Consider the following 230686-nt stretch of genomic DNA (forward strand, 5'->3'; position numbering starts at 1 on the left):
AAGACTATTTTGGGTCTATTTCGATGGGCTCCATGGGGGCCGACTTGGCCGATCTTGACAATGACCAATTGACCGATCTGGTAGTGACCGAAATGCTTCCCACCAGTGAAGAAAGAAAAAAACCAAGACCCTGTTCGAGTCTTGGGACAAGCAACAACTTGCTATCAAACAAGGCTATTTTAATCAATTCCCGAGAAATACACTACAGCGAAATATGGGCGGTGGAAGCTTTCTAGAAGTCGGAAGACAAACCAATGTGGCGGCGACCGAATGGAGTTGGGGCGCCCTGTTATTCGATATGGACAATGATGGCCTACGCGATATCTTTATAAGCAACGGTATCTATAAAGATTTGCTCGACCGAGATTATCTTACTTATGATGCCGATGAGGAAACAGTGCGCAACAGAATTAAAAACAATCAAAAAAATGCGATTACAGGGCTCATCGATGCAATGCCTTCCCAACCTGTGCCAAATGCAGCTTTTAAAAATCTTGGTGCTTTCGATTTTGAGAACGACACCGAAGACTGGGGTTTGAATGAGCCAAGTTTTAGTAATGGTAGCGCCTACGGGGACCTGGATAATGATGGTGACCTAGATCTGGTAGTCAACAATGTCAATATGCCCTCGTTCATCTATGAGAACAAAACGGACACCTTGACGCATCGGGGTACTACCTTGAAATTTATCCAACAAGGTAAAAATACGAATGCTATTGGCGTGAAGGCCAAAATAAAATATGGGGATTATGTAGCGTATGGCGAAAACTTTGCTTCCCGAGGATTTCAAAGTAGTGTGGCCAACGGAATTCATTTCGGGGTTGGAAAAACCCAAACGATAGATACGCTGTGGATTACATGGCCGGATGGTACAACATCATATAAAACCAACTTGGCAACCAATCAAGTCCACATCGTACAAAAACTGGGTTCCATACCACAATCCGTATCAGAATCAGCACTTACAAAATCTTCCGTTGCGGAACCGATTTCCTCATTATTTGATTTTGGACATGATGAGAACGAATACATCGATTTTAACAATGAACGCCTTTTGCCGCAGATGTTCAGCAATGAAGGTCCGGCGTTGGCTTCGGGTGACATAAACAACGATGGGGTACCCGATTTTTTTATCGGCGGGGCAAAAAATCAATCTGGTGCTTTATTTATCTCCTCTGGGGAAAGTTATTCAGAAATTACTGCTCCATTCTATGGTGATATCGGTTCAGAAGATACCGATGCTTTATTTTTCGATGGCGATAACGACGGTGATTTAGATTTATATGTCTGTCATGGCGGTAAGGCCTTTTCCCCCTACTCGACCGCCTTGAACGATTCATTTTATGAAAATGATGACGGTAACTTTAGCAAAGTCAAAAGTACACTGGGCATGTCAGCACCGATAAGTTCATCAGTAGTTAAGGCCGAAGACTATGACCAAGACGGAGACCTAGACCTTTTTGTAGGCGAGCGATACAAACCCAATCTGTATGGTCAACCAGGGTCAGGTTTTTTATTGGAAAACGATGGTAAAGGCAATTTTGCGCCCATAAAGAATGTAGCATTGGTAAATATTGGAATGATAACGGATGCCCATTGGGCCGATATCAATAATGATGGCTGGCATGACCTCATACTTGTTGGCGAATGGATGGGTATCAAAATATTCATCAATACCGCAGGAGAATTGACCGACAAAAGCGAAAATTTTGGCCTCGGAGATACTTCAGGACTTTGGACAGCCTTAGAAGTTTCCGATGTCGACGGTGATGGTGACGAAGATCTAATCGCGGGCAATCTTGGACTGAACAACTTCTTCGAACCCGATATGCGAATGTATATTTCCGATTTCGATGGTAATGGATTTCAAGAACAGATTATTTGCAAGAAAAAAGACAGCAAATACTATCCGATTGTTGATAAGGACGAATTGATTTCGCAAATTCCCGCTCTCAAGAAAAAACTCCTCTATTATAAAGATTATGCACAAGCGGATATGCAATCGATTTTTTCAACGCAAGTGTTGGAAAAAGCCTCGGTATTGAACATTAAAATCTTGGAAAGCTCTGTGTTTTATAATAAAGAAGGAAAATTTGTAAGACAGGGACTACCCCATGAAATTCAATACGCACCCGTCTATGAAATTGTGGCGAACGATATTGATGCCGACGGAAACCTTGACCTATTGTTCGGGGGAAACCAACATTCGGTGAAACCACAGTTCGGAAGGTATGATGCTTCAAAGGGATGGGCTATCTTTGGGCCACATTTGAAAGATGACGTTCAAAGTGTAAAAAACCTTGGTATTGAAGGGCAAATTCGAGGTATCAAATGTGTTGATTATAAGGGCCAAAAAATAATACTAGTAGCAAGAAATAATGACAAAACGGTTTTCTATAAAATTTCTAAAGACCAATAAACTGGCACTAGTTCCGGTTTTGGTTTTTATGTTTGGTTGTGCCGGGTCTGAATATTCCGAGTTGGTCAAAAACGAAATGGCCAAGGGTATTGTTCATGATTCCCTTGTATTTGGCATGAAGTTCGGCCAGACCAAAAAAGAATTTTTCGACCAATGCTGGAAACTTAACAGTAAAGGGCTGATTTCCCAAGGGCCGCAGAACCAATCCGTAAAATACAAACTCCCCATTAAGGATAGTACTGACCTGAAATCATCGATGATTATGTTATTCTACGGAAGTTTTGATGAAAAAAACATCATGAACGGTATGGATTTGCAGTTTTACTATGAATTTTGGGCTCCTTGGAATAAGGCCTTACAATCGGACAAACTTCGATTCGCCGTAAAGGATTCTTTGGAAAAATGGTATCCCGGAAATCAATTTATCACGGTGGAAAAAGATAACAAGGAAATGTTGGTCAAAGTTGATGGCAATAGACGTATGATCATCAAACCTTTGGACGATGAACAATTCGTGAAAGCTAAAATAGACGATTTGAGGGATGTACTCGAAAAATAAGAAATATTCGTTCAAGCTATTCCGTTTCTGGGTAGGTCTCTTTATGGTATTGCTCTTGGCAAACTGTACTTCCAAACCAGAAAATTCCGAATCTACGGAGCGTCGGACTGTTTTTGAACTATTGGACTCTACCGAGACCGATATTGGTTTTACCAACGATCTTTCGTTCGACAACGCTTTCAACGTATATAAATATCGTAATTATTATAACGGAGGTGGAGTTGCCATAGGCGATATCAACAATGATAGCCTACCGGATATTTATTTTATCTCAAACCAGCAGCAGAACAAATTGTATTTGAACAAAGGCAATTTCAAATTCGAAGATATCACGGAAAAAGCAAAGGTCGGCGGTTCAAGACCATGGTCTACAGGAGTTGCCATGGTCGATATCAATGCCGATAGCTATTTGGATATTTATGTTTGTAATTCCGGAGACCTCAACGGAGAGAACAAACAGAATGAACTTTTTATAAACAACCAAGATGGCACGTTTTCCGAAAAAGCGGCAGAATATAATTTAGATGACAAAGGGTTTTCTACGCATGCCTCCTTTTTTGATTATGATAAGGATGGGGATCTTGATGCCTATATTCTAAATAACTCCTATCAGGCCATCGGTAGTTTTGACCTTAGACGCAATGAACGCCCCAAACGGGATTTATTGGGCGGAGATAAATTGATGGAAAACGTGGATGGAAAATTCATCGATGTCAGCAAAAAAGCTGGAATATACGGAAGCGTCGTCGGTTTTGGCCTCGGCGTTACTGTCGGTGATGTGAACAATGATGGTTGGGAAGATATCTATGTGTCCAACGACTTTTTCGAACGTGATTACCTGTACATCAATAATCAAGACGGTACATTTTCGGAGCAATTGGAAAACCAGATAACCGCGATCAGTGGTGCTTCAATGGGTGCCGATATGGCCGATATCAACAATGATGGGTACAATGATATTTTCGTGACAGAAATGCTGCCTTCCGATTACGAACGCCTAAAATCAGTAACTACTTTTGAAGATTGGAATACCTACCAACTAAAAGTGAATAGCGATTACTATCATCAATTTACCCGAAATACATTTCAGCTCAACAATACCGATAATTCTTTTAGTGAAATAGGCAGGTTGAGCGGCGTGGAAGCTTCCGATTGGAGCTGGGGGGCACTAATTTTTGATATGGATAACGACGGCCTTAAAGACTTGTTCATTGCCAATGGCGTTTATCGTGACCTTACTGACCAAGACTATTTGCGTTACGTTTCCAACGAAGAAGTGATGCGGTCCATCATGACCGATAAGACTATCGATTATTCTAAATTGATTGATATTATTCCTTCAAATCCCCAAAAAAACCATGCTTACAAAAACCTGGGCGGATTGAATTTCGAAAATTATAAGCAATCAGGACTCTTACAAGAAAGCTTTTCCAACGGCTCGGCCTACGGGGATCTTGACAATGATGGTGATTTGGATCTTGTGGTCAACAATCTTAATATGCCCTCTTTCATCTATCAAAACACTACCATGGAATCCGGTCAGGGGCACTATCTCAAATTCAATCTGATAGGAGAAGAAAAAAACAAGAACGCACTTGGTTCAAAAATCGAGATTTCCCCCATGGGCATTTCCATAGAAAATCAACCGGTCCGAGGTTTTCAGTCGAGTATGGACGTTCGGCCCAATATCGGATTGCCTTCCGAAGAACCGGTATCCATATCGGTCACATGGCCTTCTGGAAAAATCACTGAGCTTGAAAATGTAAAGGTCGATCAAACCTTGACCCTTTATGAAAAAGAGGCCCGAATCATCGAAGGCGAAACCCATACGAACAATACCTCCCTTTTTGAAAAAGTGGATTCCCGAATTGAATATGTACACCAGGAGAATCGTTTCGTAGATTTTGATCGCGATCGCCTTTTGCACCATATGTGCAGTACCGAAGGTCCGAAAATTTCGGAAGGCGATGTAAACAACGATGGCCAAAAAGATTTTTACATAGGAGGTTCCAAAGGAAATTCCGGAACCTTATTTTTAGCACAAAACAACAGATTCGTCGAAAAAAATATTCCCGATTTTGAGACGACCAAAGATGCCGAAGATGCCGGAAGTCTCTTTTTCGACGCCGATGGAGACGGAGACCAAGATCTATATGTCTGTAGCGGTGGCGTAGAGTTTTCAAGATATTCCCAAAGTTTTCAAGATCGATTGTACTTTAATGATGGTAAGGGCAATTTCAAACTATCCGAACAAAAACTTCCGAGCAAAACATCGGTACACAGTACTTCTACGGTAGTGGCCTCTGATATTGATGGTGACGGGGATCAAGACCTTTTCGTGGGCGAGCGCATCGTCCCCCTAAATTATGGAACGCCTTGCTCAGGCTTTATCCTGCAAAATGATGGCAAAGGTAATTTTACCGAAATCACGGAAGAGAAGGCCAAAGTATTGAAAGGAATCGGAATGATAACCGATGCCCTTTTTCAGGACTTAGATGACGACGGGGATGATGACTTGATGTTGGTCGGAGAATTCATGGGCGTAGCGGTTTTTACAAACGAAAATGGTTCTTTTTCAAGAAACGCCGACAATCAACTTTCCAATCTAAAAGGTTGGTGGAATACCATAGAAAAAGCAGACTTGGATGGCGATGGTGATATCGACTTCGTTTTGGGCAACCATGGTCTGAACAGTCGATTTAAAGCTACCGAAAACTATCCGATAACCCTGTTTTCAAAAGATTTCGATGGTAACGGATTCATAGATCCTATTTTGACCTTTCGCTCTAAAGATGGAAAAGACTATCCTTATGCCCTTCGGCACAATCTGACCGAACAGATGAAAATGTTGACCAAACGGTTTCCTGATTATAAATCGTTTAAAAATGCCAGTATTAGCGATATTTTTACTCCCGAAGAACTGAGCGGGGCAAATAGATTAGAGGCGAATCTTCTTGCTTCGGTTATTTTGGTCAATGAGGGTGGGCTGAACTTCAAGGTACAAGAATTGCCACTTCAGGCACAGTTCGCTCCTATTTATGCCATCGCTACACATGACTTTGATGCTGATGGCGACCAAGATATCGTATTAGGTGGTAATCTATATGGTGCAAAACCCGAAGTAGGTCGTTACGACGCCTCTTATGGAACCTATTTGGAAAACATAGGAAATCTCCAGTTTAAGCCCTATAACGACGGTGATGGCTTTAAAGTAAGCGGTGAAATACGGGATTTTATGATCACCGGAGAAAAACTTCTAGTTGCGCGCAATAGCGATTCGCTGGCCATGTTTAAATTTTAGAATAATGAGAAAACTTCTTGGCCCTACTATACTCACTTTACTTACAATTATCGGATGTACCGAGACAAAGAAGGAAGCTATTGTAGAAAAAGCAGCCATCTATTTTAATAGCGTGCCGTCGGATAGTAGTGGCATCACTTTTTCTAATGCCCTTCATCATGATGACGACCTCAACATCATCGAATATCTGTATTACTACAACGGAGGTGGCGTGGCCATAGGCGATATCAACAATGACGGTCTAGAGGATATATATTTTACGGGAAACCAAACATCCGACAAACTCTATCTCAATTTGGGAAACCTCAAATTCAAGGATATTACTTCGGAAGCGGGCCTTTCAGAAGACGATACCTGGTCAAGCGGGGTGACTATGGCAGATATCAATAACGATGGCCTATTGGATATCTATGTTTCCAAAGTAGGAGATTATAAAAGTTTAAAAGCACATAATTTACTATATATCAATAAAGGCGACTCTAAATTTGTAGAATCTTCAAAAACGTATGGACTTGATTTTTCAGGTCTATCGACCCAAGCGGCGTTTTTCGATTATGATGTTGATGGCGATATGGATATGTATCTGCTAAACCATTCCATTCATACACCTAGAAGTTATGGCAATACTGATTTACGTAAAATCCAAGATTCGCTTGCGGGTGACCATTTCTATGAAAATAAATTGAATGAGGGATTAGCGAAATTTACCGATGTTACGGTGGCCTCGGGCATTTACAGCAGTGCCTTGGGGTATGGTTTGGCCCTTACCGTTTCCGATATTAATGGCGATGGCTTTTTGGATATCTATGTAGGAAATGATTTCCACGAAAATGATTATTTGTATATAAACCAAGGGGATAAAACATTTAAAGAATCTATTGCAGATTATCTAAACCACACGACCCGTTTTACCATGGGAGTCGATATCGCCGATATTAACAATGACCTCCATCCGGATATTTTTTCTTTGGATATGATGCCCTTCAACGCGGAGATATTTTTAAAGTCGGCAGGGGAAGATTCCGACAAGATCAGCCAGATAAAGAAATCCTTCGGTTTTGAAGACCAATATGCGCGAAATTCATTTCAGCTTGGGGGCGAAAACGGGAAATTTTCAGACATCGCCCTCTTGACCAAGACCCATGCAACAGATTGGAGCTGGTCGCCGTTAATCCAAGATTTTGACAATGACGGTTTAAACGATATTTTCATTACCAATGGTATCTACAAGCGACCGAATGATCTCGATTATATTAACTATATCAGTACTATCGACTATGCGAAATACGATACGAACGAACAAAACGAAATAGAGAAAAAGCTGATCGAGAAAATGCCGACGGTCAATATTCCGAATGTAATCTTTCGAAATAACGGCAACTTGGAATTTGAAAAGCTTTCTGAAACATCGGGTTTAACACCTTCCTATTCGAACGGTGCAGCCTATGCCGATCTAGACAATGATGGCGATTTAGATGTAGTGGTAAACAATATCAATGAAAAAGCTACTTTGCTTGAAAATGAAAGTGCCAATACTGGGAATAATCATCATGCTTCCTTTTTGCTAGAAAGCAACGAAGAGCATAAAAACCCCCACGGCTCAAAACTATATTTGTACACTAACGGAAAATCTTTTGTTAAAGAGCTTGTTGCCGTTAAGGGGTTTCAATCCTCATCAACACTACGTTTGCATTTTGGCTTGGGAGCCGCTAGCAAAATCGATTCCGTAAAAATTATTTGGCCTGACGGTAAAGCACAGGTCGAGAAAGATTTGGCCATTGACCGGCAACATACCATTGTTCGTAAAAACGATTTACTGACGATCAATCAAAAAGGAAATGAGACTAACGCTATGTACGATTACTTTCCATTTATCCATATGGAAAATCAATTTTTTGACTACGATCCTGAAAGCCTGATTCCCGAAAAACTATCTACGGAAGGGCCTGCCTTGGTACAAGCGGATTTTAACGGAGATCAGCTTGAGGATATTTTTATAGGTGGCGCCAAATACCAGTCCCCTGCCCTATTTTTTCAACAATCTAACGGTTCTTATATCGAAGACAAAAATAGTGTACTTCGCAAAGATATCATTTATGAGGATGTAGACGCCACCGCCTTTGATATTGAAAACGACGGCGACCTTGATCTTTACGTAATGAGTGGGGGAAACGACAAAATAGAAGGAGACCCACATTTGGAAGATCGCATTTATGTCAATGATGGAAAAGGAAATTTTAAACGGTTGGAAATTCCGCTTTTAAAATCCAATGGAGGTAGTGTTTCCGCAGCCGATTTTAATGGTGACGGCTATGACGACCTTTTTATCGGCAACCGATCAATGCCCGGTGGATATGGCATCTCACCCATGAGCTATATTCTCAGAAATGATGGAACAGGCAAATACATCATTGGCCAGCAAGAGGCTATTGGCATGGTTACCGATAGCCAATGGGAAGATGTCAATAATGATGGTCTTTTAGATCTTATCATCGTGGGGGACTGGATGCCAATTACGGTGCTGATCAATCAAGGGGATGCCACATTCTTGAACGAGACCGAGAAATTCGGACTTTCAAAAACAAATGGTATGTGGAACACTATCGAAATTGGGGATTTCGATGGTAATGGCCAACCCGATATACTAGCGGGTAATGCTGGCCTAAATTTTAAAATGAAGGCTTCGGAAGAGTATCCAGTAAAACTTTATCTCGACGATTTCGACGATAACAAACAAGTCGACCCGATTATTTTTTACGATTTCTTCGGAAAAAATGTCCCCTTCGCCTCAAAGGACAAACTGACCGCTCAAATACCATCGCTTAAGAAAAAATTCTTGAGCTATACCGATTTTTCCAAAATCAATTCCATTGAAGATTTGACCGGAAAAGCGAAAGAAGAAATTCTAGAAACCAAATCGATTTATGAACTTCGTTCGATGGCTTATATGAATCTGGGCGAAAAGACTGAGGCCATTCCCTTACCGAAAGTAGCCCAAATGAGTACCGTCGAGGATTTTGAAATCATCGCTAACAACAAAATAGCCTATGTTGGTAATTTTTCAGGCTATACCACCGAATTGGGGCAAAGTACTGCGAATTCGGGTGGCATATTATCAATAAAAGGCAGTCAAATCATAGATGAGGAAAATCTTCCTTTGCCTAACGCCTTGAATGCTAGGAGGATTGTTAAGTTACCGGATGGGTCTTATTTAGTGGTTTCGAGCAATGATAAGTCGTTCATAATCCAATTATAGTAGTATATATCAATGGTTGTGCTTTCCGAATACAGTAAGAATTAAAGTACTGTTCTTTTATAATTCCAAAATCAAAATGTCATTTGCTACATCAAAACAAAAACGATAACTTGGCTTCTCTTTAAAATTTTTATCAAAAAAATATGTATTCCATAGGGTACGATATCGGAAGTTCTTCCCTAAAAGCTGCGCTTGTAGAAACTGCAACAGGCAAAAGTGTTGCTGTCGTAAGCGAACCGAAAGTGGAAATGGAAATGTTGGCCTTGGAGAACGGATGGGCCGAGCAACACCCCGATGATTGGTGGAAACATATTTGCAACGCCACGAAAAGGTTGTTATCGGAAAATAATATTGAGGCCAAAGAGGTTACCGGAATCGGAATTTCCTATCAAATGCACGGCCTTGTTATTGTTGATGCGGAGGAAATCCGCTACGACAATCCATCATTTGGTGCGATAGCCGTGCGGTCGAAATCGGGCAAAAGGCTTTTGACCATCTTGGCAATGAAAAATGTGCCGAACAATTGTTGAACTCTCCCGGTAATTTTACCGCTTCGAAATTGAAGTGGGTGCAGGAAAATGAGCCTCAAATTTATGCCAAAATCAATAAATTCATGTTGCCGGGCGATTACATCGCATACAAATTAAGTGGTAAAATCTGCTCCACTATCGGTAATCTTTCAGAAGGCATTTTTTGGGATTTTAAAAACAATCGCATCGCCAAGTGGTTGCTGGATTACTATAGCATCGACGAAAAACTGGTTCCAGAAGTTGTGGATACTTTTTCGGTACAAGGCAAAGTATCGAAAGAAGGTGCCCAAGCATCTAGTCTTGCTGAGGGCACACCCATTTTATACCGTGCAGGCGATCAACCGAACAATGCACTTTCCCTCAATGTTTTTAATCCAGGGGAAGTCGCTGCGACCGGTGGAACTTCCGGGGTTGTTTATGCCGTAACGGAAAGTCTTTCTAGTAAGGAAAGTACCCGGGTCAATAATTTTGCGCACGTAAATTATAAAAATGAAAGTGCCCGAATCGGTAAACTTTTGTGCATTAATGGTGCAGGAATCCAATATCGCTGGTTGTTGAACAACCTAGACGTCGATTCATATCAAGAAATGAATGACCTTGCCGCAACTGTACCCATTGGGTCCGACGGAGTGACCATTCACCCCTTTGGAAATGGAGCGGAACGCATGCTCAACAACAAGACTTTGGGTACGCAAATGTCAAATATCAATCTAAACAACCACAACAAAGCACATTTATGCAGAGCAGCTTTGGAGGGCATTGCCTTTTCTTTTGTTTACGGAATGGAAATTTTAAAATCAGATGACATTGAAGCAAGCGTGATACGCGCCGGAAATGACAATCTCTTTCGTTCGGATATTTTTTCCAACACCATCGCAACACTTATCGGGCAAGAAATAGAAATATACAATACCACCGGAGCAATAGGTGCAGCACGCGCCTGCGAACTGCACAAAGGTGATTTCGATAGCTTCGGGAAACAAATTATGGGAAACGATTATGTGATGGGGTTTCAGCCATCCGAAGAGAAAAGCGCTTATGAGAAAGCGTACCGTAAATGGAAAAACGAATTGCAACAATTATTAAAAAACAACTAATATGGCACTCATAGGAGACAAGGAATACTTTAAGGGAATCGGGAAAATCAAATTTGAAGGCAAAGATTCCGATAACCCGTTAGCATTTAAATATTATAATCCGGATCAGGTGGTTGCCGGGAAGACGATGCGCGATCATTTTAAATTTGCCATCGCTTATTGGCATACCTTCTGTGGGCAAGGCGCCGACCCGTTCGGACCTGGTACCCAAAATTTTCCATGGGACCAACCTTCTGATGCTGTTGAAGTGGCCAAGGCCAAGGCCGATGCGGCATTCGAATTCATTACCAAAATGGGTTTTGATTATTTCTGTTTCCATGATTTCGATTTGATACAAGAAGCGTCGACATTCGCCGAATCGGAAAAAAGATTAGCGACCATTGTCGATTATATCAAAGGTAAAAAAGCAGAATCCGGAGTTAAATTATTATGGGGAACTGCCAATTGCTTTTCAAATCCGCGGTATATGAATGGAGCATCGACCAATCCTGATTTTGATGTTTTGGCACGAGCTGGTGGACAAATAAAGTTGGCCTTGGATGCCACTATGGAACTTGATGGTGAGAACTATGTTTTCTGGGGTGGTCGCGAAGGGTATATGTCACTTCTAAATACCGACATGAAACGCGAGTTGGATCATATGGGACGATTCTTGGGTATGGCACGTGATTATGCACGTGGACAAGGTTTCAAAGGTACTTTCTTTATCGAACCGAAACCTATGGAACCCATGAAACATCAATACGATTTTGACTGTGCTACCGTGGTAGGGTTTTTACATCAATATGGACTTCAAGACGATTTCAAATTGAATATTGAGGTCAATCATGCCACTTTGGCCAACCATACGATACAACACGAATTGGCCATTGCCGCGGCACATGGCATGTTGGGAAGTGTCGATGCCAACCGTGGCGATTACCAAAACGGATGGGACACGGATCAATTCCCCAATAACATAACCGAAGTAACTGAAGCCATGTTGGTTTTCTTGGAAGCAGGTGGACTTCAAGGTGGTGGAATTAATTTCGACGCGAAGATCAGAAGAAATTCAACGGATATGGACGATGTCTTTCACGCGCATATCGGTGGGGCCGATACATTCGCACGAGCCTTGATTACTGCAGATAAAATTATTTCTTCTTCATCCTATTCCGAACTTCGTAAAAAACGTTACGGTTCCTTTGATTCAGGAAAGGGCAAGGATTTTGAGAACGAAAAACTGGATTTCAAAGACCTGTACGAAATCGCAAAAGAGAACGGGGAATTGGAACTTCAGAGCGGAAAACAAGAACTTTTCGAGAATATTATCAATCAGTATATCTAGTCACATCGAGCGCAGGCGAGATGCTTTCGTGAAGTTCTAGACTCCGCTCGAACTGACGTATTTGTGATTAGGTCACTTCGCAAAATAGATATAAATACCGATTACGATAACAACTACGGCAATGCCCACTTGTTTCACATATTTGTAGGGTTCAATAGAAACCTGCTTTGTATACTCTTGCACGTATGGAGTTTCCCTAGGCGCAAATTTACCGATAAGCAGCATAATTCCGATGTTCATCAAAAATAGAATTGCCATTACGTGCAAATAATGCGGATAGGCATCGGCTTCGATCAATTTTAAGGCTGCCTCATCGGTTATCCCTGTCGCTTTTGCTTCTTCCAAGGCACCATTGACATATTTAGGCTGTAGCCAGAACTGACTGATGATATAAAGGATGGAACCCGATATAATTCCGATTTTGGCCGCAATGGCAGGCACTCTTTTAGTCATGTACCCAACCACTATAATTGTTAAAATAGGTATGCTATAAATACCATTAATTTCTTGCAAATAATTGAATAAGCTTCCGGCATTGGCAATCATTGGCGCTATGAACATGGCGGCCAAAGCCAAACAGACACCGAAGATTTTACCATATTTGACCACCGTACGTTCAGATGCCTCTTGATTGATGTGCTGTTTGTATATGTCGATTCCGAACAAGGTAACCGAGCTATTGAGAACACTGTTGAAAGAACTCAAAATGGCTCCGAACAATACCGCTGCGAAAAAGCCCACCAATGGTTTTGGCAATACGGCCCTAACCAATTCGGGGTACGCAAGGTCGCTAGTCGCAAGTCCTCCTTCGAAATAATGATACGCTATCATTCCAGGTAGTACCAAAATCAATGGGCCCAATATTTTCAAGAATGAAGCTAGTAACAATCCTTTTTGGCCTTCTGCCAAGTTTTTTGCTGCCAAAGCCCTTTGAATAATCTGTTGGTTGGTGCCCCAATAGAAAAGCTGCACTAACATCATTCCTGTAAAAATGGTAGCGAAAGGAACCTCTTGACCTGTCTCCCCTGTAGAATCGAATCTTTCAGGATTGGTGGACATCAAAGCATCAAGACCCTCTAAAACACTGCCATCACCAATGGCCATCAATCCGAAAATGGGTATTAAAAATCCGCCGGTCAACAAACCTATGGCATTAATACTGTCTGAAACCGCAACGGCTTTTAGGCCCCCGAATACAGCATAAATTGAACCAATAATCCCAATTCCCCAGATACAAATGACCAATGCAGTCTTATCGGAAACATCCAAAAGTTCGGGCACATTAAACATGCCACTAATGGCCACCGAACCCGAATACAATATGACCGGTAAAAGTACAACGACATAACCTGTTAGGAAGAGCCCCGAAGTAATTGTTTTCGTCGCAACATCGAACCTTTTTGCCAAGAATTGGGGAATAGTGGTCAACCCTCCCTTTAAGTATCTGGGCAACAAAAAAACTGCGGTGACAACCATGGCGATTGCCGCAAGGGTTTCCCATGCCATCACTGACAGTCCATCCTTATAGGCACTCCCGTTTAATCCGACGATTTGTTCCGTGGAGAGGTTAGTCAATAATAGAGATCCGGCTATAACCCCAGCGGTAAGACTTCTTCCCCTAAAAAATATCCATCGGAAGAGTTTTCATCGGTTTTTCTTGTAGCAAAATAGGATATTATGGCTACCATTAATGTAAAGCCGACGAAAGAGAGGATTCCCAACATTTTTAATCTGGTTTGATTATTTCCCCTAATATATTGGTTTATTTGATAAAATGAGAACAGGGAATAGATTTTTGATCGAATGTTTCTAAAGAAATCTATTTCAGCATCACTTTCACGACTACAATATTTGTTAATATATACCCAACGGACTGCCATTTATATGGCGCTGTCTTGAAAAATGCAGAAAATAGCGTAAATTTGCAGGCACTAATTTTTTGGCCAAAAGCCTATTTTGCCAATTTTAAATATCGAGAACCGATGAGGAAGATTCTTTTATTGATTGCCACGTTTTCGCTGTTCAACGCATGTGTCACTGAAGATAAGAATGAAGCGATTACCATAACCCCGGACGAACTGCATGCATCTGTTGACAAGGTGACCGAGATCATGATCCATGATATTTTCTCTCCTCCTGTGGCTAGCCGCATTTTCGCGTATCCGAATATAGCGGCCTATGAGATAATATCTTTAAATAATGATCAATATCTCTCACTTGAAGGTCAGGTTGAGCAATTGGGAGCCATACCAAGGCCCGACAGTACTCAAAACATCAATTACGATCTTGCTGCGTTGGTAGCCCATATGGAACTTAGCAAACGATTGATCTTTTCAGAAGACCGAATGGAGGCTTTAAGGGATAGCCTGTATCAAGGTTGGGAGTCTAAAAATGCACAAGTGTTCAATGACTCTAAAACCTATGGACTGAAAGTGGCCGATTATATTGGGGAATGGATGAGTAAAGACAATTATAACCAGACCCGTACCATGCCTAAATTTACGGTGGACACGGACGATATTACCCGATGGCAACCTACACCGCCCGCCTATATGGAAGGTATCGAACCCCACTGGAACAAAATAAGACCTTTTGTCATCGACTCGGCGGGCCAATTCAAGCCCGAGCCTCCGCCTCCATTTTCAATGGAAGAAGGTTCTGATTTTTACAAAGAGTTAAAAGAAGTATATGACATTAGCAATAAGATTACGGAGAACGGAGATGAATCGGAAGAAGTGAAAATTGCCCAGTTCTGGGACTGTAATCCCTATGTCTCGGTAACACGTGGCCACTTGATGTTCGCGACGAAAAAGATAAGTCCGGGTGCGCATTGGATCGGTATCGCGAAAATCGCTGCCAAAAAAACCGACAGCGATTTTGCCAAAACAGTTTATACCTATACCAAAACATCAATTGCCATCGCTGACGCTTTTATAAGTTGTTGGGACGAAAAATACCGTAGTAATTTAGTCCGGCCAGAGACACTCATTAACCAACATATCGACGAAAACTGGCAGCCCGTGCTACAGACTCCGCCATTTCCTGAGTACACCAGTGGTCATTCTGTCGTTTCAGGTGCGGCTGCCACAGCGTTGACCGATATTTTCGGTGAAAACTTCTCTTTTGATGATGATACCGAAGTTGCCTACGGACTTCCCATTCGCAGTTTCACTTCATTTACAGTAGCTGCCGATGAAGCCGCTATCAGTAGAATGTACGGTGGCATACATTATCGCAAGGCCGTAGAGGTAGGCGTTAAACAGGGTAGGGACTTAGGTAAATTCGTAATCAACAACCTTAAAATGACCAAGGATAAAGATTTGGCCGATAATAGGTAGTGCATGCAAAAAATGCGATTTCTTTTATTGGTTTTTTGTCTATCCGGTTGCTCCAGTTTCGGTCAACTGGAATTCATTACCAAGCTTCCACATGAATTAAAGGAGAATTCAGGAATTGCCTATTTCGATAGCGAACTTGCATGGTTTATAGAAGATAATGGCAACAATGACAATATCTACCAAGTCGATTTTGATGGAAACATCAAAAAACAATTTGAAGTTAAAAATGCCAAAAATCACGATTGGGAAGACTTGACCACAGATGATAATGATAATCTCTATATCGGGGATTTTGGAAACAATGACAACGACCGGAAAAACCTCGTGATCTACAAGTTGCCGAATCCTAACATTGAAGGTGGCGATAAGATTGACGCAGAGCAAATAGAATTTAGATATCCCGAACAAGAGGATTTCCCTCCTAACCGGGCAAAAATGAATTTCGATGCAGAAGCCTTTTTTTATTACGATCAACAGCTTTACATTTTCACGAAGAACCGGTCCAATCCATTTAACGGGGAGGCCTTTATTTACAGTGTACCAAGTGAAAAGGGAGAATACGAAGCTAGGTTAATAGGAAAAATCAAAACATGTACCGATTGGGACACTTGTCAAATTACTTCTGCAGATATTTCGCCCAATGGAAAAACTATTGTGCTTATGGGCTATGGAAAATTATGGGTGGTGTCGGACTTTACTTTTGAAGATTTTTCGAAGGCGACCATTGAAGAAATTGATTTTGGTGTACGTACCCAACTGGAATCGGTCTGCTTCAAGAACGATTCTACCTTATTGCTTTCCGATGAGGAAACGGGTAATGAAGGACGGAATCTCTATTCTTTTAAATTTTAAAAAGATTTACCTAAGTGACGGTGACAAATAGGAATTTGTCAAAAACCAAAACCGAGTCCGAACGAAAAACGGGGGCCGTCGGCACTTTGGAATAATGCAATGCGTGCCGAGAGTATATCTGCCATGTTCATAAAGAAACCTCCACCGTACGAGGTATGCCATCGTTTTGAAAAATCATCCGCTTGCCACACCCGACCGTAGTCAAAACCTCCGTAAATTCCGAAAGTTGCCGGTAAGATGCCGGTTCTTCCCCTTCCGAAACTCAACCTTAGATCGGTATTCTGATAATATGATTTTTTTCCTGTGAAGCGTTGGTTCCGAAAACCTCGGAGGCCATCCGTGCCACCGATACTGGCGGACTGATAAAATTCATACCCATCCCCAACATTAAAGTGTGCTTTCCATTTTGTGGCCAAAACCAACTTTCCATTCGGAACAAGCTTGTAATCAAAAGATAGTGAGGGTATGATATAGCCAAAGCTTCCTCCAGAATTGGTTACCTCCGTTTTATACCCTACATGAAGGGAAGTCGCCATCCCCATGGTAGGAAAGGCGGCATTATCTGTATTTTCATAGGTATATTGCCCATCCAGTCCAACAAAACTTTTACTACTATCTTCATTGTTCGCGACGTAAAAAGTATTGATGAAGCGATTTTCGGTCTCTTCCACTTCGATGGCCTCATACGAGATTCCCGTACGTATTTTACTTCCCAACTGACCCCGCCATACCAATGAAGGTGAAAACCGCAACGTCTGTAGACGAACCCTATTATAGTCCAATCCAAGATCATCATCAGGGTTTTGCGAATTATTGTCGAAACCGAAAAAATTGATGGCGTAATTGGGACTGGTAAAGCGGGAAGCAATTTCTAGATTGGCCTTCTCACCAATATTTGCGAACTCACCCTTATACGATATATCGAACCCACTTGTAGCAAAATAATAGGAAGCCCCAAAGGTATGTTGTTGCGTAAACGGATTCTGCCGAAATCCATTAAACGTATATGTATTGCTGATTCCAAGGCTTAATCCATCATCGGGGTTGAAGCCTATTTTTGGAAGTAGCTGATTGGTACTACTTCTAAATCGTAACGGGTTATAGGTGTTAACTTCGTAATTATCCGTTAGGCGGACCTTAGCATTTTTTATATTCTTAAGAGTGTTTTTCTTGGTTTTATAATCATAAACATAAGTGTTACCATTGCCATCCACTTCATAAACATCATTGTTCTGGCCACCAATTAGCCTAACCTTAATTTTATTTTTCTTTTTTCCCTTAACAAAAAATCGGTCGTCATCGTCGAGACCATAGACCCATACTTCTTTTGTAACATCTTCCTTGAACTTTCTATGAAAGAACTTTTTCTTTCGTTCACCATCAATGATGCGATACGCACTTACCTCTACGGAATGGTCTTTGTTCTCAATTTCGAACCAATCATCTTTATCGGTGCCCGATACAACGGAATATTTTTTAATGATTCGATAGTACTCATCGGCCGTCTGGTCGATAGTGGCGATACGGGCCAGGAGTATTTTCTTAATTTGATCAATGGTCTCATCACGAACTTCCGGTGGAAATGCCTCAAAAGCCTCATTAATAACTTCTAGCGTAAGGTTCTCTTGAATGAACTTTGCTTGCTCTGACCAGTCTTCTCTTTTTGTCTCATTAAAAAGAGCTACATCAAGCACGTAGGTTTTCGGCGAAGAATTGAAGCCCTCAACATTTCTGATATTTTCATGAAACCCCTCCATAATACGTAAACCGGGAATCAATCGGGTTGCTACGTTCATAAATAGTCCATCTCCCATATTCGAAAATACTTGATCACGGTCTCGGGGTACTGGCCGATAGATAACTTTAGAAGAATTTTTCTTTTTAAACTCTGCCCAGCGCCATTGGTCGACATGACGGTCCCAATCGCCCAAGACCATATCAAAAAGGCGTGCACGCAGATACATTTTTGAATCTACTTCGTATTTCTCATCATACCGTAAATTATCTAGCATGGCATCGGTACTTTTAAGCTCATTGCTAAGCCCGAAACTGGCAAGATCGCCGTGGCCATCGCCCGCATGCTCTTCTATCATATATAGGGCATTGCCAAAGTCGGTATTGAAATCTTCCAATGCAGGTTGTTTTGGCACATAAAACAATACCGGATTGGTATGATAAATGCCAATAGCATCTGAGAGTCTGCCCACGGTAAATGGAGCGTAGGGATGTGCACCCGTATAAAAATCCAACAAGAACTCTTGTAAATAGCTGTCCTGAAGGTCATCAATTAGGTATTGGTCTTGGAACACCATCGCCTGCAGGTACAGTTCTGATACCTTTCGTAATGCCCGCATCACATATTCCTTACCGCTCTTATGCCTCAGGCGTAACGATTTTGATTGATGGCCGCCTCCCTTTCTGACAGGTTTCAAACCTCCGAACAGGGTATCAAGGTTTACCGTTGGGGCCTTTATTTCAGTACCATAATACTTTCGATATCGCTCACCCCAGAGCTTTTTGAAAAAACCGCTCTTATCTATTTCTTCAGAAGCATAAATTGAAGCCGAAACTTCAGTAGGGAAAGAATCTTCATATTTTTCTTCATTAATGCCACGTTCAGGAGGTAATACCTCGCTTGTAAATAAGAACTCTTCTTTTTCGTCATCGTTGACACCGTAAAATCGAACTTGTGATGATCCGTCGGTATACACTTCCAAGGTTGCATATCCTCTTTTTCCGGTGGAAAACCGACTGCCGTTTAAAAGCCTGGTCGCCCCTTTTTTAGCACCAGAACCGCTTACGATTTGGGGCGTACTATTTTCAACGATATATTGAAGGGTATGTTCATGCCCTGAAGTCAATATGACCTTATCGGAATACTGCGCCAAGGTCGTTAAACGCTGTTTAAGTTCTCTATATCTTTTGTTCTGTGCATCTTCGATGGAAGCGCCTGCCGTTCTTCGGAGCACATTTATAAATGTGCCCAATATGGGCATTGGGCCAATTTTTCCCTTAGGATATAGATGTCTCTTTGAAGGGTATTGACCCCCATGCGGACCATAAGTAAACATGGGGTGGTGCATGGCAATTATGGTAGTCTTATCTTCGTTCTTCTTTATTTCACCCTCAAGTTCTTCAAAGAACTTTTCGCGGCTCTTAATTTCACATTTATCATTGATATCGGGGCGTTTGTTCCAATTGGTCAGAAACCATTCCGTATCCAGGGCGATAATTACAATTTTATCGTTTACTTCGATGGTTTCAATAGGACATCCATTTTCGGGGGAAAAAGCCTTTTTGCTGTCAAGAGCCTTTTGAATATACTCCTGTTCTCGTTTAAGACCTTTCAAACCTTCGGTATACCAATCATGATTTCCGGGGATGAAAAAGGGATGCCCTTTAAAATTCTCCAACGTATTTAGTTGAGCATCGAGATGGCTCTTTGCGGTTCTATACACAATGGTAGAATCTTTGGGATCTGGAAGTCCTGAAGGGTAAATGTTATCTCCCAAAAAAATAGCGGTACTATTCTCATTGGCATGATCTAATCTTTTCTTGAATATCTTTAATGCAGGATTCATTCCACCCATGGGCGAAAGGCCCGCATCCCCAATCAAATAAAACGTATGTGAGATTTTTTTATCGGTATCCACATCATTTTTACCTTGTTCACCAGCATATTTGGTTTTATAGGTGGCACAACCCGTAAAAAAAGAAGGACTGCGATAAGCGCAAAATGTTTATTTATATGAATACCTTTCAAAATCAAAATTTTGTAATTTGGGAGACTTAACAAATAAAATAGACTATGTCAGATTTGCTATCAAAAACCGAAGAATTTGTAACCGACTTGCTCGTGAACGAACTTGATAGCAATTATCTCTATCACAATCTCAGGCACACCCAAAGAGTCGTTAAAAGTACTAAAGAATTACTTGATGCGCATGACCTTAGCGCCAAAGAAAATGACATTATCACCTTAGCGGCATGGCTTCATGATGTCGGTTATACGAGAGGTACCGAAAACCACGAGGCGAATAGTTGTGAAATAGCGAAAGAATTTTTAAAAAAAGAAGGGTATGAAGAAAAGGCGATAGAAGAAGTCTGCGCCCTAATCATGGCGACTAAAAGAGAACATGAGCCCAAAAACCTGAAGGAAGAAATTATTCGCGACGCAGATTCATCACATTTCGGTCAGAACAGCTACGCAGATACTTCCGAAATGTTACGACAAGAACTTTCACTTCTGGGCATTGCCGATATGTCGGCCAAAGAATGGAGAACCTCAAATATCAAGATGTTTCAGACAGAACATCGTTTTTACACCGACTTTGCAAAGAAAAATTGGCAGGAGGGAAAAGATAAAAATCTTAAAAAGCTCGTCAAAAATCTCAAAAAACAAAAAAAGACACGAAGAAAGGAAGAACTCAAGGTTAAACTTAAAAATCAAAGTCCGGAGCGAGGTATACAGACCATGTTTCGGGTCACGATGCGCAATCACCTTAAGTTAAGTGATATTGCCGATACGAAAGCGAATATTCTGCTTTCGGTAAATGCTATAATCATATCGATGCTATTGACGAACCTGATTCCGAAATTGGATAATCCGAGTAACGACTATCTCATTTATCCGACCGGTATTTTCGTGCTTTTTAGTATTGTCTCTATGGTCATGTCGGTATTGGCTACAAGGCCCAATGTCACCAGTGGAGAATTTACCAAAGAAGATGTGAAGGACAAAAAGGTGAATCTACTTTTCTTTGGTAATTTTCATAAGATGAAATTACTCGACTATGAATGGGCTATTCAAGAAATGATAAAAGACCAGACCTATGTTTATAAAAGTCTGACCAAGGATCTCTATTTTCTTGGGGTAGTTCTAGACAAAAAGTACAAGTTGCTACGCTGGACCTACACCATATTTATGATTGGCATCATTCTGTCAACTATCGCTTTTTTCGTCGCATTGAAATATTTCGGCCCGGAACGTATTATTGAGCTACCCACTTAGTCTTGTAGCTCTTTTAATAAATCTTCATAGGTATAGGTTTTCTCCGACTTCTGTTCGGTTTTGTATAAGATTTCTGCCCGAATCGCCTTTAGGCCAGAGACTCCCTGTAATCCCTGAAGTTCTACAATTTCGATATTATCAGTAAAATATCCTTTCGACTTCAAAAACTTGATATATCTCAAATATTCAAGTTCATCAGATTTTTGAGAATATACCACGACCATTTTGCCGGGGTGGGTAAGGCGTTCTTGTGAGCCCTTGATGAACGATTTATCGATTCGCTTTTTGATAATCTCATAGCGAGCATTGTAAGTGCCGTCGACATCGAAACGCTTCTCGTCCATTCGGAAACGTATTGAAAGTGAGGTATTGTACACCAAAATCAAAGAGGCCACATCGAGCGGAAGGGGCAATCCGGTCTTTAGTTGATAATGAGCATTTTCCATTTCGCACATTACTTGAAGCTGCCATAACCTAAGGTTGCTCAGATAAATAGGGTCGTAACTATCATCAACTACGATTGAATTTCCTATATACAGATTGTGCTCAATACCGTCTGTTTTGTAGCGTTCAAAATAGTGGGGAAACATGGTTTGAGCATTTTCTTGTTTCTTGTCCAAAATAGAAACCAGCTCTTGATTGATCATCATGACACTTTCGTCATAATTTCTGCGATGGTCATAGTACGAATCGGTACCCATGTCAATTTTCGACTCATATTCAAGTACGGCTCCTTTCAAATCGGCAGTACCCTTTTTCAAGTGCTTAAAAACCGGAGTAATCTCATCCGCCACGAAATTGAAAATTGACTGCTCACTGTTCGTATGCAATACCTCCTTAATATCGTCGATATGGTTGTTTACTCTGAATATCAACTCTTCATAAATAGGCAATCGGTTTTCTGCCAAAGCATGCTCCAGAACCACATTGATTTCAGAAAGCTGGATCATCAAATCAGTTTGAATGGCCTTGTTTCGGGCCTGGGAAGAATTTTTCACGTCTATCTGCCCATATAAGGGTATAACATCCTTAAAGACAATTTCTTTAAATGTTGGTTGATGACCTTGAAGACTATCTTTGATGAATCGTTTAGCTTCTTCCTCAAACCTCCAATACACTGAAGTGTGAACCGAAGTACATTCATTCTGTATAACTGCATCGATGAGGTTTTCTTCTTCAATTTTTGATCTTAGCACTGCCGCTACGATATAGGGCATAACATCATCCAATTTTTTTGCATTGATGCCGTTTAGAACGCCCTTTGTTCTTGAAACTATCTCTAGAACCCCTAACAATTTTCCCTCAGAAGCAATAGGGGCAAAAATGGCACTCTTTATACCCTGCTCCTTAAGACCTTTATAAGGAGGCATGCCTTTGGACATTTTATAGTATTTGTCTACGTCGCCAATCGTAAAATAGGCGTTTTCGTCCAACAATTTCTTGTACGAATTTTGACAAAGCGCCTCGTTGCATATTTTCACATCCAGTCCGTTTAGAATGAAACTATGTATTCCCTTACCATAAACCGGTTCGAACTGGTCGTCTTTAGGATTGTAGGTAACAAAGCCTACTTGAATATCTTGTAACCTGAAAAAGGATCGAAAGGTTTGCTGTAGCCCGACCATGAAATCATCGCTACCCCTTTTATTGCTGGCAATAAGTTCTGATTTTATTTCTGAAATCGAGTGTTCGGCCGTAACGTCGAACATATTTGAAATGACGAATCCTTTTGAAATAAAACTTTCGGGAGGGATTTTTTCCATCCACAAATCAATTTTATTCGGATTTTCCAAAAGCTCATCGACATCTTCTTGCCTGATTTTCTTTGATTTATCAGTGGGGATAATCTCCAAAAAATCGGCATTGTACAGAATTCGATAATGATGCATTATTCCTTTAGCATCGGGAATATCATAAAAAAAAGGACGGCTGAAATCAAGCCTGAAACCGTAATGGAAATTTAGGATGACTATACATCCCATAATGTAATCGATACCCTCCTCTTGATTTCTAATGACAGGTTTGAAATCAGGCCCGGCATTCTTAATGATATTTTTGAACCGTTCCGAAGAGTTGAAAACAATATCGTAATAGGGCAAAGAAGCGGCCTTTATCTCATTTTTGGTCAAGACTTCGGCAAAACTATCCTGCAAAATCAAGGCAATTACATCTTTGTATTCATCGAGCAACTCGACATCTTCAAAACCTTCCCTTAGTTCGGGATACTTTTTTTGAATATTGAGAATATATTTTGCCCTTTCCGCCAAGTACTGGTTTTCGCTTTCGGCCATATCATCATAATGCCTCAACAATTTGTCGAAACTGATAAGATGTCTTAGGGGCATTACTTTGTCCTTACCTTTCATCATGGCCTAATTGGTCTCCATTTTCCCGATAAAATTACAAAACGAAAACTAGTTTTTTTGTTAAAGAAAAGAACAATGGATTGCACGCTTTTTTGGATATTTATAAAAAATTGAAAATGTCATCGAACTTCAGGTTGTCGCGAGCCTACGAAAATGCCAAAACGGTACCTTTTGATGATAGCTCGAAATTCATTTTATTCAGTGATTGCCATCGTGGCGACAATAGCTTTGCCGACGATTTTGCGAACAACCGAAATATCTATTTTCATGCCTTGAAATTTTATTTTAACGAAGGGTTTCAATACTGCGAATTGGGTGATGGCGATGAACTTTGGGAAAACATACATTTCGAATCTATTTTCGAAGCGCATAAAAATGTTTACGGACTTTTACGCCAATTCCACTTAGGGAATAGATTACATATGATATGGGGTAATCATGACATGGTCTACAAGGATCCCGATTATGTAAAAGCGCATTTATCGAGTTATTTCGAGCCTATTGACAATACTGACAAAGAGCTTTTTGAGGGAATTTCATATCATGAAGCCATTATTCTTAAGCACAGCGAAACGCAACAAGAAATTTTTCTGACTCACGGCCATCAAGCAGATTGGTGGAACTATACCTTTTGGCGGTGGAGTCGATTTTTAGTGCGGGTACTTTGGAAACCGCTTCAAGTATGGGGTATTGCAGATCCGACAAGTCCTGCGAAGAACTATAAGGAACTTATAAAGATAGAAAAACGTATCAAAAAATGGATTCTAATGAATAATCTCCTTATCACAATTGTCGGCCATACCCATCGGCCCCGATTTCCTGAACCGGGCGATATTCCTTTTTTTAACGATGGTAGTTGCGTACATCCGAGAAGTATTACTGGTATCGAGATAGAAAACGGAAAAATCTCATTGATCAAGTGGCAAATTGCCACCACGGATGATGGCATACTGCGCGTAGTGCGTATTTTATTGGAAGGCCCTCAAAAACTCATCGATTACAAAGAGCCGAAGAATTAGTTTTTACTATTTCCTCGATGAAAACAGTCTTAGGAAATAATATAAAACCTACCTTTTTAGACCTATTGCAACCTAAAAGTGACCGGTATACTATAGGGCACCTTTACGGCCCTGCCTCTTTGTGTTCCGGGAGTCATTTTAGGAAGAGCGGCAATAATACGGCCTGCCTCTTTTTCTAGGTTCTGATCCGGCCCACGAGTTCTAATATTGGTGATATATCCCTTGGAGTCTATGGCGAACTGTACGTAAACTTTTCCTTGAATACCAAGTTCAAGTGCCATATCAGGATACTTGAACTGCTTGATGACATGCTCTTGCATTTTTTTCTGAAAACATGCCTTACGTTCATCATTGTTGGTGGCGCTCTCACACCCGGGAAATATTGGTACGTTTTCAATAACCGCAAATGGTACCGAAATCTCTTCTTCAATTTCTTCAACGGCAACATCGTCTACTGACACTTCTTGTACCACCGTTTCCTGGCTAATCTCGGTACTTTCTATTATTGTCTCCTCAATCTCGGCCTCATCTTCTACAATCTCTATAACCTCGGGTGCTGATGGCGGTGGCGGTGGCGGAGGGGTCTTAATGGCTTCCGTAATTGGAACTTCTTCCTTCATATCATCGGATACCATCATAGCTTCGACTATTAAATTTTCCTTCGGATAAGTCTTATGTTCCAATGCCAGCCAAGTAACAAGCAAGACCATTGTTAGACCTATCACGAAAAACAGGCCACTATCTTTATTCAAATCGGCTTTGGGATTTTTCTTAGGTTCCATAATAAATGTCATGTATTGGTGAATAACACATTGAAAATAAGATGTTTGAAAACAAAAAAATATGATATTTGTCAGTTCTAGTTCATGATCGGTTTTTTTTTGCGTAGGGGCACAAAATAATATCGAAATGGTCCAAAGCACATAAACACTGGCCACTCGATTAACTACAATCAAAAAAACAGGCTCCTGGGCCTGTTTTTTCAAGATAATAAATCTGAATACATTATGTTACGACCGTGTTCGAAAGCAATGCTTCATCAAAATCGATACCTTCGATAGGCACGAGTTTTTCTTCTGAGGGATCCCAATCGATTCGTCTACCCAATTTATATGATAGTCCGGCCATATGAGAAGATATGGCCTCTTCAAAACCTTCTTTGATTCCGCAACTCACATTTCCTCCATTTCGTACACTGCTCAACCATTCCCTCATATGTAAGAAAGTTGAATCGACCCGAGCTCCGTTAATATAGGTCCACATTAATCCTTTATCGGCAAAATACTGCGATGTTGCCGAGGCGACCGCATCAGGAATATTGGCCCCAGGATTGTATTGATAAATGGGTACGCCCGGGTTCATTTTTTCCTCTTCGACCATATCGGCATATCGGGTAGACCGTCCATCGGGCCAAACAGTCAATCGATTGCCCAGTTCCATGGTGCCGTCATGACCCATGAGAACGGTCGGGCGGTTATAGCCGTTACCCAAGGTCGCACTATAAACAAAGGTCATTCCCTTCTCTTTTCCTTTTATTTGACTGCTGCCGGTACTAAAATTGGGGAACTCCATGTTTACTTGCAGCACATCGGGCACATTGCGTCCATCTTTATGGGTATAAATTCCGCCAGAGGCCATTACCGAATTTGGTATTCCCATATTGAGAACACAGTTCAAACGATCGTAATCATGGGATAATAGGTCTCCAGAAAGCCCAGATCCATAAGCCCACCATTTACGCCACCTAAAAAAATGGTTCTTGTTGAAGGGAATTTTAGGGGCAGTCCCCAAAAACATTTCCCAATCAATGGTCTGTGTGCTCGCATCAGGATGAATATCATACATCCACGCACCGTTATCATCATTACGGTTGGTATTGGTCTGTATCAACGACACATGGCCGATTGTACCTTTTTGAACAATATCCTTGGCAGTAAGGAAACTCAGGGTCTGTCTATGCTGATGCCCAACCTGCAGCACCGCACTGGAATTGAGTGCGGCTTCGCGCAACCGATAGGTTTCTTCTACGGTATGTGTCATGGGCTTTTCAATATACACATGAATATTATTTTCAAGAGCGTCAATTGCCATTGGGGCATGCCAATGATCTGGTGTGGCAATGACCACGGCATCAACGTTACCACTACGAATCATTTCTTGATGGGTACGGTAGCGCACCATCTTATTGTCATCAGAATTGAACGATTTCAGGGCCTTGTTGGCACGATAATCAAAAATATCACATACACCGGTCAACTTCAGGTTCAACTTTTCTTGGCCCATAAAATCTTTCAAGGCAGAATGTTTCGGATCTTCTTCGGTGGCAGCTTTCATATCGGCCTTCCATTCATTGGTAGCGAAACCCAATGCCCGACAGAGTTGTTCGCCTCGGATACCAAAACCTATAATACCTACCCTAACAGGCTCACCGCCTATACCTTGTACTGCAGGTGGCAATGATGGCTTTAAGTTCAGTTGTTCGAGAATCGCCGAACGTTCATTTTTCTTTGAAACGGTACTTGAGGCGCCTGCCCACCACACGGCACCAAGAATTGGTATTCCGCCTAATCCTTTTAGTGCATCTCTTCTTGTCCAGCTCATAATGTTTCTGTTTTGGTTAGTTCTTCACTTTTGGCAAACAATCGCTTGATTCCGAAATATTGGCCAGTCGGAATTTGATAGATTACAACACACGCAATCAGCTCAATAAGGTTCTTGTTAATGAACCAATAACTTCCCTCCACATTTAACTGAGTAACCCATGGAAATGACGGATGGGCTAAATAATACAGGGCAAGAAGAACAATGGCCGCCAAGGCGCCCCACTTTTCGAAAATGCCCAAGATCAACGAAAGGCCCACAAAGATCAAGACGATTATGTTCATCCAATCGGCAATGCCGATCAAAGGTTCATTGGTCATCCATAAAAAGATAGATCGAAAAGGTCCTTGCGCAGAAGCAAGGTATCCAAAAGAAGTCCAATCGGGGTCGTATAGCTTAATGATCCCTTCATACAAAAAGTGCCAGCCAATAAAAAGGCGAAGAATCACTAAACTATTCATCAAGTGTTTTTCATTTTTAATAGATATCATATAGAAAAAGTTAAGTTGGTTATTCTTTGTTGTCTACAAACGATTTTCTAAAACTATTTTATTCTTCTTTAATAAAATATGATATTTGTCAGTTACAGGTACTGGCTTTGTGCAATCGGTCAAATTGAAATATCTTTAGGGCCTAAACACAAACCATGTTCAAGAAAATTTATCTCGCTTCGCTTTCGCTATTCATTCTGGCATCTTGCTGGAAAGACAAAAGCCCGGAAGACCTTATCCGCCTGAAGGACAAATTCAAATCGACCGTATCATCCTTCGAAAAAAAGAAAGTGACCGCCAATAAAAATGTCAATAAAGGCCTTGAAACCTTAAATGCCCTGAAAAAGGCTTTGGAAGACACCAAAAACGAGGATAAGGAATTCGCCAAAGTCTATGGCGATTGGGAAAAAGTGAACAAACGGGTCGAAAACCTTAACCAAGAATATGAAGACCTTAAGAAACATGCCTCGAATCTGTTCACCGCCATGGAAACCCAGACCAATAGTCTGAGCGACGAAAAAAGCAAAAAGACACTTTTGAAAGCCATCGAAAAGGCCCGTACCAAATATAACGGCACGTTGACCAATACGTCACAGGCCATCGACAAGCTGCGTTTGTTACATGGCGATGCCGTTGAAGTCGTGAAGGCATTGGAAGTTGCCGCCGCCTTGAACTCCTTTGATAACATCAACGACCAAATGAAGAGTATCGAAGGGCGTGTCGACGGTATCATGCAAGAACTGAACCTGGCCGTGGTCGAAAGTAAAAAATTGTATGAAAAGAAGATTACCGAGTTGGGAGAATAAACCAATTAACCTGCGCATAGCCACCGAATTTGGGGTGCTAAAAGCATAAAACCTGTACATATAACCTAGTTGTACATAAGCTGAAAACAGAAATACACAGATTATTTTTAGTATCTTTAACTAGTTATTAATCAACTAAAACCAATAAAATGAAAACACTATTCAATCTCAACATCCTGAAAGCAGGATTGATTTTTTGTGCGCTTCTTGTAGCAAGTTGCGGCGAAACCAAAAAAGAAAATGCCGAAGTAGTAGAAGTAGAACCACCTGTATTAGAGTCCGCCTCTCAAGAATATGCCGATATTGTCCTGAAGATGTATGACCACTTCTCAAACTTTGACTATGATGCCTTAGGAGCCATCATGGCTGACGACATTACATGGTATTGGCCAGATGGCGGTGCCGATACACGTAATTCAATCAAGGGAAAAGACAAGGTCATTGAATTTTGGAAAAATTGGGAAAAGACGACAGGAGGAAAAATGACCTTTGCAAAAAACACGCTTTTACCTATTAAAGCAAATAAACCGACAAACTACTATAAGGCGGTGGGTTCAGGAGTACTTGCATATACAGATATGACAATTACACTTAAAGAACAATCTACAACTGTAAGACAGCATGCTGTAATAATGTTTAATGATGACATGAAAATAAGCAATGTGTTTTTGTATTACGATAGAACTGGAATCATGGAATTGACGAATGTGGTCTTTGGAGAAACTGAATAAAGACGGCATTTTAAAAGCCTATGTACAACAACGGTAACCGTGGCACAAGCCTCTAATCTGTGAGAAAAGGAATCGATATAAGCCTCTTTAAGAGCCTTTTTTATTGTCAAATTAGTATTGAAACGTCAATTTTCGATGCCTTTGCAAAGCTGAAAACAGGTCTTGGACAACACTTTTCAACAAGTCTCCGAAAGCAAGCTGTCCCGCCCCACTTTTTGAGCGTTTTTCGATGAATTTCAGGTATTTCTTCAGGTTATAGGCAATTGCCGAGAGGTGCATCACCTTGTTGGCCTGCTTGATTCCAATGGTATTTATCCTGCGCATGCCCATGAACTGGGTCAAGGTACCGAATACCGGTTCTACCGTGCTCTGACGTTTGCTCTTCATGTACCTGCCCTCTTTGCTATTGACCCGTTCGATGTTACGCTCGTATTCTTCTCGATAATAGGTGACCGAGAACTGTTTCTCGTTCACCTTTCCCAAACATGTAGACCGTAGCGGACAGCCCTTGCAGATCTTGCTCGATGCACGGTAAGACTTCTTTTTTGTCTTGGTGCGGCTGTCCAAAAATACTTTCTTGAAAGGAACGACCTTGCCTTGAGGACATAGATAAAAATCCTGTTCTTCAACGTATACAAAACCATCTGGGCCGCCCTTATAGGTGCCGTGGGGCGGAATGAAACTCTTTAGCCCCTTCGCTTCGAGAAAGGCATAGTTCTCTCCGCTGCTATACCCGGTATCGGCTACACAGTTTTTCCAAACCAGACCTTGCTTCCACAATCGCTTCTTTAATCTCCTTACGATATCGGGAAGCTGCCGATTGTCTTTGCCATCAGCGTGGTAAGCCCTGATATCGGTGATTACATGGTGTGCGGTGTCCACGCTCAATTGTGAGAGATAGTTCAGCTTCCGGGCCTTGCCCGGCTTTACGCTGATACGGGCGTCAGGGTCGGTCGGACTATAATGCGTCTTGTTACTGGTGTACTTACTACCCTTGTTGCCCGCCCCTGGTCTTTGGTCCTGATCCTTCGCCCATTTCTTGTTACGGCCCTTTATCGCATCAAGTTCCTTCTTGCTTGCAGTTATACCGCGTTGACCTTTATCCGACCTGTCGCCTTTACTCTTACGATGGGGTGTTTCTTTATCCATTGAACTGATCGCCCGGACCCTTCGAAGATGTTCTTCCAGATCTTCTTCCGGCACTTTTAGTTCCAAGGTATCCATACTGGCATTCGCTTTGACAGGTGCACTATCGATAGCTTGCGTATGACCGCTGACCATACCCTTTTCAACACACAGACTCAAAACTCCTGTGAAGACTTCTTCGAACAGGGCTTCAGGAAAAGATTCCGTGTCCTGCTTATAGTACTGTGCCATGGCAGCTCCTCGTCAATATCATAACCAATGAAATATAGAATATCCAAACGCAGCGAACAATGGTCGATCAGCTTGCGGTCGCTGATCAGGTTCTCCAGATAACCAACCAAACACAACTTGAAAAATACAACAGGGTCAATGCTCTTCTGGCCGCTCTGCCCATAGTAATCCTTGGTAAGGGGATAGAGGAAATCCAGATCGATGGCACCTCTTAAACCCCGATAAAAATTGTTCTTCGGGATCCGTTCGCTAAGCTGGAATTGGGCGAACAGCTTTTCTTGATAATCTTTCTTGCCTTGCATACTTAAAGTTACGATCCAACCTCCAAAGCACAATGATCATCAACAACTTTTTTCGCTAACTTGTGCAACAGGCACACCGTATATAATTTATTGCTGGTTCTAGCCTACTTACGAAAATCCTCGCGGATTTTCTATTCGGTTTTTATTTGCTAAATTACGTGCTTAACCACGCAACAAATAATATACAAATCCGTTACCACCAATTTTGAAAAATGAAATTTCGATTGACAATATTACTTCTGATTTTAATTCAATTTTCCTATGGACAAAATCAGGATTTGGAAAAAAGTCATCTGACTGAAATCGAAGGATGGAAATCTTACTTTGATGGAAATAGGACTGAAGCCAAATCAAAATTCACAAAAGCAATCGAATTAGATTCGACAAATTATTTAGCCAAAATAGGACTTTTCAACACAAAGAATGAAAGTGAATTGAATGAGGCTGATTTTGGACTAATACAGCGACTACCAAAAAAAGGGAATTATAATGACATAATGTTAAAACTTATGATGGCAAATCAAGTTGACAAAGAACTTCCTGATTCCATTAAAGTGATGCGAAATAAATATGATGAATCACATATTAAGTTCAAGGCTTCATTAACAGATTCTGAATTTAAGGTTTATGATGATAATGGCAATGTTAGACAAACAGGAGCTTTTAAAAACAGAAAACCGATTGGAACTTGGAAAAAATATGGTTATCAAAATAAGCTTCATCATTCATTTACTTTTTCCGAAGAAACAGATACTATTGTTATAAAATATTACAAGCCAAATGGAATAGTTGCGAGAAAGGAACTGACAACAGGAATGCCCTTCACAAATGAGAGCAAAAAATTCAAAGAAATTGTTTACTGGCAAGAAACACCTGGAAAAAACATTGAGTATTTATTTGTTTCAGAAAATGGATTCACAGTTTTTGATGGTGAAAACCCTGTTATATTCGATGAATCAACACCTGACAACATAATACAAATGAAATTTAATCCTGAAACCTATAGTCAAGAAGCTGTTATCTGGAAAGACGGAAAGACAATACCCTTTGAATTTTGTCCTTATGATGGAACAACTATGACCTATTTGGAAAACGGAATGAAAAAATCTTATCGTTGGGAAGATTGTAAAAAAATACCAATTGATAAATAAAAACGTTTGCTAACAATGGTAACCGTTGCACAAGCCAATAATTCGTAAATATTGAATGGATATAAGCCTCCGTAGGAGGCTTTTTCATGACATATCAAGAATCGAATTCGACCCTGAAGACTTTTTAAAAGCTGCCAATACGGTCTCAAGGACGCTTTTTAGGAATACGGCCAAAGCAAGCTGCCCCGCCCCGCTCTTGGAACGTTTTTGGTCGAACTTCAGGTATTTTTTGAGGTTGTAGGCGATCGCCGCCAGATGCATCACCTTGTTGGCCTGTTTCAGACCGATGGTATTTATCTTGCGCAGGCCTATGAACTGGGTCAGGGTGCCGAATACCGGCTCTACCGTACTCTGCCTCTTGCCCTTCATGTACCTGCCCAGTGGGCTTTCGACCCTTGCGATGTTCCTTTCATATTCTTCACGGTAAAAGGTGACACTGAACTTCTTCTCCTGGGCGCTTTTGCCCAGACAGCTACTTCTTATGGGACAATCGATACATACGTGCTTTCTCGCTCGATATTCTTTCTTCTTCGTCCCGGTACGGGCATCCAGAAATACCTTGGTAAAGGGAATTACCTTGCCTTGTGGACACAGATAATGATCCTGTTCTTCATTATAAACGAAACCCGTAGGTCCGCCCTTGTAGGTGCCGTGGGGCGGTATGAAGCTTCGTAGCCCGCGCCCTTCCAGAAAGGCATAGTTCTCGCCGCTGCTATAGCCCGTATCGGCCACACAATTTTCAAAGACCAGTCCCTCTTTCCACAACCTTCTTTGTACCCTTTTTACGATATCGGGCAATTGCTGGTTGTCCTTCCCGTCGGCATGGTAGGCCCTGATATCCGTGATCACATGGTGGGCCGTGTCCACGGTCAACTGCGAGAGGTAGTTCAACTTCCTGGCCTTACCGGGTTTAACACTGATCCGCGCATCGGGGTCGGTGGGACTATAGTGCGTCTTGTTCGAAGTATATTTCGAGCCCTTGTTCCCCGCTCCGGGCCGCTGGTCCTGATCCTTTGCCCACTTCTTGTTCCTGCTCTTTATGGCCTGTAGTTCCTTCTTGCTGGCCGTGATACTTTGTTGCTCTTCGGGGGCCTTGTTGTTGCTCGATCTTCTTATCGGCGTTTTTTTTATCCATGGCACTGATATGGCGGATACTGTGCAGATGGGCCTCCAGATCTTCTTCGGGGACCTTGAGCTCAAGACTGTCCATACTCGCATTGGCCTTGACCGGGGCACTGTCAATGGCCTGGGTATGCCCGCTGACCATGCCCTTGTCAACGCACATGGTCAGTATCTTGGTAAAAACTTCCTCGAAAACTTCCTCCGGGAACAACTGGCGCGTACGGCCGATCGTGGAATGCCAAGGTAGCTCCTCATCGATATCATAGCCCAGAAAATAAACGATGTCCAAGCGCATACCGCTATGGACGATCAAGTTCCGGTCACTGATGATATTTTCCAGATACCCCACCAAACAAAGCTTGAAGAACACCACCGGGTCGATGCTCTTCTGGCCGCTCTCCCCATAGTAGCCCTTGGTCAATGGGTACAAAAAGTCCAGATCCAACACCTCTTTCAAACGCCGGTAAAAATTGTGCTTGGGAACACGGTCGCTCAATTGAAAATGGGCGAACAATTTTTCTTGATAATCCTTCTTGCCTTGCATACTTAAAGTTACAATCCAACCTCCAAAGCACAATGATCATCAAAAACTTTTTTCGCTAACTTGTGCAACAGGCACAATGTGTATAATGCATAGCACCCTGCAAAACGCTACAGCACCATACACGGAACGTTGCCACCTGCCAAAAATTCGGGCGATTTTCTTTTGGTTCATTTTTCTTTTGTTACTTTGGTTTTTAAACTAAAACAAGGTCTTGTACACAAAAACGATATTTCTTTTGTGTTGCACTTCACAACCAAACAAATGTATTCAAAACTACTGGTCGGCTTTTTTCTAGGCATATTCTTATGGAGTTGCAAGAATGAGGATAAAACATCCCCTGCATCGACCGAACCCGAAATAACCGAAAAGCAAGAGCCTGCGAAAGCGGAAGAAATCAATGGTGGCCTATTGTTGCCCGATGGCTTCGGCGCGATTGTGGTGACCGATGGCATCGGTCCCTCGAGGCATTTAGCGATACGTGACAATGGCGATATCTATGTAAAACTGCGTACCGAAACGGGCAGAAATGGCAATATGGCCCTTCGGGATACCACAGGTGACGGGCGGGCCGATATTTTCGAAAGCTGGGGAGATTACCCCAACGATGGCAATTTCGGCACGGAAATGCGCATCCATAATGGCTATTTTTATTTTAGCTCCGAACAAGTTATTTATCGCCAAAAACTTACACCGGGCGAGCTACTGCCCGAAGGTAGTCCCGAGATCATACTGACCGACCAATACCCGAAACGATGGCACAATGCCAAATGTTTGGCCTTTGACACTAAAGGGAATATGTACGTTACTTTTAGTGCCCCGACAAACGCCTGCGAGGACCAAAATTCGCAGCCGGGCAATGTAAAGGGATTATCGCCTTGTCCCCTTCGGGAAGAACTCGGTAGCATCTGGAAATTCGATGAAAACAAACTGGGCCAATTTCAAGCGGATGGCGAACTGTTCGCCACAGGAATTCGAAGCGTCGTCGGCATCGCTTGGAACAGTGAGGATGATAAATTATATGCGGTGCAACATGGGCGTGATTACCTTCATAACCATGCCCCGCATTTCTACAGCAAGTGGGAACAGGCGGTGTTGCCCTCAGAGGAATTTATGAAAATAGAGAAAGGTGACGATTTCGGTTGGCCATTCACCTATTATGACCATTTCAAGAATAAAAAAATGCTGGCTCCCGAATACGGTGGCGATGGCAAGAAGGAAGCCAAGGAATACAAAAAACCCCTCATGGGCTTTCCTGCGCATTGGGCGCCCAATGACCTATTGTTTTATAGGGGAAATCAATTTCCGGAACGTTATAAGAAAGGAGCTTTTATCGCATTCCACGGATCTACCAATCGTGCCCCGTACTCCCAAGCGGGATATATTGTTGCTTTTATTCCTTTTGAAAATGGAAAACCTAAGGGCGAATGGGAAGTTTTCGCTGACGGATTCACAGGTATCGATACCCTAAAAATTGTGCAAGATGCAAAGTATAGACCTATGGGGCTTGCAGAAGGACCTGATGGATCCTTGTACATATCCGAATCCAAAAAAGGGAAGATATGGCGCGTTAATTATGGGGAAGATCCTTCAAAATTCAAAGAAACCCAGTTGGTTGAAATGGAAAAAAGGAAATCGAAACCATATCTCAAAACGCCTGACGAGAAAGTCGATGATTTGACTTTACAATAAACTACCTCGGGGCAAGCCCACGAGGTATTAAAATTCCAAAAAAATCAAATTCCAAATTCCAAAAAAAGACAAACGAGGTACGCCTCGGGTAATTTAACCCAAAGAGATTAATGTTAGGCTGTTGTTCTAACCCCGGGCCGCAATTGTCTTAATCGAATCGACAAATATATCCAGTTCTTCGGTCGTTGTATAAACGTTTGGCGTAATGCGGCAGCCTTGCACATTAGCGTGATCTATAGCTACCGTAAATATTTTGAATTCGTCCATCAAGGTTTTTGCGACATCGGCCGGTTTCATATGCGACACCCCGACATTGGCGATACCACAACTTTTATGCTCCTCGATCGGCGTGTTGACGATAACATTTTCGATATCTCGTAACTGATTGCTCCAATACCGTTGAAGATAACGCATTCTTTTTTCCTTTCTTTCCATACCGATCATTTCAAGATAATCCATGGCATCGTTAATAGCCAAATCTGTATGTACCGGATGGGTTCCGGTATGGTTCAATCTACTTATATCGTCGGGTTCTCTATCATGTTCGGCCAAAAGGGGCCATATTTTTGAAATCTTGTCTTTTTTGACAAAGAGAAGTCCTGATCCCAAAGGTGTACTCAACCATTTGTGCAAACTTGAGCCATAATAATCGCAATTGAGTGCTTTGATATCTACATTGATATGTCCGACACAATGTGCCCCATCGACCATAACCTCGACCCCATACTTATGCGCCATATCACAGATTTTTCGAACAGGAAGGATATGCCCCGTTATGTTAATCATGTGACAGACCATAATAAGCTTCGTCTTTGGGGTAATCTGCTCCTCGTAAAGAGAAACGATTTCCTCATCCGATTTTGGGTGATTAGGAACGGATACAATCTTGTTTACGATACCATAACGTTTTGCCATCAATTTAAAATGCTCCTGCATAGCCCCATAATCCTGTCGGGCAAATATGGCCTCATCGCCTTCTTTCCATGGAAAGCCACCTGAAACTAAATCCAATGATTCCGTTGTATTTCGAGTAATGATAAGTTCTTCAGGGTCACAGTTCACCAATTGGGCCAAACGATCAGCAACACTTTTTTTATTGTCCCATTGTACGGTGCGCATATAATAGGAAGCTTCATAATTGACCATTTTTACATGTTCTATAAACCTGTCCAAAGTAGGTTTTGGTGCAAAATTATAGTAGCCGTTTTCAAGATTGATGTATTCAGGTTTTAACGCATAATCCGCACGGATTCTTTTCCAGAATGCTTCATCATTCTTTGGATAGGGTTTTATTTCGGCCTCGTTCTGCGCATTCAATCCTATGGGCAGAAAAGGAGAAATCATAGCCGCCTGCCCTACTCGTTTAAGGAAGTCTCTTTTTCTCATTTTCTAGCGTTTTCATACGAACAAGATAGAAAAGAATAGGGTATATTTAGCTGGTTATATGGTATATTTAGTACTTATTAAAACATAAATTATGGAATCTCCTTCGGAAAGAATCAAAGCATTGGGACTCATTTTACCTCCAGCACCTCCCCCAGCAGGGTTGTACAAACCGATTTTGGTCGTCGATAATTTTTTATATGTTTCAGGTCAAGGCCCCATGAACACAGACGGTACTTTGATGGTCGGTCGCGCAGGCGATGATTTAGATTTGGACCAGGCCAAGCTGGGTGCAAGAAAGGTCGCATTGACCATGCTTTCGACCATTGAGACTCATTTTGGTAGCGTCGACAAGATCAAGCGACTGGTCAAAACATTGGGTATGGTGAATTCCACTCCTGAATTTGGGCAACAGCCTTTGGTCATCAATGGCTTTAGTGAACTAATGGCGGAGATATTCGGTGCAGAAAATGGTGTGGGTGTGCGTAGTGCCGTGGGAATGATACTGCCAGGCAATATTCCCGTTGAGATAGAAGCGATGTTCGAACTACATTAAAGACGTCCTATGAAATGAGCCATAACAATTCTTGATACCAACCGAGATTTTCAATGGCGAATTACATCTGACCTTTGAAAACAATAAAATTTGAACAGATGAAAGAACAGCAATGGTATGAGCTGACCGATACCGAAAACGTTATTTCCCCTTCGCTTTTGGTATATCCCGAGCGAATCGAACATAACATTCGTATGATGATTCGTATGACGGGCGGTACTTCCAATCTGCGCCCTCATATCAAAACGCACAAGACAGCTGAAATCATCAAAATGCAATTGGATGCGGGTATAGAAAAATTCAAGTGTGCGACCATTGCCGAAGCTGAGCTGCTGGCGATGTGCGACGCACCCGATGTGTTGCTTGCCATGCAGCCTGTCGGTGCCAATATTAGCCGATTTTTGTCATTGATGCAAACGTATCCAGAATCAAAATTCTCGGCCCTTGTAGACAACGATGCTACACTTCAGGCATTTACCAAAAAAGCCAAAACGCATGATATAAAAATCTCTTTATGGATGGATATCAATAATGGCATGAACCGCACAGGAATACTTCCTGATGAAAAGGCTGTCAACCTATACCGGTCCATGGAAAGCGAGTCTAATATAACGGCCATGGGCTTGCACGTGTATGACGGCCATCTTCGAAATCCAAATCCAGAGGAACGAAAAAAAGATTGTGATACCGCCTTTCAAAAGGTTCTGGAACTTAAGGATAAACTTGGCGAAATAGGTATCAAGGTAAAATCGATTGTGGCCGGGGGCTCCCCTTCGTTTCCTTTTCACGCGGAACGAAAAAATGTAGAAGCAAGTCCTGGTACCACCTTACTTTGGGATGCAGGTTATGGCAACCTCTTTCCTAAAATGGATTTTCTTCCTGCTGCAGTTTTAATGACCCGAATTATTAGTAAGCCTGCCAAAAATATCCTTTGCCTTGATTTGGGGCACAAATCGTTAGCGCCCGAAATGCCGTTCCCAAGGGTTCAATTTTTTGGCATAGAGGGCATAAAACAAATAGGTCAAAGTGAGGAACACTTCGTTGTGGAATGTGAAAATAATCAGGAGTATAAAGTTGGGGATGTATGCTACGCCCTTCCGGTTCACATTTGTCCAACAGTCGCGAAATATGAATATTTACAGGTCGTGAGGCATGGGAAAATAATCGGCACATGGAAAGTCGCCGCGCGAAATCAAAAAATAACGATATAACGGTTGATGGGATTCGTCCCTTGATGCACTTCTGATATCAGAATTGGGCAGAAATACCGTTTTAATACTAAGACGTGCTTATTTGATGAAAAAATCCACACTACTTGTTGTAATTTTTCTGCTACTTTGGGCTTCATCGTCATTTGGGCAAAAAGTAGATGGCCAGGATGGCACCCATGAACGATGGGAATATGTCTTGGAAGATATCGGAGATGTCTTGCAATTGGCCTTGCCTATTACCGCTGGCATTATGACCTTGGTCAAGAAAGATTACAAGGGCACCAAAAAGTTGGCCTTTTCATATGGTACTACATTAGCCGTTACTTACTCTTTAAAATACCTGACCAAAAAAGCAAGACCTGAAGATCGTAACCATTTTGACTCATTCCCTTCGGGGCATACTTCATCCGCCTTTTCGGGGGCCTCTTTCATACAAAGACGATACGGATGGAAATATGGTGCGCCTGCCTATGTATTGGCTACCTTGGTCGGTATAAGTCGCACCGAAGCCCCTGACGGTTATCATGATGGCTGGGACGTACTTGCAGGAGCAGCAGTGGGTATCGGTAGCACCTATCTATTTACAAAACCCTATCAGAAAGAACATCTAGATTTGGGTTTTTCCGCAGGCAAAGACACCTATGTACTTACCTTTATATACAAGTTTTAGTTCTCATGAATAGAAAAGAATTTATTGTTACGTCGACCCTCGCCGTACTCGCAAGTACGTTGGTAGGTTGTCATCGAACTCGAAATTTCAGGTTTACAAAGAATCAGGTCATAGGTTGTTTCGGGGATAGTATTACGGCAGCCAAGAACGGTTATGTATCCATGCTTCAAGAAACATATGCCAAATTAGAACCTGAAATGGGCCTGCGATTTCTGAATTATGGCCAAAGCAGTGAAACCGTAACGGGTCTGACCGAAGAAATCCACCCCGGACCAAGACCCTATCTTTTTGAGCGATTGGATAACGAATTGGATAAGGAACCCATTGACGTCGCTTTATTTTGCTACGGAATCAATTGCGGTATTTACGGCGAACCCTCACAGAAACTTTTTGACGGATTCAAAACGGGAGTTTACACTTTTCTTGAGAAAATGCGACAACGGGAAATTGGTACGATTCTTTTGACACCACCACCCCTTGCCTTGGAAGCGCAGATTTTTGACGATACCGCGCATATCGATTATTATGGTTATTTAAATCCGTATCCTAAATACGATGAAGAAGTGCTTCAAATATTCAAGGAGATTATTTTGCAAATAAACCACCCATCCGTGCTTAAGAAAATCGATATCCATACCCCGTTACTTCAAAGACAAATGTCTTGTTATGACGAAGACCCCATTCATCCGAATGCTACCGGTCATCGATTGATTGCCAATGCTATCGTCAAAAAGCTATCCGTTTAACGGGAATAACATCGAATTTAACAGCCCTTTAAGTCCCTGTGGCAAGGTAATTGCTATCTTTATCGTGTTTATTTTGGATGCTATGGCCAAAAACTATTTGCTCTTCGTAGTTGCTTGTGTACTACTCTCCCAGAAGGGGTTAGGGCAGACCGATATCCCTACCCAACAACCCTTAAAAATAGAGGCCGCCAATAAATTGGACGAAGAAGGAAAAACCGATAAAGGTACTGCGCTGAAGATTCCGTCTGTCCTCGATGATAAACCGGAGGTCAATCTGGACATGAATCCGAAAAAGCCCATCAAAATGTTACCCGAGCGAGAACTCGTACAGGCGGGAACCGGGATGAAAATCGACCCGAAAGTAAGAAGTTCGGAAAAAGATGGCGGTGGCAACCAGCGCTTTGGCGATATGTACATGGGCGACATCAAGAACAATGGCAAGTTTGTCGGCATTGTGTGCCGTGACCATGAATATGTTGATGGCGACCGGGTCAAGATTTACCTGAACGATGTCATGATCGAGCCGAACCTGCTATTGACAGGAGGTTTTAAGGGAATCAATGTTGACTTAAAAGAAGGTTTCAACAAATTGGATTTCGTAGCCCTAAATGAAGGAACATCCTCTCCCAATACCGCACAAGTAGATGTTTATGACGACCAAGGACAAGTTATCTATTCCAATAAATGGTTATTGTCAGAAGGGTCAACGGCAACGCTTATCATTACTAAAGAGTAACTCTCCTTTTTGTAACAAACTTACTGTCTTATCGTCTTCTTACAAATAGAATTCAATGCGCTACACATTTCTGTTTGTTCTTTTTGTCCCTCTATCATTTGTTATATCCCAAGATTTAGAATGCCTCGATTTTCGACTATATTCCAAGCTGAATGATTTTGAAGAAATTAATTCGGATGGAACCTTTTTGAAGATCGCACATATAGCAAGGCCCGATTAAAGAATGATTCATTGCAATTAATGGTACTAGCAAATTCATATAAAGAATTGCCAAAATGGAGTATCTTAAGGCGCAAAGGTGTTAAAGAAGGATTCGAAGTATTTTTGATTAACCAGACGAAGTACGATTATAAACTAGTTAATGTTGACCATGAAATTCTTATTTATAGGCAAGCATTCTTTGAAAATGAATGGGTTTTTGTTGAGCCAATTAAAAAAGATTTTTCACCTTGGTGCGGTAATAGTTATATGACTTCGAGAGTTATCAAATCGAATGATTATTTTTCTTTTCTCGCTCCCTGCATCGATGGAAATATCAAAATGAAAATGAGATTTTCTATCATAGCAATGGACAGGGCAAATGCAATTCCAATAGTTTCCAACGAATTTGAAGGATGGATTCATTTGGGTTTGCTAGGGAAAAAATCCACCGGAAAATACTGAAATGACGCATTAATCATTTTCTTTCACCGGGAATATAGGTTTCTTTCGCGCGTTTTAAAACATCCTCTTTATAGAACGCAACATCTTTCCAGTTGACATCGGCGTACCGTTGAATCTGATCATCAAAGTGTGGGGAATTTGGGTCTCCACTTTGTCCGCCCGCTAGAATACTCTTTGCTTTGACCTTTTCTCCAAACTCCACTGCGGCCACAAAACTGTTTCCTCGCGTACCGTACAATTTTTTGGTGCCATTATCATAACGTGCTCCGTAGGCCGCCAAGGCACCCCAACGCCCTGAAGCAAAACCTATGGGAATGCTTGGCTTGCTATCGTCGAAGGGTTGCCGAATATCTCCGGTCAAGCGTTGGTATCGGTTGACCTCTCCCCAGGGCATTTCCCAAGTGCCGAAATCAGCGGTTAATTGGTCAATAACTTTTTCGAAAATTTTCAATCCTTCTTCCGGGTTATTCCCAAAATAGGTCATCGCCTCCATATCGCTTGAGTCTTCGGGTCTTTTCGCCTCAGTGCCCATGGCCGTTCCGTAGAAATGGGCCAAGGTCATGGCTACAGATTCTTTAGAAGTCTTAAAATCCCAATCGGCCAATACATCCATAGGGCCTTGAAGTTTAGGATTTCTGTCGTGATGCTTATAATATTCTTTGACCAATCCCGGAATCAAGGGCTTGAAAGCGGGCAATAAAGGATCATGTGCCAATTGTATCAAGCTATCGAGGGTATATCCTTTTCTATCTTTCAATAGTTCGATGGCGTGAACGCCCCGAAAATTCTCTTGATCTCTGGACATATAAGAGGGGTAATCCTCCTTTTTCGGACTGAATTCAAGTGCAGACGTAAAGGGTGTGGAATTGCAATTTTGAATCCATCCGTTTTCAGGGTTCAAGACCAGAATATTCTCATCGACGGTATGCAAGCCTTGCCAATCGGTTTTTGGGTTGCTGCCATCAACTGGTTTTGAATAGTCGAAAGATACATCGCGTTTGGGAACAAAATTTCCATGAAAGTAGGCGATATTACCTTCGGCATCAGCATAGACAGTATTATTTGAAGAGTTGGTACGAATATCCATCATTTCCCGAAATCCTTTATACCCCTCTTTTTTGGTTCTGAAATACGATTGTTCCAAGGCTTTCACAGGTTCCCACATCATCGCCGTGGCCGTCCATTGATCATCTGCCATACGTGTAATGGGGCCATGATGGGTATGGTAGGCCGGAAAGGTCTTTTCTTTTAATATATCACCATCCTTATATTTTAAAAGGATTTCGGAAGTTTCTACGTGGCGCAGTTCCTCGCCATAGCGGTAATATAGCTTTCCTTCCATATTCACGATGGTTTCCTTGAACTCGTCCATCACATCGGTATAGGTTGAGGTATGCATCCATCCTGTCTTTTCATTAAATCCCTGATACACAAAAAATTGTCCCCAAGTAACGGCGCCGTAGGCATTCAAGCCTTCTTCTGATACTACGTGCACCTCGCCCCTAAAATAAAATGAAGTATGCGGATTGATCAGCAACATCGCATTGCCCGATTGCGTGAGTTTTCCAGAAATCGCGATTCCGTTCGAACCCTGCGGTTCGGCCATTTCTTCCTTCTTTTTAATCTGAAGTTCCACACTTTCAGGGATATCGGTTTTTGTGTCGTAAAACGCTTTTATTTTTCGGGTATAGACACGTTCGATATCGCCCCCGATGGAACCTTCACTAAAATACATGGGCATCCAAGGTTCGAAATGGGTAATCAGTTTTGGTTCAACTTCAGGATGCGTTTCTAAATAATAATTGACCCCATCTGCGAAAGCGTCACACAATTTCTTCAACCAATCGGGACTTTTCTCGTAATTCGCTTTGGCCTCGGCTTCGGTCATGAACAGTTTTGCTCGCAAATCACTATACAAAGCTTCTTCGCCCTCAACCTCGGCCAATCTACCCGTGGCCCAGATATAGTTTTGCTCGACACGGTCGAAATCATCTTCACATTGTGCATAAAGTAATCCGAAAACAGCATCGGCATCGGTTTTTCCGTAGATGTGCGGCACTCCAAAATCGTCGCGGATAATGGTTACGCTTTCGGCTTTTTCTGCTAAACTTCCCTGACCTGTTTCAGGTTTGATCTCCGATTTACAAGCACAGACCAATAGGATAATTACTAATGCTCGAAGCATATTGTATGTTCGTTCCATATTTTCAATTCTTGATGTGAAAATAACGGAAAGGCTCAACAAATACTAATTATTTTCATGCCTAAAGGACATGAAGTGTATTGTGAGAATAGACTACCAACTTCCACTGGCGCCGCCACCTCCAGAACTACCACCACCCCCGGAGAAGCCACCGGAACTTCCACCGCTTGAACCTGATCCAAAGGAATGAGAGCCCGAAGAGGAAAAGGTTTTTCTGATATAGGTCTTGTCGTTCTTGGAGAGTGATAACTTAAAATCTTCCTTTCCCTTGAAAACTATTTTCAGGGCAGCTATTAATATCGCAAAGCCATAAATACTGATTGCTACCAGCACAATATATCCAGTTTTCAGCCCAAAATGCTCATCCTGCAAGGCTGGGTCGACCACCTGGTTTATTCCCAAAAAAAGGCCCAAGGGCACTAAAACAAAAACCAACGAAAAAACTATTGAAAATGATGAAATAATAACCATAAAAAAGCCTTGCAGCACCCCAAGTTTGCCAATCATCATCCCACGAAAAATTTCGATAAGGTTTCTGTACACTTTATAGAACAGGAATCCACCAGCGGCAATAAAAACAAATAGAAAAAGCCCGACAACCAGCATCATTATCAATTGTTGTTTAGAATCTTCAGCGGCCATTTCTTGTTTGAGTTCCTCGAGTGCGTCCGGACTTTCCAAAAGGAAAATAAGTCGGTCAGTGGCTTTGTCCAATCCTTCAAAATAGCGTTCTTCCTTAAATTCGGGAATCATGGTATTCCGTATAATTCGAGAGGCAATCGCATCGGTAATATAGGCCTCCGTACCCAAACCTGTCTCGATCCGTACCTTACGATTGCTTTTTGCAAAAACGATGAGCAGGCCATTGTCGGTATCCGCTTGCCCGATGCCATTTTTATTGAACGTTCCATAGGCAAATTGTTCGATTGTTTCGAAACCCAGACTATCGATGGTCAAAACGACCATTTGAAAGGTGTTGCGCTGTTCGAAATCGGTCAATTTTGTTTTGAGATGATCCAACTCCGATGAGGTAAAGATGTTCGCCTGATCGGTTGCGAACTCCTTTAGCGCGGGATACCCTTCCTGGGCGAGCCCGCTTAGGGTTATCAAGAAGAAAAATATGGGAAGAATGCGTTTGAACATCATAGGAAAAACGTCACAAGGTTTCAAATATTACAAAATCTGGATTGAAAAATAACCACGATACGAAACCGCGATTTTTAAGGTAACTTGCACCCTCTAATTACAAACCCAAAAATGTCCGATAAAAAAGTTAGTATCCTTACCGCGTTCAAGACCATTATTTGGCCTAGACGCAATCTTGTATTTATTGGGTTGGTTTTAATCGTCATCAGCAAGGCGGCCAGTTTTGTGGCTCCCCTTTCCCTGAAATATTTAATGGACGACATTATACCGAACAAAGACATTGACTTCTTGAAATTATTGGTCGGAGCGGTTGTTCTCGCCATAACAGTGCAAGCGGTAACCTCATTTTTATTGACGAAGATTCTAAGCGTGCAGGCACAATACATGATTTCAGAGCTACGCGCCCAAGTGCAGAAAAAAGTGCTCTCGCTACCGATTAGATTTTTCGACAATGCCAAGTCGGGTGCTTTGGTTTCAAGAATTATGACCGACGTGGAAGGAGTTCGAAATCTCATAGGAACCGGATTAGTACAACTTGTGGGTGGCAGCATTACGGCCATCGTCTCCTTGATATTGTTGTTGAACATCAGCTGGACGATGACGCTCTTTACATTGGTGCCCTTGGCCATATTCGCTTTTATTGCATTGAAAGCCTTTAAAATCATTCGCCCAATTTTCAGGAATCGGGGAAAAATAAACGCAGAAGTTACCGGAAGATTGACCGAAACCTTGGGCGGCGTTCGTGTGATAAAAGGTTTTAATGCGGAGGCCCAGGAAAATAAGGTTTTCGAAGAGGGTGTTGAACGTCTTTTTCAAAACGTCAAAAAAAGTCTTACGGCCACGGCGGCCATGACCAGCTCCTCGACATTTCTATTGGGCATCGCCACAACGGGAATCATGGGTATCGGCGGCTATAAAATTATGATGGATGAGCTTACCATCGGCGAGTTCTTGACCTTTACCTTTTTATTGGGATTGATGGTCGCCCCCATTGTACAGATGAGCAATATTGGAAGTCAGTTGACAGAAGCCTTGGCCGGACTAGATCGTACCGAAGAGCTCATGAACATGGTTCCCGAATCCGATGAAGAAAACCGGACGATTGTTTTAGAGGATATTACAGGGGATATCATTTTTGATGATGTTTCCTTTGCCTATGAAGAGGATAAAGAAGTATTGCATAACATTAGTTTTACTGCCAATTCAGGGGATGTTATCGCCTTGGTAGGAAGCTCAGGATCCGGAAAATCGACCGTTGCAGGCTTAGCGGCTACTTTTTTAAATCCGCAATCAGGAAAGATTTCCATTGACGGAAAAGACGTTTCCAAAGTCAACCTCAATAGTTACCGGAGAAATCTAGGTGTCGTTTTGCAGGATGAATTTTTGTTCGAGGGTACCATTCGCGAAAACATTTTATTCCCCAGACCAAACGCTTCTGAAGAAGAATTAAAAGCCGCAGTCAAAGCTGCTTATGTTGATGAATTCACAGATAGATTCGAGAAAGGTTTGGATACATTAATAGGAGAACGTGGCGTAAAACTTTCCGGAGGGCAACGGCAACGGATCGCTATTGCCCGCGCAGTACTTGCCGACCCAAAAATCCTAATCTTGGACGAAGCGACCTCTAACTTGGATACCGAAAGTGAGGCTCTCATACAAAAAAGTCTCGCTGCTCTGACCGAAGGACGAACAACGTTTGTAATCGCGCATCGATTAAGTACCATTCGAAAAGCCGACCAAATTTTGGTCATCGAAAACGGACGAATTGCCGAGCAAGGCACTCATGATGATTTAATTGCGAAGGAAGGCAGGTACTATAATCTGTTTACGTATCAGGCAAGGATATAAAGGAGGTACGAGGTTAGAAGTATGAGGTACGAAGTTTTATTGCTTAAATGTCATTACGAGGAGCAAGACGGAATGTTAAAGAAATCGGGGGTTAATGAGACGTGGCAATCTGTTGACGCCTGCTCCATGATTCAACGGATTGCTTCGTCGCCACAACCCTTCTTGCAAAGTTTGAACTTTTTATCGGCTTCTCGCAATGACAGCTAAGTTCAACTCTCTGGCGCCAATTCCACTTCCAAACCATCCAAATCTTCGGTCATTCTAATTTGGCAGCCTAAGCGACTATTGTCCTCGACATAAAAAGCTTCCGATAACATCGCTTCTTCTTCATCCGACTTTTCAGGGAGTTCGTGTTCTGATTTTACATAACACTGACATGAGGCACACATAGCCATACCACCACAGACACCGATTGTTCCTTCGGGAGCAAGTTCATAGGAGCGAACCACTTCCATGAGGTTCATGTTCATGTCGGTCGGGGCATCCACTTCGTGAGTAACACCTACGCGGTCGGTTATTTTTATTTTGATATCCATTAAACTAGTGGTTAGGAGTTAGTGGTTAGGGAACTAGTATTAGTTCATTGATTTTATTAGTCCATAAAGCATCCTAGAAATTTCATTCGATCTTTCGATTAGTTCTTTTATTTAAACCGAGGAAAGGTACCCCAATCTTTCAGACAAATATAACATTGACCTCACTTCACTATTTGAACTGATGGCGATATACAAAAATCTTATAAAATCGGGATTTGTTCTTCTATCAAAACCTTCGGCAATATTATTCGAGATAGAAACCGAGGCACGGGTAATTTGATCTTTAAAGGAATAATCTTTTAGGGTAGAAAAATCTTTGTAAATGGATACCGCAAAGTCTTGTGATTTTTGCCAAACAAGCAATTCTTCAAATTTTTTTACAGCCATACATTACACTTGCCCCTAGTTCCTTTTTCCTTTAATCAATAGCCTTTACCACCGCCTTCGGTGCTTCTTTTTTACTGCCATCAAAACCATTGATCCCACCTACTGTCGTATATTTCAAAACGTATTTTTTGTCCGGGAAAATACGCTGATAGGCACTTTGGCACATGAGCGTTGCTTCGTGGAAACCACATAAGATCAACTTCAATTTTCCAGGATAAGTGTTGACATCGCCGATGGCATAAATACCGGGAATATTGGTTTGATAATCTAAGGTATTATCGACTTTGATGGCATTTTTTTCTATTTCGAGTCCCCAATCGGCAATTGGGCCGAGTTTTGGGGAAAGTCCGAAGAGGGGAATGAAATTATCGACTTCCAAAGTGATATCTTCTACTGCACTCGTTGTTTTTCGGATGAGGACTGCTTCCAGTTTGTCCTTCCCTTTTAATGCAACTATTTCAGCGGGAGTAATCAGATTGATTTTTCCTTCGTTCTTTAAGTGTTGTACTTTTTCCACGGAATCCAAAGCGCCACGAAATTCATTTCTACGGTGTACCAAAGTAACCTCAGCAGCTACATCCGCCAAAAAGATACTCCAGTCCAAAGCGGAATCCCCGCCTCCGGCAATGACCACTTTCTTATCGCGATATACTTCGGGGTCTTTGATGAAATAGTTCACGCCATTATCCTCAAAATCAACAATACTCACGAGCAAGGGTTTACGCGGCTCAAAACTTCCCAATCCGCCTGCGATGGCAACAATGGGGGCATTGTGTTTTGTGCCTTTGTTGGTGGTCACGATAAACGAACCATCTTCCAATTTCTCGATGGTTTCGGCACGTTCGCCCAAAGTAAATCCGGGTTGAAAGGGTTTGATTTGTTCCATTAAGTTATCGACCAATTCGCCCGCCAAAACTTCGGGAAAACCAGGAATATCATAAATGGGCTTTTTGGGATATATCTCGGAACATTGGCCACCAGCTTGCGGCAGTGCATCTATCAAATGGCATTTCAATTGCAGGAGTCCGGCCTCAAAAACGGCAAAAAGCCCCGTTGGGCCCGCACCTATGATCAGTATATCTGTTTTAATCATTAAAATATCGGTTTGAAATCTAGGCAAAGCTATTACAACAAAAAATCAAAATTTATGACTTTTATCAGATAGGTCTACCCTATGTTCACGACTTCTTCGATTTGCGGGGCGTATTTTTTAATTGTCATTTCCACCCCACTCTTTAGGGTCATTTGGTTGACGGTACATCCGACACAAGCACCTTCTAACTTGACCTTGACAGAATTTTCATTATCAATGGAAACGAGCGAAATATCGCCCCCATCACTTTGCAGAAAAGGTCGGATTTCGTCCAAGGCCTTTTCTACGTTCAATCTTAGTTCTTCGGAAGTCATTGTTACCATAACTACTTCTTTTTAACGGCAGCGCATCCTGCCATTGTTGTTATTTTGATAGCCTCAGTAGGCGGTAGGTCTTTGTTACGTCGTACAACTTCTTGAACTACGTTTTTGGTCAGCTCTTCAAAAGCGGTTTCAACAGGAGTAGCCGTTTGCATGGCAGCGGGCCTTCCGATATCTCCGGCTTCACGGATGCTTTGAACTAACGGAATTTCTCCTAAAAAGGGAACTTTTAAATCTTCGGCCAAATGCTTGGCCCCTTCTTTACCAAAGATATAATATTTGTTCTCCGGAAGTTCGGCTGGAGTAAAATACGCCATATTCTCAACAATGCCCAAAACGGGCACATTTATGGATTCTTGTTGAAACATCGCTACCCCTTTTTTGGCATCGGCCAAGGCCACTTCTTGCGGTGTACTTACGATGACCGCTCCCGTAACGGGCATCGCCTGCATAATGCTCAAATGAATATCGCCTGTTCCTGGAGGTAAATCCAACAACATAAAATCGAGTTCGCCCCAATGGGCATCGAAAATCATCTGGTTCAAAGCTTTGGAGGCCATGGGACCTCTCCAGATAACCGCCTGATTGGGCTGGGTAAAAAATCCGATCGAGAGCATTTTGACTCCGTAACTCTCGACGGGTTTCATTTTCGACTTTCCGTTGACATTGACCGCCAAAGGTTTTTCGTTGGCCACATCGAACATAATGGGCATCGAGGGGCCGTAGATATCGGCATCCAAAAGTCCAACTTTAAAGCCCATTTTCGCCAAGGTAACCGCTAGATTCGCCGTTACAGTGGATTTTCCAACACCTCCTTTGCCAGAAGCTACGGCAATGATATTTTGGATTCCCGGGATGGGTTTCCCTTTGATTTCATTGACTTTGGCCTTTGCAGGCGCATCCACTTTGATGTTTATCTTGATCTTTGCCTTTTCATACACTTCCCGATGGATAATCTTCAAGATTTCCACCTCGGTCTTTTTACGGGCCTGAAGACTTGGATTGTTGATCGTAATATCGATTTCGACTTCATCGCCGAAAATCATTACATTTTTAACAGCCCCACTTTCGACCATGTTCTGGCCTTCGCCGGGGACGGTAATATGTTCTAATGCCCTTAAAACTTCCTTTTTTTCTAGCTTCATTATGTATACTCATTCTAAACAACAAAGATAGGACTTCGCCCTGAGACGGGGAAGCTATTGCATTGAAAATGAATATGGCATGATAGAGAAAACTTTGATGGAACAATCACAAAAACGTACATTCGGCCTAACCAATCAAAACTTGAGATCAATGCATAGTCCCAAAAGGAAAATATGGGCTCTTTTACTTTTTAGTATTGTCATTTTTTTGACAGGAGCCTGTAAAAAAGAAAAAAACAGTTTCTCAAAAGAAGATGTAAAAGGTGCCGAAAAATTGATCGGTATTGAGTTTTCCAAAAATAATATGGATACCCTATATCCGTATTTACAGGAAAATCGAGCGGGTTTCGATTCGTTGCGAAAATATCCTTTGGATAACGAAGTTTTTCCAGCGGTACGGTTTGATCCGTTGCCCAGAAATTTTGTTCCTCGGATCCAGGACGATTTTCCCGTTTGGGAAGTCCCTTCGGATGTGGAGTTACCGAAACAAACTTCCGCACTTGCCTTTTATACCATTACCCAATTGGCATCCTTGATAAAAAATAAAAAAATCACTTCTTTGGAACTGACCGAATTTTTCATTGAACGTATCAAAAAATATGATTCGGTGTTGCAATCGACCATTACCATCACAGAAGAATTGGCATTGAAACAGGCCAAAAAAATGGATCAAGAATTGGCCAATGGCAAGTACCGGGGCATCTTGCACGGAATACCCTACGGCGTAAAGGATCTGATGGCAGTTGAGGGTTATAAAACAACTTGGGGAGCAGAACCTTATAAAAATCAAGAACTTGCGGTAACGGCAACGGTCGTTGAAAAATTGCAAACAGCAGGAGGCGTTCTTATTGCGAAATTGGTCTCGGGATCTTTGGCAAGAGGCGATGTCTGGTTCGGAGGAAAAACCAAAAACCCGTGGGATGTGGAAGAAGGAGCGAGTGGTTCATCAGCGGGATCTGGGTCGGCGACTTCGGCAGGGCTTGTACCTTTTGCATTGGGAACGGAAACCTTGGGTTCGATTACTTCCCCGAGCACTAAAAACGGTATTACCGGATTGCGCCCAACCTACGGGAGGGTCAGTCGGCATGGCGTTATGCCTTTGAGCTGGTCGATGGACAAAGTAGGCCCTATGGCCCGGACGGTGGAGGATTGTGCCATCGTGTATAGCATCATTTTAGGGGAAGACCCAAAAGACCAAACTACTACAAACCTCGACTTTGGCTTCGACCCGAAAAAAGATTTCAAATCGCTGCGCGTCGCCTATCTGAAGGAAGATATTGAAAAGGATACTACCGAACACAAGGAGAATCTGAAAAAGGCGGTCGAGACTTTTAAGAACATCGGGGTCGACCTCACGGAAATAGAACTTCCTACTGCGATCCCGTTTAAAAGTTTCGACATTATTCTTCGTGCCGAGGCAGGTGCTTTTTTTGATGATTTGGTGCGGTCGGGAGCTGTTGATTCCATGGTTGAGCAAGACCAAAAATCACGGGCCAATTCGTTACGGCAATCCCGTTTTATTCCCGCGGTCGAATATATTCAGGCCAACAGGCATCGACAAGTACTCATCGAACAAATGCACGATGTGATAAAAGACTTTGATGTGATTATTTCCCCGACTTTCGGCAATAAGCAGTTGTTGATTACCAACCTTACGGGACACCCTGTTATTTCGGTGCCAACAGGTTTGGATGACGAAAAGCACCCTACCAGTATGACATTGGTTGGCAATCTCTACGACGAAGCGAGTATTTTATTATTGGCTAAAGCGTTTCAGGAAGCGACCGCGTTTGATGAGCTTCATCCGGAGGGGTATTAAGTGTTATCACTTGAAATAGTTGGTCGGAATTGTCCATTTGCCAAAATCCCCTAATTTTTTAAAAATTAGGGGATTTTAGGATATTTCGAACCTTTACATGTGTGTTTAAACCATTCGCCCATCCAACAAATTAATGATACGTTTGCCGTACTTGGCGTTGGTCTCTGAATGGGTCACTTGAATTATGGTTACGCCTTCATCGTTCAATTGCTTGAACAATTCCATGATTTCATCTCCTTGCTTGGAGTTTAGGTTTCCTGTCGGCTCATCGGCCAGAATCAGCTTAGGTTTGCCGATCAAGGCACGGGCAACGCCTACCAATTGTTGTTGACCACCACTCAATTGTGTCGGAAATAGATCCTTTTTCCCAACAATACTAAAACGATCCAACATATCGGCGACCATAGCCTTTCGCTCAGAACCGCTCATCTTTTTATACAAAAGGGGCATCTCTAAGTTTTCATAAACTGTCAGTTCATCTATCAAGTGGTATGCTTGAAAAACGAAACCTATATATTGTTTGTAAAGATTGGCTCGATGTTTTTCTTTTAATTGGTGTACGGGTTCGTCCAAAAAACTGTATTCCCCTTCATCAAAATTATCGAGCATGCCGATGACATTGAGCAAGGTCGATTTTCCTGAACCAGACGGTCCCATTACGGAAATAAATTCTCCTTCTTCGACTTCAAGATTGATGTCCTTTAAAAGGAAGACCCGTTGCCCGCCTTGTTGTACCCATTTGAAAATGTTGTTTAATTGTAATAACATGTTTTGTTTTTTTATAATTAGTGTTGTTATTCATCCCATAGGCTCTCCACAGGATTGGCTATGGCCGCCCGAAAGGTTTGTGATAAGACCGTACTTGAGCCAATTATGAACATAATCCCTATTCCTATTAGTATTATCCAAATACTAAAATCAACATGATATGAAAATTCTTCCAGCCAAATCGTATTCGCAAAATATGCCACTGGGACAGTAATCAAAATGGCGAATACAAATAACCATAGATATCCATTGGATAGTGACAATGCAATATTCCGGATTTTTGCACCGTGTACTTTTCGAATTCCAATTTCCTTTTTCTTTGATTCAGCCGTGAAGGCCGCCACACCTAAAAGTCCGAGTGAAGCAATTGTAATGGCCAAAAACGAGATAAACCCTAGAATATAAATAATATCCGTAAATATCGAATTGGTCGCTTTCAGTTCATCTTCATAAATGTCGTATTTAAAGGAATGTACTTTGTCCAACTTTTTCCATCTCTCTTCCATGAACGAAAGTAACGCATTGACATTCGATGCAGAATGAAAGCGCACGTTCATATAGGCAAATTCAGCAGGAAGATAGCGCATTAGCAGGGGTTCGTCTTTATCTGCCTCCGTCAACAAATCGAATATGAAGTTTTCGGTCAGGCCAATTACTTGCAATGCTTTTTTATCCTCGCCAATTAAAATAGTTTCTCCCACAATATTTTTTGGTTCTTCATAGCCCAATAATCTGGCAACCGCTTCATTGACAACGACCATAGTTTCTTCACTTTTTGGGACGGACCTCGGAAAGTTATCGCCCGCCAACAATTGCAGCTTTAAATTCGGAATAAAATTCTGGTCGACACCTATGATGCTGGCCGTTAATTCCGACTTTGACATTTTTGAAGTACTGACCTGCGTATTTCCACTATACCCTCCCGTACCGGGAATAAATGTACTGGCCGATATATTCTGAACAGCCGGATTTTGTTTGAACTCATTGGCCAAAGTCTCATATTCCATGCCCTGAAGTTTCACGTTGATGATATGGCCTTCATCAAAACCATATTCTTTATCGAGCAAGTAATTCAATTGAGAGAAAATCAAAAGTGTTGTAATGATAAAAAATAGGGAAGCACAAAATTGTGCGAGGACCAAGCCCTTTTTTAGTGAAAGACGTTTGCCTTTGCCAAGCTTTATCCCAGATGAATTTCGCAAGGTTATAATAGGTGTGAACGAGGAAAGAAATGAGGCGGGAAGTAATCCGGCCAAACATCCCACCAAAATACTGAAACCTACAAACAGCAAGAAAAGTACAACGTCTGGAGTTAGGTCCAAGATCAGAAACTGATTTATCCAAAGATCTAAAAAGACGGCACTCAAAATTTGAAGCATGCCAATGGCAAGCACCAAAGATATCAGTGAAATGAGAATGGACTCAATGATAAACTGAATAAAAACTTGGTATCGTGCTGCGCCCATCGTTTTTCTGACACCTATTTCTTTAGAGCGGGTCAGAGATCGTGCAAATGAAAGGTTTACATAATTAAAGCAGGCGGAAAACAGCACGACCAACCCCAAAAACGAAAGAAAATAAATTGCCTCAATGGGCATTCTCAAACTGATTGGATTCTGATGAATGGCCCCTGGCGTTATTTCAGAGAGTTGCTCAGTTGCAAAAGAAATGTTGATATCTTCATTGGCTGCATATCTTTCTTTTGAAATATCGGCAAGTATAGGAGCCAGATCCTTTTCGGTCTTACCTTCTTTCAACAGTATATAGAGATAACTATCAAAATAGCTGTTCCAATCATCAAAAACCGCTTCGCTTTTACCCTGTTTTATCAAAGCTGGTACCGTCGCCATAGAAACCAAAAATTCAAATTGTATGTGTGAAGGCAAGGCGGTATCGACAACACCTGTTACCGTAAAATCTCCAAGTAGGGTTTCCTCATTCTCGGTCGGAAGCAAATCGATATCAAGCGTATTCAATCCGATATCGTTCAATTTTACCGATTTGCCAATGGGGTTTTCACTCCCGAATAATTTTTCTGCGGATTCCTTTGTGAGCACTATGGAAAAAGGAGCTTCCAGCACATTTTCAATGTTTCCCCCAATCAATGGGAAGTCGAACAGTTTGAAGAAATTTTCATCTACATAACGGCCTGCCAACGGAATTCGACGATCCCCATATACCACATCCCCACCCACAAAACTGGATTTTACCCGAACGGCATCTTCAACCACATGTGGATATTCTTGCACCAAAGCCGAAGCGAGTGGCAAAGGCGTCGAGGCCCACGAACTCGCATCATCCATACTTAAAACACGAACGATCCGGTCTTGTTTTTCATGAAAATCATCGACCTTTTTTTGCCCGTATACCAACAGTATGATCAGCAAACAAGTCGCCATGCTTATCGATAGCCCGAAAATATTGATAAGCGAAAACATGCGGTGCTTGTAAATGTTTCGCAAGGCTACTTTTAGATAGTTTTTTAGCATATTAATTTCACTATTACTCCGTCCGCAAACTCTTTACCGGGTTCTGCATGGCGGCTTTGACAGTTCTACTCCCAACGGTTAAAATTGCTATGGTCATTGCCAATAAACCAGCGGCAGCAAAGAACCATGGGCCTAGATCTATTCTATAGGCATAAATATCAAGGAATTGTCTCAAAAAATACCAAGCAATCGGTGTAGCGATCAGAAATGAGATCAAGACCAATTTCAGAAAATCTTTGGTCAACAATACGGTAATCGAAGAAACGCTCGCCCCCAAAACTTTCCGCACCCCGATTTCTTTAGTGCGTTGGGCCACGATCAATAGTGACATGGCAAACAACCCTATACAGCTCAGGGCTATCGCGATGATCGAACCGCTAGTTATCATGGTTGCCATGGTTTTTTCCTTTCGGAAGGTATTATCGATATTCTCGTCTAAAAATGATCCTAAAAATTCGGCATTAGGCTCTATTTTTTTCCAGGCATTTTCTACGGCATCAAAAGAACGCGCCATATTAACTGGTGCCACCTTCACGAATGCATAAGACAGGCCCATATCCCTATCCAAGAAAAAAGTTAGGGGTTCTATGGCTTTTGAAATATCCTGAAAATTATAATCTTTTACTACACCTATCACTGGATAGTGAAGGCTATCGTTCATTGGAAGGAAGGCTGTCAAGGGATCTGATTCGCCAAGTTCCTTGGCCATACTTTCATTGATGATTATGCTTTCGGTGTCACCCGCGTAATTCTTATTAAATGACCGGCCTTGCACAAGTTCAAGACCTAAAGTCTCCAGGTAATCGTAATCGACCACTAAGCCATGGGTACGGACACCCCTACCTTTGTAATCGAAACCCCAAATACTCGTGGACTGGCTTCCATCTTTTCCCCTTCCCAGATTATTGTCGGAAGCGGTTACACCCAATATATCAGGATTCCCTGTAAGTTCTTCTCGCAGCAACTGAACCGCTTGATAAGGGTTCTTTTTACCATCTATGGGAAAGGAAATTACTTGTTCTTTATCGAATCCCAAATCTTTATTCCGCATATAATCTACTTGTCCCCAAAGTACCAAGGTCCCACTAATGAGCAAAATAGCAATCCCGAATTGAAAGACCATCAAAACATTGCGAACACGATTGCTTCCTGAGCTTTCCAGCTTTCCTTTTAAAGATTGAATAGTCCCCAAACGGCTTAACAACAATGCAGGATAGCCTCCCACGACCAGCGTTATCAAAAATGCGGCAATTAAAAATACTATAACGGCGGTAGGTGAGGTCAACATATCCAAAGAAATATTGGTACGGAACATTGTTTTAAAATTATCGATCAATAAGGAACTAAGAAGAATTCCGATTCCGACCGACGCTAAAAACACAAAGAGGCTTTCACTCCAAAATTGAAAAAATAAATGCTTTTTCTGTGCACCTAAGGTCTTTCGCATACCTATTTCCCTAAGACGTTGCGCACTTTTCGCAATACTCATATTGATGAAGTTTACACAAGCAATGAACAAAATTAGAAAGGCGACCCCCAATATTAGATAGGGAACGATTCTAATCACCTCAGCGTAGCCATTTCTGAAACTTGCAAAATGAACGTCTTTGATGGGTAATAATTTTATTTGGAGATATCGACCATCAGCGTCCGCCCTAGCCCCGTCACGTTTTAGGTCTTCAATACCCTCTTTGTAGTGTAAGTCAACAAAAGAACGTGTATTTTGTTCAAACTGTTGGACAGAAACCCCGATTTGCAATTGCGCAAAAACCTGAAGATATGAAGAATTCCAAGCTTCTATATTTTCGGCATAGCCCGCATGGTTTTCAAAGCGAATCGCCATTTCGAAATCCAGGCTGTTTTGAGTATCATGATTTCCTACTACAGCGGCAACTGTAAGAGGTTCTTCTTTTCCGTCGATAAGAATATTGACGGTTTGACCTACGGCCTCGGCACTGCCGAAAAGTTTGTTCGCAGTTTCCTCAGTAACGACCACCGACAACTTCTCTTCCAACGGATTGTTCTTATTTCCTTTTAATACTGGAAAAGAGAACATATCAAAAAAATCACTGTCGACCCATACCGCATCAAGGTTTATTTCTTTCTCGCCATACGTCGTCAAAGCCTCTTGCTCAAGAAAACGGGTGATTTTTTCCACCCCGGGCACTTCGGTCTGTAGGGCAGCTGCAAATGGGGCCGGCTTGGTTGTTCCCGCTTCTGGTCCCTTTGCTGTTTGCTGGGTTGAATATACTTGGTAGATTCGGTCTCCATTTTCATGAAAATTGTCATACGACATTTCAAAAAAAGCGGACATCGATAATAATATAGCTACACCGAAGGCCACCGAAAGACCGATAACATTTAACAAGGTAAAGGTCTTGTCTTTCATTAAATTTCTCCACCCGATTTTTAGATAGTTTTTTAGCATGGTTTAAGCATTTTATTTTTCATTCCCCAAGCGGGAATCTGTTTGATTATTTCTCTTTAATTAAGCATACATTCTTCCCTAAGCGCAAAAATCGGATTTTCCCTTGCCGCTTTTATCGATTGAAAGCTACAAGTTAGCATCGCGATCAAGAACGTAACAATACCTCCCATTAAAAACATCCATACGGAAAGTTCAATTCGATACGTAAAACCTTGCAACCATTGATTCATAAAATAATACACTATCGGAGACGATATTAAAAATGCCAAAGCGACCAGCCCGATATATTCCTTCACGAAAAAGGAAAAATTCTCCAAAAGTGAAGCGCCCAACACTTTTCGTATTCCTATTTCCTTTCTTTTTTTGAGCGACTACAAAAGACATCAATCCAAAAAGACCCAAACATCCTATTATAATGGCTAGTACCGAAAAAATACCAAAACCAATGAAAATCATATTTTCAACGGTATACTCCCTTTCGATGGCATCGTCCAAAAATTGGAGTTTATAGATGCTATTGCCAAAGGTTTCTTTCCAGTTTTTTTCGATGTTGGCCAAGGAAGTATACTTGGCATCGGCCAATTTTATGAAAGCATTATTTTGAAAATAGGTCCAGTTTAAAATGATACATGGGGATATTTCATACTGTAACGAATTGTTATGAAAGTCTTTTACGACGCCTACAATGATAGCTTGGCCTTCGTTGATCTGAATTTTTTCACCAATAGCTTCCTCAGGCTTCCATCCGTAAGATTTCAAAAATGTCTCGTTGACGATGAATTCGTCAAATTCTTCTTTGTTGGTCAAAAAGTTACGGCCTGCCAATAATTCCAGATTATAAAAATCCAAGTAATTGACATCTCCGATTTTCATTTCCGTATCCAAGGATTCCTCTTCCAACTGTTCAGGCAATCGGTGAGTGGTTCCCAATTGAAGTCCGTTGACTGCCATTGGAGGGCCGGAGCCGAAGGATACTTTGGAAATTCCTCCATCGGTCAAAAGCTTGTTCCGGTACACTTCCAACTTTTCTTGGTCGGGCGCTTCCGTTATAACGACCGCTTCCCTTTCAAAGCCTAACGAACTATTTTTTATATGGTCCATCTGAAACGCTAGAATGATGGCAGCAATGACGAAGAGTTGCACCATCACAAATTGGAAGGTGACCAATGATTTCCGTGTACTGAATTTTGTACCTTTCTGCACCTCGACCTTATTCTTTAGGGCCTGAACAGGTTTAAAGGCCGAAAGCACCATTGCAGGATAGACGGTAGCCAATAGAATAGTTATGCAAGCGGCCACGAAAATGAAAAAGATGTGTACCCATTTAAATTCCAACTGAAGATCAAGAACGGTCAAATTATTGTTCAAAAGCTGAACAAAAGTTTTTACAACAAATACAGATAGTACGGATGATAGCAAAATTAGTAGTCCATTCTCATAAATGAACCGTAACATCAATTGAAAACGGTTGCTGCCCATTACCTTTCTGACACCTACTTCCTTTAATCTTGAACGTGATCGTGCCGTAACCAGATTGACGAAATTCACAACCGCAATCAGTAAGATGAATAGGCCCACGGCCGCAGCGAGAGACAAAATATTTTTTGGTATTATGTAACCCCCGGACTTGGTCCGTACAGGGTTTCATTATGGATTTCTTTCAAAGGCTGTAATTGGTAAGAAATACGCTTATCGTCTTGTGTGTTCAAGTATTTTTTCTTCCAGTTATCGATTTTCGCTTCAAGCTTCTTACCTGCTTGGGGGTGGTTTAAAACCACAAACGTAGTACCTTGATAATTGCCTGACCAATTGGATGAAAAATACGTGTTGTTCACTTTAAAAAATTCATAAGGCACCAACATCTTGTATTGATGATCCGAATTTCCGGGCGGGTTCTCCACGACTCCGGTAATCGTAAGGGGGTCTTTACTTTGCAATAAAACCGTTTTTCCCAAAATGCTTTGATATGCTCCTTTACTAATACCAAAATATTTTTGTGCCAATATTTCGGTCAATACAACCGAATTCATCTCGTTCAAGGCCGTATTTTTATCTCCTGCTAGCCATTTTACATCAAATGTTTTTGGATAGTACGGGTCAACGAACAGAACTTGGGGCTCTTCAAAAAGATTTTCGTTACCAACATCATCTTGAACCTTAAACACTCTGCTTACAGGACCTGATATTTGCGTTACCAAATCAATTTCAGGAAAATCATTACGCAATGCTTCCGCCAATGGGTAGGCCGTCGTGTTCCAATATAGCGTCTCATTGGGGAAGTTCGTATGCTGAACTACTCTAAACGTTTCGGCAGACTTGCCATGATACGCATCAAAAGAAGATTCATATTGTACAAAAATGAGAATTGCGACACAAACACTGATACCCAATGTTAGCCCAAATATGTTGATGAATGAACTTGTTTTGTTCTTCCAAAGATTTCGCCACCCGATTTTTAGATAGTTTTTTAGCATAGCTGGGTATTTTTATTTTCAGTCCTGTCCTTCGTCTCCGCTCAGGATAAACTTCGACGGGAATCTGTTTATAATTGTTCTTTTTTATTCTCTAGACGGACCTCCCTCAATCCCTCCCAAGGAGGGAGGCTGCCTTAGGTCCATATTCAACATCGTATCTTAATTCGTGATCTTTCTCGTCTTTTAAATTTTAAGATTACTCATCCCTTAAGGCATTTACAGGATTCTTATTCGCCGCTCGTATCGCCTGACTACCCACGGTCAACATCGCAACGACCAAGGCCACGAGTCCGGCACCTACAAAATACCACAGCTGTAACGGAATGCGATAGGCAAAGCCCGATAGCCAATTGTTGGCTAACAAATAGGCTATTGGCAGGGCAATCAAAATCGATATCAAAACCAATTTTGCAAATTCACTGGAGAGCATAACAGTTACCTGCGTAGCACTTTGACCCAATACCTTTCGTATGCTGATTTCCTTTTTTCGTCGTTGGGTGGTGAAAATCGCAAGTCCGAATAGGCCTAGACAGGAAATTATAATGGCAAGCCCGGCAAAATATTTTGATAGGATCGCCACCCGCCTTTCAGATTCATATAATGCTTGGTAACTTTCATCCAAAAAATGAAAATCGAAAGGCATCCCTTTTATGAAATAATTTCCATACGCCTCTTTTACGCGTTCTATTGTTGCCGTCTCGCTACCCGGCTCCATTCTGACCATAAAGTTGGAAGCCCAATTATTGTTATCTAACTGCATAAAAACGGGCATCACTTTGTTGTACATTTTGTCGATATTAAAATCTTTGACCACCCCGATGATTTCCTTATCCTCGCCCCATAGCGATATTACTTTTCCGATGGGATTCTTCATGTCCATCTGTTTGATCGCCGCTTCGTTGAAAATAATTTTTGCGCTATCGGCCTTAAATTCTCTGGAAAACAATCTTCCTTCCTTGAGTTGCATCTGTGTAGTTTCGATAAAATCGTAACCTCCGGATATTTGGGCAAACTGCGCATTTTGTTCCTGATTTTTTCCGGGCCAATTCACTCCTGTGGTGGTGCCGAAATCGGCCATCATGGTATGTTTGAAATTCGATGCATTGACAACGCCTGGTGTATTTTTTAAGATCTGCAAAAAGCTCTCTATCTGTTCATCGGTCATTCCGCCGTCATCATCCGATTTGTTCATATTTGACTCCAAGACTCCCGAAGAAAACCAAATAACATGTTCTTTATTGAAACCTAGATTTTTATGCTGAATATAGTCCATCTGTTTGTACACGATAAAGACCGATGCAATTAGAACTACCGAAGTAACGAATTGAAATACGACCAGACTTTTTCGAATAAAATGTCCTCCACTTTTTTTAGATAATCGCCCTTTTAAGCCATTGAGAACAGAGAGGCCCGAAAGGTATATTGCGGGATAAACACCAGCGAAAATCCCAGTAAACAATGTAATTAAAAGTAATCCTGAAAGTAGTTCAGGAGTAAAGTTTAAGGTCAGCTCCTTACCTGAAATCACATTGAATTGAGGCAATAATAGCGCAACGATCAATAGGGCCACGCCCATAGCGATACAAGCGGTCACGATAGATTCTAAAGTAAATTGTGACATGAGGCTTTTTCTTTGTGCCCCTACCGATTTCTTTACGCCGATTTCCTTGATTCTAGTGGATGCTTTCGCTGTTGCCATATTTACAAAATTGACACAGGCGATAATCAAAATCAACAACGCAATTATCGAAAATAACCTCAGGTATTGTATTCTTCCCCCGGAGACCACTCCATTTTCATAGTTTCCGTATAAATAACGTTCAGAATAGACTTGGGCTAACAGGGTTTCGGGAACATTTTTATCCTTGGTCTGTAAAAAAATCTTGATTTTAGTATTAAAGGATGTTAACGAAACTCCAGATTTTAAAACGGCATAGGTCATCAAATCGCTATTGTTCCATTCCGTCAAATCGTCATTTTCGGCCAAAAAGATTTCCATATTGAAAATAGCATCGAATTGTGCTGTGGAATTTTTCGGAAGCGTTTTGAAAACACCTGAAACAGTATACGTGCCTCCATATTCATCATGAATCCATTCCACCGTTTTACCCATAGCATCCGTAGTCTGAAATAGTTTTTTTGCCATTTCTTCGGAAATAACCACCCCATTGGTATTCGCTAAAACCTGATCAGGACTTCCATAGAGTAAGGGATACGAAAAAACGGAAAAAAGTTTTTACTGGCAAATTGATTGGTCGCACTGAAAAAGGTATCCCCGCCATCTGAAAGTAGAAATTTCTCTCCTTCGAACCAAGAATCGTCCACAACCGAGACAGTCTGTTCCACTTCGGGAAATTCATTGGCAAGGGCCTCTGCCAACGGGCCTTGGGTCACATCATCGGTTTCGATACCATTAGGAGTCGGTAAATTTTCTAAAATCTGTACCAATCGATCTCCTTTTTCATGGAAAGTGTTGACGCTCATCTCGTCCATCACCCAAATCGTTATGAACAAGGCACATGCCAGCCCTGTAGACATGCCGATAGTATTTATCAAAAAAGTGCTTTTATGCTTTTTGATGTTCCTGAAGAAAAGTAAGATGTTGTGTTTTAACATGATTTCTAGTTTTTCATTAATCACATATTTTATTCGTCCCTTAGAGCATTTACAGGGTTTCTATTCGCTGCCCTTATCGCCTGACTCCCCACGGTCAACATAGCAACCAAAAGTGCTATTAAACCAGTACCAGCGAAATACCAAAAGTTTAGGGATATCTTATACGCAAAACCAGAAAGCCAATTATTTGTAAGTAAATAAGCAATCGGTAGTCCGATGAAAATGGAAACCAGCACCAATTTTACGAACTCACTGGTAAGCATCATCATGACCTGTCTGGCATTTTGACCCAATACTTTTCGTATGCTTATTTCTTTTTTTCTCCGCTCCGCAGTAAAAATGGCCAGCCCGAAGAGGCCTAGACAAGAAATTATTATTGCCAGGCCCGCAAAATATTTTGACAAGGTTGCTACCCTATTTTCTGCAGCATACAATAGCTGAAAGTCTTCATCCAAAAATTTATATTCAAACGGAAAACCGGGATTATAACTTTCGTAGAATTTGCCAACCTCGCCCAAGGTTTCCTTCAGGTTTTCATTTTCAAGTTTGACCATTACGGTATGAAGCCGATCTGGTTGCAAGAACATAAATGTGGGTGCCAATGGGTCTCGAAGTGAATTCAGGTGAAAGTTTTTGACAACTCCGGCTATTTCGCGCTCTTCGCCCCACAATCGTACTATGGACCCAACTGGATTCTCTAGGCCCATTACCTCTATTGCAGCCTCGTTAAATATTATTTTTGTACTATCGGATCCAAACTCCCTTGAAAATGTTCTGCCCTCGGCCATTTCCATATTCAATACTTCCATCAAATCATAATCCGACACCAAATATCGCATGCCCAGTTCAACGCCCTCTTCCTTTCCGCTCCAATAGAGATCTGAGGTATTTCCGTTCCCACCAAAAATTCCTGACGAGGCCCGTGAAACTTCCTTTACCCCAGTAATATTTTTTACTTCGGAAATAAACGTTTTGGCATTGGTCTTTAATTTACCGTCCATGGTAAAATAGATGACATTTTCCCTGTCAAAACCCTGACTCTTATTTTGCATCAGGTCGACTTGTTGATAGACCACAAGTACCCCTACAATGAAAATTACCGATAGCGCAAATTGAAACACGACCAGCCCTTTTCTTATCATGAATTCGCCAAAGCCCGTCTTGAGCTTTCCAGATAGCGCATTGATAGTCTTGAATTTCGAAATATAAAATGCGGGATAAATACCTGCCACAAAACCTGTAATAATCACTATCAGTAGCGAAAACGATATGATTTCGGTATTCAAGTGAAACTCCATCTCTTTTCCGGTAATTTGATTGAAAGCCGGGAGCAGTAAAATGGTCAGTACTACGGCAACCAAAAATGAAAAGGCCACTAGTAGGGTAGATTCCCCCAAGAACTGCGTCACAAGTGATTTTCGTTTAATGCCGAGTGCTTTTCTTACCCCAACTTCTTTCATTCGCAACGAGGCGTGTGCCGTTGAAAGATTCATAAAATTGATGCAGGCAATTACCAATATAAAGAACCCGATGATCGCGAACAATTTCACATAATCGATTCGCCCGCCGACCTGTAAACCGTTTTCATAAGTGCCATACAAATACCTTTCGGAATAAGGTGTTGAAAACAGTGTTGTTGTTTCATCTCCTTCATGTATTTCCAGAACATTCTTGATTTTTTTGTTGAAGGCCGAGATATTCGTTCCATGCTTTAACAACAAAAAGGTGCTGGCAAAAGAGAAACTCCAATCTTCATAAAAGAACGGGTAATGTTCAAAAAGCAAATCAAAGGGCAGTACAAAGTCGAACTGCATGGTAGATTCTACAGGAATATTTTCAAAAACGCCCGATACCTGATATTTCTCGGTCGTATTTAACGTAATGGATTGACCCAAACCTTTTTCGGCCGAACCAAACAATTTTTTTGCCAATTTTTCGGAAATTAGTATCCCGGTCATACCGGAAAGCACATCGTCTTTGGCGCCATAAAGTATTGGAAAACTAAATACATCAAAGAACCCTGCGTCGGCATATAATCCACGACCATTGATGGCGTTGTTGCCATAGGTCAACGTACTTTTCTGTACGCCGTTCACAGTTCGAACCGCTTTATCGATTTCAGGGAAGTTCTCTTTTAGAACAGGAGCCAATAAAGTAGAATTATTGGAAAGAACATTAATCTGATCCCCTGAATCATGTTTTAACATGGTTTGAACAAGACGATCCCTGTTCTCATGGAATTTATCAACTTTCAATTCATCGCTTGTCCATAGATAAACCAATAGCACACAAGTAAGGCCGCTTATCAGGCCAATCGAGTTGATCAAAAAGGTGAGTTTTGATTTTTTAATCCTTCTAAAGAATAAAATGAGCCTTTGTTTTAACATGATTTCTAATCTTTAGATACTTCCCCAGATCCTGAGATCTTGTTGTTTATTTTATTAGGATTACCCCGATATCGAACATCACCAGAACCTGACACCCTAGTGGTAAGGGTTTCTTTGGGAGATACATTGACATCGGATGAACCCGAAGAACGCACCTCCACTTTATCTACATTCAGGTCAAAGGCATTTACATTAGAAGAACCCGAGGAGGTCACATCGATATGTTCGGCGGAACCGCTTAGTTTAACATCACTTGAACCGGAAGTGATAACCGTAATCGATTTTGCATTAAGGTTCAATTCAGCCTTTCGTGATCCTGAGGTTTGGACTTTAAAATTATTCGCCTCTAGCGTTTTCGTACTATTCAATTGGCCCGCACCGGAAAGTCGCACCGCATCAATTTTTTCAACGGGAATGGTTATGTAGACATCCTCACCACGCGATGGGCTCATGTTCATCTTGTCTCTCGATTTGATGGTCAATACACCGCCTTTTACTTCGGTCTCGATATACTCCAAAAGGTTCTCTTCTCCCTTGATAACAATATTGCCTTCGTTACCTTCCACCAGTTCGACTTCATAAAAGCCGCCTACACGTAACGCATCATAATCGCCTGTGGTTCTTTCAATGGTTACTACGTTGCCATTGCCCTTGATTTTGCGTTGGGCGTGTATAACCGTAATGCTAAATAATAGTACTAAACTAAGTGCTGTTGCTTTTTTCATTTCTCTCGGTTTTTAGTTGATGTTCTTTTCTAATTCTCTTCTCTTTTGGCTCCCCTATTCAGACGAAGAGGGGAAATTCAGCTTTGCTGAATGGGGAGTTTGACCCGCGAACTTGCTCATATACTATTTGGTTAAGGTACATTAACCCTATGGCTTGGGCTTTCAAACCCTCCGTCTTCCCGCTTTGCGGAATTCCACCTCCCTTCGCACTTCGGCTGCGCTCAGCACAGGTCTGAAGGGAGGAGCTTTTTTTACTCATCCCGTAAGGCCTCCACCGGGTTTGCAACGGCCGCCCTAAAACTTTGCCAGCTTACGGTCAACAAGGCGATTACCAGAGCCGAAATTCCCGCCAATGCGAATATCCACCAACTCATGGTGGTTTTATAGGCAAAACCTTCGAGCCATTTACTCATGGCGTACCATGAAATGGGTACGGCGATGATGAATGCCAGACCGACCCATTTGACAAAATCTTTGTTTAACAAGGTCAAAACTTGCCCAATCGTTGCACCGTTGACTTTTCGGATTCCGATTTCTTTTTTTCTTTGGAGGATGGTGTACGAGGTAAGGCCGAACAGACCCATCGAGGCAATTAATATTGCAAGGATTGTAAATACTTGAAAAGCTATTCCGAAAGCCTTATCCTCTTTATACTGTGCTTCGAACTTTTGGTCTAGAAAGGTATAATTGAACGTAAATTCAGGAAGTATTTCTTTCCATTTGCCTTCGATTTGAGCAATTGCCGCATTCAAGCCTTTGGTAGACAAAGCACTTTTGTCCAGTTTTACCAATAGATTTCTTCGAGAGTTTGCGTAACGCACAATAATAGGCTCTATAGCCGTCTTGAGGCCAAAATGATGATAATTTTTCAGTACTCCTGCAATGAGCCAATCCTCTCCAAAAAATTTTACGGTTTTCCCTACTACCCCCTCCATATTGACGATGCCCATGTGCTTCGCAAGCTGCTCATTAATTACGATACTGTTAGCTTGACCTTTCGTATTTTCTAGAAAAGGCCCTCCTGCAACGAATTCCATACCCATCACTTGAAAATATTCTGGGCCGGTAGCATAATTATACCATATTCTGGAATCGTCCCTCCTGCCATCGGGAAAAGTAATTCCAACATTAGAACCTAAGTTGTGGTAGGCATCGCCCGGATAGGTTTGTGCCAGTTCCGTACTGCTTATAAAAGGAAGATTCCGCAACTCGTTTTTTAGCGTTTTAAAATCTTTCCATATTAGAGAATCCGATGCATTTCCTGTTTCGTTTCCGCTTAATGCCAATACTTGATTTAGTTCTGCTCCGATAGGCTGCTCTTGCAAGAAATTAATTTGCTTGGTAACCACGATCGTACCTATCAATAAAATGATGGTTGCCAAAAATTGGCCTATGATGAGTGCCTTTCTAATATTCAGTCCGGAAGGCGAAGTGCTGATTTTACCTTTTAAGGCCTTCGCAGGGGTGTAATTGCTCAAAACGATAGCAGGGTAAATTCCAGATAGCAGCGTACCAAGCAGAATAAAGCTCAAGAGGAATAAAACGTTTCCGAAACTGGAAAAATCCAAGGCCAATTCTTTCCTCACATAATTATTGAAGATCGGCAGTAGTATTAACACTAGAAACATCGCTACTGTTATGGCTATCAAATTCAAGAGTAATGACTCTAAAAGGGACTGTACTATGATTTGTGGCCGCTGCGCCCCTGCGACCTTACGGATTCCTGTTTCCTTGGCACGCTCTAAAGACTTAGTGGTCGAAAGGTTTATATAGTTCAGCCAAGAAAGCACTATGATAATAAAGGCAATCGCCATTAGAAAACCAACCCTGCTTCCACTGCCATTGGCCTCTACTTCATAGGGTTTGTCGGAATACAGATGAATGTCTTCCAAAGGTTCTATGTTATGCCTTTCAAAAGGCAATGCTTCCACTTTGAAATCCATGATTTTTTTCTTCAGGATATCGGCATCAGCGTTTTCATCAATTTGAATATAGGTAAAGAAAGTGTTGCCATTCCAGTTAAACTCTTTCGGCTCTCCGTAGTCGTCCCAAGTGAGAAAAGTATTGAAGGAAATCAAAAAGTCATTTTTTATGTGGGTGTTCTTTGGGGTATCCCTTAATATCCCATTAACAGTAAACAAGGTATTTCCACCATAATTAACGGGCAAAGACTTCCCCATGGGGTCTTGGTCTCCAAAAATTTTTCTAGCCAATGATTCGGTCAATAAAATGGTAAACGGTTCTTTTAAAACAGTATTTATATCTCCTTTGACCAGTTGGTACTTTAAGACCTCAAAAACGGATGGGTCCGCCAAGGCACCTTTCTCACCTTCGATGAAGGCATTTTCAGGTTTAAAAATGATATCCGTAATATGATAAAATCTCGCATATTCCTTAATCTCCGGAAACGCTTCCTTAAGTGTCGGCCCACTTAAATTATAGGTTTGCGCATCTCCGGGAACGAACACGCCGTCCTCGGTATAATCCATGTAAACACGAAATACATTCTGCGACCCCTCAAACGTATCATAGCTCTTTTCATAATTCACGTAAAGCATTATTAATACAAATGATGCTATGCCAATGGAAAGTCCAGCGATATTGATAAAAGAGTATAGCTTGTTTTTTAGTAGATACCTTGTGGCGATTTTTAGGAATAGTTTGTACATGTATTCTCGTTTTAATTCAATACTTCATTTTTCATTCAACTTTTTACACCTCCCCCAGTCCACCCCTTTCTAGGAGGGAAGCCAAATATTTACTCATCCCTCAACGCCTCCACCGGGTTCGCTACCGCAGCCCTAAAACTCTGCCAGCTTACCGTGAGCAATGCTATACCCAGTGCGGTGATTCCGGCCAGGGCGAATATCCACCAGCTCATAGTGGTTTTATAGGCAAAACCTTCGAGCCATTTGTTCATGGCGTACCACGAAATGGGTACGGCGATGATAAATGCGAGACCGACCCACTTTACAAAGTCTCTGTTCAAAAGAGAAAGGATTTGCCTGATCGTTGCGCCGTTGACCTTTCGTATGCTTATTTCTTTCTTGCGTTGCTGCATATAAAAAGTAGACATTGCCAAAATGCCCATTGCGGAAATGATGAAAGATAAAAGTGTAAAATACCCAATGACCTTTCCGGTACGTTCATCTTTTTCATACCATTGATTGATGGTATCATCCACAAACGTGAGTTCAAATTCGGTATCGTCGATCAATGTTTTGTAAACAGCTTTGATTTTGTCGGCCGTACCGAAAATATCGGATCCATTAACTTTAATGAATATATCGTCAACGTTTGAATCTGCATGTTCCTGACGGATCATTAAGGGGCCTATTTTATCACGTAACTCTTTAAAATTAAAATCATCGACAACACCCAAAATGGATTTTTCCTCTTCCTCCATCTTAAAGGAGACAGGGTCAACACCTAGCTCCAGTTCCTTAATGGCAGCTTCATTGAGGTACATTCCATATTCTGAATAGGCCACCTCAGTAGGCTTCATTTTGATATTAAATACATTGAAAAAGGAGGAGTCCACAACAAACTCCTGAAAACTTATGGATCTACCGCTACTTTCAAAAGTTTGGTTGCTTCCACCGCTCAGGGGACTTTGCCATGTCAACGAAACATCTTCTACTTCCGGAATTTTCAAAAGAGAATTTTTAATCAACCCTTTTTGTTCTTTGTTTCCCAAATATTCCAGATGGACGATATTGTCCTTTTGAAAACCTAGATCTTTATTCCGTAGAAAATCGGTCTGTTTCAGAATTATCCAGCTACAGGCCAAGAGGGCAATGGCGACAGTATATTGAAAGGTGATAAAGGCTTTTCCATAAACACTTTTTACTTTGGTACGAAAAGTACCTTTGACCACCTCTATAGGTTTGAAAGCAGCAATCTTCAAGGCTGGCAAAATACCGGAAAGCATACCGATCAATCCAAAAGCCCGATCAATACCAGTATGTTTGCAAAAGTTATTTTTTCAATTAGATTTAGTTGTGTACTCAACAACGAATCGAATATCGGTTCTATAAGTTTTGCCAACACCAGTGCCAATATAACTGCCGCCATACAAAGCCAAATTGATTCTCGAATAAACTGAAGGAACAATTGTTTTTTTGAACCGCCAAGCAGTTTTTTGATGGCGACTTCCTTGCCGCGAAAGGTAGCCTGCGCAATAGTCAGGTTGACATAGTTGCCAATGGCAAGCAACAAAATGAGGAGTACAATTACGGATAATACGGTAATCAGCGTTTTACTATTGCTTTTGGTACCATTCCCTATTTTTTCACTGAAATAGAGGTCTTTTAGCGGGGTAAACTCGACTATATTGGCCCATCCTTCTTGATAAATCCAGTAGTCTTTTTTGAATTTATCCAATATCGAAGAAGCCTTTGACGGAAGGTCGGTATTTTCTTTAGCAAGTAAATAAATGGAAAGAGAGGCAAAACCATATTCTTCCATAATATTTTCAAAGCCCCATAGTTCTTTGAAGGCCTTCATATTGAACAAAGCATCTTGTGGAACAAAATGTGTGTTTTCCGGGAAGTCTTCCATAACACCGGTTACCAAATACTTATGGTCGGTGTTCATGAAAACCGATTTACCGACCGCCTCGATCGTACCGAACAATTTAATGGCCATGGATCTTGACAATACAATACCGTTGGCGGTTTTCAGTACTTCTTCGGGTTTCCCTTTTAAAAGTGGAAAGGAAAATATCTCGAAGAATGATGCATCAACACCTAAATAACTGATTTTTAATTTTTGTCCGTCAGCGAAATGTACCCTGCCATCGCCTTCCAAAGTTCTCGTAAAATCCTCGATTTCAGGAATGCTGTTTTTAAGGTCTACCGCTATAGGCGGCGAAAAGTCGACCGACTCATTTTCAATTCGGTAAATCCTATCCTTGTTTGCATGAAAACTATCAACGGATGTTTCATTGCTGATATAAACGCTCAACAGTAAAATGAACGTTAGCGAAATGGCGAAACCCAACACCGTAACTACAGTGTAGAGTTTGTTTTTTGAAAGGTGTCTTAAGTATGATTTTAAGGCGTTCATTTTCGAGATATTTAATCACTCACTCCGTTCGCAAACTTTTTACCGGGTTTGCATTTGCTTTGGCAATCGTTCGAATACTCATGATAATCAAAGAAATAACCAACATCGCTACACCACTCACCACAAACACCCACCAACTCAATTCGGTTTTATAGGCAAAATCTTGTAGCCAATTATTGAGTCCGTACCATGCGATGGGGGCGGCGATGATAAAGGCTATGCCGACCAAAATCAAGAATTCTTTACAAAGCAAAAGGTTCAATTGCGCTAATGAGGCGCCCAATACTTTACGGATACCAATTTCCCTGGTGCGACGTTCGGTGGTATGGATGACCAAGCCCAAAAGCCCGAGACAGCTGATCAGAATGGCCAAACCCGTTGCCCATTTTAATAGGACAGCGGTTTTACTTTCTTGTTCATAAAACCGTTCTATGGTGTCGTCCATAAATTTTGGGTCAAAATCGAAGTCGGGATACACTTTATCCCAAGCTGCTTCAACTTTCGCTATATTTTGTGTCCATTGACCAGAACTGTCAGTGTCAAACGAAAGATGAAGTGTATTGAACTGGGCATATTCATTTCGGTTCCAGTCACCGACCAATGCCATAGGTTCAATGCCCGTTCGCAACGAACGTTGATAAAAATCTTCTATAACGCCCACAATCGGGTAGGCATCCTTCCCTTCCCCTAAAATCTTGCCGACCGCCTCTTGTGGCGTTTTGAAACCTAGTTGGCGCATAAATGTTCTATTGATTACGTATTCACGAATCGTATCATTCAATGGCATACGACCAGCCAGTAGTTTCAACTTATATAATTTCAAATAATCAGAATCTCCAAAGAGCAACTGGAGATCAGATCGAACCTCTTTTTCTCCATCTTTGTATGCAACCCCCATTGAGTTCCAACTTCTAGAGGCCGGTGGATTGCCCCCTAAAGTAGTTTCCTTAATATGTGGAATTGCCTTTACTTCATTCATAAACCGAAGTTTTTTATCCATCGAACGGTCATTGTAAGGTGTTCTTACATAGGCGATGACATCGGTTTTAAAGCCCATATCTTTGGTCATCAGAAAATGAATTTGCTTGCCAACCAATAGCGTAGCTATGATAAAAATCTGGGCTATGGTAAATTGAAAAACAGTCAAATACTTGCGAAGGGAACCTTTGTCACGGTTCGGTAAAATTTGATTCTTTAATACAGATACAGGTTTGAAACGTGAAAGCACCAGGGCCGGATAAAAACCTGACAATAAAGTCAATACCAATAATAGAACAAGAGTCCCAAAAATCAGCGCGGGATTTTTGAAGAGTTCAAAATCGACCCCTTTGGGCATAAAATCCACAAACAATCGTAGTAACCAAGAAGAAAGGAAAAGCGATATAGTCGCAGCGGTCAAGGTTAAAATCAAGGTCTCACCCAAAAATTGGTAAATCAATTGTTTCCTAGAACTACCAAGTGTTTTTCTGATGCCGATTTCCTTCGCGCGTTGGGTCGCTTGTGCCGTATTCAGATTTATAAAGTTGATACAGCCTAAAAGCAACAAAAACAAGGCAACAAAGGCCAGACTCATCAGAACGGATTTACTCGCTTGGTCCCTACTGTAATCAAAGGTGCCGTATTTAGGATTAAAATGTATATCGGTCAAAGGTTGTAAATAAAATTCCCGGGTTTGTCCGAATGCTACCATTTCGCCATCTTCATGTTCTTTGACCACTGCTGCTAGTTGTTCTTTAATGGAGGTTTTATCAGCTTTTTCATCCAACTTGACAAACAATTGTGAGCTACTGTTGGTACTATTCCAACCATCATCGCCCAAATTATTCTTAAGTCCCTCCTTGCCGAGTGTCTTTACCGAAATGAATTCCTCAAAAACAAGGTCACTTCTCTTTTCAAAATTCCTTACAACACCCGCAACACTTATTGATAGCGTATCATTATATATCAAGGTCTTGCCTATAACCTCATTGGCGGATAGGTTCGGAAAATAGATTTCCGCCCTGTTTTTAGTTAAAACCACTTCGTTCGGTCTTGAAAGGGCGCTTTTGGCATCACCGGCCAACCAATCATATCGAAACAATTGAAAATATGCATCACTGGTATAGATAGCATTTTTGGAATCTCTGAACACTTTTTCCGTAGCCCTGTTCTCTACACGATACGGTGCATTCGTATATATCGGACTTACCGTTTTAACTCCGGTCACTTTCTCTTTTAGTGCTTGAGCCAAAGGAACCGGCACGCCAGGATTATAAAACTCACCTTGCGGAGACGAAAAAGCAGTTGTAACCCGATAAATCCGATCTCCATCGGAATGAAACTTATCGAAGGTCATGTCAAAATAAATCATCGCGCCGATGACAAAGGCAGAACTTAGGCCTATCGAAAGGCCAATAATGTTTATCAAGGAAAACGCCTTGTTTTTCCAGATATTTCGGAATGCTATTTTTAGATAGTTTTTTAGCATGGTTTTATTTTTTTCTGTCCGTTCGAGCCTGCCTTCGTCGGCAGACAGGCGCAGTCGAGAACTACTGACCTCTCGACTGCGCTCGAGGGGACAGATTGTTTCAATTCATCATTCCGTACGTAAACTTTTAACCGGGTTCGCCAAAGCCGCTTTTATGGCTTGAAAACTGACCGTAAAGAGAGCTATCGCCAGCGCGGAGAAACCTGCGATGACAAAGACGGGCCACCCTATCTCAATACGATAGGCAAAGGCCTCAAGCCAGTTCTGCATTAGAAAATAAGCTAAAGGGAAGGCGATGATCAAGGCCAGCCCAACCAATTTCAAAAAGTCTTTAGACAACATTTGGGTAATACCCAAAACGGTAGCGCCCAACACTTTTCGTACGCCGATTTCCTTTTTACGCTGTTCTGCCATAAAGGCGGCAAGTCCGAATAATCCAAGGCAGGCAACGAAAATGGCGAGGCCACAGAAAATGAGTCCGATAGTGGCGGCCTTCTGTTCCCGTGCGTACAGCGTCTCCATTTTTTTGTCCAAAAAGGTGTATTCAAAAGCGGAATCGGGTACAACTTTTTGAAAAATACTTTCCAATTCGCCCAGCGTATTCGAGAGTGCGCCACTATTCAAGCGCACTAAAAGATATGATTTCGGTTCTCGATCGCTATTGTGAAACGCGTAGGCCCCGATCGGCCGGTGCAGCGATTCAAAATTAAAATCGTCGACTACACCTCTGATGTAGGCATTGTTGCCCAACCACATATTCACTTTTTTACCAATGGCCTCATCAGCACTCAAGCCCAGATAATCAATGGCCTTTTTATTGAGTACCACGTCGACCAAGGTATCTCCCTCTTGTTTGAAAGCGGGCAACGGTTTTCCGGCCAACAATTTCAATTTAAGTACATTGGTAATACTGCCATCGGAAACATTGGTCTGAATGTTAAGCCCTTGTTCATCATTCTCATCTTTAAAAATGGAACGTCCGCTGACATCCAATCCCGGGAAGCCTTGGGCCATACCTACTTCAGATACCGTGGTCAAAGCTTTGAATTCTTGTAGCAGGGCTTCTTCGTTGGCGTCGTTATTGATACCCCCCGTGGCGATAGCGATTACATTTTCAGGATTATAGCCCAGATTTTTATCCTGCATATATCGTATTTGTTGGTATACCACCAATACCCCAACGATCAAAATGACCGATGCGGCAAACTGTAACACCACAAGGCCTTTTCGTACAACTCCATTGCCACCACTGGTGGCTTTGTTCTTTAAAATGGTATTCGGCGAAAAACCGGAAAGATAAAATGCGGGATACGATCCGGAAACCAAAGTCGTCAATGCCCAAAACAACAGTAGACCGATTATGAATTCAAAACTGAATAACGATTCCAATTGCAGGTCGCTTAGTGTAAGTGCATTGAAAATGGGCATTAACACAACGGCCATCAACATTCCGATACCCAATGCGATCAGGGTAATAAAACCGGTTTCGGCATAAAATCGCCCAATCAGATTCGATACCGTAGCTCCCAACGTCTTATTGATACCCACATCTTTTGCTCTTTTTTGAGAACGGGCGGTCATAAGGTTCATATAGTTCACACAGGCGATCAGCAGTATCAGGACGGCAAGAAACGATAGGTTTCGAATTTCTTTGATATCCCCGATTCGAGATGTGTAACTATTAAAATAGTTCGCGGAATACAGATGAACTCTTTCCAAAGGTTGTACCGATAGGGAAAACCATTGACCTTCCTTATCCACATTTTTGTCCAACACCTGTTGCAACTGTTTTTCGGTGGATGCCATCGTTGCATTTTCGTTCAGTAACAAATAGGTCTCGAAACTTGAATTGCCCCAACTCGGTTCTTTGGCAAAACCCCTCGTAGTGAACGAAGCGATAAGGTTTGCATCTAAAGTACTGTTGGACGGGAAATCTTTATAGACCGCGGTTACTTCCAATTCATGCCTGTTATCGACCATGATGCTCTTGCCCATGGGATCGGCATCCCCAAAATACTTTTTGGCGGTACTTTCAGAAACAGCGACGGTATTCGGTCGTTGTAGGGTTTTTTCAGCATCGCCCTTGACCATTTCTATACCGAAAATGGTAAAGAGTTCAGGGTCGCACCAAAAGAGTCTGTTTTCAGTGAAATTGGAGTTATCGACGTTGATAAAAGCTGATTGACCAAAACCATGTTGAAGCATGCGAGCAGCATATTTTACATCTGGCGCATCGTTTTTCAAAGCTGGGGCCAAGGCGGCCGGAGCGGTCGCCCATACCTCGCTATTGAACATATCATCATCGGTATTGACCAATACGCGATAGATATCGTTCTTTTTAGTGTATTGATCATCAAAACCAAGTTCGAAATTTATGAAAGCGAACAAAAGAATGGCGATGGTCAGCCCAATGGATAAGCCTAAAATGTTGAGCACTGAAAACATACGGTCCGTTTTCAGGTTTCGCCAGGCGATTTTAATGTGGTTTTTCAGCATGTTATTCTATTTTAAGTATCTCTTACCCCTTTCACGTGATAAAAAGAGACGATTTTCATGCCATACATTCAATCATTTCATTGTCAATGACTTACAACAAAACTCCTTGAAAAAGTATCCTTTGAGTGTCTAAATTTTTGACAATGGATGTACAATATATTTACATACCCCAGAGGCTTGAATCGGTCATTCGGTACGCAAGCTTTTTACCGGGTTCACCACCGCCGCCTTGATGCTCTGATAGCTTACCGTAATTATAGCGATACCGATCGCCAATACCGCCGCTAAAGCGAACACCCACCAAGGGATGTCGATGCGATACGAGAAATCTTCAAGCCATTTGTTCATGGCGAACCAACCAATGGGCAGCGAAATAATAATTGCGATACCTACCATTTTTAAAAAGTCGGTCGTCAAGCGATAGGTGATTTGGCTGACACTAGCCCCGAGTACTTTTCGTATGCCGATTTCTTTGGTGCGCTTTTGGGCGTTGAATGCGGCCAAACCAAATAGACCTAGACAGGCAATCAAAATCGATAGAAATGTAAATACCATAAAAATGCTGCCGAGTTTTTGCTCTGCTTCATAGGTGGTGTTGAACGATTCATCCATAAAGCGATAGCTGAAGGGTTGGCCAGGGGCAATTTTATGCCAAATCGATTCGATGCCTGCAAGGGTATTTGAAAAATCCCCTGCTTTAAGTTTTACTGCTAATGTGCTGGACGAAGTACCATCTATAAAAAGACCGAGGGCACCAATATTTTCCCGCAACGATTCAAAATGAAAATTCTTGACGACGCCGATGACGGTATAGAATACCTTTTCGTCAAGTTCAGGGTCTTGCGAAAGTCGCATGCCCAAGGCTTCTTCCGCACTCACCCCCAATATAGGCAACATTGCTTCATTTATAACCATAGCCGTTGAATCGGCAACAAATTTCCGGTCAAAATTACGGCCCGCTACAAGCTCCATATTCAAGGTAGGGATATAGTCGTTGTCAACCTCCCAAGTCTGCATCTGAATGGCATTTTCTTGTTCAAACGCGCCTTCCCTAAAAAATGGACCATTGGAACGGTTGGAAGGCGTCGGTAAAAAACTACTTAATGTTGCACTTTCCACCTGGCCCAATTTGGTTACCTCTTCCTTAAAGGTCTGTATCTGGCTTCCGGCGGCAAAAGCGTCATTGATGAGAACAACTTGATCCTTGGTAAAGCCAAGGTCTTTGCCTTGAATAAATTTCAATTGTTGAAAAACGACCAGCGTACTCACAATCAAAAAAACAGAAATAGCAAATTGGAAAACGACCAGGGAGTTTCGGATTTTTCTTCCTCCCACATTACTTTGCCCACTTCCTTTAAGAACGCTTACAGGCATGAACCGGGACATAAAAAATGCGGGGTAACTTCCTGAAAAAAGCCCCAATGCAAGCGTCGCCGACAATAGAATCAACCAGAAAAACGGATTTGTATAAGGAATGGAAACGGACTTGCCGGAAAGTTCATTAAAAAAGGAAGCGCTACAATAGCGATAATCAGGGCCAAAATCAAGGAAATAAATGAAATCAGTCCCGATTCGGTCAAGAATTGCCGTACCAAATCCCGTTTGTTGGATCCCAGCGTTTTTCGAACTCCCACTTCTTTTGCCCTTTTTAACGAATGGGCGGTGGAAAGGTTCATAAAATTCACGCTCGCCAATACCAGAAGGAAGAGTCCGATAAATGAAAGAATATAGACATTTTGAATGCTGCTATTGGCACTCATTTCGGATTGCCGGGCGGAGTATAAATGGATGTCGATCAAGGGCATCGTATGATACCGCAGGTAATTCCCCGATGCCGCAAAAGCTTCAGCAGTCATTCCCGGAAAGGTCTCTTGTGCCCATGGAAGCATGTACTTTTCGAGCATACTTTGCAAGGGTTCTTTAAAATCAGTGCTATTTACGCTGGGAATCAGTTTGACAAAGGTATAATAGTTCATGCTGCCCCATTCATTTTCACCGGAATCGGCAGTTCCGGCCATGGCCATAAACACGCTATGATCCCTTAAAAGAATTTTTGGGTAGATTCTCGATAACCCCCGTTACGGTGTAGGTGTCGGTATTATTCAAAAGAAGGCTTTGGCCAATGGCATTTCTAATGCCAAAATGTTTTTCGGCAGCGGTTTTCGTCAAAACCAGTGTGTTGGGTTCCGTTAAGGCTGTTTTCGGATCGCCAACTATCAAATCGATACCGAACATATCAAAAAAGGTTGAGTCTACAAACGTGACACGGAGTTCTTTGGTATTGTTCTTTGTTCCTGTTTTTCTGATCAAGGCGCTACCTCTATCCCGAAATCTAATGGTCATTTCTACTTGAGAAAAATCCCGTTGCATCGCGGCCGCCATAGGTGGGGCAGCTTCAGAGGCCGCTATTTCAGCTCCGCCGAATTTAATGTCCGTATCGATTCTGTAAATACGGTCGGCATCTGCGAACATTTTGTCAAAACTCAGCTCGTCGTAGATGTATAGTGAAATAAGCAGGCCTCCGGCCATGCCGATGGCGAGTCCAAAAGTGTTGAGAAAAGTAAAAAAGGGTTGTTTTTTTAGGCTTCTCCAAGCAATCTTTATGTGGTTTTTGAACATTATTTTTCGTTTTAATTGATGCTTTACTCCGTTCGCAAACTTTTTACAGGGTTGGCCAAAGCAGCTTTCACTGCTTGAAAACTTACTGTCAGTAGCGCAATTCCAATAGCGATGAGACCTGCAAATGCAAATACCCAAGGATTGATTTCAATGCGATAGTTAAAGCCCTCCAACCAGTTTTTCATGGCCCACCAGGCTAAAGGACCAGCAACAAGAAGGGCTATCAATACTAAACTCAAAAAGTCTTTTGACAAGAGTTTTACGATGCCCATTACACTACTTCCCAATACCTTGCGAACCCCAATTTCCTTTCGACGTTGTTCTGCAGTGTAGGCTGAAAGGCCAAATAATCCCAAACAAGAAATGACTATGGCGAGTATGGCAAATATCTGGGAAAGGCTACCCATCATCTTTTCGCTTTTGAACCTAGAATTAAACGAATCGTCAACAAACTCATATTCAAATGGAAATGCTGGGTTGTGGGTTTTTATCACTTTTTCCATAACCGTAAGGGCTGTGGTCATCGCGGTACCTGACTTTGTTTTTATGTACAAGTATTGAGCCCATGATGGATCGTTAAAGAACATAACCGGATCACTTGTACCATACATGTCGCCATATAAATAGTCTTTGACCACACCTAAAACCGTATAGGTTTTACCATAGCGAATTACTGTTTTGCCCAAGGCACTTCCTTCTCCCATTAACTTTGCGAAGGACTGGGAAATCAAAGTGTTCGTGCTATCCTTGGAGGCATCTTCGCTAAAACCACGGCCTTCGATAATTTCCATCCCTGCAGTCTTAAAAAAATCGGAACTGATATATCTAAATGAAATTAGCACATCTTTTGTATCCGTTCCTCCCTGCCATTCTAGATTCGTTCCATTGTATCCATCAGCTAGAATGTGGGTATTGAGAAGAGCTACATTCTCGACCATACCCGAAGCGATTATCTCGTTCTTTATAGGATCGAAATTTTTAAGCATATCCCCTTTGACAGGTATTTTGATTAGATTCTCTTTCGCAAATCCTAAATCTCGGCTTTTCACATGTTGTATTTGTTGATACACTATGATCGTACTTATTATGAATACAATGGAAACCGCGAATTGGGCAACGACAAGCCCCTTTCGGATTATGCCCGAATTGCCCTGTTTGGACTTGACTCCTTTGAGCGCTTCTGCTGGCTTAAAAGAGGAAAGATAAAAAGCAGGATACCAACCTGCCAGAAGACCACAAATCAAACTTATACTTAGAAGGGACAATAAATGTCTGGCATCAAAAAGCCGGAGTTCGAGCTGTTTTTCAATGAGGATATTGAACTGAGGCAACAACATCGACAAAAAGAAAACACTTACAACTGTAGCCAAAGCTGCTGTTATCAAGGCCTCTGCCATGAATTGCGAAATCAACATTTTTTTACCTGACCCCAGCACTTTGCGAAGGCCAACTTCCTTTGCCCTTTTTTCGCTTCGTGCCGTAGCTAGGTTCATAAAATTGATACAGGCGATCAGCAAAATGATAAGCGCAATTATGGCCATTAAGCGAACGAAAACAATTTGTCCGCCTACTTTTTCTCCATTTTCAAAATTGTTACGCAGGTGCCAATCTTTCATGGGGTGCAGAAAAAAATAGGAATCAGGATCTTCCATTTTTTCCGGAAGTAACTCGCGTAACTTGGTATCCACGGCCTTATAATTCGAACCAAGGGCAAGTTCAACAAAAGTATAGGCAAAATTATTGCCATATTCTTTCATCCATTCATTGTCTTCTCCTTCATTAAAGCGCTCGAAGGGTGCTAACCACCCAAATCCTAAGGTCGTGTTATCCGGTAAGTCTTTAACAACACCTGTTACTACGTAATTGTTATTGTTATTTACTCGAAGAGTTTTGTTTAAGGCAGTTGTGTTTTTGCCAAACAAGTCCGAAGCGGTCTTTTGTGTCAGCACAATGGCATCCGGTCGGTCGAGCGCACTCTCAATATTTCCCTCCACAAATTGAAGACTCAAAATGTCGAGAAAGTCCGCATCTACATAAGTACCACTCCTATTCACGGAATTATCTCCGATAGTAAACAGCATGTTCCCGTCAGATGTTCTTGCCGTCTTAACGATTTCGGGCATTTCATCTTTCAAGTCTTGTGCCAGGGGTCCAGGTGTATCCCCAAATGTGCGCCATTCCCCATCAAATTCACTATTGGCTAACACAACATACACGTTTTCCTTTTTTGTGAAGACACTATCAAAGCTTACCTCATCTTCTACCCATAGCAATATCAGACTGGCACAAGTAATAGCAATGGCCAATCCAAAAATATTGAGTGAGCTATACCCTTTGTTTTTCCAAAGGTTTCGCCAAGCAATTTTCAGATAGTTTTTGAACATGGTTCTCGTTTTTGATTTGATTATATTTTATTCAGTTCGTAAACTTTTTAGGGGTTGCATCAATGCAGCACCGATAGACCGATAACTGATAGTTAACAATGCAATGAACAGGGCAATTCCCCCAGCCCCTAAGAACACTTCCCATCCAATGTCGATTCGATAAGCAAAATCCTCCAGCCAACGATTCATTAGACACCAGCCAATCGGAACGGAAATAGCAATTGAAACAAATATCAGCTTCATAAAATCCAGGGTCAGAAGTTTGTAAATGCTTCGGAAAGGTGCACCTAAAACAATACGGATGCTGATCTCTTTTTTGCGCTGTTCGACCATAAAAGCAGATAAAGCAAATAGGCCCAAGCAGGCTACAAGAATGGCGAATAACGCAAAGCTGTTGAATATTTTACCCATGCGCTGTACATCTTCATGCATTTGTACAAATCTTTGATCCAAAAAACTATAGCTTATAGCTTGGTTGGATACATTACGATTCCAGATAGAAGTGATGGACGCCAGAGCTTCATTTACATTTCCCGAACTTATTTTTACCGCAACAGTTCCTAAATCGTTACCTATGGTCAAAGCTACAGGGCTAATATCTTCTTTCAACGATGCAAAATGAAAGTTTTCGACAACGCCTACTATTGTCCAATGTTGGTTGTTATTATCGAGCTGTTTTCCCAAAGGTTTTTCAAGATTTAGGTCATGTGCCATTTTTTGGTTGATGATAATGGAGTTGATCGAGTCGGAAGCAAACTGTTTGGAGAAGTCCCTGCCTTCCTTTACTTTTATTCCCAAGGTTTTGACATAGTCATAGTCTACACGCCAAGTTTGGCTCAAAACACCAGGATTTTCACTTCCTTCGCTCACTTTTTTAAATGTTGTTTGATTGCGCTTGGAACCTTTAATGGGCAGATAATCCCCCAAGGAAACCTGTTGTACTTGGGGGAGTTCTACTAATTGATTCTTAAAGCTTTCGGCTTTGTTTCCCAAGACATTTGTACCCTCCAATATTACTACTTGTTCTTTATCATACCCCAATTCTTTTTTTAGAATAAAGTCCATCTGTTTGTAGATAATCAGTGTGCCGATAATCAAAACTACAGATGTGGAGAACTGAAAAACCACCAACCCACTTCTTAGCCTACCACTCTTAGCACCTTTACCAATGCTTCCTTTTAAAACATTCACTGGTCTAAAAGCCGAAAGATAAAATGCTGGGTATAATCCTGCTATAACCCCGATAATCAAGCCCGAAACCAGCAGAATGGGCAGGAACCACCAAGACGTCCATGGCATTGCAATCGTTTTTGCCGCAATGGAATTGAATGTCGGGAGTAACCCCCAAGCCAATATTGCTCCGAGTACAAAGGAGATAAGGCTGTACAGTACCGACTCGGTCAAAAACTGGGCAACTAGATTGCTCTTGAACGCCCCGACCGTTTTACGCAGTCCTACCTCTTTTGCGCGGTTCGCAGATTTTGCCGTGGACAGGTTGATAAAATTGATACCCGCCAATAACAAAATAAATCCGGCAATTGCAGCAAAAAGCCATACAAATCGAATATCACCATGCTCCAATCCATCGGCCATTTCAATATCGGATTTCAAATGGATATCACCAATAGGCTGTAATCTGTATTCTATTGTTTTTAGGACATCTATAAAAGCAGCATCACGGCCCCTTTGTATTTGGGCGGGGATAACATAATTTTCTATTATGGAAGCCATTTTTTTCTGTAATTCGTCAATGTCGCTTCTTTCGTCGAGCAGGACATAGGTAAAATAGTTCTGGGATGTCCAGCTCATATTGGTGTCCTCAATGGGCAACAAAAAGTCGAAATCCAAATGGGAATTATCCGGGAAATCGGTCATTACCCCTGTAACCGTATAAGGTCTAGAGGGATTATCGTCCAATACCAAAGTTTCTCCCAGAGCATTCCCGTTGGGAAAATATTTCGCGGACCTAGATTCTGAGATAACAATACTCCCCGGTCGGGTAAGAGCTTCTTCGGAGTTTCCTTGCTCCAAGTTAATTTCCAAAATTTCGAACAATTTTTGGTCTCCATATAGGAACCCCTCTTCAAAATTATTTTGAGTCTCTCCGGTAAGACGGAACGCCCTTTTGCCCCCTGAGGAAAGTGCCGAACCGTATATCTTACCGGCCTTTTTTACTTCGGGATAATCTGCCTCCATAGTTTCTGCAAAGGGCAATGGGAAATGTGTGCTTTTTTGATCTCCCCATCTATTTCAGCCTGCAGTACAACCCTATAGATACGGTCACTTTTGGCATACTGCTTATCGTAGCTTAGTTCGTCCCAAATAAACAGGGCAATCAACAAGCAAGCGGCAATACCTACTGCAAAACCTCCAATTTTAATAAAAGTAAAAAGCTTTTCTTTTTTGATACTTCTCCAAGCTATTTTTAGATGATTATTAAACATGATTTTTGATTGATTTTTACTACTCATCCCTCAGCGCCTTTACCGGGTTCATGGTCGCCGCCCTAAAACTCTTCCAACCTATGGTTCCAAAAGCAATCACTAAGGTGACCACGGCGGCTAAGACAAATATCCACCACTGCATATCGATGCGATATGCAAAATCCTGAAGCCATTTGTCCATTAAATAATAACCTAATGGAAAGGCAATAAAGAAGGATATGAATACCAGTTTTAAAAAATCCTTGGAAAGCATGGCCATGATCTCAGGTACAGATGATCCCAAAACCTTTCGGATACCGATTTCCTTAAAACGTTGTTCGGCGGTAAAAGTAACCAAGCCAAAAAGCCCTAGACATGCCACCAAAATGGTGAGCAGGGCAAAAATGTTTAACAATGCCCCCATTTTTTGTTCGGTTACATAGGTCTGACGATATGACTCATCTAGCAATGTGTAACTAAAAGCTTCCATGGTATTGAAACCGTTCCATAGTGTATTAGCATCTGCAATTAGTCCAGACATATCGGCCGATTTTGCTTTTATGATGAGTCCACCATAAGGAGCGTACATCATAAACAAAGGATCTATCGGTTGATGTAACGATTTGAAGTGAAAGTCTTTGATTACCCCTATCACCGTTCTCGTACCTCCACTTTCAGTTATCACTTTACCCAAGGGGTTTTCACCAAGGCCTAATACTCTTACAGCCGTTTCGTTGATAATCACATTTGTGGAATCGGCACCGAACTCTTTTGAAAAATTCCTTCCAGCAACCAACTGCATGCCCATAGTCGGTATGTAATTCTCGTCGATGTTATACACGGGCATTCTTCTAACGAATTGACCATCTTTAGAAATCATTGTCTGATTATTATCGGAAAAACCGGCAGGGGCGAAAGCCGATTGCGAAATAGATTCCACTTTGGGGTTTTTAAGCAATTCATTTTTAAAAACCTCTTGGTCGCTGCCTAGTAGATATGCCTCTCGAATTACAAGCAATTGATCTCTTTCATAGCCGATATCCTTATTTTGGATATACTGCATCTGCTGGTTGACGATCAAGGTCGCTAATATCAACCCTGCGGAAATCACAAATTGAAATACCACCAAGCCACTACGAACCCCTTTATTTGTATTGCCTCCCAAAAATTTATTTTTCAAGGCGCTTATGGGCTTGAAGGATGATAAAAAGAAAGCCGGATATCCGCCCGCCAAAAGGCTGATCAGAAAAGTAAGCAACAGCAACGCCAACAACACCGAAGGTCGTAACAAATAATCGATTTGCAATTCTTTGCCCGAAAGCTCATTATAGAATGGAAGTGATACCACAACTAAAATTGCCGCCAGCAACATCGCCAAACAAGTGGCAATAAATGATTCGGACAAAAACTGATAACGTAGCTGTTTTTTGTTGGATCCCAAAACCTTTCTTATACCGACTTCCTTGGCCCTTTTGGCCGCCGTTGCCGTAGAAAGGTTCATGAAATTAATACAGGCAATCAATAACATAAAAAGCGCGACCGCGCTGAAAATATAGACATACTTAATGTCTCCCCCTTGCTCCAATTGGCTGTAGGAAGAATTATCGGAATATAAATGAATATCGGTAAGCGGGAAAATTCGAAACCCCAATTGATTTTCCTTGGTAAACTCTTCAAAGGGCACGCCCATTTCTTCCTGCATTTTGGATCCCATATATTTCTCCAAGATGTAGGGTAGCTTAGCTTCTAGGCTTTTAAAATCATATCCCTTTTTCAAAAGTAGATAGGTAAAGAAATCACCCTTGAACCAAGAATCGCTTTTAGCCTCTTCAAGTCCCTCTATGGACGCAAAAATGTCAAAATGGAAATGTGAATTTTTGGGGACTTCGTTTATGATCCCGGTAACTCTGAAAGGTTGTTCTTCATTATCTAGGTAAAACAATTTCCCTATCGGATTCACAGCACCAAATAGTTTTTCAGCTTGGGTTTTTGTAATTACCGCGGTATTCGGCTCTTGAAGTGGCGATCTGGAATCACCATCAATAATCGGAAGCGTGAAGACATTAAAAAAGTTGGCGTCTACAAAGGCAAAGCGGTCTTCACCAAAAGACTGATTCTCAACAATAATCTTGGGCGTTCCGATATTTCGGATGCGGGTCGCGTCAAGCACTTCAGGGAATTCTTGTTTTAAAGTACGCCCTACGGGTGCCATTACCGCACCTTCCTTTATTTCTTCCCCATTGATCTTTGCCCTAAAAACCACATTGACAATCTCGTCAGCTTTTTCGTTATAGCGATCATAGCTAAGTTCATCGACTACAAAAAGCATGATAATCAAACAAGAGGCAATGCCCAGTGCAAGTCCAACAATGTTTATCAAAAATATTCCCTTGTTCTTTAGAATATTGCGCCAAGCGATTTTTAGATAGTTTTTGAACATGATTCTCGTTTTTTGATGCTTCGGCTATGCTCAGCACAAGTTGATGATTTTTCTATTTCATTCGGTACGCAAACTTTTTACAGGGTTGGCCAACGCCGACTTAACGGATTGAAAACTTACCGTTAGCAGAGCGATTAATACAATAGCCAAAAATGGGAGTACGAAAAAAGCCCAATGCACATCGATTCGAAAGGCATAGCCTTGCAACCAATTGTGTATTGCAAACCATGCAATGGGAATCGAGATTAAAAATGCCAACACCAATAGCACGGCAAACTCCTTATACAACAATTTTAATATTCCCGGTACCGATGCTCCTAACACCTTCCGAATTCCTATTTCTCTAGTACGTTGTAAAGTGGTAAAAGAAGCCAAGCCGAACAATCCTAAGCAAGCCACCAAAATGGCTAAGCCAGTAAAGAGACCGAATACCTTTCCGAACCTCTGGTCGGCTTGATACTGGTCATTGAAATGATCATCAAGAAAAAAGTATTCGTAGGTGTTGCCTGGAAAAAACTTGTCCCACTCTTGCTGTACTTGGGCTATCGTTTGTGCTACATCTTCTGAACTTTGTCTTATGGTGAAATATCCCCGAACATCAGGTATCAATCGAAGAACCAAGGGTTCATAAGGCAAGCGAAGAGATTCTTGGTTGAAGTTTTCCGATACCCCAATGACCGTATATTGATTTCCCCAAAAATCAATCTGTTTGCCAATTGCCTCCTCCGGATTATTGAACCCTAATTGTGTGATTCCTGCCCGGTTAAAAATCACGGCTTCAGGATCAGTGCCGAACTCTTCTGAAAATGCCCGTCCGGCAATCATATTTAAACCGAATTGGTCTACATAGTCATAATCTACTCCAATAACACGATACTGTTTTCCTGCTGTTTCATCTTCTGAAACCAGTTTGATACCCCCTGCATTCCAGCTTACAGGTTGTCCTGGAACAGTGGTCGCCGCCGCAACGCTCTTTATTGCCGGGTATTGCAACAGGCTTGCTTTGAACGAGGTCATTTGACTCAAATAGGTCGAATCTGCTACAACGGGAGGTACCACTACCAATGTCTTATCGATATTGAGCCCAAGGGATTGTTTCCGCATAAACTGTATCTGCTGATAAACGGTCAATGTACCTATCAATAAAAATAGGGAGGCCGCAAATTGAAAGATAACCAAGGATTTTCGCAAAAGGGCCCCTTGCTGAGTACTGACCATTTTCCCTTTGAGTACTTCAACAGGTTTAAATCTCGACAGTACAAACGCTGGATAAGATCCCGAAAGCACAACTCCAATGGCAAAGAGTGAAATCAACCCAATCCAAAAATTACTATTCAAGAGAAAGCCAGCTGATAGTTCTTGCCCGGAGATTTCATTGAAAAACGGAATAGAAACCGCCGTAAGACCTAAGGCAAGCACTAATGCCAAGCCATTGAATAAAAACGATTCAACAAAAAATTGAAAGATAAGTTGTTTGCGTTGCGAACCCACCGTTTTTCTAATGCCGACTTCCTTTGCTCTACCAATGGCCCTTGCGGTTGCAAGATTGATATAATTGACCCAAGCGATTACGACAATAAAAAAGGCAATACCCAATAACAGATAAACCGTTTTGCCATCTCCATTGGGACTTGGCTCGAACATATAATTCGAATATAAATGTATATCAGAAAGTGGTTGTAATGTGTAAACCGCAGCACTGTTAGAACTTTTAAATTCCTCTCCGGCCAACTCCTCGACCACGGGTATAAATTTAGATTCAACTTTGGTTGGATCTACACCTTGCTTAAGTTTTAAATAGGTAAGACATCCATCTGAAAACCACCAAGTATCAGAATCGGCTTCAGGGTCTTGATTATTTTCAGCGAGAATCCGTTCCCGAAAAGTAATATATGATAAAAGAATATTGGGCTTTAATTGAGTGTTGATCGGCATGTCTTTAAATACACCTGTTATACGATATTCTGAGTTGGCATTAAATTTTATGGATTTCCCAATGACATCGGTCGAACCATATATTTTACGCGCCGTGGTCTCAGAAATTGCGGCGGTATTAGGCTCTTGAAAAACTGTGGTTTTGTCTCCTGATAGTAGTGGATAAGAAAAGATATTGAAAAAAGAAGTGCTCGAATAATATACCTCGTCAATTTTTAAGGTTTCTTCTCCTTTATCAATTACTACATCGCCGGTCGAAAAGACTTTGACATAGTCCTCTATTTCAGGTATGGCTTCTTTGAACTTGTTGCCAACGGCAAAAGCCCCCGCAGCCCATTCGGTAGTTAACACTCCGTTGTTATAACGATCTTGCTTTACGCGATATATTTGTTCTTTATCGGTGTGAAAATCTTCATAACTAAATTCGAAGGCCACATACTGCAATATCAGCACACATGCGGCAATGCCCAGGGCCAGCCCACCGATATTGATTGCAGAATATACTTTACTTTTTACTAGATTCCGCCAAGCGATTTTCAGATAGTTTTTGAACATGGTTCTCGTTTTTTGATGATGATATTTTTATGCTTACACCTTCCTCAGTCCCTCCTTATTAGGAGAGAAGTTTTATTCGGTACGCAAACTTTTTACGGGGTTTACGATAGCAGCCTTAATACTTTGGTAGCTTACGGTAACAACGGCTACCACTACGGCCAAAAAGGTCGCTAAGGCAAATACGCCCCATCCAATTTCAATACGGAATGAGAAGTCTTCGAGCCATTTATTCATGACAAACCAACCAATGGGCAACGAAATGAGTATGGCGATGCCCACTAGTTTTAAAAAGTCGATCGTAAGTCGATATGATATTTGGCCTACACTTGCGCCCAGTACTTTTCTAACCCCGATTTCCTTGGTACGTTTTTGGGCATTGAAAGCTGCTAGACCGAAAAGACCGAGGCAGGCAATCAATATGGACAGCAAGGTAAATACCATAAATATTTTACCCAATCGCTGTTCGGCCTCATAGGTAGTGTTGAACGAATCTTCCATAAAATTATAACTGAAAGGTTGTCCGGGTGCCATTTTGTTCCATACCCCTTCGATGTCGGCGATTGCATTCGAAAAATCTCCTGCTTCCAATCTTACCGCCATTAAACCCGTAGAATTCCCCAAGGTAATACTCAACGCCCCTATGTCTTCTCGGAGAGATTCAAAATGAAAATTTTTGACAACCCCGATAATCTTATAATACAAGGGGTCTTGTTCTCCAAAGTTGCGGGTAAGTCGCTTCCCTAATATTTCTTCGGGCTGCAAACCATAGACAGTAACAGCCGATTCGTTTAAAACTATCGCCGTGGAATCAGCGCCAAATTGTCTGTCAAAAAAGCGACCGGCAACCATTTCCATATCTAAAGTGGATATATAATCATGGTCTACGTTCCATATTTGCATGTTGATGGAATTTTCTTGGCTCGCTTCTCCTTCCTGAAAAAAAGATGTATTGCTTCTTGATGAAGGCGTGGGCAGAAAACTGCTTAGCGATACATTTTTCACCTGACCCAATTGTTCCACTTGTCCTTTAAAAGAAGCTACCTGATCCCCCATGGTAAATACGTCCTCAATGAGTACAACTTGATCTTTGCCAAAACCCAATTCTTTGTTCTGTATGAAACTCAATTGTTGATAGACCACTAGCGTGCTAACAATTAAGAACACGGAAATAGCGAATTGAAAAACAACCAAAAAGTTTCTTATGTTACCCCCGCCTGCACTACTACCAACACCTCCCTTGAGCACTTTTACGGGCACAAATCGGGACATAAAAAAAGCTGGATAAGAACCCGATAAGACACTTAGAACCGCTGCAGCCACGAATAATACTGCCCAGAAAAACGGATTCGTAAACGGTATGGAAATGGCTTTTCCCGAAAGATCATTGAAATAAGGTGTGGCAATCGTCGCCAGAACTATTGCAAACCCCAATGAAATGAGGGAAATCAAACCCGACTCCGTTAAAAACTGCCGTATCAATCCTGATTTATTGGAGCCTAATGTTTTTCTTATTCCCACCTCTTTTGCCCTTTTCAGGGAATGGGCGGTCGACAGGTTCATAAAATTGACGCTTGCCAACAAAATCAGGAACAACCCGATGAACGAAAGAATATACACGTTTTGAATGCTGCTGTTTGCACTTAACTCATAATCTTTATTAGAATAGAGGTGGATGTCTTTTAACGGAATCGTACTGTAGTTCAGATAATTACCTGAGGCTCTCAATTGTTCTTCCGTAATGCCGGGTAAAAAACGCTGGGCGTAGGGAATAATATAAGTTCCCAACATGGATTGTAGGGGAGCTTGAAAATCGGCAATATCGGCACTGGGAATAAGTTTAATGAACGTAAAGAAATTATGGCTCGTCCATTCGTCATTCTGTGCCTCTTCATCACCTGCCATTGCTAGAAATACGCTATGATTCCTAAGAAAGGAACTCTTGGGCATATCTTCCATCACTCCCGTTACGGTATAGGTATCGGTATTGTTCAACAACAGTTGTTGGCCCAGCGCCTTTTTTATTCCAAAATGTTTTTCGGCGGCCGTTCGGGTCATTACCAAAGTGTTCGGTTCTTTTAGAGCGGTCTTTATATCTCCCACCAAGAGTTCTAGACCGAACATGTCTAAGAACGTAGAATCGACGAAGGTAACCTGAGGTTCTTTTATATTTGCCTCCGTTCCACTTTTTCTAATAAGTGTACTCCCCAGATCCCGAAATCGAGTGGTGGTCTCTATTTGGGCAAAATCCTTTTCCATAGTCGCAGCCATGGGCGCCGATAGTTGTGCCGATTTACTCTCATTGCCACCAAACTTGATATCCACATTTATGCGATGAATTCTGTCAGCATCAGCGAACATGGTGTCAAAATTGAATTCATCGTAGATATACAATGAAATGAGCAAACCTCCTGCCATACCTACAGCAAGCCCGAAGGTATTGAGGAAGGTAAAGAAGGGTTGTTTTTTAAGGCTTCGCCAAGCGATTTTTAGATGATTTTTGAACATGATTCTCGTTTTTTGATGATTATTTTCATTCAGTTCTCAAGATTTTAGCAGGATCTGTACGTGCCGCCTTAAATGTTTGAGATCCAATCATAAGAAAGGAAATTAGCAAGACTCCTAAAAAACCTGCCAATAACTCAGATATACCAATACCTTCATGGTACACGAAATTGTTCAGAACAACCTTGTCGAAAAGCAAGTAGGTCGCCGGGAGGGCAATACAGGCGGACAAAACCAATAAAGCCAAGAAATTTTTGCTCAATTGATAGACAAGATTTCCTTCGCCTGCACCAAGTACTTTGCGAATACTGATTTCCCGAAGCTTTGTTTCGGTCGTAAAAACTACCATCCCGAACAATCCTAAGGATGAGATACAGATAGCCAAGAACGATAGGAAGCCGATTACCTTGATTATCATCGAAAACCCGCTATAGGCCTGTTCAATCTGGTCATCATAGAATTTTGCATCCAATTCATGAACATTATTGTCGAGTTCTTTCCAGATTTTCTCGATGCTGGTGAAAGTGCCAGGCCAATCCGTAGTACTGATTTTTGCATTGATATAATTATCCGGATTTGTTGAATAGCGCACGACCAATGGTTGAATAGCTTGTTCTGGCCGTTCGTAATGAAAATCCTTTAACACCCCGATTATAGTTAACTTCTTTCCATCAATAGTTACCATTTCATCTATTGCTTTGTTGACATCACCATTTCCTATATTATATTGCTTTAACAACTTTTCGTTTACGATTACCTCATTTTCCTGTGTGTCAATATTTTTGTTTCTAAAATTTTCTCCTGCAAGAAATACGTGTCCGTGCAAGGGTAAATAGTTGGCATCTACAACGTTTTGTTGTACGCTTATGGAGTCATTTTGATCCTTGTATTTTAGTTGAGTTCCATTTATATTGCCAAGGCTGGTAACGATACGTGATTGCGAAATTTCTTTTACTGCTGGTATTTTAGAAAGTTCTTCTACCAACAGGTCGGCTTTATTGCCTTGCAACCTTATGTTCAAGATGTTCTCTGTGGAAAAACCTAGATCGTACGCGATAAAACTTTTATATTGTGTATAACCAATAATCGTTGTGGTTATAAAAATGAGTGAAAACACATACTGAACAACTATTAAAGATTTGCGTAGGCTCACGCGATGAAATAGCTTTAGCGAAGTAATGCCCTTTAAGACCTGAAGTGCCTGAATTCGTGAAAAAAACAGTGCTGGAAATATACCGGCGATAATACCGATAAAAATAGCAAGCGCAATAAACCATAAAATGGTAACAAATGATAGGTCAAGAACCACAAGGCGATTTATATATTCGTGGATGCCTACAAACTCTTCCCTTAAAAACAAAAATAATAACAACGCGAACCCCAGCGATATCAACGATATGACCACCGATTCGGTTACGAACTGAAGTATTACTTGCCTTTTACCAGCACCTACCACTTTTCGAATTCCAACTTCCTTTGCACGTTTCAGAGCTCTGGCAATGGATAGATTCGTATAATTAAAACATGCCGACAATAGAACGATGCAGGTCAAAGTTACAAGTACCCAAATAGCAATAGGGTCTAGACTAGGGCCTATTTCATTGACTTGTGAGCTGCCTATCGAGATTTCATTCAATGGCTGAAGGGACAAATCTATTTTTTGGCCCGTAAGGCCAATATTCTGTGATTTACTGAGTTCATCGATACTTGTCTGCACTGATGAAATATTATGTTCCTCCGGAAGTAGCAAATACGTATAATTGTCGTAAAACGTACCCCAGCCCATAAAATCGCCATCATGGGTGGGTTTTTGGAGCTCAACGGTAGAAAAGGAAACTAACGCCCCGAAATCGAGATGCGATAGTTTGGGAATGTCCTTCATTATGCCCGTTACTTTATAGGTGAGACTGTCGAATTTGATTGTTTCCCCAAGCGCATTTGAATCTCCAAATAGTTTTTCGGAAGTTTTCTCGGTCAACACTATTGAAAAGGGTTCTTGTAAAGCAGTCTTGGAGTTACCTTGCGTTAAGGGAAATGTAAAGACGTTCAAAAATGAATTGTCCGCCCATAATGCTTCCATGGGTATTTTACTATTCCCGATTTCCGCATCACCTCCGAACCCTCTTCGTATTATGGTCACGTCATCCACTCCCGGAACCGATTCCCTAATTTCGTAACCTGCTTTTACCGAAGTGGAAGCAAGGTTCATTACAAAACCATTGGCATCTTGGTTCGATGTAGTTACTCGATAAATTCTGTCTTTGCTCTCATGAAAATTATCATAAGACAATAAGTCGGAAATAAAAGTAATCATCAACAAGCCTACCGAAATACTGACGGCCAGACCAACAACATTTATGGCCGTAAACAACCTATGGCGAGCCATGCTTCGTAATGCGATTTTTAGATAGTTTTTTAACATGGTTCTCGTTTTTCAATGATTCCTGGCTAGTTCGTTAAACGGCCTCATAGAAAGGGAATCGATTTTCATGCCATGTTCACATTGTGCTGAAATTCAATTATTTAGAATCAAATTAGAAGAAAAAGACATGCCTAAGTGTAAAATATTTGGACAGAATTTGTACAATATATTTACATAGTCCAAGCAATCCTTAAAAGGGTCTTGCATAAGAAACTCAAACCCCCGTATTTGGTAGGGGTGAATAAAAGAGAACGCTATTCCGTTCGTAAACTATTCACAGGATTCGCGTTGGCAGCCTTGATTGCTTGAAAGCTGACGGTCAACAAAGTTATTGCCAGTGCACCGACAACGGCCAGAACAAAAATCCACCACTCCAAAATGACCCGATAGGGGTAGTCTTGTAGCCAACCATTCATAACGTAGTATGAAATAGGAATGGCTATAAAACATGAAATAACGACCAGCTTCAAAAAGTCTTTGGAGAGCATATTCCACACGTTGAAAACGGACGCCCCTAAAACTTTTCTGACCCCGATTTCTTTGGTGCGTTGTTCGGCTACAAAAGAAGTCAACCCAAAAAGGCCAAGGCAACTGATCAAGATGGCCAATGCCGTGAAAATTCCTGACAAGGTTCCGATGCGCTCCTCGGCCGCGAATTTTTCACCGTACTCACTGTCCACAAAATCATATTCAAATGGTATATCAGGAAAATGTTCCTTAAAAACCCTTTCAACAATTGCGACGTTTTGACTTGCACTTTGATTCGGGTTCAATCTAAGATTGTAGTAACTAGAGTTATCAAATCTATCAAAAACATACAGCCCCTGTTTTACAGGCTCATAAGGCGATTGTGCAATCATGTCTTCCACAACACCAATAATCTTTAACGGCGGGTTGGGATCTTCTTCATCGTCATCTTTCAAAAATTTTCCAATGGGGTTTTCCATGCCCAGATATGCCTTCGCTGTCTCGTTGATGAGAATGGCTAAAGAGTCGGAGGCGAAATCCCTCGAAAAATCCCTTCCCTCAACGATTTTCAAATCCAGTGACTTCGCATATTCGGGAGAAACCTCCGTCCACGCTAAATCTTCTTGAAAACCTTCAGGTTTTCCTTCCCAGGTATACCCACCTCTATTGGACCAGATTCGTGTAGTAGGACTACTGGAAGATGACATTTCAACCACTGCGCCAGATCCAATGAACTCACTTCTCATCAAATCGTACTTACCATTGAAATCTTGACTGAACGTAGGCACTTGTATCAAGCCCTCTTTGTCATACCCGACCGGTCTGTTCTTCGCGTGGTTGATCTGCTGCATCACGATTACGGTACCGATGATAAAGGCCACGGATACCGTAAATTGAAGCACCACCAATATTTTTCTGGGCAGGCCGGCATACTTACCTGCTTTGAAGGTTCCTTTTAAAACATCAACGGGTCTAAACGAGGATAGATATAGGGCAGGATAACTACCCGCCACTAGGGCCGTGAACAGAATGAAAGCCAACGAAATCAACCAAAAAACCCCGCTGCCCCAAGGGAAGGAAATCTCCTTTCTAGATAGTTCGTTAAATCCGTTCAAGGACAGTAACACAATCAAAACCGCTAGGATAAAAGCAAAGGCAACCACTAAGAAAGATTCACTCAAAAATTGATTGATCAATTGCCTTCTTTGGGAACCGATCGACTTTCTGATACCAACCTCCTTAGCGCGTTTTTCAGATCTTGCCGTACTCAGGTTCATAAAGTTGATACAGGCCAAAAGCAATACGAAAGCCCCGATGATTCCGAAGAGCCAGACATATTTTATTCTTCCGCCCACCTGTTTACCATTTTCAAAATTGCCATGTAAATACCATTCTTCCATGGGAAAAAGAAAAATTTGCGGGTTGAACTCTGCTGTATCTTCATTCAAGTCTTTTTTGACATTTCGAATGGTTTGGCTGACTTTTTCCATACTCGCATTGGCCTCAAGTTTCACGAACATTTGAAACGAGTTGTTGCCCCATTGGTCTTCGGCATTCTTGACCCATTCCCTTGAAGCAAGATATTGGTCCCAGGGAATAATATATTTCGTATCGTTAAAGGTATTGTTGACGGGGATATCTTTATAAACCGAGGTAACCATCAAATCATACTGGTTACTGACCTTGACGACTTTTCCGATAGGGTCTTGCATACCAAATAATGCTTCAGCGGTTGATTCAGAAAGCATAATGGAATTGACCTCCCTAAGGCCGTCTTTTTCTCCCTTAAGAATTTGTAGCTCCAAAAGTTCCGGGGCTTCCCTTTGCATATAATTGCCCGTTCGGGAAAGATTGGTTTCATTGTATTTCAGATAAAGATCACTAGTCCACGATGACATGACCAAATGTTCGAAATTATCACCATACCCATCGCGCAGCGCTTTTTCCAAAGGTCTAGGAATTGCGGGACCTGTGCCCGTATTTCCATTAAAGGTCTGTGATTGATAGACCTGCGCAATCTTTTCCTGGTTTTCGAAGTAACTGTTATGCGACAATTCGTCTACGACCCATAATCCGATAAGAAGGGTTACGGCCATACCGAGAGCAAGGCCGCCGATATTGATAGCTGAATAACCCTTGTTCTTCTTCAGGTTTCGCCAGGCGATTTTCAGATAGTTTTTAAACATGATTGATGATTTTGATTGATGTTACTTTTAAACCATTCTTATATAAAGACTCGACAAATGTCAAAAAGTTTCACTCTGTGCGTAAACTTTTTACAGGATTTGCCATTGCTGATTTAAACGATTGAAAACCTACCGTCAATAGCGTAATTGTCAGAGCACAAATGCCTGCCAATGCAAACACCCACCACTGTATATCAATTTTATACGTAAAACTTTCCAACCATCTATTCATAAAATAATACGCCAAGGGAAAAGCGACTATGAAAGCTATCAACACCAGTTTTATGAAATCTTTGGTCAATAATCGTAAAACAGAACTAATACTTGCACCCAATACTTTTCGTATGCCTATTTCTTTTTTCTTTTGCTCCGCCACATAGGAAACCAATCCGAAAAGGCCCAAACAACTAATAAGAATGGCCAATATGGTAAACACGATTGAAATTGTGCCAAGGCGCTGTTCTTCCTGAAATAATTTTTCCACTTGCTGGTCAACAAAAGTGTATTCAAAAGGAGTTTCTGTTGTGAAGCCGTTCCATTTTGCTTCTAGATTGGCTAATAAGGTTTTGAAGTCGGTTGTTTCGGTTCGCATAACGATCCAGCCCGGACTGTCCTCATTAAAAAGTGCGATCGGGGCAATGCTTTCAGTTAACGGGGCAAAGTGATAGTCATCAACAACCCCAATAATATCGAACAATTCAGTTTCACCCTCATAGGTGCTCGCGACTTTTGATGAAAGTGCCTCTTCCATAGGAATACCAAGTGACTGCAATACCACTTTGTTCACTATGGTCTGTGTACTGTCATTGGGTCTAAAATCCCTGCCTGCAATCAGCTTCATACCTACTGTATTCATATATCCGGGACTCATTCCACTGTAATGTATCAGTGTCAGCTTGGTAGGATCTTCACCTGGTAAATGTCCTCCGAAATCTCCAAAAATCCGCTGTGAAGGATAGCTGTTGGCCCCAGCAATATCTTTCACCCCCGAAACCGAAGCAAACTGATCTTTAATAGCATCAAATCGGCTAAAAGTTTCATAGGTACCCAAGCGTATGGCCAGTAGATTTTCTTGCTGGTAGCCCAAATCTTTGTTTTGCCCAAAACGCACTTGTTGAACTATAATGATTACGGCCACAATTAGAGAGGTGGATACGATAAATTGAAAAATGACCAAAGCCCTTCTGAATCCTGCTCCTCCGGATGCCACTTGTGCAAGCCCTCCTTTTAATGCATTAATAGGTTTAATGGCCGAAAGTATCAATGCCGGGTAGACTCCTGCCAAAAGTCCGGTAATTAATGACAATGCAAATAACAATACTATAATCTTAGTGTTGAAAATATCGAAAATGCCCAAATCGCTTTGTCCAAGTTCATTGATAAAAGGAAGCAACACTATGCCCAAGGGAATACTGATAAGCGTGGCAAAAAAGGTTAGTAACAGGGACTCTCCCAAAAATTGATAGATAAGCGAGCTTTTGTTAGCGCCGACCACTTTTCTAACTCCTATTTCCTTAGCTCTTTTATTGGCAAAAGCTGTTCGCAAATTGATGAAATTTATACAAGCGACTGCCAATATAATGCCCGCCAGAATAAGTAGGGTATACAAAAAACCGATTTCTGAAACCTTATCCAGTTGTGGAGCTATTCCTTTGGAATATAAGTGTATATCCGTTATAGGTTTTAAAAACAAGGTCTTTTCGAACCCCGTTTGCTTTAAATCTTTGGCGCCCCGTCTCTGTAAAAATTCAGGAAATTTTTTTCCAAACCGACAGCACTTGTGCCGGCAGTCAGTTTCACATAGCTGTAAACAAAGTTTTGGGTGGCATAGTTCTGATTGTTCATCACAAATTGACCAACACCTGGGGTGTTCATACTAATAAGATAATTGGGGTTGAGATGGGTCTTACCAAAATCATCTTTAAAAACCGCCGTAACCGTTTTATCACTAGCCTGCTCACCAGCGCCAATAACTACGCTTTTATTCAGTGCATTTTGGCTTCCGAAGAGTTTTTTCGCCAAAGTAGAAGAAAGCACGATAGAATTTGGCGAATCTAAAGCAGTACTTGCCGAACCTTCTAACAATGGGTAATCAAATACTTTGAAGAAAGTAGAATCTGCAACATAACCTCTTTTGGCATAATGGCTTTCGGTAGACTCGGACAACCGAATAGGTGATTCGAATTGTTCCATATAAACAATGCGGCAAACTTCTTCAACTTCTGGAAAATCCTCTTTTAAGGCAAAGGCGATAGGAGGGCTGGCAGCTGGAGTATTGGTCTCTGGGCTATTGCCGCTTAAATGCTTTATTTTAGTTTGAACGCGATAAATTGAATCTGCATCAGTATAATGGGTGTCATAACCCATTTGGGCCAGTACATATACTAAAATACAGAGGCAACTTGCTATACCCACAGTAAGCCCAAGCAAGTTTATACCTGTTTGCAATTTGTTCTTGGTCAGATTTCGCCAAGCGATTTTTAGATAGTTTTTGAACATGATTGATGAGTTTTGATTGATGTTGCTTTTAGACCGTTCTTAATTAAAGACTCGACAAATGTCAAAAAGTTTCACTCTGTACGTAAACTTTTTACCGGGTTGGTCAGTGCGGCCTTGATAGATTGAAAACTTACGGTAATCAGGGTGATTCCGACAACAATAATTCCAACCAAAACAAAGGTCCACCAATTGATACCAACATTATAGGCAAAACCTTGCAACCACTTATCCATTGCCCACCAAGCGATTGGAAATGCAATCAATGTGGCGATTAAAACCAATTTGACAAAGTCTTTCGAAATCATCCGTACAATGTCGGTTATATTCGCGCCCATAACTTTTCGAATACCTATTTCGGACTTCCTTCTGGCTACGGTCAAGGTGGCCAATCCGAATAATCCCATGCATGATATGAATATGGAAAGAATCGAAGCAATGTTGACAACACTCTTTGACCTCAATTCATTTTGATATTGTGCGGACAAAGCTTCATCCAAAAAGGAATATTCAAATTCTTGCCCAGGATTGGTTTTTTCCCAGATGTTCTTCAATGTCGCAATAGTAAAGGTCATATTTTGTGCCTCAAGCCGCACTGAAACCCTTGGCTGTGTCGTGTGTTGTAATTCAGCATTTTCCACGTGCTTAAAAATCGGATCTAGATTTATAGTCAACAGTAGGGGCTCAATACTATTGCTCAAAGACTCGAAATTAAAGTCTTTCATCACCCCAAGAATTGTAATGTCAAACTTATCGAAAGATTTACCAATCGGATTTTGAAGACCAAATCGCTTCACAAATGTTTCGTTTACCAATACTCCGTTTTGAGCGTCGCTGGCATTCCCTAAAAGAAAATCCCTTCCTTCGGTAATTTGAATATTGTGTGTTTTAAGAAACCCTGGATCCACACTGTTAACAACAAATTCGCGGTATGTATTTTTCCCATCGGTAAAACCAGCATTAATCCAACCGTTCTGGGCAAAACTGAGCATCGACCGCGAAGCATCGGCTACCATAGGTTGTTTTTTAAGTTCAGCAACATACAATTGGGCAAAAGTATCGGCCTCATCTCCTGACATATTCGTTGGTACAACAACTATAGCGTCTCTTTGATACCCGAGATCTTTGTTGACCAAAAAATCTATTTGCCTTCCGATCATCAAGGTGCCAATAAGCATAACAATAGAAGCCACGAATTGTGTTACAACCAAACTTTTTCCGAAAAGTCCCATTGAAGCACCTTTCACCATTCTACTTCTTAGAACCTCGATAGGATTGTATTTCGAAAGTACTATGGAAGGATAGATTCCTGCTATCAGCGCAATAAATACAATCAAACCAAGTGTGATCAACCAAAAGCTTAAGTCAAAATTGATGTAAAGAAATTTACCTGTAAGGGAGTTGAAGGTGTCTTGAAACAAAAAGGCCAGAAATACACCAACCAAGACTGCCATAATCGTAATCAATAAAGCCTCACCCCAAAACTGGTGAACAATTTGCTTACGGAAAGCCCCCAATGCTTTTCTTACCCCTACTTCGGTCGCCCTTGAAAAAGAACGGCCGACGGACAAGGTCACAAAGTTGATACAGGCCAATAACAATATTAAAAATCCAATTGTGCCCATTACATAGGCATATTTCGGGTTTGAAATGGGTTCAAGACCTGGGGGCAAAGAATGATCAAGATGTATTTCTGATATGGGTTGTAGATGAATAAAAAACGTGCCTTCTTCATAATTATCACCCAAATATTGTTTTATGATTGTTGGGAATTTATCTTCTAATCGTGCGGCGGACTGATTGGGTTTTAGCAGCAGGTACGATTCAACTACGACATTGAACCAACTCTCTCTCGCCCTTTCACTAAAAAACAAGGCTTCATTTTCAAGAGAAACCAGCATTTCGAATTGAATACTCGATTCTTGAGGAGGATTGGCCGCAATCGCCGAAACCTCAAAGAATCTAACTTCTTCATCAAACTCCACAGAAAGTGATTTGCCAATTGGATTCTCTTCACCAAAATATTTTTTTGCAGAAGCTTCTGAAAGGATAATCGAATTTGTGCTTGAAAATGGAGCGGAGGCATTGCCCTCTAGAAGCTCAAAATCAAATAGTTGAAAAAAGGCAGGGTCGACAGCCCTGACCTCTTCATTGAATTCGGATTCATTCCTTTTTACAAGGGCATTAAAACGATAAACCCGGCTACCATCTTCAATTTCTGGGTAATTGCTTTTTAACACATTCATCATCGAGACAGGAGTCGTCGTATTTACGAATTCCTCTTTAGGCCCATAATTTTCATCTTGCCATACCCTATAGATCCTATCAGTGTTTGAATGAAACCGATCATAACTGAATTCATTTTTGACATACAGCGCTATTAGGATAAAACAACATACACCAACAGCGAGTCCTGATATGTTTATCAATGAATAACCTCGATTTTTAAGGAGGTTTCGCCAAGCGATTTTTATATAGTTTTTAAACATGATTGTTGTTTTTGATCGAGGATGATTTTTCTATTTCATTCGGTACGCAGGCTTTTTACGGGATTTACAATCGCGGCTTTAATACTCTGATAACTCACAGTAATAATCGAGATGACCACGGCCAAAAAAGAGGCCAAAACAAACACCCAGACCCCTATTTCAATGCGGTACGAAAAGTCTTCGAGCCATTTGTTCATCGCAAACCAACCTAAGGGCAGTGAAACAAGAATGGCAATGCCCACCAGTTTTAGAAAGTCTATTGAAAGTTTGTATGAAATCTGACTTACGCTTGCTCCGAGCACCTTTCTTATGCCTATCTCTTTGGTACGTTTTTCAGCGTTAAAGGCAGCCAACCCGAAAAGACCTAAACAAGCAATTAAAATGGAAAGCGCAGTAAAGATGAAAAATATGCGACCCAATCGCTGTTCTGACTGATATGTGTCATTAAATGAGTCCTCCATAAAATAATAATCAAATGGTTGACCAGGCGCTACTTTATTCCAAATACCCTCAATGCCAGCCAATGCTTTTGAAAAATCTCCAGATTCCAATTTAACCGCCAGCGCGTATGCTCTATCGGTCAGGTGAAGGCTTAAAGATTCTATTTCTGCCCTAAAAGGTGAAAAATGAAAATCTTTAACAACGCCGATAATGGTATAATACTCGGGATTCTCATCTCCCATATCTGGGGTATAGCGCTTACCTATTGCCTCCTGTGGCGAAATTCCCATGACTGATACAGCAGATTCATTCACAATGATACTGGTAGAATCACTCTTGAAATTGCGATCGAACTCCCTCCCCGCAATAATCTCAAAGTCCATTGTCGACACATAATCAAAATCAACTCCCCATCGTTGCATACTAACAGCATTTTCTTGGTCGGTTAGTCCTTCTTCTGGTGCAAAAGTAGAATCAGATCTAGATGATGGTGTTGGGAAATAACTGCTCAAGGTGGCATTTTCAACGTAACTTAATTTTTTTACCTCTTCTTTGAAAGATTCGGCTTGATTGCCAAGGGAAAAAGCATCGTTGACTATCAAAACCTGATCTTTTGAAAAACCAAGGTCTTTATTTTGAATGTAATCTAATTGTTGATATACCACCAGTGTGCTTATAATTAAGAACACCGAAATAGCGAATTGGAAAATTACCAATCCATTTCGAACTTTACTTCCTCCAAGGCTGTTGTTACCCGTGCCTTTTAGGACCTTAACGGGAATGAATTTAGACATAAAGAAAGCAGGGTAACTACCAGAAAATAGTCCTAGTAAAATACCAGATCCAACTAAAATCAACCAGAAAAATGGATTTGCATAAGGCATAGAAATATCTTTGTCAGCTAGATCATTGAATAAGGGAAGGAGTATAATCGCCAAAATAATTGCTAGTAATAACGACCCAAAAGAAACCAAGCCCGATTCGATTAAAAACTGTCTTATGAGCTCGCCCCTATTTGACCCCAAGGTTTTACGAATACCGACTTCCTTCGCCCTTTTCAGGGAATGTGCCGTCGAAAGGTTCATAAAATTTACACATGCTAAAACCAAAAGAAATATGGCAATAAATGAAAGTATATAAATACTTTGAATATCATTGTTACCACTTATTTCGGCTACCCTATCAGACTTTAGATGAATGTCGGTCATGGGCATCGTGCTATATATCAAATAATTGCCCGCCGCTTTAAATTGTTCTTCCGTAATACCCGGCATAAACTGCTGTACCCCAGGAACAACATACTTGCCTAAAAAACCTCTTAACGGTTGTTGTATGTCTTCGATATTCGCCGATGGAATCAGCTTGATATACGTTTGATAATTATTACTTCCCCAATTCACAATGCGCGAATCTTCGTATCCAGACATCGCCATAAAAACTGTATGGTCTCTTAAAAATGAATTTTGAGGAAAGTCAGCTATTACCCCAGTTACTGTATACGAGTCATCATTATCTAAAATTAAGGTTTGACCGATTGCGTCATTGCTGTTAAAATGTTTTTCAGCAGCAGATTTGGTCAAAATCAATGTGTTGGGTGATTTTAGGGCCGTTTTAATATCCCCGGATAATAACGCTAACCCGAACATTTTAAAGAAAGTTGAATCGACGAAAGTAGTCTGCAATTCCTTAATGTTTGCTTCTGTACCTGTTTTACGAAGCAATATACTTCCCTGTGTACGAAATCGCATGGCCAATTCAACCTCGGAGAAATCGTTTTGTACAGTTTCAGCCATAGGGGCTGGGGTTACCGCAAACTTTCGACCATCCCCTCCGAATTTAATATCTGCATGAATGCGATGTATACGTTCGGCATCGGCAAACATGGTGTCGTAACTTAGTTCGTCATGAATATATAATGAAATAAGTAAACCTCCAGCAATACCGATAGCTAGCCCGAAGGTATTCAGAAAAGTAAAAAAGGGTTGTTTTTTAAGACTTCTCCAAGCAATTTTTAAATAATTCTTGTACATGATGATTGATTTTGATTGATGAACAAACTTTCCCGTAAAGACCTGTCGGGTTTTTAAAACCGAACAGGTCTAGACACTACTTATATCATTGCCCCGATCTTTCTATTATGGCTTTCGGTAACAATTTGCCCATCAAAAAGATTGACCACTCGATGTGCATAATGCGAATCGTGGTCCGAGTGTGTTACCATCACAATAGTGGTGCCTTCTTGGTTCAATTCTGTTAACAGGTTCATTACCTCGGTGCCGTTTTTGGAGTCAAGGTTACCTGTTGGCTCATCCGCGAGAATCAATTTCGGATTTGTAACTACGGCTCTTGAAATTGCCACCCTTTGTTGTTGGCCTCCCGAAAGCTGATGCGGAAAATGTTTTTCCCTGTGGGCTATTTTCATACGCTCCAAGACTTTCATCACTTTTTCCCTGCGTTCGCTCTTTTTCATTTTGAGGTAGATAAGGGGCAATTCGACATTCTCGAATACGGTTAACTCATCGATGAGGTTAAAGCTCTGAAAAACAAAGCCCAAATTTCCTTTCCGTAGTTCCGTGCGTTGACGTTCTTTGAGTCCGGCTACTTCATGTCCTGCAAATTGGTAACTGCCTTCTGTGGGGTTGTCCAACATACCGATTATGTTCAGAAGGGTCGATTTACCACAACCTGAAGGCCCCATTATAGCAGTGAATTCGCCATCTTCAACTTTTAGATTTACATTGTTCAGTGCCAAAGTTTCTACTTCCTCGGTTCTAAAGCTCTTTTTTAAGTTTTGAATTTGTATCATTTTTCGATTGATTTTAGTTGTTATAATTAAAGACTTACGTATTCTTATTTAGTGACGGTTATATGCTATTTTAACACAATCTTTTCGGCTTCCCCGAAGCTATCGTAGTTACTAGTGATCACTTTTTCACCCGCTTGCAGACCTTCCAAAACTTCGTAATATCTAGAGTTTTGTTTTCCGATTCGGATATTTCGTTTCAACGCCTCATCTCCATCCGGACCGACAACAAAGATCCATTGGCCGCCGGTGCTTTGAAAGAAACTTCCTTTAGGTAATAAAAGTGCATCGCTAGATTCACCCAATTGTAATTTGATATTATAGCTCTGCCCGGTTCGAATAGTTTCAGGCTTTTCCGCCGTGAAAACCAAGTCGACCTTGAATTTTCCGTTGCGCACCTCTGGGTAGACTTTTCTAAGACGTAACGGAAACTCATTGCCGTTACGGTCCAAGGTCGCAACCAAATCACGCTGTACCCTATCTATATAATGCTCGTCGATACTGGCCTCGATCTTATAATCGGTCAATACGTTGATCTGCCCGATGCGCTGCCCTTGGGTAATGTTTTGACCGATCTCGGCATCCAAGAACCCTAATTGCCCGTCTGCCGGAGCGCGCACGTTCAGATGGTCAAGGCGTTGGTACACCATGCCCAATGTTTTTTGCATTCGATTTAGATCGGTTTCCAAAACCGGTAGCGAAGTTTCACGCAATTCGTTATCGTTCTCCGTCTGTACTTTTACGATTTCATATTGTTTTTGTGATAGTTCATAATTTTCCTTTGACAGTTGATACACTTCCTTCGAAATCAATTCTTCTTCGAATAGGGCTTTATTCTGCTCGAAATTCCTTTTTAATCTTTGAAGTTCGGTGCTGGCGGTGGCCAACGATCTTCTACCTTCTACCTGTCTCGAATCAAAAGTCAATCTGGTCTGACGCAAATCGTTCTGTTTTAATGCCAGACCACTTTCGCTCTGTAAGATTTGTTCGTAGAGATTAATATTGTCCAGCTTTAGAATGATATCGCCTTTCTTGACCATCGCACCCTCTTCAATTAATTTTTCTTCTACGCGACCGCCTTCGTAGGCATCCATATAAATCGTAGCGATGGGAGCCACATTACCGTTGATGGTGATATAGTCATCGAACTTGCCCTGGGTTACATCGGCTATGGAAAGCTTATCCTTTTCGGTACGAAATGTGGAGACCGATGTCGCAAAAATCAATTGATAGGCAGCGAACAACAATAGCAGCCCAAGGGCGATATAGCCAAAGTGTTTTGGACGTAGTCCTTTTTTCTTTTCTAATTGTATATCCATTTTTTATAATTCTTTTTTTGTCATTTCCGCGAAGGCGGAAATCCATTCATTTGTATCAGTTAATATTAAAAATCGGCAGCCCACTGTAAAAGTCTAATGTGGTCTTATTGACTTCGGAACGCAATCGAACCTGTAGATTTTCATTTTGCGCACTTGCAAAAAGATTTTTTGCCGTAAACAATTCAATACCATTGACCATTCCTTTCTCATAACGCTTTTGGGCAATGGTGAAAGCCATACGTTGGGCTTCCATATTTTGCCCACTTTGCTCCAACTCTACCAATAATGAGTTGTATTCTTGTACCAATTGTTGAATAGTTTGAAAGAGTACCTGTTCTTGCAGCTCAAGATTATTCTCTTGTCTAAGTTTTTCGATTTTAGCTTGTTTTACCCTTGAGCGAGCTGACCAACCGTTGCTGATGGGAACATTCAGGCTCAATCCGTAGAACTGCGAGGTATTATCCCTGAATTGTTCGCGAAAGGGTAGGGTATTGTCTAAACTATCCCGAAAGGTTTCAAAATAACCAGTACTTACACCGGCAAAAAGCGATAATGAAGGATAGAGATTTCCTCTGGCTATGCCCACCTGTTTTTTTGCAGCTTGAGCGCGAAGTTCTTGCGCCTTAACTAAAGGTAAAAATTCACGCGCTTTCGAATAGACAGAGTCCGATTGCATCTTTGGCGCTGTTTCAGTTTCCGTCACCTGGGCGATGTTGGGTATGATCTCTATCTCGGAAGTATTTTCTAGGTTCATTTCTTGAATTAAGGCCAACTTTGCTGCGGCCAGTTGGTTTTCGCTTTGGGTCAGATTGAGTTCATCCGCTAGTAATGCGGATTTTGCTTCGTACAAATCTGCGCCAGCCATCAGACCAAGTTCAATCTGTTTCTCGACCAATTGGTAATTGGTTTTGGAAACGCCCAATTGCTCATTGGCAATGGCGACCAACCCTTCAGAAAACCGAATATCATTAAAAGCTTGCATGACACGAAAAGCCAACAAATATTTCTGCTGTAGGCTCTCTTCTTTTGCCGCTTTGTATAGAAATTTAGAGGCCTTGATGGCATTGATTTTTTGAAAACCCTGAAACAAGTCGATATTCGACTGTAACGAATAATTGTTGAAGAAAAAATCTTGCACGACAAAGGTTCCCGTATTTGGATCCTCCGCTCTACCAGAATTTACAGTGTAGTTCGAACTAGCATTGACTACTGGTAAAAGATTACGAATCGACTGTCGGTAGTCCTCCCTGCCAGCATCCGCGGTATATTCAAAATTGTTCAGCTGAAGATTGTGCTCCAAGGCATGGGCGATGCACTCGTCAAGCGTCCACTTTTCCTGGGCAAGAGTATTTGCACCTAGCAACAGGAAAAATACAAATGGTATTAAAAATCTTAAAGTCATAATTTAATTGATGTGCCAAACTAGATACTACTCTTATGCCAAGAATATAAATTGCTGTTTATCAAGTGATTGAAATTTATTTTTCGTTGACCTCGTTGTACAGGTGTAAAATAGTTGTACAATAGCTGTCAAATTTTTTTACACTTCTTTAGTAGTATCGATTTCAAATCGTAGTTTTAAAAAACGTTATATCGCCCGTGTATTCGGTCAAGAACCTTCTTGTACGTCTTGACGACCTTAAACGGAATGTTTTTTGGTAAGAGAGTTTACCATAATACCTTTTTACCATGCTGGATGCAAAAATATTGGTCGTTGATGATAATAAGAGTGTTCTGAGCGCACTTGAGATTTTGTTGCAGTTCGAATACAAGACGGTCAAGACCATTTCGAATCCGAATCAAATTTCTTCTTTTCCCGATTTAGTGGATTTCGATATCGTGTTGTTGGATATGAATTTTTCCGCTGGAGTAAATACGGGTAACGAAGGACTTTTCTGGCTGCGGGAAATCCAAAAAAAGCGCCGCAGATTTCGGTCATTATGATGACGGCCTACGGAGCTGTTGATCTGGCCGTAAAAGCATTGAAGGAAGGTGCCACCGATTTTGTATTGAAACCTTGGAACAATGACAAACTACTCGCTACGGTTAAATCAGCTAACGAATTACGAAAATCGCGCAAGGAAATAAACAAACTCAAACAGAAAGAAGACAACCTAAAACAACATATCAATCAGAACAAGAATTATATTATCGGTAATTCGAAAGCCCTCAACTCGGTTCTAAAACTGGTCGGGAAAGTGGCCAAGACAGATGTCAACGTTTTGGTCACAGGGGAAAATGGAACAGGAAAAGAATTGATAGCACGTGAATTACACGGACTTTCCGCTCGGAAAAATGAAGTATTTATTGCCGTTGATATGGGCTCCATTTCAGAACATCTTTTTGAAAGCGAACTTTTTGGTCACTTAAAAGGTTCATTTACCGATGCCAAGGAAGACCGCGCCGGTAAATTCGAAGCGGCCAATGGGGGTACCTTATTTTTAGATGAAATCGGTAATTTATCGCTTCAGACGCAAGCAAAATTATTATCCGCCATACAGAATAAGACCATTGTGCGAGTAGGTTCGAACAAACGGATTCCAGTTGATATTCGTTTGATTTGTGCTACCAACGAGAATCTGGATAAAATGGTGGCCGACGGTCTTTTTCGTGAAGATCTGCTATATCGCATCAATACGATTTCCATCGAGGTGCCACCGCTTCGTGAAAGAGATAACGACATTTTGGTATTGGCTGATTTCTACCTGAACAAATACATCTCGAAATATGGAAAACCAGGTCTACGAATCAATCAGGCGGCCCAAGAAAAGTTAATGACCTATCCGTGGCCGGGTAATGTACGTGAACTTTTGCATACCATTGAGCGTGCCGTCATACTTTCGGAAGAAAACATATTAAAACCCGAAGATTTCTTATTAAACGTCAAAACATCCATTTCGGTAGATTCCGGCCCGGAAACCTTGGAAGAAATGGAACTTTTGATGATTACGAATGCCCTCAACCAAAACGAGGGCAACTATAGCGCAGCGGCCGAGCAATTGGGTATCTCAAGACAAACACTTTATAATAAGATGAAGAAAATTGGGAAATGATTGCTAAGTTGGCGGTTGCGGTTGGCAGTGAACAGTAATAAATAATGAGTAATGAGTAATGAGTAATCAAAATTATGTTTAAAAACTCATAACTTTTGAACTTGAACTTGAACTTTTTTGCCTATGGTAAGCCGACATATTTATTTACAATTGATACTTCGTATCATATTTATTTCGCTTGCAGGGCTTGCCGTCGGTTATTTTTTCTTTAGGGAACAATATATTTTGGCCGGGCTTGCCTTATTGTTCATGATAGTGCTGACTTCATTTCTAATCCACTATGTAAATCAGACCAACCGAAAAATTGCTTATTTCTTCGATGCCATCAAAAATGAAGATTTTACCTTGCGCTTTCCTGAAAAGTTGAGTGTAAAATCATTGGAAGAGCTTAACCATAGTCTCAACATGCTTAATGAGATGATTCAGGAAATCCATCTTAAAAAACAGGCGCAAGAGCAGTATTACCAAGAAATCATCAAACAGGCTGATATCGGAATTTTGACCATCAACGAAAAAGGCCACATTCTCTTTGCCAACCGTACTATCGAAAAACTGTTCGATTATACCCCGCTGAACCATATTAAACAATTATCGCAGGTCGACCAAAAACTGTACGAACTGTTCGAAGAACTCAAACCTTTTGAACGAAAACTGGTACAACTTTCCAATGAGAGGGAGAAGAAGCAATTGGCACTGAAATCTACTTCAATAACCTTTGAAAATAAGGAGCTTTTATTGGTCGTCGTACAAGACATCCATAAAGAACTTGACGAAAAAGAGACCGATTCGTGGGTGAAATTGATACGCGTTTTGACACACGAAATCATGAATACCATTACACCGATTACCTCCATTTCAGAATCGATATTGAAATACTACAAAACAGACCGCGGATTGATGTCTTTAGAAGATTTCAATGAAGACCATATACAAAATACGGTCAAAGGCCTTGAAGTCATTAAAGGACAAGGTGGTGACCTGATGGAATTCGTACAATCGTACCGAAGCTTTCTAAGCCTCCCGAAACCCGACAAAAGCCTTGTAAACGCCAAACGTCTTTTAGAAAAAGTAAAAATTTTAATGAATCAGGAAAATGACCATGGCCAAATTACCTTTGAAGTTGTTTCAAACCCTGAAGATCTTGAACTGTACATCGATGAAAAACAGATTTCGCAAATCTTGATCAACCTCAGCAAAAATGCGCTTCAATCGTTACGAGGTTTGGAAAATGGTAAAGTAAAAATTGTAGCCGGACTCACCAACCAAGATAAAAAATACGTTCAGGTCATAGACAATGGTCCTGGAATTCCGCCTGAACTTATCGATGAGATTTTTGTGCCTTTCTTCACCACAAAAGATACCGGAACGGGTATTGGCCTTAGTCTTTCAAAACAGATTATGCATCTGCATGGCGGAAACATTCAGGTAAGCTCAAATGACCGTACTGTCTTTACATTGAGTTTTGATTAAATTTTCAATGCTCAGACCTGTCAGCTTTTAGATGCAAAAAATGGCACAAGTCAGCTAGGCCTAGCTACCCCAATTCTTTGAAGGGATCCCAAAAATGCTTTTCGAAATCAATGATTTGGTTGTCGACAACCTTGATTCCTTCACTTTCCAGTAATTGTTGCATGAGATTTGTTCCATCGAAATGGTGCTTTCCTGTCAGTAGCCCTATTTTATTGACGACACGATGCGCAGGTACATCTTCCATACCTCCGGCTCCGTTCATAGCCCAACCCACCATTCTCGCACTTCGGGCAGTACCTAAATATGTGGCGATGGCACCATAGGAAGTAACCCTTCCATAAGGAATTTGTTTTGCCACCTCGTACACTTTTTCAAAAAAATTTTTATTATCAGGATTAGTCATGTATAAAATATTCGAATAATGGTAATCATTAAAAGTAACAACATCAAAGCACTTAAAATATAATTACTGTTTTTTGAAAAACGATTCGTTTTGGTCTCCAATTTATTGAAATAGAACACATAGAGGTAGAGGACCGAAAAAGTACCGAAACCAGCGGCCAAGACAAAAGTCAATATATCGGTTATATCGAACTTGATCCAACCTGAAGCATTCCACATGGCATTAAGGCCACTGTAGTAGGGGATGGTCAATAAATTTACTGCTGCCAGCAGAAAGCCTTTATAGAAACTGTTTCTTTTGCTCACCTGTACCTTTCTGGGAGGCTTGATTTTATTTCTTCTTGCCGCAATAAAAAAATAGACCGCAAAAAAAGCGAATACCAACAAAGCGAATTTTAGCAGCCAATCGATGACCTCGGGGTTTTTGTACAAGAACTTCGAGATATAAACTGCTATGGTGGCCTGTATCATAATCATGGAGGAAACTCCTAGACTAAAAATCACGCCATTTAGCTTGCCCTTATCCACACTGGTCTTGGCAGCGTTCATGTTCAACAGGCCAGGTGGTACCGTAGCCATAAATGCTGCAGAAAAAGTGGCAAAAAAAGAATCAGTAGGTGTTCCATAAATCAGTTTATCCTGAATTGGATATAGGTAATGGGTTTTCCCCTTTCAAGGTACTGATTTTCGTAGAATGTTTGTATTCCAATGACTTCTTGCGGACTTCCCTCATTTTTATATACATCGTGATTTGCATAAATTATCTCAAGGCCCAGTCCGTGAAGAAGCCCTAGTGTATAACCGTGCATAAATTCGCTGTCGGTCTTTAGATGTACGAGTCCGTCAGGTTTGAGAACCTTACGGTATTTTTTCAAGAAATCGGCGTTCGTCATGCGATGTTTGGTACGCTTGTATTTAATTTGGGGATCTGGAAAGGTTATCCAGATTTCAGAAACCTCGTTTGCATCAAAAAGCTGATCGATAAGTTCGATTTGCGTTCTTAGAAACGCAACATTAAGAAGATTTTCTTCCAAAGCTGTTTTGGCGCCACGCCATAATCGTGCTCCTTTAATATCTATTCCAATGAAGTTTTTATCAGGATTCTGTCTAGCGAGTCCGACGGTGTACTCTCCTTTCCGCATCCCAATTCGAGTACAATAGGACTTTCATTGCCAAAGTGTTTTTTCCAATTTCCTTTGAGTACGAGAGCACCAGATTCAATGTCGATCCGATTCGGTTGAACCACATTTTGAAAAGTCTCGTTCTCTTTGAATCGTTTTAACTTATTCTTGCTTCCCATAAAAAGAAATTTTAGAGCCTCGCAAAGCTAAGGAAATACAACATGTTCAGAACTTCATCAAGAAACTGATTTTTTAGCTTTCTCAAGTGTAAAAGAAAACTCGGAACCCACACCAATTTCGCTTTCGACGTAGATTTTTTCGTTGTGGGCCTCCATAATATGCTTTACGATAGCAAGCCCCAGACCAGAGCCGCCCTCGCTTCTGCTTCCACTTTTGTCGACCCTATAGAAACGTTCGAAAAGCCTCGGAATGTGTACTTTCGGTATACCCTCGCCATTATCGGTCACCCGAACTATCACCTTGTTTTTTATAAGGTTTTCGACGCTGACCTCGGTCGTACCGTCCTTATGGCCATATTTGATCGAGTTGACCAATAAGTTGGTAACGACCTGCTGAATCTTCTCCTTATCAGCCTGCACATAAATGGGTTCATCATAATTAATGTCAAAAGTCAGTGTGATTTTTTTCTTGGTGGCTTTCATCTCCAACAGTTCGAACACACTTTCGATAAGTTCTACAATATCAAAAACTTCTTTTTCAAGATTCAAATCCCCTACTTCGAGCTTTGTGATCAGGTCGAGATCCTTTATGATGTAAATCAGTCTATCAACGCCCTTGGCGGCCCGCTGTAAATATTTCTTCCGGATGCCTTTATCATCAATGGCACCATCCAACAAAGTTTCTATATAGCCTTGTACGGTAAAGAGCGGTGTTTTCAATTCATGGGACACATTACCTAGAAAATCCTTACGGTATTCTTCGCGGATCTTAAGTGTGTCTATTTCTATTTTTTTGTCTTTGGCGAATTTTTCTATTTCCTCGGTAAGGGTACGCATATCGGTGGTAATCGGGCCCGATGTCAAAGAAGTGGACTCTAAAAGGGCCACATCGTCATATATTTTTTATTCTCTTATAAATAAATTTTTCGACCCTGATCTGTATCACTGCAAAAGTGACAACGAAGACGATCATGCTGAATAATACTATAGGTAGCCAATACGCTTCAATCTGGTCGCCGTAAAAGACCAAGACAAGCATGAATATTAAAAGGATAAGGGTAATAAAAAGGGAAGAGCGTAAAGCGAACTTGTATGATTTCTTCAAGCGAGAAGCCATTACAGAACGAACTTATAGCCAACGCCCTTTACGGTCTTGAAGTGATCTTCGCCGATTTTCTCTCTTAGTTTACGAATATGCACATCGATGGTACGGCCACCCACAACCACCTCGTTACCCCAAACTTTGTCTAAAATTACCTCACGTTTGAAAACCTTGCTAGGTTTTGAGGTCAGCAGTGCCAGCAATTCAAATTCCTTTCGTGGAAGTACGATTTCTTTACCGTTGTTGACGATCTTGTACTCTTCTCGATTAATGACGATGTTGCCTACCGTTACGATATCTTCTTGCTGATTGGCCTCATCTTTCAATCTTCTTAACAAAGCCTTTACCTTACTCACCAAAACTTTTGGTTTTATAGGTTTCGTAATATAGTCGTCGGCCCCGGCATCAAAACCTGCGACTTGTGAATAGTCTTCTCCCCTTGCGGTGAGAAATGTTATAATTGTATTTTCAAGACCAGGAGTATTTCGAATTATTTCACAGGCTTCGATTCCATCCATTTCGGGCATCATCACATCAAGTATAATCAAATGCGGCTTTTTTTCTTTGCTTTGGCAACGCCTTCAGCACCATTTTTGGCCGTGAAAACCTCATAACCCTCTGAAGATAAATTATACTTGACAATTTCTAAAATGTCCGGTTCATCGTCTACCAAAAGTATCCGAATATCGCTCTTTTTCATGAAAAACCTAAGTTGATTATCTTCAAATGTAAAGATAATACTAATAGACCGAACCCGCTTAACATTGATTTAATATGGTAACGTTTAGATAACCTGATCGAAACCGAATAATTGGATCGATATGAATCAATAATACAGAGTTTTGCAAAAAATTGTGCATTTCATCGAATAATTGCCATATTACTTGGACGGCTGGGGCATATAGAAACAAGAATTATTATATTCGTGGTATGTTTTTTGTTGACAATACCATATGAAGCACCTTTACCTCGTCATTTTCTTTCTTTTTATCGCAGCCAGCTACGGACAAGATTCGAAGCCCAATAGCGATATTGACGGGTTTAAGCTCTATCCAAACCCTGTCACTACGGGTAAAGTATATATTCAAACTGCAGCTGATGCACCCAAAAAGGTGTTGATTTTTGATGTTTTGGGGACCCAAGTGCTAGAAACGACCATTCTTGGGTCAGAACTGAATGTTTCCGATTTAGATGCGGGTGTATATGTACTTCGTGTCTTTGAAAAAGACAAGGTCGCTACCAGAAAGCTCATTATCAAGTAGCTTGGCCCTCATTCTGCCTTTACCGTGAAATTTTCTTTCGATGATTTACATCAAATATCGACGAACTGTCTTTCGAATTTCCTTTTACATACATTTGGTCGAATTTCACAACATTTTTAAGGTGTAAGTAATCCCTTTCACTATCTTTATACCGTTGATCCCAAATCAATACCTATGCGAATAATCTACACTGCACTGTTTATGGTGTTTTCCTTTGCCCTTTCGGCGCAAGAACCTATGGATTTTCAGAACCAAAGAAGCGATGAGATATCCGAGTTCAAATTATACCCCAATCCGGCATATGATGAAGTGGTCTACATGACCAGCAAAGAGAACGGAATTAAAAATATTGTGGTATACGATGTTTTTGGAGAAGTTGTACTTACCGATAGAATTTCGGACAAGACCCTCAACATTTCACGTTTGGTACCGGGCGTTTACGTACTACAAGTTGCCGAAGGTAAAAAGACAATAACACGAAAACTGGTTGTGAAATAATAACGCCGTCATACTAAAACTATTGACCCTTTATTTTTAAAGGGGTCTTTTTTTGCCCATACCTATCGTCGCCAATGCCTAACTTTGACATAATGAATGTCAATAGTATTTTTTCGATACGCACTAAAAACGAATTCCGTGTACTTGCCTTGGAAGTCTTTGATTATCAGTACAAAAACAATTCGCTGTATCGATCCTTTTGTGATCAGTTGGGCAGAACCAGTAATTCAGTGGTCTCCCTTGAGGAGATTCCGTTTCTGCCCATTGAATTTTTCAAATCAAAAAAGATAGTGACAGAAGACGCCAAGCACCAGATTGTTTTCAGCAGCAGCGGTACCACCGGAAATAACACTAGTAAACATTTTGTAAAAGACGTTGAAGTCTACAAAAGAAGCTACCGAACCTGTTTTGAAAATTTCTACGGACCTATCGCCGACTACTGCATTTTAGGACTACTCCCCTCCTATTTGGAACGCGAAGGTTCATCTTTAATTTATATGATGGATGATCTAATCGAACAAAGTGGACATGTTGAAAGTGGTTTTTATCTGGACGAGATGGATGCTTTAATAACTACTTTGATGCGCTTGGATGCCTCGGGAAAGAAAGTGCTCTTAGTAGGTGTTTCTTTTGCTTTATTGGACCTAATCGAAAAAACCAAATTCCATTTAAAGCACACGATCATCATGGAAACCGGAGGCATGAAAGGACGGCGAAAAGAACTGATACGGAACGAACTTCATCAACAATTAAAACAGGGGTTCGGGGTAGGCAAAATTCATTCCGAGTACGGTATGACCGAGCTTCTATCGCAAGCCTATTCAAAAGGTAACGGAATTTTCGAATGCCCGCCATGGATGAAAATACTGATTCGCGATACCGAAGATCCATTATCATATACCCCGACCGGTAAAACGGGTGGCATGAACATTATAGACCTTGCCAACATCAACTCATGTTCGTTTATTGCCACGCAAGATCTAGGAAAAATGTATGAAGATGGAAGTTTTGAAGTATTGGGCCGTTTCGACCATTCCGATGTTCGGGGTTGTAATTTGATGGTGCTCTAGGTCAACATATCATTCTTTACGCCAAATATCGCCATTATCTTCTCTTACCAATGTAGCAGAGTCCCTTATGATAAAAATTGGCTTAAAACTAGAGGTCGGCGGGCCTTCCATGGAAATAAAATCTTGCCCTTGACTGTAGGTAAATCGGTAAACAATATCACCGCCGCCATATAAGATATCCACCTCTGAACTATTCAAAAACTCCAACCATTCGATACAATTAATTTCCGGGTTTTCTTGGTTATCACAATCCAGAATCTGATGTGTAAACCTCCCTTGTAATTCAATTTGGGGCTGAATACAGCATGCTGTACTTTCACAGGATATTAAATTCAACAGAATCATGACAAGAAGTGAAATGATGTAGACCGACTTTCCCATAGTTTAGTACTTTACCTAAAGATTCAAAAAAGATAATAAGGTTGCGCAATGAGCAAGAAAAGTGATTCAGAACAACGGTCGCAATACATCAATTAACCCGGCGTCATAAGGATGCGCACTAGATAGCAATAGCTCACCCGCAGTGTACTCAACTCCATAAACCTTCATCTTTGCTTTTTTATTGATCCCCATTTCAATTAAATACGCTACAATTTCAGGAAGGTTCAACGGTACTTTTTGCCGCCAGAGTTCAACCCCATTACTTGCCGCATAGTGCAATAATGTAGCGCGGTGGCCATAGTACGATTTCTTATTGACCAAGCCCTTGTTCTTCGAAATCCTATTTTTGACTATTTCCATATTACCTGCGAGCATATCGTTTACCGTATATTCGAACTCGAGGTTATAGGCGTTGTCCATATGCATCACTTCGGTCCACCTTCGAAATCCGTATTCATTCGCGATGGTCTGTTTGCAATCTTCTTCGGTCAAACCGAAGGAGGCCAATATGGTCGTGCTCTTGCCCAAATGTGACCAGTGATAGTTGCTGATTTCACTTAAAACGGCTTTGTTTTCGGCTTGAACCCCTGCCCACATTCTAGAGGCCAAGGCACTTAGATGATCTTTGATAGCCGAATAATCTTCTATATTAATCAGTAGGTCGCCATAAAACCGCTCAAGTTCAACCAGTATTCTATGTTTATAGACCTCCATAATTTTATATCACCTTACAACCAGAACGAAGTAGTTCTTTTTTCCCCGTTGCAGAAGTACAAATTTTTCGTTTATCAAATCTGATTTGGAAATCAGGTAATCTTCATTGACTTTCTCTTTGTTCACTGAAATGGAATTCTGTTTCAGTTCTCGCCTCGCTTCGCTGTTCGAGCCTAAAAAACCTGTTTTATCGGCGAGAGCACCTATCATATCCAAACCCTTTTCCAAAACAGACTTTGAGATTTCGGATTGTGGTACGCCATCGAAAACATCGAGAAAAGTCTTTTCATCCAATCCTTTTAGATCTGCGGAAGTTGACTTTCCGAAAAGAATGTTACTCGCGCGCAGCGCATTGTCCAAATCGGCTTGCGAATGCACCATGACGGTAATTTCCTCTGCCAAACGTTTTTGAAGTGTTCGAAGATGAGGGGCCGTTTGATGCTCTTGTATTAAACTTTCGATTTCCTGTTTTGTCAAAAAGGTGAAAATCTTAATGTATTTTTCGGCATCCTCATCCGAAGTGTTCAACCAATATTGATAGAATTTGTACGGTGAGGTGAGATTGGCATCCAGCCAGACATTACCACTCTCGGTCTTCCCGAACTTTGTGCCGTCGGCCTTTGTAATCAGAGGGCATGTTAAAGCATAACCCTTTCCACCCCCGATTCGGCGAATCAGTTCGGTGCCTGTGGTAATATTTCCCCATTGGTCGCTACCACCAATTTGTAAAGTACAATTATGGTTCTGGTACAAATAAAGAAAGTCATAGCCTTGCACCAATTGATACGTAAACTCGGTAAACGACATCCCCTCTTTCGCTTCTGCAGATAAGCGTTTTTTTACGGAATCTTTGGCCATCATATAGTTGACCGTAATGTGCTTTCCAACATCCCTTATGAAATCAAGAAATGAAAAATCTTTCATCCAATCATAATTGTTGACCAGAACTGCGACGTTTGCCAATTCGTTCCCAAAATCCAAAAATCGTGAAAGCTGTTCTTTTAAGGCCTCTTGATTGTGACGTAATGTGGTTTCATCGAGCAGGTTGCGCTCTGCCGATTTACCGCTAGGATCCCCAATCATTCCCGTTGCACCGCCTACCAATATAAACGGTTTATGGCCTGCTAATTGAAAATGTCGCAACATCATCACGGCGACCAAATGACCGATATGTAAGGAGTCCGCAGTGGGATCGATTCCCAAATAAGCTGACTGCATTCCGGTCATGAGATGTTCTTCGGTTCCGGGCATTGCGTCGTGCAACATTCCTCTCCATTTTAATTCTTCTACAAAATTTGTGGCCATCTTTTCCCTTAGAGTTACAATCAGCTGCAAATATAAAGGAAATAGGGCACCTTCTTCCTTTGAGAAAATGAAAAAAAGTAGCGTTCCAGCCATAGAAATACATCATCTAAATAAACCCATAGGAACATTAATTCACATACAATCCCTACATTTATCACATGGTTTTGGTCACTGGGGGCACGGGTTTGGTAGGCACGCATTTACTCATGCGTTTGCTACAGAAAAATATTTCGGTAAGATCCCTATTCCGGGAGAGAAGCAATCTTGAACATGTAAAAAAAATCTTCGGCTACTACACTTCGAACCCCTCGAACTGTTCGAAAAAATCGATTGGGTTAAAGCGGACCTGAACAATATTCCCGATTTGGAAACTGCTTTTGAGGGTGTCAATAAGGTATTTCATTGTGCCGCCCTGATTTCTTTTAATCCCGGTGATTACAACATTTTAAAAAAGACAAACATCGAAGGCACGGCCAATATCGTAAATCTCTGCATTTCAAAAAACATTGAAAAATTGTGTTATGTCAGTACGATAGGTACTATTGGTAGAAGCTTGGATGGTTCATCGGCCAATGAAGAAACCGAATGGACCGATCAAGATGTCAACGTGTACGCCCTAACCAAATACAGGGCTGAAATGGAAGTTTGGCGCGGATCTCAAGAGGGACTGGAAACCGTAATCATTAATCCGGGAGTGATATTGGGGCCTGGTTTTTGGGGCACAGGCAGCGGGGCTTTTTTTACGACCGCCCAAAAAGGGTATTCATACTACCCGCCTGGCGGCACAGGTTTTGTGACCGTCCACGATGTAGTAACGATTATGACCGACTTAATGGATTCGACCCTAAAGAACGAGCGTTATATTGTCGTTGCAGAAAACCTGAAATTCAAAAAAACACTTGACATGATTGCAAAGCCTCTTGGAAAGCGAATACCAAATAAGGAATTAAAATACTGGCAATTGCAAATAGGAAGGTTTTTTGATTGGATTTTCGATCTATTTACCGATAAAGGCCGAAGCATTACCAAAAATACGATTACCTCATTGTATCAAAGAGATGCCTACGATAATTCAAAGATCAAAAAGGCACTGAACTTTACATTTTCGCCCCTAGAACCTACAATTCAACTTTGTTGCGAAAAATTTAAGGAAGAGAGTCCCCCATCCTGACCTTTGTCTTGACCTTGGTTGAGTCCTTCAGTTTCCTTTTCGCTTCCATCTCAATGCGAAGAAGACTATCACTGACTGCTTTTGCGTCTTCAAGTTCTTGCTTCTTTTCCGTCAATCGCAATTCGACAGCCGTATAAATTGACTCGTATTCAGAAGGAAGCGATGCATAATATCTGTCGCTGGCCACAAACGAAACACTATCTATTCCATGTTTTTTGAACACAAAGGCCGTAGGGTCTATTTCGTTATCCCGAATTATGGTAACATTTGAATTCTTTGCGGAATTGGCTATAGCCATATCGGACAACACTTCGATCATCTTTTCTTTGGGTATAATGTTTTCAGGAGCTTCCATCAGTTTTTCTCCACATGAAGCAATCATGATCGATATAAGAATGAACAGCAGTTTTCGTATCATCATCTATCAAAAGTTAAACGCTCGGCGTTGCGTGTTTCGGAGAATTTACCATTTTCATACGCCAAATGACCATTGACAAAAGTGTGCGAAATTTTGGATTTAAAAGCGTATCCCTCAAAAGGAGACCATCCACATTTGTATGCGATATTTTCTTTGGATACGTTCCATGTATTGTTCAAATCGACTACGGCCAAGTCGGCAAAATGGCCTTCGCGTATGAAACCACGTTTTTTTATTTGGAATAATTTGGCCGGGTTGTGGCACATTTTCTCCACGATTTTTTCCAAGGATATTGTTCCGTCATGATACTTTTCCAACATGGCCGGAAGCGCATGTTGTACCAAAGGTCCACCCGACGGAGCCTTGGTATATACGTTGTCTTTTTCATTGAGTAAATGGGGTGCGTGATCTGTGGCCACCACATCGATACGATCGTCTAGCAACGCTTCCCATAATTTTGAACGGTCTTCGGCCGTTTTCACTGCCGGGTTCCATTTAATTAAAGTTCCCTTGGTATCATAATCGATATCGGAAAACCAAAGATGGTGAATGCACACCTCGGCAGTAATTTTTTTCTGTTCTAAAGGAATGTCATTTCGGAAAAGTTCGGTTTCTTTTCCTGTGGAGAGATGAAAGACATGCAGTCGTGCGCTTGTTTTTTTGCTAAAGCTATCGCTTTCGAAGAGGAAAGGTAACAAGCCTCTTCGCTACGTATCAACGGATGATATTTAACCGGAATGTCATCACCATATTGCTCTTTGTAATGGGCCAAATTTCTTCTAATGGTTCCTTCGTCTTCGCAATGCGCGGAAATGACCATCTCGGTACTCTCAAAAATCTTTTCGAGCACCGCCTCATCATCGACCAACATGTTCCCCGTTGAGGATCCTAAAAAAAGTTTAATCCCAGAACAGGCATTTTTATCCAGGCGTTTTAGTTCTTCAAGATTGTCATTTGTACCTCCGAACAAAAATGAATAGTTGGCGTACGATGCACTTTTTGCCAAACTGAATTTCGCTTCCAGTTTTTCTATAGTAGTGGTCTGCGGATTGGTATTGGGTTGTTCCATATAGGTGGTAATACCCCCTGCTATGGCGGCCCTGCTCTCTGTGGCAATAGTGCCCTTATGCGTAAGGCCGGGTTCCCTAAAATGGACTTGATCATCGATGATACCGGGCAGAACATGATTTCCGGAAACATCAATAAGGGTAGCATTTGGGTCGCTGATGTCTTTATCCATCCTTACAATAACCTCGTTTTCCAACAGCAAGTCACCTTCGAAAATTCGGTTTTCATTTACGATAACGGCATTTTTTAATAACGTTTTCCCCATAGCTAAAACCGCTCTTTATTAAACATACTGCGTAATTTCATTTTTAACACCCCAAAAATGGCCTCATTGATAATCGATGAACTCATTTTAGATTTTCCTTTCACCCGATCCCGAAAAATTATCGAAACTTCTTCGATCTTATAGTTGCGAAGATAGGCCCTGAACTTCATCTCTATCTGAAAGGCATAGCCTACAAAACGAATGGAATCTAGTTTGATGTTCTCCAATACTTCCCTTTTGTAACATACGAACCCCGCCGTGGGGTCATGAACCCGCATACCGGTTATCATTTTTACGTATAACGACGCCCCATATGACAGTAGCACCCTATACAAAGGCCAGTTTACCACATTGACCCCTTTTTTATAACGGGATCCAATGACCACATCGGCACCGTTCAGACAGGCCCTATAAAGTCGGGGCAGGTCGGTCGGGTTGTGAGAGAAATCGGCATCCATCTCAAAAATGTAATCGTACTTTCGGGCAATGGCCCATTTGAAACCATGAATATAGGCCGTACCCAAGCCCGATTTTTCTTTTCGCGTCTCTAAAAAAAGTCGATGCGGAAACTCGTTCTGCAAACGAACCACCGCGGCAGACGTACCATCTGGTGAGTTATCATCGACAATCAACACATCAAAATCGGTCGATAGATCAAAAACCGCTTTTATGATAGCCTCGATATTCTCTATCTCGTTGAAGGTGGGAATAATGACTAGGCGATTCGGCATTGACTTTTTGGTATACGGACAAAAATAGTGTTTTAAACGCTGTCCGAAAATGACATAATCGGTTTTATCGTTTTTTTAGAATACGCAGTAACCATCATAATTTGTAATTTTGAACTTACATCCACCTAATGAATCTTGGCACTTTAAACAGTGCCCGGACAATAATAGGGATATAGATATCAACTTAATGCTACAGAAACTCCCTAAGTCTTTTCTTTACTTATTAGGTATAGTATTCTTTGTCAATTTGCTCCAGGCCCATTTTACGGAACTGATTTTTGATGAAGCCTATTACTGGTATTATGCCAAAGATTTGGCATGGGGTTATTTCGACCACCCGCCAATGGTAGCGTTGCTCATCAAGATAAGCAGTTTCTTTTTTGATGGTGAATTGGGGGTCCGGTTTATGAGTTGTATTATATCGGCTGGTACTTATATGGTTCTTTGGGCCATGATAGATGCGGAGAAAAATAAGGAATACGTCGTTCATTTTTTTATTTTGACCTTCTCGATGACCTTGCTCAATGCCTATGGCTTCTTGACCTTGCCAGATACCCCCTTATTGTTCTTTACCGCCCTTTTTCTTCTGATCTACAAAAAGTTCATCAAAACGCCTTCTTTCGTTACGGCACTTCTCTTGGGCGTGGTAATGGCCGCTTTGATGTATAGTAAGTACCACGCGGTATTGGTCATATTGTTTGTTTTGTTGTCGAACTTGAAACTCTTGATCAACAAATATGCGTGGTTAGCAGCGATAATGGCCCTACTTTGCTATACGCCACATTTTCTCTGGCTTTATGAGCACGATTTTGTGTCGTTCAGATATCATTTATATGAACGGCCGAATGCCGCCTATGATTTTAGCAAATATACCTTGAGCTTTTTATTAAATCTCGTCGCCATTTTCGGTTTGACCTTCCCATGGATCTACAAATCATTGTTCAAGACAATGGCTTTCGACCTTTTTACCAAGGCATTGCTCTATTTGGCCTATGGAGTGCTAATTTTCTTTTTTATCTCAAGTTTTAACCGACGGGTTCAGGCACAATGGATTATTGTGATTTCAATTCCGTTGGTGGTCTTGGTATTCAATTATATGCTAAAGGAAGAAAGTACTCGAAAATGGGTTTTTAGGACCGGTATCGCCACCATTGCCGTATTATTTTTTTTACGAATCGGCCTAATTTACGAACACCTGTTTCCAATTTATTATGAAACCCATGGGAATAAACATTGGGTAGCTAAGGTCGAGGCACTTGCAGAAAATAATCCTGTAGTCTTTGAAAACTCGTATCGGTTTGCACCGATGTACGAATTCTATTCAGGAAAACCCGCCATTTCATTGAACAATGTGCACTATCGCAAAAACCAATACTCGATAGACAGTTCGGAGTTTACGGTTCAGCATAAAAAAGTACTATATGTTTCACAGAACATTTTCGAACGCAAATTGTCGTATTCACGAACCAATGGAGAAATATTCTATGCCAAGTTCATAGAAAATTTTGAGTCGTATCGAAAGCTAACCTGTATTTTGGAAAAAGAGGAGGTTGAAAATCCTTATGGAAAAACACTAAATCTTAAAATTTTTAATCCTTACGATAGCGATATTGCACTTGAGAGGATAAAATTCGGGGCGGCTTTTCTCAATGCACATAAAGAATTACGTGATATTCAACGTATAGCCGAAATACGGCCCGAATCAAATATTTTGGCGTTAAAATCAAATGATACAACACTTTTTACGTTTAAACTTCCAAAACCTGAAATGGAAGACCCAAAATATTTCAGGTTAGGAATATCTGAAAACGGATTGCCCTATGGACTTAATGGTGCAAACATCAAAATAGAATAATGGAACCAACCCTTCGAACCATAGAAAGTATCGATTGGATTACGATTCTAATCTTCGGTAGTCTTTTGTTCATAGTTGTTGCCAAAGGTCTTTTCTATAATCGCTTTTTAAACTTCATCATTCTGCCTTTCAATAATAAGTACATCTTTATGTACAACAAAAAGGAGAAATTGGCGAATTGGTTTCATAGTTTCTTCAGTATTTTTCAGATTGTCAACTTTTCGCTTTTCATTTATTTTATTTGGACAGTTTTCGGAGAGCCTTTGAACGACTCGAATATCGTAATGTTTCCAATCATTTTAGGCGGTTTGATAGCATTTCTACTCGTAAAGGTCTTTCTGCAACTTAGCAACGGATTCATTTTCGGGGCGAACCGTGACATAAGTGAAATTATTTTTAAGAAGCTATCATACCTGAACCATAGTGGGCTCATTATGCTATTGGCCAATATCATGCTTGCCTATGTCTTGAAAGACTCGAAACTTGTGATTTATGTAGCTTTTTTCCTGATTCTTTTGGTAAACGGAATTGGTTGGGTCAACGTGTTGCGGAATCATCAAAAATTCATCACCAACAACTTTTTCTATTTTATTTTGTACCTTTGCGCACTTGAAATTTCACCGCTTATTATAATAGGCAGCTATCTTAAACAGTTGGGTATATGAAGGTTAAGACGATTTTAGTATCACAACCGGAACCGAAAATGGAGAATTCCCCTTATTCAAAACTTATTGATAAGGCCAAGGTCAAGGTTGATTTTCGTCCTTTTATCCACGTAGAGGGAGTTGACGCGAAATCGGTACGTCAACAAAAAATAGACCTCAACAATTACACAGCGATAATTCTTACTAGCAGAAATGCGGTAGACCACTATTTCAGAATTGCGGAAGAAATGCGCTTCAAGGTACCCGACTCCATGAAATATTTTTGTCAGTCGGAAGCCGTGGCCTATTACCTTCAGAAATACGTGGTTTATAGAAAACGTAAGATTTACGTAGGTAAAATGAACTTTGCCGACCTAGCCGCTCTATTTAAAAAGTATAAGGACGAGAAATTTCTTTTGCCCTCTTCCGATTCCCTTAAAAGTATTGTACCCGAAACCTTGAACAAAATCGGAATCGACTGGACACGCGGTATTTTCTATAAAACGGTAATCAGTGACCTGTCGAGATCTTCGCAATGTTTACTACGATGTGCTTGTTTTCTTCAGTCCTTCGGGCATTGAGTCACTTTTGAAGAATTTTCCGGATTTTGAGCAGAACGATACCCGTATCGCAGTTTTCGGAAATTCTACAGTAAAAGCCGCCACCGATGCAGGACTACGTATCGATATTCAGGCTCCGACCCCGGAGACACCTTCCATGACTATGGCGCTCCAGAAGTATATTATCGAGGCCAACAAAAAATAATATCATAAAAGATTAAACAAAAAACCTTCCTTTCGGAGGGTTTTTTTTAGTACGCATAACGCTGCGGCCCGCCTCGGCGTATTTCTTCACTGGCAAAGGCTTCGAACTTTTTAAAGTTCTCCCTAAAGGCATTTGATAGTTTAAATGCCGTTTTATAATAGGCCTCATCATTATTCCAGGTAGTACGTGGACTAAGCACATCGGTCGGAACACCAGGGCATTCCCTAGGCTGTGCAACTCCAAATACCGAATGAATATGGTAGTTGTCATAGGAATAAAGTCCGAGGTCGCCGTTTAGTACCGCATTGATCATGGCCCGGGTATATTTAAGTTTCATACGGGTTCCAACGCCATATGGCCCCCCGTCCAGCCTGTATTTACAAGCCAAACGTTGACACCCGCATCCTGCATTTTCTTGCTTAACATTTCTGCATATTTCGCCGGGTGCAAAGGCATAAAGGGTGCTCCAAAACAGGCCGAGAAAGAAGGTACGGGCTCTATCACACCAGCTTCCGTACCGGCTACCTTGGCCGTATAACCAGAAATAAAATGGTATGCGGCCTGACTCGGTGTCAATTTTGAAATAGGGGGCAAAACACCAAAGGCATCCGCAGTTAAAAAGAATATATTTTTTGGGTTCTTTCCGATAGAAGGCCGTTGCACATTATCTATATGATAGATTGGATAGCTTACCCTTGTATTCTGGGTAATGGAGGTGTCGGCAAAATCTACCTCCCTATGGCCATCCATAATTACATTTTCAAGCAATGCTCCCTTTTTAATGGCCGCGAAAATCTCGGGCTCATTTTCTTCGGATAGGTTGATGACCTTTGCATAGCATCCGCCCTCAAAGTTAAAAACGGCGTTCTCGTTGTTCCAACCGTGTTCATCGTCGCCTATCAATTTTCTGGAAGCATCCGTGGACAGGGTAGTTTTTCCAGTTCCCGACAATCCAAAAAATATGGCTGTGCTTCCATCTTTTCCAACATTCGCCGAACAATGCATAGGCAAGGTTTTCTTGTAGACCGGAAGAATAAAATTCAAGGCGGAAAATATTCCTTTTTTAATTTCCCCGGTATATCCCGTTCCTCCAATAAGTGCAATCTTTTTCTTGAAATTCAAGATAGCGAAATTGTGTTGGCGTGTGCCGTCAATCTTCGCATCGGCCATAAAACCAGGTGCGTTGACCACAGTCCATTCAGGGTCAAAATTTTTAAGCTCTTCATTTGTTGGACGGATGAACATATTATAAGCGAACATATTCGACCAAGGATATTCATTGATTACCCTAATATTCATACGGTAATTGGCATCGGCACAGGCATAACAATCGCGAACGTACAATTCTTTTTGGTTCAAATAGGAGATGACCTTATCATAGAGCGCATCGAACTTTTCGGGATTGAACGGAATATTGATGTTGCCCCACCACACTTTATCTTCAGTGTTTTCATCCTTTACGATAAAACGGTCCATCGGTGATCTTCCGGTGAATTCTCCCGTGTTCACTGCCAATGCTCCAGAGGATGCTTCTTCGCCCATATTTTTTTCCAGTGTAATCGCATGCAATTTTGAAGGTGACAACTGATATTGCACATTATCGTGTTCAATTCCGTACGATTTAAGCGAGATTGTTTTGTTCGTTTTTTTCGAATTGTTCATTCAAAAGCGTTTTTAAGTATGCAAAATTATTATAAATTTAATTTAAGCCTACTGATTTTGAGGATTTATTAGTCAAAAGACTTAAAACTACGGTAGCCCAACAGTGTCCAACTTAACACAAGGAGTACACCGCCAATTGGAGTAATAAATCCGATGCTTTTAAAATCGAAACCAGTCAGACTATTGGTCGCGAGAAAATAGATGGAAAAAGAAAATAACACTACGCCGAAAATCGTCAAGTAAAAAATGGCTTTTTTGTACTGTTCAGATACGAATTTTAGATTGGCCAAGACCAGCAGGAAAAGGGCATGGTACATTTGATAGCGTACCCCGGTCTCAAATGTGGCAATGGCATCGGAATCGACAAGTTTTTCTAATCCATGAGCCCCAAAAGCACCTAGAATAATGGCAAGGACACCTAATAAAATACCTATCAGAAAAATTGTTCTGTTCATAACTTAATGCGCTCCTTTTTTTATAAATGTAACAATTTGATACCTTAGTCAATCGTTATATCAAAAGTAAATAATAACAAAGAATGCGAAAAATACTCGTTCTAGGTGCCGGAAAATCAACTTCCTATTTGTTGGATTATTTTCTGGAAAAGGCCGAAACCGAAAAACTACACTTGACGATTGGGGATATTAATCCCGAAGCCATTCCGGAAAACATCAAATCGCATACTTCGTGTACCGTACTACAGCTTGATATTTTTAAGGAAGAGGAACGCAAAAAAGCGATTCAAAATGTCGATATCGTGGTCTCCATGCTTCCGGCCCGATTTCATATCGAGGTTGCCAAAGACTGTATTGCATTCGAAAAGCATCTCGTTACCGCATCCTATATCAGTGAAGAAATCAAGGCACTGGACGATGCGGCAAAATCAAAAGGACTCATCTTTATGAACGAAATCGGATTGGACCCCGGAATCGACCATATGAGCGCCATGCAGATTATAGACCGTATTCGTGCCAAGGGCGGGAAAATGTTATTGTTCGAGTCGTTTACCGGAGGGCTTGTCGCCCCAGAAAGCGATACCAATCTTTGGAACTATAAATTCACATGGAACCCCAGAAACGTTGTTCTTGCTGGTCAAGGCGGTGCCGCAAAGTTTTTTCAAGAGGGCACCTATAAATATATTCCCTACCACAAACTGTTTCGACGCACAGAGTTCTTCAATATCGAGGGTTATGGCCGTTTTGAGGGCTATGCCAATCGAGATTCATTAAACTATCGAGAAGCCTACGGACTGCAAGATGTTCTTACCTTGTACCGAGGCACCATGCGCCGTGTCGGATTCTCAAAGGCATGGAACATGTTCGTACAGCTTGGTATGACCGACGATACCTATACCATTGAAAATTCCGAAGGCATGACCTATCGGGAATTCGTCAATTTATTCCTGCCCTACTCGCCGACCGACTCCGTGGAACTAAAATTGAGACATTATTTAAAAATCGAGCAAGACGATATCATGTGGGAAAAGCTGGTCGAGCTTAATATTTTCACTTCAGAAAAGACCATTCCATTAAAAAATGCCACCCCTGCACAAATGCTACAGTATATTCTTGAGGATAGTTGGACACTGAGCGATGACGATAAGGATATGATCGTTATGTACCACAAATTCGGCTATGAATTAAATGGGGAAAATCATCAGGTCGATGCCAATATGGTGGTCATCGGGCGAAACCGAACGCATACCGCAATGGCGAAGACCGTTGGACTCCCTGTTGCCATTGCTACACTGTTGATTTTAAATGAAAAAATCAAAAACCCGGGGGTACAAATTCCTATTTCGAAAGAGGTCTACGAGCCCATACTTAAAGAACTTGAAAGCTTAGGTATTGTTTTCAAGGAATATGAGGTGCCTTACTTAGGTTACAATCCTGATTCCGTGGCGGATAAATAGTTGGAAAAATCCTTCTTCAATACTAATTTGCATTTTCCATACGTTATCTTTTATAATTAACTTTCTATTTTAACCATCAAAATGAAATGTAAATTATGAAATTGGCTAACGATAAAATCAAGATAGACGGTATCGACAAGAAAATCCTAAGGTTCTTGATGGAAGATGCCCGAAAGCCAGTACTCGAAATCGCAAGAAGTATCGGCATCTCCGGTGCTGCCATTCACCAAAGGCTCAGAAAATTAGAAGCTTCTAAACTTCTAGCGGGCTCAAAATTCGTTATCAACCCCAAGATTATGGGTTATACGACCATGGCCTATATCGGTATTTATCTCGATAAGGCAATGAGCAATCCGGTAGCGGTAAAACAGTTAGAGAAAATTCCCGAAGTTTTGGAATGCCATTATACCACCGGCAATTGGTCCATCCTCATTAAAGTTCTTTGCAGGGATAATGAACACCTTATGCAGGTACTCAATAAAGAAATTCAACAAATCGAAGGGGTTTCACGAACGGAGACTTTTATCTCTTTGGCACAACAAATCGATAGACAGATAACTATCTAGGCTATCCATCTTCATTATTAAACTCAAATAGCAAGAAAGGTTCCTCGTCTAGCTCCGCTCCGGCGGCTAGATAACACTTTTGAGCTGTTATATTTGATTTTTCGGTGCCGACCCATGCGTAAACACATCCTAACTTTTTAGCATATTCCCAAAGATATTTGACCAATTTCCGACCAATTCCTTGGTTTTGAAAACTTTCGACTACCCCAACTTCATTGATAAATAGCTCTGGATCCTTATCAGGATGCACATAGTGAAATCCGGAAGCCATTCCTACAACCTCGCTTCCATAGAATGCCAACACAAGATGATGTCTACCATCCTCAAGGAATTCCGTCGCGCGGTGGGGTTTTACAGGATGGTCGAAAAGATTATCTCCTACCGTGACCAAAGCCGGTAAATCTTCAATGACCGCCAACCGTATTTCAATATTCTCTATCATCTTCTTCTTTTGGTTACAAAAGATAAAAAAACCTGTCCAATTATAATTGGACAGGTTCTATATAATAGAATATTTTTACTGTTAATCCCTTCCGCCGAAAACCTGCAATCCAAAATAAATCAAAGTAGCTAACGAACCGATTGCAGCTACTAAATAGGTGCGCGCGGCCCACTTCAGCGCATCTTCAGAACCTTTGTATTCTTGTTGGGTCACCATGTTCTTTGCCTTTAACCAAGCTAAGGCACGATTGCTCGCGTCATACTCTACAGGTAAGGTCACAAAACTGAACAAGGTTGCAAATGCCATCATTCCGAGACCAATAACGGCAATCCAATAGCCAAGGCCCACCCCTGCAGCGGCACCTAGCATCAGTCCCCCGAAAACGACCCACATCGAAATACCCGAGGTCACGCTAACCACCGGCACCAATTTTGAGCGCATGGTCAACCATTCATAGGCCTGCGCATGTTGCACGGCATGCCCACATTCATGTGCCGCTACAGCAGCAGCAGCAGCATTTCGCTGATTGTAGACACCTTCACTTAAGTTCACTGTTTTATTTTTTGGATTATAATGATCGGACAACATTCCCGGCGTGGAAACTACTTTTACGTCACGAATACCATGGTCCGCCAGCATTTTTTCCGCGATTTCGGCACCGCTCATGCCATTTTGCAAATGTACTTTCGAGTATTTAGCAAACTTGCTTTTTAGCTTGCCGCTTACCAACATGCTTATCAGGCCTATGCCGCCGATTAATATCCAATATCCCATTCCCATAGTAAATCCTTTTTTAGTTTAATTAAAGATAATAAAGATTCCCGTCTTCACAGGAATGACAAAGCTTAAAAAGCAAAAACCCCGCCATTTTAGACAAGGTTCGATTTACTGACAAAATGTACTTTTATACCATCGCGGTTTCCCAACCGAAGGCCTCGCTGATTTCCTTGTAAACGACTGCTCCCTCTACAATGTTCAACCCTTTTTGAAGTGATAGGTCGAATGCGCAGGCTTCTTTCCACCCCTTATTGGCCAATTTCAGTACATAGGGCAGCGTAACATTGGTCAACGCCATTGTCGAAGTATAGGGTACCGCCCCGGGCATATTGGCAACGGAGTAATGTACGACGTCATCAATAATATAAATTGGATCTTCATGTGTGGTGGGTCTTGTCGTTTCAACACAACCCCCTTGATCCACGGCCACATCAACGATAACCGTACCCGGACGCATCTCTTTTAACATATCGCGTGTAATCAGATTGGGTGCTTTTGCCCCTTTCAACAAAACCCCACCGATAATCAAATCGTGGTTTTTGATGTGCTTTCTAATGTTAAATTCGTTCGAAAATTCGGTAACCACATGCGGCGGCATCACATCGTTGACATAACGCAAGCGCTTCATATTAATGTCCAAAATCGTAACATGGGCGCCAAGGCCCGCTGCCATTTTAGCAGCTTGAATACCGACAACACCGGCGCCAAGCACTAAAACCTTTCCAGGAGCCACTCCGGGAACTCCCCCCAACAAAACGCCACGACCTTTTACGGGTTTCTCCAAATACTTTGCGCCCTGCTGTATTGCCATGCGTCCGGCGACCTCGGACATTGGGGTCAAAAGTGGCAAAGTGCCTTCTTCATCCTCTACGGTTTCGTAAGCGATACATATGGACTCGCTTTCGATCATCGCTTTTGTCAGCGGTTCGCTCGACGCAAAATGGAAATAGGTAAAAACAACCTGATTTTTCTGTACTAAAGGATATTCTTCCGCAATCGGCTCTTTGACCTTTACGATCATCTCACTGATCGCATACACCTGACCGATAGTGTCCAATATGACGGCTCCTACTTTTCTGTAGTCGTCGTCAAAAAATCCACTGCCTTCTCCTGCTTTGGATTGCACATACACAGTATGTTTGTTCTTTACTAATTCATAGACTCCCGCAGGGGTCATACCGACTCGACTTTCATTGTTTTTGATTTCTTTTGGGACACCGATTATCATATTGTTATAGATTTTTGTTTATGTTGTCAAAATTGTGACAATTAAAACAAATATGAAAATATAATCGATAAAAATAGGGGTGTCTAGGTCAAAATAATCCTATTTAAAGACTATTACCCCCATTTTTTTGGGGGGTTATGCTCAAAATTTATTTATATTTTAATTTTAGTGCAACAACACTCAAGACCAAAATCAAAGTAATACCATTGGCTAAAATGACCGGAAGGCTTTCAATGGCAAACCCGTAGATAAGCCAAAGCAATAGCCCGAGGGACAATAACAAATACATGTTCAATGAAATATCCTTGGTCGATTTATCTTTCCAGATTTTAAGGACTTGAGGGATGAAGCCTGATGTAGTTATTGTGGCGGCGACTAGGCCGAGAATTTCTGTGTTTTCCATGGTTGGTTGTTATTGCGAGCGTAGCGCGGCAATCTGTTGAAGCATTTCAAAATGTTTCAACAGATTGCTTCGTCGCCTTAGCCATTTCGTAAAAATTAAACCTATTGTTGGCTCCTCGCAATGATATCAACCGACAATATTCACGATCTTCCCAGGAACAACGATAACCTTTTTAGGCTCACGCCCCTGCAATTGTTGCTGGGTCTTTTCGTTGGCCATCACGGCGGACTCTATTTCTTCTTTGGATAAATCTAAAGGAAGTTCCATCGTAAAGCGCATTTTACCATTAAAGGAAATCGGATACTCCTTGCTGCTTTCCACCAAATATTTCGCCTCGAATTTCGGGAAGGGAATTTCTGAAATAGAACCGGAATGCCCCAATTTCTCCCAAAGTTCTTCGGCGATATGTGGCGCGTACGGTGAGACCAAAATGGCCAACGGCTCCAAAATCGCTCGACTGTGACATTTTTGAGCCGTCAGTTCGTTCACACAGATCATAAAAGTGGAGACCGAGGTGTTGAAACTAAAATTCTCGATATCTTCTTCGACTTTTTTGATGGTTTTGTGAAGGGTTTTCAGGTTTTCAGGGGATGGCTCACTCGGACGGACCTCCCCTGGCCCCCTCCCGAGGAGGGGGTGTCGCTTATATAAAAACTACCATTAGAACCAGAATGATAAAGTTTCCAGAGTTTTTTTAGGAAACTGTGAACACCTGTGATACCGGCCGTATTCCAAGGTTTTGATTGCTCCAAAGGGCCCAAGAACATTTCGTACATGCGAAGGCTATCAGCACCATATTCTTTAACAATATCATCAGGGTTGACGACGTTGTATTTGGATTTGGACATTTTTTCGACTTCAGAATGAACTTTAAAAGCATCTTTTTCTTTGATAAATTCCGTATCCGAATATTCTGGCCTCCATTTTAGAAAACCTTCAATATCAAGTTCATTCGAAGTATTAACAAGGCTGACATCGGCATGAATTGGAAAAATAGAGAAACTGATAAAATTTCCTCTAGCGTTGATCTTATCTTCGTTCTTATAAATTATGTCTAAATATTTTTTGTTGAGGTAAAGAATTTTGGACTTAATTAGTTCATTTACTTCTGAGGCTTTTAGTCCAAGATAATTCTTCTTATTTCTAAAAAGCGAAATGAATTTTTCGGAAACAAAAAAAGCTTCTTCGAACAAATTTGTTATTGTCGTGGAGTTTCCATTTCTAATATTAATTGTTGGTACTATTCGGAAAACAAAAGCACTAGTCCCCGTAATCATGCCCTGATTGATCAATTTTTTGGCAAACTCATCTTTGGGTACCAAGCCTTTGTCGAACATAAACTTTTGCCAGAAACGGCTGTAGAGCAAATGCCCTGTGGCGTGTTCGCTACCGCCGATATAAAGGTCAACATCTTGCCAATAGTTGATGGCCTCTTGCGAAAAGATTTCTTCATCGTTATGCGGATCCATGTAGCGGTTGAAGTATTGTGAACTACCGGCCCAACCGGGCATGGTGTTTAACTCAAGGGGGACACCACTTTATTATCTATCAACGAACAACTAACAACCATCAACTTTTCAGTATCCCAGGCCCATTCCGTGGCATTGCCCAAAGGTGGTTCGCCCGTTTCGGTAGGTAAGTATTTTTCAACCTCGGGGAGTTTGATCGGTAAATGTTCTTCGGCAATCATTTGTGGCATTCCGTCAGCATCATAATATACCGGAAAGGGTTCGCCCCAATAGCGTTGTCGACTGAAAACAGCATCGCGTAAGCGATAATTGATTTTACCTTTTCCTTGCCCTATTTTTTCAAGTTCGTCGATGGCCTTACGAACCGCTTTTTTGTACGGAAGTCCGTTCAGGAAATCGGAATTCGCAATGACCGTATTCTGTTTATCCTCAAACGCTTCCTCAGAAATATCGACGCCCTCGAAAATATTCGGGATGGGAATATTGAAATGTTTCGCAAAATCATAGTCGCGCTGGTCGCCGCAAGGCACCGACATCACAGCACCTGTTCCGTAACCCGCCAACACATAATCCCCAATCCAAATCGGAATCGGTTCTTTTGTGAATGGGTGTTCGGCATAGGCGCCGGTAAAGGCACCTGTAATGGTTTTCACATCGGCCATTCGGTCGCGCTCGGAGCGTTTGGCAGAGGCTTCTACGTACGCCTCGACCTGAGTCTTTTGTTCTGGAGTAGTTATTTCTGAAACCAATTCGTGTTCGGGCGCCAAGGTCATAAAACTGGCACCGAAGATGGTGTCAGGGCGGGTTGTGAAGACTGATATTTTGTGCTCACTCTTACGGACCTCCCCCTGGCCCCCTCCCAAGGAGGGGGAATTTAATTTCGCCTCTATTTTAGAAATTACCTTTTCAATATCATGGAGCACTTCTTCATTCGAAAAGCGGATTACCTTATACCCTTTTTTCTGTTCTAGAATCAATTGTCGTTCGGAATCCTTGTCCAGTTGATGTTCATGGATTTCGCCGTCAACTTCGATAATCAGTTCTTTTTCAAGACATACAAAATCGACGATATACTCCGAAATCGGATGTTGCCTTCTAAATTTGGAATTCAAACTTCTTTTACGCAGGGCTTGCCATAATTTCTTTTCGGCAGGAGTTGGATTTTTTCGCATTTCCTTAGCCCTCTCCAACAAGATTCCATAAATATCGGAATCGCTTGTCACATATTTCGGAGCAGTCCCTCCTCCTTGGGAGGGGGCTAGGGGGAGGTCCGTCTGAGTAAGCACCCGAAACTCCACCTCCGCACCTTCCGATCGTCCTATCCAATTCGTCTGCGAATCTTTCAATGGCTGGGGCCAATCGATCTTGTCCAAACCGTCGAGCAGGCGTTGGGCATAAGCTGAAATGCGCATCATCCATTGCGTCATCTTTTTCCGGATGACCGGGTGGCCGCCGCGTTCCGATACTCCGTTTACGATTTCATCATTCGCCAAGACCGTACCCAGTGCGGGACACCAATTGACGTCGGCCTCCGCGAGATAGGTCAATCGGTATTTTAATAGGATTTCTTGTTGTTGCTTGGAAGAAAATGCACCCCAATCCGCTGCTGAAAATTCAGGAGTATCATCATCGCAGACCGCATTTACGTTCGTGTTCCCTTCCTTTTCAAAAATGGAAATCAAATCTTCGATGGCTTCCGCTTTGTCTGAAATGTTTTTATACCAAGAATTAAAAAGTTGGATAAAGATCCATTGCGTCCACTTGTAATATTTCGGGTCGGAAGTACGTACTTCACGGCTCCAATCGAATGAAAAGCCGAGTTGATCCAATTGCCGGCGATAGGTCTTGATATTTTCTTCCGTAGTTATCGCCGGATGCTGTCCGGTCTGTATCGCATATTGTTCGGCGGGTAGCCCGAAAGAATCATATCCTTGCGGATGTAAGACATTGAAACCCTTGTGCCTCTTATAACGTGCATAAATATCACTTGCGATATACCCTAAAGGGTGACCGACGTGCAATCCGGCACCAGAGGGATAGGGAAACATATCAAGCACGTAAAACTTGGGTTTGTCGGAATCATTTTCCGCCCTGAACGTTTCGTTTTTGGCCCAATAATTTTGCCACTTTTCCTCAATTCCGTTGAAATCGTAACTCATAGATTGTTTGATGTGCAGACCCCAAAGGTCTGGAACGCCTTTGGGGTCTTATTCGCAAGCGCGACAAAAATAAGTTTATTCGATTTACTTTCCTAAATTTACATCCGCATAGCTGATACTGTCCCATGAGCAAATCTTTTGAACGTTACCAAAAACGCAAGCTGATATCTTCCTATTTCTCGGTAGTGCTGAGCATCGGATTGGTACTTTTCTTGTTAGGTATTCTAGGGCTTTTGGTTCTCAATACCAAAAAAATGGCCGACCACTTTAAGGAACAGATCACCATTTCCCTTTTCTTAAAGGATACGGCCAAGGAGGTCGAAATCGACCAACTGCAAAAAAGTCTGGCTATGGCCGAATACACAAAGTTGGCTACCTATGTCTCTAAGGAAGAGGCCGCCGAAAAGCACAGCGAAGAAATCGGGGAGAATTTTTTGGAATTTCTTGGGTATAATCCGCTAAAAAATTCCATCGACGTACAATTGAACGCCGATTTTGTCTCAGAAGAGAAGATAGAAGAAATTGCTGCGGAACTTTCAAAAAAAGATTATGTTGACGAGATTAGCTATGACAAGCCTTTGGTCGGTCTGTTGACCGAAAACGTCAAAAAGATAAGTTTTTGGATCTTGGTCGCCAGCGCCATATTTACCTTTATCGCGGTGTTGTTGATCAATAGTTCGATTCGATTATCCATTTATTCAAAACGATTTATCATCAAGACGATGCAAATGGTGGGTGCCACGAAGACCTTTATTAGAAGGCCATTTATCTGGACGAATATTAAACTGGGTATGCTCGGTGCCCTAATTGCCATGCTGGCCTTGGCAGGTACGCTCTATTATATAAACGATACCTTCCCCGAGCTTCAGTTATTTAAAGACACATCAATGCTCATCATTCTTTTTGTAGGTGTATTTGTGCTAGGCGCCCTAATTTCATTGGTCAGCACCTATTTTGCGACACAACGCTTCTTAAATTTGAGAACGGACGAATTATATTATTAAATTTGCACTATGGGCAAAAAGGAAAGAAAAAATAATGATCAGATGGTGACCCAAGAATTTATCTTCCAGAAGAAGAACTATATGTTCATGTTTATCGGAATTGCCTTTATTGTTTTAGGCTTTATTTTGATGAGCGGCGGAGGTAGCGATGACCCCAATATTTTTAATGAGGATATCTACAACTTTCGAAGAATTCGCCTCGCGCCTACTTTGGTGCTGATCGGTCTTGGTATAGAGGTCTATGCCATTTTGTTGAATCCGCATAAGAAGAAGGATTAATTGGATACATTAGACGCCATTATCTTGGGCATTGTACAGGGGTTGACGGAATTTCTTCCGGTATCATCCAGTGGACATCTAGAATTAGGCAAGGCTATTTTAGGGGATAATTCCGTTCCCGAAGAAAGTCTACTTTTTACCGTAGTCCTACACTTTGCGACCGCCTTGAGCACCTTGGTCGTTTTTCGGAAGGATGTCTGGGAAATCATACGTGGACTCTTAAGTTTCAAATGGAACGAAGAAACCCAGTTTTCACTAAAAATTATTGTTTCGATGTTACCCGCCGTTGTGGTCGGATTATTTTTTGAAGAGCAACTGGAAGCATTTTTCGGGGGGGATATCAGATTCGTAGGATTCATGTTGCTGATTACCGCGGTACTTCTCTATTTTGCGGATAAGGCAAAGGATACCGATAAAAAAGTAAGTTTTAAGAACGCCTTTATCGTGGGTGTTTCGCAGGCAATAGCCATGTTGCCGGGAATATCTCGAAGTGGTGCCACGATTTCAACATCGGTGCTTTTGGGGGTGGACAAAACCAAGGCTGCGCGATTTTCATTTTTGATGGTCGTTCCGCTGATTTTTGGAAAAATTGGCAAAGATCTTATGAGCGGAGAACTGAACTTTGATGGCGAAAACAACGTTGCTATGGGGGCAGGTTTTATCGCTGCCTTTATTGCCGGACTGGCCGCATGTACTTGGATGATTCAACTAGTCAAGAAAAGTAAATTGACCTATTTCGCGGTATACTGTCTGATTGTCGGTTTGATTGCCATCGGATATAGCTTTTGGGCCGCTTCGTAGATCATGAAAAAGTCTTTAAAATTTTCGAATGGATACCAGAACCAAAGAAGACTTCCTAAACGGCCAACTACTCCTAATTGACAAACCCCTAGGTTGGTCTTCTTTTCAAGCGGTGAATAAATTGAAATGGGCCATCCGCAAGAAATTTTCCCTAAAAAAATAAAAATTGGTCACGCAGGCACATTGGACCCACTGGCCACCGGACTCCTGCTTATCTGCACGGGAAAGTTCACGAAGAAAATTCCCGAACTTCAAGGCCAAGTCAAGGAATATACGGGCACGATTGCGTTAGGAGCCACGACCCCTTCTTATGATCTGGAGACCGAAGTGAATCATACCTTTCCTATAAAACATATTGACGAGACGAGTATCCAAGAGGCCGCAAAAAGTTTTATTGGAGAAATCGACCAAAGGCCCCCTGTCTTTTCCGCATTGAAAAAAGATGGTAAAAGACTCTACGAATATGCCCGCGCCGGAAAAGAGGTAGAAATCAAAAAAGAAAGATTACTATTTTTGAATTCGAAATTATTCAAGTTAAACTGCCAGAAGTGGAATTTAGGGTGATGTGTAGTAAAGGCACCTATATTCGATCTTTGGCACACGATTTGGGGCAAGTTTTAGAAAGTGGCGGATATTTATCCCGATTGCGAAGAACCAAAATAGGAGATTTTAACGTAGATATAGCCGTTGACCCTATTGCTTTCAGTACGAGTTTACTCGATAAAAATAGCGATTCACAACAATAGCAAAGGGGTAATATTCCGTTTAACGAATAATTCAAATATTTTTTTGAAATTGTGGTTATAGCACTATGAACCTGAACCGAAAGCATTTATCGTTCTTGATTACCTTCTTTTCGTTGGCGATAATGGTATTGGCATTGTACAATATCCATTTGGGACAAGGTGAAAAAGAGGACGAATATGTAGTGGAAATGATGCTCGAAGAAGAGGATCTCGAACAATTGGATAAAGAAGTGGAAAAACTTCGCGAGGAACTCGAAAAAGCAAACCCAATCAAAAGCCACATGGCTTTCAACGAAACGGCAAAGCCGAGTTACGGTAATCCAGAACCTCTAAAAACGTTGGAAGAGCTCATGGAGGAAAAGGCCGCTGAAAGCGAAGAGGGAGATCCAGATGACCTTATTGCCGATTCAGAATATGCAGCCAGAGTCAAAGAACTTGCCAAAAAAAGGGAAGAAAAGAAACAAATGTTAGGCGAAAAGGAAGCCCAAAAAGAGGAGTTCACCAATAACCTGGCAAAACGACGAACCTCTGTTTCCTACTCCTTGGTAAATCGCAATAATTATAGATTACCACCTCCAATTTACACGTGTATCGAAGGTGGCAAAGTGGTCATAAACATTACGGTCGATGCCAATGGCAATGTCATTGCTGCGGATTTTAATTCTAAAAGTTCGGGGACTTCGAACGGCTGTTTGGTCGATAATGCCATTACCTATGCGCTAAAGGCCAAATTCAGTTCTGCGGATAAAGCTTCCCAAAAAGGAACCATCACCTATTTATTTCAACAAAAGGCGCGTTAGATCATCTAGCACGCTTTGCCCCTTATCCTTATTGTACCAGACCTGAAGATCTTGTTTGAATTCTGCAGTCAAAGTTCCGTGTTCCGCCTTGAAGTCTTCGACCAATTTCGTAGCGTTCTTTGAACGTGGGCCCCAATCGCCGACAACTTCTTCGCTTGAATCATCGATTGCAATTAATTTCGGAATGGACATGGCACCTTTGGTCAAAAATCGGTTCATTAAAGCACCGTTATCGTCTCGAAGAAGAATTTTCAACGTAATGTTCGGATTCAGTTCCGCTATTTTGTGCATGACAGGTAATGAAGGAGAGGCATCGCCACACCAACTTTCGGTCAGTACCAACCAAGTAGTTTTTTGGTCAAATTGGGCAATTTTATCCAAAGCTTCAGGAGTGAATTTCAACGTCTTGTCCCAACGCTTCATTCGCTTATCGTTCAATTGGGTATAGTTCGTAAGGGCTTCCGTATGTTCTGGGCCAGTAGATTTTCCTTCTTGGGCCAATTGAGCTACCAATTCTCGGTACTCATTATACGAAATTGCATTTGGCAAGCTCTCTTTGATGAGTTCTTGTGTCATTCTTTCCGTAGTTTCAGGATTCACTGTTTGCATCTTTATTCTATTTGGGATAAAACTAAAACTCATTATCTCGCAAAAAGCTGAGATAAGTCACATTGGTAGACCTAGTCACACAAACCTTACAAGTTCTCAGGATTGACCGCCAAACTATTGAACAGTTTCGCCTTGGTGGTAAAGAACTTGTTCTGCACTTGGTTCTTCTTCAGTTCGGCATCGATAAGTTTACTTTCACGGGAGTTGATCAAGAACAATGAACTCTCGCCAAAACTGAACTTTCGCTCTTCGGCAGATACCAAGGTGGTGTAGTTCTCCACGATTTCATCGATTAGGATATTCTGTGTCTCGAACGATTCCAGTTCGCGGTAAATGGCGACGATTTTGTTCCTGAGCTGAATTTCGGCATTATCCAATTCGTACTCGGCGTCTTGCAATTTGATTTTTGCCAGCTTTAAATCTCCCCTTTCCTTTCGCAAGAACAAAGGTAATCGAAATGCGAGTCCGCCTTTGTACTCTTGGGTCTCGAAAGAATTGATGAATTCAGGGGCTTCCGTCAAGAAATTGTATTCCAAATCTATTTTGGGTAATAATTTATTGGCTTTTAAGCGTTTATCGACTGCGAGTCCGTCAATTTTGTAACCCAACGATTTTAGCTTAGGATGGTTTTCGATGGTAAAGCTATCCAAAGGTTTTCCCATGATTTCCAAGGTAGTATCAACCTCACCTTCTAAATTGATCTCAGGTACTACGTTCGGTTGCAATTCTACAGGTACATTATCGTTCAGCCACAGAAAATTAGATAGTTCCAGCGATTTGTTCATCAGCTTTACTTTCGCCTGCTCAAGATTCAGAGCACGATCTTGTACCGCAATCTTAGCCTCGACGGTGTCGATAGCGGCAACCTCGCCAGCCAAAGCACTGGTTTTTACCCCCTCAAAACGCACTTGCGCATTGGTCAAGAAATTATTAAAAATCTGACTGTCTTGATAGGCCTGCAACCAATCGAAATACGCCAAGGCCGCTTCAAAGAGAATTTGGTTGACCTGTAAATCGCGGTCCACCTTGGTCTGCTCCCTAAAAAACTTCGCCTGCTTCAAAGTTGCCATACGCTCGTTGATCCAGAAACCTTGCCCAACGGACATAGATACTCCTGCGCTGTATAATCCGTCCGTGGGAACACTTTCAGCCGGGTTCAAGAAATCGCCATCGTTCTGCTCAAAATTTCCTTTTAGCTCAACACCGAACCATGTCGGTATTTTGAAAGTAGCGTTCAGACGATCATAGTATTCAGACCCCTTGAACTCCTTCCGGTCATAATCGACTTCTATTTTTGGGTCGAAACCACCACGGGAACGCATCAAATTGGCCTGCCCCATATCGATGTTCAGTTCCGCCTGCTTCGCGATAGGATGGTACTTTTTCACATAGCCCAGATACTCCTTAAAATTAAGGACAAGGGCATCGGGCTCCTGCGCATTTAGACCAAAAACAGTTAAAATGAATATGTAGATGAAGTACTTTCGCATCACTTTTTAGCTTGCGCAGTTTCTTTTGCAGGTTGATAATAATTCGGGGGGAAACCGTTCAACTGGCGCCAAAGCTCGTACCAAATCGGAACATCTTCCAAAAGGGCGATTGTATTCGCACCAGAGCCGACACGGATAGCTGCAGGCCAAGGTTGTTCATCGGAATCTGGTGCCAATAGCACCCGGTATTTTCCGTTATCGCTAATAAAAGTTTCTACGGCTACGACTTTTCCTCCAAAGGTTCCATAAGAGGCATTGGGCCATCCTGAAAAAACAATGGCAGGCCAGCCATCGAATTGAATACGAACTTTCTCGCCAATATGCACCAGCGGAAGATCCAAAGGCTCGACAAAAGTCTCCACCGCCATGTCATAAATGGCAGGCATGATTCCCACTAATTGATCGCCTTCCTTAAAAGTCTCGCCGATTCCGCCCTGTAAAGCCTTGTTAATATATCCGCTCTGGGGGGCACGTATGTAATACATATCATTGCGCATCTCGTAATTAGTATACTCGTTTTCGAGTTTGGTTACCTGCGCCTCCGAATCGAACTGGCTCGATTGCGCAGTGTACATATCGCTCTGGGCCTTTGAAATTTTATCGGTGTACTCCGCCTGCACGCGATTGATTTCCATTTCGGCGTTGAGCACCTCGTTTCTGGCAGCCAGGAGTTTGTTTTCTTGTGATATCAGTTTTGCCTGTGTTTCTTGTAACTTTAAGCGTTTTTCTTCTACGTCGGTTACAGCTTTAAGACCTTCCTGTTCCAATTGAGTGGTACGGTTGAACTGTCGGTCGGCAATAGTTATATTGGTCTTTGCTGCCTCCAGATCAATGCTGTCACTCTGTACTTTCAGGCGCGATTGCATAAGTTTATTTTTGGCTTGCTCTAACTTCAATCTACGCTCATTGGCCAATGCACCAATCTGGTTGTTTAAGGCTTTTACCTTACCCTGATAGGATTCGACCGACATCTCTTTCGCCTTGATCTGCTTTCCGGTGCGCTCGACCAGCTGCGGGTCGAAATACTCGTTCTTGACCTCTGAAATAAATAAGATAGTATCTCCTTTTTGAACGAAATCGCCTTCTTTCACATACCACTTCTCAATACGACCCGGAATAGGCGATTGTATAGTCTGTGGCCGCTGATCTGGCGTTAATGTGGTCAAAAATCCTTTGCCGCGGATGTTCTGTGTCCATGGTAAAAAGAGTACGATGAATCCGAATATGGCAGAGCCTAGCAAAAAGCGATTAAAATGCTTGTAATGCCTTTGATGGAATACCTTATCGGTCGATTTGAATCCGGTCAAGTGTACGGTCTTATTTAACGGATTATTAGAAATGTTCAGCATAACTTTTAATTTATCGAAACGATTTTACCGTTTTCCATGGTTATGATCCTTCCGCATCGGCCTATCCATTTCGGATCTTGACTTACTATGACCAGTGCCCATGGGTTGCTCTTATCGGTCAAAAACTCCATGATTCGCAAGGCCTCTATCTCATCGAACTGGTTTAATGCATCCTTCAATATCAGTAATTTGGGTTTTCTGACGATACTTCGTGCCAAAACAATTTTTTTGGCGACGGTATACGGAATTTGTTGCCCTTCAGGATATAATATAGTATTCAACCCTTTTGGCTGTTGCTTTACAAATTGCAATAGTCCGACATTCTCCAATGCCCAATACAGGTCTTTTTGTGAAATTGAAGTATCGCCGAAGGTGATATTTTCCAAAATAGTGCCTTCGAAAGGGGTTTCCTCCGTCAACGATTGCCCTAAGAATGAGCGGTAATGATTGGCATTTATGCCCTTCATGGAAACATTGTTAACATAAACACTTCCATCACTTGGCTCGATTATTCCGGCTATCAATCGCAATAAGGTAGATTTGCCCGAGCTATTAGTGCCAACGATCAACTGTGTGCTTTTTGGTAGGATTTTAAATGAAATATCTTCTAGAATGTTCCCTTTTCCGTTTACATTGAACGTAACATTGTCCAATTCTACGGTCAAATCTCCGGTCGCTGTCAAGGGAGTTTCACCTGCTTGATCCTCTAAATCTTTGTCTACTACCTGCCCCAGTTTTTCTAGGGATGTCAATAGGTCGTAGAAGGTCTCCAAACCACGGATAAGTTTCTCGACCGAACTGATGACCAAAAGAATGATGATTTCAGCGGCAACGAACTGCCCGATGTTCATTTCTTGGTTCAAGACCAGTAATCCTCCGATCAATAATAATCCGGCAGTTACCAAAACCTTGAAGCCTATCATTTGTATAAACTGAATTACCAGTATTCGGAAGTGGCCTTCACGCGCGGCCAAATAATCGGTCACCAACATATCGTTCTTGTTGACCGCTAGACTTGTTTTTCCCGACAGCTTAAAACTAATTAATGACCGTGCAACTTCCTGTATCCAATGGGCCACTTTATATTTTTGTTTTGATTCATCAAGACTGGTATCCATCCCCTTTTGTACCGTGAACTTGAAGACTACATAAATCAATAGCAATAACAAAATCCCATAAATAATAAAGAAAGGATGGTAGAACGATAGCAGCAACAGGCCGAAAATAATCTGCAAAAGCGAAGCCGGAAAATCCAACAAGAGTTTCGAAAGTCCTTTCTGTACATTCAGCGTATCGAAGAAACGGTTCGCCAACTCGGGCGGATAATAATCGCGCAGCTCGCTCATCTTTATTTTCGGAAAACGGTAGGTAAACTCGAACGAAGCCCGTGTGAATATCTTCTGCTGTACGTTCTCGATGATGCGTATCTGCATCAACTGTAAGATTCCACCAAAAGCCACCCCACCCGTGACCAATACCACCAGAATAATCCATGAGGTACTGATCTGCGCCCCTTGTATAAGGTTGATGATTGCCTGAATGCCCAAGGGCAACGAAAGATTGACGAGCCCAGCGAATATCGCATAGTAAAAGGTCTGTAGAACATCCCTTTTATCGAGTTTCAACAGACCTATTAACCGCTGCCAAGCGGTCAAAACATTTTTAGCCATTCGGTTCGGTATTTAGTGAATTGAAGACCAACTGTGTAAAATATTCTGTCGGATCCCCGTTCTCACGGCAATCGGTCAACGAGGTAAAATGGTCTTTGAGAAAATGCTGATGTAGGGACCCTTCAAGAACTGTACTCGCTAGACTTGACGGATAGCCATACTTTGTATCAACGAACTTGATCATAGCGCTTAAACGGTTGACCAATCTCTTATAGATTACAAAATAACCTTCTTTGTTCTCCGTATCGACCTCTTTGGTCAAATATGACTTGGAGTATTCGTTGATGATTATTTTATTCAAAAGTACCTCGTTGATATGAGAAAAGGCCGAATCTTCTTCGGTAGGTTTTGTCACGATCTCAATCGCCTTTTTGAGTTTCTCGATTGGGTCGGCCATACTGTTGGTAGAAAACACCAGCTGATATTCGAGCCAACCCCAATACCACGAAGTAAGGTAGAGCAATAGTTTGTGTTTGTTCTCAAAATAGCGGTAGATCGAACTCTCGTTGCTTCCTATCTTAAGCCCCAACTTCTTAAAAGTGAAACTCTCGAAACCCATGGTATTGATCATTAAGATACTCTCTTCGATGATACGTTTTCCTAGATCAGAGGACTGGGGATCCTTGACATAAATCTTTTCGTTAATCCCTATTTTGACCGATTGCAACAACTGCTCCATGTTATCATATTTTGTTTAATGACACAAATATAATAGTATTACTATCGAATAATAATAGTTTAACTAATATTTAACGATAGCAACCCTAATGATATTGTTCAAGATTACTATATTTACAATATCAACTTCGAATATTTATGATTTAATAATAATGACATGAAAAATACATTGCTATTTATGGTATTCGCAAGTATTTGCTTTTCGACGGATGCACAGGAATTGTTCCAGTTGCGCTTGAACGATTACCAATATGTAGAAAATAACGATGGCACCATGAACAGTCAATTAAAGCTTCCCAACGGGAATGCGACCATAATTATGGGCGGATTGAACGACTGGGACGGTATGAACAACTACTTCAATCTTTTTGGAGCAAGCTCATCGTGGATAGTTTGGACATGGGTTCCGAAGGAATTCAAAACGTAGTACTGCGAAGGGAAGATGGTCGCGATTTTTTTGATCTATTTCCGACAGTAAGTGCCAAGCTTATTCCCATAGCGCATCCAGAAAATAGTGGTATGGCCATAGAAAATGAACAGATAGATTAACACGAAACCAATAAATAATTCATATAAATCTTAAATTTTACAGTAATGAAAAAAGCAGTAATCTTCATCGTAAGCATTTTTATGACAGTAACCTTAATGGCTCAAGAAAGCAGCGATTTTGTTAAAAAAGGCACGGTATTGACCCTCGGCCCGGTATCTGCATCAGGATATAAGCATATTGACTTTCCAAGAAAGAATATCATTATCAAAAGAGGGGCGATCGCCGATTTCAATAATCTGGAAGGTCGAAAGGTCATTGTTGAAGAAGTTCAAACCGAAAACGGAACGACCGAAGTCGTACTCAAAAGAAAAGATGGACGCAACTTTTTCCGGTTTTGGACCACCGTAACCACAGATATTGAAAAAGCGTTGGCCAAAGGAGAATTGAAAATGACCAGCTAACAAAGGGGAGACTCGTTTGTCGGCAATGAATAGTGGTTAGTGTTTATTTTGTTCTCAAAACACCGGTCCGCCTGTATTGAATTCGCTAGGAGTATAGGAGCCCCGAGACCGGTGTTTTTTTTAAAATGAAAGTACCGAAATAATGATTTTATCACAAAGCAACACCATGACCCAAGATATCGAAGCAGCTCGAAAAGAGGGTTTTCTGATAGAGTTCTATTTTAGGGATGGGAGGATACATTGTAGAAACTCTTCAAAAAAATATGACCATAACGAGTGTTTCTTGGTCGAATATTGCCGACATGAGGCCATGAACGATCCCGGCGATGGATCCATTCTATTCTTGATCGAATGCGCCGATGGCAGTAAGGGCTATTTGACAAGTGGTTATGGAATTTATGCTGATACGGATACTATTAATTTTGTCCTTTCATTGAAAAAGAAGGAATCCAATTAAAAACCGCATGATGGTTCTTGTACACATTACCGTTAAAAACCAAATTCAGGCCAATGAGATTATCGAACTATTGATGGATAAAAAATTGTTAGCCGACGCCTTGGTTTCTGAGAAAATGATCCTCTTGAAAGTCAAAGGGAGTGAAAAAACCAAACAGAAAAAAATATATCTTATCATAGGAAAAACAAAGGCCCTTCTGTTTAAGACCATAAACGAAATACTATACAAAAAATATCCTGATAAGATGCCCATACTTTATGCGGTACCCATTGTATATATGGACGATGGACAGACAGAAGAATTAAGGATGATCACAGCAAAGATCTAAGCTGACTTTCGTATTACACTCTTCTTACGCCCATTTGTCAATACCCTGAATTGAAATTGCAACAATAGCCATATCTTTATTGTTCAAACGAACACGATGCAAAAACACAAATGCGGTTGGTGTCTTGGCGATGCCCTTTATGAGGCCTACCACGATCTGGAGTGGGGCGTACCCGTAAAGGATGACGCTACTATTTTCGAGTTCTTGATATTGGAAACCTTTCAAGCTGGATTGAGTTGGATCACTATTCTAAAAAAACGTGAAAATTTTAGGAAGGCTTTTGACCGATTCGACTATAAAAAAATTGCTAAGTACAATGAGGCCAAAATCGAGTCTTTGCTGCAAGATGAAGGCGTAGTACGAAATAAATTAAAAGTGCATGCAACAGTTTCCAATGCCGTAGCGTTTATGCAAGTACAAAAAGAGTTCGGCAGTTTCAGCGATTACATCTGGGGATTTGTAAACGGAAAACCTATCAAAAATAAAGTCGAACACTATAAAGAAGCCCCAGCAAACACTGAAATTTCAGATGCCTTGAGCAAAGATCTCAAAAAAAGAGGATTTAAATTTGTGGGTAGTACTGTCGTCTATGCCCATATGCAGGCCACCGGTATGGTCAATGATCATGAAGTGGAATGTTTTCGCTACCATGAGGTTTAATGCGTATAAGAAATTATTTCAATTTGAAAATGACATCTAAACTTTTATTCACAACGGTTTTTATCTTCTGTGGGGTTTTCGCTTCGGCCCAGAATAAATATGAGCGTGAGTACCGTATTAAAAAGTCTCAGTTTCCAGAAAAGGCCCTAACCTATATTCAAGAAAAATTGGATGATGCTCGACGCATTCGCTTCTACAAAGAGACGGACAGCACGAAAATAAGTTACGAAGCGAAGTTCAAAAAGGACCGATTAAAATATAGCGTCGAGTTTACCGAAGATGGCACTTTGGAAGATATCGAGATATTAATTAAGCCTATTGACATTCCTAATGACGCGTTCAACAAGATGAATACTTATCTAAGGGATAATTTCGTCAAATACCGTATCAGAAGAATGTATCAGCAATATCCGGTAGGGGAATACGATGTCGAGACCACCATAAAAAATGCCTTTCAGAATTTGATGTTGCCCTATATAAAATACGGGTTTATCGTTTCCGGCAAAAAAGACAAGGCCTATGAACAATTCGAAATTCTTTTTAACTCAGAAGGTGATTTTGAGAAGCTACGGAAATCCCTTCCCCCGAACTATGACCATGTGCTCTATTAGAGGTTAATTTACCCTTTTTGCCCGTTTGATTTATTGTATAATTTGCAGGAAGAAAACTCTACCCCAAAACCGAAAACATACTATTTCTATTGACCAGTCTGGTTTTTTCTCTTTAATATTTCGATAAAATTCGCTCTTGGCATTTCTTCCGCACCTAGGCTGGCCAAATGATCGGTGTAAATCTGACAATCGATTAGGTCATAATTCTTGTTCTTTAACTCTTGTGCCAATTGAATGAACGCAAATTTGGAAGCATTGCTGACTTTGCTGAACATGCTCTCCCCACAAAATACATGACCAAGGTCCAAACCATATAGTCCACCGACCAATTGATCATTTTCCCAGACCTCGTATGATTTTGCATACCCTTTTTCGTGAAGACTAATATAGGCTTTCTTCATCTCTGGAGTTATCCAAGTGCCATCTTGCCCGAGTCTTGGCATCGCGGCGCATTGTTCGATTACTTTTTCAAAACAGCTGTTCTTGGTCAATCGAAATTGATTCGACCGCAACACTTTCCACATACTTTTTGAAATCTTGATTTTCTTTGGAAAAAGTACCATTCTAGGGTTTGGGCTCCACCAGAGAATCAGTGCGTCTTCATTGAACCATGGGAAAATTCCGCTTTGGTACGCCAAAAGCAGTCGTTCAGGTGATAAATCACCGCCAACCGCCAATAGTCCTTCGGTATTGGCTTTCTCCACAGGCGGAAAACACAGCTCAGAGGTCAAAAAAAACAACGGGCTTTTGTAGCTATCTTTTTGCAAAGGGTCAATTTTTAGTATAAAGTTAGACCATGCTATCTTAAAAGCAAAAGGTCTATACTACATATCGGCAGTATAGACCTGATTGGATATTGATTCTCCTATAAAAATCGTCGTTTCTAAAACGGCAAATCGTCGTGCTCTTCTTCATTGAGATTATCAGCCGGTTCAAAAGCTTCAACGGGCGGTACCGGTGGCATATCACCGCTTACACTTTCTGGCTGTAGGTTTTCGATGCGCCATCCTTGAATGGAGTTGAAATATTTTACTTCGCCTTGCGGGTTTGTCCATTCCCTTCCTCTCAGATTGATACTGATTTTGACAGGCTGCCCTACGGTATAATTGTTCAAAAGGTCCGTTTTGTCTTGAACGAATTCGACCATGATATGTTGTGGATATTGTTCTTCAGTGGTCACGACCACTTCACGCTTTCTAAATCCGTTATTCCCAAAAGTTTGGGTCTCCCCGATCATTTTAATCTTTCCTTGTACTTCCATGACTATGAATTATATGGTTCCTAAAAAATAAGTTTTTAAAAATAGGATGATTCCAACTATCCACCTAATATAAAATCAGGAAGTTATTAAGAATAACTAACCCTTTGGCAAGCCTAGCAGAAAGGTGCCCTTTTTCTTGCCGTTCTTCGTGGCATACCCTTTTTCCCAGGTATAATTATCCGAATCCAGACCTTCAAGCAGCACGTCAATGTCTTTCATGGCATACATTCTGGGCATGCTTGCCTGACCGTCCCAAGCATAACAAATCGGGATTATGGGAATCAGATAGGTGAAAACCAATTGCCGCCACGTAATAGGTTTTACAAAAGGAGTCATAAAAAGTACCATAATCATCAAGATCGCTAGAGAAATAGGGAGCAACACCCACCATAAAAGAAGGGACATTTTATTTTCGGCCATTTCATAAATCAATAAGGGTTGGGCATTTTTTTGGGCGGATTCCAGTATTTTCCGTGCTGCTTTTGGTGGCATATGATGAAAACTGTTCATCATCGTTTTGAGACCGTTTGGCACATTGGTAAGTTCAGTAGCATCTACCGGAGTTTCTTGATAGCTAATCTTATCATTCTCGTCTTGATTGTACTTTTTGGCCACCTCTGGATTAGGGTAAAGATCCGTCATGACCAATTCAATATGTTCAAGACCCGATGTTCGATGGATGATATTCAGAACTTCGGGCATCGCACCACCTGAACCGGATCCTAAATCAACGATTTTGGTCAGCTTATTCTCCTTAAGAATACCACCGATTAATTCCGCCAATACTTCGCTGACCCCCATCATTCGATGCAAGATCATAATTAAATTGGTCATGCAGGTTCGCAACCAAGTCGGGAACCATGGAAAATCTTCAAACTCGAATAGTTGTATTCTTTTCATTTCGCTAGTAGCACCTTCCATGCTGAAAGTACGTCGTTTTGCTCTAAATATTCCTTTGCCTTCAATGCTAAAGATGCTTGTTCCCCAGAATTGACAATGGCCCGTAAATCTTCATGATTATCAATGAATTCTTTGATTTCGCTTTGAGTCGGAATTTTTTCAATATTGCCCAACATACCTAAATCGTTGCCGGTCAGCACCTTGCTCGTTCGAATATGGTCGGGAATGTTATCTACACCTATACCTAAGGTCAATAATGGTTTTGGCACTTCAAAGAGTCCTTCATTGGCCCTGCTATACCAATTGCCTCCCATACGGGCAACCTGATCGATTTTATGTTGGTCGATGCCTCCGTTTGCATCTAAAATAGAAGAATCGATGTGAATTTTAACGACCTCGGAGAAAACCAGGTTACCGGCACCTCCTTCCTTGCCCAAGGCCTCGACTTTCGTAACCTTGCATTCGAATTGTACGGGAGATTCGGCAACCCGAAAGGGTTTGACCACATCGGATTTCAACATGGTTAATCCCGCTTTTACGAATTCGTTTTCTCCTTCGCCATATTCGGTACTCGCCAAAGATATTTGTTGCACCATATCATAGTTCACGATATTGATGACCACTTCCTTTGTTAAAAGCACATTTTGCAAGGTGTGTTTTGTGGTGTTGTCACGAACACGCCTGGCAGGTGAAAAAAATCAAAATAGGCGGGTTGGCACTAAAGACGTTGAAAAAACTGAAAGGGGAAAGATTGGGTCTTCCCTTTTCATCAACGGTACTTGCAAAAGCGATAGGTCTTGGCCCGACGGCACCCAAAAGATAGCTATGTAATTTTCCTGTGGAAACCTCTTCTGGAAGTATAGAAATCATTTCTTTCATGGTCTAGTAAAGGTAGCCAATTATGCTGCATCGAAAAAGTAGAAATTAGGGTACAAAATGTATAATTCATGGTTCCAAACAAAAAGTCAAGACGAGTTCATTATCTTTAAACCAAGAAACCAAATGGATGCAATTCAATCCTAAAAACAAAACTTCGAACATCATTTTATTGATAGCATCTTTTGTTATCGTGAGTTTGATCCTTTGGAACACCAACAGCTTCTTTAAAAAGTTCAAGGAAGAGGAACGACATAAAATGGAAATATGGGCCACGGCCCAATTGGAACTATTGCAATCTTCTGAAACAGCAGAATTAGGTAACCTGACACTAAAAGTATTTCAGAACAATACCTCGACCCCGATGATCTTGGTATCAAAAGATGGGTCAATAAAAACGAATAACATCCCCGAAGAAAAACGTACCGATTCAATCTATCTACAAAAGAAAATCAAGCAATTTCAAAATGAAAACACACCTATTTCAATAGATGACAATGGCGATCATCTTCAAACACTTTACTACGGCAATTCAGAAGTGTTGAACAAGCTGAAATATTATCCGCTTGCCCTGTTGCTCATCATTTTTCTTTTTGGGGCGGTAATCTTCTTTTTCTTCAAGACCAATAAGGCATCAGAACAGAACAAACTTTGGGCCGGTATGGCGAAAGAGACCGCGCACCAGATCGGCACCCCATTATCTTCATTGTTGGGTTGGAACGAATTATTGAAAGCAGAAAACATCAATCCGGATATAACAAAGGAAATCGAAAAGGACATAACAAGATTAGAGACCATTACGGAACGTTTTTCTAAGATTGGCTCCTTGCCCAAACTCGATGAACACGACCTTGTTGCGCAAACCAAGGAAGCCTATGAGTATCTTAAATTACGGAGTTCTAAACTTATCGACTTTTCTTTTGAATCGCAAGAAGAACCCATTCACGTCATGCTCAATCCATCACTCTATCACTGGACAATAGAGAATCTAGTAAAAAATGGAATAGATGCCATGAGAGGAAAAGGGAGTATCCGTATCGAGATTATTCCTGAAGGAAAGAACGTGAACATACAGGTCACCGATACAGGCCATGGCATACCCAAAAGTGATTATCAGACCATTTTCAATCCGGGAGTTACATCGAAAAAAAGAGGTTGGGGTCTCGGGCTATCCCTTGTTAAAAGAATCGTTGAGGAATATCATAAAGGAAAAATTAAAGTACATTCGTCTAGTAAAGCGGGTACAATCATGCAAATTTCGTTGAAGCAAATACCTAAATAATGGCACAAGAGAAACTAGAGGTCATTAAGGAAGCCGACCTGACCAACAATTGTCCTGAGTGTTTTAATCAAGACCTCAAATTGACTTTTTATCAAAAACACCTATACGGAAAACTTTTTCATCGGGTGACCGGTGAGGTGACCCATAAGGTAAAGTGCAATAAATGCGGTTCAGATATCTACCCGGTCAAATGGACCGACGATATCGAACGTATTTTCGAATACTATCAAAAAATGGTGAAACCCGAAAAGGCTTCGATTGGGTTTACCAAACTCTTTTATATCCTGATTTTGTTGCTGATCGTTCTAGTCGGTGCCGGGGTCTACCTATTTCTAGTAGGAGTTATTCAATTTTAGAACGAATCGATTTTGCGATGTCTTCAAATTCTTCAGGAGCCATGGCAACCTTGTGTTGAAAAGTGGCATCCTGCATACTGTTCAAAGGTATAAGATGCACATGCACATGAGGAACTTCAAGCCCGATGACCGTCATTCCGACTCTTTTACAATCGACAGCATCTTCAAGGGCCTTGCCGATTTTTCTTGAAAAAGCCATAAGACCCATATAAGTGGATTCATCAAGGTCTAGAATTTTGTCGACTTCACTTTTAGGAACGCACAATGTATGCCCTTTCGCGTTGGGGTTGATATCCAAAAAAGCGAAGAAATTTTCATCTTCCGCTATTTTGTAACAGGGAATTTCTCCGTTGATGATTTTCGTAAATATCGAGGCCATCGTAGTACCGATTATGATCTGGTTATCTCTAAAATCTTAAATTTCAGGGTTCCGTTGGGGACGGTAATCTCAGCAACATCGCCTACTTTTTTTCCTAGAAGGCCTTTGCCAATCGGCGAACTAACCGAAATTTTTCCTGTTTTCAGATCCGCCTCACTCTCTGCGACCAAGGTATACTTCATTTCCATACCGTTGTTCTGGTTCTTTAATTTCACCGTAGACAGTATTAACGCCTTCGAAGTATCCAGTTGCGATTCATCTATCAACCGGGCATTCGCCATAACTTCTTCCATTTTGGAAATTTTAAGTTCCAACAACCCCTGTGCCTCTTTTGCGGCATCGTATTCGGCATTTTCCGAAAGATCACCCTTATCACGTGCCTCGGCAATGGCCTGGGAAGCCTTCGGGCGCTCGACATCCCGTAGTTGGTTCAGCTCGTCTTTTAATTTTTTTAGCCCCTCTGCGGTATAATAGGATACGTTACTCATAACTTCCTCGTTTTATATGAAGTGGTTCAATCTTTTTCTTTTACCTGCAAATTTCACATTTTGCACGCTAACCTGCCCGTCCGTTCAGGCGGGTTTTACCCTTTTTGAGTACCGTAGCTATTGGCTATGCTACGAAAAAAAGCCTTCATTAGGGCACAAAAGCCGAAATTTTCGGTTCCAAACAAAAAGATTGAACCACTTCAATAAGAAAATCCCCTATATGAACCGCGTAAACTCGGTTTTTTTAGAGAGGATTTAACGCAAATATACATATTTTTTGCCCAATTTTGTCCTAGATATTCTCAAAAGACATCGTCAATGAAGCGCATTTCGTATCTACTTCTCGTAATTTTTATGATTTCTTGTAGTAAGGAGGTTACGAATCGAAATCCCTATTTACAAGAACTAGGATTTCGTTTTGATATCAATCTCAGCCTACCCCTTTACAGCCCGTTGACCAACCCCGGAAGTCCTGTTTATATATCCAATCAAACGGTCGGTACCCGAGGTGCTTTTGTGATGAATACAGGCTTTGACCAATTCAGGGTCTTTGAGGCCAGCTGCCCCAATCATGCGCCCAATGATTGTTCTACCATGATACTTGAGGGCCAGAATGCCATCTGCGCCTGTGACGATTATGAATACAGTCTTTTTACCGGGCAGTTCTTGAACAGGCCCGATGATGGCAAGCGGTATTATGATCTATTAGAGTATCGGGCAACCGCCAACGGCAATGTGGTGGTGATTTCGAATTAGGTCACATAGAGTACTTAAAACCGTACCGTCGCCCCCATCAAAAAATTAATTCCCGCCTGCGGATAATACCCCGCTCCTTCAACAGTAGTAATCGTACCCGGATTTGAAAAATCATCATCAAAGGTGAAAAAATACCCGTTGGAAACATATTTGGCATCAAGAACATTATTGACCAGACCGGAAAATGTAATACTCTTTATAAAGGCATCAGTTTCAATTACATATTGAATATTCAGATCCGTTTGTGAATAGGCATCCAGAACGGAAGCTTCCGAGTCGATATTTCCCATATACTGCTTGCCCACATATTTCGTCAATGCCGAAATCTGTAAATTCTCTTTGGGACTATAGGTCAGTCGATTCCCGAAAATAACATTCGGGGAAAAAGCGATATTGGTATTTCCCAGATTTTGGAGTATCCCATCCCTTTGAAAAACGAAATCTCTGTTTTTATTGGTGCTCAAGGCAATATTCGGACTTATGGCAAACCGGGTTCCCAATTTGAGGTTCACATCGATTTCAAGTCCGGCACGATAGCTATCGCCTACATTTGCCCGTAAGGGCGCGCCGACATCGTTCAGTTCTCCGGTCAAGACCAACTGGTCTTTGTAGCTCATATAATACCCGTTCGTACTGACCTGAACCTTTTCGGAAACATAGCGCCAGCCCAATTCAAAATCGTTCAATCGTTCAGGTTTGGGGCTTCCGTTTTCATAATCATTTCTGTTCGGCTCCCTATTCGCAACGGCAAAACTGAAATAGAAATTGTTGTTTCGGTCAAAATCATAGGTTATTCCTACTTTGGGATTAAAAAAATTAAACGTATCATCGACCAAACCCGTATCGACACCGTTGGCCTGATAGCCGACGGTTCGGTATTGTAGGTCCCCGAAAAGTTTCCATTTTTCATTGAGGGTATAATTTGCTTTGGAAAACATGTTGAAATCAGTTTTTTCGGACGTGTCATCGTAATAACGCTCTTTATATACACTATTGTTGGAAAATCTTGCCCAGACGACCTCGCCAAAGTGGTCACCTACATATTTGTTATAACCCCCGCCTAAAATAACATCTAGCTTTTCACTTGCGTACGATGTGGAAAAAACGGTGCCGTAGAAATCATTGTCAAGCCAACGCCTTCTAATATAGTCGGTCGAGGTTATCGCATTTCCGTTCAGCATAAAATTTTCCCGGCCTATAAAATTCAATTGTGAGTCATCAGAAAATAGCACATTGGTAGTATACCAATCATCTACATATTCTTCAAAAAACCCTTTTCCTTTTGTATAGTGAATTGCGATATTGGTACTCCAAGTGTCAGACAGTTTTTGGTTCCAAAGTAGCTGGGCATGGTTTTGTTTGTAATTGTCCACCTGATTGCCATAAAATCCCTCAAAATTACCGTTGTCATCAAATTGAATACCCGCTGGGTTATAGGTTCTGTAAGAAGCCAAAGTTGCAGCATCAATTCCGAACCATGACTGGTAGGTGATTTCATGGCCCCCAAAAAGAAGTGTTTTTATGAGTGTATTATCATCTTTATACGCTCCCTGTAAAAAATAGGAATCCAGTTCAGAAGATGCCCTATCGACATATCCATCGGAAGTAATCCGCGAAAGCCTACCCGATATTTCAACGCGGTCATTGAGCAGACCTGTGCTGAATTTGAGATTGTTCCGTAACGTATTAAAACTGCCATAGGAACTCGATAGTTGACCAAAGGCCTCTTCGGAAATTCCTTCTGTCAAAAGATTCAGGCTGGCACCAAAGGCCCCGGCACCATTCGTAGAAGTACCCACACCACGCTGTAACTGCAAACTCTCGGTCGAAGAAGCAAAATCGGGCATATTGACCCAAAACGTACCGTGTGATTCTGAATCATTGTACGGTATGCCGTTGATTGTTACGTTGACCCTTGTAGCATCACTGCCGCGTACGCGAATTCCGGTATACCCTACTCCAGCTCCAGCATCTGAAGTTGTAACGACCGAGGGCAAAAAATTCATAAGAATAGGAATATCCTGACCTAGATTTCGAGGGGCGATTTCCTCTTTTTTAAGATTAGAGAATGTCACAGGAGATTCTTTTGATACCCTGATTGCGGAGACGAAGACTTCTTCGAGGACTTCAATTTTTTTCCCAAGCTGGACATTTATAACAACGTCACCATTCAAGTATAAGCTTATAATTTCGTGGACTAAATCAATATAACTAAATGAGAAAGTATACTCGCCTTTCTCTAAAAAAATCTCATAATATCCATTAAAATCGGCTGGGGTGAAATTCTCATATCCCGCAATAGCAATGCTCGCACCAGGTAATGGCTCGTCAAATTCATCCGAAATTATCCCTGATACTTTAAACTTCTCTTGGGCCATGAGGCCCATTACCAGCCCGAATAGAGCAAAAGTTGTAACAATAGTTTTCATCCGTACTAAATATTTAGTGCGAATAAAAGGGGCTATTATTCTAAGTTAATATTTGATTTTGTTCAATGTAAGAACGATAGAAATTCCAAACAGCGACTAGCGCATCCCTTAGCGGCATTACCCGCCCAGGTTCATTGGGTATAATCTCAGCTTTATCTCGAACTTGTTTCAAGACTTAGCACCCCTTTGAGATGGTACAAATGTAAGTCGCAGTTTTCATTTTACATAGGCTTTGCCTACAAATATTTAACGGTTCGTTATAATCGATATTGGGCAATTATCCGTATCTATATCAAGTCTTTTAGCGACAGCTACTTATGAACGACAAATCTAAAAATAGGTTTACGGTAAAGATCATGCTGAGTTATCTCGTGCTGTGTGCTTTGGCCTTGGTCTCGGGCTACTTTATCTATACCGAAATTCAGGTATTCATGTCGAATGATACCGCTGAGGAAACCGATGTAAAACTTCTGAAAACCGGTGCTCTGGTAACGGAGCTCTATAAAGCTGAAAGCCTTTCTAAATTGGCGTTGAACAGTAATGCGGATAATAATTTTCTTTCCTATGCCCAAAAAATAGATTCCATTCGAACCTCTATTGATTCGCTGAAAATGCTTTCCCAAGGCGAACATCAAAGAGGGCTCTTGGATAGTCTTCAAATTTTATTGGGACAGAAAGTTGAAAACAACAGCGAGCTTCGCAAATTAAAAAAGCGGAAAATAACTGATAATTCTTTGGATAAGGCCTTGAAGGAATTCGATAAGATAAAGGAATCCTTTGGAAAGTTTTCGGCTGAGAGCATGTACGCCGATTTTGATAAGTTATCTCCAAGTGCTCAAAAAATACTTACAGAATATGCCAATATATTAAGTGAAAATGCGCCAAAAAATCCAGATGGTACGGCGGATGCGGAATATGTCGATTCAATCTTAACAGCCTCCAGGGTCATGTTGGAAAGAGCCAAGCTCAAGGATTTCCGTTCGCAGCAGTCTCTCGCGCAGAAAGAATTGGAGGTCAACAGAAATGATCTTGAACTTTCGCGGCAGTTACAAAATATCATTGCCGCTTTTGAGCAGGAAATCATGTTCAACACGTACGAGGACAACCAAAACAGGCAATTGGCCATGCGAAGAACGATGCGCTTGGCAGGCATCACCGCACTTTTAGGGTTTATTATCGTTGCGATTTTCACCCTTTTGATAAACCGTGATTTTTGGAAAGTACAGGTTTACCGACAAAAACTTGAAAAAGAGAAGAAATATTCCGAATCCTTGTTAAAAAGTAGAGAACAGCTCATCTCGACCGTGAGCCATGACCTGAGAACGCCATTGAACACGATTACCGGCTATACCGAACTGATGGAAAATACCAGCATTACCGACAAACAATCGCGTTACCTAAAAAATGTAAAATCAGCATCGGAATACGTTGGAAACTTGGTCAATGATCTCTTGGATTTTTCAAAGTTGGAGGCAGGGAAGTTAAATATCGAAAAAGTACCTTTTATTGCGGCCAATCTTATTCAGGAAACGGCCGAAAATGTCGAAGCCCTATATCGGAACAAAAATCTAAAACTGCAATTGGAAATCGATCCAGAACTTGAAAAAACGGTGGCAGGCGACCCTTTTCGTATTCGTCAAATTCTGACCAATCTTTTGGGCAATGCCTTCAAATTTACAGAAGAAGGTTCCATTATCGTAAAAGCAGAAACGATCGGAGGTAGTTTTTCAAAAAAATTTATCCTTAAGTTAAGTGTCATCGATACTGGAATCGGTATTCCTCAAGAAAAACAAGACCTAATTTTTAAAGAATTTACCCAGGCCGATCGCTCTACCGAGAAAAAGTTCGGTGGCTATGGTCTTGGCCTGACCATTTCGAAAAAATTGGCCGAATTGCTGAACGGATCATTGCATTTGGAAAGTAAAGAAGATCACGGCAGCACCTTTACATTGCAGATTCCATTAGAAATAACGAACAAAGCGATCGCTGCGAAAGAAAAAACGGAATATTTGGTTCCTAAATTGAAAATGTTGATTATCGATGACGATACTGCACTTTTGGGTATGCTAAGCGAGCTTGCCGAAAGCATGGGGATTACGGCACATACCTTCTCCAATTTTTTGGCCATTAAAGAAGATTCGCACTTAGCTTATGATATCGTCTTGACAGATATCCAAATGCCACAAGTCACAGGATTCGAAGTACTGAAAATATTGAAATCGGGCAAATACGATCATTATACAAATCAACCGATCATAGCCATGACCGGAAGACGAGACCTCGATACCGAAGCGTACACCGCATTGGGATTCGCCCAAGTTCTTCAAAAGCCTTTTTCAAAAGGAGAACTTATAGGAATGCTCAATATGTTGGGCATCAAAACTAAAAAAGCACCGAAAAAAGTTGTTGTCAAAAAGGACAAAGAAACGGCATCACATATATACAGTCTCGAAATAATATACTCCTTCTTGGGAGATAACGAAGACGCCGTATATGAGGTTTTACAAACTTTTTTGAGCGATACCAATACTAATTTAGATTTGCTATCAGAGGCTGTAAACACTGCCGATTACGCACAGATCAACAAAGTAGCTCACCGTATGCTGCCCATGTTCCGACAACTAAAAGTAAATTCTACGGTACCTATTCTAGAAAAATTGGAAATCGCCAACTGGAAGATTATGAACCGGGGACAGTTGCTAGACGCGTTTCAAAAAGTAAAATTGGGAGTATCAGAACTGGTATCCGCATTGAACGAACGCTTGGCTACAAGTCCAAGTTATAATGGTTGATACGATTATAAAGCGTTTTTCTGGTAACCTGTAATAATTTTGCCGCTTTCGATTTGTTGTAATTGGTCTTCTGAAGCGCTTTTATTATCTGGTCTTTCTCGAATTCAGATTTCGAAATATGCTCTGGTGCCTCAGCCTTTCCGTTTGCCCCTAAGACTTCTTTTGGCAAGGCAGAAATTTGGACTTCATCGCCCACGGTCAACAAAACAGCCCGTTTTACTACGTTCTGAAGTTCCCGTAAATTTCCGGGCCAGTGATATTGCCGAAAGGCGTCCCAAACTTCTGTGCTAAATCCGTGAACATCTTTGTTCAAATTCACATTCGATTTCGTGAGAAAATGATCTGCGAATAACATTAGGTCTTCAAAACGTTCTTCTAGGGATGGAATTTGAATCGAAAACTCGTTCAATCGATGATATAGGTCTTCGCGAAACGTGCCTTTTTCAACGGCCTCGTTCAAATCTTCATTGGTCGCCGTAATGATCCTGACGTCTACATTGACCTCCTTGGTACTCCCCACCCTTTTTATCTTTCTTTCCTGCAAAGCTCTCAATAGCTGTATCTGATTCTCGTAAGATAGGTTTCCTACCTCATCCAAAAATAACGTCCCGCCGTTGGCAGCTTCAAAATTTCCGACCTTGTCTTCTACCGCCCCGGTAAAACTTCCCTTTATATGACCAAAAAACTCGCTGGCGGCCAATTCTTTGGGAATTGCACCGCAATCCACCGCGACAAAATTGAAATCCCTACGATTGCTATTATCGTGAATCGCCTTTGCAGTTACCTCTTTTCCAGTACCACTTTCCCCAGTAATCAAAACTGACATATCGGTCGGAGCGACCAGTTGTATGTATTCCTCCAATTTTTTTGAAGCATCACTGACCCCCGTAACGATAGTTCCACCTGACCGTTCTTGACCGGTGGACATCTTCAGGGAATCGCTCTCCTTTTTAGTAGAAACATCAGGTAAGACAACTTCGGAAACCGACTGAAGTGCCTTTTCGATAATCGTAACAATGTCGTCGGGCGTAAAGGGTTTCGATATGTAGTCGTAGGCCCCTTTTTCATAGCGTTTACCGCGGTACCTACCTCTGCGTAGCCTGTCATCACAATGACAGGCGTCGTAGGGTTTTTTTCTTTATCTCTGACAACAATTGGATGCCATCATAATCAGGCAAGCGCAAGTCCGTCAATACAAGATCAAAAGCGGTACTATTGAACTTCGTCTTCGCATCGGGGGCGCTAAAACTTGTTTCTACCTTATACCCTCTCTTTGTCAAAAACCTTTGGAGCATTTGACAAAAAGCGGCATCATCTTCAATAATCAAGAGGTTTGGCATAAAACTTTCTCTGTACTCGAACGTATTTTAAAAAGCCCTAAATCGAATCGAAACATTCGATTAGGCTAAGTATCTACGTAAAAATACCATAAGAAAGCTATTCGCCCCCTAAAATTTTCATAAAATCGATGAAGAAACCCCGCTTTTATTAAGCTTACAACAGTATTATATTGAAAAAAGGGAACCCTGACGAAAAGATCGGGCTTTGATTTGAAGAAAAAAAGGGGCTTTTTATTGTGTTAGGTTCCTGACATGTGAGACCCCGACGAAAAGTCGGGGTTAGTTCAAATACAATCGTAAGTTGAAGTCTTGGAAAATGGGTAAACCCTTCGACTGCGCTCAGGGTTAATTCGACCATCGTTTTCGAGTCAATCCGATTTGACTCGAAACGGGTCTCATTAAAATAGAAAGGGGCTGCTTTCGCAACCCCTTTCTGACCAAACCAACTTGATACAAAACAAATAACTCAAGTTATTACATTTCAATCCAGTTTCCGTTCTCGTCAGCATACAAAGTACCGGCAGTACCATCTTCTAGAGATACTTCCAACTTATATTGCTTTGATTCGTTAACGTAAGCCTTGTCGATTTTAGCTGTTGGGTAGTTCTGCGCAACGGCAGCAGTTACAGCTTCTGGTAATTCTTCTGCAGCGATTTCAGAGAAATCGTCCTGAGCAGCCACAACTTCAGTAGCGTCGGCAACTTCAGTTTGAACTTCTTCAGCATCTTGCGCGAATGCAGTTAAACTTCCCAAAGACAATGCTAATACAAAAACTAATTTTTTCATGATTTTCTTTTTTTAATTATTAATTAAACTCTATTGATACATTGAAATAATAGTACCAAAAAAATTTTTTATGTAACTATATAATTATCAGATAGTTATAAAATAATACGAGGATTCGGAGTGTGTAATTATGAGTACCGATGCCGTAATCTGTGTAGATTCTACACAACGAGAGTTTAAAATCTACATTGATATCTTGACCATGATATCATAGGACCTAAAACTCATATAAAACAAAACACCTCGACTTCGGGGGAAGTCGAGGTGTTTTAGATTCAAAAACTAAATTTCTCTTAGTCTCTTCTTAATAAGCCTTCGGCTTACATTTCGATCCAGTTACCTTCAGCGTCTGCGTAAAGTTCGGCAGTCTCACCGTCTTCTTTAGCAACTTCTAATTTGTACTGAGCAGCTTCGTTAACGTAAGCTTTAGAGATAGTTGCACCTGGGTGAGCAGCTTCCAAAGCAGTAGTGATTGCTTCAGGAACTTCTTCAACAGCTACTTCAGTAAAAGCATCTTGAGCTTCTACCTCTTCAGTTGCTTCAACAGCAGCCTCTTCAACAACAGCTTCTTCAGTTGCTTCAACAGCTTCAGTAGCCTCAACAGCCTCTTCAGCGACAGCTTCGGTAGCTTCTTCAGTTACAACCTCAGTTGCTTCTTCTGTAGCCTCAACAACTGTTTCAGTAGCTTCAGTTGCTACAGCTTGTACTTCTTCTTGTGCGAATGCAGTCATTGTTCCTAAAGACAAAACTGCTACTAACATTACTTTTTTCATTTTCTGTGTTTTAAATAAAGTTTATAATTATTTGTTTTGATAATCACAGTCATATACGGGAAAATAGTGCCAATGGACTATTCAGTTAAAAATAAAGCATAAATAACTGAAAATTAGTTAATTATATATTTTTCGCTATTATATAGGATTGTATATTGCTGGGTAATACACATGAAAAAGTGTGTAAAACCTACACACTTTTTTGCGTATTTCGATCTATGAAAAATCAACTCGGCTGATGGGAAGGTTTCAATAAGTCGTTTACGGTCTTGACCGGATTAAAAGTTACTAGCGGAACCTCTACGAAAATAGTATTCCAGAATGCCATACCGCCATTCCATAATCCTGGAAGCTCAAGGGCTTTTAACGCCCTACCGTCTTTGGTCTTTTCCGTAATGAAACCTTGCCTATGATCAACGTATTCCAACAGATTGAATTTCTCCCCTTTATAGTTCTTGACTCCACAGACCAAATCAACAGGATTGAAATGGGTGGAATTCTTAAGTAACCGAACCTGTTCTATATCTTGCATATCGACTTGGGCTGATTCTACGATCTGCAAAGAGATATGGCCATGGGCGTCGACTATCCAAAAAGGCCCTCCACCGGGCTCGCCTTCATTCCGGACCATACCGCAGATCCGGATTGGTCGATTGATTTTGTCCTTTAAGACCTTGATCTGTTCTTCTTGGTTGAAACTATAATAGTTATCAAGAAACCTTGAATTTAATTCGCGCTCCAAAAAACCTTTGATTTCCGTCATCATTCCCTCTGAAACTTTCCCTTTTTCCAAAAGTGCTGCGTATGCGAAAACTTTCTGTTGCAATCTGAGAAGAAGACCTCCCAATACTTTTTTACTGTTGGCCACTTCATTCACATTATTTTTGAAAACGACATTGTCAATGTTCTTTATAAAAATAATGTCGGCATCCTGTTCGTTCAGGTTTTCAATTAGGGCACCATGCCCTCCCGGTCGAAAGAGCAGGGAACCATCTTGGTTTCTGAACGGTTTATTTTCCATATCGACCGCAATGGTGTCGGTGGCCGGCTTTTGATAGGAATAACCCACATTGAACGAGGTGCCCGTCTCGTGCGAAACACGCTCCTCCATTCCTGAAAACAAGGTATTGAACATTTCGCCATGTTGTTCGGAAATAGTAAAGTGTAACTTTGCCGTATCATCCGTTTTACTATATAACGCAGCCTCTTTTAAATGTTCTTCAAAAGGAGTCGCCACATAATCGCCGTAGTTGTGAAAAGGCAGTAGGCCTTTTGGATAAAATCCATAGTTTAGACCTTCTTCTGACAAAAGTTCCCTCACGAATAAATAAACTTCCTCTCCTTTTGACATGGCCTTTTCCTCAATACGGTTCTGTACAATCTTGTAAAAAGGAAGTTCGGTCAGTCCGTTAGAGAACTTTTTAATATCGCCATCATTCGTGCGTTGTAGATATTCTTCCAAGGTTTCCTTCTTAAAGTCATAGGAATCCAAAAATTGAACAGGGCCTTAAACATTCTGGAAGCCGCCCCCGAAGCAGGTACAAATTTCAAAAGCGATAAACGACTTCTGTCACTTTCAAATTTTTCAATAAGGGTTTGTTCCTCGTCGTCAGTAAATTTTAATATTCCCCCATCGACCACCCCCGCTTTTTCCAATCGCACAAAGGGTATCCCTTCTTTAAAAATCTCGATTTGATCGAGCACTTTCTCTTTTGATATGCCCTTCTCCGATAATTGCCTTTGGTCGTTGCTTGTTATTTGACTCATTTCTCCAATAGTTTATCGATATGTGCAATGGCCATTGCCAAACGTCTTTTTTTATTTCCCTTTAAAATAACATAATTCCGGTCGTACTTCTCTAAAGTATCTTTAAAATAGTTGAACATTCGCTCTCGTTCCAGAGGTTTGTCGCGTAAATCATCCAACTCCCAAGGCACGTCGATGTAGGTCAAGAAGTAAAGGTCATATTGATTTTTTATTGCGTATTTCTCAAGAACGGGATCACAATGCCCGACGTAATAAGCTTCCGAATAAACTTTGGTTTCCAACAAGTCTGTATCGCAAACCAGAATATTCGTTGCTTTTTTGGCCAAATCGTTTTCCAGTCGCATTTGACCTTCGGCAATGGGCAACAAATCTTTAGGTTCACAGGTCTTGCGTTCGTTGTTCCATTTGTCCTGAAGATATTCTCGGGCATATTCAGGCACCCATACCGTATTATAATGTCTCGCCAGTTGTTCCGACAGCGTAGTTTTTCCTGTAGATTCAGGACCGAATAAAACGACTTTTACGATGTTTGTGGGCTGCTGTCTAAACTTTTCTTCCATGCGCGATAGCCATATATGGCGATGACTGTAAATATAAGGTACTGCAGACTTGAAAAGGTAAGACCTTTATAGAAATATAATGGCACCGTAATAATATTACCAATAATCCAATAAATCCAATTTTCTAATTTTCTTTTAGCCATAAGCCACATACCCACAAAGAAAATAGCGGTGGTCAGCGTATCTGCATAGGCCGTCCAGCTTGTCCACTTATCAAAAATGTTATAGACTATATACACAAATAACATAGTGGCCATAAAAATAATGGCTGAAATTCGATGTTCTTTTTTAGTTGTGACAGATATCGGTGTTACCTGATTTGCATTGACTTTTCTTGTCCAAACATACCAACCGAATATGCTCATGATAAAATAATAAGCATTAATTAGCATGTCACCAAGAAGACCCCATTTCAATAATAAATAAACAAAAATCGAGGTGTTGACCATGCCAGTTGGAAAGACCAGAATATTGTTCTGTTTTGAGAACCATACTGAGAGTAGGCCGAAAATAACAGCCACGATTTCTAAAACGATATCAAAGGTTTCGTATTCGGAATATTGCCCGAACAAAAAATCAAAAATGGGGCTCATAGTCGCTACGGTCGGTTTTTACGATTTTCAAATATAATAGCCCCTTGTCCATTAATTAAAAGGCGGTCTTGATTTCTGAATTCAAAGTTTTCATTACCGTGTCGTACTCGCCATACACTTGGGTACTTAACGGATCCTCTAAAATGGTAAGCCCCGAAGCCCTGAGCTTTTTGATAAAATTGATGATGTGGTCTTCAAAGTCATCCTGCAAAGGAGAAAATGTAAGTTCTACGGAGATGTTCATTTTTTTATGGTTGATGGTTGATGGTTGATGGTTGATGGTTGATGGTTGATGGTTGATGGTTGATGGTTGATGGTAAAAATACTATAAACCTACCCATCAACTGTCAACTAAGCGAAGGGCATACACACAGGTAAACCCCTCGAATTCCAAAAAGTCTATGTCGTATTGGGATGTCGTTCCTTTATATAGAATCTCGCCTGTTGTTTTTCCGTCCGACAACGAAAAATCGGCTATATCGATATGATGGAGAAAACTGAGTCCTTCCTGTGCATAAATCTTATAGAGCGATTCTTTACAGCCCCAGACGATGGTCAACTTTCGGATCAGGGCATCGGTGTTGGCAATCGTTTTATATTCTTCGATTGGCGTAAACTTATGTGCGATGCGCAAAATCTTGTCGCGCTGTTTTTCGATATCGATGCCAACTTCTTTTTCGTCGCTTACGATAATTCCGGTGAAATGATTGGAATGCGTTATCGAAATATGTTTGCCATCGTTCAAATGTGGTTTACCTGACTGATCGTAATACATATCGGCATCTTCGTAACCTGCTTCGGCCATCAAATGACGGATACTTAAAAAACCCCTGCGATGGAGTTCCGATCTCATGCCCTGCATTCGTCTTTGACAATTTTCGGTCAGCCGAATTCCTTCTACAAGTTGGGTTTCTGATTCCTCAATCTTCCAGACATATACTAAAATCGACGAATTGACTGTTATAGTCGTGTAAAGAGGCATGGTATTATTTAGGATATTTGTAACTTTGCAACCGCAAAAGGCAGATAACCTGCCATTAACGAAAGTAAAAATAAAAAAGGACTATGAGTACCAAAACCGCTACTTACGTACCGTATAAAGTGAAAGATATTTCCCTGGCCGATTGGGGAAGAAAAGAAATCAATTTGGCCGAAGCAGAAATGCCCGGACTAATGGCACTTCGTGAAGAATACAACAATGAGCAACCGTTGAAAGGAGCTCGTATTGCCGGATGCCTTCATATGACCATTCAGACAGCAGTACTTATCGAGACTTTGGTAGCATTGGGTGCCGAGGTAACTTGGAGTTCTTGTAACATCTTTTCTACGCAAGACCATGCCGCCGCAGCAATTGCCGCTGCGGGTATTCCTGTTTACGCTTGGAAAGGAATGAACGAAGAAGAATTCAACTGGTGTATCGAGCAGACTTTGTTTTTTGGTGAAGATCGTGAGCCCTTGAATATGATTTTGGACGATGGTGGCGACCTTACCAATATGGTGCTTGACGATTATCCAGAATTGGCAGGTGCCATTAAAGGACTTTCCGAAGAAACCACTACCGGTGTTCACAGATTATATGAGCGTGTAAAGAACGGAACATTGCCTATGCCAGCGATAAACGTGAACGACTCGGTTACAAAATCAAAATTCGATAATAAATACGGATGTCGTGAGAGTGCTGTGGATGCAATCCGTCGAGCTACCGATACCATGTTGGCCGGAAAGAAAGTTGTCGTTGCCGGATATGGAGACGTAGGCAAAGGTACCGCAGCTTCTTTCAAAGGAGCCGGGGCTATCGTAACCGTTACCGAAATCGACCCAATCTGTGCCTTACAGGCCTGTATGGACGGATTCGAGGTCAAAAAAATGGAAACCGTGGTGGGTAACGCCGATATCGTAATTACCACCACCGGAAACAAAGACATTATTCAAGAATCTACTTTTAGAGCGATGAAGGATAAGGTCATCGTTTGTAACATCGGGCATTTCGACAATGAGATCGATATGGCTTGGTTGAACAAAACTTATGGCAATACCAAAGATGAAATCAAGCCTCAGGTAGACAAGTATACCATTGACGGAAAAGATATCATCGTGTTGGCCGAAGGCCGATTGGTCAATTTAGGCTGCGCCACAGGTCACCCAAGTTTTGTAATGAGCAACTCGTTCACGAACCAGACCTTGGCACAGATCGAACTTTGGAAAAATAGTGACAACTACAAGAACGACGTATATATGTTGCCCAAGCATTTGGATGAAAAAGTGGCCAAACTCCACTTATCTCGTTTGGGAGCCGAGCTTACCGAATTGCGTAAAGAGCAAGCGGACTATATCGGCGTAACAGTTGAAGGGCCTTATAAGCCTGAGTATTATAGGTATTAGTCTGTCACACTGAGTGCAGTCGAAGTGCAGACGTTAGAAATTGCAAAAAGAAGAAACCCTTGCAGAAATGTGAGGGTTTTTTATTGGACTTATTTTTTTGAGGATTTATTTTACCTGCAATAGGACGATTTAAAAAATCATCTCAACAATGATACAGTTTATTTTCAACTTCCAACAAACTGTATCTCAACACAAGAAATAACATCAGAATTTTCCCAAAGTGTTGGGTACAATTGTATAATATGTGCAAGAATCTCTTCTTTTAGGCTGTGGTCATATGAATTTTCGATATGATTATCTAGCTCGGTCGCTACCCTATAATTGAATAAGAGGGTAACTTGTAGCCCTGCTTCCCTAATGATATTGAGGTGTTTATCTAAGTTGGAGGTGAATTCGGAATTTGAATCCAAAGCAACCGAACCGTCAAGTGAATAGTTGCGATGCACCAAGGTATTATAATCTATATCTTGTTTAGAAAGACTTTGGGTCGACCCCTCACAGAAAATCGAAACCATTTCTTGACCTGCCTCGGCTAGTTGTTGTAGCATTGATGATGCTGGCTGCGAAACTTCATTTTCACTAGAGGTGCCCCCGGCTCCCGAATTTCAATTTCCACAACTTTTTGCACAAAAACTGGATCGGGCAGCAAATCCGAATCTTTTGCACAACCGAAAAGGATGACAATGAGAAACAGTGAGGTAAGTTTTCCCATAGCTTATATGTTAAAGGTCAGCATCGAATTCCATCGTGAAAGGACTTGTAGAAAACCCTTCCACCATATACTTACGAAAAAGTAACGAATTTTGGACTAGGAAAGTATGTTTCATATCACAAAAAAACCCTTTCGTTACCGAAAGGGTTTTATATCTGTATTTAGCAACGCTTTTTAAGCCTCAAACGGCTCAATGTGAACATATGACTTTCCGCCCGCTTTCTTTTCGAATTTCACGAGTCCGTCAACACGTGCATGCAGGGTATGATCTTTACCCGCATAGACGTTTTCACCCGGATTGTGTCTTGTACCACGTTGTCTTACGATAATGTTACCGGCAGTAGCGGCCTGGCCTCCGAAAATCTTAACGCCCAAGCGTTTCGATTCTGATTCCCTTCCGTTTTTGGAACTACCTACACCTTTTTTATGTGCCATGATATAAATTTTAGTCGGACCCTGAACGAAGTCGAAGGGTCAATTTATTTTACTTTTAAGCTTTACCACCGTCTAATTCGTCTTGCCATTTCTGTAACTCGTCCCACTTGCCCTCTGCAGCCAATTTAGCTTGTGCTGGCCAAGTATCGGTTACGTGGTTGCCACGAACGTCAGCGATGATTTCTGAAATTTTTGCTGGTTTGGCTTTTGCCAAGTCAGCAAATGTTGCAATTCCTGCATCGATTAAGGTAGAAGCGTCTTTGGCCCGATACCTTCAATTTTCTTCAGGTCATCAGCTTTGGATGCGGCCTTCTTTGGTGCAGCTTTGGGCTTCGCGGCAGCTTTTGGAGCCGCCTCTTTTTTAGGTTCGGCTTTTTTAGCTGCAGGCTTGGCCTCGGCTTTTGCCTTCGGAGCTGCTTTTGGTTTTTCTTCCTTAGCGGGAGCTGCCTTTTTAGCGCCTTTGGCAATAATGCTCTCCACTACGATTTCGGTCAATGATTGTCGGTGTCCGTTTTTCTTACGATACCCTTTACGCCTTTTCTTTTTAAAGACGATTACTTTGTCACCTTTTAGGTGCTTCACGACTTTGGCCTCTACGGCCGCACCGTCTATAGCTGGGGCGCCTACGGTGATGTTCGTGCCATCGGCCAAAAGAAGTACATTGTCAAAAGTTACCTTTTTACCTTCTTCTGTCTGCAAACGGTGAACATACACTTTTTGGTCTTTCGCAACTTTAAATTGCTGCCCTGCCATCTCTACAATTGCATACATAGCGTGTATATTAATTTAATTTATCGCCTATCTTTTTCAATAAGCGGATGCAAATATACTCCTTCTAAATAAATTTTCGGGAATTTTGAGAAATTTATTTTTTTCTTTGCCAAGGCAACCCCGAGGCTTCGGGGTTAAGCATAGAAGCCTGTACTGAGCGAAGCCGAAGTATAGCTACGGTTCAAAATTTTAACGCCGGCAAAGGGAAAAAGAAAGGGTCAAAAACCCGAAGGTTTATTTGGAAGGAGTATTCACTGCTTAATCATTAATGTACAAGTGAATCAGGGGTTTTTAGGCCGATTTCTTTTTAAGATTATTACTGTTTTTAAAAAGCTGCATAAAAGTCAGGGTCAAGACCAAAGTTGTTGCCAAGCCCATTATGGCGACCGTCGCGAAGACGATACCCTCAAAACTTCGGTAGTCTTCGGCCCATTGAGAGGAAAGTTCTTCCAAAAAACCGGCATTGAGTTCGGTGGAATATAGGGCAAAAAACAGCGTGAATATAAGCGTTGCGACCCCTCCGGTGACCAGACCAGCCATAAAACCCTTCCCATAATTGAAGCCCTCTTGATCCCTATGCTTGTAAAACTTAATGGCCTCATAGATTCCGAAACCTGTTATGATTCCGTTAAAAAGGCTATAGAAAACGTTAGTATGCAGATTGAGAAGTGATAAAATCAAAAAATAGGCAATAAGGCAGCCACTTGTGGCAATACCGAATCGGATTGGCAATGCATACTCTTTGAACATATCTGATTTTTAGATTCAACTTCCCTTAAAAAGGGAAAGATTTTCCTTTCTTACAAATTACATAAAATATATAAAAACCACCATAAATTCTTGTTAAACCAACCGTAGTTGGAAGGCCAACTTGTTAAAATTCCATATTCTTGTAACAAATGTTTTCTTACATTGACCCATAATACAATCTGAATTTCCTAATAAACACTAGCAAAATGAAAAAACGAATACTCATTGCGTCGATGTTGCTGATTTCGGCGACCTTGACCTGGGCCCAAGAAGTGCCCTATGAAGAATACAACCTTGACAACGGGCTTCATGTTATTCTTCACAAAGACAACACCGCCCCCGTGGTCACAACAGCTGTGATGTACCATGTAGGAGGAAAAGACCGCACCGAGGGAAGAACGGGATTTGCCCATTTTTTCGAACACCTTCTCTTTGAAGGCACCAAAAATATCGGTCGTGGCAAATGGTTTGAGATTGTTGCCGCAAACGGCGGACAGAACAATGCCAATACCTCTCAAGACCGAACCTATTATTATGAAGTATTCCCATCCAATAATCTGGAATTGGGCCTTTGGATGGAATCGGAAAGAATGCTGCATCCGGTTATCGACCAAAAGGGAATCGATACTCAAAAAGAGGTTGTCAAAGAGGAAAAAAGATTGCGCTACGACAACTCCCCTTATGGACAACTGTTGTTCAAGGTAGCGGAGAATCTTTTAAAGCCCATCCCTATAAAGACCCTAACATCGGCTATATGAAAGATCTCGATGCAGGAACCTTGGAAGATGTCATTGCATACAACAAGAAATACTACGTGCCCAACAACGCGGTATTAGTGGTGGCGGGTGACATCGACGTTAATGCCACAAAAAAAATGGTAAAGGATTATTTTGGGCCAATTCCGAAGGGTGCCGATGTGGTTCGAAACTATCCCGGAGAGACTCCGATTACCGAAGAGATTCGGAGCAAGGCCTATGACCCGAATATTCAAATTCCGGCAGCGGTCATCTCGTATCGAACTCCCGGTTTTAAGGAAAGGGATGCCTATGTACTCGATATGATCTCCACCTATTTGAGTGACGGCAGAAGCTCGAAGCTCTACAAAAAAATGGTAGACGAACAGAAACAGGCGTTGCAGGTCGGCGCTTTTAACGTAGGCCAAGAAGATTACGGCATGTACCTTGTTTTCGCGCTTCCGGTCGGAGAAACAGATCTAAACACGCTTTTTACCGAGATGGAAGAAGAAATTGCCAAAGTTCGTGACGAAATGATTTCTGAAAATGATTATCAAAAATTACAGAACAAGTTCGAGAACCAGTTTGTGAATTCGAATTCAAGTGTTCAGGGGATTGCCAATTCCTTAGCCCGAAATTATTTGCTTTACGAAGATACCGAACTGATCAACAAAGAAATCGAGATCTACCGTTCGGTCACCCGCGAAGAAATCAAAGAAGTCGCGAACAAATATCTAAAACCCAATCAGAGGGCTATCATCGAATACCTACCCGAAGAAGCTGCAGCAAACTAAAATGGAAAACAACATGAAAAAATTATATATCTCACTATTGTTAGCCTTTACTGCCCTAAGCGCACAGGCTCAAATCGATAGAAGTCAAATGCCAAAACCCGGACCGGCACCAGAAATCAACCTGGAAGAACCGCAGCGTTTTGAGCTAAGGAACGGACTAAAGGTTCTTGTGGTAGAAAACCATAAATTACCAAGGGTATCCATGCAATTGCGTATTGACAACCCACCAGTACTTGAGGGCGATAAGGCCGGAGTCTCAAGTTTGACCGCTAGTCTTATCGGAAAAGGCTCAAAGAATATTTCAAAGGATGATTTCAATGAGGAGGTCGATTTTTTGGGGGCTAGAATCAATTTTGGATCTCAAAGTGCTTTTGCGAGTTCGCTTTCAAAATATTTCCCAAGGATTATAGAACTCATGGCGGATGCAGCCATCAATCCGAACTTTACGCAGGAAGAATTCGAAAAAGAAAAAGAGAAACTGTTAACAGGGCTTAAGGCCCAAGAAAAAGACGTTGAGGCCATCTCTGCCCGTGTTCAGAGTGCTTTGGCCTATGGCAAAGATCATCCGTATGGTGAATTTACGACCGAAGAATCGGTAAATAAAGTGACCCTTGGTGATGTCAAACAATTCTATACCGACTATTTCGTTCCGGCAAATGCATATTTGGTGGTTGTCGGTGACGTAAATTTCGATGAAGTCCAAAAATTGGTCGAAGAACATTTTACGCCTTGGACCAAGGCTGTACCCCCTTCATTCTCATTTTCAAAACCTTCCGATGTACAATACACCCAAATAAATTTTGTGGACGTGCCCAATGCCGTGCAGTCGGAAGTAGTTGTTCAGAACCTTGTCAATCTCACCATGAAAGATCCCGATTACCTTCATGCCCTAATGGCCAATCGTATTTTGGGAGGTGGCGCACAAGCAAGACTTTTTCTAAATCTTAGGGAAGACAAAGCCTATACCTATGGTGCTTATTCAAGTTTGGGCAACAATAAATACGTGCCGGCAAGATTTCAGGCGTATTCAAGTGTTCGCAATGCCGTTACCGATAGTTCCGTTGTGCAACTTTTAACAGAGGTGGACAATATCATCAAACAACCCGTTACCGAAAAGGAGCTTCAAAATGCCAAGGCCAAATATATTGGCAACTTCGTACTGGCTCTTGAAGACCCAAGTACCATTGCCGATTACGCCCTTAACATCGAGACCCAAGGGTTGCCCAAAGACTTCTACAAAACCTATTTGGAACGCATCAACGCGATAACCGCAGAAGATGTTCAAAAAGCGGCGCAAAAATATATGTCGGTCGGTAATGCCCGTGTCGTGGTTACGGGAAAAGGAAGCGAGGTACTTGAAAATCTTGAAAAGGTTACCTATAATGGCAAGTCGATTCCTGTAAAATATTATGATAAATATGCTACGGTAACCGAAAAGCCCGATGCTGGGGCGGCAGTACCCGAAGGGGTGAGTGCAAATGATGTTTTGAACAAATATATCGAGGCCATTGGCGGTAAGGATAAGCTGGCGTCCATTGGATCTTTCTCCATGGTCGCTGAAGCCGAAACGCAAGGCATGAAGCTGAACCTTGAAATGAAAAAAACGGCCAAAGACCAGTTTATGCAAGATGTAAAAGTAGCAGGAAATTCTATGAGCAAGCAAGTCTTGAACGGCGATTCGGGCTATATGGTCATGCAAGGTCAGCGAAAAGATATGGAAGGCGCAGAATTGCAAAAAATAAAAGAAGAGGCAGCGATGTTTCCTGAAATGAGCTATCTAGAAAAGAATGTGGCCCTAGAAGGGGTCGAGACCGTAGATGGCAAAAAGGCCTATAGACTGAAGATTTCCGATGAAAAATCGGCCTTCTTTGATATGGAATCCGGACTAAAAGTTCAAGAAGTGCAAAATCTTGACATGGGTGGTCAAAAAATGACGAGCACAACTAATTTTGGAGACTATAGAGAAGTGGGTGGCGTACTGTTCCCCCATTCAATAGCACAGACCGTAGGTCCTCAAAATTTTGAATTTATCGTGAGCGAAGTCAAAATAAACGAGGGAGTCACCGAAGCGGATTTTGAATAGACTATATAAAACCATTTAAATAAAAACCCGCCTAGAGCGGGTTTTTATTTTATATCACGTTTCTTTTATCCGATTTTTCGGATGGTAGCCTCACCGATAACGATTCCTCGATCTACATCGGGATCACCCTCATACGTGATATGTGTTTCCCCATAACAGGTTACTTTCAACCTATCCGAAACATTGACGCGAAAATCGCTCTGACCGTAGGCCGTTATTTTGGTTGAGGTGTTGTTGATTGACATAGAATTTACTCTGCTTTCGCCATAAGCGATATAGCGTTGGTTATCAATATTTCCGTTTTCGATTTCAAGATAGCTCTCGCCATAAATAGTCGTTTTTATCTTCTCTAGATCAACATCTGAAAGATAAACTTGTGATTCTCCATAAATACGAAGTGTAAACTCTTTTTGGGCTATTTTACTTTTTAGGTTGATGCGTTCTTCACCTCTTACCGAAAGCGTATTCAACTTCTTGTAGGTTACTGTGGCCTTGACCATCGTGCCCTCATATATTGATTTCGTCATGTTGTATTTTTCGTCTTTCACTTTGTCATTTTTGGTCACCATCTTCGCCCCGTCCAAGTAAATACGTAAAGTATTGCCTTCCATTTTTACATTGATTTTATCATCTGACACGCCTGATTGGTCAATACGTACCGATTCTTCGTCGCCTTCTATCAAGTTGACCGCTATATGAGGACTGATAATAATCTTATCAAAATGGTCAACTTGATAGGTTTTCTCTTGGGCTACAAGAGTGTTTAAGCCCAAAACCGTTAATAACACTAAGGGAAGTACTAATTTTTTCATATTGTTCTATTTAATGATCATTACTGTTCCTCATTAAAGACTACTACCAAACAAAATTGTTACAGTTCTTTAAAAGATATGCAATTTTTGTTTCAAAGTGTATTTTGAATTCGACTATGACGGCCCGGTGAATGAATCAAGTGCTACGTTGCTAATTATTCAATTTCCGATAAGACTTCACACAGTTGGCCATCCAGACCCCATCAATTTTAACTATAGGTTAACGGGTTCATTTTCTATCTTTGGAAGATAGACTTATATTCATAAGTCACCAATAACAGCTGTAAAAAATGATACTAAAGAAAACGATTCCCTTCTTAGCGCTAATTTTGGTTTTTATGTTTTCCTGCAAAGAAGAAGGAAAGAAAGAAAGAAAATCCGAAACCTCCCAAATGAACGAAGTCATGGCCATTCACGACGAGGTCATGCCTAAAATGAGCACCGTCGGGAAATTGGTCGGTGAGTTAAAACCAAGAATAGACTCCACAGAAACCGGAATGCAATATGAGGCGGCCATGAAAGACCTTCAAGAAGCCCATAAAGGCATGATGGAATGGATGCAAGATTTTGGCGATACATTTGATTCAGACGAAATTCTAAACGGTAAGGCACTAACCGAAGAAAAACAAAAACTGCTCGATGCAGAAGAGACGAAAATCAAGGAGGTTCGCGACGCTATTAATTCGAGTATTGAAAAGGCCGAAGTTTTGTTAGATGCTAATTAAACTCTGTCCACCAATCTACATCGAAAGACTGTACTTTCCCCAAAACGATTGACTCCCCGATTCTGGGTGCTATCATATGTATTTGTAGCGCCTTAGCTTTTTTTGAAAGTCTTTCGACAGGCTCGGTCCATGGGTGCATGGCAAGTTTAAAGGCTCCCCAGTGAATGGGCATAATCGTTTCGGCGCGAACATCGATTCCGGCTTGGGCGGTCTCTTCAGGCATCATATGTATTTCTTTCCAAAGTTCGTTGTATTGGCCACATTCCATCATCGCAAAATCGAAGGGTCCGTACTTTTCCCCTATTTCCTTGAAATGAGGGCCATAACCACTATCACCACTGAAAAAGATATTCTCGTTTCGGGATTGGATGACCCAAGAACTCCAAAGCGTTTTCCCCCTATCGGCAAGACCTCTCCCTGAAAAGTGTTGTGCCGGGGCACATTTTAGGTTTAATCCTTCAAAATCGATTTCCTGCCACCAGTCGAGTTCAACGATACGATTGCTTTCAATACCCCATTCCTCTAAATGGGATCCTACGCCCAAGGGAACATAGAACATGCCGACCTTATCCTTCAATAGTTGTATCGACCCATAATCCAAATGGTCATAGTGATCATGGGATAAAATCACTGCATCGATTTTGGGAAGTTTTTCAACTTCAATCGGTAAATTGGCACTGAATCTTCTTGAACCTAAAAAGGATGCTGGTGCGGGCACGGCCCCGAACATTGGGTCGATCAAGATTTGCTTGCCTTCGATTTGTAATAGAAAGGCGGAATGACCGAACCATATAAGCCGGGTCGCACCTCTATAATGAACGATCTCCAGCGAATCGATGGACTGCACGGTCACATTCTTTCCGGGCATGGAATTAGGTTGGGGTCCGAAAAATCCCTTTAGGCTTTTCATCATATCATTGAACCCCATGTTCATTTTCACATCGCCATTGTTGATAAAGACACCATCTCGATAGTTCTCCGACTTTTTAAAAACCTCCCATTGCGACTTTGAAGGTGACGCCCCAAATTCAGGACTAAGATTAAGAAACAAAAAAATGGCTACAGCCAAGAGAAGTATGAATCCGCCAATGAACATTCCCATTTTCTTTAAAACTTTTTTCATTGTCGAAATGCAATGAACTGATTTATTTTTTCCATCGTAGGGTTTCCATCATCTTACGAATGTCATTTTGCAGATATTCCGCGGCGGGATAAATAGAATCATAGTTCGGTTTGGCATAAAAATAAAGCGAACCGGTAACAAAATGTTCGGTACTGTCGGTCACATAGAATTGCGCCTGTGAGGCAGCATCACCGGTAACCTCATAAAACATACCATATACTTTGTTCTCATCGTTTATAAAAGGTTGTTCCATAATTCCATCAGCTTTTACCGAATGTTCATACGAGAATTTCTGGGCGTCGGAAAGTAGTTTTTCAAGATTGCGCTCTACTGTCTTGTAATTGATAAAGATCGACCCTTTCATAGATGGGTAATCAAGCTCAAGAGAGTTGCTAGTCTGGCTTTTCAATCGTGCTATTTCGTTATACTGAAACTGAAACCGGTCGGTTTCAATTTTGCCCATTTTGGCCTCGGGGAACTCTAATCGCAGCATGGCCTTGGGTTTCGGAACCACATCTTCCTTACATCCAAAAAAAGGATGATTACGAAGAATACCATTAGATTTCTCTTATTGCGCATGTGGAAGTGTTACTTTGATTTGTTTCAGTCTTTTTTTATCAAGACTCTCTACTAAAAACTGATAGTCGTTAAAAACCACTTTTTCGCCTTTCTTCGGAAAGCTTCCTGCAATTTCTAAAACGAAACCTGCTATGGTTTCCGATTCTCCTTTTTGCTCTTCGAATGCATCTTCGTTTTCCAATTTAACGACGCGATAAAAATCTTTCAACGCTGTTTTTCCTTCAAAAACATAATTGAAATCGTCCAACTTGGAAAACACAAGGTCTTCATCGTCGAACTCATCGCTGATATCACCCACGATTTCCTCGATGATATCGTTGAGGGTAACCAAACCTGAAGTGCCACCATATTCGTCGACGACTATGGCCAAATGATTCTTCTTATCCTGAAATTCTAACAAAAGATCATCCAATTTTTTGTTTTCCGGCACAAAATAGGGCTCCCGTATGAGCGACATCCAATTAAAGGTCTTTCTATCGATATAGGGCAAAAGATCTTTGACATAGAGCACGCCTTTGACATTATCCATATTCTCTGAAAATACTGGAATTCTAGAGTATCCGTTCTTTTTGATTTCCTGTAAAACTTCCGGAAATTTCATTTCTTCATCCAAAGCGAACATATCGATACGCGGGCGCATGACCTGTTTGGTGTCGGTATTGCCGAAACTCACGATTCCCTCTAAAATTTTCTGCTCTTGCTTCGTCGTGTCGCCATCCGAAGTAAGTTCCAAGGCCTGGGAAAGATGATCAACGCTCAAGTTCGATTTTTCCTTACCCAATTTATTGAACATGAAAATCGTGCCTGAGCGCATGGGCAGACTTAACGGCGAGAACAAAAAGTCGAGTACTTTCATCGGATAGACCATAAAATTGGCAAAGCTGATCCGGTTTCTGTTCGCATAGACTTTAGGAAGTATCTCACCGAACATCAAAATCAAGAAAGTAGCCACTACGACTTCTACAAGAAATCGTACCGATACCAAACCGAACAACGTGTAGTTTATCCCCGAAAACAAGGTTTCGCCTATAACGCTGAACAATAGCACGATACCGATATTTATGGCATTATTGGCAATAAGTATGGTGGCCAATAACTTTTTTGGTCGGTCTAAAAGTTTTACGATGATATCACCTCGTGATGTCTTTTTCTCCTCGATTTCATTGATATCGGTTGGCGACAATCCGAAAAAGGCCACTTCGGCCCCTGATATCAACGCCGAACACATCAGCAAAATCAGAAGAATGCATACTTTTAAAGCGAACGTACCGTCCAAAGCCATGAAGTTAAAAAGGAAACTAAGGGGGTCAGGGTCCAATAGTCAGTGATTTCGTTTAATTAAAATGGCAGGTCGTCGTCGTGTTCCGTTGAAGTCGCGGGCGATGTCTCTTGGGCTTTAGCAGTATTCTGAGCGGCCGGTGTATTTTGTCGTTCCGATTGAGTGCTTCCTTGCGAATTCGCCAAGCTCTCTTTTTTGGTCGTCAAAAAAGTAAAATCTTGAACGTGCACTTCTGTAGTATATCGCATATTACCATCTTCACCTTGCCATTGTCGGTTCTTCAAACGACCTTCAACATATATCTTGTCGCCCTTGCTCAGGTATTTTTCACAAATTTCGGCGGCTTTATTTCGCACTACGATATTGTGCCAATCGGTATTGGTCACTTTTTCACCTGTCTGTTTGTTAGTGTACGTTTCGTTGGTCGCGATAGGAAAACGCCCAATGGATCCTCCCCCTCGAAATAATGCATTTTCACCTCATCGCCTAAATGCCCTATCAGCATTACTTTATTCAATGTGCCGCTCATGTTATATCAATTATTTCAATGTACGAAAATACGAATTTTTAAACGTTTTTAAGAAATCGGCGACTAAAACCGGAACGGGATATTTATCCAGTTTCGAAAAGGGAATTCCCTCTTTCAATTCATCGCCAGTTTCAACGATCCAGAACTTGGTATGTAGGTGTTGATGCGATAGCTTATGAACAATGGTCACATCGTTGTATGCATAGATCTTTATTGGTTTCTTTACTGTAATTATATCCATCAGTCTATGGGAAACATCGGCAGTGGTTATTTCTGACTTTGATTCAAGTAATGGGAATTCCCATAGATTTTGCCATATTCCTTTTCCCTTTCTTTGTTTCAAAATAGTTTTGCCATTGGTATCTACTGGAACAAGATAATTGAAAAATCTGTCTTTTATTTTTCCGTTTTTAATCTTTATCGGCAGCTCATCAACGCGATTTTTTTGAAGGGCGACACAACTTTCATTAAAGGGACAGACGGTACAATCCGGATTTTTCGGTCGACATTGTATGGCACCGAATTCCATGATTCCTTGATTATAATCTCGAATAGATGCACGATCCATCACCTCACGCGCCAAGTGTTTAAAGTATTTGATTCCGGTGTTGCCGTTTATTGCCATGTCAATTCCGAAATAACGGGCCAAGACACGATATACGTTTCCGTCTACCACGGGTTGTGGTTCATCAAAACAAATCGAGGCAATGGCACTGGCCGTGTAATCGCCCACGCCCTTGAGTTTCAACAATTCAGAATACGTATCAGGAAAAAAACCATTATAGTCTTGTACCACCATTTTTGCCGTGGCATGTAGATTGCGTGCCCTTGAATAGTATCCCAAACCTTGCCATAACTTGAGTACTTTTTCTTCGGAAGCGTTCGCCAAATCGTAAACAGTAGGAAAATTCTCAATATATTTCAAGTAATATGGCGTACCTTGGGCGACCCTGGTTTGTTGAAGGATGATCTCGGAAAGCCAAATCTTATAAGGGTCTCTGGTTTCCCGCCAAGGCAGATTACGTTTGTTTTTTTTATACCAGTGTAAGATTTTATGGGAAAAGGACATTGAAAAATATACTAGACCGCAAAAGTAAAACTTTATGTATTGAATTCGCCTTAGAACAAATTTAAAACCACTACTTTCTGATTACCAATATTTTGAGAACCATGGCCTCGCTTCAAAATCAGTAAATATCTCGATATGCCCATATTTTGAAACCTAGCCAGAACCCCAAACTATTGAAAATCAGTTTGCATTGATCTTAAATATGTTCTTAAAATTAGTCCATTACAGGAAAAGAATGAATTAAATTTATATATTTGCAACCCTAAAAAACATACAGAAAATCTAATATTCAAGATGACGAAAGCGGAAATTGTATCTAAAATCTCAGATAAACTGGGAATTGAAAAAGGAGATGTACAAGCAACAGTTGAATCCTTTATGGAAGAGGTAAAGACCTCCCTTGAAAGTGGTGACAACGTTTACCTAAGAGGTTTTGGAAGTTTTATCATAAAGACCAGAGCTGAAAAAACGGGAAGGAATATTTCCAAGAACACGACCATTAAGATTCCTGCACATAATATTCCGGCCTTTAAACCGGCAAAGGTTTTTGTAGAAGGTGTTAAAAGCAACGTACAAGTCAAATAAAATAGTAATCTTTAAAGCAGAACTTTATGCCGAGTGGTAAGAAAAGAAAAAGACATAAGGTAGCGACCCATAAGCGCAAGAAGCGCAGGAGAGCTAACCGTCATAAGAAAAAATCGTAGTAGAGGCGCAATATTTGCGCCTCTACCGTGTTTTTTCATTCCAATACGTTCATTGACATAGAAATTCCATTGAGAATTTCGATAGGTTTAATTAACCTGTTTCAATCATTGTTTAATCTATTCCGCAATGGCGGAATAAAAATATATTCAGGTGAATAGAGAATTAATCGTACGATCTAGTTCAGATGCCGTTGATTTTGCCCTGTTAAAGGATGGAAAACTCACCGAATTGCACAAAGAAGAAGACAACAACGACTTTTCGGTCGGCGACATATTTTTAGCCAAGGTACGCAAGCCCGTTTCAGGACTCAATGCAGCCTTTGTAAACGTCGGTTATGAGAAAGATGCATTTTTGCACTATCATGACCTCGGACCACAGCTCTCTTCAATGTTGAAATTCATAAAACAAGTGAGTACGGGAAAGTTGAGAGACTACTCCCTTAAAAATTTTCCCTTCGATAAAGATATTGACAAGCATGGCGTTATTACTGATGTCATCAAGGCCAACCAATCATTGTTGGTGCAAATCGTCAAAGAACCCATTTCCACCAAAGGACCAAGAATAAGCTCAGAACTGTCGTTGGCAGGACGCTACTTGGTCATGGTACCCTTCTCAGACCGCGTTTCGGTTTCCCAGAAAATAGGGGGCAACGCAGAGAAAGATAGGCTCAAAAGGCTCGTAAAGAGCATTAAGCCCGCAGGATTCGGGGTCATCATCAGAACAGTTGCAGAAGGCAAAAAAGTCGCGGAACTTGATAAAGATCTAGAAAACTTGCTGGACAAGTGGACGGCAATGTGTAAGAAATTGTACAAAGCTCCAACACCCTCGAAAGTACTGGTAGAGCTCAATAGAGCCTCAAGTATCTTACGGGATGTTTTCAATGATTCCTTTACGGGGATCCATGTTGATGACGAGACGCTTTGTACTCAGGTTCAAGACTATGTGCAAGAAATCGCACCCGGAAAAGAATCTATGGTTAAACTGTATAATTCACCTGTCCCGATTTTTGAGAAATTCGGGATAGAACGGCAAATCAAGACCTCATTCGGGCGAACCGCCTCAATGAGTAAAGGTGCTTACCTGATCATCGAGCATACCGAAGCATTGCACGTTATCGACGTGAATAGTGGCAACCGCTCGAACAAGGCCAAGAACCAAGAAGATACCGCTTTAGAGGTAAACATCTTGGCGGCCTCTGAAATTGCAAGACAATTGCGCCTCCGAGATATGGGGGGCATTATCGTTGTCGATTTCATAGATATGGTAAAGGCCCAGCACCGTAAGAAACTTTTTGACCATCTTCGAGATGAAATGAAAGACGATCGTGCCAAGCACAAGATTCTGCCGCCGAGTAAATTCGGACTTATACAGATTACCAGACAACGGGTACGACCCGAAATGAACATTAAAACGACCGAGGTAAACCCAAACGGCAATGGCCAAGAGGTAGAAGCCCCGATCTTATTGATCGACAGAATAAATGCCGATCTTGAGAAACTTTTAAAAGGCCCAGCAAAGGATAATGGAATAACACTAAATCTACACCCATTTATTGCGGCCTATTTGACCAAAGGTTTCCCGTCGATACGTACCAAGTGGTTCTTGGAGCATAAACGATGGATCAGAATACAACCTAGGGATGCCTACACGTATCTCGAGTACCGTTTTAAGAATAAGGACGGTAAAACCATTTATTAGTGAGACCCTAATTTTCATCTGTCTTGGCAGAATGAAAATTAGCTGGTCGAACTACCCCATTGAAAAATGGGGTCTTTTGAGTTTAATAGAAAAGTTTATTAAAGCGGCCTTCAGCAACTGGGGCCGCTTTTTTTGTTTCCCTATTTCTGTGGAATACTTTGACAAAAAAAATCAACGTAGAAGCCTCCACAAAACCGTAAGATTGTTTTTTCTGAGTCTTACTATAAAATGACGGCAAGAGCTTCCTTGGTTTTTGAATCTACCTTTTATCTTAGGCGCACATAGTATTTCATCGATAATTTTCAACCAATAGCACTAATTATCATGCTATTATGGTATGGTATCACCATATTGCATCCTGTTAAAAACGACCAACATTTTTTAGCAACCAGACCACCACGTATTCTATATTTACAGCCGGATTAGAAATCGCACATAAAGCGAAAGAAACTGAAGTAGAAAAAATACCGACCATAAACAACGACCATGCTTTTTAACTCCTTCACCTATTTACTGTTCTTTCCGTTGGTATGTATATTATATTATGTAATTACACCGAAATTTAGATGGCTATTTCTATTAATCGCCAGTTATTATTTTTATATGAACTGGCAGCCCATTTATGCCCTACTCATATTCACGTCGACGGTAATTACGTATTTGGCGGCATATAAACTTGACACTGTAAAGAATCTTAAGACCAGAAAGATTTTCTTGTTTGCCAGTTTGATACTAAATTTCGGAATTCTCTTCCTTTTTAAATATTATGACTTCTTCAACAATTCGGTATTCGAGGTGATGGATTATTTCGGAATACGGATGAAACTACCCGATTTCGACCTTCTGCTACCTGTAGGAATTTCGTTTTACACTTTTCAGGCCGTTGGCTATACCATCGATGTCTATAGAGGCCAAGTAGCCCATGAAAGGCATTTTGGCAGATATGCCTTGTTCGTGTCTTTTTTCCCCCAACTAGTGGCTGGTCCCATTGAGCGGGCCACCAATTTATTGCCTCAGTTCCGAAAGCGAATAGCATTCGATTATCAAAAAGCGATCGAAGGCACAAAACTTATCATTTGGGGCTATTTTATGAAAATAGTGGTTGCCGATAGATTGGCTATTTATGTGAATTCCATTTACAATAATGCAGAAAACCATAGCTCTACGACCCTAGTCGTAGCGACCATTTTTTTTGCTTTTCAAATTTATTGTGATTTTGGAGGATATTCGAACATTGCCATTGGCTGTGCGAAAATCATGGGGTTTGATTTGATGACGAACTTTCGAAGACCCTATTTCGCCCGGTCCGTTGGCGAATTTTGGCAAAGATGGCATATTTCGTTATCTACCTGGTTCAAAGATTATGTCTACATTCCTCTTGGCGGAAACAAGGTTGGCAAGGCAAGACATTATTTCAACTTGTTTGTTACGTTTTTGGTAAGTGGCCTCTGGCACGGTGCAAATTGGACCTTTGTCATCTGGGGTGGACTGAACGGTTTGTACCTAATACTCGGCAGACTATTTCGTTTTGATTCGAAAAAGATCCAAAATACCAACTTACGTCGATTTCAGGCATTGCTGAAAATAACTACCGTATTTGTGCTGATCTGTTTCTCATGGATATTCTTCAGGGCAAATAGCTTAGGGGACGCCATATTAATAATCAAACGAATTTTTTCGGCTACCGGATCCCTTTTTATCGCCGATATCGGAATATTTTTATACTCCAACTTAGCTATTTTCATGCTGTTGCTAAAGGATCTTATTGATGAAACGAATATTAGAATACCGCTTGCTCAACACAAATGGTTCCAATTTTTGGTGTATGCCTCGGTCGTGACAATAATATTGACCATTGGTGTTTTCGACGGTGGGCAATTTATTTACTTTCAATTCTAGAAGAATGTTTATGTACACTACCATCTTTAAGGTAAGGCTCTTCAAAGTTTATAGTTCGAAATCGCTATGGCTTTGATAAAATTTGCTATAAAATGAAAAGATTCATCATTGTTATATTAATTGGATTGTCAATTGTATTTGTCATGGATTTTATCCTGGGCAAAACCTTACGACATTTTTATTTTACCCAAGACTCGGGACTACAACATAGAACAACGGTCTCAATAGAGAAAACCGAGGCTGATATTTTGATTTTCGGCGCATCTAAAGCCAATCATCATTACGATCCTAGAATTCTAGAAGATTCGCTTAACATGTCGGCTTATAACACGGGCAGAGACGGTCAATTTGTTTTTTATCAAACCGCATTATTAAAAGCGGCATTAAAACGCTACACACCCAAGCTGATCATTTTAGACTTTATCGGCACCTTCGCCTATGACCAACATGATTATGATAGATTATCCAACTTACTGCCTTATTACGAAGATCATCCCGAACTTAGGGACATCATATTGCTCAGGTCTCCTTTTGAAAAATATAAGATGATTTCCCAGATTTATCCTTATAACTCCATGTTGACGACCATCGCGGTCGGCAACTTGGAATTTAACAAACATCGGGACTTCAATATCAACTATGACGGGTATGTTCCCCTACATGGGGTTTATAATAAAAAATTAGATTCTGTACGAACTTCCTTGACGTATGAAATAGATGATAACAAGATCAATGCGTTTGAAGAGTTCTTGACTTTGACAAAACAGCACGACATCCCCTTGGTCGTCATATATTCCCCAATTTATTACTTGTACGACAGGGATTTCTCCATTGAGCTATGCAGTAAACTTTGTCAGAAAAATGGTATTCCTTTTATTGATTTTTCAAGGGATAAGGAGTTTTTAAAGGACATAAATTTATACGAAGATGAAAGCCATCTTAATCAAGTAGGGGTCGAAATATTTACCAAGAAAGTTGGACGTATAATTAAACAGAGAGGGCTTTTATCGAACACCGCCGCCGATTTGAAATCTACAAATTGAACCCATTCATTGAAATGTGGGACTCGTTGTGGTATTGATTATTTTTGAACAATGACATTTCAGAAAGCAAAGACCTATACGTTCGAAGAGGCCACTAAAAAACTGGAAGGCTACTGTGCCTACCAAGAGCGTTGCCATAAAGAGGTATTGACCAAGCTACGCGAAATGCAAATGATTCCTGAGGCAATCGACCAAATTGTGGTGCATTTAATTAATGAAAACTACCTAAACGAACAGCGGTTTGCACAAGCTTTTGCCAGAGGCAAGTTCTCCATAAAAAAATGGGGACGAAACCGTATCGTCTCGGAACTCAAACATCGCAACATTTCAAAATACAACATTAGCTCGGCCCTAAAGGAAATCGATGAAGCAGCATATATAAACACATTTCACGCTTTGGCCGAAAAAAGATGGCAATCGCTTACTGAAAAAAATCTTCAAAAGAAGAAAAAAAGTTGGTAGATTATTTATTGTATCGCGGCTGGGAAAGTGAGCTAGTGTACAATAAAATTAACGAATTAGTGAAATAGTGCTAGGTCTCGACTGCGCTCGACCTGACAGCTCGAAAGTTCTTATTCGTATTATGAATCGCCCTCTCGTTCTTTTGCTCGATCCATTTCTGGCCTTTGAGCTTTCTCATAACCCCATCATAATGTCGCATGAACAAAAGATTATAAAAAGCGGTTACCAGATTCTTGGGGTTTTTCGCAATGGCGCGCAGGCTCATTGAAAAACCAGGAGTCAAATATTTCATGTGATGCCAATACCCTTCGGGCATATATAATACCTCACCATGGTTCAATTTGGATCTGTAGCCATTTGCTTTTTTCAAAGCCGGCCATTTTTCATAATCCGGATTCGAGAAATCGATGCTTTCATGGGTAATCAACGAATGGGGTATCTTGTATAGATATTTGGTTTCCGATTGGGGAAATAAGATACACTCCTTGGTTCCCTCAAAATGAAAATGAAAAATATTCGCCAAATCGATATCGTAGTGCATAAACGTATGCGAGTTTCTTCCCCCGAAAAAAAGCATCGGTAGCTTTTTCAACAGTCGAAGTCCCACATCGGGATATTCGAAATCGTTCTGTAGTTCGGGAACCTCCTTGAAAATATTCCAGAGAAAAATACGATATTTTGTAGGCTCTTTTTTGAGAAGGTCTATATAGTCCGACATTTTCATTTTTGTATGGGGTTCGTTGAAACCATCCTTGTGATGTACAGGGCGATCATCATAAAGTGGCACCGTTTTTTTTCCAGCCACCTTGCGCATATAGTCCAACGACCATTTTGAATAGGCAGGCCAATTTTCAATAGCACGTTCGATTACCACCGGTTTTTGCTGTTTGAAGTAATCGTTCAAAAACGCCTCTTTAGAGAGTGTAGGTACACGCGGTATTTCTTGCAGTCTCAAAAGTATTGGGGTTGCTTATAGACCTCAAATTTAATTAACCTTCTGGAAACGAATTCTTAAAATAAAGCTAATGTAGTGGTATTACCTAGTCTTGGCCTTTTGCTTGGCAGCCTCGTTACGTTCAATATTATGGCCGGGCCTTGTCCATTTTGGTTTTTCGCCCAAAGGTTGTAGTTCGGAATCTTCGGCTTCGACGGTTTTGGGTTGGGAAATCTTGGTAAAGGGCTTCTGGGGATTTAATCCTAACAATCGGAACATCTCCATATCCTCATTGACATCGGGGTTCGGCGTGGTCAATAATTTGTCGCCCGCAAAAATGGAATTGGCCCCGGCGAAGAAACACATGGCCTGCCCTTCGCGGCTCATTTCGGTACGACCAGCGGACAAGCGTACTTGGGTCTCTGGCATAACTATACGGGTGGTAGCGACCATTCGTATCATCTCCCAAATGGAAATAGGTTCGATATCCTCCATCGGGGTACCTTCTACTGCCACCAATGCATTGATAGGCACCGATTCAGGTTGTGGATTCAAAGATGCCAAAGCGGCCAACATTCCGGCGCGGTCTTCCAATTTTTCTCCCATTCCGATGATTCCCCCGCTACAAACCGTAACATTGCTTTTACGCACATTATCTATGGTCTCCAATCGGTCTTCAAAAGCTCGGGTAGAAATGACATCCTTATAATAATCTTCTGAAGTATCCAGATTATGGTTGTAGGCATAAAGACCTGCTTCGGCCAATCGTTTCGCCTGGTTCTCGGTCAACATGCCCAAAGTACAGCAGACCTCCATATCCAATTTATTGATGGTGCGCACCATTTCGAGCACTTGGTCAAATTCCGGTCCATCCTTCACGTTCCGCCATGCCGCACCCATACACACTCTAGAACTTCCGGAAGCTTTGGCACGCAAGGCCTGTGCCTTTACGTAGGATACAGTCATCAAGTCATTGGTCTCGATATCGGTATGATAGCGCGCTGCTTGGGGGCAATACCCACAATCTTCAGGACACCCCCCAGTTTTGATGGAAAGCAAAGTAGACACCTGTACCGTATTCGGATCATGGTGTAACCTATGAATGGTGGCGGCTTCATAGAGCAACTCCATCAAAGGTTTGTTATAGATATCAAGAATTTCCTGTTTAGTCCAGTTGTGTTTTACTTCGCTCATTGTTTGAATATAACCAAGTCAAAAATAGCCTTTATGAAAATTAAATTCTACTATTCAGGGGCCAAATTCCAAAAAAAGCCCCAAAACTAGTTGCCTTGGGACTTTGATTTACTAGAAAAAGAAGCATCATAACTCTCCCTCACTTTTTTTAGGTTTTGCAGCTTCCTTAACATCAGTTTTCACTTCTTCCCCTTCGACATCCTTACCTTTTAAGTATTCGGGTAATTGCATCCCCGCCATATTGAACATCTCTTGAAGGGGTGGTACCGATTTGTACATCCCCGAAATAAAGTTGGCCGTAGAGCCCTTTCCATCCGCGGTTTTTGCGCCAGAATCCCACACTGTAACCTTATCGATCTTAATGTTCTTGATCGCTTCGGCTTGGGTTTTGACCAACTCGGGGAGTTTGTCGGCAATCAACAACAACACTGCATCTTTTGGATTGTTTCCGGCTGCTTTGACGATCTCATCAAGCCCCTGTGCCTGTTTGGTCAACACCTCCAACAACCCCTGAGCTTCGGCCTGCGCTTTGAATAGGATGGCATCAGCCTCACCTTTTGCCCGACGACGAATTTTTTCAGCTTCGGCCTCGGCATCGATTTCCACCTTCTTTTTGTCAATTTCCGCAGGAACCACAATATCGGCCATTTGCGAGCTTCGTACACGTTCTGCCCTCGCAACTTCAGCCAATTGTTCCGCTGCATATGATTCTTCCAGCGCTTTTGCAGTTTGGACCTTTTCGGAAGCTATCGCGGTACGTTCGGCTTCCGCTTCGCGTTGACGGCGTAATGAATCCGAGTTCGCCACATTGATTTTGGCAATGTTCTCACCCTCTACTGCTTGGGCATTGGCTGCCGCCACCTGTGTACGCTCATCCTGTAGGGCATTTGCCTCACCAATGGAACCATCCCTGTTCTTTTCGGCCACCGATTTACGGGCGGCGTTGATCGCATGCGCCGCGGCTTCTTTACCCAATGCTTCGATATAGCCCGATTCATCAACGATATCGGTAATGTTCACGTTGATTAATTTTAGACCTACTTTCTTCAACTCAGATTCAACACTTTCAGAAATATTGGTCAAAAATTTATCCCTATCTGAATTGATCTCTTCGATATCCATCGAAGCTACGACCAAACGTAACTGTCCGAAAATGATTTCTTGGGCCAGTTCTTGAATTTCATTCTGGCCAAGTCCCAATAGACGCTCCGCGGCATTTTGCATAATTCCGGGCTCGGTTGAGACCCCAATGGTAAAACGAGAAGGGACATTGACACGAATGTTCTGTTTACTCAGAGCATTGACCAGATTCACCTCTATTGAAATAGGGGTCAAATCCAAAAACTGATAATCCTGAACTACGGGCCAAATAAATGCCGCTCCACCATGAATACATTTGGCAGAATTACCACCGCCAACTTTTCCGTACACCACAAGTATGCGATCCGAAGGACAACGCTTATACCTTCGAATAAAAGATATGATAATGATAAAAAAGAACAGGATCGCAAAGCCAATGGCCAATAATGAGGCGCTGCCGCCCAATTGTAAGGGTAGTAAAAGCATATGGTTATTTATTTAGTAGTTCAACAATTAGTATTCCGTTATCGGTGACATCCTTGACGCGTACAACATTACCGAGAACAAGGTCTTTCTGTTCGTCGGTAAGGGCTTCCAATTCACGTAAGGTTCCCTGAACGGTGACACTGACCTTTCCGATTTTAGAGCGATTGGCACCGATGGTCAAATAGACTTCTCCGACTTGATTCAATGCATTTTTCAACTTTAGGGTACCACTACTCTGCAGTTTTCCCAAATAGTAAAAAAGGAAGCCATGGCTAGCATCATCAGCAACCCACAGACGACCGAAATCATCACGGTCAATCCCTTGGATAGTCCACCATCGAGACAGGCAATGCCCGACCAGCCGAAAATAGTCAAAAAGCCCATTAAATTCTTGAAGGACAAAAATTGAAATCCTATCCCATGATCTCCTTCAATATCGGCATCGACATCACCTCCGTCCATGTCTTCGGCATCACCCCCTAACAAGGTAAGAATGACGAGAATTGTCAAGATTACCGATGCTATCAAGGCCACGCCCCAATAAATTTTTTCGAACAACGTCAAAGCTGAAAACCATTCTTCCATAGACTTGTATTTTGGTTTAGTATTGAAAGATAGAACCTTTTACGAAATATTTTCTTAAAAATCGGACCCCTACTTTGTAAGTAGAACACTCACGGCATTTCCGCCGAAACCCACCGCATTGACCATGACTTTTTGAACTTTACTCGGCGTTGAACCGTAAGCTGTAAAGGGCACGGCAACAATTTTTTGATACCGCAACATCAATATGGCCAATTCGATACTTAACATTCCCGAAGCACCAAAGGTGTGACCTACTTTCCATTTATTGGTAGTCAAGAACGGCTTTTTGTTACAGAACACTTTTACTATTGCCTTAAACTCGGATACATCGCCTTTTATAGTTCCTGGGGCATGCATTACAATTACATCGACCTCTTTAGGCTTGGTTTTTCCCAAGGCCATCGTCATGGAACGCTGAAAACATTTCGCATCGGCTGAAATGGAAATGTTATGTTCCAATATTTCCGTGGCGTACCCTACTCCCTCGATGACCGCCAAGGTATTTTCAGGGGTTCCGTTTTCCAAGCAAGCTATCGACGCGCCTTCACCCAAGACCATAGTGTTGTGCATTTTTTCCAAATCCATCGCCCGGCAAGGATAGTCCGATTTTCCATTTGAATAAATCTTCATAGCCTTCATCTGGGCAATCGTAAACGGTGTCAAAGGGGCTTCGCTACCACCCACCAAGAATTTGTTGGCCATGCCACTTTTAATCCATGCCATGCCGTTCAAAAGCGCATGCAAAGCCGTTGAACAGGTAATGGAATGTGATATTTCTGGACCCAAAGTTTGAAGGTCATGCGCCACCCAAGAAGATATATTGCCCAAAGTCGTGGTCGGTGACGACAATGTGGATGCTCTTTTCTTCAGGATAAACTCTTCGTGGTATTTTTCAAAAAGTGAAGTCGCCCCACGTGATGAACCGATATTGATTCCGAAATTCTTGTCATTTTGCCATCCGGCATTTTCAATTGCCTTACGGGATGCATAGATAGCATACAACACGCTATCGTCTAGATTCTTGTGTTTTGAATCTGACGACCTCAACATTTCTATTTCTTGTTTTGAAGATTTGGATAATGGGGCAATCCATTCCAACCCATGGCCGAAATCTCTTTTTTGAAAAAGATGATTTGGGCTTTGGTACGAACTCCATATCTCTTCTAAGGTAGCGCCCAATGGAGAAATTGAAGACAATGCGGTTATTGAAATGGGTTCTATCAAGATTAATTTATTATTAAATGATTTCTAAAACACTTTTAATAGTATCGTAAATCTTTTGTAGCTGCTCATCGGAAATGATATAAGGTGCCTGAATATAAATCGTATTCCCCAACGGACGTAGAAAAACCCCCTTGTCCATAAAATGTTTGAAGAGTTTGTCACGTAGATTGCCATAGCGTTCCATTTTGATATTCAAATCGAACGCATAGACGATTCCACATTGTCGGGTTGACCCCACGTTTTTATGATTTTTAATTTCATTATCAAATTGTTGATGTGATGTTGTAATGCGCTGAATGTTATTTTGAATTTCCTTGGATTGCAGCAATTCCAATCCCGCAAGCGCCGCAGTACAAGCTAACGGATTTGCAGTATAGGTATGCCCATGGAAAAGTCCTTTTGCCAAGTGGTCACTATAAAAAGCATCGTACACCTTTTGGGTACAACTGGTTATGGCCATAGGCATCAAACCCGCTGTAAGGGCTTTTGATAAGCAGATAATATCCGGTTTGGTCTCGATATGATCGGAAGCAAAGTTCCTCCCCGTCTTACCAAAACCCGTCATGACCTCATCGGCTATGGTCAAGACATTATGCTTCTTGAGCAATTTCAGAATTTCATTGAGTCCGTCCGCATCATGCATTTTCATGGCCGCCGCGCCTTGTACCAAAGGTTCGTAGACAAATCCAGCTATATTCTTATGCTCCACTAGTCGTGATAATTTCGTCAACAGATTATCCAAATTTTCTTTTGTTGGCACAGGAATACGTTCCACCTCGATAAAAAAATCCTCAAACGGACCATTGTAGACTGACAGGCCCGAAACGGACATTGCACCGAAGGTATCACCGTGAAATCCATCCTCAAAGGCGAGCATCACATTTCGCTTTTCACCTTGATTAAAATGGTATTGCAGGGCCATTTTGATTCCGATTTCCACTGCAGTGGAACCGTTATCTGAAAAAAATAGCTTTTGTTGGTTGTCGGGAAGTATCTTGATAAGTTCTTCGGATAATTTGACCGCTGGTTCATGGGTAAACCCACTGAAGACTACTTGGTCCAATGTTCGCATTTGGGCAGCTACCTTATCCAAGATGAAGTCGTTACAATGACCGTACATACTCGTGTACCAAGAGGCAATTCCGTCAATATACTCCTTTCCGTTTTCATCATGCAAAACCGCCCCTTTGGCCCTTACGATACCCAACATTTCAGGGTGCAGTTTATGTTGGGTCAACGGATGCCACAGGTATTTTTGATCTCTTTCCGTTAGATTTTTCAGGACCGTATCCTTCATGGAATGTGTGATTTCTCTATCTTGCAAAGATGGGAAAATCATCCCAAAACGACCTATGTTGAACAGGCTTATAAATTTTCTGACTCCCGATTATTCTAAGTTGAAAAACTGGATGGTTTTCCTGATACTATCCATCGTTTCATTACTTATCAGATTGCCCTTTTTCTTCCGAGATTATATCGACCGCGACGAAAGTACCTTTATCTTGATGGGGCAGTCATGGGTCGATGGGCATTTGCCGTACACCGAATTGTGGGATTTAAAACCGCCCATGACTTTTATGTTTTTTGCGGCCATTATCTATAGTTTTGGAAAGAGCTTTTTCGCTATTCGGCTTTTTGGTGCTTTGCTCGTAGCGAGTACGGCTTTTTTTTCCTTCAAGATCGGTGCTGACGTATATTCTAAAAAAGTTGGGTTTTGGGCAGGAATCTTCTGTGTTATCCTTCAAAGTATGTTCGGAAGTATTCAAGGGGTTATGTCGGAACATATATGCATGGCCTTTTTCATGCCCGGACTCTATTTCTTTATCAAATCAGATAAAGCCCATAACTATTTAATCGCCGGCCTCTTGATGGGGTTGGCGGTTATGACCAAATTGAACATTGCCTACGCAGTCTTATTTGTTGGTATTTATATCCCTGTTCTATATTTTAAGAAGAATGTTTTTTTTAAAGGATTGCTACGATTTGTAGTATATGGACTTGGCATTCTGAGCATCGTACTTTTAACTTGGCTTCCGTATTATTTCCAGGGAATATCAGAGGTGTGGTGGAAATCGGTGGTGTTAGCGGCATTGGAATATGCGGATGCAAGAAGGGATTTAGCTTCCCTTGCGCCGGCCTTTATTGTTTTAGTGGCTTTTTTCGTCTGGGCATGGCAGAAAAACTATCTTGATTTCAAGAATATTAAAATACAGCTATTACTGGTGTCCCTTTTGGGAGTACTCCTTTCATTTTATAAAGCTGGGCGCATCAATAGCCATTATTTGATTCAATTATATCCTATTTTAATTATACTTATCGCCATTATCGTAAGTAAGGTCAAAATTTTTCAAAGACTTGATTACGCCCCTTATGTTTTCTTTTTGTTCGTGTTGCTTCCTCTAGAGAGCTATCTGGAATATTTCGCTATCGCAAAAAACAAAATAGAGCGGGGTACTTTCTACAATGGCGAAGGAATAACCGTTCCCGAATATCTAATCAAGAACAATCTAGAAACAAAAAATGTACTTTTTTTTGGTTACCATATCGGCTACTGGAAATTAGGAGCAACACCTCCTACGAAGGCGGCAACACATCCGAGCAATATATGCCGAAATGAACTATTCCCCTATTTTGAAAACCCTAGGTTAAAAGCTGTTGATGAGTTGGAACACATCATGAATGAAATTCGGCCAAAAATTGTGGTGACCCGAAAGAACAGATTGGTTTTCCATGAAAAAATGGAAGCAGAAAATCAATATGTCGACTCATATCTAGAGGTTCACTATAAAGTTCTTGCGACCGTTGATGGTGCCGAAATCTATGAGCGATTAGAGTGAAACCAATACCGGTCGTAACAAATTGGCATATTTCTTTATTACCTTTTTATCAAAAACGCCCTCTTCTTCGATGCGTCCTAATATTGGGGCTCCGGTCTTTTTAGAAATGATTTCTTCCGTTGTAGTATGTTCATTGCCGCTAAATAATATAGAGACGTCATAACCTCTGTTTTGGAGCCACCCAACCGTTAATAGGGTTTGGTTTATACTGCCGAGATAATGTCTTGACACGACTACAACTTTATATTGGGGCATGATAATATCGAGAATGGTATCCTCATCATTTAGAGGGACCAAGAGCCCCCCGGCACCTTCAATAACCAGATGGTTGTTCGTTGCAGGTGCTTGAATGTTGTTGCGTTCGATGTGTACACCATCAATCTCGGCAGCGGCATGTGGACTCATCGGAGTTCCAAGTTCGTAGGCGCTTTTATGAACGACCGATTTGGTATTTGAAATTAGTTCTTTGATTTTGTGGCTATCGGTATGTTGTAAATCACCGGCCTGAACGGGTTTCCAATAATCGGCTTCCAGAGCTTCAGTAATAATAGCGGATGCGATGGTCTTACCGACTCCGGTCGAAATACCTGTAATAAAAATTTGCTTCATCTTTGCCTATTATTTTTAAAGTATAGCTTGTGTTATGGTTGGTTTGTAATCATTCCGCATTGTAAGCACTTGTACTTTCGCTTTTCAAAAAAGGGAAAGAGCTTATTGAAAATGCCTTTTCGTTCGTAGTATGCCTCGGACTTTCGAGCCTTGCAATTAGGGCAAATTATTGGGTTACCCTCATCGTCTACGGCATAGGCCCGTATTTCATTATAGATTTCCAAAGCCTTTTCTTTGTCTCGGCCATAGACTTGAAGCTTTACTCCGCCGATGGCACTGCTTATCAGCGGATCCGAATTCAAGGTATTTTCATCACGCAAGAACACCGGAATACCTTCCGACTCCAACTTACCTTTTATAATCTGGACGTCAGCTACAAATTCAAAGGCGCCGAGCGTAAAAAATTTAGGTTCCATGCAACTTAAAGATACGACTTCAAAAGTTGCAATACTAGGCCTATTTCCTGAAAATCGTTATAGCTATGGAGGCAAAAGCGCAACCTCTCTTGACCATCCGGAACGGTAGGTGACAAAATAGCCTTAACGTCAAAACCATCATCTCTTAATTTATTCGAGATGGATTTCACTTTTTCGTTTCCCGGAATAATACAGCTCTGAATTGGTGAATCACTGGCTATGAAAAATGGTTTTAGGCTCAGGGCTTTTAGTTTTAATTTAAAACGAGAAATATTATTTTGTAGCAACCCTCGGTGCTCTCCCCTTCTTGCGTCCCCAAATAACGATAGGCCGATGAGATGGTTGCTATGGTATGTGGCGATAATGCAGTGGTATAGATAAAACTTCGCGAAAAATTAATTAGATAATCAACAAGTGCCTTACTTCCTATAATGGCCGCACCATGGGCACCAATGGATTTTCCGAAGGTCACTATTCTTGCAAAAATAGCATCTTGGATTGCCATATGCTGTACAATTCCGCTACCATTTTTACCAAAAACACCAATGGCATGGGCTTCATCGATAATGAGGTGATAGCCTTCTTTTTTACCGAAGTCGGACATGGCCTTCAAATCGGGAGTGTCTCCATCCATGGAAAAGACCGATTCGGTTACGATGTAGACCTCGCAATCAGTGCTTCTCGACTCCGCTTGAAGTGACAGTAATATTTTGGATTTTAAATCCTCTAAATCGTTGTGTTTGAATTTATAACTTTTGGCATTGCCCATTTTGATGCCATCACGAATACTGGCATGTATCAATTCATCGTAAAAAACGAAATCTCCACGCTGTGGAACTGCACTAAAAAAACCAAGGTTGGCATCGTAACCGGAATTAAAGACCAAAGCACTTTCCACGGCATGAAATTCGCAAAGTCGGGTCTCAAGCTCCGCGTAGAGGGAATGATTGCCCGTAAGCAATCGGGATCCGGAAGCTCCATTTTCTGAAATTCCTTTTTTTAGTAACAATTGAAAAGTATCGGCATAAATGGCCTCATTCTTGGCCAAACCTAAGTAGTCATTGGAAGAAAAATCCATTAGATTATGAGGTGTCGGCAACCGTCTAAAAGCATTTTGCGCTTTTCGTTCCGATAGTTTTTTTTGCAGTTTTTTGGGGAATTCGGCCATATATGCCAAATGTAGCATCTTTCTCGAAATCTTGATAGCACATTAGACCCTCAAACGTGATTTATTCGGTTACGCTGAAATCCATCTTGAAGGTATCTGGATTGATGCTGTTTTGAATTTCGATGCTAACGTTATCGTAATCTGATTCGCTATAAATGCCCAAATACCCGAAATCAAACCTGAAATTACCTGTCTCGGCCAATATAATGCCGATTCTGGACTCATATTGGGATTTTTCCGTATTCAAGACCGCTTGGGCCTCGTTGTAAAACCCACGATACACCGTTCCTTTTTCCGCCAAAAGATAGTCAGAGGCAATATTGATATTCTCATAATCATCAGAAAAGTTCGAAAATTTTCCCAGACCGAAAGAATACCTGAACTCTTCGGCATCGGTGCTTTCATAAATATCCAATAGATTATCAAAGCCTTCCTCCTGTAAATATCGGCTAAACTTTACCTCAAAGAAAATTGTATCGCCGACCACATAATTTTCTTGGTTCTCAATAGTCAAAGCATCTTCGATCGTTAAGAAAACATAACGGCCGTTATCATCGTAACCGGAATAACACCCCACTAACAAAATATTGAAGCATAAAACTGAAAGTATATAAATTCTTTTCATCTCATTACCTTTTTAAAATCGATAGCCCACTCGAATTCCCGACCGGACCACCGCCCCATCAGGAAAAATGAAAAAAGCATCAAAATTGGTTCGTAGTCCGAATTGCGCTTCTAGAAGTAACCTGTTCTCACAGAGTAAAAATCGATACCCATACCCTATACCCATACCGATATTATTTTCAATAATGGTACCCTTGGCGTAGACTCCGTAACCTTCAGTATTTGTATTGCGTATGAATTGGTCTAACTCTTCACTCTCATTGAACGATGCGAAAAGTTCCAAGAAATGACTTTTTCGTTGTGTACCATTAAAATACAGACGCCCATACGGAGTGATTTCATAGTTGGTCACGTACTCGTAGGAGTTTCTTGTCTCAAAACCCACTCTCTTATGTGCGTTTCCGTAATTCGAACCGCCTAGACCTATCGCAAAACGATTGCCCAAGATACGTTCATAGTTCAGGTTTACAGTGCCTAAAAACAAGTAACTCGTATTGTTCGAAATTTGATTTTTGAATATTCGAGGTTCATCGGCCTCTTGGGAGAAGCAGCTCAAATAACATCCGAAGAAACAAATAAGCAATAGGCAGAAGGGCTTCATTCTGTGGGGTTTGATAAATAGATGTTAATTGCTGAAAAAGGTTGCGAAAAAAAGCAAGTTGATCATTCTTAAATGTTATGGACATCTACCGAAACCTAATAACGAATGCTTTGATTAATTGTTATATTTAGCCCAGTTCAACAAACCAAGATTATGAAAAATAGAATTTTGATTTCGTTTTCACTTCTTTTTTGCATTACAGCATTCGCCCAGACGAGCTACGAGATATCGTTTGAGAATGCCGTACACCACGAGGCAAAGATTAATGCTGTTTTTTCCAATATTTCTTCGGACACACTCACTGTTCGAATGGCTCGATCATCACCAGGAAGATATGCGATCCATGAATTTGCTAAGAATGTGTATGGTTTTAAAGCGACCGACAGTAAGGGAAATAAGCTAAGAATAAATCGCAAAGACCCTTATTCCTGGCAATTGAACAGCCACGATGGTACGGTCAAAATCACCTATACCCTTTTCGCAGATCGCGGCGATGGTACTTATGCTCAAGTTGACGAGACCCATGCCCATTTGAATATTCCTGCGACCTTTATGTATGCGCCTGAATTGGCAGAGAAAGAAATTACCGTTGATTTTATGGTTCGCAAAGATTTGAATTGGAAGGTCGCCACCCAGTTACCTTTGGTTTCAGGTACTACCTACAGTGCGCCAAATCTGCAATACTTTATGGATAGCCCTACCGAAATCAGTGACTTTACCTTAAGGAAATACGAAGTTAACGGACAGCAAATACAGATGGCCCTTCACCATAATGGTACCGATGAAGAAGCGGATGCCTATTTTGAAAAAGTCAAGAAAACCATACTGGAAGAAAAAGAGGTCTATGGCGAACTCCCCGATTTCGATTATGGCACCTACACTTTTTTGGCGTGCTATATTCCCAATGCGTCGGGTGACGGTATGGAGCATCGAAATTCAACCATATTGACCAGTACCCGTAGTCTGGCCGACGGAGGAATGGACCGAAATATCGGAACGGTTTCGCACGAATTTTTTCATGCCTGGAACGTGGAACGCATCCGCCCAAAAAGTTTGGAACCTTTTGATTTTTCCAAGGCGAATATGAGCGGGGCGTTATGGTTTGCGGAGGGCTTTACCAGTTATTACACCAATTTGATCTTGTGTAGAGCAGGACTCATTTCTCAAGAAAACTATGTGGAAGGACTTGCCGGAACCTTTAATTACGTTTGGAACTCCCCCGGGAGGGAATTTTTCAACCCCATCGAGATGAGCTATCAAGCACCATTTGTAGATGCGGCGACCTCGGTAGATCCGGTGAATCGGGGCAATACCTTTATATCGTATTATTCCTATGGAAGTGTTTTGGGTCTGGCGCTGGACCTTTCACTACGCCAGAAGAATCTTAATTTGGATGATTATATGAAATTGGTATGGCAGACTTATGGAAAGAAGGAGTTACCATACACCATTCAAGACTCACATAAGACGTTGAACAAATATGCGGGAAAGGCCTTCGGCGATGCTTTTTTCAATTTGTATATCTACAAAAGCGAAATGCCCGATTACAAAACGCTTTTTGAATCTGTAGGCGTTGTTCTGAACCAGGATTTGGATGTCCCATATTTTGGGGTCAACGCGGAGTTGGATGGTGATGGCAATGGAGAAATCAACGACTATCCTAAAATAGGAAGTCCTGCGTACAAAGCGGGACTGACCTCTGGGGATATTATTACGGCTATTAATGACACACCATACCCCGACGGGATGCGATTTAACGAATTTATAAAACAGTTCAAGGTCGGAGCTAATTTGAAAATCTATTATATACGATACGGTGTGCCAAAAACCATAGTTGTTACCTTGGAAGCCGACCCTTCGTATTCTATTGATTTAGTCGAAAAAACAGAACAAAATCCGACGGAAAAAATCTTGGCCCAAAGAAATAAATGGCTTCAATAGTTTCAAATTTATTGGCCATAAACGTACCGCTGGACTAGCAGGTCTCCATTTCGATGGACATCATCTAAAATTGATTATTTTGGAACCATATCTTCAACCCTTTTCCATTTGTAGTTATTCGGTTCGGTAGCATCCAGTAAATCTACGTGCAACAATTTAGCCACCGATACTCCCATTTCAAAAACAGAAGCCAAATCGGAATTTTCATAAATTTTGAAATGTCTGTTTTTTTGATACCAAAGGTTGGTTTCAAAAATATATTCACCGTCCTCTTTTGGTTGTTTAAATACTGAAACGTAATCAATTTTGGGTAAGTTTTTCCATTTACCCCATTTAATCGGGCCGACACAGTATTGTTCCTTATACTTATTTTGAGTTAAATCGAAAAAAACATCCTTTACAACTGAAAAGGCAAGAGCACTCGGAAGTAAAACTAAAGCCGCTTCGAGTAAACTTAGACTGCCTTTTAGTTTTTTGGTCTCAGAGGTAAACTCAAAATTGGCAAAGAAAAAAATAGCAAACTTAAAATCGCCGTGTAATGTATAGCCGCAATTATACGTTGCCATAACGGTCTATTACCTTCTGAAATGATAATATTCTTGGTATGCATCACCCTTAAAACGAAAAAAACCATACGAATTGTATGGTTTTAAACTCTTTTTGACTTCAATCTCTAATCCGCCAATACAATCACTTTATTATCTTTCATCTCGATAGTGCCGCTACTGATATGGAGTACCGTTCTTCCATCGGGGTCTTTTGAAAATTTTGATGCGTAGTCCTCCTCGATATCCATATCGCCATCGACCCGTACCTTACCCTCTTGTAATAAGGAAACAATGGGTGCGTGATTGTTCAACATTTGAAACTCTCCGTTGATACCCGGTACACTGACCGAAGTGACTTCTCCTGAAAATAATGTGGCTTCTGGGGATACGATTTCTAGATACATACTTTTTGGTAGTTACGGAACTTGTTTTCTGGAGTTAACAATGCGTATGACTTCCAAAAAACAAATTCCAAATTTCAAGCACCAAATTCCAAAACTTCTTATTGGAATTTGGAATTTTTTTATTAGAATTTTCCGAGCTCCGCTCGGTTATGCTTCCGCTAGCATTTTCTCTCCAGCTTCGATAGCTTCTTCGATAGTTCCTTTCAAGTTAAAGGCCGATTCTGGAAGACGATCTAATTCTCCATCCATAATCATGTTAAAGCCTTTTATAGTTTCCTTGATATCTACCAAAACTCCTGGAATACCCGTAAACTGCTCCGCCACATGAAATGGCTGTGAAAGGAAACGCTGAACACGTCGGGCACGGCCCACAGCCAATTTATCTTCTTCGGACAATTCTTCCATCCCCAGGATTGCAATGATATCCTGTAGTTCTTTATAACGCTGCAATAACTCTTTTACACGTTGTGCACAATCGTAATGTTCTTTTCCTAAAATCTCAGGCGTCAAAATTCGTGAAGTGGAGTCCAATGGATCCACCGCAGGGTAAATACCCAATTCCGCAATCTTACGTGAAAGTACCGTAGTCGCATCCAAGTGGGCAAAGGTCGTTGCCGGTGCTGGATCCGTAAGGTCATCCGCAGGTACGTAGACCGCCTGTACCGAGGTAATCGAACCTCTTTTTGTTGAAGTAATACGTTCTTGCATAGCGCCCATTTCAGTGGCCAATGTAGGCTGATATCCTACCGCCGATGGCATACGACCCAATAATGCAGATACCTCTGAACCTGCTTGCGTAAAACGGAAAATATTGTCCACAAAGAAAAGTACATCCTTTCCTTGTCCTTCACCTGCCCCATCACGGAAATACTCTGCAATGGTCAAACCTGAAAGTGCAACTCTCGCACGTGCTCCAGGAGGTTCGTTCATCTGACCGAAAACGAACGTCGCTTTCGATTCTTTCATTGCTTTTTTATCTACTTTGGATAAATCCCAGCCACCATCTTCCATGGAGTGCAAGAAATCATCGCCGTACTTTATAATTCCAGATTCCAACATCTCGCGAAGCAAATCGTTTCCTTCTCTCGTTCTTTCACCAACCCCGGCAAAAACTGAAAGTCCACCGTGGCCTTTTGCGATGTTGTTGATCAATTCTTGAATCAATACGGTCTTGCCAACACCAGCACCACCGAACAATCCAATCTTACCCCCTTTAGCATAAGGCTCGATCAAATCAATAACTTTTATTCCTGTAAACAAAACTTCGGTTGCCGTGGTAAGGTCTTCGAATTTTGGAGCTTCCCGGTGAATAGGGAGTCCGTCTTTGCCCGCTTTTGGTAAATCGCCCAATCCATCGATGGCATCTCCGATTACGTTGAACAAACGACCGTACACATCATCTCCAATCGGCATTTGTATCGCGGCACCTGTAGCGGTTACTTCAGTTCCCCTGCTCAATCCATCGGTAGAATCCATAGAAATAGTTCTAACCGTATTCTCACCGGTATGTGATTGTACTTCCAGTACCAATATGGAGCCATCTTTGTTAATGATTTCCAAGGAATCATAAATCTTTGGAAGATCGTCACCTGACTGAAACTCCACATCGACCACCGGGCCAATGATTTGGGAAACTTTACCTGTAACTTTTGACATTACGAACGTATTTATGTAATTAGGACTATTTTATTTCGGAAATCGCGCTAGCGAACCTTTGTTTTTCAGGGTGCAAAGATATTGTTTTCGGTTTGATTTGAAAACTACTTTCACTTCTTTTTTGACATAAAAAATGCCCTTATAAAAAGGGCATTTTTTATTATATGTCTATTCCTTTTATTGCAAAGCGGGAGAATAATTCGTAGGGGAATCACCAATATTCAATAAAGACCCTGACAACTCGAAATTAGATCCATAGGTCGCATCGATAGCCTTCATGAATTGATTGGCGATCAAAGCATAGCCTCTAGCCGTAGGGTGTACTCCATCTAAGGAAAATCCACCACCTGTTACCAAATTGGCCGTCAAAGTAAAATCTCCATCGGTAACACCACCGGCTGCCAACTGCTGCAGTAGTGTATTCGCATCAACAAAAGCGAGTCCGGCACCAGAGGCGGCAGTTGCGATGGTTGCATTAAAACTATCAATGGCCGTTTTGATTTCGGCCTGCTCAGTAGGCAGCAAGACCCATTTATCGACCAACGGAAAGGTAATACCCTCCACGGAAAACTGCCCGGCAAGTTCTTGGGACAGTCCTTGTGCTATTAAGGCCGCTACAGCGTCTGTATTGACCGTGCCAATAACAGATGAACTTGGCAGAACAAATAAATCATCTTCAGTCGCCTCTCTTGTTTGCCCATACGTACTGCCCAATAAACCCGCAACAAGCGGTGCCGCCTCGACAGGTAATCCAAAAGATTGCACAAAGGCCGGGAATGCCGGACTCGCGCCTAATACTCCGGCAATTTGTGCCGAGAGATCGGTCAAGGTCTCATCCCTTATTACAACTTCACTTGCAGCAGTGGATGAAAACTCTATGGCACGTTCTGGTACGCCCAAAAAGTCGTAAACCTGATTCAATTGACCGAAAATTCCATTCAATGTTGGAATCAATGGCCCAAAAGATGGGTTAGTAGGATCCAACGGGTTATGAGGCACTGTGGTGAAATGAGGAATCGAGGTAACATACGGAATATTGGCCACGGCACCTTTTGCGCCACCACCTGCCAAAGTCGCAATCAATGCGCCATAGGTCTGGTCAAAACCAACTCCTGGTGGGCCATCGCCCGGGGTTATTGGGTTTGTTCCATCTCCGCCTGAAAGTGCATATCCTAGGACGTCATTATTGCCGATCCACAATGTAAAGAAGGTCGGTGATTGCGCCATAGCCAATTCCAAAACACTTGCATCTGGTGTCGAACCCGTCATTCTTACAAAATACGGATTGGCCAGACCCAAGGAGACGTTCCCCAGATTGCCATACCCAGGTGCGAGCAAATGAAAGCTTTTCGCCCCGGGCACTCCCATATTATTGAAAGGACCCGCTGGATTATTCAATGCAATGTCCGTAGTAGGCGCAACCGGCCCTATTACATCGGACAAAGGAACCGGACCCGCGCCGCCAAACACCAATCTGGGATTGAAACCCGGTAATTGGGTTCCCCCAGCTAGTAGTCCGCCGATATTATCATTCGTGAACGGAATCGAAAAAGCGCCTCCACCTGCTATGGCAAATTTGGTCGACAACATATTCGGAAATGAATTTTGTTGCCCGGCCACGAACAAGGCGTTATCTGTAAAGCCCGCGGTCAATGAATTGCCCAAAGCAACATAGGTTGAAAAATCGGCAGAGCCCGAAGTCAAGCGAATCGGTTCCTCCATTTCGACCATCATTCTTTCCGGAATCACATCTTCCGGATCATTACATGCCGTAAATCCGATAAATACGGCTAGCAACGCTATATATTTCATTTTCATAATTTTCATTTTCAAAAAGATTATAAATTATTGATTGTCAGACCTACGTAGTACATCGATCCAATAAAGCCTGTTCCGAATGCGGTAAAGTATTCGTCTCCTAAAAGATTGGTGCCACCGACTTTTAGGGTAGATTTTAAACTGGGAATGGTCAAATTAAGCTGGGCATCAAGGACATGGAATTCCGGCACTACCCCTTGACCAAAGGTAGCCTCCCAAAAGTAATCATCGCTAAAACGATAATTTACGTTGAAGCCAAAATTCTTGAACAATGCTTCATTACCAAAAGAGGCCTTGAATTTATGCTCAGGGGTATTGAAGTTCGACATAAAATCAGGATTAGCCGCTTGGTCAAAATCTTGCTTGGTGAACGTATAGCTTCCGCCCAAATCAAAATTACCAAGAACTTTCGCCGTCAACCCAATTGAAGCACCATAAGAACTGATATCAACATCTGAATTGGTGTAGGCACCATACCTTCTGAAATCACCATTGGATATCGCTTGAACAGATAGGGAATTATCACCTACTACCCCATACAAGGGCGCCACTACAACTTCTTGAGAAATAAAATCTTTATAATTATTGTAATACGCACTAAAATCTATGACCAGTTTATCGATTTTACCCCGATATCCGACCTCATAAGAAGTCACTTGTTCAGGTTTAACAATATTAGGGTTTGCAATCTGTAGCGATGCCGGGTTTCCGGTTTCCCTTAATTCATTAAAAGAACTAAGCGAGTAAGAATTCTCGTAAGCCGCTCTGCCCAATTGCACAAGAGACGCTGGCTGACCTAATAACTGACCTCGCGCACTTACATCGTAGGGCCTGGAATATCGATCCAAGTTATCGGGTGCCGATCCGATTAAAATATCCCTTCCTGTAAACAAACCGATAAAAAGGTCTTGTGTGGTAGGGTTTCTAAAACCTGTTTGAACTGACGCTCTTATGTTGTGATCCCGATTAAGGGTAAACCCAGCAGAAGCTCTGGGTGAAAAGAATCCGTCAAAAAATTCGGATTTATCGTAGCGCACAGAACCCGTTAATTTTAAGCTTTTCTCCCCAGCTAGTTCAATTTTCTTTTGGATCTGGGTGTAAACACCAAATTCGTTATAATCGATAGGGCCATCAAAATCGGTATAAATAGTTCCAAAAGAGTTCAGGCTATATTGTCTAAAAGAGCCTCCAACCTGGATTTCGGCAAAATCGATTAGATGGCTGAAGTTATAATTTGCATCGGCATGATAATATTTAGAAGCATCCCTAAACTGAGAGCCTGAAAGAAGATCTGGGTCTTTGATCACTTGGTTAAAGGCACTCTGAAACTCAGGTGTTCCAGGTAAAAAACGACCTGATTCTGCTTGAGCTCTGGCAGCAGCATGTGCTTGAGCGTCCGTGGCCCCACCTAAAGTAGCCTGTACATATGTGCCGGCGTACTCACCAAACCAAGTTCTGTCATCTTTCCAGACCCTGTTTATATTGATTGCGGTAGCAACCATGTCATAAGAATCGCCTGCTTTATCACCAACTAGGTAGCCTCTTAGAAAGAAATTATCATTCTTAATTTCTAGTTTATGCTGTTCTTGAAAAAATCCATTGATATTATAACGGTTAGTTCCCTGGTAAATCGTGGAACCGGTACCTACTTTACCTACATATGACAATTCTAGACTATTGTCTTCAATTGGCCTGTAGTATAATCCCCAATCCGCTTTTATACTTTCTGCATTATAATTGGTCAATTCTCGTTCATCGTATCCCGTTCTACTAACGATTACAGAAGGCACCAAAGCATTGGCCCCTGCGGGCAATATTCCTGCACCTTCCAGCAACACGGCGACATCATTGATATTATTTGACACTTCATCACCATATACGTTGATACCATTATAGTCTATATCATTAGCTCTTGTGCTACCAAGTATTCCAAAATTGTTTTCATCCAAGCCTTCTATATTGTTTGCGGCCCAATCCGTTCCTTTTAGGTAGCCAAAATTCACTTTGACAGCGAATTTATCGCTAAACTTATGGGCGGCCCTGATACCAAAATCAGTATAGGAATTGTCGCCCGCAGCTTCTTGCGAAGTGATACCTTGTTTTATGGAAACGCTTATGCCCTGATAGTCGAAGGGACTTTTACTGCGCATAAAGAGAATACCGTTAAAGGCGTTGGCACCATAAAGTGCCGAAGAAGCCCCTGGAAGCAATTCTACACTTTGCACATCTGTTTCAACCATACCGACCAAGTTTCCTATAGGGAAGTTCAAAGCCGGAGTGGAGTTATCCATTCCGTCGACCAGTTGCATAAACCTGGTATTCGCAAAAGTTGCAAAACCTCTGGTGTTAACGGATTGAAATGTCAAACTATTCGTATTGACATCCACTCCTTTTAAGTTCTCCAAACCTCCATAAAATGACGCCGAGGAGGTGTTCTTTATTTCTTGAAGTCCGAAGCGCTCCACCGTAACCGGAGATTCGAAAATACGTTCGGGAGTTCTCGAGGCCGAAATGACCACCTCATCCAAGAATGTTTCGGCTTCTGAAAGCACGATATTCACCGTTTGGTTATTAGAGGTGATTTCTTCAGAAGTATCCGAATAGCCTAAACTTGTAATCAATAAAGTAAAGGGTGGTGTTTCAGAAGTTTCAAGAACGAAATTCCCATCAAAATCGGAAACCGTGCCTATCGCCTTGCCGTCAATTACAATGTTGGCACCGGGGACAGCTTCATTGTTCTGATCTACAACGGATCCGGTCACCGTCGTTTGCGCAAATGCAAATACCCCCAGCAACAGCAGAGGGATTAAAAATACTGTTCGCATGTTATGTTTGAGTTAAATTAGTTACCAAGTCACTGGCAAGATACCTTTTTTTCATTTCGAATATCATAAAATGAAAAAAATTATGCATGCATAGTATATTTTTAAGAAATTGTAGGGGCGAAAATTCTTGATTCCATAAAAAAGGCCCCTGAAATTGGATTTCAGGGGCCTTTTACAAATTTTATTTCGTTGGATTATTCCACGGTAACAGACTTCGCTAAATTTCGGGGTTGGTCAACATTACAACCCCTCATTACCGCAATATGATAGGATAATAACTGTAAGGGAATCGTTGTTAACAAAGGTGTAAGACTTTCGAACGTTTCCGGAACTTCAATAACATGGTCGGCAAGATCCGTAACCTGCTCATCGCCTTCGGTGACAATGGCGATAATCTTTCCTTTTCTAGATTTGATCTCTTGAATGTTACTGACAACCTTTTCGTAATGCCCTTTCTTTGTGGCAATTACAAATACAGGCATTTGTTCATCAATCAAGGCAATCGGACCGTGTTTCATTTCGGCCGCAGGATAGCCCTCTGCATGAATGTAACTGATTTCCTTTAGCTTCAATGCACCTTCCAAGGCCACCGGAAAATTATAGCCCCTTCCTAAATAGAGACAGTTGGTAGAGTCTTTATAGACTTCGGCTATGATCTCGACCAACGGATTGGTCAACAAAGCCTTTTCTACTTTTGCGGGAATGGTCTCCAATTCGGTCAAGAATTCATGGAATTTCGAATCGGAGAAAACACCTTTCTCCTTCGCCAACTTTAAAGCCACAAGGGTCAATACCGTAATTTGAGTAGTAAATGCCTTTGTAGAGGCAACGCCGATTTCTGGCCCGGCATGGGTGTAGGCACCTGCATCGGTTTCACGCGCAATTGACGAACCTACGACATTGCATACTCCAAAAACGAAAGCCCCTTTTTCTTTGGCCAATTTTATAGCAGCCAAGGTATCGGCTGTTTCACCAGATTGCGAAATGGCAATCAATACATCTTTATCGGTGATGACCGGGTTTCGATAACGAAACTCAGAAGCATATTCGACTTCGACCGGTATGCGCGCCAAATCTTCAAAAATATATTCGGCTACCAATCCGGCGTGCCATGAGGTTCCGCAAGCAACAATAATAATGCGCTGTGCGTTCATGAATTTCTCCAAATGCTGATCGATGCCCGCCATACGAATGATGCCCTGGTCGGCCAATAGACGGCCACGATAGGTATCTAAAATCGCACGCGGTTGCTCATAAATTTCCTTGAGCATGAAATGATCATAACCCCCTTTTTCAATTTCTTCCAGATTCATCTTAAGCTCCAAGATATTCGGATAGGCTATGGCGTCATCTTTGATCTTACGCAATTTGATTTCCTTGCCCAATCTCACGATGGCCATTTCTTCATCTTCAAGATATATGGCATTGTTCGTGAATTCTATAAAAGGTGAGGCATCGGAGGCAATGAAAAATTCATTTTCACCAACTCCGATAGCCAAGGGACTACCTAATTTTGCAACCACTATCTCGTCAGGTTTTTGTTTATCAAAAACGGCAATGGCATATGCTCCGACGACTTGATTCAGCGCAATCTGGACAGCCTTGCCCAGTTTGACGTCTTCAGTTTTTTTGACCTCCTCGATTAGATTTACCAATACTTCCGTATCTGTATCAGAATGGAAAATATACCCTCTTTTGGTCAACTCTTTCTTTATGGACTCGTAGTTTTCAATAATTCCGTTGTGAATGATTACCAAATCCCCAGAATTCGAATAATGCGGATGCGAATTTACATCGTTTGGAACACCATGGGTCGCCCAACGCGTGTGCCCGATACCCAACGTACCTTTTAAGGAAATGCTCTTCTCCGATTTGCCTATCAAATCTTCTACTTTGCCCTTGGTCTTGGAAAGATTAATTTGACTACCATCGTACAGTGCTACACCGGCGCTGTCATAGCCCCGATATTCAAGACGCTGTAATCCTTTTATAATTATGGGATAGGCATCGCGATGCCCAATATAACCTACTATTCCACACATATGCTATTATTTCTTTTTTGGTTGGCTCATGGAAGGTAAAAGTAAAACTATCAAAGCCAACCCTCTTAAACTTGGATATAAAACGTAGAATTTCTGCAAGTGGTATGCCAATTTGAAAATACTTTTGTAAAATCTTCGGAAGACCTTTCCATATACCTTTTGAACTACAAGAAAAAATGGATTTAATTCGACTTTGTATACGAAATCTCCAGTTTTAGCTTTTTGGCGGAAGCGGTATTGCTTCCGAACAATATGGTGCCCAACGGGCTTATAGTAGAAGCCAAGGGAAGGTCTTTTTCATTCTCTTCAGGATCGGCCAATGTAGCCATCATCGAACCTACAAGATTGATATCAGGGGTAATCATCACCCCCAAGGTTGCGTTCGCTTCATCGCGCAAAATAATATCATTAAGATGATTGGTAATCCTAACCCTATATTTTTGACCATCGGTATCGCTCTGCAATAGACCATCGTATTGAGGAAACAGACGAAGGGAAGGTGTGCCTGATGGTGTCGCGTCGGTAGCTGCATCAAACAGAAATTCGGCGGTTTCCGCATTATATACGTATAACCTAGGAGGTTGAACGGTTTCTGCCGGAAGACTAGAACTATCTACATAGAACACCAAATTCGCTTCGTTTATGATCCAATTATTTGCCTTGATCTGGTCGATTACAGCATTGGCCTGTACATCATCTTCACCAAAAAGTTTGATTTCTGCGTAGGATCCCGCGCCTCCTTTTAAAAATATTTTATCGGCATTTTCATTGGTATCCATCTTGTCGGCGATATCCGACGGAAAATTGTCGTTCACAAAGGTATTCACCGCATTACCCGTGTAAAAACCATTCTGAAATCGCAATAAAGAAAAGATAAATTCACTTTCTGCTGGCGTAGCTGGCGCAACACCATCGGTATTCGCACTATCATAGGTATAAGTAATGGTAATTGTGGCCTGCGCCAAATTCAATAAGACCATGGTATCTTCCATAGCTTCCAAAGACAAATGAATGCCTCTAAGAAAATCATTGAAATTCGCCTGACTCAATAATTCGCTACTACCCTCTTTATCCAATATATTCTGTTGAAAGAAAATATTGCTCAGTGGAACTAGAATTCCTGGTTCAAAACGTTTTTTTACCTGACCTGTTTCGTCGACCGCGGTATCCGGATCATCTTCTTCGATTAAGAATACCGTTTCTTGGTTACTGATAATCACTTCGCCATCACCATCATTCAATACTTCCGAAACAAATGTTGGAGAAAAAGATTGGTTCGAGTAATATGCCTGCGCCTCTTCGAAATTGGCACTTGGATCTAGGTCACGCAAGAAATAGGTGGATCGTTCCACTTTGACCTTGAAGGAGTCTTCTAGGTCGTCCATAATATTTGGCCCGTAAATACTGTCGAGATCAAATTTCTTTGGAAAGGTATTTTTTATGGTATCAGGGTCTTCGCCATCCTTAATGCCATCACCATCGGTATCTTCGTTAAAAGGGTCGGTGCCACTGGTCTTCTCCTGTATATCGGTCAACCCATCAAGATCATAATCGCTATTTGCGTTGTTGACGTCCTCAGCTGTTCTTTCGAATTCGTCATCAACACCATCATTATCACTATCGCGAAGACTGGCATCGCTTGTCAAATAAGGAATGTGCAACAAAACACTGACTACGGTCTCATTCTCTTTAACGGTGGTGTTGCTCGCATCGTTTTCTGCATTGTCTTCGGTGGCCTGGGAAAAATTTCCGAAAGTCGGGTTGGCAGTGCCGGTCGGAAAAAGTAATTGTGCGGTGATTCGCGCCTCTGTTCTTCCATAAATAGGATCATTAAATGCGCCCAATTGATAGACCGGCAACCTATTTGTTCGAACGGCCTCTATTTTTTTGTTAAAGGCAAAAACATCAAAAGACTCTGTACCAGTTGTAAAAGGCTCTCCTCCAATAACGCCCGCGCCAATAATGGTCGGGTCTTTTTCGCATGAAATCAATACCAACACGAGTAAAATTCCTGCCAAGGCAGAAAGTTTGAATCTATTTAAAAAAGTCATTTAGATTATTTTAAAACTTGAGTGTTATAAAAATTTGCATAGGCTTCCTCAAATTCTTGTAGAGAAACGTATGGCAACACAGGTTTTTCAAGGTTGGAAATATGTTTTTGTAAATCTTCGGGAATCTCTTCCGAGGCTAAAATAATTGCATCGGAGTGATCTACCGCTACTTTTAACAAATTATTATAGCTAGGTTGGCCCAATGGGGCTATAGTGTCTTTATCAATACCATCAAAAGCTATTTTATCGATCATCGTATTATCCAATTCTCCTTCAAAGGAGCTACCATACACAGAAATGACAATCTTACTGTCTGCGAACAAAGGTTCATCGGCGTAATATTTCTTCAAGTATAAGGGCAATAATGAGGCCATCCAACCATGAACATGAATAATATCAGGAGTCCAATTAAGCTTTTTCACCGTCTCTACCACCCCTTTCGCAAAAAATATGGCACGCTGATCATTATCGGGGAAAAGATTTCCATCAACATCTGAAAAAGTCGCCTTTCTCTTAAAATACTCATCGTTGTCGATAAAATAAACCTGAATACGTTCCCTTGGTATGGAGGCCACTTTAATAATTAAGGGCATGTCCATATCGTTGATAACAAGGTTCATTCCCGATAAGCGTATAACCTCATGAAGCTGGTGCCTGCGCTCATTGATGTTTCCGTACCTTGGCATGAATATCCTGATCTGGCCACCATTGCTGTTGACCATTCTCGGGGTTTCGTATGACATTAAGGAAACTTCGTTTTCTGGTAGGTAGGGTACTAATTCTGAAGATACAAACAATATCTTTTTACCATTCATAAAAGCTATATTTTGTTAACCGCGCAAACGGAATTGCAAAATTACAAAAATTATGCAGATTAGCCGTAATTATAGTAAGTTTGCTGGCCTTAACTGAAAATAATGCAGGTATTAAAAACCCGAAAAGCGTTAAAATCGACACTATCTTCATTTCAAAAAGGATATGGGTTAGGACTTGTGCCCACCATGGGCGCACTACATCAAGGGCATATGGCCTTGGTAAGAAAGGCACTATCAGAGAACGACAAGGTGTTGGTTACCATTTTCGTCAACCCTACCCAGTTCAACAACGCCGAAGACCTTAAAAAATACCCGAAAACCTTGAAAGCCGATATTGCCCTGCTTGATCAGGTTTCAAACGATATTGTCGTATTTGCTCCTTCCATCGAAGAAATTTATGCGAAGGATGTTTCTTCCAAAACCTATCATTTCGATGGTCTTGATAAAGTTATGGAAGGTGCTTTTAGGGAAGATCATTTCGATGGTGTCGGCACTATAGTTGAGACCTTATTGCGATTGGTCGGGCCCGACCGCGCCTATTTCGGGGAAAAGGATTTTCAACAATTACAGATTATCAAGAAATTGGTGGAAAAGCATCGTATTCCAGTCGACATTATTGGCTGCCCAATTGTCAGGGAAGCTAACGGACTCGCCCTAAGCTCACGTAATGAAAGGCTCTCTAAAAACCTTAGAAAAGAAGCCGGATTTATATATAAAACCCTGAAAGCTGCCAAAAAACGATTTGGCACAGAAAGTGCTACTTATGTCAAGGAATGGGTCAGAAAACAATTTGAAAAACGTGAAGATCTCAGGTTGGAGTATATTGAAATAACCGATATCGAAACGTTGACCCCGACCCTTAGAAAACTGAAAAATAGAAAATATCGGGCGTTCGTTGCCGTATATGCCGACGATGTCAGGCTTATCGATAACATTGCCCTTAACTAACAGGCGAATCACCGTAGGCTATTCGCGTTTTACGAAAGGTGCGTAGCGTATGGCGATTGGCAAAAAATACTACCTTTGCCCCATGCAAATCGAAGTTGTAAAATCAAAGATCCACCGTGTCAAAGTGACGGGTGCCGATCTTAATTATATAGGAAGTATAACCATTGATGAAGACTTGATGGATGCCGCGAACCTTGTACAAGGTGAAAAAGTACAGATTGTCAACAACAACAATGGCGAACGTTTGGAAACCTATGCCATTCCCGGACCCCGCGGAAGCGGCGAAATAACCTTGAACGGTGCTGCCTCAAGGCGCGTTGCTGTGGGTGACGTTCTTATTTTGATATCGTATGCCAGAATGGATATCGAGGAGGCCAAAACATTCAACCCTTCATTGGTATTCCCGAACGAAGAGAACAACCTCTTGAACTAAATTTTGAACGACCGACTTAAAAAGGCCTTAAAGACCATACTTCCAATTGCATTGGGAGTTTTTTAGTTTGGTACTGGTTTAGTACCACCACTACGACAGACCGAAAACAAATATTGTACTATATAAAACAAGCCGATCTGTTTTGGGTGAGTATTTCGATTCTTCTGGGTGTTTTAGCACATGTATCTCGCGCCATTCGCTGGAATTATTTATTGGAACCTTTGGGATATAAACCCAAGCTCAGTAATAATATTCTTATTATTTTGTTGTCTTATTTTGCCAACTTGATTCCTCCAAGGGCAGGCGAATTTCTAAGAGCAACGGCATTGGCCACTTACGAGGATGTCCCGTTTGAAAAAGGGTTCGGAACCATTATTACCGAAAGGGTCGTCGACGTCATTATGCTTTTGACAATTATCGTAACTACCTTCTTTCTTCATACAGACATCATCTTAGGCTATTTGCACGACATGGGTCTCCCCATAAGCAAGATACTTTTGCTACTTGGTATCGGACTTTTGGGTCTTACAATTTTCATGATGTTCATCAAAAAATCTAACCATAGATTTGCGGTAAAGATCAAGGGGTTTATAAAAGGGCTAATAGACGGCGTTCTGAGTATTTTTAAAATGAAGCATAAATGGGCATTCGTATTCCACACCTTATTCATTTGGGGCTGTTATATCGGTATGCTCTGGGTCATTAAATTTACCGTGCCCGAGACTATGGAACTTTCATTGAGCCAATTGATGGTGGCCTTTGTAGCCGGGGCTTTTGCCATGGCCACCACCAATGGCGGAATCGGTCTTTACCCCATTGCCGTAAGTAAGGCCTTGGCCATTTTCGGCATTAGTGCGGTATCAGGTGATGCATTTGGGTGGATCATGTGGATATCGCAAACCTTGATGATCGTTGTTTTTGGTGCAATATCCTTTCTGGTATTACCGTTATGGAACAGAAACCGATAGCTCAGAAACTATTTGGAAATGTGTGATTAGATTTTTTATAGGTTATTTTTGATGCCTAACGAGGCAAAATTTTTAAGCATAGCCCAAGCTATGGTTAAAAATTTTAACGAAGTAGGGCGCAAAAAGAGGCATAAGAAAATAATCAACATGTTTCCAAATAGTTTCTCGTATCGTCAAAAACAGTACCATGAAACGGATTTTTACCCTCCTCGCATTCAGCCTTTGCTTCGCATTGAACGCACAGGTCACCAAAGAAATTTTTGAATCGTTCAAACTACAGGAGCGCAGGGATGTTAGCTATTACTTTCCCGAAGATTATGACAAGGAGAAAAAATACCCGCTTATTGTGGTTCTCGATGGCGATTATCTTTTTGATCAGGTCGTCGCCAATGCCAAATTCTATAGCCAGTTTCATGGCATGCCACAAAGCATTGTTGTTGGGGTACACCAGAGCAAGAACAGTATTCGTTTGGACGATTGCGCATGGGACAAGGAAACCGGACTCCCATCTGAAAAAGGAAAAAAGTTTTTTGAGTTCTTGGGAATGGAAATCATTCCGTACTTAGATTTAAACTACAGCACCGCACCGTTTAAAATGATCGTGGGCTACGATATTACCGCCAACTTTATGAACTATTGGTTGTTCAAGGATAATTCGTTGTTCAATGCTTATATCAATATTTCTCCGGACTTAGCTCCTGAGATGGAAACCCGTGTCCCTGAACGTTTAAGTAAGTTCGACAAACAAATTTTCTATCAAGTCATTTTGGAGGGAGAGCAAAACAACAATACCCCAAAAATCATGGCCATGGACAAATCCATCAAGGCCATCAACAAAGAATCGTTGCACTATTATTTAGACGAATACCCTACCGCCGACCATATTTCTATCGCCACATACGGCATCGGAAAGGCCTTTGACAATATCTTCGGAATGTTCAAACCGATAAGTCCGAAAGAATATAAGACGCAGATCTTAACATCGGAAGAACCGGTTTTTGCTTATTTGGAAAATAAATACAAAGGTATTGAGGACCTCTTTGGTTTTCAAAAGGGCGTTGACCTCAATGATGTGATGGCAATCTACGCGGGCATTCGCAAAAAAGAGGATACCGAATCGTTAAAACCCTTGTCAGATTTGTGCAAAAGGGAATTCCCAGGCACGATGTTGGGCTTCTACTTCGAGGGTGAATACTATGAACAGATAGGGGAGCCCAAAAAGGCTTTGAAAACCTTCGAAAAATCGTTCGGTATGGACGAAATCGATTTCTTGACCAAAGAAATGGCACTCGAAAAAATCGATGCCTTGAAGGCGGATTTTGGGTTTTAACTAATGAGTGTCGTGCCATCAAAGTCGGGAGACTTTGCGGAGCGGTTTATAAGGCCTGTCCGGTCGAGCGCAGTCGAGACCTACTGGCTGTAAAATTCCAAATTCCAAGCACCAAATTCTAAAAAACTTAACCCCATTTTAATTTTCCTCTGAATGAATAAACTCCTTATATACTCGCCGCTCATATTAACTTTCCTAACAGTTTTCATTTCCAATGCTCAAAACAAAAAAGCTGTATTATTCTTTAAAGATGGAACAGTAAAAGAAGGGTTAGGAAAAATTCACAATAAATCATTTGTGAAATTTCAATTAGATAAAAGGAGTACCCCTGTTCTTTATCACTTCGCGGGTCTGGACAGTTTAAAAATCTATGAAGAACCTGAAGCTGTTACCTATGTTTATATGAAACTTTCCAATAAAAAAGAACCAAAGGTGCTTAAGCAACTTCAAACAGGAAAAGTGAGTTTATATTATCTAATCAGAGGTCAAAATTCTAGCACAAGGATAGGTGGTAACGGTCCAGGCGAAGGAGGCTTTCAAAATGTCTCTTCCTCTGCCAAAAAAGATATTTACGTTAAAAAGAATGACGAAGACACGGCAACCTATTTAAGCTCTTTAAAACTAATTTCCAAAAATTTTAAGGAGACCACTACGGAGTATTTTAAGGATTGTCCGAATTTGGTTGAGAAAATTTCTAATCACGAATTCACTAAATATGATATGAGAAGAATAGTCGATTATTATAACAGTACATGTGATTAATTATACCGCCCCACGCTCCTGCTAGTCTCTGACTCGTGGCGTACCGAGCAAGCAAAGAAACTTTCTACATCACGTAACGAACACCCCTAAGGTCCCCTCAAGGGGACAATTCTCTTATATAAACTTCTCAACTCATAAATCGCTCCGCAAAGTCTCCCGACTTTGAGGCACCACATCCCCAACAAAGTTTTATCTTTATCGCCTGACCTGTATAAATTAGGAATGGCCAAAACCAAAACAGCTTTTTTCTGTCAAAACTGCGGTACCCAATATGCGAAATGGGTGGGGCAGTGTTCAGCGTGTAAGGAATGGAACACCGTAGTCGAAGAGGTCATTCAAAAAGAGGAAAAATCAGGTTGGAAAACTCCGTCGAATACCAGCAAAAAAATTGCCAAACCTTTACGAATCCAAGAAATAAGCACCGAAAAAGAATTGCGGCTCAACGCATACGACCTTGAATTCAATCGGGTCTTGGGAGGTGGTCTGGTTCCAGGATCATTGGTGTTATTGGGCGGCGAACCCGGTATCGGAAAAAGTACGTTGTTGCTACAGATTGCGTTAAAGCTTCCTTACAAGACACTTTATGTTTCTGGGGAGGAGAGTCAAAAGCAAATAAAAATGAGGGCGGATCGTATTCATCCGAACAGTGAAAACTGTTTTATCCTCACGGAGACAAAAACACAGAATATCTTTCAACAGATCGAGGCCACCGAGCCTGATATTGTAGTTATTGATTCCATTCAGACCTTGCATTCCGATTATATTGAATCGGCGGCGGGAAGTATTTCACAAATTCGGGAGTGCACAGCGGAATTGATAAAATTCGCGAAGGAGACCAACACTCCCGTTATATTGATTGGCCATATTACCAAAGATGGTTCCATCGCAGGACCCAAGATTTTGGAGCATATGGTCGATACTGTCCTACAGTTCGAAGGTGACCGAAATTATGTGTACCGCATTCTTCGAGCGCTCAAAAACCGATTCGGTTCGACCGCCGAACTTGGTATTTATGAAATGCAGGGCAGCGGTTTACGGGAGGTGAACAATCCGTCAGAGATTTTGATTTCCAAAAATGATGAAGGTCTGAGCGGCACCGCCATTGCCTCAACAGTTGAGGGCATGCGGCCTTTACTTATAGAAATACAGGCCTTGGTCAGCACCGCAGTCTATGGCACTCCACAACGTTCGGCAACCGGTTATAATGCCAAACGCCTCAATATGTTGTTGGCCGTTCTCGAAAAAAGAGCGGGCTTCAAACTCGGGGCCAAAGACGTTTTCTTGAACATTACCGGAGGCATTTCCGTTGATGATCCCGCCATCGACCTGGCGGTTATTGCGGCCATTCTTTCCAGTAACGAAGATATTCCAATTGAAAAGGGAATTTGTTTTGCGGCCGAGGTTGGATTAGCAGGAGAAATTCGTCCCGTACAACGTGTGGAGCAACGCATTTTGGAAGCCGAAAAACTCGGTTTCACCTCTATATATGTCTCCAAAAGAAATAAAATAGCACTCAAGAATACGAAAATCGAAGTCCATTTGGTCGCTAAAATCGAAGATGTGGTTGAAGGATTGTTCGGTTAGCGCTTGTCCCTCATTATTCTGGCAATGACCAAAATTATAATTACCACTCCTAGAATAACGACAAATTGTCCAAAACCGATTTTTAAAAAGAGCATAATTTTATTTTAGGGCGAAGGGTTAGGTATTTCATTATGAATCGCCTCGATACCTTGCAAAACCGCGTCACTTAATTTTGTATCGATGCTCGCTATATTTTCTTGCAATTGTTTCATACTTGTGGCACCGATAATATTACTCGTCAAAAATGGTCTACTGTTCACAAAGGCCAAGGCCATTTGCGTCATTGAAATATCGTTGTCTTGTGCCAGTTTGTGATATTTCTCCGTAGCCCTGATTGCAGTTTCACTACTATAACGATCGTATTGCGGAAATAAGGTGATTCTTGCGGTTGCCGGTTGCATGCCTCCAAGGTACTTTCCGGTCAGGGTTCCGAATCCTAATGGGGAATAAGCCAACAAGCCTATTTTTTCCCGATGGGAAACCTCTGCATTACCGACCTCGAACAATCGGTTGAGCAGGTTGTATGGGTTCTGGATCGTGGATACCCTTGGCAAACTCGCATGTACTTTACTCTCTTCTAAAAAGCGCATTACCCCCAAGGGGTTTCATTCGAGAGACCCACATGTCGAACTTTCCCTTCGCGTATCAAGTCGCGAAAAGTTTCAAGTATTTGATGGATATTATCTTGCCAATGATCCGAAATATCATGTTCATAGCCTCGTTTTCCAAAGAAATTGGTATTTCGATCCGGCCAATGCAACTGATATAAATCGATATAATCGGTCTGCAGCCGTTCCAAACTCGCATTGACGGCATTGATGATCGACTCACGATTGATTCCCGTTTCACGTATGAACTTCGAAAAACTGGCTTTGCCAATAATCTTGGTAGCCAAGATTACCTTATCGCGATTTCCTGATTTTTTGAACCAAGTCCCAATAATTTTCTCGGTATCGGCATACCGATCCGGATGGGCGGGAACGGGATATAACTCCGCACAATCAAAAAAATTCACTCCCTGATCTAGGGCGTAATCCATTTGCTCATGGCCCTCCGCCTCGGTATTCTGTTTGCCCCAGGTCATGGTACCCAGACAGATTTTACTGACCTCTATATCGGTATGTGGCAGTTTGGTGTATTCCATAGGTTGGCAAGAGACTTTATTTCACGGCAAATTTACAAATATATCAGTCGTATATTTTTCGGGATGGAGAATTAATTTTCAACCTCGACCAAAATCGGACAATGATCACTATGCCTTGCCTCAGATAAGATTACTGAGCGTTTTAATCGGTCTTTCAGCGATTCAGAAACCATTCCGTAATCAAGACGCCAACCCTTATTATTGTTTCTAGCATTGGCACGGTAACTCCACCAAGTATAATTGTGGGGCTCATCATTGAAATGCCGGAAGCTGTCGATAAACCCGCTTTTGATAAAGTTACCGATCCATTCCCGCTCGACGGGCAAAAATCCGGAAACATTCTTAAGCCCAACAGGATTATGGATATCGATGGCCTCGTGACAGATATTATAATCGCCCAGTACGATAAGATTGGGAAGCTCTTTTCGTAATTCATCCGCATATTTCTGAAAATCGGCCATATAGGTGAGCTTATGCTCCAATCTTGCCAAATTGGTTCCAGATGGCAAGTACATGCTCATTACGGAAACATCACCATAATCGGCACGGATATTTCTTCCTTCGAAATCCATGTAATCGATTCCTGTTCCCATTTCAACGTGCTCGGGTTTTTTCCTGGAAAGTATTGCCACGCCACTATATCCTTTTTTTGGGCACTGAACCAATAATTATTGCCATACCCCGCTTCTTCAAAAATGGAGAGATCAAGTTGTTCCTCCATTGCCTTTATTTCCTGCAAACAAACCACATCGGGGTTTACAGCTTGCAACCATTCGATAAAACCTTTGTTCAAGGCTGCGCGGATGCCGTTTACGTTATAGGATACGATCTTCACTTTTTGATATTTTTCCCGAAAATAGGGAGACTTATTTTTAAAGGAATGTCAAGTTGGATTTTAAATTAATAGGATAATCCCTGTCCAAATTTATAAATCGGATTTTCCGAATCATAGGGTACATCCTCCAACTGCTTTTCGACAGCTTCAATGGACGACGGAATCTCGATGGGAAGCTTTCCGGTAGGTTTGAATTTCCCGAAAATCAATTCTAGAATTATCTCATCTTGTGATTCAAAATCGGCAATGACCGCTTTGCTGGCCGCGTTGATTTCAGGTGCGACAGTAGGCCGGGTTATCGTAAATACAGTTACCGTAGGTTTTGAATTGGTGCGCTCCAGTATGTCCTCTTTTTCATCCTCGGGATAGTCCAATCGACCTTGGGGAATCAGTCGCGCCAAGAGTCCACCTCCTTCCGGGGGTGATGACGGTGTCTGTAATTTTTGTACAATCACATCCGCGGCGTCGATGTCGTCAACGATTTGGGGAAACTTTTCGGCCAACCCAGATTGAGTCATTCCGTGGATGTATATTTTCTTATCGGAAGAAAGTGGGAGTATATTTTCGTTCTTCAATAAAACCATTGATTTTCGTTGCGCTTCTTTTCCTTTTTTGACAAATTCGGGATTTCCAACAATACTAGTCTTTTCCAAATCAACAAACGGATTATCAAAAAGACCCAATCTGAACTTGTCCCTCAAGATCCTTCTTATCGAAACATCGATTCGTGATTCGGGAAGCTCGCCATTTTCCGCCAAATCGATAATATGCTCGGTTACATATTCTCCCCCAAAAACGTCGCAGCCTGCATCCAATACTTTTTTCACTCGTTCCTTCTCGGTCAAGTGTTCGGCACCCCAAGCGGAGGCCTCTTTTACTGCCATGTCTGAAATAATGCCCCAATCGGTTGCTACAACACCATCAAATTTTAGAGAATCTCTTAAAAGATCCTGAATCATTTCCTTACTGAAGGCAAAACCTACTTCCTCTTTGACCTGACCCTTGGGTATTCCGTAATATGGCATAATCTGCGCGGTTTTGGCTGCAAAGGCACCCTCAATGAAAGGAATTAGATGATAATCAAACTTATTTCCTGGATAAACCTGACCCTTTCCATTTGAAAAATGCGCGTCCCAACCATCTTCCTGAGGGCCTCCACCCGCAAAATGCTTGGTCTGGCAGGCTATGCTCTTCGTGCCGAGACTGTCTCCTTGGAAACCCAAAATGTAAGCTTTCGCGAGTGCCGCACTCAAATGGGCATCTTCGCCAAAAGTACCGTTTACCCTTGCCCAGCGTGGGTCTGTGGCAATATCGGCCATGGGATGTTGCGCTAGGCGGATTCCCAGAGCCAAATATTCCTGTCGGGCAATATCTCCGAATTCACGTACTAAAATCGTATCGCCAATAGCTCCTAGGCCCAATTGGGAGGGCCATACAGATATCCATTTGGCTTCGGCACTCGCTCCAGGCATGGCCATAGTGCCATGTCTTGGGTCTGAAATTAGAGTTACAGGAATTCCCAAGCGTGTACGTTCTGCCAGTTTCTGTAGATTGTTGTTCCAAGCCGCATAGTTTCTTGCGGACGATCCTCCAAGATTTTGCACATGGTTCATTTTGTGCTTTAGCAATGTGCTGGAAGTACTTTCTGTCATAAAAGAAAAAGGGTCGCCCATTCTGGGGATTTCGAGTAGAGACCCATCTTCTTCCATAGCCAGAAAATGAGCGCACATAAGCCCGGCTTTTTCATCTAGAAGCATTTGGGAAACAAGGTCTTCTACCCTAATTTCCAAAGGAGCTCTTGAATCCTCATAGATATCCAGCTTTCCATTTTTGTTCAGGTCTCGAAAAGTTTTTCCATTCACCGTAATTGTAGGTGTTTCTTCACCTATCAATTTCATGTTGGAAGAGGATTGAATTTTCCATTTAATAAAAAATACCAAATACGTCAGTAGTAATATCACGATCAAACCCCCTAGGATTTTGCCCGTAATTTTTAAGAATTTTTTCATAAGAATTGGTTTAGCCTTGTACAATTTAAAAAATAAAAACGCCATGATACCCGATTTTTGGAATGACATTTGATTTACCCCTTACAACACAAAATTTTTGATAATGAAAAAGTTCATATTTCTTGCCTTGATTTTAACCGGGTATATAATTAATGCCCAGGCCTATCGCGAGCGTTCCTATAATGATCATGAAATTCGTTTCAACATGGGCCGGTTCTTAATGACCACTGCGGTCGAGGGATCCTACGAATATTATTTCACACCGGATACGAGCATCGGGGGAACGGTCTTTTTCAACGGTGATGCTCTTGGAAAAGCAGGAAACTTCGGTATTGGTCCCAATCTTCGTGCCTATTTTGGATACCGCCCCAAAAGTGGGATGTTTGCCGAAGCATTCGGACTTTACTACACAGGACAAAATAATCTTGACAATAATTTAGGGATCCGTGATTACGATTATAGCACGACTGCTATCGGCCTAGGACTGGGCAGAAAATGGTCAACTTTCGGCGAGAAACTTACCTTTGAAATGTCTGCCGGTCTGGGTCGAAATATCAATCCAAAAGAATTTCAAAAAACCTTTATGTTCCGCGGTGGGGTTTCCTTAGGGTTCCGATTTTAAACCTTATTTTTGCTGCCTTACTCAAAGGCATGAAAGCATTTTTTCTTTTACTTTTTTTATCTGGAACGATTGCCGTTCTCGCACAAGATCCTGTTCAGAACGATACTGTCACGCAATTGGACGAAGTGATTTTGTTGGATGCCCTAAAAAAGAAAAATGCCACAGGTCTAGTGCCCTCCGAAGTCATTTCGGCCAAAGTCTTTCAGAATTATAGCCCGGTTTCGGCGGTTTCGGCTATCAATCAAATTCCGGGAGTCTACGTTTTTTCCGGAGCTCTGAATACCAATCGCATCACGGTTCGAGGCATTGGGGCGCGAACGCTTTTTGGAACCAATAAGTTAAGGATGTACTACAACGACATCCCTATAACGAACGGAGCAGGGTCTTCCGAAATCGAAGCTTTTGATTTAGAGAATTTGAGTCAAATAGAAGTTATCAAAGGGCCAAAAGGAACAGTTTTTGGATCGAATCTAGGTGGAGCGATTATCCTTAATCCAAAGGAAGCTTTGGGCGTTTCCACCAACTTTTCGAACAACTTCACGGTCGGTACTTTCGGTTTGCTAAAAAACAATCTTTCCTTCAATCATTTTGATGGAAAATTGCGTGTAGGTCTGCAATATGGGCATACCGAAACCGATGGGTACCGTCAGAATAGCAACTTTGAGCGTGACGGATTTTTACTTAATACCTCCTACCGAATTAATGCAAAGAACAAAATCAGTGTATTGGTCAATCATATAGATTATACCGCTCAGATTCCTAGTTCCTTGGGGGCAACCGCTTTTGCTGAGGATCCCAGTCAAGCGACATTTACATGGCGGGTTTCAAAAGGTTTCGAAACCAATAATTATTCTTTGGTGGGATTGAATTTCAATCACACTTTCGGTAATAAGTTTGAAAACTCTACCAGTATTTTTTATTCCTACCTAGACCATTATGAAGCAAGACCTTTCGGGATTTTGGATGAATATACCAATGGATACGGACTAAGAACTCGCTTCTCTGGAAACTTTGGATTTTCGGATTCCAATGCGAATTACACCTTCGGTGCAGAACTCTATAAGGATGAATATACCTGGGACGAATTCGAAAATCTATATCAGGAAAATAATGGCAACGGAAGTCTTCAAGGTGACAAATTCGCCGAAAACAAAGAATTTCGCAACCAGTGGAACGCCTTTGGAACACTATTGCTTCCAATTACAGAAAAATTCTACGCTCAAGCTGGGCTTAATATCAACAAAACGCAATACGACTATCGTGATAATTTCAACACCGCAACCGATAACAAAAGTGCCGATAGAAATTTTAAGGCGATTGTTTTACCAAGCCTGAACCTTAACTACGCGTTTTCCGAAAATGAACAAATCTATTTTAATGTAAGTCGCGGATTTTCGAACCCGACCTTGGAAGAAACTTTGACTCCCGATGGGGTTATCAATCCTGATATTGCACAAGAAACCGGTACGAATTACGAATTGGGGACCATCCTCTATTTGGATGAAAGAAGATTCAACATCAATCTGGCCGTCTACCAAATGAACATTGAAAACTTACTGGTAGCTGAACGCGTGGGCGATGACCAATTCGTAGGGAGAAATGCCGGCAAAACAAGACACCTTGGATTGGAAATCGGGTTGAGTTATATATGGAATATATCCACCAAAGTACAACTAAGCCCTTTCGTAAATTACACCTTGACCGGCCATAGTTTTTTAGAATTTATTGACGGTGGAGAAGACTTTTCAGGAAAGGAACTCACAGGGGTGCCCAAGCAACGCAGAACTTCAGGTATTCAGTTACAGCTCTTCGAAGATTTCTATTGGAACACCACCCATCAACATGTTAGTGAAATTCCGCTTACTGATGCCAATACCTTGTATAGCGACCCTTTTACCGTTTTTACCACCCGAATGGGGTATCGGTATAAGTTCTCAGAACACTTCACGATTGATTATAACCTTGGCGTCAACAATCTGTTTAATAAGGTTTATGCTCAATCGGTGCTTATCAACACCTCTGGTTTTGGTGGTAACGAACCTCGTTACTTTTACCCAGGGGACGAACGGAATTTTTATATGAGTATGCGGTTCGGCTATCAGTTTTGATTACCCCATCTTCATCAACCAAGTCTTCATATCCACTTCTTTGTGAATAATCCCTCTTAATTCAGAAATAGCGACACGCTGCTGCTCCATGGTATCGCGATGGCGAATCGTTACCGTTTGGTCTTCCAAAGTTTGATGATCTACTGTTATACAGAAGGGCGTTCCGTTGGCATCTTGTCTTCGGTAACGGCGGCCTACGGCATCCTTTTCATCGTAGAGCACGTTAAAATCCCATTTCAGTTCGTTGATGATTTCTTTAGCCAATTCCGGCAATCCATCTTTTTTTACTAGAGGAAAAACCGCTGCCTTCGTCGGAGCGAGCACAGCAGGCAGTTTCAATACCGTTCTAAAAGCTCCATTTTCGAGTTCTTCTTCCCGCAACGAATTCGAAAAAACCGTCAAGAACATTCGGTCAAGCCCAATGGAGGTTTCTAGCACATAAGGTACATAACTCTCATGGGTCTCATGATCGAAATATTGTAACTTTTTGCCACTATATTCTTCATGTTGCGAAAGGTCGAAATCGGTTCGGGAATGAATTCCTTCCAATTCTTTGAATCCAAAAGGAAAACGAAATTCGATATCGGAGGCGGCATCGGCGTAATGTGCCAATTTCTCGTGGTCATGAAAACGGTAATTGTCTTCTCCCATTCCAAGGGAAAGATGCCATTTCATTCGGGCTTCCTTCCAGTATTCGTACCATTCTTTTTGTGTACCGGGTTGAATGAAAAATTGCATTTCCATCTGTTCGAATTCACGCATACGAAAAATGAACTGTCGAGCGACTATCTCATTACGGAACGCTTTACCAGTTTGGGCAATCCCGAAGGGAATCTTCAAACGACTGGTCTTCTGAACATTAAGAAAATTTACGAAAATACCTTGTGCCGTTTCGGGTCTCAAAAACAAATCCATCGCATTTTCGGCTGAGGCGCCCAACTTTGTGCCGAACATAAGGTTGAACTGCTTGACGTCCGTCCAATTTTTGGAGCCGGACATGGGGCAGGCGATTTCCAATTCTTCAATGAGTTTTTTGACATCGGCCAAATCTTCTTTTTCCAGAGATTTGCCCAATCGCTGAAGAATGGCCTTCCCCTCCTTTTGGTATTCGACCACACGTGGGTTGGTTTCCAAAAACTGTTTTTTATCAAAGGCATCACCGAACCGTTTTGCCGCTTTTGCCACTTCCTTTTCGATTTTGGCATCTATTTTAGCGACATAGTCCTCTACTAATACATCGGCGCGATATCTTTTTTTGGAATCCTTATTATCGATTAGGGGGTCATTAAAAGCATCTACATGGCCCGAAGCTTTCCAGATAGTGGGATGCATGAATATTGCCGCGTCAATGCCGACAATATTATCATTGAGCTGCACCATGGCCTGCCACCAATATTCTCGTATATTTTTTTGAGTTCCGCACCGTTTTGGCCGTAGTCATAAACAGCGCTTAATCCGTCATAGATTTCACTAGATTGAAATACATAGCCGTATTCCTTCGCATGTGAAATCACTTTCTTGAAATCGTCATCTTGCTTTGCCATTCGGCAAAAATAGAATATTACATCAAAAAGTATTCATTTATTTTAAATCAAATTCTGTACTGGAAAGTAACCGCTCATTTTCGAAAATATTCAAGGCATAGGTTCCTGAGCTTAATGAACCTGCAGGCAATGTAATAAAATCACATGTTTCCATATCTTGTCCGGTCGTCAAAATCTCAACGCGCTTACTATAGACATTACCATTTACTGAAATGGTGTTTGCATTGTCTTCGATAATTTTTCTGTCAGGGTCTAAAAATTGGAAATAAATAACCCGTTGTTCGTTCGCAACCGTAGGGTCGGCGACAATAGTAACACAGCCTCTTAATTTCTCAATAATCGAGGCCTTGTTGGTTATGATAGGTCTATCGCCCCGAAGTCTCATACCATTGGCGAGAGGAGCACTGATCTGTAAATAGGTCTTGGTCTTGAGCTCTTTGTCGATTTCTTTTCTTAGTTCACGTTGCAATGCCTCGTTCTCGGCTATACTTTGATTCTTGAGCCTAAGTTCTTCAACTTTTTTTCTGGTCTCTTCATACTTTTCGGTAAGTACAAGATTGTTGTATTTCAAGAAATTGTTCTTCAATTTCAAACTATCGTTCTTGGCTTCCAGCCTTCTTAACTCACCTTTATATTCCCGAAGTTTTTCAATAGTGAAGGATAATTTACCAACGGAATCCAATAATTCTTGCACACGATAACGCGAACTTTGTAATTCTATCTCGTTCACTTCATTGAGCGCTGAAAGCCTATCGACATCGCCTTTCATCAGCGTAAGGTCTTTTACCAATAGTTCTTTCTCTTGCTCCAAAAAGTTGATTTGAGTCTGACTTTGGGCATAGCTGTAATAAAAGGCGATCAAAATACCGATTATCACTGCTACCAAGGCAGCAAGGATTACTTTGTAGTTGAATTTGTTATCTTGACCATCCATTGGAACAAGCGGGCTTTTGTAGGTTAATATTGTTATAAGATTCGATGCACTCTAAACTTTCAAATATACTAAATGATATAAACACCGTACTACTACCCAGGGTGTGTTTTGGATGTAATGCTCATTTAAATAGAGGAGAGTACCTTATCTGTACCGTTTGTCGGAACGATTTGCCACTCACCGAGTACACCTTTAACGAAGAAAATGCAGTAGACCGTACTTTTTATGGTCGAATTAACATAAAAAAGGCCTCTTCTTTCCTGTTTTTCGCTGAAAATGGGGTCGTAAAAAACCTCTTGCACAACTTAAAATATAAAGACCAACAGGAAATCGGCACTTTTTTAGGTGATTGGTACGGTCAGGTTCTGAAAGAAGACCCTGGTCTTAACGAGATAGATTTCATAGTTCCTGTACCCTTGCACCACAAAAAGTTAAGAAAAAGGGGTACAACCAAGTTACAAAATTCGGGCAGCGATTGGCATACCATTTACAAGCGGAATTTCTCGAAAATATACTCATTAAGACCGCAAATACGAAGACCCAGACCAAAAAAGGAAGAATCAGCCGTTGGCAAGGTCGTTCGGAGCTTTTTGAGGTAACGAATACCAATATACTCAAGCATAAAAAAGTACTACTGATCGACGATGTAATAACTACGGGAGCAACTATAGAAATGTGTTCAAGTGCCTTACAAAAAGCTGAAGGCATAAGAATTTATGTTGCCAGTATGGCCTTTGTCCCCCTTACCAAATTATAAACAAAAGCGAACTGTTTCTGAGGCTTTAAAATTACCAAAATACTTGTCTAGATATGCTTCTTAAAGGTTATTCTTAACGTTTTTTGGGTATTCTACGCCATTTGAATTTGTAAATATGTCGTTACTTTGCCGTTCATATAGGTTTTCTATGTTGCGACGTTTTTTTGCCTCCTTTTTTCTCATTTTTATCGTACTCGCCCTCTATCAATGCGGTAGAAGGGGCACCCCCACTGGAGGACCCAAAGACGTTGACCCACCACAGTTGGTCAAGACCGATCCAGAAAATATGAGTATTAATTTTGATGCAAATAAAATACGCCTCTACTTCGACGAATATATAAAATTGGAGGACGTCCAAAATCAACTGATTGTATCTCCACCTTTAAAATATCAACCCGAAGTAAGTCCACAAGGGGGGCCAGTAAATTTGTAGAAATTAAGATCAAGGATACTTTAAAGCCTAATACGACCTATACCTTTAATTTTGGACAAAGTATAGTCGACAACAACGAAAGCAACCCTGCCAGTTTTTTGAGCTACGTTTTTTCGACAGGAGATTATATCGATTCTTTGACAGTTTCAGGGGTGGTGAAAGATGCCTTTAACAAAAAAGCGGATGAATTCATTAGTGTGATGTTATACGAAATTGATAGTACTTATAACGATTCTACGCTATATCTAAGGCCTCCGAACTATATTACCAATACACTTGACAGCACGGTCATTTTTACACTGAAAAATCTTAAAGAAGGCCGCTATAAAATGTTCGCCATAAAGGATGAGGCCAAAAACAATATTTTTGATCAAAATGCGGATAAAATCGCATTCATTTCGGATACGATTTCGCTGCCTACGGATTCAACCTATTTACTTAACCTTTTTAAGGAAATACCCGATTACAAGATTTCAGTACCTTCTTTCGTTTCTCGCAACAAAATTATTTTCGGCTATTATGGGGAGGGAAGGGATATCACAATAGAGCCCCTCACCCAATTGCCGATACTGTTAAGACCAGGGTCTTAAAAGAGCGTGATAAAGACACCCTCAATTTTTGGTTTACGCCTTTCGAAGTCGATTCCATACTGTTTACAGTGACCCATGACCGTCTAAAGCTCATCGATACCTTTACCGTAAAAAGCCGCAAAGTAGGCATCGATTCTTTGACCTTAAAGTCCAACCAACAAGGATCCTTGTCATTGTACGACCCATTTTATATCGAGGCGACCACCCCAATTGTAGCAATTGATTCAAGTCAATTCAGCATGATGGACAAAGACTCGGTACCCATTGTTGACTTTACTTTGAAGCTCGATTCGTTGGAGAACAAGATTCAGGTCGATTTTAAAAGGGAAGCAGATCAGACTTATAAAATTAACATACTACCTGACGCCATTACCGATTTTTTTGGGGAAACGAACGATACCCTCAACTATTCATTATCCACAAAAAGTCTTACGGACTTTGGAAACCTACGTCTGCAACTTGATGGGGCAGTGCAGTATCCGATAATTGTGCAATTGACCGACGAAAAAGGGCAAACCAAACGTGAAATTGCTGCAGAGACCGCCCAAGAATTCGTATTCAACACCTTAGAGCCAACAACGTATATGATTCGGGTCATCTTTGACTCCAATGGCAACCAAAAATGGGATACCGGAAATTATCTTAAAAAAATACAGCCCGAACGGGTCAGCTACTATCCTGATGTTATAGAAATGAGGGCAAATTGGGAGTTTCCAGTAACTTTTACACTTCTAGAGTAAATTTGTCCCTGTCTTCCAAGAATCTTAGTTTTTGTCGTGTCGATTCTATATGTTCTTTGCGTAATATTGCAAATAAAATTTCATCTTTTTCAGAATAGACAATCTGGTCGCCCAAACAATCGTAAACGGCCGAATGTCCTGAATATTCATATCCGCTCTCGTCTGTTCCAATTCTATTGACACCGATGCAATAGGTCATATTTTCAATGGCACGGGCCTTCAAAAGTGTATCCCAAGCCTTGATTCTAGGTTTGGGCCAATTGGCAACGTACATCAAAATATCATAAGCCTCGGTATTTCGGGCCCAGACCGGAAAGCGCAGATCATAACATATCATCGGACAAATCTTAAATCCTTTATAATCAACAATTAACCTTTTCCTTCCGGCTTGATAGACTTTATCCTCTCCTGCAAGCGTAAAGGTGTGCCTTTTATCATATTGCTCTATTTTTCCTTCAGGATGAACAAAAAACAAGCGATTGGTATATGTTCCTTTTTCAAAAATGGGATGCTTCCGACTATAGCGGCATTCTTTTTTTGCCTCTTCAGCCATCCAGTCTTTTGTTATTTGCCCTTCTGAGATCTCGATATTTTTAGGTGACATGGTAAACCCTGTAGTAAACATTTCTGGCAACACGATGACATCTATATTTGAAGGAATCTCCTCAATTTTCTTTGAAAAGTAGGTTCTGTTTTCTTCTGGGCTTTCCCAAACGAGTGAAGATTGTATCAATGCTATTGTAAGTTCTATATTTTTCATGAAGTGTTATCGATTAAAATAAATAGCTTTTTTGCAATTATTGCGGAGTTCAAAAGAGGTCTCGCCCGCTATCATAATAATGGTCTTTGCACTTAAAATCCAATTCTGATATGTTCTTATTTAACTTAAA

At 41.4% G+C, this 230686-nt stretch carries 175 protein-coding genes and 27 pseudogenes (1 of these 202 only partly in view); 76 read left to right on the forward strand and 126 right to left on the reverse strand.

From position 1 onward, the window contains the following. From N8A86_RS05850 to xylA, 7 genes and pseudogenes are all read left to right on the forward strand, one after another. Window positions 1-236 carry the 3' end of an FG-GAP repeat domain-containing protein gene (locus N8A86_RS05850; RefSeq protein WP_273568197.1) on the forward strand. It extends 868 nt beyond the left edge of the window, so only the last 236 of its 1104 coding nucleotides appear in the window; its start codon lies beyond the left edge, outside the window; it ends in the stop codon at window positions 234-236. After that, on the forward strand, window positions 215-2419 hold the full coding sequence (locus N8A86_RS05855; protein WP_273568198.1) for an FG-GAP-like repeat-containing protein: 2205 nt from the start codon (window positions 215-217) through the stop codon (window positions 2417-2419). Before N8A86_RS05850 ends, N8A86_RS05855 begins: the two co-directional genes overlap by 22 nt. Further along, window positions 2379-2978: a hypothetical protein gene (locus N8A86_RS05860; RefSeq protein ID WP_273568199.1), complete on the forward strand. Its 600-nt coding sequence runs from the start codon at window positions 2379-2381 to the stop codon at window positions 2976-2978. Before N8A86_RS05855 ends, N8A86_RS05860 begins: the two co-directional genes overlap by 41 nt. After that, window positions 2962-6279: a VCBS repeat-containing protein gene (locus N8A86_RS05865; protein WP_273568200.1), complete on the forward strand. Its 3318-nt coding sequence runs from the start codon at window positions 2962-2964 to the stop codon at window positions 6277-6279. The genes N8A86_RS05860 and N8A86_RS05865 overlap by 17 nt, the downstream gene beginning before the upstream one ends. 4 nt (window positions 6280-6283) lie before the next feature. Next, window positions 6284-9535 carry a VCBS repeat-containing protein gene (locus tag N8A86_RS05870; protein WP_273568201.1) on the forward strand — a complete coding sequence of 1084 codons (3252 nt, stop codon included), beginning with the start codon at window positions 6284-6286 and terminating at the stop codon, window positions 9533-9535. 143 nt (window positions 9536-9678) lie between these two features. Beyond that, window positions 9679-11162 (forward strand): annotated as a pseudogene (locus tag N8A86_RS05875) (xylulokinase). A 1-nt stretch (window position 11163) separates the two neighbouring features. Then, window positions 11164-12489 carry a xylose isomerase gene (xylA, locus tag N8A86_RS05880; RefSeq protein ID WP_273568202.1) on the forward strand — a complete coding sequence of 442 codons (1326 nt, stop codon included), beginning with the start codon at window positions 11164-11166 and terminating at the stop codon, window positions 12487-12489. Between the two features lie 72 nt (window positions 12490-12561). Here the strand turns inward: xylA and N8A86_RS05885 are convergent. Further along, window positions 12562-14213, reverse strand: a pseudogene (locus N8A86_RS05885) (solute:sodium symporter family transporter). A gap of 258 nt (window positions 14214-14471) precedes the next feature. Between N8A86_RS05885 and N8A86_RS05890 the strand changes: the two are divergent. Next, window positions 14472-15827, forward strand: coding sequence for a vanadium-dependent haloperoxidase (locus tag N8A86_RS05890; protein ID WP_273568203.1), 1356 nt, complete (start codon window positions 14472-14474; stop codon window positions 15825-15827). Between the two features lie 12 nt (window positions 15828-15839). Next, a complete protein-coding gene (locus N8A86_RS05895; RefSeq protein WP_273568204.1) occupies window positions 15840-16679 on the forward strand; it encodes a hypothetical protein in 840 nt (279 codons plus the stop codon). 38 nt (window positions 16680-16717) lie between these two features. Here N8A86_RS05895 and N8A86_RS05900 read toward each other — a convergent pair whose 3' ends face one another. Continuing rightward, window positions 16718-20332 (reverse strand): metallophosphoesterase, encoded by a 3615-nt coding sequence (locus N8A86_RS05900; protein ID WP_273568205.1) that lies wholly within the window; start codon window positions 20330-20332, stop codon window positions 16718-16720. A 155-nt stretch (window positions 20333-20487) separates the two neighbouring features. On the opposite strand from N8A86_RS05900, the gene N8A86_RS05905 reads away from it, so the two are divergent. Continuing rightward, window positions 20488-21690: a Pycsar system effector family protein gene (locus N8A86_RS05905; RefSeq protein ID WP_273568206.1), complete on the forward strand. Its 1203-nt coding sequence runs from the start codon at window positions 20488-20490 to the stop codon at window positions 21688-21690. Here N8A86_RS05905 and N8A86_RS05910 read toward each other — a convergent pair. Next, the gene (locus N8A86_RS05910) at window positions 21687-24059 is read right to left on the reverse strand and encodes a GAF domain-containing protein (RefSeq protein WP_273568207.1); all 2373 of its coding nucleotides are present in this window, start codon (window positions 24057-24059) and stop codon (window positions 21687-21689) included. The genes N8A86_RS05905 and N8A86_RS05910 overlap by 4 nt on opposite strands. 113 nt (window positions 24060-24172) lie before the next feature. Here N8A86_RS05910 and N8A86_RS05915 point away from each other — a divergent pair, with 113 nt between their 5' ends. Then, a complete protein-coding gene (locus N8A86_RS05915; protein WP_273568208.1) occupies window positions 24173-25075 on the forward strand; it encodes a metallophosphoesterase family protein in 903 nt (300 codons plus the stop codon). A 62-nt stretch (window positions 25076-25137) separates the two neighbouring features. On the opposite strand, the gene N8A86_RS05920 is transcribed toward N8A86_RS05915, so the two are convergent. The 3 genes from N8A86_RS05920 to N8A86_RS05930 all read right to left on the reverse strand — a co-directional run bounded on the left by N8A86_RS05920 (window position 25138) and on the right by N8A86_RS05930 (window position 28167). Then, the gene (locus tag N8A86_RS05920) at window positions 25138-25857 is read right to left on the reverse strand and encodes an energy transducer TonB (protein ID WP_273568209.1); all 720 of its coding nucleotides are present in this window, start codon (window positions 25855-25857) and stop codon (window positions 25138-25140) included. Between the two features lie 223 nt (window positions 25858-26080). Continuing rightward, window positions 26081-27676 (reverse strand): Gfo/Idh/MocA family protein, encoded by a 1596-nt coding sequence (locus N8A86_RS05925; protein ID WP_273568210.1) that lies wholly within the window; start codon window positions 27674-27676, stop codon window positions 26081-26083. Continuing rightward, window positions 27673-28167: a DoxX family membrane protein gene (locus N8A86_RS05930; RefSeq protein WP_273568211.1), complete on the reverse strand. Its 495-nt coding sequence runs from the start codon at window positions 28165-28167 to the stop codon at window positions 27673-27675. The genes N8A86_RS05925 and N8A86_RS05930 overlap by 4 nt, the downstream gene beginning before the upstream one ends. Window positions 28168-28322: 155 nt before the next feature. Here N8A86_RS05930 and N8A86_RS05935 point away from each other — a divergent pair, with 155 nt between their 5' ends. Together N8A86_RS05935 and N8A86_RS05940 are read left to right on the forward strand one after the other, a co-directional pair. Then, window positions 28323-28973, forward strand: a complete 651-nt coding sequence (locus N8A86_RS05935) for a hypothetical protein (RefSeq protein WP_273568212.1) — start codon at window positions 28323-28325, stop codon at window positions 28971-28973. A 149-nt stretch (window positions 28974-29122) separates the two neighbouring features. Next, entirely contained in the window at window positions 29123-29704 is a 582-nt protein-coding gene (locus N8A86_RS05940) for a nuclear transport factor 2 family protein (protein WP_273568213.1), read from the forward strand. Between the two features lie 111 nt (window positions 29705-29815). On the opposite strand, the pseudogene N8A86_RS05945 reads toward N8A86_RS05940, so the two are convergent. Beyond that, window positions 29816-31383 (reverse strand): annotated as a pseudogene (locus N8A86_RS05945) (IS1182 family transposase). A 224-nt stretch (window positions 31384-31607) separates the two neighbouring features. Here N8A86_RS05945 and N8A86_RS05955 point away from each other — a divergent pair. Further along, window positions 31608-32534 (forward strand): hypothetical protein, encoded by a 927-nt coding sequence (locus N8A86_RS05955; protein WP_273568216.1) that lies wholly within the window; start codon window positions 31608-31610, stop codon window positions 32532-32534. A gap of 84 nt (window positions 32535-32618) precedes the next feature. Here N8A86_RS05955 and N8A86_RS21960 read toward each other — a convergent pair. Next, a pseudogene (locus N8A86_RS21960) lies at window positions 32619-34200 on the reverse strand (IS1182 family transposase). Window positions 34201-34461: 261 nt separating this feature from the next. Between N8A86_RS21960 and N8A86_RS05970 the strand changes: the two are divergent. After that, window positions 34462-35889 carry a PQQ-dependent sugar dehydrogenase gene (locus N8A86_RS05970; protein WP_273568219.1) on the forward strand — a complete coding sequence of 476 codons (1428 nt, stop codon included), beginning with the start codon at window positions 34462-34464 and terminating at the stop codon, window positions 35887-35889. 126 nt (window positions 35890-36015) lie between these two features. Here the strand turns inward: N8A86_RS05970 and N8A86_RS05975 are convergent, their stop codons facing one another. Continuing rightward, a complete protein-coding gene (locus N8A86_RS05975; protein ID WP_273568220.1) occupies window positions 36016-37275 on the reverse strand; it encodes an aminotransferase class V-fold PLP-dependent enzyme in 1260 nt (419 codons plus the stop codon). A gap of 91 nt (window positions 37276-37366) precedes the next feature. Here N8A86_RS05975 and N8A86_RS05980 point away from each other — a divergent pair, with 91 nt between their 5' ends. The 6 genes from N8A86_RS05980 (at window position 37367) to N8A86_RS06005 (ending at window position 41854) form a co-directional block, all read left to right on the forward strand. Beyond that, window positions 37367-37828, forward strand: coding sequence for a RidA family protein (locus tag N8A86_RS05980; RefSeq protein ID WP_273568221.1), 462 nt, complete (start codon window positions 37367-37369; stop codon window positions 37826-37828). Window positions 37829-37926: 98 nt separating this feature from the next. Next, window positions 37927-39039 carry a D-TA family PLP-dependent enzyme gene (locus N8A86_RS05985; protein WP_273568222.1) on the forward strand — a complete coding sequence of 371 codons (1113 nt, stop codon included), beginning with the start codon at window positions 37927-37929 and terminating at the stop codon, window positions 39037-39039. 85 nt (window positions 39040-39124) lie between these two features. Continuing rightward, on the forward strand, window positions 39125-39709 hold the full coding sequence (locus N8A86_RS05990; RefSeq protein WP_273568223.1) for a phosphatase PAP2 family protein: 585 nt from the start codon (window positions 39125-39127) through the stop codon (window positions 39707-39709). A gap of 5 nt (window positions 39710-39714) precedes the next feature. Beyond that, window positions 39715-40455 (forward strand): GDSL-type esterase/lipase family protein, encoded by a 741-nt coding sequence (locus tag N8A86_RS05995; RefSeq protein ID WP_273568224.1) that lies wholly within the window; start codon window positions 39715-39717, stop codon window positions 40453-40455. Continuing rightward, the gene (locus N8A86_RS06000; RefSeq protein ID WP_273568225.1) at window positions 40427-41191 is read left to right on the forward strand and encodes a hypothetical protein; all 765 of its coding nucleotides are present in this window, start codon (window positions 40427-40429) and stop codon (window positions 41189-41191) included. Before N8A86_RS05995 ends, N8A86_RS06000 begins: the two co-directional genes overlap by 29 nt. A gap of 231 nt (window positions 41192-41422) precedes the next feature. Continuing rightward, the gene (locus N8A86_RS06005; RefSeq protein WP_273568226.1) at window positions 41423-41854 is read left to right on the forward strand and encodes a hypothetical protein; all 432 of its coding nucleotides are present in this window, start codon (window positions 41423-41425) and stop codon (window positions 41852-41854) included. A gap of 13 nt (window positions 41855-41867) precedes the next feature. Here N8A86_RS06005 and N8A86_RS06010 read toward each other — a convergent pair whose 3' ends face one another. Both N8A86_RS06010 and N8A86_RS06015 read right to left on the reverse strand, forming a co-directional pair. Next, the gene (locus N8A86_RS06010; protein ID WP_273568227.1) at window positions 41868-44057 is read right to left on the reverse strand and encodes an acylase; all 2190 of its coding nucleotides are present in this window, start codon (window positions 44055-44057) and stop codon (window positions 41868-41870) included. A 93-nt stretch (window positions 44058-44150) separates the two neighbouring features. Then, window positions 44151-45167 carry a TPM domain-containing protein gene (locus N8A86_RS06015; RefSeq protein WP_273568228.1) on the reverse strand — a complete coding sequence of 339 codons (1017 nt, stop codon included), beginning with the start codon at window positions 45165-45167 and terminating at the stop codon, window positions 44151-44153. A 147-nt stretch (window positions 45168-45314) separates the two neighbouring features. Between N8A86_RS06015 and N8A86_RS06020 the strand changes: the two genes are divergently transcribed. Beyond that, the gene (locus N8A86_RS06020) at window positions 45315-47051 is read left to right on the forward strand and encodes an ABC transporter ATP-binding protein (protein WP_273568229.1); all 1737 of its coding nucleotides are present in this window, start codon (window positions 45315-45317) and stop codon (window positions 47049-47051) included. A 209-nt stretch (window positions 47052-47260) separates the two neighbouring features. On the opposite strand, the gene N8A86_RS06025 is transcribed toward N8A86_RS06020, so the two are convergent. The 5 genes from N8A86_RS06025 to N8A86_RS06045 form a co-directional block, all read right to left on the reverse strand. Then, window positions 47261-47587, reverse strand: coding sequence for a 2Fe-2S iron-sulfur cluster-binding protein (locus N8A86_RS06025; protein WP_273568230.1), 327 nt, complete (start codon window positions 47585-47587; stop codon window positions 47261-47263). Between the two features lie 111 nt (window positions 47588-47698). Then, on the reverse strand, window positions 47699-47974 hold the full coding sequence (locus N8A86_RS06030; RefSeq protein WP_273568231.1) for a four helix bundle protein: 276 nt from the start codon (window positions 47972-47974) through the stop codon (window positions 47699-47701). A gap of 31 nt (window positions 47975-48005) precedes the next feature. Further along, on the reverse strand, window positions 48006-49067 hold the full coding sequence (locus N8A86_RS06035) for an NAD(P)/FAD-dependent oxidoreductase (RefSeq protein WP_273568232.1): 1062 nt from the start codon (window positions 49065-49067) through the stop codon (window positions 48006-48008). Window positions 49068-49141: 74 nt separating this feature from the next. Continuing rightward, the gene (locus tag N8A86_RS06040) at window positions 49142-49381 is read right to left on the reverse strand and encodes a NifU family protein (RefSeq protein ID WP_273569035.1); all 240 of its coding nucleotides are present in this window, start codon (window positions 49379-49381) and stop codon (window positions 49142-49144) included. A gap of 11 nt (window positions 49382-49392) precedes the next feature. Then, on the reverse strand, window positions 49393-50532 hold the full coding sequence (locus tag N8A86_RS06045; RefSeq protein WP_273568233.1) for an Mrp/NBP35 family ATP-binding protein: 1140 nt from the start codon (window positions 50530-50532) through the stop codon (window positions 49393-49395). Between the two features lie 151 nt (window positions 50533-50683). On the opposite strand from N8A86_RS06045, the gene N8A86_RS06050 reads away from it, so the two are divergent. Continuing rightward, window positions 50684-52351, forward strand: coding sequence for an amidase (locus N8A86_RS06050; RefSeq protein WP_273568234.1), 1668 nt, complete (start codon window positions 50684-50686; stop codon window positions 52349-52351). Window positions 52352-52456: 105 nt separating this feature from the next. On the opposite strand, the gene N8A86_RS06055 is transcribed toward N8A86_RS06050, so the two are convergent. The 34 genes and pseudogenes from N8A86_RS06055 to N8A86_RS06205 all read right to left on the reverse strand — a co-directional run bounded on the left by N8A86_RS06055 (window position 52457) and on the right by N8A86_RS06205 (window position 107152). After that, window positions 52457-53119: an ABC transporter ATP-binding protein gene (locus tag N8A86_RS06055; protein WP_273568235.1), complete on the reverse strand. Its 663-nt coding sequence runs from the start codon at window positions 53117-53119 to the stop codon at window positions 52457-52459. A gap of 26 nt (window positions 53120-53145) precedes the next feature. After that, window positions 53146-55608 carry an ABC transporter permease gene (locus N8A86_RS06060; RefSeq protein ID WP_273568236.1) on the reverse strand — a complete coding sequence of 821 codons (2463 nt, stop codon included), beginning with the start codon at window positions 55606-55608 and terminating at the stop codon, window positions 53146-53148. 13 nt (window positions 55609-55621) lie between these two features. Next, window positions 55622-58036: an ABC transporter permease gene (locus N8A86_RS06065; RefSeq protein WP_273568237.1), complete on the reverse strand. Its 2415-nt coding sequence runs from the start codon at window positions 58034-58036 to the stop codon at window positions 55622-55624. A gap of 56 nt (window positions 58037-58092) precedes the next feature. Next, window positions 58093-58371: an ABC transporter permease gene (locus N8A86_RS21965; protein WP_430682183.1), complete on the reverse strand. Its 279-nt coding sequence runs from the start codon at window positions 58369-58371 to the stop codon at window positions 58093-58095. A gap of 919 nt (window positions 58372-59290) precedes the next feature. Continuing rightward, window positions 59291-59614, reverse strand: a pseudogene (locus N8A86_RS21970) (ABC transporter permease); the annotation flags it as partial. Window positions 59615-59646: 32 nt separating this feature from the next. Further along, window positions 59647-60510, reverse strand: coding sequence for an ABC transporter permease (locus N8A86_RS06075; protein WP_273568239.1), 864 nt, complete (start codon window positions 60508-60510; stop codon window positions 59647-59649). A 196-nt stretch (window positions 60511-60706) separates the two neighbouring features. Next, window positions 60707-62452 carry an FtsX-like permease family protein gene (locus N8A86_RS06080; RefSeq protein ID WP_337251800.1) on the reverse strand — a complete coding sequence of 582 codons (1746 nt, stop codon included), beginning with the start codon at window positions 62450-62452 and terminating at the stop codon, window positions 60707-60709. Further along, window positions 62453-62683, reverse strand: a pseudogene (locus N8A86_RS06085) (ABC transporter permease); the annotation flags it as partial. Between the two features lie 5 nt (window positions 62684-62688). Further along, window positions 62689-63126: a hypothetical protein gene (locus tag N8A86_RS06090; protein WP_273568240.1), complete on the reverse strand. Its 438-nt coding sequence runs from the start codon at window positions 63124-63126 to the stop codon at window positions 62689-62691. 29 nt (window positions 63127-63155) lie between these two features. Beyond that, window positions 63156-65453, reverse strand: a complete 2298-nt coding sequence (locus tag N8A86_RS06095; protein ID WP_273568241.1) for an ABC transporter permease — start codon at window positions 65451-65453, stop codon at window positions 63156-63158. Window positions 65454-65518: 65 nt separating this feature from the next. Continuing rightward, window positions 65519-66238 (reverse strand): head GIN domain-containing protein, encoded by a 720-nt coding sequence (locus N8A86_RS06100; RefSeq protein WP_273568242.1) that lies wholly within the window; start codon window positions 66236-66238, stop codon window positions 65519-65521. Between the two features lie 251 nt (window positions 66239-66489). After that, window positions 66490-68907 (reverse strand): ABC transporter permease, encoded by a 2418-nt coding sequence (locus N8A86_RS06105; RefSeq protein WP_273568243.1) that lies wholly within the window; start codon window positions 68905-68907, stop codon window positions 66490-66492. Between the two features lie 89 nt (window positions 68908-68996). Further along, window positions 68997-70169, reverse strand: a complete 1173-nt coding sequence (locus N8A86_RS06110) for an ABC transporter permease (RefSeq protein ID WP_273568244.1) — start codon at window positions 70167-70169, stop codon at window positions 68997-68999. A 5-nt stretch (window positions 70170-70174) separates the two neighbouring features. Next, complete coding sequence (locus tag N8A86_RS06115; RefSeq protein WP_273568245.1) at window positions 70175-71305, reverse strand: ABC transporter permease; 1131 nt, start codon at window positions 71303-71305, stop codon at window positions 70175-70177. A 19-nt stretch (window positions 71306-71324) separates the two neighbouring features. Then, the gene (locus N8A86_RS06120; protein ID WP_273568246.1) at window positions 71325-73772 is read right to left on the reverse strand and encodes an ABC transporter permease; all 2448 of its coding nucleotides are present in this window, start codon (window positions 73770-73772) and stop codon (window positions 71325-71327) included. Window positions 73773-73880: 108 nt separating this feature from the next. Beyond that, a complete protein-coding gene (locus N8A86_RS06125) occupies window positions 73881-76268 on the reverse strand; it encodes an ABC transporter permease (RefSeq protein ID WP_273568247.1) in 2388 nt (795 codons plus the stop codon). A 186-nt stretch (window positions 76269-76454) separates the two neighbouring features. Next, window positions 76455-77642 carry an ABC transporter permease gene (locus N8A86_RS21405; protein ID WP_337251745.1) on the reverse strand — a complete coding sequence of 396 codons (1188 nt, stop codon included), beginning with the start codon at window positions 77640-77642 and terminating at the stop codon, window positions 76455-76457. Between the two features lie 71 nt (window positions 77643-77713). Next, the gene (locus tag N8A86_RS21410) at window positions 77714-78292 is read right to left on the reverse strand and encodes an ABC transporter permease (protein WP_337251746.1); all 579 of its coding nucleotides are present in this window, start codon (window positions 78290-78292) and stop codon (window positions 77714-77716) included. A 7-nt stretch (window positions 78293-78299) separates the two neighbouring features. After that, entirely contained in the window at window positions 78300-78887 is a 588-nt protein-coding gene (locus N8A86_RS21415; RefSeq protein WP_337251747.1) for an ABC transporter permease, read from the reverse strand. A gap of 23 nt (window positions 78888-78910) precedes the next feature. Beyond that, window positions 78911-81271: an ABC transporter permease gene (locus N8A86_RS06135; protein ID WP_273568248.1), complete on the reverse strand. Its 2361-nt coding sequence runs from the start codon at window positions 81269-81271 to the stop codon at window positions 78911-78913. Window positions 81272-81298: 27 nt separating this feature from the next. Beyond that, complete coding sequence (locus tag N8A86_RS06140) at window positions 81299-83467, reverse strand: ABC transporter permease (RefSeq protein WP_273568249.1); 2169 nt, start codon at window positions 83465-83467, stop codon at window positions 81299-81301. Then, entirely contained in the window at window positions 83443-83715 is a 273-nt protein-coding gene (locus N8A86_RS06145) for an ABC transporter permease (RefSeq protein ID WP_273568250.1), read from the reverse strand. Before N8A86_RS06145 ends, N8A86_RS06140 begins: the two co-directional genes overlap by 25 nt. Window positions 83716-83734: 19 nt before the next feature. Then, complete coding sequence (locus N8A86_RS06150) at window positions 83735-86134, reverse strand: ABC transporter permease (RefSeq protein WP_273568251.1); 2400 nt, start codon at window positions 86132-86134, stop codon at window positions 83735-83737. Window positions 86135-86191: 57 nt separating this feature from the next. Then, the gene (locus N8A86_RS06155) at window positions 86192-88624 is read right to left on the reverse strand and encodes an ABC transporter permease (protein ID WP_273568252.1); all 2433 of its coding nucleotides are present in this window, start codon (window positions 88622-88624) and stop codon (window positions 86192-86194) included. Between the two features lie 72 nt (window positions 88625-88696). After that, window positions 88697-91129, reverse strand: coding sequence for an ABC transporter permease (locus N8A86_RS06160; protein ID WP_273568253.1), 2433 nt, complete (start codon window positions 91127-91129; stop codon window positions 88697-88699). Between the two features lie 25 nt (window positions 91130-91154). Continuing rightward, entirely contained in the window at window positions 91155-93548 is a 2394-nt protein-coding gene (locus N8A86_RS06165; RefSeq protein ID WP_273568254.1) for an ABC transporter permease, read from the reverse strand. Between the two features lie 254 nt (window positions 93549-93802). Further along, a complete protein-coding gene (locus N8A86_RS06170; RefSeq protein ID WP_273568255.1) occupies window positions 93803-96202 on the reverse strand; it encodes an ABC transporter permease in 2400 nt (799 codons plus the stop codon). A 70-nt stretch (window positions 96203-96272) separates the two neighbouring features. After that, window positions 96273-97811 carry an FtsX-like permease family protein gene (locus N8A86_RS06175; protein ID WP_273568256.1) on the reverse strand — a complete coding sequence of 513 codons (1539 nt, stop codon included), beginning with the start codon at window positions 97809-97811 and terminating at the stop codon, window positions 96273-96275. A 107-nt stretch (window positions 97812-97918) separates the two neighbouring features. Beyond that, window positions 97919-98701, reverse strand: a complete 783-nt coding sequence (locus tag N8A86_RS06180) for an ABC transporter permease (protein ID WP_273568257.1) — start codon at window positions 98699-98701, stop codon at window positions 97919-97921. A 71-nt stretch (window positions 98702-98772) separates the two neighbouring features. After that, entirely contained in the window at window positions 98773-101187 is a 2415-nt protein-coding gene (locus tag N8A86_RS06185) for an ABC transporter permease (protein WP_273568258.1), read from the reverse strand. A gap of 35 nt (window positions 101188-101222) precedes the next feature. Next, the gene (locus N8A86_RS06190; RefSeq protein ID WP_273568259.1) at window positions 101223-103658 is read right to left on the reverse strand and encodes an ABC transporter permease; all 2436 of its coding nucleotides are present in this window, start codon (window positions 103656-103658) and stop codon (window positions 101223-101225) included. Window positions 103659-103738: 80 nt separating this feature from the next. After that, on the reverse strand, window positions 103739-104434 hold the full coding sequence (locus N8A86_RS06195; protein WP_273568260.1) for an ABC transporter ATP-binding protein: 696 nt from the start codon (window positions 104432-104434) through the stop codon (window positions 103739-103741). Between the two features lie 65 nt (window positions 104435-104499). Beyond that, a complete protein-coding gene (locus N8A86_RS06200) occupies window positions 104500-105750 on the reverse strand; it encodes an efflux RND transporter periplasmic adaptor subunit (RefSeq protein ID WP_273568261.1) in 1251 nt (416 codons plus the stop codon). A 55-nt stretch (window positions 105751-105805) separates the two neighbouring features. Beyond that, window positions 105806-107152, reverse strand: a complete 1347-nt coding sequence (locus tag N8A86_RS06205; RefSeq protein WP_273568262.1) for a TolC family protein — start codon at window positions 107150-107152, stop codon at window positions 105806-105808. A gap of 287 nt (window positions 107153-107439) precedes the next feature. On the opposite strand from N8A86_RS06205, the gene N8A86_RS21420 reads away from it, so the two are divergent. The 3 genes from N8A86_RS21420 to N8A86_RS06215 all read left to right on the forward strand — a co-directional run bounded on the left by N8A86_RS21420 (window position 107440) and on the right by N8A86_RS06215 (window position 110273). Next, window positions 107440-107694 carry a hypothetical protein gene (locus tag N8A86_RS21420; RefSeq protein ID WP_337251748.1) on the forward strand — a complete coding sequence of 85 codons (255 nt, stop codon included), beginning with the start codon at window positions 107440-107442 and terminating at the stop codon, window positions 107692-107694. Next, window positions 107691-108803: a sigma-54-dependent transcriptional regulator gene (locus tag N8A86_RS06210; RefSeq protein ID WP_337251749.1), complete on the forward strand. Its 1113-nt coding sequence runs from the start codon at window positions 107691-107693 to the stop codon at window positions 108801-108803. Before N8A86_RS21420 ends, N8A86_RS06210 begins: the two co-directional genes overlap by 4 nt. A gap of 123 nt (window positions 108804-108926) precedes the next feature. Further along, a complete protein-coding gene (locus N8A86_RS06215; RefSeq protein WP_273568263.1) occupies window positions 108927-110273 on the forward strand; it encodes a sensor histidine kinase in 1347 nt (448 codons plus the stop codon). A gap of 64 nt (window positions 110274-110337) precedes the next feature. Here the strand turns inward: N8A86_RS06215 and N8A86_RS06220 are convergent, their stop codons facing one another. The 5 genes and pseudogenes from N8A86_RS06220 to N8A86_RS06240 form a co-directional block, all read right to left on the reverse strand. Then, window positions 110338-110676, reverse strand: coding sequence for an MGMT family protein (locus tag N8A86_RS06220; protein ID WP_273568264.1), 339 nt, complete (start codon window positions 110674-110676; stop codon window positions 110338-110340). Further along, window positions 110673-111301 (reverse strand): annotated as a pseudogene (locus tag N8A86_RS06225) (LysE family transporter). The gene N8A86_RS06220 and the pseudogene N8A86_RS06225 overlap by 4 nt, the downstream one beginning before the upstream one ends. A gap of 3 nt (window positions 111302-111304) precedes the next feature. Further along, a pseudogene (gene trmB, locus N8A86_RS06230) lies at window positions 111305-111975 on the reverse strand (tRNA (guanosine(46)-N7)-methyltransferase TrmB). A gap of 57 nt (window positions 111976-112032) precedes the next feature. Further along, window positions 112033-112948 (reverse strand): annotated as a pseudogene (locus N8A86_RS06235) (sensor histidine kinase). Between the two features lie 143 nt (window positions 112949-113091). Continuing rightward, window positions 113092-113777 (reverse strand): annotated as a pseudogene (locus tag N8A86_RS06240) (response regulator transcription factor). A 253-nt stretch (window positions 113778-114030) separates the two neighbouring features. Between N8A86_RS06240 and N8A86_RS06245 the strand changes: the two are divergent. The 3 genes from N8A86_RS06245 to N8A86_RS06255 all read left to right on the forward strand — a co-directional run bounded on the left by N8A86_RS06245 (window position 114031) and on the right by N8A86_RS06255 (window position 115907). Beyond that, window positions 114031-114339, forward strand: a complete 309-nt coding sequence (locus N8A86_RS06245) for a T9SS type A sorting domain-containing protein (RefSeq protein ID WP_273568265.1) — start codon at window positions 114031-114033, stop codon at window positions 114337-114339. 174 nt (window positions 114340-114513) lie between these two features. Continuing rightward, the gene (locus tag N8A86_RS06250) at window positions 114514-114837 is read left to right on the forward strand and encodes a T9SS type A sorting domain-containing protein (protein ID WP_273568266.1); all 324 of its coding nucleotides are present in this window, start codon (window positions 114514-114516) and stop codon (window positions 114835-114837) included. 92 nt (window positions 114838-114929) lie between these two features. Next, window positions 114930-115907, forward strand: coding sequence for a LuxE/PaaK family acyltransferase (locus N8A86_RS06255; protein ID WP_273568267.1), 978 nt, complete (start codon window positions 114930-114932; stop codon window positions 115905-115907). Between the two features lie 9 nt (window positions 115908-115916). Here the strand turns inward: N8A86_RS06255 and N8A86_RS06260 are convergent, their stop codons facing one another. The 3 genes from N8A86_RS06260 to tyrS form a co-directional block, all read right to left on the reverse strand. Beyond that, the gene (locus tag N8A86_RS06260) at window positions 115917-116288 is read right to left on the reverse strand and encodes a hypothetical protein (protein WP_273568268.1); all 372 of its coding nucleotides are present in this window, start codon (window positions 116286-116288) and stop codon (window positions 115917-115919) included. 66 nt (window positions 116289-116354) lie between these two features. Further along, window positions 116355-117002: a hypothetical protein gene (locus N8A86_RS06265; RefSeq protein ID WP_273568269.1), complete on the reverse strand. Its 648-nt coding sequence runs from the start codon at window positions 117000-117002 to the stop codon at window positions 116355-116357. A gap of 9 nt (window positions 117003-117011) precedes the next feature. Then, window positions 117012-118307 (reverse strand): tyrosine--tRNA ligase, encoded by a 1296-nt coding sequence (gene tyrS, locus N8A86_RS06270; protein ID WP_273569037.1) that lies wholly within the window; start codon window positions 118305-118307, stop codon window positions 117012-117014. Between the two features lie 206 nt (window positions 118308-118513). Between tyrS and N8A86_RS21425 the strand changes: the two genes are divergently transcribed. Next, the gene (locus N8A86_RS21425; protein ID WP_337251801.1) at window positions 118514-118657 is read left to right on the forward strand and encodes a hypothetical protein; all 144 of its coding nucleotides are present in this window, start codon (window positions 118514-118516) and stop codon (window positions 118655-118657) included. Between the two features lie 14 nt (window positions 118658-118671). After that, the gene (locus N8A86_RS06275) at window positions 118672-119478 is read left to right on the forward strand and encodes an SDR family oxidoreductase (protein WP_337251750.1); all 807 of its coding nucleotides are present in this window, start codon (window positions 118672-118674) and stop codon (window positions 119476-119478) included. Here N8A86_RS06275 and N8A86_RS06280 read toward each other — a convergent pair. The 3 genes and pseudogenes from N8A86_RS06280 to N8A86_RS06290 all read right to left on the reverse strand — a co-directional run bounded on the left by N8A86_RS06280 (window position 119453) and on the right by N8A86_RS06290 (window position 121960). Then, a complete protein-coding gene (locus N8A86_RS06280; RefSeq protein WP_273568270.1) occupies window positions 119453-119899 on the reverse strand; it encodes a DUF4296 domain-containing protein in 447 nt (148 codons plus the stop codon). The two genes, N8A86_RS06275 and N8A86_RS06280, sit on opposite strands and share 26 nt — an antisense overlap. After that, window positions 119896-121229, reverse strand: a pseudogene (locus N8A86_RS06285) (dihydroorotase). The gene N8A86_RS06280 and the pseudogene N8A86_RS06285 overlap by 4 nt, the downstream one beginning before the upstream one ends. A gap of 2 nt (window positions 121230-121231) precedes the next feature. After that, window positions 121232-121960, reverse strand: coding sequence for a polyprenol monophosphomannose synthase (locus tag N8A86_RS06290; RefSeq protein WP_273568271.1), 729 nt, complete (start codon window positions 121958-121960; stop codon window positions 121232-121234). Window positions 121961-122147: 187 nt separating this feature from the next. Between N8A86_RS06290 and N8A86_RS06295 the strand changes: the two genes are divergently transcribed. The 3 genes and pseudogenes from N8A86_RS06295 (at window position 122148) to N8A86_RS06305 (ending at window position 125224) form a co-directional block, all read left to right on the forward strand. Next, a complete protein-coding gene (locus N8A86_RS06295; protein ID WP_273568272.1) occupies window positions 122148-123815 on the forward strand; it encodes an ArnT family glycosyltransferase in 1668 nt (555 codons plus the stop codon). Further along, a complete protein-coding gene (locus N8A86_RS06300; RefSeq protein ID WP_273568273.1) occupies window positions 123815-124480 on the forward strand; it encodes a DUF4271 domain-containing protein in 666 nt (221 codons plus the stop codon). Before N8A86_RS06295 ends, N8A86_RS06300 begins: the two co-directional genes overlap by 1 nt. Further along, a pseudogene (locus tag N8A86_RS06305) lies at window positions 124477-125224 on the forward strand (uroporphyrinogen-III synthase). Before N8A86_RS06300 ends, N8A86_RS06305 begins: the two are co-directional and overlap by 4 nt. A gap of 46 nt (window positions 125225-125270) precedes the next feature. Here the strand turns inward: N8A86_RS06305 and pckA are convergent. Continuing rightward, window positions 125271-126886 (reverse strand): annotated as a pseudogene (gene pckA / locus N8A86_RS06310) (phosphoenolpyruvate carboxykinase (ATP)). 68 nt (window positions 126887-126954) lie between these two features. Continuing rightward, window positions 126955-127341, reverse strand: a complete 387-nt coding sequence (locus N8A86_RS06315; RefSeq protein WP_273568274.1) for a DUF423 domain-containing protein — start codon at window positions 127339-127341, stop codon at window positions 126955-126957. A gap of 83 nt (window positions 127342-127424) precedes the next feature. Between N8A86_RS06315 and N8A86_RS06320 the strand changes: the two genes are divergently transcribed. After that, window positions 127425-128798 carry a saccharopine dehydrogenase family protein gene (locus tag N8A86_RS06320; RefSeq protein WP_273568275.1) on the forward strand — a complete coding sequence of 458 codons (1374 nt, stop codon included), beginning with the start codon at window positions 127425-127427 and terminating at the stop codon, window positions 128796-128798. A gap of 95 nt (window positions 128799-128893) precedes the next feature. Then, window positions 128894-129364 (forward strand): Lrp/AsnC ligand binding domain-containing protein, encoded by a 471-nt coding sequence (locus tag N8A86_RS06325; RefSeq protein WP_273568276.1) that lies wholly within the window; start codon window positions 128894-128896, stop codon window positions 129362-129364. 1 nt (window position 129365) lies between these two features. Here N8A86_RS06325 and N8A86_RS06330 read toward each other — a convergent pair whose 3' ends face one another. From N8A86_RS06330 to N8A86_RS21975, 5 genes and pseudogenes are all read right to left on the reverse strand, one after another. Beyond that, window positions 129366-129806: a GNAT family N-acetyltransferase gene (locus N8A86_RS06330; RefSeq protein WP_273568277.1), complete on the reverse strand. Its 441-nt coding sequence runs from the start codon at window positions 129804-129806 to the stop codon at window positions 129366-129368. An 81-nt stretch (window positions 129807-129887) separates the two neighbouring features. Continuing rightward, window positions 129888-130586, reverse strand: a complete 699-nt coding sequence (locus N8A86_RS06335; RefSeq protein ID WP_273568278.1) for a zinc metallopeptidase — start codon at window positions 130584-130586, stop codon at window positions 129888-129890. Between the two features lie 124 nt (window positions 130587-130710). Continuing rightward, on the reverse strand, window positions 130711-131811 hold the full coding sequence (gene ald, locus N8A86_RS06340; RefSeq protein WP_273568279.1) for an alanine dehydrogenase: 1101 nt from the start codon (window positions 131809-131811) through the stop codon (window positions 130711-130713). Between the two features lie 148 nt (window positions 131812-131959). Next, window positions 131960-132214, reverse strand: coding sequence for a SemiSWEET family sugar transporter (locus N8A86_RS06345; protein WP_273568280.1), 255 nt, complete (start codon window positions 132212-132214; stop codon window positions 131960-131962). Window positions 132215-132340: 126 nt separating this feature from the next. After that, a pseudogene (locus N8A86_RS21975) lies at window positions 132341-135842 on the reverse strand (leucine--tRNA ligase). Window positions 135843-135967: 125 nt separating this feature from the next. On the opposite strand from N8A86_RS21975, the gene N8A86_RS06360 reads away from it, so the two are divergent. The 5 genes and pseudogenes from N8A86_RS06360 (at window position 135968) to N8A86_RS06380 (ending at window position 139472) form a co-directional block, all read left to right on the forward strand. After that, window positions 135968-136846, forward strand: coding sequence for a cell division protein FtsX (locus N8A86_RS06360; protein WP_273568282.1), 879 nt, complete (start codon window positions 135968-135970; stop codon window positions 136844-136846). A 9-nt stretch (window positions 136847-136855) separates the two neighbouring features. Then, a complete protein-coding gene (locus N8A86_RS06365; RefSeq protein ID WP_273568283.1) occupies window positions 136856-137125 on the forward strand; it encodes a DUF3098 domain-containing protein in 270 nt (89 codons plus the stop codon). After that, window positions 137126-137926, forward strand: a complete 801-nt coding sequence (locus N8A86_RS06370; protein WP_273568284.1) for an undecaprenyl-diphosphate phosphatase — start codon at window positions 137126-137128, stop codon at window positions 137924-137926. A 28-nt stretch (window positions 137927-137954) separates the two neighbouring features. After that, window positions 137955-138672, forward strand: a pseudogene (gene truB / locus N8A86_RS06375) (tRNA pseudouridine(55) synthase TruB). A gap of 65 nt (window positions 138673-138737) precedes the next feature. Then, window positions 138738-139472, forward strand: coding sequence for an energy transducer TonB family protein (locus N8A86_RS06380; RefSeq protein WP_273568285.1), 735 nt, complete (start codon window positions 138738-138740; stop codon window positions 139470-139472). On the opposite strand, the gene N8A86_RS06385 is transcribed toward N8A86_RS06380, so the two are convergent. The 5 genes from N8A86_RS06385 to N8A86_RS06405 all read right to left on the reverse strand — a co-directional run bounded on the left by N8A86_RS06385 (window position 139449) and on the right by N8A86_RS06405 (window position 145269). Next, window positions 139449-140081, reverse strand: a complete 633-nt coding sequence (locus N8A86_RS06385; protein ID WP_273568286.1) for a thioredoxin family protein — start codon at window positions 140079-140081, stop codon at window positions 139449-139451. The two genes, N8A86_RS06380 and N8A86_RS06385, sit on opposite strands and share 24 nt — an antisense overlap. 86 nt (window positions 140082-140167) lie before the next feature. Continuing rightward, entirely contained in the window at window positions 140168-141571 is a 1404-nt protein-coding gene (locus tag N8A86_RS06390; RefSeq protein WP_273568287.1) for a TolC family protein, read from the reverse strand. Then, window positions 141571-142920 (reverse strand): HlyD family secretion protein, encoded by a 1350-nt coding sequence (locus N8A86_RS06395; protein ID WP_273568288.1) that lies wholly within the window; start codon window positions 142918-142920, stop codon window positions 141571-141573. Before N8A86_RS06395 ends, N8A86_RS06390 begins: the two co-directional genes overlap by 1 nt. 5 nt (window positions 142921-142925) lie before the next feature. After that, entirely contained in the window at window positions 142926-144590 is a 1665-nt protein-coding gene (locus N8A86_RS06400; protein ID WP_273568289.1) for a peptidase domain-containing ABC transporter, read from the reverse strand. After that, window positions 144583-145269: a TetR/AcrR family transcriptional regulator gene (locus N8A86_RS06405; protein ID WP_273568290.1), complete on the reverse strand. Its 687-nt coding sequence runs from the start codon at window positions 145267-145269 to the stop codon at window positions 144583-144585. Before N8A86_RS06405 ends, N8A86_RS06400 begins: the two co-directional genes overlap by 8 nt. A gap of 156 nt (window positions 145270-145425) precedes the next feature. On the opposite strand from N8A86_RS06405, the gene N8A86_RS06410 reads away from it, so the two are divergent. The 7 genes from N8A86_RS06410 (at window position 145426) to N8A86_RS06440 (ending at window position 148275) form a co-directional block, all read left to right on the forward strand. Next, window positions 145426-145695: a hypothetical protein gene (locus tag N8A86_RS06410; RefSeq protein ID WP_273568291.1), complete on the forward strand. Its 270-nt coding sequence runs from the start codon at window positions 145426-145428 to the stop codon at window positions 145693-145695. Continuing rightward, a complete protein-coding gene (locus N8A86_RS06415; protein WP_273568292.1) occupies window positions 145668-145817 on the forward strand; it encodes a hypothetical protein in 150 nt (49 codons plus the stop codon). Before N8A86_RS06410 ends, N8A86_RS06415 begins: the two co-directional genes overlap by 28 nt. A gap of 45 nt (window positions 145818-145862) precedes the next feature. After that, window positions 145863-146219 carry a hypothetical protein gene (locus N8A86_RS06420; protein ID WP_273568293.1) on the forward strand — a complete coding sequence of 119 codons (357 nt, stop codon included), beginning with the start codon at window positions 145863-145865 and terminating at the stop codon, window positions 146217-146219. 142 nt (window positions 146220-146361) lie between these two features. Then, window positions 146362-146676: a hypothetical protein gene (locus N8A86_RS06425; protein WP_273568294.1), complete on the forward strand. Its 315-nt coding sequence runs from the start codon at window positions 146362-146364 to the stop codon at window positions 146674-146676. A gap of 7 nt (window positions 146677-146683) precedes the next feature. Continuing rightward, window positions 146684-147004, forward strand: coding sequence for a divalent cation tolerance protein CutA (gene cutA / locus N8A86_RS06430; protein WP_273568295.1), 321 nt, complete (start codon window positions 146684-146686; stop codon window positions 147002-147004). 96 nt (window positions 147005-147100) lie between these two features. Beyond that, window positions 147101-147664, forward strand: coding sequence for a DNA-3-methyladenine glycosylase I (locus N8A86_RS06435; protein WP_273568296.1), 564 nt, complete (start codon window positions 147101-147103; stop codon window positions 147662-147664). A 29-nt stretch (window positions 147665-147693) separates the two neighbouring features. Beyond that, a complete protein-coding gene (locus N8A86_RS06440; protein ID WP_273568297.1) occupies window positions 147694-148275 on the forward strand; it encodes a hypothetical protein in 582 nt (193 codons plus the stop codon). A gap of 86 nt (window positions 148276-148361) precedes the next feature. On the opposite strand, the gene aat is transcribed toward N8A86_RS06440, so the two are convergent. The 4 genes and pseudogenes from aat to N8A86_RS06460 all read right to left on the reverse strand — a co-directional run bounded on the left by aat (window position 148362) and on the right by N8A86_RS06460 (window position 151306). After that, the gene (aat, locus tag N8A86_RS06445; RefSeq protein WP_273568298.1) at window positions 148362-149042 is read right to left on the reverse strand and encodes a leucyl/phenylalanyl-tRNA--protein transferase; all 681 of its coding nucleotides are present in this window, start codon (window positions 149040-149042) and stop codon (window positions 148362-148364) included. Window positions 149043-149158: 116 nt separating this feature from the next. After that, window positions 149159-149536, reverse strand: coding sequence for a DUF3127 domain-containing protein (locus N8A86_RS06450; protein ID WP_273568299.1), 378 nt, complete (start codon window positions 149534-149536; stop codon window positions 149159-149161). A gap of 96 nt (window positions 149537-149632) precedes the next feature. Next, a complete protein-coding gene (locus N8A86_RS06455; protein ID WP_273568300.1) occupies window positions 149633-150457 on the reverse strand; it encodes a hypothetical protein in 825 nt (274 codons plus the stop codon). Beyond that, window positions 150433-151306 (reverse strand): annotated as a pseudogene (locus N8A86_RS06460) (flavin reductase family protein). The gene N8A86_RS06455 and the pseudogene N8A86_RS06460 overlap by 25 nt, the downstream one beginning before the upstream one ends. Window positions 151307-151442: 136 nt before the next feature. On the opposite strand from N8A86_RS06460, the gene N8A86_RS06465 reads away from it, so the two are divergent. Then, window positions 151443-152594: a sensor histidine kinase gene (locus N8A86_RS06465; protein WP_273568301.1), complete on the forward strand. Its 1152-nt coding sequence runs from the start codon at window positions 151443-151445 to the stop codon at window positions 152592-152594. Next, the gene (locus N8A86_RS06470) at window positions 152594-152950 is read left to right on the forward strand and encodes a hypothetical protein (RefSeq protein ID WP_273568302.1); all 357 of its coding nucleotides are present in this window, start codon (window positions 152594-152596) and stop codon (window positions 152948-152950) included. Before N8A86_RS06465 ends, N8A86_RS06470 begins: the two co-directional genes overlap by 1 nt. Here the strand turns inward: N8A86_RS06470 and N8A86_RS06475 are convergent. Then, window positions 152937-153329 (reverse strand): HIT family protein, encoded by a 393-nt coding sequence (locus tag N8A86_RS06475; RefSeq protein ID WP_273568303.1) that lies wholly within the window; start codon window positions 153327-153329, stop codon window positions 152937-152939. The two genes, N8A86_RS06470 and N8A86_RS06475, sit on opposite strands and share 14 nt — an antisense overlap. 11 nt (window positions 153330-153340) lie before the next feature. Beyond that, window positions 153341-153817 carry a transcription elongation factor GreA gene (gene greA / locus N8A86_RS06480; RefSeq protein WP_273568304.1) on the reverse strand — a complete coding sequence of 159 codons (477 nt, stop codon included), beginning with the start codon at window positions 153815-153817 and terminating at the stop codon, window positions 153341-153343. 318 nt (window positions 153818-154135) lie between these two features. Here greA and N8A86_RS06485 point away from each other — a divergent pair, with 318 nt between their 5' ends. After that, window positions 154136-154573, forward strand: a complete 438-nt coding sequence (locus N8A86_RS06485; protein ID WP_273568305.1) for a Rieske (2Fe-2S) protein — start codon at window positions 154136-154138, stop codon at window positions 154571-154573. 14 nt (window positions 154574-154587) lie between these two features. Here N8A86_RS06485 and N8A86_RS06490 read toward each other — a convergent pair whose 3' ends face one another. Beyond that, window positions 154588-157002: a TonB-dependent receptor gene (locus N8A86_RS06490; RefSeq protein ID WP_273568306.1), complete on the reverse strand. Its 2415-nt coding sequence runs from the start codon at window positions 157000-157002 to the stop codon at window positions 154588-154590. Window positions 157003-157319: 317 nt separating this feature from the next. Between N8A86_RS06490 and N8A86_RS06495 the strand changes: the two genes are divergently transcribed. Then, window positions 157320-159794 (forward strand): hybrid sensor histidine kinase/response regulator, encoded by a 2475-nt coding sequence (locus N8A86_RS06495; protein ID WP_273568307.1) that lies wholly within the window; start codon window positions 157320-157322, stop codon window positions 159792-159794. Here N8A86_RS06495 and N8A86_RS06500 read toward each other — a convergent pair. From N8A86_RS06500 to N8A86_RS06535, 9 genes and pseudogenes are all read right to left on the reverse strand, one after another. Beyond that, a pseudogene (locus tag N8A86_RS06500) lies at window positions 159769-161134 on the reverse strand (sigma-54-dependent transcriptional regulator). The gene N8A86_RS06495 and the pseudogene N8A86_RS06500 overlap by 26 nt on opposite strands. A 474-nt stretch (window positions 161135-161608) precedes the next feature. Beyond that, the gene (locus N8A86_RS06505; protein WP_273568308.1) at window positions 161609-161920 is read right to left on the reverse strand and encodes a hypothetical protein; all 312 of its coding nucleotides are present in this window, start codon (window positions 161918-161920) and stop codon (window positions 161609-161611) included. A 320-nt stretch (window positions 161921-162240) separates the two neighbouring features. Next, window positions 162241-162693, reverse strand: a complete 453-nt coding sequence (locus tag N8A86_RS06510) for a hypothetical protein (RefSeq protein WP_273568309.1) — start codon at window positions 162691-162693, stop codon at window positions 162241-162243. 226 nt (window positions 162694-162919) lie between these two features. Beyond that, complete coding sequence (locus N8A86_RS06515) at window positions 162920-164155, reverse strand: DUF4301 family protein (protein WP_337251751.1); 1236 nt, start codon at window positions 164153-164155, stop codon at window positions 162920-162922. Then, on the reverse strand, window positions 164095-164460 hold the full coding sequence (locus N8A86_RS21430) for a DUF4301 family protein (RefSeq protein WP_337251752.1): 366 nt from the start codon (window positions 164458-164460) through the stop codon (window positions 164095-164097). The genes N8A86_RS06515 and N8A86_RS21430 overlap by 61 nt, the downstream gene beginning before the upstream one ends. Beyond that, window positions 164457-165020, reverse strand: a complete 564-nt coding sequence (locus tag N8A86_RS06520; protein WP_273568310.1) for an ATP-binding protein — start codon at window positions 165018-165020, stop codon at window positions 164457-164459. The genes N8A86_RS21430 and N8A86_RS06520 overlap by 4 nt, the downstream gene beginning before the upstream one ends. Next, window positions 164981-165613 carry a nicotinamide riboside transporter PnuC gene (pnuC, locus tag N8A86_RS06525; RefSeq protein ID WP_273568311.1) on the reverse strand — a complete coding sequence of 211 codons (633 nt, stop codon included), beginning with the start codon at window positions 165611-165613 and terminating at the stop codon, window positions 164981-164983. The genes N8A86_RS06520 and pnuC overlap by 40 nt, the downstream gene beginning before the upstream one ends. Beyond that, a pseudogene (locus tag N8A86_RS06530) lies at window positions 165597-165857 on the reverse strand (hypothetical protein). The gene pnuC and the pseudogene N8A86_RS06530 overlap by 17 nt, the downstream one beginning before the upstream one ends. 96 nt (window positions 165858-165953) lie before the next feature. Beyond that, window positions 165954-166595, reverse strand: coding sequence for a 4'-phosphopantetheinyl transferase family protein (locus tag N8A86_RS06535; protein ID WP_273568312.1), 642 nt, complete (start codon window positions 166593-166595; stop codon window positions 165954-165956). Window positions 166596-166678: 83 nt separating this feature from the next. On the opposite strand from N8A86_RS06535, the gene ahcY reads away from it, so the two are divergent. Beyond that, window positions 166679-167995 carry an adenosylhomocysteinase gene (gene ahcY, locus N8A86_RS06540; protein ID WP_273568313.1) on the forward strand — a complete coding sequence of 439 codons (1317 nt, stop codon included), beginning with the start codon at window positions 166679-166681 and terminating at the stop codon, window positions 167993-167995. A gap of 164 nt (window positions 167996-168159) precedes the next feature. Here ahcY and N8A86_RS06545 read toward each other — a convergent pair whose 3' ends face one another. From N8A86_RS06545 to N8A86_RS06565, 5 genes and pseudogenes are all read right to left on the reverse strand, one after another. Next, entirely contained in the window at window positions 168160-168543 is a 384-nt protein-coding gene (locus N8A86_RS06545; protein WP_273568314.1) for a DUF4874 domain-containing protein, read from the reverse strand. Beyond that, window positions 168528-168707 (reverse strand): hypothetical protein, encoded by a 180-nt coding sequence (locus tag N8A86_RS06550; RefSeq protein WP_273568315.1) that lies wholly within the window; start codon window positions 168705-168707, stop codon window positions 168528-168530. The genes N8A86_RS06545 and N8A86_RS06550 overlap by 16 nt, the downstream gene beginning before the upstream one ends. A 174-nt stretch (window positions 168708-168881) precedes the next feature. Further along, complete coding sequence (gene rpmA, locus N8A86_RS06555) at window positions 168882-169142, reverse strand: 50S ribosomal protein L27 (protein ID WP_273568316.1); 261 nt, start codon at window positions 169140-169142, stop codon at window positions 168882-168884. Window positions 169143-169197: 55 nt separating this feature from the next. Next, window positions 169198-169913, reverse strand: a pseudogene (rplU, locus tag N8A86_RS06560) (50S ribosomal protein L21). Between the two features lie 291 nt (window positions 169914-170204). Next, window positions 170205-170663: a DUF4199 domain-containing protein gene (locus tag N8A86_RS06565; protein ID WP_273568317.1), complete on the reverse strand. Its 459-nt coding sequence runs from the start codon at window positions 170661-170663 to the stop codon at window positions 170205-170207. A 206-nt stretch (window positions 170664-170869) separates the two neighbouring features. Between N8A86_RS06565 and N8A86_RS06570 the strand changes: the two are divergent. Then, window positions 170870-172191: pseudogene (locus N8A86_RS06570) on the forward strand (M16 family metallopeptidase). A gap of 13 nt (window positions 172192-172204) precedes the next feature. Beyond that, complete coding sequence (locus N8A86_RS06575; RefSeq protein ID WP_273568318.1) at window positions 172205-174274, forward strand: M16 family metallopeptidase; 2070 nt, start codon at window positions 172205-172207, stop codon at window positions 174272-174274. Between the two features lie 65 nt (window positions 174275-174339). Here N8A86_RS06575 and N8A86_RS06580 read toward each other — a convergent pair whose 3' ends face one another. Next, a complete protein-coding gene (locus tag N8A86_RS06580) occupies window positions 174340-175086 on the reverse strand; it encodes a head GIN domain-containing protein (RefSeq protein WP_273568319.1) in 747 nt (248 codons plus the stop codon). Between the two features lie 290 nt (window positions 175087-175376). On the opposite strand from N8A86_RS06580, the gene N8A86_RS06585 reads away from it, so the two are divergent. Then, window positions 175377-175811 (forward strand): hypothetical protein, encoded by a 435-nt coding sequence (locus N8A86_RS06585; RefSeq protein WP_273568320.1) that lies wholly within the window; start codon window positions 175377-175379, stop codon window positions 175809-175811. Here the strand turns inward: N8A86_RS06585 and N8A86_RS06590 are convergent. The 5 genes and pseudogenes from N8A86_RS06590 to mutY form a co-directional block, all read right to left on the reverse strand. After that, window positions 175804-176934, reverse strand: coding sequence for an MBL fold metallo-hydrolase (locus N8A86_RS06590; protein ID WP_273568321.1), 1131 nt, complete (start codon window positions 176932-176934; stop codon window positions 175804-175806). The genes N8A86_RS06585 and N8A86_RS06590 overlap by 8 nt on opposite strands. Window positions 176935-176956: 22 nt before the next feature. After that, window positions 176957-177487 (reverse strand): gliding motility lipoprotein GldD, encoded by a 531-nt coding sequence (gldD, locus tag N8A86_RS06595; RefSeq protein WP_488226204.1) that lies wholly within the window; start codon window positions 177485-177487, stop codon window positions 176957-176959. A gap of 15 nt (window positions 177488-177502) precedes the next feature. Further along, entirely contained in the window at window positions 177503-178831 is a 1329-nt protein-coding gene (locus tag N8A86_RS06600; RefSeq protein ID WP_488226200.1) for a gliding motility-associated protein GldE, read from the reverse strand. 20 nt (window positions 178832-178851) lie between these two features. Beyond that, a pseudogene (locus N8A86_RS06605) lies at window positions 178852-179321 on the reverse strand (single-stranded DNA-binding protein). 10 nt (window positions 179322-179331) lie between these two features. Further along, window positions 179332-180390, reverse strand: a complete 1059-nt coding sequence (mutY, locus tag N8A86_RS06610) for an A/G-specific adenine glycosylase (RefSeq protein WP_273568322.1) — start codon at window positions 180388-180390, stop codon at window positions 179332-179334. A gap of 294 nt (window positions 180391-180684) precedes the next feature. On the opposite strand from mutY, the gene N8A86_RS06615 reads away from it, so the two are divergent. The 5 genes and pseudogenes from N8A86_RS06615 to N8A86_RS06635 all read left to right on the forward strand — a co-directional run bounded on the left by N8A86_RS06615 (window position 180685) and on the right by N8A86_RS06635 (window position 186265). Further along, window positions 180685-180975 (forward strand): HU family DNA-binding protein, encoded by a 291-nt coding sequence (locus N8A86_RS06615; protein WP_013306152.1) that lies wholly within the window; start codon window positions 180685-180687, stop codon window positions 180973-180975. A 270-nt stretch (window positions 180976-181245) separates the two neighbouring features. Further along, window positions 181246-182793 carry a ribonuclease E/G gene (locus tag N8A86_RS06620; protein ID WP_273568323.1) on the forward strand — a complete coding sequence of 516 codons (1548 nt, stop codon included), beginning with the start codon at window positions 181246-181248 and terminating at the stop codon, window positions 182791-182793. A gap of 486 nt (window positions 182794-183279) precedes the next feature. Beyond that, window positions 183280-184692 carry an MBOAT family O-acyltransferase gene (locus tag N8A86_RS06625; protein WP_273568324.1) on the forward strand — a complete coding sequence of 471 codons (1413 nt, stop codon included), beginning with the start codon at window positions 183280-183282 and terminating at the stop codon, window positions 184690-184692. A gap of 143 nt (window positions 184693-184835) precedes the next feature. Next, a complete protein-coding gene (locus tag N8A86_RS06630) occupies window positions 184836-185735 on the forward strand; it encodes a hypothetical protein (protein ID WP_273568325.1) in 900 nt (299 codons plus the stop codon). A 51-nt stretch (window positions 185736-185786) separates the two neighbouring features. Then, window positions 185787-186265, forward strand: a pseudogene (locus N8A86_RS06635) (regulatory protein RecX). Window positions 186266-186267: 2 nt separating this feature from the next. Here the strand turns inward: N8A86_RS06635 and N8A86_RS06640 are convergent. The 7 genes from N8A86_RS06640 to bioA form a co-directional block, all read right to left on the reverse strand. After that, window positions 186268-187158, reverse strand: coding sequence for a cupin-like domain-containing protein (locus N8A86_RS06640; RefSeq protein ID WP_273569039.1), 891 nt, complete (start codon window positions 187156-187158; stop codon window positions 186268-186270). Window positions 187159-187233: 75 nt separating this feature from the next. Continuing rightward, window positions 187234-188325, reverse strand: a complete 1092-nt coding sequence (gene bioB / locus N8A86_RS06645; protein ID WP_273568326.1) for a biotin synthase BioB — start codon at window positions 188323-188325, stop codon at window positions 187234-187236. Window positions 188326-188451: 126 nt separating this feature from the next. Then, window positions 188452-189891 carry a flotillin family protein gene (locus N8A86_RS06650; protein WP_273568327.1) on the reverse strand — a complete coding sequence of 480 codons (1440 nt, stop codon included), beginning with the start codon at window positions 189889-189891 and terminating at the stop codon, window positions 188452-188454. A 4-nt stretch (window positions 189892-189895) separates the two neighbouring features. Next, on the reverse strand, window positions 189896-190108 hold the full coding sequence (locus N8A86_RS06655; RefSeq protein WP_273568328.1) for a hypothetical protein: 213 nt from the start codon (window positions 190106-190108) through the stop codon (window positions 189896-189898). 2 nt (window positions 190109-190110) lie between these two features. Further along, window positions 190111-190476, reverse strand: a complete 366-nt coding sequence (locus N8A86_RS06660; protein ID WP_273568329.1) for a hypothetical protein — start codon at window positions 190474-190476, stop codon at window positions 190111-190113. A 69-nt stretch (window positions 190477-190545) separates the two neighbouring features. Then, a complete protein-coding gene (locus N8A86_RS06665) occupies window positions 190546-191700 on the reverse strand; it encodes a beta-ketoacyl synthase N-terminal-like domain-containing protein (RefSeq protein WP_273568330.1) in 1155 nt (384 codons plus the stop codon). Window positions 191701-191713: 13 nt separating this feature from the next. After that, window positions 191714-192997 carry an adenosylmethionine--8-amino-7-oxononanoate transaminase gene (bioA, locus tag N8A86_RS06670; protein WP_273568331.1) on the reverse strand — a complete coding sequence of 428 codons (1284 nt, stop codon included), beginning with the start codon at window positions 192995-192997 and terminating at the stop codon, window positions 191714-191716. 55 nt (window positions 192998-193052) lie between these two features. Between bioA and N8A86_RS06675 the strand changes: the two genes are divergently transcribed. Further along, window positions 193053-194537: an ArnT family glycosyltransferase gene (locus N8A86_RS06675; protein WP_273568332.1), complete on the forward strand. Its 1485-nt coding sequence runs from the start codon at window positions 193053-193055 to the stop codon at window positions 194535-194537. Here the strand turns inward: N8A86_RS06675 and bioD are convergent. The 5 genes from bioD to N8A86_RS06700 all read right to left on the reverse strand — a co-directional run bounded on the left by bioD (window position 194529) and on the right by N8A86_RS06700 (window position 197955). Further along, window positions 194529-195146 carry a dethiobiotin synthase gene (gene bioD / locus N8A86_RS06680; RefSeq protein WP_273568333.1) on the reverse strand — a complete coding sequence of 206 codons (618 nt, stop codon included), beginning with the start codon at window positions 195144-195146 and terminating at the stop codon, window positions 194529-194531. The two genes, N8A86_RS06675 and bioD, sit on opposite strands and share 9 nt — an antisense overlap. 32 nt (window positions 195147-195178) lie before the next feature. Beyond that, window positions 195179-195562 carry a putative signal transducing protein gene (locus N8A86_RS06685; RefSeq protein WP_273568334.1) on the reverse strand — a complete coding sequence of 128 codons (384 nt, stop codon included), beginning with the start codon at window positions 195560-195562 and terminating at the stop codon, window positions 195179-195181. A gap of 253 nt (window positions 195563-195815) precedes the next feature. After that, window positions 195816-196748, reverse strand: a complete 933-nt coding sequence (locus N8A86_RS06690; RefSeq protein WP_337251754.1) for an aminotransferase class I/II-fold pyridoxal phosphate-dependent enzyme — start codon at window positions 196746-196748, stop codon at window positions 195816-195818. Between the two features lie 43 nt (window positions 196749-196791). Beyond that, complete coding sequence (locus tag N8A86_RS06695; protein ID WP_273568335.1) at window positions 196792-197355, reverse strand: hypothetical protein; 564 nt, start codon at window positions 197353-197355, stop codon at window positions 196792-196794. A 12-nt stretch (window positions 197356-197367) separates the two neighbouring features. Next, on the reverse strand, window positions 197368-197955 hold the full coding sequence (locus tag N8A86_RS06700) for a DUF3575 domain-containing protein (RefSeq protein WP_273568336.1): 588 nt from the start codon (window positions 197953-197955) through the stop codon (window positions 197368-197370). Window positions 197956-198108: 153 nt separating this feature from the next. On the opposite strand from N8A86_RS06700, the gene N8A86_RS06705 reads away from it, so the two are divergent. Beyond that, the gene (locus N8A86_RS06705) at window positions 198109-199896 is read left to right on the forward strand and encodes a M61 family metallopeptidase (RefSeq protein WP_273568337.1); all 1788 of its coding nucleotides are present in this window, start codon (window positions 198109-198111) and stop codon (window positions 199894-199896) included. A 74-nt stretch (window positions 199897-199970) separates the two neighbouring features. On the opposite strand, the gene N8A86_RS06710 is transcribed toward N8A86_RS06705, so the two are convergent. The 8 genes from N8A86_RS06710 to N8A86_RS06745 form a co-directional block, all read right to left on the reverse strand. Then, entirely contained in the window at window positions 199971-200462 is a 492-nt protein-coding gene (locus tag N8A86_RS06710) for a hypothetical protein (protein WP_273568338.1), read from the reverse strand. 107 nt (window positions 200463-200569) lie between these two features. Continuing rightward, window positions 200570-200848, reverse strand: a complete 279-nt coding sequence (locus N8A86_RS06715; RefSeq protein ID WP_273568339.1) for a F0F1 ATP synthase subunit delta/epsilon — start codon at window positions 200846-200848, stop codon at window positions 200570-200572. Between the two features lie 147 nt (window positions 200849-200995). Continuing rightward, complete coding sequence (gene atpD / locus N8A86_RS06720) at window positions 200996-202504, reverse strand: F0F1 ATP synthase subunit beta (RefSeq protein WP_273568340.1); 1509 nt, start codon at window positions 202502-202504, stop codon at window positions 200996-200998. Between the two features lie 177 nt (window positions 202505-202681). After that, entirely contained in the window at window positions 202682-204322 is a 1641-nt protein-coding gene (locus N8A86_RS06725) for an SGNH/GDSL hydrolase family protein (protein ID WP_273568341.1), read from the reverse strand. A 20-nt stretch (window positions 204323-204342) separates the two neighbouring features. Continuing rightward, window positions 204343-207147 (reverse strand): TonB-dependent receptor, encoded by a 2805-nt coding sequence (locus tag N8A86_RS06730; protein ID WP_273568342.1) that lies wholly within the window; start codon window positions 207145-207147, stop codon window positions 204343-204345. A 194-nt stretch (window positions 207148-207341) separates the two neighbouring features. Then, window positions 207342-209189 carry a glutamine--fructose-6-phosphate transaminase (isomerizing) gene (gene glmS, locus N8A86_RS06735; protein WP_273568343.1) on the reverse strand — a complete coding sequence of 616 codons (1848 nt, stop codon included), beginning with the start codon at window positions 209187-209189 and terminating at the stop codon, window positions 207342-207344. Window positions 209190-209371: 182 nt separating this feature from the next. Next, window positions 209372-211240 (reverse strand): DUF4270 domain-containing protein, encoded by a 1869-nt coding sequence (locus N8A86_RS06740; protein WP_273568344.1) that lies wholly within the window; start codon window positions 211238-211240, stop codon window positions 209372-209374. A gap of 5 nt (window positions 211241-211245) precedes the next feature. Beyond that, window positions 211246-212055, reverse strand: coding sequence for a glycogen/starch synthase (locus N8A86_RS06745; protein WP_273568345.1), 810 nt, complete (start codon window positions 212053-212055; stop codon window positions 211246-211248). Window positions 212056-212157: 102 nt separating this feature from the next. Between N8A86_RS06745 and panC the strand changes: the two genes are divergently transcribed. The 6 genes and pseudogenes from panC to radA all read left to right on the forward strand — a co-directional run bounded on the left by panC (window position 212158) and on the right by radA (window position 218080). Further along, window positions 212158-213003 (forward strand): pantoate--beta-alanine ligase, encoded by an 846-nt coding sequence (gene panC / locus N8A86_RS06750; RefSeq protein WP_273568346.1) that lies wholly within the window; start codon window positions 212158-212160, stop codon window positions 213001-213003. A gap of 82 nt (window positions 213004-213085) precedes the next feature. After that, window positions 213086-213436 carry an aspartate 1-decarboxylase gene (gene panD / locus N8A86_RS06755; protein ID WP_273568347.1) on the forward strand — a complete coding sequence of 117 codons (351 nt, stop codon included), beginning with the start codon at window positions 213086-213088 and terminating at the stop codon, window positions 213434-213436. A 3-nt stretch (window positions 213437-213439) separates the two neighbouring features. Next, a pseudogene (locus N8A86_RS06760) lies at window positions 213440-214404 on the forward strand (lysylphosphatidylglycerol synthase transmembrane domain-containing protein). Between the two features lie 187 nt (window positions 214405-214591). Beyond that, window positions 214592-215734 (forward strand): alpha/beta hydrolase, encoded by a 1143-nt coding sequence (locus N8A86_RS06765; protein WP_273568348.1) that lies wholly within the window; start codon window positions 214592-214594, stop codon window positions 215732-215734. A 153-nt stretch (window positions 215735-215887) separates the two neighbouring features. Continuing rightward, the gene (locus N8A86_RS06770) at window positions 215888-216496 is read left to right on the forward strand and encodes a hypothetical protein (RefSeq protein WP_273568349.1); all 609 of its coding nucleotides are present in this window, start codon (window positions 215888-215890) and stop codon (window positions 216494-216496) included. A 222-nt stretch (window positions 216497-216718) separates the two neighbouring features. Continuing rightward, on the forward strand, window positions 216719-218080 hold the full coding sequence (radA, locus tag N8A86_RS06775; RefSeq protein WP_273568350.1) for a DNA repair protein RadA: 1362 nt from the start codon (window positions 216719-216721) through the stop codon (window positions 218078-218080). A 104-nt stretch (window positions 218081-218184) separates the two neighbouring features. On the opposite strand, the pseudogene N8A86_RS06780 reads toward radA, so the two are convergent. The 3 genes and pseudogenes from N8A86_RS06780 to N8A86_RS06790 form a co-directional block, all read right to left on the reverse strand. Beyond that, window positions 218185-219224: pseudogene (locus N8A86_RS06780) on the reverse strand (aldo/keto reductase). A 71-nt stretch (window positions 219225-219295) separates the two neighbouring features. After that, window positions 219296-220059, reverse strand: a pseudogene (locus tag N8A86_RS06785) (exodeoxyribonuclease III). A 65-nt stretch (window positions 220060-220124) separates the two neighbouring features. Next, window positions 220125-222068: a glycoside hydrolase family 3 protein gene (locus N8A86_RS06790; RefSeq protein WP_273568351.1), complete on the reverse strand. Its 1944-nt coding sequence runs from the start codon at window positions 222066-222068 to the stop codon at window positions 220125-220127. Between the two features lie 103 nt (window positions 222069-222171). On the opposite strand from N8A86_RS06790, the gene N8A86_RS06795 reads away from it, so the two are divergent. Then, the gene (locus N8A86_RS06795; protein ID WP_273568352.1) at window positions 222172-222690 is read left to right on the forward strand and encodes a hypothetical protein; all 519 of its coding nucleotides are present in this window, start codon (window positions 222172-222174) and stop codon (window positions 222688-222690) included. A 29-nt stretch (window positions 222691-222719) separates the two neighbouring features. Beyond that, window positions 222720-224798: a TonB-dependent receptor family protein gene (locus N8A86_RS06800; protein WP_273568353.1), complete on the forward strand. Its 2079-nt coding sequence runs from the start codon at window positions 222720-222722 to the stop codon at window positions 224796-224798. On the opposite strand, the pseudogene N8A86_RS06805 reads toward N8A86_RS06800, so the two are convergent. Together N8A86_RS06805 and N8A86_RS06810 are read right to left on the reverse strand one after the other, a co-directional pair. Beyond that, window positions 224799-226342: pseudogene (locus N8A86_RS06805) on the reverse strand (glycine--tRNA ligase). It lies immediately after the preceding gene. 37 nt (window positions 226343-226379) lie between these two features. Continuing rightward, the gene (locus N8A86_RS06810) at window positions 226380-227276 is read right to left on the reverse strand and encodes a hypothetical protein (RefSeq protein WP_273568354.1); all 897 of its coding nucleotides are present in this window, start codon (window positions 227274-227276) and stop codon (window positions 226380-226382) included. Window positions 227277-227751: 475 nt separating this feature from the next. Between N8A86_RS06810 and N8A86_RS21435 the strand changes: the two genes are divergently transcribed. The 5 genes and pseudogenes from N8A86_RS21435 (at window position 227752) to N8A86_RS21455 (ending at window position 229796) form a co-directional block, all read left to right on the forward strand. After that, window positions 227752-228033 (forward strand): ComF family protein, encoded by a 282-nt coding sequence (locus tag N8A86_RS21435; protein ID WP_337251756.1) that lies wholly within the window; start codon window positions 227752-227754, stop codon window positions 228031-228033. A gap of 148 nt (window positions 228034-228181) precedes the next feature. Further along, entirely contained in the window at window positions 228182-228466 is a 285-nt protein-coding gene (locus tag N8A86_RS21440; protein ID WP_337251757.1) for an Ig-like domain-containing domain, read from the forward strand. An 8-nt stretch (window positions 228467-228474) separates the two neighbouring features. Further along, a pseudogene (locus N8A86_RS21445) lies at window positions 228475-228525 on the forward strand (hypothetical protein); the annotation flags it as partial. A 39-nt stretch (window positions 228526-228564) separates the two neighbouring features. Continuing rightward, window positions 228565-229056: a hypothetical protein gene (locus N8A86_RS21450; RefSeq protein WP_337251758.1), complete on the forward strand. Its 492-nt coding sequence runs from the start codon at window positions 228565-228567 to the stop codon at window positions 229054-229056. Window positions 229057-229124: 68 nt separating this feature from the next. Then, window positions 229125-229796: a hypothetical protein gene (locus N8A86_RS21455; protein ID WP_337251759.1), complete on the forward strand. Its 672-nt coding sequence runs from the start codon at window positions 229125-229127 to the stop codon at window positions 229794-229796. On the opposite strand, the gene N8A86_RS06825 is transcribed toward N8A86_RS21455, so the two are convergent. Continuing rightward, window positions 229780-230556: a nitrilase family protein gene (locus N8A86_RS06825; RefSeq protein WP_273568355.1), complete on the reverse strand. Its 777-nt coding sequence runs from the start codon at window positions 230554-230556 to the stop codon at window positions 229780-229782. The two genes, N8A86_RS21455 and N8A86_RS06825, sit on opposite strands and share 17 nt — an antisense overlap. Window positions 230557-230686: the final 130 nt, after the last annotated feature.

This window comes from Maribacter halichondriae (assembly GCF_027474825.1).
Taxonomy (GTDB): Bacteria; Bacteroidota; Bacteroidia; order Flavobacteriales; family Flavobacteriaceae; genus Meishania; species Meishania halichondriae.

What these genes read in the sequence shown, in the direction of transcription:
- N8A86_RS06710 (WP_273568338.1), bottom strand. Translation starts at nt 200,462, where the DNA reads ATGGCAACGTATAATTGCGGCTATACATTACACGGCGATTTTAAGTTT.
- N8A86_RS06135 (WP_273568248.1), bottom strand. Translation starts at nt 81,271, where the DNA reads ATGTTCAAAAACTATCTGAAAATTGCTTGGCGAAACCTTTGGAAAAAC.
- N8A86_RS06745 (WP_273568345.1), bottom strand. Translation starts at nt 212,055, where the DNA reads ATGAATGGTAAAAAGATATTGTTTGTATCTTCAGAATTAGTACCCTAC.
- N8A86_RS06360 (WP_273568282.1), top strand. Translation starts at nt 135,968, where the DNA reads ATGAGCAAATCTTTTGAACGTTACCAAAAACGCAAGCTGATATCTTCC.
- N8A86_RS05990 (WP_273568223.1), top strand. Translation starts at nt 39,125, where the DNA reads ATGAAAAAATCCACACTACTTGTTGTAATTTTTCTGCTACTTTGGGCT.
- N8A86_RS06110 (WP_273568244.1), bottom strand. Translation starts at nt 70,169, where the DNA reads ATGCTTTCCGGTATTTTGCCAGCCTTGAAGATTGCTGCTTTCAAACCT.
- N8A86_RS06205 (WP_273568262.1), bottom strand. Translation starts at nt 107,152, where the DNA reads ATGACTTTAAGATTTTTAATACCATTTGTATTTTTCCTGTTGCTAGGT.
- N8A86_RS06345 (WP_273568280.1), bottom strand. Translation starts at nt 132,214, where the DNA reads ATGGAAAACACAGAAATTCTCGGCCTAGTCGCCGCCACAATAACTACA.
- N8A86_RS06290 (WP_273568271.1), bottom strand. Translation starts at nt 121,960, where the DNA reads ATGCCGAATCGCCTAGTCATTATTCCCACCTTCAACGAGATAGAGAAT.
- ald (WP_273568279.1), bottom strand. Translation starts at nt 131,811, where the DNA reads ATGATAATCGGTGTCCCAAAAGAAATCAAAAACAATGAAAGTCGAGTC.
- N8A86_RS06260 (WP_273568268.1), bottom strand. Translation starts at nt 116,288, where the DNA reads ATGGGAAAGTCGGTCTACATCATTTCACTTCTTGTCATGATTCTGTTG.
- N8A86_RS06485 (WP_273568305.1), top strand. Translation starts at nt 154,136, where the DNA reads ATGAAGCGCATTTCGTATCTACTTCTCGTAATTTTTATGATTTCTTGT.
- N8A86_RS06145 (WP_273568250.1), bottom strand. Translation starts at nt 83,715, where the DNA reads ATGTTTAATAATCATCTAAAAATAGCTTGGAGAAGTATCAAAAAAGAA.
- mutY (WP_273568322.1), bottom strand. Translation starts at nt 180,390, where the DNA reads ATGTCCTTTTCCCATAAAATCTTACACTGGTATAAAAAAAACAAACGT.
- N8A86_RS06385 (WP_273568286.1), bottom strand. Translation starts at nt 140,081, where the DNA reads ATGCAAACAGTGAATCCTGAAACTACGGAAAGAATGACACAAGAACTC.
- N8A86_RS21405 (WP_337251745.1), bottom strand. Translation starts at nt 77,642, where the DNA reads ATGCCTGTAAGCGTTCTTAAAGGAAGTGGGCAAAGTAATGTGGGAGGA.
- N8A86_RS21415 (WP_337251747.1), bottom strand. Translation starts at nt 78,887, where the DNA reads ATGTTCAAAAACCACATAAAGATTGCTTGGAGAAGCCTAAAAAAACAA.
- N8A86_RS06035 (WP_273568232.1), bottom strand. Translation starts at nt 49,067, where the DNA reads ATGATTAAAACAGATATACTGATCATAGGTGCGGGCCCAACGGGGCTT.
- N8A86_RS06390 (WP_273568287.1), bottom strand. Translation starts at nt 141,571, where the DNA reads ATGCGAAAGTACTTCATCTACATATTCATTTTAACTGTTTTTGGTCTA.
- N8A86_RS06415 (WP_273568292.1), top strand. Translation starts at nt 145,668, where the DNA reads ATGGGTTCCGAAGGAATTCAAAACGTAGTACTGCGAAGGGAAGATGGT.
- N8A86_RS06575 (WP_273568318.1), top strand. Translation starts at nt 172,205, where the DNA reads ATGAAAAAATTATATATCTCACTATTGTTAGCCTTTACTGCCCTAAGC.
- N8A86_RS06695 (WP_273568335.1), bottom strand. Translation starts at nt 197,355, where the DNA reads ATGAAAAGAATTTATATACTTTCAGTTTTATGCTTCAATATTTTGTTA.
- N8A86_RS06105 (WP_273568243.1), bottom strand. Translation starts at nt 68,907, where the DNA reads ATGTACAAACTATTCCTAAAAATCGCCACAAGGTATCTACTAAAAAAC.
- rpmA (WP_273568316.1), bottom strand. Translation starts at nt 169,142, where the DNA reads ATGGCACATAAAAAAGGTGTAGGTAGTTCCAAAAACGGAAGGGAATCA.
- N8A86_RS06140 (WP_273568249.1), bottom strand. Translation starts at nt 83,467, where the DNA reads ATGGAGGCAGATTATCCCGAAGTAAAAAAGGCCGGTAAGATATACGGT.
- atpD (WP_273568340.1), bottom strand. Translation starts at nt 202,504, where the DNA reads ATGTCAAAAGTTACAGGTAAAGTTTCCCAAATCATTGGCCCGGTGGTC.
- N8A86_RS06705 (WP_273568337.1), top strand. Translation starts at nt 198,109, where the DNA reads ATGAAAAATAGAATTTTGATTTCGTTTTCACTTCTTTTTTGCATTACA.
- cutA (WP_273568295.1), top strand. Translation starts at nt 146,684, where the DNA reads ATGATGGTTCTTGTACACATTACCGTTAAAAACCAAATTCAGGCCAAT.
- N8A86_RS06660 (WP_273568329.1), bottom strand. Translation starts at nt 190,476, where the DNA reads ATGGAAGAATGGTTTTCAGCTTTGACGTTGTTCGAAAAAATTTATTGG.
- N8A86_RS06125 (WP_273568247.1), bottom strand. Translation starts at nt 76,268, where the DNA reads ATGCTGAAAAACCACATTAAAATCGCCTGGCGAAACCTGAAAACGGAC.
- N8A86_RS05905 (WP_273568206.1), top strand. Translation starts at nt 20,488, where the DNA reads ATGTCAGATTTGCTATCAAAAACCGAAGAATTTGTAACCGACTTGCTC.
- N8A86_RS06810 (WP_273568354.1), bottom strand. Translation starts at nt 227,276, where the DNA reads ATGGATGGTCAAGATAACAAATTCAACTACAAAGTAATCCTTGCTGCC.
- N8A86_RS06465 (WP_273568301.1), top strand. Translation starts at nt 151,443, where the DNA reads ATGCAATTCAATCCTAAAAACAAAACTTCGAACATCATTTTATTGATA.
- N8A86_RS05925 (WP_273568210.1), bottom strand. Translation starts at nt 27,676, where the DNA reads ATGAGCTGGACAAGAAGAGATGCACTAAAAGGATTAGGCGGAATACCA.
- N8A86_RS06700 (WP_273568336.1), bottom strand. Translation starts at nt 197,955, where the DNA reads ATGAAGCCCTTCTGCCTATTGCTTATTTGTTTCTTCGGATGTTATTTG.
- N8A86_RS06790 (WP_273568351.1), bottom strand. Translation starts at nt 222,068, where the DNA reads ATGAAAAAATTCTTAAAAATTACGGGCAAAATCCTAGGGGGTTTGATC.
- N8A86_RS06675 (WP_273568332.1), top strand. Translation starts at nt 193,053, where the DNA reads ATGTTGAACAGGCTTATAAATTTTCTGACTCCCGATTATTCTAAGTTG.
- N8A86_RS06795 (WP_273568352.1), top strand. Translation starts at nt 222,172, where the DNA reads ATGAAAAAGTTCATATTTCTTGCCTTGATTTTAACCGGGTATATAATT.
- N8A86_RS05855 (WP_273568198.1), top strand. Translation starts at nt 215, where the DNA reads ATGGGCGGTGGAAGCTTTCTAGAAGTCGGAAGACAAACCAATGTGGCG.
- N8A86_RS21425 (WP_337251801.1), top strand. Translation starts at nt 118,514, where the DNA reads ATGCGTTTGCTACAGAAAAATATTTCGGTAAGATCCCTATTCCGGGAG.
- N8A86_RS06255 (WP_273568267.1), top strand. Translation starts at nt 114,930, where the DNA reads ATGAATGTCAATAGTATTTTTTCGATACGCACTAAAAACGAATTCCGT.
- N8A86_RS06400 (WP_273568289.1), bottom strand. Translation starts at nt 144,590, where the DNA reads ATGGCTAAAAATGTTTTGACCGCTTGGCAGCGGTTAATAGGTCTGTTG.
- pnuC (WP_273568311.1), bottom strand. Translation starts at nt 165,613, where the DNA reads ATGAGCCCCATTTTTGATTTTTTGTTCGGGCAATATTCCGAATACGAA.
- N8A86_RS05995 (WP_273568224.1), top strand. Translation starts at nt 39,715, where the DNA reads ATGAATAGAAAAGAATTTATTGTTACGTCGACCCTCGCCGTACTCGCA.
- panC (WP_273568346.1), top strand. Translation starts at nt 212,158, where the DNA reads ATGCAGGTATTAAAAACCCGAAAAGCGTTAAAATCGACACTATCTTCA.
- N8A86_RS06440 (WP_273568297.1), top strand. Translation starts at nt 147,694, where the DNA reads ATGACATCTAAACTTTTATTCACAACGGTTTTTATCTTCTGTGGGGTT.
- N8A86_RS05975 (WP_273568220.1), bottom strand. Translation starts at nt 37,275, where the DNA reads ATGAGAAAAAGAGACTTCCTTAAACGAGTAGGGCAGGCGGCTATGATT.
- N8A86_RS06075 (WP_273568239.1), bottom strand. Translation starts at nt 60,510, where the DNA reads ATGCTAAAAAACTATCTAAAAATCGGGTGGCGAAATCTTTGGAAGAAC.
- N8A86_RS05895 (WP_273568204.1), top strand. Translation starts at nt 15,840, where the DNA reads ATGCGATTTCTTTTATTGGTTTTTTGTCTATCCGGTTGCTCCAGTTTC.
- N8A86_RS06565 (WP_273568317.1), bottom strand. Translation starts at nt 170,663, where the DNA reads ATGTTCAAAGAGTATGCATTGCCAATCCGATTCGGTATTGCCACAAGT.
- N8A86_RS05865 (WP_273568200.1), top strand. Translation starts at nt 2,962, where the DNA reads ATGTACTCGAAAAATAAGAAATATTCGTTCAAGCTATTCCGTTTCTGG.
- glmS (WP_273568343.1), bottom strand. Translation starts at nt 209,189, where the DNA reads ATGTGTGGAATAGTAGGTTATATTGGGCATCGCGATGCCTATCCCATA.
- N8A86_RS06080 (WP_337251800.1), bottom strand. Translation starts at nt 62,452, where the DNA reads ATGACCTATGCCGTTTTAAAATCTGGAGTTTCGTTAACATCCTTTAAT.
- N8A86_RS06825 (WP_273568355.1), bottom strand. Translation starts at nt 230,556, where the DNA reads ATGAAAAATATAGAACTTACAATAGCATTGATACAATCTTCACTCGTT.
- bioA (WP_273568331.1), bottom strand. Translation starts at nt 192,997, where the DNA reads ATGAAGGATACGGTCCTGAAAAATCTAACGGAAAGAGATCAAAAATAC.
- N8A86_RS06625 (WP_273568324.1), top strand. Translation starts at nt 183,280, where the DNA reads ATGCTTTTTAACTCCTTCACCTATTTACTGTTCTTTCCGTTGGTATGT.
- N8A86_RS06265 (WP_273568269.1), bottom strand. Translation starts at nt 117,002, where the DNA reads ATGGAGGTCTATAAACATAGAATACTGGTTGAACTTGAGCGGTTTTAT.
- N8A86_RS06545 (WP_273568314.1), bottom strand. Translation starts at nt 168,543, where the DNA reads ATGCTACAACAACTAGCCGAGGCAGGTCAAGAAATGGTTTCGATTTTC.
- N8A86_RS06505 (WP_273568308.1), bottom strand. Translation starts at nt 161,920, where the DNA reads ATGAAAAAATTAGTTTTTGTATTAGCATTGTCTTTGGGAAGTTTAACT.
- N8A86_RS05860 (WP_273568199.1), top strand. Translation starts at nt 2,379, where the DNA reads ATGACAAAACGGTTTTCTATAAAATTTCTAAAGACCAATAAACTGGCA.
- N8A86_RS06040 (WP_273569035.1), bottom strand. Translation starts at nt 49,381, where the DNA reads ATGACTTCCGAAGAACTAAGATTGAACGTAGAAAAGGCCTTGGACGAA.
- N8A86_RS06045 (WP_273568233.1), bottom strand. Translation starts at nt 50,532, where the DNA reads ATGAAGCTAGAAAAAAAGGAAGTTTTAAGGGCATTAGAACATATTACC.
- N8A86_RS06210 (WP_337251749.1), top strand. Translation starts at nt 107,691, where the DNA reads ATGATGACGGCCTACGGAGCTGTTGATCTGGCCGTAAAAGCATTGAAG.
- N8A86_RS06580 (WP_273568319.1), bottom strand. Translation starts at nt 175,086, where the DNA reads ATGAAAAAATTAGTACTTCCCTTAGTGTTATTAACGGTTTTGGGCTTA.
- N8A86_RS06100 (WP_273568242.1), bottom strand. Translation starts at nt 66,238, where the DNA reads ATGAAAAAAGCAACAGCACTTAGTTTAGTACTATTATTTAGCATTACG.
- N8A86_RS06615 (WP_013306152.1), top strand. Translation starts at nt 180,685, where the DNA reads ATGACGAAAGCGGAAATTGTATCTAAAATCTCAGATAAACTGGGAATT.
- N8A86_RS06325 (WP_273568276.1), top strand. Translation starts at nt 128,894, where the DNA reads ATGAAATTGGCTAACGATAAAATCAAGATAGACGGTATCGACAAGAAA.
- N8A86_RS06020 (WP_273568229.1), top strand. Translation starts at nt 45,315, where the DNA reads ATGTCCGATAAAAAAGTTAGTATCCTTACCGCGTTCAAGACCATTATT.
- N8A86_RS06220 (WP_273568264.1), bottom strand. Translation starts at nt 110,676, where the DNA reads ATGACTAATCCTGATAATAAAAATTTTTTTGAAAAAGTGTACGAGGTG.
- N8A86_RS06330 (WP_273568277.1), bottom strand. Translation starts at nt 129,806, where the DNA reads ATGATAGAGAATATTGAAATACGGTTGGCGGTCATTGAAGATTTACCG.
- xylA (WP_273568202.1), top strand. Translation starts at nt 11,164, where the DNA reads ATGGCACTCATAGGAGACAAGGAATACTTTAAGGGAATCGGGAAAATC.
- N8A86_RS06725 (WP_273568341.1), bottom strand. Translation starts at nt 204,322, where the DNA reads ATGAAAATGAAATATATAGCGTTGCTAGCCGTATTTATCGGATTTACG.
- N8A86_RS06215 (WP_273568263.1), top strand. Translation starts at nt 108,927, where the DNA reads ATGGTAAGCCGACATATTTATTTACAATTGATACTTCGTATCATATTT.
- N8A86_RS06585 (WP_273568320.1), top strand. Translation starts at nt 175,377, where the DNA reads ATGATACTAAAGAAAACGATTCCCTTCTTAGCGCTAATTTTGGTTTTT.
- N8A86_RS06030 (WP_273568231.1), bottom strand. Translation starts at nt 47,974, where the DNA reads ATGGCTGTAAAAAAATTTGAAGAATTGCTTGTTTGGCAAAAATCACAA.
- N8A86_RS05985 (WP_273568222.1), top strand. Translation starts at nt 37,927, where the DNA reads ATGAAAGAACAGCAATGGTATGAGCTGACCGATACCGAAAACGTTATT.
- N8A86_RS06730 (WP_273568342.1), bottom strand. Translation starts at nt 207,147, where the DNA reads ATGCGAACAGTATTTTTAATCCCTCTGCTGTTGCTGGGGGTATTTGCA.
- N8A86_RS06295 (WP_273568272.1), top strand. Translation starts at nt 122,148, where the DNA reads ATGCTACAGAAACTCCCTAAGTCTTTTCTTTACTTATTAGGTATAGTA.
- N8A86_RS06490 (WP_273568306.1), bottom strand. Translation starts at nt 157,002, where the DNA reads ATGAAAACTATTGTTACAACTTTTGCTCTATTCGGGCTGGTAATGGGC.
- N8A86_RS06405 (WP_273568290.1), bottom strand. Translation starts at nt 145,269, where the DNA reads ATGGAGCAGTTGTTGCAATCGGTCAAAATAGGGATTAACGAAAAGATT.
- N8A86_RS06535 (WP_273568312.1), bottom strand. Translation starts at nt 166,595, where the DNA reads ATGCCTCTTTACACGACTATAACAGTCAATTCGTCGATTTTAGTATAT.
- N8A86_RS06245 (WP_273568265.1), top strand. Translation starts at nt 114,031, where the DNA reads ATGAAGCACCTTTACCTCGTCATTTTCTTTCTTTTTATCGCAGCCAGC.
- N8A86_RS06650 (WP_273568327.1), bottom strand. Translation starts at nt 189,891, where the DNA reads ATGCTTTTACTACCCTTACAATTGGGCGGCAGCGCCTCATTATTGGCC.
- N8A86_RS06185 (WP_273568258.1), bottom strand. Translation starts at nt 101,187, where the DNA reads ATGTTTAAAAACTATATAAAAATCGCTTGGCGAAACCTCCTTAAAAAT.
- bioD (WP_273568333.1), bottom strand. Translation starts at nt 195,146, where the DNA reads ATGAAGCAAATTTTTATTACAGGTATTTCGACCGGAGTCGGTAAGACC.
- N8A86_RS05920 (WP_273568209.1), bottom strand. Translation starts at nt 25,857, where the DNA reads ATGGAACCTAAGAAAAATCCCAAAGCCGATTTGAATAAAGATAGTGGC.
- N8A86_RS06190 (WP_273568259.1), bottom strand. Translation starts at nt 103,658, where the DNA reads ATGTACAAGAATTATTTAAAAATTGCTTGGAGAAGTCTTAAAAAACAA.
- N8A86_RS06120 (WP_273568246.1), bottom strand. Translation starts at nt 73,772, where the DNA reads ATGCTAAAAAACTATCTAAAAATAGCATTCCGAAATATCTGGAAAAAC.
- N8A86_RS21410 (WP_337251746.1), bottom strand. Translation starts at nt 78,292, where the DNA reads ATGGCCATGGCCGGAACTGCCGATTCCGGTGAAAATGAATGGGGCAGC.
- N8A86_RS06335 (WP_273568278.1), bottom strand. Translation starts at nt 130,586, where the DNA reads ATGGGAATGGGATATTGGATATTAATCGGCGGCATAGGCCTGATAAGC.
- N8A86_RS06010 (WP_273568227.1), bottom strand. Translation starts at nt 44,057, where the DNA reads ATGGAACGAACATACAATATGCTTCGAGCATTAGTAATTATCCTATTG.
- N8A86_RS06765 (WP_273568348.1), top strand. Translation starts at nt 214,592, where the DNA reads ATGAAACGGATTTTTACCCTCCTCGCATTCAGCCTTTGCTTCGCATTG.
- N8A86_RS06450 (WP_273568299.1), bottom strand. Translation starts at nt 149,536, where the DNA reads ATGGAAGTACAAGGAAAGATTAAAATGATCGGGGAGACCCAAACTTTT.
- N8A86_RS06380 (WP_273568285.1), top strand. Translation starts at nt 138,738, where the DNA reads ATGAACCTGAACCGAAAGCATTTATCGTTCTTGATTACCTTCTTTTCG.
- N8A86_RS06520 (WP_273568310.1), bottom strand. Translation starts at nt 165,020, where the DNA reads ATGGAAGAAAAGTTTAGACAGCAGCCCACAAACATCGTAAAAGTCGTT.
- N8A86_RS06200 (WP_273568261.1), bottom strand. Translation starts at nt 105,750, where the DNA reads ATGGATATACAATTAGAAAAGAAAAAAGGACTACGTCCAAAACACTTT.
- N8A86_RS06470 (WP_273568302.1), top strand. Translation starts at nt 152,594, where the DNA reads ATGGCACAAGAGAAACTAGAGGTCATTAAGGAAGCCGACCTGACCAAC.
- N8A86_RS06590 (WP_273568321.1), bottom strand. Translation starts at nt 176,934, where the DNA reads ATGAAAAAAGTTTTAAAGAAAATGGGAATGTTCATTGGCGGATTCATA.
- N8A86_RS06715 (WP_273568339.1), bottom strand. Translation starts at nt 200,848, where the DNA reads ATGTATCTAGAAATCGTATCCCCAGAAGCCACATTATTTTCAGGAGAA.
- N8A86_RS06150 (WP_273568251.1), bottom strand. Translation starts at nt 86,134, where the DNA reads ATGTTCAAAAACTATCTAAAAATCGCTTGGCGCAATATTCTAAAGAAC.
- N8A86_RS06250 (WP_273568266.1), top strand. Translation starts at nt 114,514, where the DNA reads ATGCGAATAATCTACACTGCACTGTTTATGGTGTTTTCCTTTGCCCTT.
- N8A86_RS06740 (WP_273568344.1), bottom strand. Translation starts at nt 211,240, where the DNA reads ATGACTTTTTTAAATAGATTCAAACTTTCTGCCTTGGCAGGAATTTTA.
- N8A86_RS05910 (WP_273568207.1), bottom strand. Translation starts at nt 24,059, where the DNA reads ATGATGAAAGGTAAGGACAAAGTAATGCCCCTAAGACATCTTATCAGT.
- N8A86_RS06685 (WP_273568334.1), bottom strand. Translation starts at nt 195,562, where the DNA reads ATGGAACCTAAATTTTTTACGCTCGGCGCCTTTGAATTTGTAGCTGAC.
- N8A86_RS05970 (WP_273568219.1), top strand. Translation starts at nt 34,462, where the DNA reads ATGTATTCAAAACTACTGGTCGGCTTTTTTCTAGGCATATTCTTATGG.
- greA (WP_273568304.1), bottom strand. Translation starts at nt 153,817, where the DNA reads ATGAGTAACGTATCCTATTATACCGCAGAGGGGCTAAAAAAATTAAAA.
- N8A86_RS06050 (WP_273568234.1), top strand. Translation starts at nt 50,684, where the DNA reads ATGCATAGTCCCAAAAGGAAAATATGGGCTCTTTTACTTTTTAGTATT.
- N8A86_RS06165 (WP_273568254.1), bottom strand. Translation starts at nt 93,548, where the DNA reads ATGTTAAAAAACTATCTAAAAATCGCATTACGAAGCATGGCTCGCCAT.
- N8A86_RS06090 (WP_273568240.1), bottom strand. Translation starts at nt 63,126, where the DNA reads ATGTTAAAACACAACATCTTACTTTTCTTCAGGAACATCAAAAAGCAT.
- N8A86_RS06195 (WP_273568260.1), bottom strand. Translation starts at nt 104,434, where the DNA reads ATGATACAAATTCAAAACTTAAAAAAGAGCTTTAGAACCGAGGAAGTA.
- N8A86_RS21440 (WP_337251757.1), top strand. Translation starts at nt 228,182, where the DNA reads ATGTTGCGACGTTTTTTTGCCTCCTTTTTTCTCATTTTTATCGTACTC.
- N8A86_RS06155 (WP_273568252.1), bottom strand. Translation starts at nt 88,624, where the DNA reads ATGTTCAAAAACTATCTGAAAATCGCTTGGCGGAATCTAGTAAAAAGT.
- bioB (WP_273568326.1), bottom strand. Translation starts at nt 188,325, where the DNA reads ATGAGCGAAGTAAAACACAACTGGACTAAACAGGAAATTCTTGATATC.
- N8A86_RS06180 (WP_273568257.1), bottom strand. Translation starts at nt 98,701, where the DNA reads ATGTTCAAAAACTATCTAAAAATCGCTTGGCGAAATCTGACCAAGAAC.
- N8A86_RS06315 (WP_273568274.1), bottom strand. Translation starts at nt 127,341, where the DNA reads ATGAACAGAACAATTTTTCTGATAGGTATTTTATTAGGTGTCCTTGCC.
- N8A86_RS06550 (WP_273568315.1), bottom strand. Translation starts at nt 168,707, where the DNA reads ATGGGAAAACTTACCTCACTGTTTCTCATTGTCATCCTTTTCGGTTGT.
- N8A86_RS06320 (WP_273568275.1), top strand. Translation starts at nt 127,425, where the DNA reads ATGCGAAAAATACTCGTTCTAGGTGCCGGAAAATCAACTTCCTATTTG.
- N8A86_RS06365 (WP_273568283.1), top strand. Translation starts at nt 136,856, where the DNA reads ATGGGCAAAAAGGAAAGAAAAAATAATGATCAGATGGTGACCCAAGAA.
- N8A86_RS06770 (WP_273568349.1), top strand. Translation starts at nt 215,888, where the DNA reads ATGAATAAACTCCTTATATACTCGCCGCTCATATTAACTTTCCTAACA.
- N8A86_RS05980 (WP_273568221.1), top strand. Translation starts at nt 37,367, where the DNA reads ATGGAATCTCCTTCGGAAAGAATCAAAGCATTGGGACTCATTTTACCT.
- N8A86_RS05930 (WP_273568211.1), bottom strand. Translation starts at nt 28,167, where the DNA reads ATGATATCTATTAAAAATGAAAAACACTTGATGAATAGTTTAGTGATT.
- N8A86_RS05890 (WP_273568203.1), top strand. Translation starts at nt 14,472, where the DNA reads ATGAGGAAGATTCTTTTATTGATTGCCACGTTTTCGCTGTTCAACGCA.
- N8A86_RS06510 (WP_273568309.1), bottom strand. Translation starts at nt 162,693, where the DNA reads ATGAAAAAAGTAATGTTAGTAGCAGTTTTGTCTTTAGGAACAATGACT.
- N8A86_RS06395 (WP_273568288.1), bottom strand. Translation starts at nt 142,920, where the DNA reads ATGCTGAACATTTCTAATAATCCGTTAAATAAGACCGTACACTTGACC.
- N8A86_RS06630 (WP_273568325.1), top strand. Translation starts at nt 184,836, where the DNA reads ATGGATTTTATCCTGGGCAAAACCTTACGACATTTTTATTTTACCCAA.
- N8A86_RS05915 (WP_273568208.1), top strand. Translation starts at nt 24,173, where the DNA reads ATGTCATCGAACTTCAGGTTGTCGCGAGCCTACGAAAATGCCAAAACG.
- N8A86_RS05935 (WP_273568212.1), top strand. Translation starts at nt 28,323, where the DNA reads ATGTTCAAGAAAATTTATCTCGCTTCGCTTTCGCTATTCATTCTGGCA.
- tyrS (WP_273569037.1), bottom strand. Translation starts at nt 118,307, where the DNA reads ATGGCCACAAATTTTGTAGAAGAATTAAAATGGAGAGGAATGTTGCAC.
- N8A86_RS06475 (WP_273568303.1), bottom strand. Translation starts at nt 153,329, where the DNA reads ATGGCCTCGATATTTACGAAAATCATCAACGGAGAAATTCCCTGTTAC.
- N8A86_RS06000 (WP_273568225.1), top strand. Translation starts at nt 40,427, where the DNA reads ATGCTATCGTCAAAAAGCTATCCGTTTAACGGGAATAACATCGAATTT.
- N8A86_RS06025 (WP_273568230.1), bottom strand. Translation starts at nt 47,587, where the DNA reads ATGGATATCAAAATAAAAATAACCGACCGCGTAGGTGTTACTCACGAA.
- N8A86_RS06495 (WP_273568307.1), top strand. Translation starts at nt 157,320, where the DNA reads ATGAACGACAAATCTAAAAATAGGTTTACGGTAAAGATCATGCTGAGT.
- N8A86_RS06300 (WP_273568273.1), top strand. Translation starts at nt 123,815, where the DNA reads ATGGAACCAACCCTTCGAACCATAGAAAGTATCGATTGGATTACGATT.
- N8A86_RS06160 (WP_273568253.1), bottom strand. Translation starts at nt 91,129, where the DNA reads ATGTTCAAAAATCATCTAAAAATCGCTTGGCGAAGCCTTAAAAAACAA.
- N8A86_RS06410 (WP_273568291.1), top strand. Translation starts at nt 145,426, where the DNA reads ATGAAAAATACATTGCTATTTATGGTATTCGCAAGTATTTGCTTTTCG.
- N8A86_RS06170 (WP_273568255.1), bottom strand. Translation starts at nt 96,202, where the DNA reads ATGTTTAAAAACTATCTGAAAATCGCCTGGCGAAACCTGAAGAAGAAC.
- N8A86_RS06420 (WP_273568293.1), top strand. Translation starts at nt 145,863, where the DNA reads ATGAAAAAAGCAGTAATCTTCATCGTAAGCATTTTTATGACAGTAACC.
- panD (WP_273568347.1), top strand. Translation starts at nt 213,086, where the DNA reads ATGCAAATCGAAGTTGTAAAATCAAAGATCCACCGTGTCAAAGTGACG.
- N8A86_RS21430 (WP_337251752.1), bottom strand. Translation starts at nt 164,460, where the DNA reads ATGAGTCAAATAACAAGCAACGACCAAAGGCAATTATCGGAGAAGGGC.
- N8A86_RS21420 (WP_337251748.1), top strand. Translation starts at nt 107,440, where the DNA reads ATGCTGGATGCAAAAATATTGGTCGTTGATGATAATAAGAGTGTTCTG.
- ahcY (WP_273568313.1), top strand. Translation starts at nt 166,679, where the DNA reads ATGAGTACCAAAACCGCTACTTACGTACCGTATAAAGTGAAAGATATT.
- N8A86_RS06435 (WP_273568296.1), top strand. Translation starts at nt 147,101, where the DNA reads ATGCAAAAACACAAATGCGGTTGGTGTCTTGGCGATGCCCTTTATGAG.
- N8A86_RS06455 (WP_273568300.1), bottom strand. Translation starts at nt 150,457, where the DNA reads ATGGAAGGTGCTACTAGCGAAATGAAAAGAATACAACTATTCGAGTTT.
- N8A86_RS06055 (WP_273568235.1), bottom strand. Translation starts at nt 53,119, where the DNA reads ATGTTATTACAATTAAACAACATTTTCAAATGGGTACAACAAGGCGGG.
- N8A86_RS05870 (WP_273568201.1), top strand. Translation starts at nt 6,284, where the DNA reads ATGAGAAAACTTCTTGGCCCTACTATACTCACTTTACTTACAATTATC.
- N8A86_RS06065 (WP_273568237.1), bottom strand. Translation starts at nt 58,036, where the DNA reads ATGCTAAAAAACTATCTAAAAATCGGGTGGAGAAATTTAATGAAAGAC.
- N8A86_RS06800 (WP_273568353.1), top strand. Translation starts at nt 222,720, where the DNA reads ATGAAAGCATTTTTTCTTTTACTTTTTTTATCTGGAACGATTGCCGTT.
- N8A86_RS06690 (WP_337251754.1), bottom strand. Translation starts at nt 196,748, where the DNA reads ATGCTACATTTGGCATATATGGCCGAATTCCCCAAAAAACTGCAAAAA.
- N8A86_RS06280 (WP_273568270.1), bottom strand. Translation starts at nt 119,899, where the DNA reads ATGATGATACGAAAACTGCTGTTCATTCTTATATCGATCATGATTGCT.
- N8A86_RS06425 (WP_273568294.1), top strand. Translation starts at nt 146,362, where the DNA reads ATGATTTTATCACAAAGCAACACCATGACCCAAGATATCGAAGCAGCT.
- N8A86_RS05940 (WP_273568213.1), top strand. Translation starts at nt 29,123, where the DNA reads ATGAAAACACTATTCAATCTCAACATCCTGAAAGCAGGATTGATTTTT.
- radA (WP_273568350.1), top strand. Translation starts at nt 216,719, where the DNA reads ATGGCCAAAACCAAAACAGCTTTTTTCTGTCAAAACTGCGGTACCCAA.
- N8A86_RS06115 (WP_273568245.1), bottom strand. Translation starts at nt 71,305, where the DNA reads ATGAACGCCTTAAAATCATACTTAAGACACCTTTCAAAAAACAAACTC.
- N8A86_RS06060 (WP_273568236.1), bottom strand. Translation starts at nt 55,608, where the DNA reads ATGCTAAAAAACTATCTAAAAGTAGCCTTGCGAAACATTTACAAGCAC.